This is a genomic window from Priestia flexa (genome assembly GCF_021441905.1).
GTDB classification, from domain to species: Bacteria; Bacillota; Bacilli; order Bacillales; family Bacillaceae_H; genus Priestia; species Priestia flexa.
The window spans coordinates 2,990,472-3,221,157 of sequence record NZ_CP090431.1 but is presented as its reverse complement, the minus strand read 5'-3'; the positions used below and the strand labels follow the sequence as shown (position 1 = coordinate 3,221,157).

The following is a 230,686-nucleotide window of genomic DNA, read 5'->3' as shown; positions in this document are numbered from 1 at the left end:
TGTTTGAACATAAAGAAGTCGTTTCCCTAGTAGAAGAGATTTTTATGACAGAAGTGAAGGTTCGCAAACATGTTGTACTCTCTCGAAATATCGAACGTCGACATTATGATGTATACGGAGCGCCAATTATCGGATTAAATGATGAATGGAAGGGGATTGTTCTGGTTTTTCATGACATAACAGAACTTAAGAAACTAGAGCAGGTTCGCCGAGACTTTGTTGCTAACGTATCTCATGAGTTAAAGACACCCATCACATCAATTAAAGGCTTTAGTGAAACGCTTTTAGATGGTGCTATGGAGGAACCAGAGCTAAGAAAGCAGTTTCTATCGATTATCATGAATGAAAGTCAACGGATGGAAACGTTAATACAAGATTTGTTAGATTTATCAAAAGTGGAACAGCAAGGTTTTCAGCTAAACGTTCAAGCCATTAATATTAATACGCTTCTTTATGAAATCGTTATGGTTCTTTCTAATCGAGCAAAAGAGGGAGGAATTGATCTTCAAATTGAAACACTTGAAGAAGAATGTTTAATTGAAGCAGATATCCAGAGGTTAACCCAAATCTTTATGAACTTAATTAGCAACGCATTGAATTATACGATGCCAAGCGGTAAAGTTCATATTCGAATTGAAGAAAAATTAGACAAGGTCCTTGTTCATATCACCGATACAGGGATTGGCATCGCACAAGAAGAAATTCCTCGAATTTTTGAACGCTTTTATCGCGTAGATAAAGCAAGAAGTAGAAATTCCGGTGGTACAGGTCTTGGACTAGCAATTGTCAAACATCTTGTAGAAGCACATAAAGGGCATATTGACGTACAGAGTAAAGTGAATGAAGGGACAACTTTTTCTGTCACGTTAAATAAATACTTAGAAAACTAAGCAAATGTTTACGTTCCTTTTACAAAGCATTTAAGGAAGCTTAATATAAGCTTGTTATACTTTTCTATGGAAACCCCTTCATCCAAGGAGCCAATTTTGGAAGACGAGAGGAGTCTTCATACTCCTTTCGTCCATTTTTTTTATAACATAAGACAAAGGTATTATTCTATAAAGGATAATGCCTTTTTTGTTTATATCATTTATAATTAGGGCGCATTCTTAGTTCGAATTATGCATGAAACTAGTTTCTGGTAAAAAACTAACTGTAATTAGATAGATTAGTTTTTGTTGTTGAGAGGAAACTTTTGATAAAATAGAATAAACGTTCTTTTTTTGAAATGGAGGATTATTCATGTCCAAGAAATTAGTATTAATAGACGGCAATAGTATCGCATATCGTGCATTTTTTGCTCTGCCTTTACTGAATAACGATAAAGGTATACATACAAACGCAATTTACGGATTTACAACGATGTTAATGCGCATTTTAGAAGAAGAGAAACCAACACATCTTCTTGTAGCATTTGATGCTGGTAAAACAACTTTTCGTCATAAAACATTTACAGAGTATAAAGGTGGAAGACAAAAAACGCCTCCTGAGCTATCAGAGCAATTTCCATTTATTCGAGACCTGCTAGATGCCTATGGAATAAAGCGCTATGAGCTAGAGAATTACGAAGCCGATGACATTATTGGTACATTAGCAACGCAAGCTGAAAAAGAGAACTTTGAGGTGAAAGTAATTTCAGGTGACAAAGATTTACTTCAGCTTGTTTCAGAACACATAACAGTAGGTATCACGCGAAAAGGTATTACAGATGTTGATGCCTATACGCCAGCTTTAATCGATGAGAAGTATGGCATTAAAGCTATGCAAATTATTGATATGAAGGGACTTATGGGTGACTCTTCTGATAATATTCCAGGTGTTCCTGGAGTTGGAGAAAAGACGGCTCTGAAATTATTAAAAGAGTTTGGAACAGTTGAAAACGTCTTAGAATCAATCGATCAAGTGAGTGGTAAAAAATTAAAAGAAAAGCTATCAGATAACAAAGAGCAGGCACTCATGAGTAAAGAGCTTGCTACAATCGACACAAACGCACCTATTGAAGTGAGCTTGGAAGCTGTTGCGTATCAAGGTGAAAATAGTGAAAAGCTTGTAGCACTATTTAAAGAACTTGGCTTTAATTCTCTTTTAGATAAATTTGGTGGCGATTCAGAGGAAAGTAGCTCTTTTGAAGAGCTTGAATACAAGATAGTGAACAGTGTAGACAACGAGATATTAACAAACGATGCTGCGCTTGTTGTGGAAGGATATGAAGAAAACTATCACCATGATCAGCTGCTAGGTTTTGGTATTAGCAATGAAAATGGCCATTTTTTCATTGGAAAATCAGTAGCTTTAGGGTCCTCTGAATTTGTGAACTGGTTACAGGATCAATCAATGAAAAAGACTGTATTTGATGGAAAAAGAATGGTCGTTTCAATGCGATGGGAAGGCTATGAGATTAAAGGAATTGAACAGGACATTATGATTGCTTCTTACATCTTAAATCCTGCTGAAGCCAACGATGATCTAGCTACAATTGCTAAGCTAAAAGGATATACGCAAGTGAGCTCTGATGAAGTGGTATACGGAAAAGGGGCAAAAAAATCAGTACCTGAAGTAGGAGAATTAGCAGAACATGTTGCTAGAAAAGCAGCAGCTCTTCAATTTTTAAAAGAAAAGCTACTAGCCGAGCTAAAAGAAAATGAGCAGTATGACTTATATGAACAGCTCGAAATGCCCCTGTCATTTGTATTAGCTGATATGGAATATCAAGGAGTGAAAATTGACCATAACCGCTTAGATGAATTAGGGAAAACCATTCATGAACGTCTGAAGGAATTAGAAGCTACTATTTATAGTTATGCTGGAGAAGAATTTAACATTAATTCAACGAAGCAGTTAGGCGTTATTTTGTTTGAAAAGCTTGAGCTCCCTGTTATCAAAAAGACAAAAACAGGCTATTCTACTTCCGCAGACGTGTTGGAACAGTTAGCTGATAAGCATGACATTATCCAAGAAATTTTAGAATACCGTCAGCTTGGCAAGCTCCAGTCCACATATGTGGAAGGGCTAAAGAAAGTCATCCATTCCGATCAGAAAGTTCATACGCGTTTTAATCAAACTCTAACGCAAACAGGGCGCTTAAGCTCAGTTGATCCGAACCTGCAAAATATTCCAATACGCTTAGAAGAAGGGAAAAAAATACGTTCAGCTTTTGTCCCGTCAAAGAAAGATTGGATAATCTTTGCTGCTGACTATTCTCAAATCGAGCTACGCGTTTTAGCGCATATTGCAGCTGATGAAAAACTAATTGAGGCATTTACAGAAGATCTCGATATCCATACAAAAACGGCTATGGACGTGTTCCATGTAGCAAAAGAGGACGTGACGTCTAATATGAGGCGTCAAGCAAAAGCGGTTAACTTCGGAATTGTGTATGGTATTAGTGACTATGGGTTATCACAGAACCTCGGGATTACGCGAAAAGAAGCGGCAAAGTTCATTGAGCGCTACCTGGAAAGCTTTCCTGGTGTTCAAGAATATATGGCGGATATTGTACGTCAAGCAAAAGAAGCGGGATACGTAACAACTTTATTGCATCGTCGTCGCTATCTGCCAGAGATTACAAGTCGCAACTTTAATCTGAGAAGCTTTGCTGAGAGAACGGCTATGAACACACCTATTCAAGGAACAGCTGCTGATATTATCAAAAAAGCAATGATTGAAATGGCAAAGCGATTAAAAGAAGAGAAGTTAGAAACAAAGCTTCTTCTTCAAGTACATGATGAGCTTATCTTTGAAGCGCCAAAACATGAAATTGAAATTCTTGAGCGTATTGTTCCAGAGGTGATGGAAAGTGCACTAAAATTAGATGTACCTTTAAAAGTAGATTACTCGTATGGTGCTACTTGGTTTGACGCTAAGTAACCAACAATGAATTAGCAAAGAGAGGTGGATAAGGTGCCCGAATTACCAGAAGTTGAAACGGTTCGCCGCACGCTCATTCATTTAGTAAAAGGAAAAACAATTGATGAAGTAAAAGTAACATGGCCAAATATCATTAAGCGACCGGTTGAAGTTGAACAGTTTTGTGATGCACTAAAGGGACAGACGATTCAAGATGTACACCGTCGAGGGAAATTTCTAAAAATCATTTTAGATAACTACGTATTAGTTTCTCACCTCCGAATGGAAGGTAAGTATGCTCTTGCTGAGAAGGATGAACCAATTGATAAGCATACACATGTTATTTTTCTGTTTAAGGATGGTACGCAGTTAAGGTATAAAGATGTACGAAAATTTGGGACCATGCATTTATTTCAACCAGGAGAAGAAGAGCTCTCACCACCTCTAAGTACACTGGGTCCGGAGCCTTTTGAAGAACTGTTTACAGCGGAAGTTCTAAAAAACCGAATCGGTCGAACGAGTCGAAAAATTAAGGCGGTTTTATTAGACCAACAAGTGGTCGTTGGGCTTGGGAATATCTATGTGGATGAAGCGCTTTTCCGAGCTCGTATACATCCTGAGCGTGTAGCAAGCCAGCTCACCGATGAGGAGTTGGACCGTTTGCATAAAGAAATCGTAGCAACTCTACAGGAAGCGGTTGAAAAAGGTGGAAGTACCATTCGATCCTACGTAAATACTCAAGGAGAGATGGGGATGTTTCAGCTTCAGCTTTATGTTTATGGTAAAAAAGACGAACCTTGTGTTGTATGTGGCACTCCGATTAAGAAATATGTAGTAGCGGGAAGAGGTACGCATATTTGTCCAAGTTGCCAGAAGCTTGAAGAATAATAACAATGGATGGGCTCCTTTCATATACTTTAGATAGATGAAATGGAAGGAGCTCTTTAAGATGATTTCACTTTCTTTAATACTAGTAGCTTTTGCAGTAAGCCTAGATAGCTTCAGCGTAGGATTAACATACGGATTGCGAAAACTTAAAATTCCGTTTAAATCAATTTTAATTATTGCTTGTTGTTCCGCGTTTACATTAACGCTTGCGATGTTTGTCGGCAAAATGATTACGCATTTATTTTCTCCGGCTGCGCTTGACACCATTGGTGGCATTATTTTTGTATTGTTGGGCATGTGGATTTTGTATCAATTTTTTCGTCCTGAAGAAGAGGAAACAGCAAAGCTGGAAGAAAAAATCATTTTTAAAGTAGAAATAAAATCCATTGGCTTGGTCATTAATATTTTGAAAAAGCCGACGACAGCAGATTTAGATAAATCAGGCTCTATTACGGGAGTTGAAGCGTTAATTTTAGGTATCGCGTTATCATTGGATGCATTTGGAGCTGGAATAGCAGCAGCTTTATTAGGTTATTCACCAGTCATATTGGCCATCGCAGTAGCGGCAATGAGCTTTATTTTTCTTACATTAGGAATTCAAATTGGAAAATGGTTTTCTAAACTAGCTTGGATGAGGATGTTTTCATTTGTACCAGGTGTTGTATTGATTTTAATGGGAATATTGAGATTATAAGAAGTAAAAGGGAGAACATTATGACGATTGTTGTTGGTTTAACGGGTGGAATCGCTAGTGGAAAAAGTACGGTCTCAGCGATATTCCGTGAAATGAATATACCGGTAATCGATGCTGATCAGATTGCAAAAGAAGTCGTTCAGAACGGTAGAGTCGCTTATAGTAAGATTGTTGAGGCATTTGGAAAAGAGATTTTACAAGAAGATCTAGAAATTAATCGTGCTGCTCTTGGTCAGATTATCTTTCATAACGAACAGGAGCGTCAAAAGCTCAATTCAATTGTACACCCGGAAGTTCGAAGTGAAATGTTAAAGCAAAAAGAACAATTGATTGCTGAGCAATATCAGCTAGTTGTGTTGGATATTCCACTTTTGTTTGAAAGCAAATTAACGTATCTAGTAGACCAAGTTATTGTTGTCCATGTAAATGAACTTGTGCAGCTTGAGAGACTACAAAAAAGAAATAACCTCTCTAAAGAAGATGCATTAGCGAGAATTAAGTCTCAACTGCCTTTAACTGAAAAGGCAAAGATGGCAGATTTTATTATTGATAACAATGGAAGTATAGATGAAACAAAAGAGCAAGTTATAAAACTTGTATCAAAATTAACAAATTGAGTTGGAGAGAAGTCATTCTTTCCAGCTTTTTTTAATATATGTAGAATAAGACAACAAAATAATGTGCAATAATTCTTCATTTTAAAATTATTTATGTTATACTATTTTGTATAAAAAGTTAATTAGTATAACATATTTGTTAGGGGGAATAACCATGAAAGCACGAATTGCAATTAATGGTTTTGGGAGAATTGGAAGAATGGTTTTTCGAACAGCGATTGAAGAGGAAAAGTTAGATATTGTTGCAATTAATGCAAGCTATCCTGCAGAAACTTTAGCGCATTTAATCAAATATGACTCCATTCATGGTCCATTTGCTGGAGAAGTTATCTGTGAAACAGATGCGTTGATTGTAAATGGTAAAAGAATTCAGCTACTTGACTCGCGAGATCCACTCTTATTACCATGGAAACAATTACAAATTGATTTAGTAATTGAAGCAACTGGAAAATTTAATTCTAGAGAAAAAGCGCAGTTACATATTGAGGCTGGTGCTCAAAAAGTTGTCTTAACAGCACCTGGTAAAGATGAAGATGTCACAATTGTAATGGGAGTAAATGAAAAGGTGCTGGATGTGCATAAGCATCACATTATCTCAAATGCATCTTGTACGACAAACTGCCTAGCGCCTGTTGTCAAGGTATTAGACGAGGCTTTTACTATTGAGAACGGTTTAATGACAACGGTTCACGCATATACGAACGACCAAAAAAATATTGATAACCCACATAAAGATTTACGACGCGCGCGCGCATGCGGTCAGTCCATTATTCCTACAACAACTGGGGCTGCCAAAGCATTATCACTTGTGCTTCCTCATCTCAGTGGGAAATTACATGGTATGGCGCTGCGAGTTCCAACGCCAAATGTATCGCTTGTAGACCTCGTTGTTGATGTTAGGAAAGCGGTAACAAAAGAAGCGGTGAATAAAGCGTTTATTCAATCCGCAGAAGGTCCACTACAAGGAATACTGGCATTTACAACAGAACCGTTAGTATCAATTGATTTCAATACAAACCCCAATTCAGCAATCATTGACGGCTTATCAACCATGGTCATGGATGAACATAAAATTAAAGTATTAGCGTGGTACGATAACGAATGGGGATACTCACAAAGAGTAGTCGATTTAGTAAAATATATTACAGCAGAGATGATTCAAAATTCAAAGCTAAAGGTTGGATAAATAAGCGAGGCAATCATGCCTCGCTTTTTGTATTTGAATTCATTGTTTGTTCTAACTGAGATAGGGAACTAATAAATGAGAGGTCTTAAAAAGTGGTGGGGCAGAGAATAAATCGAGTTTAGCTACGGATTGCAAATTTAAATAAAATCACGTGTTGCAAAATGAGTCTAAACAAAGTATACTATGTTTCGTGAACTTCTTGTGTACCTTTCGGTTATGTATCTACTTAAAGGGTTAGGACCTCTCTGGACTAACTTTCCCCCGTGGTAGTTAACATGCTATATGGCGAAAGAATTTCATATTTAACGATTAAAAATTGTTAAAGGGGGAAATATCATTATGGAAACAATGGGTCGTCACGTTATCTCAGAATTATGGGGTTGTGATTTCGATAAGTTGAATGATATGGATTATATTGAAAAAACGTTTGTAGATGCAGCACTAAAAACTGGAGCGGAAGTTCGTGAGGTTGCGTTTCATAAATTTGCACCTCAGGGCGTAAGTGGGGTTGTTATTATTTCAGAATCACATTTAACTATCCACAGCTTTCCAGAGCATGGGTATGCAAGCATCGATGTATACACATGTGGAGACTTAGATCCAACAATTGCTGCTGACTATATTGCAGATGAACTAAATGCTCAAACACGTGAGACAATTGAAGTACCGCGTGGAATGGGTCCTGTACAAGTAAAGCAAACGAAAGCAAATGTACTTTAATAGTATAAAACAAAGCTAAGAACAATTAGGGACTGCTCTATAAATTGGACTCGCCATTTATAGACAGTCCTTTTTAGATACAAAAATACCGTTTATCCATTATAATAAAGAAAGTAGCTAGGGTATCTTTAGTAGCTATAGCGATTATTTTGATAAAAAGGAGTCTACACAACATGGGGATTATTCAAAAAGTAAAGTCAGTTTTTTCGAATCATTCTGAAACTAGGGACCACCACGAAAATCCAAAGTTACAAACACATTACTACAAATCAACAGCCTCTCAAACATTTACTCAGGTGCAAAATTTATTGAAGAATATGAATGGAGTAGAAATTTTAGCCGCTTATGAAGAGCGTGGAGAGATTAGCTTAAACGTGTCAAAGGGGAGAAAGGCGTTTGTTGTTATTACGATTATTTCATTACGACCTTTTGAAACCGCTATCGATTTTTCGGTTACAACGGAATCAAAAGTAATGCCATTCGATTTTGGTTATAGTAAAGAATTAATCATCTTTTTTTATAAATATTTTGACCAACATTTGATTGCTATTAAGTAAGGGAAATAAAGTGTATTAAACAAATAAAGCTGTGTAGCGCCTTTATCTATTGGAAAACAAATGTTTTAGGAAATAAAATTTCAGAATTCATTCTCCTTCACTTGTATTCAAGCTTTGTTTTCTATAATATGAAAAGAAAGTGAATTTTTATTTTGAATTTCTAACGTACATAAGTGGTTAGTTCGTACAAGCTGCTTAGTTTATACAAATATAAAAGGTTATTTATTGGAGTTGAGAAGATGAAATGTCCTTCCTGTCAGTATAATGGAACGAGAGTGTTAGACTCACGGCCTGTTGAAGAAGGTCGTTCAATTCGCAGACGGCGTGAATGCGAAAGTTGTCACTATCGTTATACAACATTTGAAAAAGTAGAAGAGCCACCTTTAATTGTAGTGAAAAAAGATGGGGCGCGTGAAGAGTTTAGCAAAGAGAAAATTTTACGCGGTTTAATAAAGGCATGTGAGAAAAGGCAAGTTAGCTTAAAACAATTAGAAGATACTGTACATGATATTGAATCTGAATTGCGCAGTCAAGGTGCATCAGAAGTGCAGTCAGACGTTGTTGGGGAAATGGTAATGGAAAGACTAGCTGCTATCGATGAAGTATCGTATGTACGCTTTGCTTCTGTTTATCGTCAATTTAAAGACATTAATGTATTTATTGATGAACTAAAGGAGTTAATTAAGAAGGAAAAATTATAAAAGAGCTATTAAAGAGATTTTTTTAGCTCTTTTTTGCTATTTTAGAATTGGGTAGGTAATGATGATGAATGAGCAACATTGGAAAGAAATTATTCCAGTTGACCGTTATGTTGTGAGAACGAGCGGCGTTATTCAAGAATATGATCGAAAAGTGTTAACAACTCTATATCAACCGTTAATTGGAACCGTGTGCTATGGCTTATATATGACGTTATGGAGTGAACTAGAACAAGGACGCTTATGGGGAACAGAAGTAACGCATCATCACCTAATGGCCGTTATGCAAATGAACTTGAAATCCATTTATCAGGAGCGATTAAAGCTTGAAGGTATTGGCTTATTAAAAACCTATATGAAAGAAGAAGACGGGGGAAGAGTTTATATTTATGAGTTAATTCCACCATTAACACCACAGCAGTTTTTTGATGATGGTGTTTTAAACGTCTACTTATACAATCGATTAGGTAAAAATGTATTTCAAAAAATTAGACGATATTTTATGGATCCAGCTGTGGACCACAGTGAGTTTAAAGATGTTACTCGTTCATTTAATGATGTGTATAAGTCAGTACAAACGACAGAGCTCACGTCAAGTTTACAACGAGAGAACCAAGATGTCTTCAAACCAAGTGGAGATCTGGACTATGTGGATAATTCACAAAGAGCTAATATAACAATTAAGGATGCTGGCTTTGACTTTGATTTATTTTTGACAGGGTTAACTGAGTCTATGATTTCGAAAAAAGCAATTACAGCCAAGGTGAGGTTAGCAATTGAAAAGCTAGCATTTTTATATCAAATTGATGCTCTGCAAATGAAGAATGTGGTCTTGGACGCGTTGAACGAAAATGATCAAGTAGATATTGAGCTGCTTCGAAAAGCTGCTAGAAACCATTATCAGTTTGAAAATGGAGAAGCGCTACCTAACTTAAGTGAACAAATTCAGCCGCCGTTATTGCGAACTATGGAACATAGAGAGCCAACTTCTCAAGAAGAGAAGTTAATTAAGCAGTTAGAAGTGACGTCTCCAAGACAGCTACTGACAGACTTGTCCGGTGGAGCAACGCCTTCTAAAGCAGATTTACAAATGGTTGAAGACGTTATGTTTCATCAAAACCTTTCTCCAGGTGTTGCTAATGTACTCATTTATTATGTCATGCTAAGAACGGATATGAAGTTATCAAAAGCATATGTGGATAAAATTGCAGGACACTGGGCTCGTAAAAAGGTAAAAACAGTGGAAGAAGCGATGGTCATTGCGAAAAATGAGCATAAAGAATACCAAAACTGGGCTGAATCTAAGCAAACGGCGACGAAGAAACAAAGAACGATTCGTAAAGAGATGGTGCCAGATTGGTTGAAAGAAGAGTCTGAAGAGAAAAAGAAACCTCAAAGTCAAAAAGAAGATTTAGACTTTGAAGAAGAAAAGCGGAAACTTGAAGAAGAGTTAAAACAGCTTGATTTAGATTTAAAGAAAAATCGTGAAGATTAATGAATGGAAAGGAGAGGTGATGGGGTGAAGTCAATCAATGATTCGCTAAACAAACTAGCAAATAATCAAGGTTTCAAGGAACGATTTGAAACGTTAAAATCAGAAGTACTTTCTGATCGTAATGTCCAAGATTTCTTAAGGAAGAATCGAGATCAATTGGATGAAGGTATTGTAGAACGAGGTCTCATTAAGATGCATGAATTTAAAGGACAAAGCAAAGAGTGTCAAGACTGTCCATCCCTGCAAAGCTGCGTTAATATGATTAAAGGTTATCAGCCAAAGCTTGTAATTGATGGTAAAAACATTGATGTGACCTATGAGCGCTGCCCTCGAAAAGTAACTGAAGATGAACGCAAAGAGCAAGAATCATTTATCCAGTGTCTTTATGTACCGAAAGATATTTTAGGTGCTTCCATGTCAGATATTGAAATTGAGCAAGGAAGGCTTGAAGCAATCAAGTTAGTACGAGATTTTGTCAGGGAGTATGAACCTAATAAGAAGATGAAAGCTCTTTATCTACATGGATCGTTCGGTGTTGGAAAAACATACTTTTTAGGTGCCATTGCTAATGCTTTAGCTGAAAAGAAAGTAAAATCAACGATTGTATATGTTCCTGAATTCTTACGTGAGCTTAAAGGATCTTTTCAAGATAAAACCTTTAACGAGAAGATTGAATACGTTAAAAAAGTGCCTGTCCTAATGTTAGATGATTTGGGAGCAGAATCCGTAACAAGCTGGATGCGCGACGATGTATTGGGTACCATTCTTCAATTTCGAATGTTAGAAAATTTACCTACTTTCTTTACGTCAAACCTAAATTTTCAGCAGATGAAGCACCATTTAACGTATACGCAAAAAGGCGAGGAAGAAGAGCTAAAAGCTGCCCGCATTATGGAACGAATCAAGACGTTAGCCACTCCTGTAAAGGTAGAAGGTGAAAATAAACGTAATAAATGAGCAGTTCTTTTACATTTCATGTAAGGACTTGCTCATTTTTTTCATGTTGCCCCATATATATAAATAAAGCGTGTCCAAAAGGGGGCTAACATTAGTGAGAATTTTCTTTAAGTATGAGAAAGAAGCAATTGGTATTTACAGGTCGCTATGCGCGAAACGAAGCGCTTTATCATATGCTCCGCAATGCTTTAAACTTGTGAACAGTCAGCTTCTAGTAATTGACGTGACATATAATCGAGACGAAATTGTACACGATATGCTAATCCCAGTATTGACAGACTTTATATTAGAGCAGAAAGAAGAGACGATTTTAAGTGAGATTTTGACACAGAAATTTTTCTATACGGATGAACAAGAGCTACAGCTTATGATAGACATGGTCTATCATATTGTAGAAGGTGAGAAAGTTGACGTACCTAAACGTGACTTTCCGATGCCTAAAGATTTATTAATTAGAGAAGCGCTTCAAGATTTTCTGGTTAACAACGTTACGTTTACATTTGAGTCTTTTCTCCAGTTTCGATTAAAGAACTATCGCTCTCGCTTACAGTACTATTTAGAAATCGCTATTGATGAATATAAACTAGAATATGAATATCAAATGTTTGTTGAACAGCTGAGACAAGTTATTTTAACGGAGGAAGCAAGTTGCGAAGCTGTACATGTTGTGCATTCACAAGAGAACGAATTTCAACTCTATGATGAAAACTTTGGATTGCTAACAGTGAATCAGCGTCAACATCTGGCTGAAGAATTTATGAAAAAGAATGAGTCGTTATACATAGACCCATCCGTTATAGCGCCTCTCATTACACTATCTCCGCAGCATATTTATATTTATAGTGATCGTGAGAATACACATGATTTCATTTATACTATTCAAAATCTTTTTCAAGAACGAGTGGTCATATGCACAAAACAAGAAGCGGCATTTTTAAAAAAAGAGAATCTGACTTGAGAGGTTGATTTCTATTTTAAAAATGAATATAATAGGCTCATATTGTAAAAATTTTAATCAGCGATAAGTAATGATGAGGACATGAGTTTATATTTACGGTTTATTAGAGAGAGAATCCGTGGCTGAAAGATTCTTAACACGATTTATATCCTTACCACCTCTAAACTTCAGTAGTAAACAAGTATTTTACTTTAGTAATTACTGACGGAATTTCCGTTATCAAACCTCGAGCTGTCTTTCATTGTGCCTTGTTAAGCAAAAAGACAGAAACAAGGGTGGTACCACGTGTATACACAACTCGTCCCTTATTAAGGGACGAGTTTTTTTATTTGCGTAAATAACCAGTTTATGCAAGATTATATTGAGATAAATAAGGAGTTGAATCACATGTCAGAAGTTATTTCAATGACATTTCCAGATGGAGCAGTAAAAGAGTATCCTAAAGGTACAACCACAGAACAAATTGCATCATCAATTAGCCCAGGGCTAAAGAAAAAATCAATTGCGGGTAAAGTAAACGGTGAGCTTTTAGATTTGCGTACACCAATCCATGCAGACGGTCAGCTTGAAATCATCACACAAGATTCAGGTGAAGCACTTGAGATTATGCGTCACAGTACGGCGCACTTAATGGCTCAAGCAATTAAGCGTGTTTTTAAAGATCAAAAGGTCCAGCTTGGTGTAGGACCAGTTATTGAGAATGGATTTTATTATGACATTGATATGGAGCAATCCATTACACCTGACGATCTAATTGAAATTGAAAAAGAAATGAAGAAGATTGTAAACGCCAATATTGATATTGAGCGTCGCGAAGTGTCTCGTGAAGAAGCAATTGAGCTTTATAAAGAAGTTGGAGATGAATTAAAGTTAGAGCTTATCGATGCTATTCCAGCAGGTGAGACTGTAACGGTTTATCACCAAGGAGAATTCTTTGATCTTTGCCGAGGTGTCCACGTTCCATCAACAGGAAAAATTAAAGAGTTTAAACTGTTAAATATTGCAGGTGCTTACTGGCGTGGAGATAGCAACAATCAAATGTTGCAGCGCATTTATGGCACGGCATTCTTCAAAAAAGCAGATTTAGATGAGCACTTACGTTTATTAGAAGAAGCGAAAGAGCGTGATCACCGTAAAATTGGTAAAGAGCTTAACTTATTCACAAACTCACAAAAAGTTGGACAAGGTCTTCCATTATGGTTACCAAAAGGTGCAACAATTCGTCGCGTTATTGAGCGCTACATTGTGGATAAAGAGGTTGCGTTAGGTTATCAACATGTGTATACACCAGTCCTAGGTAGCGTAGAGCTATATAAAACATCAGGTCACTGGGATCACTATCAAGACGGTATGTTCCCAGCAATGGAAATGGATAATGAAGATTTAGTTCTTCGTCCAATGAACTGTCCACACCATATGATGGTATATAAAAATGATATCCACAGCTATCGTGAATTACCAATTCGTATTGCAGAGCTAGGTACGATGCACCGCTATGAAATGTCAGGTGCACTTGCAGGTCTTCAGCGTGTTCGCGGTATGACGCTAAATGATGCACATATCTTTGTTCGTCCAGACCAAATTAAAGACGAATTAATTCGTGTGGTTCGCTTAGTAGAAGCTGTATACAAAGACTTTGGCTTTGAAAATTACTCGTTCCGCTTATCGTATCGTGATCCAGAAGATACAGAGAAATACTTTGATGATGATGCAATGTGGGAAAAAGCACAAACCATGTTAAAAGACGCGATGGATGAGCTTGGCTTAGACTATTACGAAGCAGAGGGTGAAGCAGCATTCTACGGTCCGAAGCTAGACGTTCAAGTTAAAACGGCTCTTGGAAAAGAAGAAACTCTTTCAACAGTGCAGCTGGACTTCTTATTGCCAGAGCGTTTTGATCTAACATATATCGGTGAAGATGGAAAACAGCATCGTCCGGTTGTTATTCACCGAGGTGTCGTATCAACAATGGAGCGCTTTGTTGCTTTCTTAATTGAAGAATACAAAGGGGCATTCCCAACATGGTTAGCACCTGTTCAAGTTCAAGTGATTCCAGTATCGCCAACTGTTCACCTAGACTATGCAAAAGAAGTTCAAGAGAAACTTCAGTTAGCTGGCGTACGTGTGGAACTAGATTCACGTGAAGAGAAAATTGGCTATAAAATTCGTGAAGCTCAAATGCAAAAAATTCCTTACATGCTAGTAGTGGGAGATAAAGAAGTAGAAGAAAAAGCGGTTAATGTTCGTAAATACGGTGAGCAAAATTCAGAAACTGTTGATTTTGAGCAGTTCTTAGCAGGATTAAAAGTAGAAATTACTCGCTAATGAAAAAGCGGAGAGGGCAACCTCTCTGCTTTCCTTTTTAAAAAAAGTAAAAAAAATGTTGCATAAATGTTTTTCCTTTGGTAAAATGATTTTTGTTGTTAAATAAAGAACGAAATCATTGACTTTTGTCTTTGTTGATACTATAATAGCTTAAGTAATTGAATACTTGTTTGTGCAGAAGAAGAAGCACCCGCTTCTCACCTGATTGACGCGTATAGAGCAGTTAGCAGGTTGACATCGTATTTACTTTTAACGATAGTAGTGTGGGTGCATTGTGTACTCACGCTTTTTTGCGTGTATACCAATATCTACACAAGCGTATTCATTCATTAAACCTTGGAGGTGGCTACTTATTAGCAAGGACATGATGGTAAACGAGGGCATTCGAGCTCGCGAAGTTCGTCTAATTGATCAAAACGGTGAGCAATTAGGAATTAAATCAAAAAATGAAGCACTTGATATTGCTGCACGAGCAAATCTTGACTTAGTAATGGTTGCTGCAAACGCGAAACCACCTGTATGTCGTATTATGGACTACGGTAAGTTCCGCTACGAGCAACAGCGTAAAGAAAGAGAAGCTCGTAAAAACCAAAAGGTTGTTAACTTAAAGGAAGTTCGTTTAAGCCCAACAATCGATGAGCATGATTTTAACACAAAACTTCGTAACGCACGTAAGTTCCTTGAAAAAGGTGATAAAGTAAAAGCGTCAATTCGTTTTAAGGGTCGTGCTATTACTCATAAAGGAATTGGACAAAAAGTACTTGATCGTTTTTCAGAGGCTTGCGCTGATGTTAGTTCAGTTGAATCAGCTCCAAAAATGGAAGGACGCAGCATGTTCCTAGTGCTTGCACCTAAAAACGAAAAGTAATAGAACGAGGAGGAACACCCCATGCCAAAAATGAAAACACATCGTGGCGCTGCAAAGCGTTTCAAAAAAACTGGAAGCGGTAAGTTAAAGCGTGCTCGTGCTTACACTAGTCACTTATTCGCTAACAAATCTACTAAACAAAAACGTAAATTACGTAAAGGTTCTTTAGTAAGCAAAGGTGACTTCAAACGTATTCGTCACTTATTAGATAACATTAAGTAATTTGGGTTGAGATAGAAACATAACAGGAGGTAACAATTATGCCACGCGTAAAAGGCGGTACAGTAACACGCAAACGTCGTAAAAAAGTTTTAAAATTAGCCAAAGGTTTCTTCGGTTCAAAGCATAGATTATACAAAGTTGCTAATCAGCAAGTAATGAAATCATACATGTATGCTTATCGTGACCGTCGTCAGAAAAAACGTGATTTCCGTAAATTATGGATTACACGTATCAATGCAGCAGCTCGTATGAATGGTCTTTCTTACAGCCGTTTAATGCACGGATTAAAATTAGCAGGTATTGAAGTTAACCGTAAAATGCTTGCTGACTTAGCTGTAGCTGACGAAAAAGCATTTGCTGAATTAGCAGCAGCTGCTAAAAAAGGCTTAGAGAAGTAATTTCTGCTAAAAAGTCTTGTTACCACTAGGTAGCAAGACTTTTTTGTTTATTGGAGGGATTATCTTTGCTTTTAATGATATACGCGATACTTATCAACCTTATTGGCTTATATGTAATGAATGCAGACAAAAAAAGAGCTCAGCGAAATGAATGGAGAATCAAAGAGCAAACACTTTGGACGATTGCCATTATCGGAGGAGCTCTAGGTGCAACCATTGGCATGAATCTTTATCGTCACAAAACAAAGCACGCAAGCTTTCGTTTCGGTCTGCCTGCTTTGGTGGTTGTTCATTTGGCATTATTGCTAATCTATATGTAGATGAATAATTTGAAAAATGAAATGGGAGAAGCCATGAACAAACATCTTGCTTTTTATTTTTAAGGCTATTGTTTTAGATAGATGTAGTAGTAGGCTTCTTATCTATGAGTTAGAAGAAAACGTTTCAAACGTAGAGGTTAATGGAGCTGAATATGCAAAGTAGAGAGCGTTTTTAAAATTCCTTCAAGAGAGTAATCTCATCAAAAGGCTTCCCTATCCAAAAGCCCCGTGATTGAAATGAAAGATGTGATACTTCAGCAGGACTAGCGAGTCAGGTGAGACCTCACAGTATACAAGGAGGGTCGGCGCTCTCCCTGCGGAAACGGAACAATCTGGAATGGAAATCACACTAAGCAGAGAGGCCTTCTTCAACAAGAAGTAAGCACACTGTTTATCAAAAGCTTTCTCAATAAAAAAGCCCAAAAGCTATTGCTTTTGTGGCTCTTTCTTTAAAAACTCTCGTACGGGACTTTTCCAGCTAATAATGGCTTTTGGGTATAAAGTTGATACCTTAGCAGATACCAATCTGATATCCTCATGAGTTAAATCATTGAGCTGGTCAGGATTTTTTAATAACATAGTAATAGAAAAAATTTGTTCATTTATATATTTTTCGCCTTCAAACAAAACACCTTTATACGTTAACTCCAAATTTTTACGAACATTTTCTGCTTCATCCACCACGTAAAATTCATTTTGCTCTTTGGCTTGCATTAATTTTCGTTTTGGATTTCGAACATATCGTATAATAAAAAGAACGAAATAGACTAATAAAGCAATTACTAATAGTCGCATTAAGAGCACAATCAAAGCGATATCGCCTCCTTGCCGAGGGTTGTTTCCTAACAGTACGTATAAAGGGCAAAAAGGTTTCATTTATTTTTAATTTTATATTAATATTTATTTTATTTTAGGAGAGATTAGATATGAACTTACAGTCTTTATTTAACATGCAGCGCCAGCTAGATCAACATATTGAAACAAATCATAACCTTCAAAACGAAGACTTGGTTTCCCGCAAACTTCTTGCTTTATTAGTAGAATTAGGCGAGCTGGCTAATGAAACGCGTTGTTTCAAATTTTGGAGCCTAAAACCGTCGGCAGATAAAAAGGTTATTTTAGAAGAGTTCGTAGACGGTGTTCACTTCTTATTATCTTTAGGAATTGAATGGGGATTTGATTCAATTGAAGAACTTCCGGTTAAAGCGGACAAAGAAACTGCAACAGAACAATTTTTACATGTGTTCTCTTTGCTCACACAATTAAAAGGAAGCGTAGATCAAGAACAGTACATAGAAGCATTCTCTTCATACATGGGTCTTGGAGAAATTCTTGGCTTCGCAGCTGAGGAAGTGAAAACGGCTTATATTATGAAAAATGAAGTGAACTTTAAGCGTCAAGACGAAGGGTATTAAGAAGAAAACATTTCCTCTGAAAATGCTTTCTTATATAATAAAAGATATACATATGAAAGGGGTATGGATAAATGAAAAAGTTAGATGAAACATTACAAATGTTAAAAGACTTAACTGATGCAAAAGGTATTCCTGGAAACGAACGCGAACCAAGAGAAGTGATGAAAAAATATATTGAATCTTATGCTGATAGCATTTCAACAGACGGACTTGGAAGCCTTATTGCCAAAAAAGTTGGTGATGAAAAAGGCCCTAAAATTATGGTTGCAGGTCATTTAGATGAAGTTGGCTTTATGGTCACTCAAATTGATGATAAAGGCTTCATTCGTTTTCAAACTGTAGGTGGCTGGTGGTCGCAAGTTATGCTAGCGCAACGTGTTACAATTGTAACGCGCAAAGGCGATATTACAGGAGTTATCGGTTCTAAACCTCCTCATATTTTACCTGCTGAAGTACGTAAGAAGACGGTTGAGATTAAGGATATGTTTATTGATATCGGTGCATCTAGTCGTGAAGAAGCAATGGAATGGGGCGTAAAGCCTGGCGATCAAATTGTTCCGTATTTTGAATTTACCGTTATGAATAACGAAAAAATGCTTTTAGCTAAAGCGTGGGATAACCGTATCGGCTGTGCTATTGCTATTGATGTGCTCAAGAATTTAAAGGGTCAAGAGCATCCAAACGTTGTATACGGTGTTGGAACAGCGCAAGAAGAAGTTGGTTTACGCGGTGCAAAAACGTCAGCCAATCTTATTCAACCTGATATTGCATTTGGCGTAGATGTAGGTATTGCTGGTGATACGCCTGGAGTGTCTGAAAAAGAAGCAGCATCAAAAATGGGTGACGGTCCACAAATCATTTTATATGATGCATCAATGGTTTCTCACAAAGGTCTACGTGACTTTGTAACAGATGTAGCAGATGAAATGAACATCCCATATCAGTTTGATGCGTTATCAGGCGGTGGTACTGATTCAGGAGCTATTCATATTTCAGCTAACGGCGTACCTGCACTATCTATTACAATTGCAACTCGCTATATTCATTCACATGCCGCAATGTTACATCGCGATGATTATGAAAATGCGGTGAAGTTAATTACAGAAGTTATTAAAAAACTTGATGGTGAAACGGTTAATAAAATTACGTTTGAATAAAACAAAAGGTGCACTCGATTTGAGTGCACCTTTTGTACTTACTTTAAGCTATTTTCAAGTGTTGTTAAAATTTCTTCTTTTTCACTTTTAGGCGAGTTTTCCCATAGTACTTCGAAAAGTACACCTAGACCTGGAAGCATTTTTTCTTCACCGCTTTTGATAGCATCCATAATCGTTGCTTCAAGCTCTTCTTGAGAATTACCTGAAACATTTGATATAATAGCATTTCGTAAATTAAGATCCATCGTGATCACCTCAACTATAGATAGTAAAATCAAAAATAGTTTGTGTATGTCACATTCAATTTATGTATCGTAACTGAAATTGATAAATAGAGGAGTTATGTTTGGTGAAGCGAATTGATTCCGTGAAGAACCCACAGGTTAAACTATGGAAAAAATTACATACAAAAAAAGAGCGCGATAATCAAGGTTTATTTTTGGTGGAAGGCTTTCATCTTGTCGAAGAAGCTTTAAACCAAAGAGAAATGATTAAGTATCTCATTCTTGCTGATAATGTTGATATTCCATCGCATTGGAATGTTGATACGGTTGAGATGATTGTGGTGACGCCTGCTGTTATTAAAGCAATTGCTGATACAGAAACCCCTCAGGGAATTGCAGCCGTTTGTTACCAAAACCAATCATCATCCGTCTTACAGACAGCGCGTCGATTAGTGCTGTTAGATGCCGTCCAAGATCCAGGTAACGTAGGAACCATTATTCGTACAGCAGAAGCTGCTGGAATCGATGCAGTCATTATTGGAGCAGGCTGTGTAGATGTTTATAACAGTAAAGTCATCCGTTCGACTCAAGGTGCAATCTTTAACTTGCCTGTTATTAAGAAAGACTTAATTAGTGCGATTAAAGAACTAAAGGAATGTGGAGTTAGCGTGTATGGTACATCATTACAAAATGCTTCTGTGTACACGGAAGTTGAAAAGCCAGAAGCTTTTGCTCTGATTGTTGGTAACGAAGGGCAAGGTGTAAGCTCAGCGGTGCTGAATGAAACGGACCATAACCTATATATACCGATATTTGGAAAGAGTGAATCGTTAAATGTAGCAATTGCATCAGCAATTTTAATGTACTATTTACGTGGAATGTAGTTGCAACGGCTAGCCGTTTTCACTATAATAATACAATAGCTAAATATGCGAAAAGCAGTGATAGAGAGCAGTAGCTTATGTAGCGTTATTCAGGGAGAAAATGCCGTGACTGAAAGCATTTTTATAAGCGCAATAAGTGAATTCACCTCTTGAGTTGACACTTGGACCATCATTTTTGATGTAAAGGTGTTCCGGATATTCCGTTAACGTTAATGAAGTGAACTGTGCAGATGCATGGTTAACAAGGGTGGTAACGCGATTAAACCTCGTCCCTTTTTGGGAGAGGTTTTTTTATTTGCAATTTTTTAAAACAAAAGGAGGATTATTCAATGAAAGAGCGTTTACAAGAGCTGCAACAAGAAGCGATTGTTAAAATTGATGACTCAAAAGATTTAAAAGCATTGAATGATGTACGTGTAGCTTATTTAGGAAAAAAAGGACCAATTACAGAAGTACTTCGCGGAATGGGGAAATTATCTGCTGAAGAGCGTCCTGTAATGGGAGCACTTGCAAATGAAGTGCGCGAAGCAATCGCTTCAAAGATTGAAGAAAAGCAAGCGGCGCTAGAAGCAGAAGAAATCAACCGTAAACTAGCTTCAGAAACAATCGATGTGACACTTCCTGGTCGACCAGTTAAAGTCGGTACACATCATCCGCTAACAAGCGTAATTGAAGAGGTTGAAGATTTGTTTTTAGGCATGGGCTATGAAGTAGCTGAAGGACCTGAAGTGGAGCAAGATTACTACAACTTCGAAGCGTTAAATTTACCAAAGGGTCACCCAGCACGTGATATGCAGGATACGTTCTATATTACTGAAGAAACGTTATTACGTACTCATACATCAACAGTACAAGCCCGCGTAATGAATGGAAATGAAGGGAAAGGTCCAATCAAAATCATTTGTCCTGGTAAAGTATATCGTCGTGATGATGATGACGCTACGCATTCACATCAATTTATGCAAATTGAAGGTTTAGTTGTAGATGAAAATATTCGTATGAGTGATTTAAAAGGAACGCTTGAGGTATTTGTGAAAAAAATGTTCGGTGCAGAGCGTGAAATTCGTCTACGTCCAAGCTTTTTCCCATTTACTGAACCATCTGTTGAAGTGGACGTATCATGTGCTAAATGTGGAGGAAAAGGCTGTAATGTTTGTAAGCAAACAGGCTGGATTGAAATTTTAGGTGCTGGTATGGTACATCCAAATGTACTTGAAATGGCCGGCTATGACTCTAAAAAATATCGCGGCTTTGCATTTGGAATAGGCGTAGAGCGTATCGCTATGTTAAAGCACGGCGTTGATGATATTCGTCATTTCTATACAAATGATGCTCGTTTCTTAAATCAATTCAAACAAGTATAAAGGAGGGACTAACATGTTTGTATCATATCGTTGGTTGCAAGAATATGTAGATTTATCAGGAGTAAAAGCTGAAGAACTTGCTGATAAAGTCACAAAAAGTGGAATTGAAGTTGAAGGTGTAGAAAATTTAAATAAAGGCGTAAGCGGTGTTGTCATCGGTCACGTAGTAGAACGTGAACAGCATCCAAACGCAGATAAGTTAAGTCGTTGTCAGGTTGACCTTGGGGATGAAACGGTTCAAATCGTTTGTGGTGCTCCAAACGTAGCACAAGGTCAAAAGGTAGCGGTAGCTAAAGTAGGCGCTGTATTACCAGGCGATTTTAAAATTAAGCGTGCTAAGCTTCGCGGTGAAGAATCAAACGGCATGATTTGTTCTCTTCAAGAGCTTGGAATTGAAAGCAAGCTTGTCGCAAAAGATTACCAAGAAGGAATCTTTGTATTCCCAAGCGATGCTGAAGTTGGAGCAGATGCTTTAGAAGCATTGAATTTGCATGATGAAGTATTAGAACTTGGCTTAACGCCAAATCGTTCAGACTGTTTAAGCATGCTAGGGGTAGCTCATGAAGTAGCAGCAATCTTAAATCGTGAAGTAAAATACCCAGAGGTTGAGTTTCAAGAGACGGAAGAAAAAGCATCGGATTACATTTCAGTTGCAGTAGAAGCAAAAGAAGATAATCCTTTATACGTAGCACGTATGGTGAAAAATGTTAAAATTGCGCCGTCACCGCTATGGATGCAAACGCGCTTGATGGCAGCTGGGATTCGACCACACAATAACGTAGTTGATATTACAAACTACATTTTACTTGAATACGGTCAACCACTTCATGCGTTTGATTATGATCGTCTTGGCTCAAAAGAAGTTGTTGTTCGTCATGCACAAGAAGGCGAAGAAATTGTAACTCTCGATGATCAAAAACGTGTACTAAAAGAGAACCAGCTTGTCATTACAAATGGTAAAGACCCAATCGCTTTAGCCGGTGTAATGGGAGGAGCGAATTCTGAAGTCCAAGATGACACAGTAAATGTGTTAATTGAATCTGCTTACTTCCGCGGGTTATCTGTGCGCCAAACATCGAAAGAGCACGGTCTTCGTAGTGAAGCAAGTGCACGTTTTGAAAAAGGAATCGACCCAAGCCGCACACGTATAGCAGCTGATCGTGCTGCTGAACTAATGGCTGCTTATGCGGGTGGAGAAATTGTTTCAGGAACAGTTGAATTTGATGAAATGACAATTGAACCAGCTGTTGTATCTGTAACGCTTGAGCGCATCAATCATGTTCTTGGTACAGAGCTAGAAATGGCTGAAGTTCAAGAAATCATGAATCGTCTTCAGTTCGAAAGCAAAGTGGAAGGCGATGCCATTATCGTAACCGTTCCAACGCGTCGCGGTGATATTACAATTGAAGAAGATATTGTGGAAGAAGTAGCTCGTATGTATGGGTACGACCACTTACCAACAACTCTTCCTGTGACTGTAGCAACGCCAGGCCGTTTATCTGATTATCAGCTAAAGCGTCGTAAAGTACGCCGTTTCTTAGAAGGCGCTGGGTTAGCTCAAACAACAACATACTCATTAACAAGTGCAGAGAAAGCAACACAGTTTGCATTAAATACTGCATCAACAGTTCGTTTAGCGATGCCAATGAGTGAAGACCGCAGCGTTCTTCGTCAAAGCTTAGTACCACACTTACTTGAAGCTGTTAAACACAATAACGCTCGTCAAACAGACTCAATTGCGCTATATGAAACAGGTTCAGTGTTCTTGGGAACTAAAGAAGGTCAGCTACCAATAGAAGAAGAGCGAGTAGCAGGAGCAATCACAGGCTTATGGCATTCTCACAGCTGGCAAGGTGAAAAGAAAGCAGCTGATTTCTATGTGGCTAAAGGCGTTGTAGAAGGATTATTATCAGCATTAGGTCTTGATAATCACATTGAATATAAGCCTACAAACCAAGAAGGCATGCACCCTGGACGTACAGCGGCAGTTGTATTAAATGGTCAAGAAGCTGGGTATGTTGGTCAGCTTCATCCAGTGACGCAAAAACAATATGGTCTTCGCGAAACGTACGTATTTGAGCTAAACTTAAAAGCAATCTTTGCGGCGAAAGTAGAAGAAGTTCGCTATTCTGCAATTCCTCGCTTCCCATCAATCACAAGAGATATTGCTCTTGTTGTGGATAAAGAAGTATTAGCAGGAGAACTTCAAACAGCGATTTATGAAGCTGGTGGAGAACTATTGAAAGAAGTTGCGGTGTTTGACTTATATGATGGTGAAAGAATGGAAGAAGGCAAAAAGTCTGTCGCTTTCTCTTTACGCTATCTAGATCCAGAGCGCACGCTTACGGATGAAGAAGTATCAGCAGCTCATGCTAATGTATTAAAAGTTGTTGAAGAACAATTTAAAGCAAGCTTACGTTCATAAAAAAACAAGGAAGCGCATTGTGCGCTTCCTTTATTTTTTTACTAAAGCTAAAGCTTTTTCTGTATTTGCGAAGTGAGTTTTAGCAATGGAATGTAAACCTTTAACTCCGTGCTTTTTAATAATGGAGGCAGCTGCAATATCCACCTGTTTGCCTGCGCCACGAGGAATGGTCATACCGACCGTTTCTGAAAGCTTATCCATCTGTTTTAAAAAGGCATACCTTGCAATAATAGAAGCAGCAGCTACTGCTAAATGTACGCCCTCGCCTTTCGTACTAAAATATACGTTTTCATTAGCTATTGCTTTTTCATTAGCGATATGTTTGTAATAAGTATTCTTTTCAACAAATTGATCAATTAAAATGCCGTCTGGCTTTTCAGGACTAAGCTTATTCAGCACGTTTAAAATTGCTTTATTATGAAGAAGTGCTTTCATTTTTCCTTGTGTCATACCTCGTTCTTGGAAAGTATTATACTTTTCATTATGTAGGACGAGCAAGCTGTAAGGAGTAATTTTTATTAATTGCTGAGCAAGGGAAATAATTTTTTGGTCGGTTAAATCTTTTGAATCGCGGACACCGAGCTCTTTCAATAATGGAATTTGTTCTTTTTTAACGTATGCAGCAACAACCGTCATTGGACCAAAGTAATCACCAGTTCCTACCTCATCAGAACCAATTACCGATAGCTCACTAAAGTTTGGAGGTAAAACGGCTTTAGTTTTAGAAATTTGCTTTTTAATTGGTGCGGTTGTGTTGCTCCATTTCACAGCTTCTACTTCCGCATCTTTCCCTTGAAACAGTACTTTTCCAGATTTATAAGCGGTGATTGAGCTGTTACCTGTCTTTGCAGTAAATATTGCACCGGCAGGTACTTTAGCCTGTAAGTGCGGAGTGTAAAATGTTTTCATTTTGAAGATGTCATCAGATGATAAAGTTAAAACAACGTGTGACATATGTCTCCACCTTTCATTGTCGATAAGCTGATTAGTCAACTTATTTTACAAATAAATGTCTATTTTTTATAATAACGTAAATATTGATATGTTTCCATTGCAGTCTTCTTCATGATATGATATTGATTAGGATTTTTTGTGGAACGGAGGACTTTCTCGTGTCAGGACAAGATAAAACACGTGCGACAGTTGATATATATGGGCAGCCTTATAAAATCGTTGGAACAGAAAGTACTAGTCATATCCGACTGGTAGCTTCGATTGTTGATGATAAAATGAGGGAGATTAGCAAAAAAAATCCGTATTTAGACATTAATAAATTAGCTGTTCTAACTGCGGTCAATATTGTGAATGAGTATGTAAAGCTCAAAGAGGAATATGAAATGTTAGAAAAAAAACTTCATCAGAAAGAGGAATGAGACTTCTAATGTTAGACATTATTTTAGTTATCCTGCTGCTGTTAGGATTTGTTACTGGATTAAAACGCGGGCTAATACTACAAATCGTTCACCTTGTGAGCTTTGCCGTAGCGTTTATTGTAGCCTATATTTTTAGCACAGATTTAGCACCTCGACTACGTTTGTTAATTCCGTTTCCAAATATGCAACAGCAAAGCGTTGCATCATTTGTATTAGATCCTGCGTTTCTTGAAGATGCTTTTTATCGCATGATAGCTTTTGCGATTTTGTTCTTTGTTACCCGTCTTGTTTTACGTATGGTTGGTTCTGTGCTAACTGCTTTAACGGATCTTCCGATCTTACGTCAACTGAATAGATGGGGAGGAGGAGCATTAGGCTTTGTAGAGGTTTACGTTCTCGTATTCATTCTACTCTATCTGGGGGCGGTTCTTCCTGTAAATGACGTACAAACGGCGATTCAGCAGTCAGCAATTGCCACAAATATCGTTGAAAATACACCTTATTTATCATCTGTTATTCAAGATTTGTGGACAGAATACGGTATGGTATAAGCAAGTAATTTAAATAGACAGTGGAGAGGATTGCTCAGAAGTGGCATAATACTTTTGAAATCCTCTTTTTTTGTTTTACAATAATAAAGAAGGACTAAACGTAAATAAAGCTTTTTGGTGTCAAAGTAGTACAAGTAAATATAGACCGCACTCATACATATAAATCTTGAATCGAGGTTGAATAATGAATAAAAAAGATGTTATTAAACTTTTAGAGACTATTGCTACATATATGGAGTTAAAAGGAGATAATCCATTTAAGATTTCTGCTTTTCGTAAAGCTGCGGCAGCGCTTGAGAGCGATGAGCGTAGCCTAAGTGATATTGAAGACGTAACAGCTCTACAAGGAATTGGAAAAGGTACAGCGACGGTAATTGAAGAATTTAGAGAAAAAGGCCAGTCATCCGTATTAGACGAATTGAAAAAAGAAGTGCCGGAAGGGCTAGTACCGCTTTTAAAACTTCCTGGATTAGGTGGAAAAAAGATTGCAAAGTTATATAAAGAGCTAGACATTGTGGACATCATTTCACTAGAAGAAGCTTGTCATAATGAAAAAGTTCAGGGATTAGCCGGCTTTGGTAAGAAAACAGAAGAAAAGATTTTAGCCGCAATCGCGGAATATGGAAAAAGACCAGAGCGGTTACCACTTGCATTTATGCTACCAATTGCTGAAGAAATTCTAGGACAATTAGAAGCGATGACAGATATTATTCGATATTCACAAGCTGGAAGTATTAGACGAATGAAAGAAACGGTAAAGGATTTAGATTTTATTATTTCAACGGAAAACCCAGCAGCTGTTCGAGAACAGCTTGTGTCATTGCCGCTTGTTAAAGATATCATTTCAAATGGAGATACAAAAGTTTCTGTGACGCTCGGCTATGACTACGACGTATCCGTTGACTTCCGTCTTGTTGAAGATCAAGCTTTTGTTACAACGCTTCATCATTTTACTGGTTCCAAAGATCATAATGTTCGTATGCGTCAATTAGCTAAGGAGAACGGGGAGAAGATTAGTGAATACGGTGTGGAAAACATAGAGACAGGTGAAATCCAAACATTTGAAACAGAAGAAGCGTTCTATCATCATTTTGGACTAGCATTTATTCCACCTGAGGTTAGAGAAGATGGACGTGAAGTAGACATATTTACAAAGAATCAAGAGCTCTTAAAGCATGGTGATATTAAAGGCGACTTACATATGCACTCAACGTGGAGTGATGGAGGTTACTCTCTTGAAGAAATGGCTGAAGCTTGCCGAGCAAAAGGTTATGAGTATATGGCGATTACCGATCACTCACAGTATTTAAAAGTAGCTAACGGATTAACGCCAGAGCGCATTCGTAAGCAGCGAGAAGAAGTAAAGAGGTTAAATGAAAAATATACGGATTTTACGATTCTAGCAGGAATTGAAATGGACATTTTACCAGACGGGACGCTCGATTATGAAGATGAGCTATTAGCTGAAATGGATTTTGTCATTGCCTCTATTCATTCAAGTTTTTCACAATCTCGTGAAGACATTATGATGCGTTTGAAAAACGCGTTAACAAATCAACACGTAGATTTAATTGCACATCCAACGGGACGCTTAATTGGTCGAAGAGAAGGGTATGATGTGGATATTAATTTGTTAATTTCACTTGCTAAAGAAACCGATACTGCTCTTGAATTAAACGCAAACCCAAATCGTTTGGATTTAGCAGCAGAGCACATTAAGAAAGCACAAGAAGCAGGAGTGAAAATCGCTATTAATACAGATGCTCACAACCTCGAGATGTTAGAAGACATGAAGGTTGGCGTATCTACTGGCGTAAAGGGATGGTTAAAGCCTCAAACAGTGTTAAATACGTATAGTTTAGATGAGTTAAAGGTGTTTTTAAACCGCCACAAAGAGTAATAATTATCAGGAGGAATTTATTTTGCAACCAAGGATCTTTCAAGTGCTTGAATTTAATAAAGTAAAAGAACAGCTAGCTACAAAAGTTGCCTCATCTTTAGGGAAAGAAAAAGTAGATCAGCTTGTTCCATCTACAGACTATGAACAGGTTTTAAAATGGCAGGATGCTACAGATGAAGCCACAACAGTTCTAAGACTTCGTGGACATGCACCTCTCGGTGGAGTTTCGGATGTAAGACAAAGCGTAAAGCGAGCTGAAATTGGAGGAACGTTAAGTCCAAATGAACTCTTAGATATTGCTGGCACAATCTATGCAGCGAGACAATTAAAACAATTTGTTGAGCAATTAGTAGAAGACGAAGACGTCCAGATTCCAATTATCCAAGAACATATCGAAAAGTTGGTACCCCTGCCAGAAGTAGAGCAAGCGGTTAAGATGAGCATTGATGAAAATGGAACGGTTCTAGACGGTGCTAGCGAACAGCTGAGAGGCATTCGTCAAAAGCTTCGTTCGACTGAATCACGTATTCGTCAAAAGCTAGAGAGTTTAGTGCGCTCATCTTCTGCTCAAAAAATGCTCTCAGATACGGTTGTAACGATTCGAAATGACCGATTCGTTATTCCAGTAAAACAAGAGTATCGCAGTGCTTATGGAGGTATCGTTCACGATCAGTCATCTTCAGGTGCAACGCTATTTATTGAACCGCAAGCAATTGTTACGTTAAATAATGAATTGCAAGAAGCGAAAATGAAAGAAAAGCAAGAAATCGAAAAAATCTTAATTGAGCTCACGACTCAAGTGGCAGAAGTAGCAAATGAGCTAAGACAAAACATTTATTTACTCGGTGAATTAGATTTTATGTTTGCTAAAGGACGTTATAGTCACGAGTTAAAAGCTTCAAAACCAAAGATGAATGACCGAGGCTACATCAAGTTATTTAAAGCAAAGCATCCTCTGATTTCGCAAGATGAAGTGGTAGCCAACGATATTGAGCTTGGTGATGACTATACGTCGATTGTGATTACAGGTCCTAATACAGGCGGTAAAACCGTTACGCTAAAAACAATTGGTTTATTTACACTAATGGCTCAAGCTGGCCTCCAAATTCCAGCGCTAGACGGTTCAGAGATGGCGGTATTTAAGCACGTATTTGCCGATATTGGAGATGAGCAGTCAATTGAACAAAGCTTAAGTACGTTCTCTTCTCATATGGTTAATATTGTGGATATCTTAAAGAAGGTAGATAGCGAAAGCCTTGTTTTATTTGATGAGCTAGGAGCCGGTACAGACCCTCAAGAAGGAGCAGCGCTAGCTATTTCGATTTTGGATGAAGTATATGGGTGCGGTGCAAGAGTAGTTGCAACCACTCATTATCCAGAACTAAAGGCATATGGATATAACCGTGCCGGTGTTGTGAATGCGAGCGTTGAGTTTGATATTGAAACGCTAAGCCCAACTTATAAGCTATTAATTGGTGTGCCAGGACGAAGTAACGCATTTGAAATTTCAAAGCGATTAGGGCTAGAAGATAAGGTTATCAATCATGCTAAAAGCTATATTGGTTCTGAGACAAATAAAGTGGAAAACATGATTGCGTCCCTTGAAGAGAGCAGACGTAAATCGGAAGCTGAACTAGCTGAAGCGGAAACATTACGTAAGGAATCTGAAAAGCTTCATCAAGAGCTTCAGCGTCAAATTATTGAATTCAATGAACAGCGCGATAAGTTATATGAAAAAGCAGAAAAGAAAGCTGAAGATACAATTAAGGAAGCATCACAAGAAGCGGAAAACATTATTCGGAATTTACGCCAAATGCAAAAAAATCAGCAAGCATCGATTAAAGAGCATGAGCTGATTGAAGCAAGAAAACGCCTAGAAGATGCGGTCCCTACATTGGAGAAAAGTAAAAAGCAAGTTTCTAAACCTAAAAAGCAAGAGAGAGTCCTGTCTCCAGGCGACGAAGTGAAAGTTGTGACATGGGGACAAAAAGGTACGTTACTTGAGCGGACAGGAAGTAATGAGTGGCAAGTTCAGATGGGTATTATGAAAATGAAAGTAAAAGAAAAAGACCTAGAGTACATCAGCTCACCAAAACCTGTTGAAACAAAGCCTCTTGCAACGGTAAAAGGTAAAGATTATCATGTTAGCTTAGAACTTGATCTTAGAGGAGAAAGATACGAAAATGCACTTAGTCGAGTTGAAAAATATCTAGATGATGCGCTTCTTGCAGGTTATCCACGCGTATCTATTATTCATGGAAAAGGAACTGGTGCTTTACGAAAAGGTGTGCAAGAATATTTAAAGAACCACCGTTCAGTTAAATCAGCTCGTTTTGGCGAAGCTGGTGAAGGAGGGACAGGTGTTACTGTCGTAGAATTTAAGTAATAGAGAAGATGAGGGGGAGGAGAGCTGCAAGGAATGGATAATTTTTGGAAAGATCCTTATGTGGAATCAGCGGCTTACTACAGCGTTGTTATATTAAGTATTGTTGTATTTTTAGCGATTTTCGAACTTGTAACAAAATATAAAAACTGGGAAGAAATTCAAAAAGGGAACCTTGCAGTTGCCATGGCTACAGGAGGTAAAATATTTGGCTTAGCCAATATTTTTAAGTATTCCATCGAGCATAATGATAATTTATTTACAATGCTGGGCTGGGGAATCTATGGGTTTGTTCTTTTGTTAATCAGCTACTTTATCTTTGAGTTTTTAACACCAAAGTTTCGAATTGACGACGAGATTGAAAATGATAATCGCGCGGTCGGCTTAATTTCATTGATTATTTCTGTTGGCATGTCGTTTGTCATTGGTGCAGGAATTGGATAGGGGAGCAGAGACATGGAACTATTGGCAAAAGTATTGATTGGATTATGCGGATTGTTTATGGTGATTGGCCTTATTTATTTGTTGTTTTTTTCATAAATTAGTTAGACAAGAGAAGAGTGAAAATCTCTTCTCTTTTTTTATAACTATTTGTCATGCTAATCACTGATTCAAAAGTAGTATACTTTAAGAAGAAAGAAAATTAAAAATAAAGGGAGGGAGCAGTATGCTTGATAAACCATGGGTTTCTCAGTACCCACCTGAAATACCTCATTCACTTGCATACAGTGAAAAGACGTTAGCTCAGCTTTTTGAGGAAGCAGCTAAGAAGAATCCACATAAGTGTGCTGTGCACTTTTTAGGCAAGCGACTCACGTTTCATGAACTATATGAGCAAGCAATTACTTTGGCTGTATACCTCAAGGAAATAGGTGTACAAAAGGGAGATCGAGTCGCCATAATGTTGCCAAATTGTCCTCAAGCTGTTATCTCTTTTTATGGAGTTCTCTTGGCAGGAGGAATTGTTGTTGAAACCAATCCGTTGTATACAGAAAGAGAATTAGAGTATCAATTAAATGATTCAGGAGCAACATGTATCATTGCTTTAGATCTATTGTATCCGCGCATCTCAAAAGTGAAAGCGTTAACAAAAATTAAACATGTTATTTCAACTTCAATTAAAGACTACTTACCATTCCCGAAAAATCTATTATATCCTTATGTACAAAAAAAGCAGCAAGCTATAACTGTTCAAGTTGAGCATATGGGTGATACGCATCTATTCCCAACTATTATGAAGCGTAAAAGAGAATCTGAAACCTTTGTATATGACGTTACTTCTAATGAAAATATTGCCTTATTACAATATACTGGTGGAACAACTGGATTTCCAAAGGGAGTTATGCTTACTCATAAAAACTTAGTAACGAACGCAACAATGTGCTCTCATTGGCTTTATCGGTGCAAACAAGGTCATGAAAAAATTCTTGGAATCCTACCGTTTTTTCACGTATATGGTTTAACCACGGTACTCATTTTATCTGTTTTAGAAGGATATGAAATGATTTTATTACCCAAATTTGATGCAGAAAGCGTTTTAAAAACGATTCATAAGCAGCGTCCTACTTTGTTTCCAGGTGCCCCAACTATTTATATTGCGTTATTAAATCATCCAGATCTCAGCAAATACAACTTATCATCCATTGATTCATGTATTAGTGGTTCTGCACCTCTCCCTGTTGAAGTACAGGAAAAATTTGAGGAAATAACGGGAGGGAAGTTAGTAGAAGGTTACGGTTTAACTGAGACATCTCCAGTTACACACTCTAATTTTGTTTGGGAGAAGAGAATTAGAGGGAGTATCGGTGTTCCTTGGCCAGATACAGATGCCAAAATTGTCTCGTTTGAAACAGGCGAAGCATTGCCAATTAATGAAATTGGTGAAATTGTAGTAAAAGGTCCACAGGTTATGAAAGGATATTGGCATCGTCCTGATGAAACCGAAGCTGTGTTACAAGATGGGTGGCTGAAAACAGGTGATGTTGGTTACATGGATGAAGATGGCTTCTTCTATATTGTAGATCGTAAAAAAGATATGATTATTGCAGGTGGATATAATATCTATCCTCGTGAAATTGAGGAGGTACTGTATGAGCACCCGAAAGTGCAAGAAGTCGTTGTTGCTGGAATTCCAGATGAATACAGAGGAGAAACAGTAAAAGCTTACATTGTTCTAAAAAATGGTGTATCATGTACAGAAGAAGAATTAAATACTTTTTCACGTCAATATTTAGCGGCATACAAAGTTCCTCGGGTATACGAGTTTCGAAAAGAACTTCCGAAAACAGCAGTCGGAAAGATTTTAAGAAGAGCACTCGTTGAGGAAGAAAAGGAAAGCCAAAAAAAGGCGACGTGATAAACGTCGTCTCTTTTTTTATAAAACACAATTGACAGAATCATCTTATTTCTTTATTATAAAAATATGAATGAATCATCATTCATATTTTAAAGGAGCGTATTTAGATTGAAAAGAAATAAGCCAAAGTACATGCAAATTATTGATGCAGCAGTAATTGTTATTGCTGAAAACGGCTACCATAATGCTCAGGTTTCAAAGATTGCTAAGCAAGCAGGAGTAGCTGATGGAACGATTTATTTATACTTTAAAAATAAAGAAGATGTATTAATTTCTTTATTTCAAGAAAAGATGGGACAGTTTATTGAAAAGGTACAGGAAGAAATTGTTGAAGTAAACACTGCTTCTGAACGCCTATATATGTTAATTGATAAACATTTCTCATTCTTAGCAAGTGATTATTCATTAGCGGTTGTCACACAGTTAGAGTTAAGACAATCAAATAAAGAGCTTCGCTTGAAAATTAATGATGTATTAAAAGATTACCTTACTGTTATTGATACCATCCTTCAAAAGGGAATCGAAACAGGAGAGTTTCCAGAAAACTTGGATATTCGCTTGGCCCGCCAAATGATATTTGGGACGATTGATGAAACGGTCACTACATGGGTGATGAATGATCAGCGTTACGAATTAAGCGAACTATCTAAAAAAGTACACTATTTATTAATGAATGGATGCAGTGGCTCTCCGCTTTAATGGGGAGAGCTTATGCTCTACATAAATTGAAGCAAGAGGTGAGTAGAATTGAGCGCTTTGTATAGTGAAACAATTCAAGGAATAACGTTTATTACATTTAACAACCCACCTGCTAATGCGCTGTCTCAAGGCGTATTACAAGAGCTTTCACAACTACTAAAAAAGTACGAAGAGATTGAGGAAACTCGAGTTATTATTCTAAAAGGTGAAGGGCGCTTTTTCTGCGCAGGAGCCGATATTAAAGAGTTTACTTCCTTACAACAATCTACTCAATATGAAAATTTAGCTAAAAAAGGTCAAAACTTATTTGAGTATATTGAAAATTATCCAAAGCCTATTATTGCCATGATTCATGGAACGGCTCTTGGAGGAGGGTTAGAATTAGCGATGAGCTGTCACATGCGATTTGTTACGCATGATGCAAAGCTTGGCCTACCTGAACTCCAGCTTGGAATCATTCCGGGATTTGCAGGTACCCAGCGACTGCCACGCTATGTGGGAGCTGCTAAGGCATGTGAAATGATGCTAACAAGCAAGCCAATCAAGGGAACAGAAGCGGTAACCCTTGGATTAGCAAATGCTTCCTACCATGAGGAGGAACTTCATTCAAAAGTAACGGCGATAGCGGAAGTAATTGCTAAAAAGAGCCCAAGTTCTGTAAAAGCGACCCTTGAATTACTACAGTATACAAAAACGAGTCGTTATTACGAGGGAGTAGAAAAAGAAGCACAACTTTTTGGAAGCGTATTCAACACGGAGGATGCAAAAGAAGGGGTTACGGCTTTTATTGAAAAAAGAGAGCCAAAGTTTGTTGGAAAGTAACTATCTTTAGGAGGGGAAATAAATGAATATTTATGTTTTATTAAAAAGAACATTTGATACTGAGGAGAAAATTGCTTTACAAAATGGTCAAATTGCAGAAGATGGAGCAGAGTTTATTATTAACCCTTACGATGAATATGCAGTAGAGGAAGCAATTCAGCTGAAAGATAAGCATGGGGGAGAAATTACGGTTGTAACGGTAGGAAACGAAGAAGCAGAAAAAGAGCTTCGTACAGCACTTGCAATGGGAGCTGATAAAGCGGTGCTAATCAATATTGAAGACGACGTAGAGTATGGGGATCAGTATACGACAGCTAAAATTTTAGCGCAGTATTTAAAAGATCAATCGCCGGATTTAGTTTTAGCAGGGAACGTGGCAATCGACGGAGGATCAGGCCAAGTTGGTCCGCGTGTCGCTGAACTATTAGAAATTCCGTACGTTACTACGGCAACAAAGCTTGATATCGATGGAACAAACGTAACAGTTGTACGAGATGTAGAAGGTGACTCAGAAGTTATTGAGACAACTTTACCGCTACTGGTTACGGCGCAACAAGGTCTAAATGAGCCACGCTATCCATCTTTACCAGGCATTATGAAAGCAAAAAAGAAGCCGCTGGAAGAACTGGAGTTAGATGATTTAGATTTAGATGAAGATGATGTAGAAGCAAAAACAAAAACAATCGAAATTTATTTACCACCTAAAAAAGAAGCAGGACGCGTTTTGAGTGGCGATATTCAAGATCAAGTAAAAGAGATGGTTACGCTATTGCATTCAGAAGCAAAAGTAGTTTAAAAAAAGCTTAAGATAATGGGGGAATTGAAATGGGACGCAAAGTATTGGTGTTAGGAGAAGCAAGAGAAGGTGCATTACGGCACGTATCATTTGAAGCAATTGCTGCAGGCGCAACGGTTGCTGAAGGTGGAGAAGTCGTTGGCGTTCTTGTTGGTAAAGGAGTGAAAAATTTAGGAGACGAACTCATTCATTACGGAGCAAACCGAGTAATTGTAACCGAGCATGATGACTTGGATTTTTATACATCTGATGGCTATGCACAAGCACTATTGGCTGTTATTCAAGAAGAAAAGCCAGAAGCAATTATATTTGGTCATACGGCTTTAGGAAAAGATTTATCACCTAAATTGGCTGCGCGTCTAGATAAGGGGCTAATATCAGACGTAACAGCACTTGAAGCAGCAGGTGGAAACTTAGTCTTCACTCGCCCGATCTATTCAGGAAAAGCGTTTGAAAAGAAGATTTCTACAGAAGACTTTATCTTTGCTACCATTCGTCCAAACAATATCTCGGCTTTGGAAAAAGACACGAATCGTACAGGAGACGTAAAAGAATTTGATGTGGAAATTAAAAATCTACGTACAATTGTAAAAGAAGTAGTTCGCAAAGCCACTCAAGGGGTAGATTTATCAGAAGCAAAAGTGGTCATTGCAGGTGGACGTGGTGTAAAAAGTGAAGATGGATTTAAGCCGCTAGAAGACTTAGCTGATGTGCTTGGTGGAGCAGTTGGAGCATCCCGCGGAGCTTGTGACGCTGAGTACTGCGATTACTCACTTCAAATTGGCCAAACGGGAAAAGTTGTAACACCAGATCTTTATATCGCTTGCGGTATCTCAGGAGCTATTCAACATTTAGCTGGAATGTCTAATTCAAAAGTTATCGTGGCTATTAACAAGGACGCAGAAGCAAACATCTTTAAAGTAGCGGATTATGGCATTGTCGGTGATTTATTTGAAGTCGTACCACTGCTTACAGAAGAATTTAAAAAATTAAAAGTACAATCCTCATAAGAAAAAGTCTTTTCTGCCAGCTACGGTGGAAAAGACTTTTCTTATGAAAATAATGAATGAATTGTTTAAAGGTGTGTAAAATAGGATACAGGTATTATATAAAGCCATTTAGCTTGGCTAGTCTTTCGCTGTTCCATGTCCTGGAACGACCTGTATTATGTAGTAAATAAGTTGTTACGAATACGTTAAAAAGTATAAGCAAATAAATAGCCACTGTTATATGAAGGTGGTATACTTTCTTTATCATGTAGATATAGCATATATTTAGGAGGAATTACAATGGCAATTGCACACGCAACAGATCAAACTTTCTCAAATGAAATTGGTTCAGGGCTAGTTCTTGTTGACTTTTGGGCACCATGGTGTGGACCATGTAAAATGATCGCGCCAGTTCTTGAAGAGTTAGATCAAGAATACGGTGAAAAAGTGAAAATCGTAAAGGTAGACGTGGATGAAAACCAAGAAACTGCTGGTAGCCACGGCGTAATGAGTATCCCAACTTTAATTTTATTTAAAGATGGACAAAAGGTAGACCAAGTTATTGGTTACCAACCAAAAGAAGCACTAGCTGAATTAGTTGATAAACACGCGTAAGTAAAAAAACCTAGCGATAGCTAGGTTTTTACTACTTTATACCGCATTGACGGTTTCGTACATTTTTTCTAAAAGTGATATAATAAAAGGAAACGAATAAACGTTCGTTTCCTTTTATTTTTGTATAAATGAAGAATAAATATAGATAAGCAAGAAGGTTTTGGCGAAAGTTAAAAATATTGAAGGAAGGAGAGCGGTATGAATCCTTATTTAAAAGAAAAGCTGGCTATTTTACCTGAACAACCGGGTTGTTATTTAATGAAAGATAAGTATGGAACGGTTATTTATGTTGGAAAAGCAAAGGTTCTAAAAAATCGAGTTCGTTCTTATTTCACAGGGTCTCATGATGGAAAAACGCTGCGCCTGGTTAATGATATTGTAGACTTTGAGTATATTGTGACGTCGTCAGACTTAGAAGCCCTTATTTTAGAAATGAATTTAATTAAAAAGCATGATCCTAAATATAATATTATGCTGAAAGATGATAAGGGGTATCCCTTTATTAAAATTACGAATGAAAAACACCCTCGCCTTGTCATCACGCGCAAAATTAAAAAGGATAAAGGAAAATATTTTGGACCGTATCCAAATGTTCAGGCTGCAAATGAAACCAAGCGGCTATTAGATCGCATTTATCCTTTGCGGAAATGTACGACGATGCCTAATCGAGCATGTTTATATTATCATATTGAACAGTGCCTAGCTCCCTGTGTATATGACGTTACGGATAGCCAAAACAAAGAAATTATTGATAATATTACGCGCTTTCTAAGCGGTGGTTATGAACAGGTGAAAATTGAATTAACAGAAAAGATGATGAAAGCTTCAGAAGAGCTAGATTTTGAACGTGCAAAAGAGTATCGAGATCAAATTGCTCATATTGAAGCTACAATGGAGAAGCAAAAAGTAACGTTCAATGACTTTATTAACCGTGATGTATTTGGCTATTCTTATGATAAAGGCTGGATGTGTGTACAAGTTTTCTTTATTCGACAAGGAAAGCTAATGGAACGCGAAGTGTCTATGTTTCCGTTTTACCACGAACCAGAAGAAGATTTCCTAACGTTCATTGGACAATTTTACGGAAAAAACTTAAAGCCTAAAGAAGTTCTTGTGCCAGCAACTGTAGATGCAAACCTTGCAGAACAGCTTTTAGAAGTAGACGTTCAGCATCCAAAACGAGGAAAAAAGAAAGAGCTTGTTGAGCTTGCGTCAAAAAACGCTCAAATTGCCTTAAAAGAAAAGTTTTATTTAATTGAACGAGATGAACAGCGTACGGTTGGTGCTGTCGAGCAGTTGGGGCAAGCACTAGGAATTGAAGCGCCTTATCGTATTGAAGCTTTTGATAATTCCAACATTCAAGGAACAGATCCTGTTTCTGCTATGATCGTTTTCGTTGACGGTAAACCTGAAAAGAAAGAATATCGAAAGTATAAAATTAAAACGGTTGAAGGCCCTGATGATTATGGTTCAATGCGTGAAGTGGTACGAAGACGATATACGCGCGTATTAAAAGAAGGTTTACCTTTACCAGATTTACTTATTGTTGACGGTGGAAAAGGTCATTTAGCAGCTGTTCAAGATGTTTTGGAAAATGAACTAGGGCTGCTTGTTCCAACAGCTGGATTAGTCAAAGATGAAAAGCATAGAACATCTAATTTAATGATTGGAGATCCTCCTGAAATTGTTCCACTTCAGCGTAACAGCCAAGAATTCTACTTGCTTCAGCGAATTCAAGATGAGGTTCACCGCTTTGCTATTACGTTTCATCGACAAGTTCGTTCTAAATCGGCTTTTCAGTCTATATTAGACAATATTCCAGGAGTAGGTGAAAAGCGTAAAAGAGCGTTGTTGCAAAAGTTTGGATCCGTTAAAAAGATGAAGGAAGCATCAATCGAAGAGATTCAAAATGCAGGAGTTCCAAGGCCGGTTGCGGAACAAATTGTTGAAGCCTTAAAAAATTAGTATTGAATTCCAGTTTAAACTCTGATAAGCTAGAACATAATTTCATATGACACTTCATTAAACTGAAGTGAAGATAGAGGTGCGAATTTTAAGAGTACACATTTGGAAGAGTATGAGCTCTAAAGATAAATGTGGAAAGGAAAATTTGCCGAAGTGAATGACATCTCATAGAGTCATTTGCTGGTTCTGCGTTGAATAAATGTAGGATTGTCAAGAATGTGTTTCTTGGAGAGCTATCTCACGGCATTGAACGTTTTATATATACTTTTCGTTCGTTAAGCAATGAGATATCCATCTCATTGCTTTTTTTATTGTCTGAGCTTAAGCAATAGATCGCCTCTTTATCATATTGAAAACAAGTGAAAGGATGAGGAGACTTATGGGATTAATCGTTCAAAAATTTGGTGGAACTTCTGTTGGATCAACAGAACGAATTCAGCATGTAGCAAATCGAGTTATCCAGGAAGTTGAGCAAGGCAATCAAGTAGTAGTGGTTGTATCAGCAATGGGTAAAACAACAGATGAATTAGTAAGATTAGCAGGAGAAATTACAAGTAAACCAAGTAAACGAGAAATGGATATGCTACTAACAACCGGTGAGCAAGTTACCATTTCTCTCCTTACAATGGCGCTGCAAGAAAAAGGCTATGACGCTACTTCCTATACAGGATGGCAGGCAGGAATTTGTACGGAAGCTCAGCATGGAAATGCACGAATCACCAAGATTAATGAACAAGCCATTGCAGGGCGTTTGAAAGAAAATCATATTGTGGTCGTAGCAGGATTTCAAGGAATGTCGGAAGATAACAGTATTACAACGTTAGGAAGAGGCGGATCTGATACAACAGCTGTAGCTTTAGCAGCGGCATTAAAAGCAGATAAGTGCGATATCTATACAGACGTAATGGGAGTATTTACAACGGACCCTCGCTACGTGCAAGGCGCTCGTAAACTGCAGTCTATTTCATATGATGAAATGCTAGAGCTTGCAAATCTAGGGGCGGGTGTATTGCACCCTCGAGCAGTAGAGTTTGCAAAAAACTATCAGGTGCCACTAGAGGTAAGGTCAAGTCTAGTATCAGAAAGAGGAACGATTGTTGAGGAGGAAGTATCGATGGAACAGAACTTAGTAGTAAGAGGAATTGCATTTGAAGATAATATCTCAAGAGTCACAATTGAAGGGCTAAATAATGAGCTTCAGACATTATCAACCATTTTTACAGCATTAGCAAAAGAGCACGTTAACGTGGATATCATTATTCAAAATGTGACGTCAGACAATCGTTTATCTATTTCTTTCTCGATTAAAACAGAAGATACGGATACGACTTTATCTGTGCTAGCTCAGTTAAAAGAAGTAGTAGGTCATAAAAAAGTGGAGCATGAAAGGGGCTTAGCTAAAGTTTCGATTGTTGGATCGGGTATGATTTCAAACCCAGGCGTTGCTGCCGATATGTTTGAAGTATTAGCTGTGGAAGAAATTGAAGTGAAAATGGTAAGTACGTCTGAAATTAAAGTATCAACAGTTGTGCCACATAAAGACATGGTCAAAGCGGTAGAAACTTTGCACACTGCTTTTGAATTAGAAGAGCAAGATATTTATCAAGTTCAAAAATAAAAGCGGGCACAGCCCGCTTTTATTTTTTATATCTTTCCGTTCTAGTTTCAGGTGTAATGATATCTTTTTTATCCCATTGAACGGAAAAAAGGACTTTGTCGGCTTTTTCTTTGTTGGTTAAATAAGTTTCTGTTAGACAGTTTTTTAACTGTTGAACTTGTTCAGCAACAAAGCCAGCTTCAAGATGGAAAGATGAATTGGGATACTCAGTAAATCTTCGTTTGACAACTTCACCTGTTAATTCCATTTCAATGTTATATTTTTCAGTTTTTAAAATGGTTAATTGTCCCCAGCCAGCTTTCACAAAAAAGCCGCTAATCTCTTCAACAGAGGAAAGTGGAAATTTTCGTGCTAACTGTTTTCCTGCCCAGTACGAGATTTCATTCGTATCATTGCTAAGAAGCTCTGGAATTAACACGTCTCGAAGTAAGCTGTATCCAAAATAAGGAGTTGTAGGTGCTTGTGGAGTATCGGTTTGATTGATTTCTTCACTTTCAACGATTTCTTGCTGCGTTTCAGTTTGTTGATTGCTCATTTTTTCCCCTCTTTCTTTACATCTATTATATACAAATTGAGCAGTTCTCTCATCTATTTTTAAAAATAAATCAAGCAAAGTCCATGAGATGGTTGTTGCATCTATAACTTTTCGAAATACGTAAAAAATTATTGTACAATAAAATGAATATCCTTTTATAGGAAGTCGCAATCTTTTGTAGAAAACGGTTACATAAAGGTGTACAATAAGAAGTGTAAAAAATATAAAATCCTATAACATCAACTTCGTAAGCGTTAACAAACTTAATTTTTCATAAATTTATATTTTAATGAAGATTTAAACATCTTATCTTGACGCTCTATGTTGATGGGAGTAAAATTGATGTGTCACATATTTTAATAGAGAATGCAAAGGTTTTCATTTTCTGCTGTATCAATCTATTTATTTTATTCGGGAGCTTTGTTTTCACTAACATTGTTTATCTAACTAAGGGGGGTATTACGCACATGGCAGCGAACAAAGAGTTTCAGTATCGCAAACTACATTCTTTACTAGGTGTCATACCAGTAGGCATATTTTTAGTCCAACATCTGGTTGTCAACCACTTTGCAACAAAGGGAGAAGAAGCGTTTAATCAAGCAGCTCATTTTATGGAGAGCTTACCTTTTCGCTACGCACTTGAAATCTTTATTATCTTCTTACCTATTCTATTTCATGCTATCTATGGCTTGTATATTGCGTTTACTGCCAAAACGAGTGTAAGCAGATACGGTTTCTTCCGTAACTGGATGTTTGTCTTACAACGTGTATCTGGCGTTGTAACGCTTATTTTCATTACATGGCATGTTTGGGAAACACGTATTCAAGCTGCGCTTGGTCAAAAAGTAGACTTTAATATGATGCAAGATATTTTAAGTAATCCTGGTATGATGGTATTTTATATTGTTGGTGTTGTGTCAACGATTTTCCATTTTGCTAATGGATTATGGTCATTTGGCGTTAGCTGGGGGTTAACTGTAACACCTCGCTCTCAACGAATTTCAACATATGTAACATTAGCGATCTTCTTCGCATTAACATTTGTAGGTGTACGTACATTATTCGCATTTGCATAAAATTACGTTTTAAAGGAGTGAGGTTACGATGAGTAAAGGAAGAATTATTGTTGTTGGTGGCGGCTTAGCGGGCTTAATGGCAACAATTAAAATTGCTGAGTCTGGCAAACAAGTTGATTTGTTTTCATTAGTTCCAGTGAAGAGATCTCACTCAGTTTGCGCTCAAGGTGGTATTAACGGAGCTGTAAATACAAAAGGTGAAGGAGATTCACCGTGGGAACACTTTGACGATACGGTATACGGCGGAGACTTTTTAGCCAATCAACCTCCAGTAAAAGCAATGTGTGAAGCTGCCCCAGGCATTATTCATTTATTGGACCGTATGGGTGTTATGTTTAACCGTACTCCTGAAGGTTTGTTAGACTTCAGACGATTCGGAGGAACACAGCATCACAGAACTGCGTTTGCAGGCGCAACAACAGGGCAGCAGCTTCTGTATGCATTAGATGAACAAGTTCGTCGCTATGAAGTAGCAGGGCTCGTAACAAAGTATGAAGGTTGGGAATTCTTAGGAGCAGTATTAGATGATAAGCGTACCTGTCGTGGAATTACCGCACAAGATTTGAAGTCTATGGAAATTAAAACATTCCCTGCAGATGCGGTAATTATGGCCACAGGTGGACCTGGTATTATTTTCGGAAAATCAACGAATTCAGTTATTAATACTGGTTCAGCAGCATCCATTGTGTATCAACAAGGAGCTTACTATTCAAATGGGGAGTTTATTCAAATTCATCCAACAGCCATTCCTGGAGACGATAAGCTTCGCTTAATGAGCGAATCTGCTCGTGGTGAAGGCGGACGTGTTTGGACATATAAAGATGGTAAGCCTTGGTACTTCTTAGAGGAGAAATATCCTGCTTACGGTAACTTGGTACCTCGTGATATTGCAACACGTGAAATATTTGATGTATGCGTAGCGCAAAAGCTTGGTATTAACGGCGAAAACATGGTTTACTTAGACCTTTCTCACAAAGATCCAAAAGAGCTTGATATCAAGCTTGGTGGAATCATTGAAATTTATGAAAAATTCATGGGAGACGACCCACGTAAAGTACCAATGAAAATCTTCCCAGCTGTTCACTATTCAATGGGCGGATTGTGGGTAGATTATGATCAAATGACAAATATTCCTGGTCTGTTTGCAGCAGGTGAGTGTGATTACTCCCAGCACGGTGCAAACCGTCTAGGTGCTAATTCACTTCTATCAGCTATTTATGGCGGTATGGTCGCTGGGCCAAAAGCGGTTGATTACATTAACGGCTTAGAGAAAAGTGCCGATGCTCTACCAACAAGCCTATATGATCAACATGTGAAGCAGGAAGAAGAAAAATGGCAAAGTATTATGTCAATGGATGGAACAGAAAATGCGTATATTCTTCATAAAGAGTTAGGAGAATGGATGACTGACAACGTGACAGTTGTACGTTATAATGACAAGCTGTTACAAACAGATGAGAAAATTCAAGAGCTTATTGAACGCTATGATCGTATTAATATTAACGACACAGCGAAGTGGAGTAACCAAGGGGCAACGTTTACTCGTCAGCTTCAAAATATGCTTCAGCTTTCTCGTGTAGTGACGCTAGGTGCATACAATCGTAACGAAAGCCGTGGGGCTCACTATAAGCCTGAATTCCCAGATCGTAACGATGAAGAATTCTTAAAAACAACAATGGCTCAGTTTGTTGATAAGAAAAAGGCACCAGCTTTCCATTATGAAGAAGTAGATGTGTCATTAATTAAGCCACGTAAACGTGACTATACAAAGAAAAAAGATGAGAAAAAAGCAACGAAAAAACAACAAGAGGGGGTTCGTTAAATGAGTGCACAACAAACGGCACAAAAAACAGTTCGTTTTGTTATTACTCGTCAAGATTCGCCTGAGACAGCTCCTTATAATCAAGAATTTGAGATACCTTATCGCCCTAATATGAACGTGATTTCTGCACTAATGGAAATCCGCCGTAACCCTGTTGATGCAAACGGTAATGAAACAACACCTATTAACTGGGATATGAACTGCTTAGAAGAAGTTTGTGGAGCATGTTCAATGGTCATTAACGGCAAGCCCCGTCAATCTTGTACCGCTCTAGTAGATAAGTTAGAACAGCCGATTCAACTTCAGCCAATGAAGACATTTCCTGTTGTTCGTGACTTACAAGTTGACCGAAGCAGAATGTTTGATTCATTAAAGAAAGTAAAAGCGTGGGTTCCAATCGATGGAACATACGACTTAGGACCGGGGCCTCGCATGCCTGAGAAAAAGCGTCAGTGGGCATATGAACTTTCAAAATGTATGACGTGTGGAGTTTGCTTAGAAGCATGTCCAAACGTTAACGATAAATCAAACTTCATCGGACCAGCACCACTTTCTCAAGTAAGATTATTTAATGCTCACCCAACTGGTGCTATGAATAAAGGAGAAAGACTAGAAGCAATTATGGGGGATGGAGGCCTTGCAAACTGCGGTAACTCACAAAACTGCGTGCAGTCTTGTCCAAAGGGTATTCCATTAACAACATCAATTGCAGCGCTTAACCGAGACACAACGATTCAGGCATTCCGTAACTTCTTCGGTAGCGATCAAGTATAATTACAAAAGAGCTCCACGGCTTTTGCAGCTGTGGAGCTCTTTTTATTTTGAAAAAATTTAGAATGCAGTAACCCATTTATTGCTTCCTACATAAGATATGGTGACTAAATTTACACCCATCCGATAGTTCAACTCAGGATCAGGCAAGGAGGGTTACATTGAAAGAAAAAGAGTTTCAACCTAAACCACTGCTGACAAAGCGTGAAAGAGAAGTATTTGAGCTTCTAGTACAAGACAAAACAACAAAAGAAATCGCGAGTGAACTATTCATTAGCGAAAAAACAGTGCGCAATCACATTTCAAATGCGATGCAAAAGCTTGGAGTTAAGGGGCGTTCTCAAGCAGTTGTCGAACTCCTTCGTATGGGGGAACTTGAATTATAACATGAGCGGGGTATCCCTGTTGGGAACCCGCTTTTTGTTAGTGTTTAGAATGTATCATTAGAAAAAATTAAAATAAATAAAAATATACATAAATGAAACTTATCGCTTGAATGCAAAACGCATTCTCCGTATAATAAAAAGTGAGAGAGATTTTCTCTACTTTAGATAAAAGGAGGTGCAAATATGAGAAGAGTTTGGTTTTTAATTATGTTTTTCATGCTGCTTGCTTTACCTTTAGGTAATTTGCCAGTTTCATTAAACGATGGTACACAACAACATGCCACTGTTGATACTGTAGCATTAAATCATCCTACAGAAAGTGTACAGCATTCAACTGGCGTAAAGCTCGTTACCAAGCATTTTAATATATCGTTCGAAACGGGATACGCACCTGTTTTGTCAGTAACACAAGTTGAACAACCTCTAATATATGAAAGTCAAAAAGAGTTATTTGCTCTCCGACAACCCTTTATTTATGCAAAACAATTTCAAACAAATTACCTCTAACTATTCAACAATTAAAATCCTACGTTTACCTTATAAAAAATTAACGTTTAATAAGGTTATTTGCTGTGCAAACTTTTATGTATTAAACGTTACCCTATAAAACTATAATTTCCCATATACACTTTATTAGATTTACACGAGATTAAGATGAGTAACTATCAAAAAATCATTATGTTATAGGAGTTGTTCATGCATGGTTATTAGAGAATCTGAGCTTCCAGGTATCGGCAGAAAATTTGAAATTGATACACAGGAAGGAAATCGTATTGTTATTATTCTTCATGATGACGGTCGTCGTGAAGTATATTATTTTGATAAAAGAGACTTGGAAGAAAGTGCTTTTGATATTACGCTTAACGATACAGAAGCCAGACAGTTGGCTGCCATTTTAGGAGGCATGATTTATAAGCCAAAGGCAATGGAAACAATCGAAGTGGCTTTTAATGACCTCATCATCGAATGGTATAAAGTTGAATCGGGCGCCAAAGCTCATAATAAAACTATCGGCGATATAGACGTTCGTAGTAATTATGATGTAACAATCATCGCCATTATGAAAGGATCCAAAACAAAGCTTTCTAGTCCTGGTCCAGATACTGTTATTGAAGAAGGAGACACGCTCGTTATTTCTGGTGAGAGAGGCAACTTGAAACGGTTAATTACAGAGCTTCTTTCAAAAGGAGGTAGCGCTTAATCTATGGATCATTTAGTTTTTGAAGTTGGAACAGCGCTAGTATTGGTGGCAGTGGCTGCTGTTTTGGCAAATAAATTAAAATTTACTATTATTCCATTTTTAATCTTATTAGGAATGGCAGTAGGACCACATGCTCCGGAATTTGGAGCCCTAAGCTTTAAGTTTATTGAAAGTGAAGAAATTATCTCTTTTATGGGCAGAATTGGGGTGCTATTCCTTCTCTTCTACTTGGGCTTGGAATTTTCAGTCGGAAAGTTAATTAAATCAGGGCGTTCTATCGCTGTTGGTGGTTCCATTTATATCTTAATTAACTTTAGTCTTGGTTTGTTGTATGGGTACTTGACAGGTTATCCTCTTTTAGAAGTACTCATTATGGCTGGTATTATTACGATTTCTTCAAGCGCAATTGTTGCTAAAGTTCTGGTTGACTTAAAGCGAACGGCTAACCCTGAAACTGAACTTATTCTAGGAATTATTATGTTTGAGGATATTTTCCTAGCAGTCTATTTATCCGTCGTATCAGGGCTTGTACTTGGTGACCACACGTCCATCTGGAGCTCTGTCGTATCGGTTTTAATTGCGTTTGGTTATATGTTGTTGTTCTTTATCATTGCTCGCAAAGCAACGCCTCTACTCAACAAATTATTAAACATTTCTTCAAATGAAATTTTTATTATTGTTGTGTTTGCAACACTGTTTTTTGTTGCTGGATTCTCAGAAACAATTCACGTTGCAGAAGCAATCGGAGCATTGCTGTTAGGTCTAGTGTTTTCAGAAACGGAGCATCGCGATCGCATTGAGCACTTAGTCATTCCATTTAGAGATTTCTTTGGAGCGATTTTCTTCTTTAGCTTTGGATTAAGCATTGATCCTTTAACGCTATTAGATGCAGCATGGTTAGCAATCGGTGCGGTTATCTTAACCATCATCGGAAACTTCACAGCTGGTATGATAGCTGGTCGTAAAAGCGGATTATCTCATAAAGCATCAACGAATATTGGATTAACGATTGTTTCACGTGGGGAATTCTCAATTATTATGGCTAATATTGGAATAGCGGGTGGACTGGCTTCAATTTTACAACCATTCGCAGCTTTATATGTACTCATTCTAGCCATTCTCGGACCATTATTAACGAAAGAGTCGAAGATGATTTATGGAATGTTAAACAAGATTTTTAAATGGAAAAAGGTTGAAAAATCTCATTAATCATAGTTGACAAATCGGAATAATTTGATATATTTCAAGATAATGAAATGGATAGATTGGTATTTTGAGGACCAGCGGATTGCTGAATGGAAAGCTTCTACCTATTTTAGGTGAGAGTTTTTTGTTTTAATAGAATAATAAAATGAAGGAGTTCTCTAAAGAAGCAAGATCTTGTCTATTTATCATAAAGGAAGTCAAAATAAAAATTTTAAAAAAGCCGACTCATAAATGAACTGCACCCCAATTGTTAGACACAGTCTAACAATTGGAGGTGCAGTTCATAAAGAGCGGCTTTTTAGGTTGTTGGTTTTGGTTTAGTAGGAACAGCTTGATCGACTTTTTTAGTTTGCTGGATATAGACTTTGAATAAGAAGATATTTAAGCATCCTAATGTTAAGAACAAAGGTGCGAAATAATATTCTTTTACGAGAAACAAAACGAAAACGCTTCCAAAACAGAACAGAGAACTAAATAAAAAGTAAAACTGTAAGAACTTTTTCACTTTAATCGCCTCCTGTTTACAACTTCTTACACTTATTATATCAAATGATTAACAAAATAGACACAAAATATTCACAAATTGTTCAAAAAAATTCGCAAAATATCTTGATTTTTTGTCGAAAACAATCATATGTGTATGATGTATAACAAATGGACGAAAAGAGTTGCTTAAATTGGGAATATATATGTAAAATTTAATATTGCAGGAAAAAAGTACAATTAAAGGGGATGAATAGATGAAAAAATTGAGCTTGTTTTGTTTGATGATGTTAATCATGATTATAGCGGGCTGTTCAAATGAAGAAGCAGCGAGCGATCGCTTTGAACAATATGTGAAGCTTTGGAATGACCAAAAGTTTGAAGACATGTATTCTTATCTATCTCAAGAAGCTAAAAAAGATTTGACAAAAGATGAGTTTGTAGCTAGATATCAAAATATTTATGGCGGAGCTGAGGTAAAGAAATTAAAAGTAAAGGCCATAAAATCTGAGGGAAAGCCAGAAAATAATGAAATTTCTTTACCGTTTGAAGTAAGTATGGACACGGCAGCTGGGAAAGTTTCTTTTAAAGAAAACGCGCTATGGGTTGAAGAAAAAGTTGATGATAAAAACAAGTGGAGCGTATCTTGGAAACCCAGCATGATTTTTGAGGGAATGACGGACGGAGATGAAGTAAGCGTTAAAACATTGCGAGCTGAGCGAGGAGAGATTACCGATCGTTCTGGAAGTTATTTAGCTCAGAATGGAAATGCTTCTCAAGTAGGCATTGTACCAGTAAAATTCAAGGCGAAGATGGATGAGAATAAAGAGAGCTTAAGCAAGCTTTTAAATATATCCACTGAAGAAATAGATAAGGCGCTTAATGCTTCATGGGTAAAAGAAGATCAGTTTGTGCCAATCAAAACAATGACAGAAGATGAAGCTTTAAAAGGAGAAGAGCAGCTTCTAGGCATTGAAGGAGTTCAAATTAATAATGTACCTGCACGTGTTTATCCATGTGCTGAAGCGTGTGCACACTTAGTAGGTTATGTAGCCCCTGTGACGGCAGAGTTTTTGAAACAACATAAGGGTGAAGGATACAACTCCCAGTCTAGCGCTGGTTTAATTGGTATAGAAGCTCAATACGAAGAGACGCTGCGTGCCAAAGATGGAGCAGTAATTTCGATTGTGGGTTCTGATGGTAACGTAAAGAAAGAAATTGCGAGTAAGGAAGCTGAAAACGGAAAAAATGTGCAGCTGACAGTAGATGTAGCAATGCAGAAAAAGCTATATGAACAAGTAAAAGATGAAAAGGGGCTCGGGGTTGCGATTCATCCTACAACAGGAGATGTATTAGGAATGGTTAGTGCACCTTCTTTTAATCCAAACCATTTTTCTTTAGGAATTACATCTACAGAGTACAGTAAACTGTCTAACGACGCAGCTAAGCCGTTACTGAACCGTTTTAACAAAACATATTCACCTGGCTCTACATTTAAATTACTATCGGCAGCATTGATTGCTGACAGTGAGAAGTTTGATTTGAATGAAAAGAGAACAATCGGTGATAAATGGCAAAAAGATAGCAGTTGGGGCGATTTTTATGTCACGCGTGTAGGTAATCAACCTAACGTCAATTTTCGAGATGCGCTTGTCACATCAGATAATATTTATTTTGCCCAAGCAATAACGGAATTAGGAGTAAAAGCGTTTGAGCAAGGTAGCAAGAAGTTTGGTTTTAACGAAAAGTTACCAATCGAGTTTCCGTTTCAAACGTCTAAAATTTCACAAAGCAATTCTATAGACTCTGAACTTCTCTTAGCAAATTCAGCATATGGACAAGGAGAAGTGCAGATTAGTCCTCTTCATCTAGCATCTGTATATTCGTCTATTGTAAACGATGGGAATATGATTAAACCAAAGCTTGTTATGAATGAGGAAACAGAGCCTGAGTTTTGGAAAGAGGACGTAATGAGTAGTGAAGCAGCTTTAAAGATCAAAGAAAGCTTAATTGGCGTTATTGAAGATCCTAATGGGACAGCGAAAGAAGCGAAAATAAGTAACTTAACGCTTGCTGGAAAAACTGGTACAGCAGAATTGAAACTTTCTCAAGGTGAGAAAGGAAAAGAAAATGGTTGGTTTGTAGCGGTAGATACTGAGTCACCACATTTACTAGTAGCTATGATGGTTGAGGATGTAAAAAAAGGTAGTCATGATGTTACGCCAAAGGTAAAAAATATATTTAGCCAAAAATAACAATTAAATAAGAAAAAAAGAGGGGGAGAATTTAAGTACTCCCCTTCTTCTTTGTTTCGATTTAATTTTCAGAATAAATAAAAATGTTAAAAGTTTGTAAACCCCAATATTATCCAACGGTTTGTTATCCCTTGATACAACAAGGGTTTATATAATAAGAGAATAAGATTGTAAAGTGGGGTCTTTACAATTCGTCTGAAAACATATTGACATTCGTTCATAATAGGAGTAATTTTTGTTTTGGTATTAAAAAATTCAGTGAAAAAGCTAAGTTTTTGTCGAACGATGTAAAGAGATATAATCTACGATGAAAGCTTAATTAAAATAGGGACTGAAAAAATACATAACGAGTCCTTATAAAGGTTAATAAATTGGATGGAGGCTTTACCGTGATTAAAAGGAAAAAAGACAAATTTTCTGAAATGTTGCTTGATATTGCTCAAAACCTAAAAGAATCAGCTGACTTTTTAGGCAACTTTGAATTAAACAATGTATCAGATTTAAAAGAATTCGCTAATGTATTAAAAGCATACGAATCAAAAGGTGACCAATATGTTCATACAGTAATTACAGAACTGAATAAAGCATTTATCACACCGATTGAACGTGAGGATATTTTACAATTAGCGATGAGTCTAGATGACGTATTAGACGGTATTGATAACTTTGCAGCTATGCTGGAAATTTACTCAATTGCAAAATTTGATGAGTATGTAAAAGAATTTGTGAAGAATATTCAAAGTTGTACAGCTGAAATTTTAGTAACAATTAATCTTTTATCTGAAAAGAAATTATCTCAAATTAGTGCACATGCAATTAAAATTAAAGAATATGAGTCACAATGCGATATTTTATATAGAAGAGCGTTGAAGCAATTATTTTCTACATGTAAAGATCCAATTCAAGTAATCCAGTATAAAGAAATTTATGAAATATTAGAAGAGGTGGCAGATTACTGTCAAACTGTTGCTAATAATTTAGAGACAGTTATCATGAAGAACGCGTAAAGGGGCAATAAAATTGGATTCACTGTTACTTTTAACTATCCTTGTTGTCGTTGGAGCGCTTGCCTTTGATTTTATCAATGGCTTTCATGATACAGCAAATGCAATTGCTACGTCTGTTTCAACCAAAGCGTTAAAGCCTAGACATGCAATTATTATGGCGGCAACAATGAATTTTATAGGAGCAATGACTTTTACAGGAGTTGCAAAAACAATTACAAAAGATATCGTTGATCCATTTACACTTCAAAATGGATCAGTTGTAATACTAGCTGCGTTAATCGCTGCGATTGCATGGAATTTAATTACGTGGTATTACGGAATACCAAGTAGTTCGTCACATGCTATCATCGGTGCAATTGCGGGAGCTGCCATTGCAGCAGCGGGATTTGGTGCATTAAACTATGGCGGTTTTATCAAAATTATTCAAGCTCTTATCATCTCACCAATCCTTGCTTTTGTTGTTGGTTATATTGTATATACCATCATAAAGCTAGTCTTTAAACATAATAGTAATTTATCTAAGACTAACAAGCAGTTTCGTCATGTTCAAATCTTAACAGCGGCATTACAATCTTACACTCACGGAACGAACGATGCTCAAAAGGCGATGGGGATTATTACAATGGCCTTAATTGCAAACAATATGCAGAGCTCAACTGATATTCAGTGGTGGGTACAGCTCTCTTGTGCATTAGCAATGGGAATTGGAACATCAGTTGGTGGTTGGAAAATCATCAAAACAGTTGGTGGTAAGATTATGAAAATTCGTCCGGTTAACGGTGTAGCGGCAGACTTAACAGGTGCTGCGATTATTTTTGGAGCGACGTTTATTCACCTACCAGTTAGTACGACGCATGTTATTTCATCATCAATTCTTGGTGTTGGTTCAGCTCATCGTATTAAAGGTGTTAAATGGGGGACGGCACAGCGTATGTTAATTACATGGGTTATTACGTTGCCAATCTCCGCTACGTTAGCAGCAATTGCGTATTTCATCTTAGATCTATTCTTTTAAAGAAGCTCAATTCCTGAGCTTCTTTTTTTAGTTATCTAAACGAAGGGTTAGATTTTAGGCAGCTGTTTAAGTTCTAGCTTGAAAAAGAGCGTGAAAAAGAGGACAATAAACATGATAGTTACGAAGATACGTAGGGCGCTATGCGTTTAAATAAAAATAGAAATAAGGTGAATTCCTTAGAAAGTTAGAAAGGTGGTATATGATTGCGAGATCAAGATGAAAGCATGGTAGCAGAGTTGGAAAGGTCGCTTCGACATATTGAAGCAATCATTAAACAAAAAGGTAGAGAAATTTTAGGGCAGTATTCGATTACTCCGCCCCAATTTATTGCATTGCAGTGGTTGTTTGAGCGTGGAGATATGACAATCGGTGATTTGTCTAATCGAATTTATTTAGCCTGCAGTACCACAACTGATTTAGTAGATCGTATGGAAAAGAACAAATTGGTGATGAGAGTAAAAGATCCAAAAGATAGACGAGTTGTTCGTATCCATCTGCTTCCAGAAGGAGAGCGGATTATTGAAGAAGTAATTTATAAAAGAAGAGGTTATCTAGAAGGTGTACTAAGTGACTTCTCAGAAGAGGAAATAAAAGATCTTCAAGGTAAATTAAAGAGATTACATGATGAAATGAAAGAAAAATGAGGCGATTTTTGTGAGTAGACCAATAGGTGTTATTGATTCAGGTGTAGGTGGATTAACTGTTGCGAAAGAGATTATGAGACAGCTTCCGAAAGAACAGATTATGTATATCGGAGACACAGCTCGCTGTCCATACGGGCCCCGACCCAGTGAAGAAGTGAAAGCTTTTACTTGGGAGATGACGAACTATTTAGTAGAGCGTAATATAAAGATGCTCGTCATTGCCTGTAATACAGCCACGGCTGTTGTACTTGAGGAGATTCAGCAGCAGTTAGATATTCCTGTACTTGGAGTCATTCAACCTGGTTCTCGTGCAGCGCTTAAAGTGACGAAAAATCACAAAATAGGTGTCATAGGGACAAACGGTACGGTCAAGAGTCAGGCGTATACACATGCTCTTAAAGCTTTGCATAATCGAGTAGAAGTAGATAATCTAGCCTGTCCACTATTTGTACCGTTAGTCGAGAGCGGTAATTATGAAAGTGACGAAGCTTTACAGATTGTAAAGGAAACGCTAAAGCCGTTGACTAACACGGATATTGATACGTTGATTTTAGGATGTACTCACTACCCGCTGTTACGACCCGTTATTCAACAGGTAATTGGAAGTGGTGTCCAGCTGATAAGCTCTGGTGAAGAGACAGCTATTGAGGTGAGCGCTATCTTATCTTATAGTAATTTACTAGCATCAAGCGGTGAATTACCTGAGCATCAATTCTTCACAACAGGATCAGTTGAACTTTTTCAATCTATTGCATCGAAGTGGTTTGAGCATCCGGTGTATAACGTAAATCATATTGTTTTATAATCTACACAAAAGGAGCAGTGAGAGGTCGCTGCTCCTTTCGTATGAAAAAATAAATTCCTTCGGTCTAAAATAAAAAAAGGCTCGTATACATAATAGTACAAACCGTCTGAGGAGGGGAAGAAATGTCTAAAAAGACAAATCTTATCATGGTGTCAGCAGTGGTAGCTACATCGGTACTATTATCGGGATGTGGGATGTTTGGCGGTGAAAAAACGGCAGAAATTGATCCACCAAAAGATGTCACCTACGTTAAAGATGAAAAAGCATTGGAAACTGAAGGTAAAGTAGCAAAAGAAGGAAGCGATCAGAAGAAAGAAGCAGCAAAGTCTAAAGCTGAAAATAAGACAGAAGTTTATTTGATTGATAAAAACGGCTACGTTGTGCCTCAAACATTAACTATGCCGAATGAAAAAGGTGTTGCGAAACAATCGCTTGAGTATTTAATTGAAGGTGGAGAAGTTTCAAATCTCTTGCCAGATGGTTTCCGAGCGGTGTTGCCAGCGGATACTCGCGTGTTAGGAACGAAATTAGAAAAAGATGGAACGATGATTGCTGATTTTTCACCTGAGTTTGCCAATTATAAAAAAGAAGATGAACTTCGTATTTTACAAGCAATTACCTGGACACTTACTCAGTTTGACGGGGTAGAAAAAGTTAAGCTTCGTATTAATGGCTATGATAAAGATACAATGCCAGTTAATAACACGCCGATTAGCAAAGGATTAAGCAGAGCGGATGGTATTAACTTTGATAATTCAGGTGTTGTGAATATTACTCAAACAAAGCCGGCTACGGTTTATTATTTAGCTCAAAACGGGAAGCACACGTACTACGTTCCTGTTACGAAACGAATCAAGGTGAATGAAAGCGATATGTATACAGCTATTGTTAATGAATTAGTGGAAGGCCCATCTGCTTCTTCAGGGCTTGTTACAGACTTTAATCCAGATGCGCAGCTTGTATCTAAGCCGAAATACGCGGACGGTGAGCTAACGTTAACGTTCAATGAAAATATTTTTGGTAATCTGAAAGGAAGCAAAGTATCTCAACAAGTACTAGATTCACTTGTCCTTTCATTGACAGAGCAAACAGGTGTTGAAAGCGTTGCGATTAAAGTAGACGGTAAGAAGACGTTAACGAATGAAGAAGGGAAAAAATTAACTGAACCGGTGTCTCGACCGAAAAATGTGAATACAAAAAGTTTCTAAAAAGGTTTTTCACTATATTGATGATAAACATAAGAAGAGGTACGCTTATAAAAGCGACCTCTTTTCTTATTCGATAGGTATGCTTGTTAATGATATAGGTATATAATGAAAGGTGTTGTGCTTTACAGCGTTCATACGAAATGATACATATAAAAAATTATATTTAAGGAGGAGAATATATGCGCAATGATGGTCGAAATCAAAAGGAAATGCGTCCGGTTACGATTAAAACGGACTACTTAAAGCATCCTGAAGGTTCTGTATTAATATCTGTAGGAGATACAAAAGTAATTTGTACAGCAAGCATTGATGATCGAGTACCGCCTTTTATGCGTGGTCAAGGGAAAGGTTGGATTACAGCTGAATATTCTATGCTTCCGAGAGCAACGCAACAGCGAAATATCCGTGAATCTACTAAAGGAAAAGTGACGGGGCGTACAATGGAAATTCAGCGTTTAATTGGGCGTGCTCTCCGCGCGGTTGTAGATTTAGATAAAGTTGGCGAAAAAACAATCTGGATTGATTGTGATGTTATTCAAGCTGATGGGGGAACGCGTACAGCATCCATTACCGGAGCGTTTGTCGCAATGACGCTTGCTTTTGAAAAGCTGCTTAAAGAAGAAAGAATGAAGGAAATGCCAATTACAGATTATTTAGCCGCTACGTCTGTTGGAATGCACCGTGAACATGGTGCGATTCTAGATTTGAATTACGAAGAAGACTCAACTGCAGAAGTTGATATGAACATTATTATGACAGGGCAAGGTAAATTTGTTGAGCTGCAGGGAACAGGTGAAGAAGCAACGTTTTCTAAACAAGAGCTTAATGAATTAATTTCGTTGGGGGAAAGCGGAATTAAGCATCTTATTGAAGCGCAAAAACAAGTGCTTCAATCGCTCTAAGCAAAGCTGTTAACATTAGATGTGGAGGAGATTAAGATGGTTCGAGAAGTCATTATTGCAACAAAGAATGCAGGGAAAGTAAAAGATTTTAAAACACTTTTTTCTTCTAAAGGCATTGAAGTTAAGTCGTTGCTAGATTTTCCTGAGATTGCTGATGTTGAAGAAACGGGAACAACTTTTGCTGAAAACGCCATTTTAAAAGCTGAAGCAATCTCACATACATTACATACTGCCGTTATAGCGGATGATTCTGGTTTATCTATTGATGCGTTAAATGGCGAACCGGGCGTGTATTCAGCGCGATATGCTGGCGAACAAAAGGATGATAATGCTAATATAGAGAAGGTACTAGAAAAGTTGAGCGGTGTGCCGTTTGCTGAACGAACGGCAAGGTTTCATTGTACGCTGGCTCTTTCTGTACCAGGAAAAGACACGATTACGGTAGACGGAACGTGTGAAGGATATATCTTGGAAGAGAAAAGAGGAGAAAATGGCTTTGGCTATGATCCAATCTTCTATATCGAACGGTGGAAGCGTGCAATGGCGGAATTGACGAAAGAAGAAAAGAACACAATTAGCCACCGAGCAAACGCACTAAAAAAGCTTGAACCACTGATTGATGCCCAATTTTAAAGGAGTGATGACGTGTGAAACTATTGATTGTAAGCGATAGCCACGGATTACAAGATGAGTTAATCGTAATTAAGGAGAGACATGCAGATGTAGATAAAATGATACACTGTGGTGACTCAGAACTTTTGCAAAATAGTAAAGAAATGGCGAACTTTTTAAGCGTTCGTGGAAATTGTGATTACGATGCATCCTATGTCAACGATCGCGTTGAAAAAGTGGGAGAAGCTACATGTTTGGTAACACACGGTCATTTATATAACGTCAAAATGTCAATGATGAATCTTCACTACAAGGCAAGGGAAGTAGGGGCAAATGTCGCATGCTTCGGTCACTCTCACGTTGCAGGAGCAGAAGTAATGGACGGCGTATTGTTTATTAATCCCGGAAGTATTTTACTGCCGCGTATGAGAAAAGAGCGCACGTATGCTATACTTGAGGTTGAAGATAATGAAGCAACCGTTCAGTTTTATGATATAAGTGGTGAGCATATTCCTAGCATGCAGCTGACGTGCACGCTTGCTTAAAAAATAAATAAAATAAATGAGAAGAGAAAATTTCTCCTCTCTTCTCATTTATTTTTTAAAAAAACATTGACTTTTTAATTATATTTAAATATAATTAAAAATGTCTTTGAAACAATTTAGTAATATGTCCCAGTAGCTCAGCAGGATAGAGCAACGGCCTTCTAAGCCGTCGGTCGGGAGTTCGAATCTCTCCTGGGACGTCCAAAAAGCCTACTTTTTATCTTAAGATAAAAAGTAGGCTTTTTGTTTTGTTCTCCTAAGAAGTACAAATGAACTCGATAGAAAAACTTTTTTAAAATCATCTCATCCTTAGAGCCTCAACGATGAAAGCGTATCCAAAAATTCTGTTTAGTCTAAATTATCTAAAAAATATTCAAAAAACGGTTGACTATGTATAAAAATGGGCGTAAGATAGTCCTCAAATATAAGTTTTCTAAAAATTTTAATTAGTTGAAAACGTTAGTTTTCTCTGTTATTTGAAAGTGGAAACCTGAGAATAACAGAGAGATGAAATAATGAATTAAAACGTTGAAGAGGATAAGTAATTTTGATAGTTTGGTATCAACAGAGAGTCGGGTTGCTGGAAGCCGACGTTACCAGATCAAAGTGAACTCACCTCAGAGTGTCATCCTGAATTGAGTAAGGGTGGCCGAGTGTTATTCCAACACACTCGTTATCAAAACGAATGTTTATACATTCATGAGGTAGTCTTCGTGACTACAAATGAGGGTGGTACCGCGTAAAGTACAAAAGACTTTTCGCCCCTTGACCTATCTTAATAAAGTGGGTCTTTGTCAGGGGTGGAGAGTCTTTTTTTCTTTTTATTAAGAAAACGAAAGGATGAGAAAAAGTGGGAGCCAATATGCAAACAAAAGAGCCAGCAAGCATTGGGAAACAAATGAATGGATCTGACATGTTGATTGAATCTCTAAGAAGAGAAAATGTTGACGTCATTTTCGGTTACCCAGGAGGAGCTGTCTTACCAATTTATGATAAGCTTTACGGCTCAGGAATGTTTCATGTACTTGCTCGTCATGAGCAGGGTGGGATTCACGCAGCCGAAGGGTATGCGAGAATTTCTGGTAAGCCTGGTGTTGTCATTGCTACAAGTGGACCTGGTGCTACAAACATTGTAACTGGTTTGGCAGATGCAATGATTGACTCACTTCCTTTAGTTGTATTTACGGGGCAAGTAGCGTCAAGTGTAATTGGTTCAGATGCGTTCCAAGAAGCCGACGTATTGGGAATTACAATGCCGATTACCAAGCACAGCTATCAAGTACGTAAAGTCAGTGATTTGCCAAGAATCATTAAAGAAGCATTTCACATTGCAACAACGGGAAGACCTGGTCCAGTATTAATTGATATTCCAAAAGACATGGCGCAAGGAGATGGCGAATTCAGCTATGAAGGTGAGGTTAACTTACCTGGCTATCAGCCTACATACACGCCAAACCAGCTGCAGGTTAAGAAATTAGCCGAAGCGGTAACAGCTGCTAAAAAGCCAGTTATTTTAGCAGGCGCGGGTGTATTGTTAAGTAAAGGTTCAGAAGAATTAAAAAATTATGCAGAAAAGCAAAACATTCCTGTTGTGAACACGCTGCTAGGCTTAGGCTGTTTTCCGGCGGATCATCCGCTTCATTTAGGAATGGCCGGCATGCACGGCACGTACACAGCAAACATGGCGATTTATGAGAGTGATCTTCTCATCAGTATCGGAGCTCGCTTTGATGATCGTGTAACAGGCAATTTAAAGCACTTTGCACCAAATGCTAAAATTGCGCACATTGATATCGATCCCGCTGAAATCGGTAAAAATGTACCAACGAAAATCCCAATCGTGGGAGACGCAAAAGAAGTGCTGTCACAGCTTCTTTTACAAGATGGCGAAACAGGAGATTATACGAAATGGCATGAGAAATTAGCTGGGTGGAAACAAGAATATCCTTTATGGTATGAGAACTCTTCAGAAGTGTTAAAGCCTCAAAAAGTGATTGAGCTACTGCATCAATATACGGATGGAGATGCCGTAGTGACAACAGACGTAGGTCAGCATCAAATGTGGGTTGCTCAATACTATACGTTCAACAATCCAGACCGATGGGTAACTTCGGGCGGTTTGGGAACAATGGGGTTTGGTTTACCTTCTGCCATTGGTGCACAGCTGGCAAATAAAGATAAAACAGTTGTAGCAGTTGTTGGAGATGGTGGCTTCCAGATGACGCTTCAAGAATTAGGTGTCATTCATGAGCTTAATCTACCTGTGAAAGTGGTTATATTAAACAATCATTCTCTTGGAATGGTTCGTCAGTGGCAAGAAATCTTCTATGAAGAGCGTTATTCTCATTCACTGATTCCGAATCAGCCAGACTTTATGAAACTAGCGGAAGCTTATGGTATTAAAGGGCTTCAAGCAACGACTGAAGAAGAGGCACACGCTGTATTAAAAGAAGCGATGGAGACGGATGGTCCAGTGTTAATGAACTTCTTCGTAGCACCAAAAGAAAATGTGTATCCGATGGTTGCTCCTGGAAAAGGACTTCATGAAATGGTGGGGGTGAAACCGTGAAGCGGATTATAACAGCAACAGTGTTAAATAGAGCAGGCGTATTAAATAGAGTAACAGGGTTGTTCACCAAAAGAAATTTCAATATTGAAAGTATTTCAGTAGGTCATACCGAATCAGAAGACGTATCGCGCATGACGTTTGTAGTAAACGTGGAAGACGATGGCGCTGCTGAACAAGTAATTAAGCAATTAAACAAGCAAATTGATGTCTTAAAAGTTCAGGACATTACTGAACAGGCCGTTGTTTCACGCGAGCTTGCTTTAATGAAAGTAGCTTCAACACCAGCGAGCCGAAATGAGCTGTATGCAGTTATTGAGCCATTTCGAGCAACCATTCTTGATGTTAGCCGAGATAGCTTAATCATCCAGGTAACAGGTGAATCAAGTAAAATCGAAGCGATGATTGATCTACTTCAGCCATACGGACTGAAAGAAGTAACGCGAACGGGTACCGTAGCTGTACCGCGCGGAACGCAAAAAGTAGCTGCAAAGTGGTCATCAATTATTTAACTAAGATATAAACCAAAAATTAACCTATAAAAATTAAAAACAAAGAGGAGAGATTTATTATGACAAAAGTATATTATAACGGTGACGCAAAGGATCAATTCTTACAAGGTAAAACAGTAGCAATCGTAGGATACGGTTCACAAGGTCACGCTCATGCACAAAACTTACGCGATAGCGGAGTAAACGTAGTTGTTGGTTTAAGAAAAGGTAAATCATGGGAGCAAGCTGAGCAGGATGGATTCACAGTTCTTTCAGTGAAAGAAGCTGTACAACAATCTGAAGTTGTGATGGTCTTATTACCAGATGAGCATCAACCAAAAGTATATAATGAAGAAATTTTACCAGGATTAAAGCCAGGAAAATCATTAGTTTTTGCACATGGTTTCAACATTCACTTCAACCAAATCGTTGCTCCTGAATTTGTAGATGTATTCTTAGTAGCTCCGAAGGGTCCAGGACATCTTGTGAGAAGAACATATGAAGAAGGTGCGGGTGTACCAGCTCTATTTGCTGTATTCCAAGACGTAACTGGTGAAGCAAAAGAAATTGCGTTAGCATACGCAAAAGCAATCGGATCAGCTCGTGCTGGTGTATTAGAAACAACATTTAAAGAAGAAACAGAGACTGATTTATTCGGTGAGCAAGCAGTTCTTTGCGGTGGCTTAACATCATTAGTAAAAGCAGGTTTTGAAACGCTTGTAGAAGCAGGCTATCAGCCAGAAGTTGCATACTTCGAGTGTTTACATGAATTAAAATTAATCGTTGACCTTATGTATGAAGGTGGATTAGCAGGAATGAGATATTCAATTTCTGATACTGCTCAATGGGGTGACTTCGTATCAGGGCCACGCGTTGTAGATGAGCGTTCAAAAGAACAAATGAAAAAAGTGCTTGAAGACATCCAAACAGGTAAATTTGCTAAAGGCTGGATCCTAGAAAACCAAGCAAATCGTCCAGAGTTTACAGCAATCAATAACAGCGAAAATGAGCATTTAATTGAAAAAGTTGGTGCGCAGCTACGTGAAATGATGCCATTTGTAAAAAAACAAAAGAAAGAAGCGGTGGTCGCTAGTGCAAAAAATTAACCTATTTGACACGACGCTACGAGACGGGGAACAATCACCTGGAGTTAATCTAAACCTACAAGAAAAGCTTGAGATTGCAAAACAGTTAGAGCGTTTAGGAATTGATGTAATCGAAGCAGGTTTCCCAGCTTCTTCAAAAGGCGATTTTCAATCGGTGAAGGAAATTGCGTCGACTGTCAAAGATTCTTCTGTAACAGGCCTTGCAAGGTCTGTTACACAGGATATTGACATCGCTTGGGAAGCCTTAAAAGACAGTGCTGAACCAAGGCTGCACGTATTTATTGCTACTTCTCCAATTCACTTGGAGCATAAGTTGAAAAAGACACCAGAGCAAGTGCTAGAAACAGCGGTTGAAATGGTGAAATACGCAGCGAAAAAGTTTCCGATTGTTCAATGGTCTGCTGAAGATGCATGCCGAAGCGAATTACCGTTTCTAGCACAAATTGTAGAAGCTGTCATTGATGCAGGGGCTAAGGTTGTTAATATTCCGGATACGGTTGGTTATACAACGCCGGCTCACTACGGATCTGTGTTTCAATATTTAAAAGAAAATGTTTCAAACATTGATAAAGTGTCATTGTCTGCTCATTGTCATGATGATTTAGGCTTAGCAGTAGCGAATTCACTTGCTGCAATTGAAGCAGGAGCAACACAAATTGAAGGGACAATCAACGGGATTGGTGAGCGTGCTGGAAATGCGGCTTTAGAAGAAGTTGCACTTGCCTTAAATATTCGCAAAGATTTCTATCAAGCGGAGTCAGGCCTGGTTTTACCAGAAATTAAGCGAACAAGCGATTTAATTAGCAAGCTAACGGGCATGACGATTGCACCAAATAAAGCAATTGTAGGTAAAAATGCTTTTGCTCACGAATCTGGTATTCACCAAGATGGTGTCTTAAAAAACCCATTAACATACGAAATTATTTCCCCAGAACTTGTTGGGGTGAAACAAAACCCGATTGTGCTTGGGAAGCATTCTGGAAGACATGCATTCCGTACACGCTTAGTAGAGCTAGGGTTTGTTCTAGAAGATGAGCAAGCGAACGTTCTATTTGAAAAATTTAAGGACTTAGCAGATAAAAAGAAAGACATCACAGATGATGACTTGTTTGCACTAGTAGTGCACAAGCAGGTTAATCACGATGTTGAATACAAGCTAGAAGGACTTCAAGTACAGTATGGTATTAATAATATTCCAACTGCTACAATCACGCTTCAGCGTAAGAATGGAGACGTTGTTCAAGAAGCGGCGACGGGATCAGGGAGCGTTGAAGCAATTTACAATACGCTGGCACGTTGTTTAGAACAAGATGTAAAGCTATTAGATTATCGCCTACAGTCCATTAACGGTGGACCGGATGCGCTGGCAGAGGTATTTGTTAAAGTAGAAAGTGACGGTGTGGAAGTAAGCGGAAGAGGCGTAGCATTTGATGTACTAGAGTCATCGGCAAAGGCTTATATCAACGCAATTAACCGCTTATTCGCAGTTAAGCAGCACCGCGTTGAGCAAGAAGTGTAATACGTAGACAAGAAGGGAGAGACTATCATGACAAAAAAGGTAGCGGTGTTACCTGGAGACGGAGTTGGGAAAGAAGTTACAAAAGGTGCAATCGACGTCTTAAACGCCATCGGTCAACGCTTTAACCATCAGTTTGAATTTAGCTATGGGTTAATCGGAGGAGCTGCTATTGATACAGAAGGAGTACCACTTCCAGAAAGTACAGTAGCGGTTTGTAAAGAAGCGGATGCAGTATTGCTTGGGGCTGTAGGTGGTCCTAAGTGGGATGCCGTTCCTACACAGCTCCGTCCAGAGCGAGGCTTATTAGCAATTCGTAAAGAACTGGACCTTTATGCTAACTTGCGTCCAGTTACTTATTATGATAGTTTAGCAGATTCTTCTCCTTTGAAAAAAGAATATATTCAAGACGTTGATTTTATTATCGTACGTGAGCTAACAGGCGGCTTATATTTTGGAAAACCAAGCGAACGCCGCACAAATGGGAGTGAAGAAGTCGTTGTAGATACGCTCTATTACAAGCGTGAAGAAATTGAGCGTATCATTCGCCAAGCATTTGAAACAGCAAAAGTTCGTCGTCAAAAGGTTACGTCTGTTGACAAAGCGAACGTATTGGAGTCAAGTCGTTTATGGCGTGAGATTGCTGAAGAAGTATCAAAAGATTATCCTGAAATTGAGCTTGAACATATGCTAGTGGATTCAGCAGCGATGCAGCTTATTCGTAATCCAAAGCACTTTGACGTAGTCGTTACTGAGAACATGTTCGGAGATATTTTAAGTGATGAAGCTTCGATGCTAGCTGGATCTTTAGGGATGTTACCATCTGCTAGTTTGACGTTAAACGGACCTTCTCTTTATGAACCTGTTCATGGCTCTGCACCAGATATTGCAGGCCAAAATAAAGCTAATCCAATCGCAGCTATTTTATCAGCAGCGATGATGTTAAGACATTCATTTGGTCTTGAAGAAGAAGCGAAAGCAGTGGAACAAGCGGTAGAACACGTATTAAATGCTGGTCATCGTACAGCAGATTTAGCGAACGGCTCACATTATTTATCAACTGAAAAAATGGTAGAAGCAATTGTTGATACGATTGCTGACGATTCTGCAATTGTTAACATTATGACAGCTTATAGTTAATCATGCGTTTCTCACCTTTATGTGAGAAACGTTTTTCATAACTGGAAAGGAGGAGCAAGATGAAAGCAAAGAACATTATTGAGAAACTATGGGAACAACATGTAGTACGCCAAGAAGAGGGGAAGCCGGATTTATTATACATTGATCTTCATCTTATTCACGAAGTAACGTCACCTCAAGCATTTGAAGGCTTACGTGTTGCTGGGCGAAAAGTAAGGCAACCCAATTTGACGTTTGCAACGATGGATCACAACATTCCGACCGTTGACCGCTTCAACATCAAAGATCCAATTGCAAAAAAACAAGTTGATACGTTATCTGCAAACTGCGCTGAGTTCGACGTGAGGCTGTTAGACTTAACGAATGAAGAACAAGGAATCGTTCATATTATTGGACCGGAATTAGGTTTAACGCAGCCTGGTAAGACAATTGTATGTGGGGATAGTCATACATCTACCCACGGAGCGTTTGGTGCATTAGCATTTGGTATTGGTACGAGTGAAGTTGAGCACGTATTAGCTACTCAAACGCTTTGGCAAGCCAAGCCAAGAACGATTCAAGTAAAAGTGGATGGCCAAAAGAAGCCTGGTGTATTCGCAAAAGATATCGTACTAGCGATTATTCAGAAGTTTGGTGTGAACTTTGGAACAGGTTCTATCATCGAATTTACGGGAGATTGCATTAAGCAGCTTTCAATGGAAGAGCGTATGACCATTTGTAACATGTCCATCGAAGCAGGAGCAAAAGCAGGCTTAATCAGCCCTGATGAAGTAACTTTTTCTTATATTAAAGGAAGAGAATATGCACCAAAAGGTGAAAAGTTCACTGAAGCAGTTGAAAAGTGGAAAGCGTTAGCTTCGGATGAAGGCGCAGAATATGATCAAACGCTAGAAATTGATGCAAATGAAATCGAGCCTGTTGTGACATGGGGAACAAATCCTGCGATGAGTTCGTACATTAGTAAAACAGTTCCTACATTTGAATCATGTAACACGGATTCAGAACGCAAATCATTGGAAAGAGCGCTAGACTACATGGGGTTAACTCCGGGTATGGCAATTGAAGATATTCCAATTCAACACGTATTTATTGGTTCCTGTACGAACGCTCGCTTATCGGATCTACGTGATGCAGCTTCTTTTATAAAAGGAAAGAAAGTATCACCGAATGTGCGAGCAATGGTTGTACCAGGTTCTCAGAAAATTAAACGTATTGCTGAAGAAGAGGGGATTGCAAAAACGTTTGTTGAAGCTGGATTTGAATGGCGTGATTCAGGATGTAGCATGTGTTTAGGGATGAACTCGGATTTAGTTCCTCAAGGGGAACATTGTGCTTCCACGTCAAACCGTAACTTTGAAGGACGTCAAGGTAAAGGGGCACGAACTCACCTTGTTAGTCCAGTGATGGCGGCGGCAGCAGCAGTATATGGTCACTTTGTAGACGTTCGTAAATTACAAGAAGAAGCTGTGAGATAAGGAGAGGTAACATGAATGCATTTACAGTTGAAACAGGAAAAGTAGCCGGGATGGACCGCTCTAATGTCGATACAGATCAAATTATTCCAAAGCAATTTTTAAAGCGCATTGAGCGTACTGGTTTTGGAAAATATTTATTTTTTGATTGGCGATACAATGAAGATGGAGTAACGCCAAATCCTAGCTTTGAGCTAAATGCGCCTGAAAATGAAGGAGCAACAATCTTAGTTGCAAATGAAAACTTCGGATGTGGTTCTTCACGTGAGCATGCACCGTGGGCATTGTTAGATTACGGCTTTAGAGCCATTGTGGCGCCATCTTTTGCAGATATCTTTAAACAAAATTGTCTAAAAAATGGAATTCTACCAATTGCATTACCAGTTGAAGATGTTGAGTATCTATTGAAGGAATCAAAAGCAGCTGATTATAACTGCACGATCGATTTACATCAGCAAACAATTTCAGACGAAGCTGGATTCAAACGAACGTTTGACATTAATAGCCATTGGAAATATATGCTTGTAAATGGGTTTGATGAAATTGGTTATACGTTATCGTTTGATTCTGACATTGATCAGTATGAAAACAATACCGTTCGTTATTGAAAAAAGCTGGGCAAAGTTACCTCTTTGCTCGGCTCTTTTTTGCGTTCTATTAGACAACTTGCTAAACTGTATAGCAAAGAAATGTGAAGTGAGGAGAGAATATGACCGAGCAAAAGCGAGATAATGTAATTGCGTTTCCTCATTTGCAAGAGCGTTTAGTAGAAAAAGCGAAAGAATATCTACAGAATAAACGCTTTAATGAGGCTCTGCATTTATTTAAGCAAGCATACGAAATAGGCCAAGAGCACCGAGACGTATTGTTCGGGCTAGCTGTATGTTATTTAGAACTAGGAGAGGTTGAAACAGCTAAAACGCTTTGTAAAAAGATGTTGCATGAAGACATAGGACATTACTATGATAATCTACAAATGCTTTTAATGATTCTTATCCAGCTTGGTGAGTATAAAGAAGGCTATGAAACCTTGCAGGCTGTTATAGAAGAACATGATGTACCCGCTGAGGATCAAGAGCAAATTAATCAGCTCTTAGCATTTTGCTTATCGAGAATGAATCAAGAAAAGGACATAGAAGGACAAACAGAGCAGGAGCAGCTTACGCGTTTAAAAGATTTCTTAAATGAGACGGTCGTTTCAAATCAGATTGATCATTTACACACGCTCCCTCTTCATCGAATGAATCAGTATAGCTTCTTCTTACAAGAGCTATTCACAAATGAATCCGTTCATCCCATTGTGAAAACCGAGGCTCTTAAAATATTAATGAAGGAACAGGTTAACCATGACTTTCACATCAACAAATTTCAGCGTGAGAAAAAAATTAATCCGCTCACTTTACAGCAAATAATACCATCTCCGTTAGCCATTCATGTTGAGAAATCCCTGAGGGAAAAGTTGGAACACGAAAATCCCACTATGCTCCAAGCAAGCTTAGAGATTTGGAATCGTTATTTATATGTTTTATTTCCATTCAGTCCGGTTAATGAACATGTAGGTATCTGGGTGGAGGCGTTATGCGCACTCGCAACTGAATTATATGGTGAAGAGGTTGACGCTGAGCAAATCGCACTGATGCATAACTTCTCTGCTGAGGATTTAAAACAAGCTATTAAACACCTAAAGGAAATTGAAGAAATTTCTTTGATATAAAATGAGGTGTTTTGTTGAAACGTCATTGTTGTATGTTATAATATAATGGTTGTAAAATGCACTTAAACAAGTATAGTAGAATTTCATCTTTACATCACGTTCCTACTTACTTTAAAGTAATAGGGAGTTCGATAGATAATGAAGGAAACATTGATCTCATTATCAGAGTGAAAATCACTACTTAAAATGATTTTGGAGGGAAATATACATGTCTGCAAAATGGGAAAAACAAGAAGGTAATCAAGGCGTTTTAACAGTAGAAGTTGAAGCTGCTGAATTCGATAAAGCCTTAGATAAAGCATTCACAAAAGTTGTTAAACAAGTAAACGTACCAGGTTTCCGTAAAGGGAAAATGCCACGTCCACTATTTGAAAAACGCTTTGGTGTAGAATCTTTATACCAAGATGCACTAGATATCTTATTACCAGAAGCTTACAGCAATGCTGTTGCTGAAGCTGGTATCGAGCCAGTAGATCGTCCGGAAATCGATGTTGAAACAATCGAAAAAGGACAAGACTTAGTTTTCACTGCTAAAGTAACAGTTAAGCCTGAAGTGAAATTAGGCGAATACAAAAACTTAGAAGTTGAAAAATTAGACGCAACAGTAACTGACGAAGACGTTGAAGCTGAATTAAAATCTCTTCAAGAGCGTCAAGCTGAGCTAGTAGTAAAAGAAGAAGGCGCTATTGCTGAAGGCGATACTGCTGTAATCGACTTTGAAGGATTCGTTGATGGAGAAGCATTCGAAGGCGGAAAAGGTGAGAACTATTCATTAGAAATCGGTTCTAACACATTTATCCCAGGCTTTGAAGAGCAATTAGTAGGTTTAGAAGTTGGCGCTGAAAAAGACGTTGAAGTAACGTTCCCAGAAGAGTACCATGCTGAAGAGCTTGCTGGTAAAAAAGCAACTTTCAAAGTGAAAGTACACGAAATCAAAGCAAAAGAATTACCAGCATTAGACGATGAATTTGCTAAAGATGTAGACGAAGAAGTAGAAACTTTAGAAGCATTAAAAGCGAAAACAAAAGAAAACCTACAAACTGCAAAAACAAACGAAGCTGAATCAGCTCTACGTGATGCATTAGTAGAAAAAGCTGCTGAAAATGCAGAAGTAGAAATTCCAGAAGCAATGTATGCAACTGAAATGGATCGTATGATGCAAGAATTCGAGCAACGTTTACAAATGCAAGGTTTAAACCTTGAGCTATACTTCCAGTTCTCTGGTCAAGATGAAAAAGCTTTACGTGACCAAATGCGTCCAGACGCTGAAAAACGCGTGAAGATTAACTTAACGTTAGAAGCTATTTCTCAAGCTGAAAATCTTGAAGTAACTGACGAAGAAGTAGAAAAAGAATTAGAGAGCATGGCAGGAATGTACAACATGCCTGTCGAAGAAATTAAGAAAGTGCTTGGCAGTCTTGAAACAGTTAAAGCTGACATGAAGATTCGCAAAGCTATAGAATTTCTTGTAGAAAACAGCAAAGCTGTAGCATAATAATAGTAAAGAACAAGGCGCGACTTGATCGTGCCTTGTTTTATAACCTTCAAAATTTTTTTCATACCATAACGACACGCCAGCACGCTGTTTTGTTCAATTGTCAAAAATCCGTAGTTATGAAATTGGCTTAATAAGCTGACAATACATAATAGCCAATCGATGCTTTTCGCTCATCAAGTGTTTATACATAAAACGTTTTAGTATCTATTCCGAAAAATGTATGATAAAATGCAATACAAATCTTTTCATACATGGGAAACTCGGTATGATAAAAGGTCATGCTTTTACTAAGAAGAGGAAGAGCAGTTGGCAAATAACTCGGATTAAGTGAGCTTCCAGCACTTTAGTCATTACTATAAGGGGTGAAAATTATGTTTAAATTTAACGATGAAAAAGGGCAACTAAAATGTTCGTTTTGTGGTAAAACACAAGAACAAGTTCGTAAATTAGTTGCTGGTCCAGGTGTTTACATATGTGATGAATGTATCGAGCTTTGCACTGAGATTGTTGAAGAAGAGCTTGGAACAGAAGAAGAAGTAGAATTTAAAGATGTGCCAAAACCAAAAGAAATCTGTGAAATTCTAGATGAGTATGTAATTGGTCAAGATGAAGCGAAAAAATCTTTGGCTGTAGCTGTTTATAATCATTATAAACGCATTAACTCAAACAGTAAGATTGATGACGTTGAATTAGCTAAAAGTAACATTTCTTTAATTGGTCCAACAGGTAGTGGTAAAACATTACTTGCTCAAACGTTAGCTCGTATTTTAAATGTGCCGTTTGCTATTGCTGATGCAACGTCGCTAACAGAAGCGGGTTACGTTGGTGAGGATGTTGAGAACATCTTATTGAAGTTAATTCAAGCCGCTGATTATGATGTAGAAAAAGCAGAAAAAGGCATTATCTATATCGATGAAATTGATAAGGTAGCAAGAAAGTCTGAAAACCCATCAATTACGCGTGACGTATCTGGTGAAGGTGTTCAGCAAGCATTGCTTAAAATTCTTGAAGGCACTGTAGCAAGCGTTCCTCCACAAGGTGGACGTAAGCATCCGCATCAAGAATTCATTCAAATTGACACAACAAATATCTTATTCATTTGTGGTGGAGCATTTGATGGTATTGAACCAATTATCAAGCGTCGTTTAGGTAAGAAAGTAATTGGGTTCGGTTCAGAAACAAAACAAGCAGATCTTAACGATAAAGAGTTATTATCAAAAGTTCTGCCAGAAGACTTATTAAAGTTTGGCTTAATTCCTGAGTTTATCGGTCGTCTACCTGTTACGGCTAGTCTTGTACCGTTAGATGAAGGAGCGCTTGTTGAGATTTTAACAAAGCCAAAAAATGCGCTAGTAAAACAATATCAAAAGCTTCTTGAGCTAGATAATGTTGAGCTAGAGTTTGAAGATGAAGCACTTGTTGAAATTGCTCGTAAAGCAATTGAACGTAAAACAGGTGCACGTGGTCTACGTTCAATCATTGAAGGTATTATGCTAGAAGTGATGTATGATTTACCGTCTCGTGAAGACATTGTTAAATGTATTATCACTGGAGAAACGGTTCGTGATCAAGTAGCACCTAAGTTTATTTTAGAAGATGGTTCAACGGTTGAACAAGGAAGTAAAACATCTGCTTAATAAATAAGAAGACAGAGCGTTAGTTTTTAACGTTCTGTCTTTTTTTATTTTATGAAGAATTTTATGCTAAATTTGTTTATTCCACCTGTTGCAAGGAGATAATAACAAATAATTATCTTAACAATTGTTGCAGGAGGTTACTTATGAATTGGACGAATATTGCCTTAATGGTTCAGCTATTCTTTGGTATCATTATTGGCTTGTACTTTTGGAATTTATTGCGCAATCAGCGCACACAAAAAGTATCAATTGATCGGGAATCAAAAAAAGAAATGGATCAATTGCGAAAGATGCGTGCCATTTCACTAACTGAACCATTAGCAGAAAGAGTTAGACCGTCAAGTTTTCATGATATTGTGGGACAAGAAGACGGCATTCGTGCTTTAAAAGCCGCGCTATGTGGCCCAAACCCACAGCACGTTATCGTATATGGACCTCCAGGAGTAGGGAAAACGGCAGCAGCTCGTCTTGTACTAGAAGAAGCAAAAAAAAATCAAAAGTCTCCTTTCAAAAAAGGATCAGTATTTGTAGAACTTGATGCGACGACAGCTCGTTTTGATGAACGAGGGATTGCTGATCCTCTTATCGGATCTGTACATGACCCTATCTATCAAGGAGCGGGAGCTATGGGGCAAGCTGGAATTCCTCAGCCAAAGCAAGGTGCCGTAACGGATGCTCACGGAGGAATTTTATTCATTGATGAAATTGGTGAACTACACCCTATTCAAATGAACAAATTACTAAAGGTATTAGAAGACAGAAAAGTATTTATGGAAAGTGCGTATTATAGCGAAGAAAATGCACAAATTCCAACTCATATTCACGATATTTTTCAAAATGGACTCCCTGCTGATTTTCGTTTAATTGGGGCAACAACGAGAACACCGAGTGAAATTCCACCAGCCATTCGCTCACGCTGTGTTGAAGTGTTTTTTCGCGAGCTTGATCAAGATGAAATCATTAGCGTTGCGAAAAAAGCCGCTCAAAAAGTACAAATGGAAGTAACAGATAAAGGGCTGTCTATGTTGTCTACATATGCTCGCAATGGCCGAGAAACAGTTAATATGATGCAAATTGCAGCTGGATTGGCAATTTCAGAAGATCGTAAAGACATAAAGAATGAAGATATTGAATGGATTATTCATTCAAGTCAGCTAACTCCACGTCACGAGCCGAAGATTCCAGAACAAGAACAAGTAGGATTAATTAATGGATTAGCTGTATATGGACCTAATTCAGGTGCGTTATTAGAAATTGAAGTAAAAGCAATTAAAGCAAAAGAAAAAGGAAATATTACCATTACGGGGATAGTAGAAGAAGAAAACATCAATGGGCAAGGAAAATCCGTACGAAGAAAAAGTATGGCCAGAAGTTCCATTGAAAATGTCATTACTGTGCTGCGCTCCATGGCTGTGCCTGCCGATGAATATGATATTCATGTGAACTTTCCAGGAGGAGTGCCAATTGATGGACCTTCCGCAGGAATTGCGATGGCAACAGGCATTTATTCTGCTATCTATGAAGTGCCAATCAAACATACAGTTGCAATGACTGGAGAGATTGGACTGCACGGAAATGTTAAGCCAATCGGAGGCGTCATTCCTAAAATTAAAGCGGCAAAGCAGGCAGGGGTAACTCATGTAATCGTTCCGAAGGATAATATGAATGGAATGGTGGAACAGATTCGAGGAATTGACATTTTACCAGTGACTCAACTAGCAGATGTTTTAAAATATGCACTCTTACCAATACAAGATCACGTTGCTCACCTATCAAAAGAAGCCGGGGTGCCAAAGCGCGAATTCATGTAATATTAGCGACATTTAGTTAGAAAATTTTTTTATATGAATATCATCTGCCTTTTTCGCGTATAAAACCTTTATACACGCTTTACGAAAAAGGCTTTTTCTATGTGAAAAAGATATTTACTTCGCTTTGCGTTGCAAAGACTTCACATGGTACAATTAATAATTACTATTATTAGACATGCCAAGTTAAATAGGATAAAATTGAAGCAGAATTTATCCCTTACATACTATGGAATAAACGGGCATTGGAGGTGTTCATTGAATGACGAAAAATGAAACAATTCGCATTCCACTTTTACCTTTACGTGGGTTGATTGTCTATCCAACTATGGTATTGCATTTAGATGTTGGAAGAGATAAATCCGTGCAGGCTTTAGAAAAAGCAATGATGGACGACCACTTGGTGTGCTTAGTTTCTCAAAAGGAAATGGGCATCGATGAACCAGCGGTTGATGACTTATATAAAATGGGTACTTTAGCAAAGATTAAGCAAATGTTAAAGTTGCCAAATGGCACGATGAGAGTATTAGTTGAAGGATTAAACCGTATTGAAGTCAAGGAAATAATTGAAGAAGAAGATTGCTTCCTGGCTGATGTAATGAAATACAATGAAGAACATGAAACAGATGTGGAAGACAAAGCGCTAATGCGCACGCTTTTAGATTACTTTGAACAATACATAAAGCTATCTAAAAAGGTATCCGTTGAGACGTTTTCAACCGTAACAGACATTGAAGAACCGGGACGGTTAGCCGATATTATTGCTTCGCATTTGCCGATTAAAATTCAATTGAAGCAAGAAGTTCTTGAAACTGAAGATGTAAAAGAGCGCTTGAACATGCTCATTTCTTACATTCAAGATGAACAAGAAGTGCTACAACTTGAAAAGAAAATTGGACAACGTGTGAAAAAGTCGATGGAGCGTACTCAAAAAGAATACTATCTTCGTGAGCAAATGAAGGCTATTCAAAAAGAGCTAGGCGATAAAGAGGGTAAAGGCGGAGAAGTTGCTACACTTCGAGAAAAGATTGAAGAAAGTGGTATGCCTGAGCGCGTGATGATGACTGCGTTAAAAGAACTAGATCGCTATGAAAAAATTCCCGCTACTTCTGCAGAAAGCTCAGTTATTCGTAACTATATCGATTGGCTACTTGCTTTGCCATGGACAAAGGAAACTGAAGATCGTTTAGATATTCACCGCGCAGATAAAATTCTAAATGAAGAGCACTACGGTCTTGAAAAAGTAAAAGAGCGTGTGCTCGAATACTTAGCTGTTCAGAAATTAACGAACTCATTAAAGGGACCAATTCTTTGTTTAGCTGGACCTCCAGGAGTAGGTAAAACGTCTCTAGCACGTTCTATTGCGACGGCGTTAAATCGAAATTTTGTCCGCGTATCGCTCGGTGGTGTGCGTGATGAATCTGAAATTCGAGGCCATCGCCGTACATACGTAGGCGCGATGCCTGGACGTATTATTCAAGGAATGAAAAAAGCTGGTACAGTCAACCCTGTCTTTTTATTAGATGAGATTGATAAAATGTCTAATGACTTCCGTGGAGACCCATCTTCTGCTATGCTTGAAGTCTTGGATCCGGAGCAAAACCATAATTTTAGCGATCACTATATTGAAGAAACGTATGATTTATCAAAAGTGATGTTTGTAGCTACTGCTAATAATTTAGCGACGATTCCAGGACCTTTACGCGACAGAATGGAAATCATTAATATTGCTGGCTATACAGAGCTTGAAAAACTTGAAATTGCTAAGCGTCATTTAGCAGTGAGACAGTTAGAAAACCATGGTCTGAAAAAAGCTGACCTTCAAATTCGAGAAGATGCTCTAGTAGCAATCATTCGTCTTTATACGAGAGAAGCGGGCGTTCGTAACCTCGAGCGTGAAATTGCATCTATTTGTCGTAAAGCTGCTCGCATTATCGTATCTGGAGATAAAAAGCGCGTAGTCGTAACTGAAAAGAACTTAGAAGAATTTTTAGGAAAAGCAAGGTTTCGCTATGGGCAAGCTGAATCTGAAAACCAAGTTGGTGTTGCAACAGGATTAGCTTACACAACTGTGGGAGGAGATACGCTTGCAATTGAAGTTAGTCTATCTCCTGGAAAAGGTCGCCTTGTACTAACAGGGAAACTTGGTGATGTGATGAAAGAGTCTGCTCAAGCAGCTTTTAGTTACATTCGTTCAAAAGCGGAAGAGCTAGGAATTGATGAAAAGTTCCATGAGAAATATGACATTCATATTCATGTGCCAGAAGGAGCAGTGCCAAAAGATGGACCTTCGGCAGGAATTACAATTGCAACAGCTTTAACTTCAGCTTTAACAGGTAGACCGGTAAGAAGAGAGGTAGGAATGACGGGTGAGATTACGCTTAGAGGTCGCGTCTTACCAATCGGTGGATTAAAAGAAAAATCATTAAGTGCACATCGTGCTGGACTTACAAAAATCTTAATCCCTCAAGACAACGAGCGTGATATTGAAGATATTCCAGATAGTGTACAAGAACAGTTGGACATCGTACTTGTATCTCATTTAGATCAAGTATTGGAACATGCATTAGTAGGAGAGGTAAAATGAAAGTAACCCAAGCGGAAATTGTTATCAGCGCAGTAAAGCCTGATCAATATCCAAAAGAAAACTTGCCAGAATTTGCTTTGGCTGGTCGATCAAATGTAGGAAAATCATCATTTATTAATAAAATGCTTAACCGTAAAAACTTAGCACGTACATCGTCAAAGCCTGGAAAAACACAAACGTTAAATTTTTATTTAATCAATGAAATGATGCATTTTGTTGATGTTCCAGGCTACGGGTTTGCTAAAGTGTCTAAGACAGAGCGTGAAGCATGGGGCAAGATGATTGAAACATATTTAACGGATCGCGATCAGCTAAAAGCGGTGTTATTAATTATTGATTTACGTCACGCACCGTCTAAAGATGATGTCATGATGTACAATTTCTTAAAGCATTACGAAATTCCTGTAATGGTTATTGCCACAAAAGCGGATAAAATTCCGAAAGGTAAATGGCAAAAGCACTTAAAAGTTGTACGTGATACGTTAGAGCTAGAAGCCGAAGATGAACTCATTCTATTTTCATCTGAAACTGGTCAAGGAAAAGATCAGTCGTGGAGATCACTTCAATACCGCATGAATAATTAACAAAAAAAGGTTGAAACGAAAAGCGCTCGCTTTTCGTTTCAACCTTTTTTACATATATTACTTACGTTTGAAAAATAATAAATATAAGCCAATGAGTAGGAATAGAATAGGCCAAAAGGTAGCTAGGTAATTTACACCGTTTTCAACCGCTGGGGCAAACTGATTTAAATTATTTGAAAACATCATAAACAGCGCAATGAGTAATAAAAGAATACCTTGAAATAGGCCGGTTTTACTCTTTTTCGCACTCAGTAAAAAGCTCAGTGCAATCATTAAAATGACCATGCTAGTATGTTGAGGCCAGAACGGCAGCCAGTCACTTACATAAAAATGACCGCCTAATGTAATTAATATGTAGCTTGCTAGTACGTTAGAATAGTCTTGCGAAATGCGACATTGTGCCCCAAGCGCAACTCCGACTAAAACGAGCAGGAGAGGCCAGGTGTATAAGTGTTCTGCAATTTTTAAGTTAAGCTCGTCTACTAGAAAAAAGATTCCAAATCCAACTAATAAAACTCCGAAAAAAATTGACTGTTTCTTCATCGTAACCTCCTGGTGTGATTAAACAGGAAAAGTGATAAATCACTGCTTTTTTGATACAATTTGTTATGGATAATCGTTAATATCTTAACACATGTTTTCAAAGACTGTTCACATTTTTTTTAAGAACGAGTAGGGAAACATGTTATAATAGAGATAGATAAAAGGACAGTAATTTAATTTTTTATTGAAGGGGGTATGTACAAGTGCATATTATAGCAGTCGGCTTAAATTATCGAACAGCCCCTGTTGAAATAAGGGAAAAGCTTAGCTTTAAAGAACAAGAGTTAGGCTCTGCAATGAAAGCTTTAAGTAGTCAAAAGAGTATCTTAGAAAACATTATTGTGTCAACATGTAATCGTACGGAGATCTATGCAGTAGTGGATCAGTTACACACAGGGCGTTACTATGTAAAAGCCTTTTTGGCAGAGTGGTTTGAACTAGATAAAGAAGAGTTTTCACCTTTTTTAACAATTGCTGAAAACGATGGTGCTATTGAGCATTTGTATCGAGTAAGCTGTGGGTTAGACTCAATGGTTGTAGGTGAAACACAGATTCTTGGACAGGTACGTTCAAGCTTTTTACTTGCTCAACAAAATCAAACAATTGGAACGGTATTTAATCAATTGTTTAAGCAAGCTATTACACTAGCCAAGCGTGCGCACAGCGAGACAGAGATTGGAGCCAATGCTGTTTCAGTGAGTTACGCTGCGGTTGAGTTAGCGAAAAAAATTTTTGGTGATCTGTCATCGAAACATGTGCTTATTCTAGGTGCAGGTAAAATGGGCGAGCTTGCTTTGCAGAACTTATACGGCAGCGGTGCTCAAAAAGTAACGGTTGTAAATCGTACATTCGAAAAAGCAGAAGAACTTGCTAAGCGCTTTTCTGGTCAAGCGAAACAGCTAAGCGAACTTCAATGTGCGCTAATTGAAGCTGATATTTTAATTAGCTCTACGGGAGCTAGTACGTTTGTCGTATCAAAAGATATGATGAAGCAAGTAGAGCGCATGCGCAAAGGACGACCTCTTTTTATGGTTGATATCGCGGTTCCGCGTGATTTGGATCCTGCACTTGAAGAGCTTGATAGCGTCTTTTTATATGATATTGATGACTTACAAGGGATTGTGGATGCGAATTTACAAGAACGCAAAAAGGCTGCTGAAACAATCGAGTTAATGATTGAAGCTGAAATTGTTGATTTTAAAATGTGGCTAGGTCGTCTTGGGGTTGTGCCTGTTATTTCAGCTCTTCGTGAGAAAGCACTAACTATTCAGGCTGATACGATGGCTAGTATTAATCGCAAGCTTCCGAATTTGTCTGAGCGTGAACGAAAAGTGCTGAACAAACATACGAAAAGCATCATAAATCAACTGCTGCGAGATCCGATTTTACATGCAAAAGAACTGGCTGGAGAGCAGCATGCTGAAGAGTCGTTAGAATTGTTCATGAAGATTTTTAATATTGAACAAGAAGTGGAAGCTCAAAAGCAAAAAGAATCTCATCATGAGCTACCCGTAACTCCTCAACAAGTAGCTTACCAGTCGTAAGTGAGGCTTTGATATGGTTGATATCTCGTTGACCAGAATTTATGAATTAATTGTAATTTTATACGCGGTCAGTGTTTTGCTTTATTTCATTGACTTTGTACAGCATAACCGGAAGGCAAATAAAGTAGCCTTCTGGTTACTTTCTATTGTGTGGTTTTTACAAACAATCTTTTTGTTTTTACGAATGTGGGAAACCGGTAGAGTCCCAATCTTAACAATTTCAGAGGGCCTGTACTTCTATGCGTGGGTGCTCATTACGCTATCGTTAGTCATCAATCGTTTATTTAGAGTTGATTTTGTCGTGTTCTTTACGAATGCGATTGGCTTTTTAATCATGGCGATTCATACGTTTGCACCAATGGAAACACAAACGTCGGTTGAAGCAGAACGATTGGTATCGGAACTTTTAATTTTTCACATCACAATGGCTATTTTATCTTATGGAGCTTTTTCCATTTCTTTTGTTTTCTCAGCTTTGTACCTTGTACAGTATGATTTGCTGAAAAAGAAAAAGTGGAACAAGCGACTGATGCGCATTGAGGATTTAACGAAGCTGGATTATCTGTCTTACGTACTGATCTTAATTGGTGTACCTCTATTGTTGCTTTCCTTAATGCTTGGGTTAATATGGGCGTATATTAAAGTAGTCGATTTTCACTGGTATGATACAAAGGTATTAGGTTCGTTCTTTATGCTCCTTGCATATAGCGCTTACTTGTATGTGCGTTTGAGAAGAGGAATTCAAGGTCGGGCAATAGCTATTTGGAACATCGCATTATTTTTAATTTTATTGATTAACTTTTTCTTATTTGGAAGTTTGTCAAACTTTCATTTTTGGGAGTCGTAAAACTAGGAGGACAACATGCGGAAAATTATTGTCGGCTCACGCCGAAGCAAGCTAGCATTAACACAGACAAAATGGGTTATCGAACAGTTGAAACAACAAGGTCTTCCTTTTGAGTTTGAGATTAAAGAAATTGTCACAAAAGGAGATAAAATCTTAGATGTAACGCTTTCTAAGGTAGGCGGAAAAGGCTTATTTGTAAAAGAAATTGAACAAGCAATGTTGTCAAAAGAAATTGATATGGCCGTTCACAGCATGAAGGATATGCCGGCTGTTTTACCTGAAGGGTTAACAATTGGATGCATTCCGCTGCGTGAAGACCACAGAGATGTGCTCATTTCAAAGACCGGAAAAACGTTTGAAGAGCTACCAAGTGGAGCTGTCATTGGAACGAGTAGCCTACGACGTGGTGCACAGCTTCTTGCAAAGCGTTCAGACATTGAAATTAAATGGATTCGAGGCAATATCGATACACGTTTAAACAAACTACAAACAGAAGAATATGACGCAATAATTCTAGCTGCAGCTGGTCTATCACGAATGGGTTGGTCTAAAGACACTGTGACGCAGTATTTAAACCCTAGCTTAAGTGTTCCAGCGGTTGGTCAAGGAGCTTTAGCGATTGAATGTCGTTCAGATGACAAGGAGCTACTTGAACTTCTACATATGCTAAACGATGAGGACACAAGCTTAGCAGTTCAAGCAGAGCGCGTGTTTCTAAAGCGCATGGAAGGCGGCTGTCAAGTTCCGATTGCAGGCTATGCTCACGTAGTAGAGAATAAGCATGTACAATTAACAGCGCTTGTTGCTTCTCCAGATGGCCAACAAATTTATCAAGAAACGCTTGCTGGTGCAAACCCCGTAGAAATTGGAGAGGAAGCTGCACGTCGTTTAACTGCCAACGGAGCTAAAGAATTAATTGATCGTGTAAAAGAGGAGCTGGACAGTTAATGAGTCAACAGGCTCCTCTTTTTTTAAAACGAGTGTTGATTACGCGCCAAGCGGAGCAAGCCAAAAGCTTTACTGCTGCAATACAAGCTGTAGGTGGTATTCCTTTAACGGTGCCTGTTTTATCTTTTGTACCAGCAGCTAATCGTACGTACATACAGAGAGTGCTTGAACAGCTTCATACATATCAGTGGATTATCTTTACAAGTCAAAATGGAGTCGAGTTTTTCTTTCAGTGGCTTAATCTATTAAATATAAACAGTGGTTTAGCTAAATCCTGTAAGATTGCTGTTGTTGGAAAAAAAACAGGTGAAGCACTCAAAAAACGTGGGATAAAGCCAGACGTAACTCCTGAAGAGTACATAGCAGAGTCACTGCTAGAAGCACTCATGAAGGAGGCTAAACCTCATGAAAAAGTGCTTGTTGTTAGAGGGAATCTAGCACGTCCTATTCTTTTACAAGGACTTGATGAAAAAGGGTATAGCGTGACGGACCTGGTGATGTATGAAACGGTTCAAAATAAAGCATCCAGGACTGAGCTTCAGCACGCGGTTGAGAAAGCGGATATCATTACGTTTACAAGCTCATCTACCGTTAACTTCTTTGTTGATATGATGGATTCAAAACAAGATTGGCTATCGGTTATAAACGAAAAAGTGGTCGTGTGTATAGGACCTATTACCGCTCAAACTGCTGCCAAATATGAAATTGAGCACATCGTTCCAGAAGAGTATACAATTAATGGTATGATAGAGAAAATGGTAGATTATTTTAAAGGTAACAATTAAGGAGGATTTTCTCATGACATTATTACAATTCAATCGTCATCGTCGTCTAAGACGTTCAGATAGCATGCGTGCACTTGTTCGCGAAACGCACTTACAGCCGGAAGACTTTATTTATCCAATTTTTGTAATTGGAGGAGAAAATAAGCGCAATGCAGTTCAATCCATGCCAGGCGTAGATCAAGTATCGCTTGATTTATTAAGTAGAGAAATGCAGGAGCTTGTCGATTTGGGAATTCAGTCCGTTATTGTTTTTGGCGTGCCAGCTGAAAAAGATGCTGTTGGTTCGCAAGCTTATCATGATCATGGAATCGTTCAAAAAGCAATTCGTCAAATTAAAGAAGAGTTCCCTGAACTTGTCGTTATTGCAGACACTTGCTTATGTCAATATACCGATCATGGACATTGTGGCATTATTGAAGAAGGAAAAATCTTAAATGACCCAACGCTTGATTTGCTAGCAAGAACAGCGGTTAGTCAAGCAAGAGCTGGCGCTGATATCATTGCGCCTTCTAACATGATGGATGGGTTCGTAGCGGCTATTCGTCATGGTTTAGACGAAGCAGGTTTCGAAGATATTCCTATTATGTCTTACGCTGTAAAATATGCGTCAGCTTTCTACGGTCCTTTCCGTGATGCAGCACATTCTTCTCCGCAATTTGGAGATCGTAAAACGTACCAAATGGACCCAGCCAATCGCTTAGAAGCTCTTCGTGAAGCGGAGTCTGACGTAGCCGAAGGTGCAGACTTCTTAATTGTAAAACCAGCGCTTTCTTACTTAGATATTATGCGTGATGTAAAAAATAACTTTAACCTACCTGTCGTGGCTTATAACGTAAGTGGAGAATACTCCATGATTAAAGCAGCTGCACAAAATGGATGGGTAAATGAAAAAGAGATTGTGCTAGAAAAGCTTACAAGTATGAAGCGTGCTGGAGCAGATTTAATCATTACGTATCATGCGAAAGATGCTGTTCGCTGGCTAAAAGATAACTAAAAGGAGTGTTTGTTCGATGAGAAGTTATGAAAAATCAAAAGCAGCCTTTCTTCAAGCAAAGCAACTAATGCCGGGCGGAGTAAATAGCCCAGTTCGTGCTTTTAAATCTGTAGATATGGATCCTATCTTTATGGAACGTGGAAAAGGAGCGAAAATCTACGATATTGATGGAAATGAATATGTAGATTACGTCCTATCTTGGGGGCCATTAATTCATGGTCACTCAAATGATCGTGTGGTAGAAGCAATTAAGAAAGTAACTGAGTCTGGAACAAGCTTTGGTGCTCCAACTTTAATTGAGAACGAATTAGCTAAAGTAGTAATCTCACGTGTACCTTCAATTGAAATTGTTCGTATGGTGAGTTCTGGAACGGAAGCAACGATGAGTGCTCTTCGCTTAGCTCGTGGCTATACGAATCGAAATAAAATCTTAAAATTTGAAGGATGCTATCACGGGCACGGCGATTCATTGTTAATTAAAGCTGGTTCGGGTGTTGCAACACTTGGTTTACCAGATAGCCCTGGTGTACCAGAAGGAATTGCTAAAAATACGATTACGGTTCCTTATAATGATTTAAAAAGCGTAAAGTATGCGTTTGAGCAGTTTGGTGAAGATATTGCGGGTGTTATTGTTGAGCCAGTAGCTGGTAATATGGGAGTAGTACCACCTCAGCTTGGGTTTTTAGAAGGGCTTCGTGAAATTACATCTGACTATGGCTCACTGTTAATTTTTGATGAAGTGATGACAGGCTTCCGAGTAGCGTATAACTGTGCGCAAGGTTACTATAACGTAACGCCTGATTTAACTTGCTTAGGAAAAGTAATTGGTGGTGGCCTTCCGGTTGGTGCTTACGGTGGTAAAGCGGAGATTATGGAGCGAGTAGCACCGAGTGGTCCAATTTACCAAGCGGGTACGCTTTCTGGAAACCCACTTGCCATGACGGCAGGTTATGAGACGCTAACGCAGTTAACGCCACAGTCGTATGATGAATTTTCTAGAAAAGCAGATCGCCTTGAAGAAGGTCTAAAAGCAGCCGCGGCAAAATATGAAGTGCCTCATACAATTAATCGAGCTGGCTCTATGATTGGCTTGTTCTTCACAAACGAAGACGTAATTAACTATGAGACAGCGAAAACATCAAATCTTGAATACTTTAGCAAGTACTATCGTGAAATGGCGAATGAAGGAGTCTTTTTACCACCTTCTCAATTTGAAGGTATGTTTTTATCGACTTCTCATACGGATGCAGATATTGAATTTACAATCCAAGCTGCTGAAAAAGCCTTTGCTAAACTTCGTTCATAATCCAAAGAGCTTACGTGATAAACGTAAGCTTTTTTGCTTTTAAAGACATATTTTATTTTTCACTTTCATACATCTTTAATGACAACGCTATTTTGTAAGGTGTTGGAAGGGGGAGAGCAATTTGTCGCAGGATAATTTATCGGGTCTGCGTTTTTCAGTAGAAGAATCAGTATGGTTTCAAAAGGGACAGGAAGTGTCTCAGCTTTTATCAATCTCCTTAGAGCCTCAGGTCGCAATCCAAGAATATGATCAATATGTCTCCATTCGTGGAGCTTTATTGCTAACAGGTGAATATGAAACGTTAGAAGAGGAAGCACACTCTTTGCGCGAATATACAAACGAAAAGCACGTTGAATCAGTGCTTGTTAGAGAAGATGGTACAGCTGAACTATCACATGCCTTCCCTGTTGACATTACGATTCCTAAAAATCGTATTCAGAATATGGAAGATGTTTATGTATCAATTGATTTATTTGATTATGAGTTACCAGAATCGGATTGCCTACAGCTAATGGCGGATTTATCGATTACGGGTCTTTACGGTGAACAGCAAAGTCACGTAAGAGAAGAGGAAGAAGGTTGGGCAGAAATTGAAGAACCAGAAGCAGAATATGAAGAAGAGCTTGAAGCTTCTTACCGCAACACTGCTGTTGAAGAAGTAGAAGAAGAAAAAGAACTTGAAGTTCCTTACCGTAATACTTCTGTTGAAGAAGAAGCAAAACATGAAGAAGAGCTTGAAGCTTCTTACCGCAACACTGCTGTTGAAGAAGTAGAAGAAGAAAAAGAACTTGAAGTTCCTTACCGTAATACTTCTGTTGAAGAAGAAGCAAAACATGAAGAAGAGCTTGAAGCTTCTTATCGTAACGCTTCTGTCGAGGAAGAAGTGGACGTAAAGGAAGTTGAAAAAGAAGCCGAGGTGCAGAACTATTTTTCGTCCGTTTTCCGTAAAGAAGAACCAAAAGAAACGTTAGTAAAGTACGAAGAAGATGTGTATGAACCGTTTGAAGTAGAAGTGAAAAAAGAAGAAGCGGAAGAAGAACGCGAAGATAATGTAATTGAACTGTTTCAAGCACGTGAAGATGCGTCCAGTTGGGGCGAAGAAGAAACAGAAATAGCACATTATGAAGAAAAAGAGCAGGAAGAAAATGAAATTGTAGTAGAGTTTCGAAAGGAAGAGGAATCGGCTTCAAACCGTGCGGAAAATGCGCTGTATTTAACAAAGCTATTTTCTCGTGAGGAAGAGAAACAAGCGACATGGCGCTTATGCATTGTCCAAAGTGGAGACTCGCTTGATACGATTGCTGAACGCTATGATACAAACGTACAGAGTCTTTTAAGAGTAAATGATTTAGAAGACGAGCAAGAGTTAGAAGAAGGAAGCATCCTAAACATTCCTGTTAACTAAAATAGCAATAGAAAACAGTTTTGACTTCTGCTACGTCTTAACTGTTTTCTTTGTGTATAAATGAATGTTCAATGCATAGAAAGTAACAAGGAGGTGTGAGTATGAACTATCAGGAACCTGTTAATTATCATGAACTCCTAAAGCAGTATCAGCTTGAAATTGATTTTATCGAAGACTACGGGAAGGTAAAGAAAGTCTATACCAAAAGCGGAGTCTATGCCTTAAAAGAAGTAGAGGAAGCTGAAATTAGAAGTCATGATTTTATTAGAAGTCTTCAAAATCTTCAGCATAAAGGATGGATGGGGTTTGTCCCCATTTATCAATCCAGGCAAGGTTCGCCTGTGGTAACCCACCAAAACAAAGGTTATTATTTGATGCCTTGGCTTCCTAATACACCTTCTGACGAACGGGATGTAAGATATCATAAATTATTTCAAGAGTTAGCAAAGCTTCATGGTACTTCTTCAAAAGAAGTTGAAGTTAAAAAGGAAGATATTGAAACGCACTATACGGGATTAAAAACAACGTGGGAAGACCGTCAAAAAGAGCTTGAAGAGTATGTAATGGAATGTGAAAAAAAGGTGTATATGTCCCCTTTTGAACTTCATTTTTGTACCGTGTATTATGAAATGATGCGGGCTATGGAATTTGGGTTTAGTCGGTTAGATGAATGGAACACCGAAATGGAAGAAAAAGAAAAAATACGACTTGTGACGATTCATGGAAAGCTGTCGGCAAAGCATTTTTTATACGATGAACGCGGGAATGGCTTTTTTATTAATTTAGAGCAAGCGCGTGAGGCTTCACCGATTCATGATCTTGTCTCATTTTATTTGCGAACGCTACGCACATATCCATTAACGAGCTTAGATAGCTATGAATGGTTCGCAACATACGAGAAGCATTTTGCACTGAGAGAAGAGGAACGTTTACTTTTGCATTCATATCTTGCTTTTCCAGAACCTTTATATCAGTGCATCATGCAGTATCGTCACCAGCGGTATAAAACTGAGCTTGAACATATGCAATCGTTGATTCGAGCATACTGGCTAACAAAAAATATTGAACAGGTCAATATTAAAATCTTTGAAGTAGATCAACAGAAAAAAATAGCAGCAGAAGCGGCTGCTAATGAGACTGAGACATAAGTAGTTCAGCCTCTACTATACCTGAACGATTGAGAGTTCATCATTTTTAATCGTTCAGGTTTTTTGGTTGATTGTGAAAACAATGTTGGAAACAGGGTGGAATGGAGCGTAGGACACTCGACTCCTGCGGGAAAGAGAGGGAAAACGGAGATCCCGCAGCGCAGCGAGGAAGCTCAGGTTCCTCCCCGCGGAAAGCGAGTGACCGTAGCGCAATGGAACGAACGTGTTGAGACAAACTAAAGAGATGGGAACAGCTAGTGTTCGTCTTTTAGAAGCAATCATTTTGTTATGTCCCAAACTCTTTTTTACATCCATTCTAGATAGAGAACAATGGTGATGAGTGCAAAAATAGCAAGAAGGAAAACATCGAACGTGGTGGGGAAAAAAAGCGTTCGAATTCCTTGAATAATCGTCAGGGGAATGATGAATTGGGCACACGCTGCGCCAATCGTTTTAAACCAGCGCTGTACTTGATAAGAGTTAAACTGTAAGTTAATTCGTTTTTTCATACTTCATATGCTCCTTTCCTGCTTGCAGGCCGTTACATAATAATGTATGAATCATGGGCGCTAGGTGTTCAGTTTTTTTCGTAAGATCTGGCGTGTTTGTGAATAGAATGAGAAAAAAATGGAGAAGATTATTGACGACTTCATATTTTTTCATATAGTATAATTAAGAGAAAATAATATGAACATACAGTGAGTAGGAAGAGTACAAAATAAAGCACCTTTAGAGAGAGAAATCAGTAGCTGAAAGATTTCTTAGGAAAGCTTATTTGGAAGGTCGCCTATGAGTAGTTTTTTTGAACAGACTTTGGTCTAAGTAGAAGAAACCGGTTAATGAACCGTTATGAAATGAAGTGTATAGACGTCTTTACGGGAGAAGTCTATAAAAAAAGGTGGTACCGCGAAATCAACTCCTTTCGTCCTTTTATGGAAGAAGGAGTTTTTTTATGTTCATTCGAGCTTTCGCATATCGAAAGCTATATAAGAAATTATACATGGAGGTACAGAGTATGTCAGAACAGGAAGTAAAGCTTTCAACGAAGTATGACCCAAAATCTGTTGAAGAAAATCGCTATCAATATTGGTTGGATGGGAAGTTTTTTGAAGCAACAAACGATGCTGAGAAAGAGCCCTACACAATCGTGATCCCACCGCCAAACGTAACGGGTAAACTTCATCTAGGGCATGCTTGGGATACAACGTTACAAGACATTTTAACGCGTATGAAGCGCATGCAGGGCTATGACGTTCTATGGTTGCCTGGAATGGATCACGCCGGTATCGCTACGCAAGCAAAAGTAGAAGAAAAGCTTCGTCAAGAAGGAAAGAGCCGCTATGACTTAGGGCGTGAGAAGTTTGTAGAAGAAACGTGGAAGTGGAAAGAAGAATATGCCAGCTTTATTCGTCAGCAGTGGTCCAAGCTAGGCCTTGGCTTAGATTATTCTCGCGAGCGCTTTACGTTAGATGAAGGCTTATCAAAAGCCGTTCGTGAAGTATTTGTTAAGCTATATAAAAAAGGCTTAATCTACCGCGGTGAATATATTATCAACTGGGATCCAGCAACAAAAACAGCCCTATCTGATATTGAGGTTATCTATAAGGATGTGCAAGGTGCATTTTACCATATGCGCTATCCGCTTGCCGACGGTTCTGGGCATATTGAAATTGCAACAACACGTCCGGAAACAATGCTAGGTGATACGGCAGTTGCTGTTCATCCTGAAGACGAACGCTATAAGCATTTAATTGGTAAAACGGTTAAGCTTCCGATTGTAGGTCGTGAAATTCCTATCGTTGGTGACGATTATGTAGACATGGAGTTTGGCTCAGGCGCTGTGAAGATTACACCTGCTCATGATCCAAACGACTTTGAAATTGGGAACCGCCACAATTTAGAACGCATCCTTGTGATGAATCAAGACGGTACAATGAACGACAAAGCAGGAAAATATGAAGGTATGGATCGCTTTGAATGTCGTAAACAAATCGTAAAAGATTTACAAGAAGATGGCATTTTATTTGAAATTGAAGATCACATGCACTCTGTAGGTCACAGTGAACGTAGTGGAGCTGTGGTCGAGCCTTACTTATCAACGCAGTGGTTCGTGAGAATGCAGCCGCTGGCTGATCAGGCAGTTGAACTTCAAAAAGGCGAAGAAAAGGTTCAGTTTGTTCCAGATCGCTTTGAAAAAACGTACCTACACTGGATGGAGAATATTCGCGACTGGTGTATTTCACGTCAGCTTTGGTGGGGACACCGTATTCCAGCTTGGTATCATAAAGAAACTGGAGAAGTGCACGTTGATCATGAGCCTCCAGCAGATATTGAAAACTGGGAGCAAGATTCAGACGTACTTGATACGTGGTTCAGTTCAGCTTTATGGCCATTTTCAACGATGGGTTGGCCGGACGTGGAATCGATTGACTTCCAGCGCTACTATCCAACAAATGCGCTTGTAACGGGCTATGACATCATCTTCTTCTGGGTATCTCGCATGATTTTCCAAGGTCTTGAATTTACAGGCAAGCGTCCATTTGACGACGTATTAATTCACGGACTTGTACGTGACGAGCAAGGCCGTAAGATGAGTAAATCTCTTGGAAACGGTGTAGATCCGATGGAAGTGATTGAGAAGTACGGTGCCGATTCACTTCGCTACTTCTTATCAACGGGAAGTTCACCGGGACAAGATTTACGCTTTAGCTTTGAAAAGGTTGAAGCAACTTGGAACTTTGCTAATAAAATTTGGAATGCATCTCGCTTTGCATTAATGAATATGGATGGCATTACGTTTGAAGAACTTGATATGTCAGGTGAGAAATCAGTAGCGGATGAGTGGATTTTAACACGCTTAAATGAAACAATTGAAAGCGTAACGAAGCTAGCTGATAAGTATGAGTTCGGCGAAGTAGGACGCGTGCTTTATAACTTTATCTGGGATGACTTCTGCGACTGGTATATTGAAATGGCAAAGCTACCTCTATATGGAGAAGACGAAGCGGCTAAGAAAACAACTCGTTCAATCTTAGCGTATGTGTTAGACAACACAATGCGACTTTTACATCCATTTATGCCGTTTATTACCGAGGAAATTTGGCAAAGCTTGCCGCATGAAGGCGAATCAATTACGGTAGCGAAATGGCCAGAAGTACGCCCAGAGCTAACAAATAAAGAAGCGGCAAACGAAATGCGCTTACTTGTAGACATCATTCGTTCAGTGCGTAATATTCGTGCGGAAGTAAATACGCCAATGAGCAAGCAAGTACGCTTGTTCATTAAAGCAAAAGATGAAGCGATTCAAGCGCAGCTTGAGAAAAATCGTGCATACATCGAGAAATTCTGTAATCCAAGTGAGCTTGCAATTTCTACGGAAATCTCTTTAGACGAAAAAGCAATGACAGCTGTTGTAACAGGAGCTGAATTAATTCTACCTCTTGAAGGGTTAATTAACATTGAAGAGGAAATTGCGCGCCTTGAAAAAGAATACGATAAGCTGAATAAAGAAGTGGAGCGTGTTCAAAAGAAACTTGGAAATCAAGGTTTTATCGCAAAAGCACCAGCAAAAGTAGTAGAAGAAGAGCGCCAAAAAGAACAGGATTATGTTGAAAAACGTGAAGCTGTTCAAGCGCGTATTGTCGAATTGCGCGGGGAATAATAGAAAAAAGCGCTGCTTGTGAAGCAGCGCTTTTTGTATACATAACGGAACCACAACCAGACTTTTAAGTTCATTCGATTTTTACTGTTGCATTCGCTATAATAATCATAATACAAAAAGAAGGGTGACCGCGATGATACAAACATATGATGAGGCCTTACAATGGATACATAATCGCTTACGTTTTGGCATGAAGCCGGGCTTAGAGCGAATGAACTGGATGCTTGAACAGCTTGATTATCCCCATCAAAATATAAAAGCTATTCATATTGCGGGCACAAACGGAAAAGGCTCAACCGTTACGTATCTGCGCTATATGCTCCAAGAAGCAGGGTATGATGTAGGCACATTTACTTCTCCTTATATTGAAACATTTAATGAGCGAATTAGCATAAACGGAACGCCAATTTCAGATGAGGAAATGCTTCGCCTTGTACAAGAAGTTAAAGCAGTTGTAGAAAGAGTAGAAGAGACAGAATTTGGCGCTGCGACTGAGTTTGAAGTCATTACGCTCATGTTCTTTTTATATTTTGGCTACCATAACCGCGTTGATTATGTTCTTGTTGAAGCTGGACTTGGTGGTCGATACGATTCAACAAATGTCGTTGAACCACTGTTAACCATTATTACGAATATTGGCTTTGATCACATGGCTATTTTAGGGAATACGGTAGATAAGATTGCGTTTGAAAAAGCAGGCATCATTAAGCGAGGCGTGCCTTTAGTAACGGGTGTAGAACAAAAAGAAGCGATAGAAGTAATTGAAGGAATAGCTCGTGACCATGAGGCGTCGCTAGATCGTTTGGGCAGTGAGTTTACAATTGAAAGTTACAGTGCTTTAGAAAATGGCGAAGCCTTTACATTACAAACACCTATCCATACTTATGAGAACCTTGAACTTGGCATGTTTGGCTATCATCAAGTGAAAAACGCATCCTTAGCGGTTCGAGCTTTAGAGCTGTTAGGACAAAAAGGAGAACTACAGCTTTCTCAAGCTGATTTAGCAGAAGGGTTAAAAAAAGCACGCTGGAGTGGACGCTTTGAAAAAGTGAGTGATTCTCCACTAGTTATCATTGATGGTGCCCATAACCAAGAAGGTGTAAATAGCCTACTAAGTACGCTGCGTCTTCACTATGAAGACAAGCAGATTCACATCATTTTTAGCTGCCTAAATGACAAGAGTGGTAAAGAAATGGTGAAAAGTTTAGAAGGTATTGCTGAAAGTATTACCTTTACATCGTTTGATTTTCCAAGAGCGAGAACAGGACAAGAGCTATATGAACTCAGTAAGCACCCTAGTAAAAAAGTGAATGAACAGTGGCAAGAAGCAATTGAACAAGCTCTTTTACACCATGCAAAACCAAATGACTTAATCGTCATTACAGGTTCACTTTACTTTATTTCAGAAGTTCGATCATTCTTATTACGCGCCTAAAAAGCAAGTCGTCACCGAACGGCTTGCTTTTTTATTTAAAATATTTCGTGAACGACACTGTGAATAAAGAACTATTTTTATTATAATGATGGTAAAACATACTAAAGAGAGGGATAAAAGATACTATGACCAAAGTTATAGGTGAGTGGATAGGATTCTTTATTGCAATCTTGTTGTTCAGTACGTTCGTTCCTCTACAAGGACAAGCTGCAAGCAGTACTCCTGCTTTAAATGTGAACGTAAGCCCGTCAAAAGAAGAGTTTTTAAAGCCTTTAGGTGCTGATGCACAGGGAGATTTAAATATTACGCTTAATCCAGAAGGAAAGCTTGATGATATTTCAAATGAGCTTAGAAAGCCTTTAGACGTGGTGTTTGTGCTTGATAAATCCGGATCGATGGGTCCTTTATATGGAAATAAGTTAGATGAGGCTAAAAAAGCGATGAATGAAGCAGTTAAAGTTTTTCAAGCAAATCGTTTAGCGAATGATCGGTTTGGACTGGTAACTTTTGATACGGACGTAAAGGATGTTATTTCTTTAACCTCCGATCTTCAAGCCATTAATAAAAAGGTTCAAAGTATGACGGCTGATGGAGGAACAAACTATGCACAGTCACTTGAACGAGCAGGTGATATCTTAAAAGATTCAAAGAATGATAAATATATTATCTTTCTCACAGATGGATTTCCTACCCAAGCTCAGGAAGAAAAGTATTTTAACTTTTCCGGTAACGTTCGTAAATGTAACTCTTGGGGATATTGTAAGTATGATTATGTAAGGATTAATAGTCATAAAACGGTATATTACAATGTATATACCAATGGTTCACAAGATGCGTATATACTAGATGATGATGGCTATAGAATATATGTTAATACATCTGGAACTCCACAATCGATTATTAAAAGCTTGAGCACTAATCAAGCTCTCAGTCTAGCCAATCAAAAGGTCAAACTTTACTCTATAGGTTTTGGAACAAATCAAGAGTTAGACATGAACTATTTAACTAAGCTCTCAGAAACTACTGGCTCTAAAGCCTATCAAGGTGATACAAGCAACCTAAGCGATTTATTTCGAAGCATTACGACTGAAATTGGGCAATATGCAATGAAAGACGTGCAGGTGAAAGTGAAAATTCAGGGAAGCGGAACGTCGTTTCCTGGAAAAGTGAAGTTAGCCGATAATGCCAATGCGTATATGGACGGTGACTATGCGGTGATTAATTTAAAAGACGTTCCGTATGTATTAGGTCAAACGCCTTCTGCGACATCGTATTCCCTACCCCTTACGTTTGATACTAAAGGAACGTATAATTTTTCAGACGTCTCGTTATCCTATAAAAATTTAAGCGGTAGTTCCATTTTGAAAAAGCACGATGCAGTAAAGGTTGAAATCAAGGATAAAATTGCTCCAACGTTTAAAGGAACGGTTGGTTTTTTAGATACAAGCAAAGTAGGTCAGCTTATTAAAAAAGAAGATCGAAATAGCGAATCTAACCAATTTGATTTAATCTATACGCTTACACCTGATGCAACTTTAGAAAAAGCTGATCGAGGCACGCTGCAAACTATTAAACTAACGCAGATTCTTCCTGAAGGGATAACGGTTGTTAATCCGCCTTCAAACGTCAGCGTGAAAGGAAATCTCATTGAAGTAACGTTTACGGATATTCCCTATAACAATGGTTCGTTTAGCATTAACAAGCTAACGCAAACGATTAAACTTCAAGCAAATTGGGCAATGAATCAAACGTTCCAGAATCCAACTGTCTCGTATAATGACAGTAATGCAGGAGCAAGAAGCGTCATTTTAACAGCTCCAAAATTACCAATCATCGCGAAGGTTGTATTAGAAGATACCCTTGAGAAATATAGTGGGGATGCATATGGTAACATTGAAAAGATAACAAAAAATACCAATACGCTTATTCAAACAATTAAGCTAAAAGATGGAGAACAAGAGTTAGCTCAGCCAATTAAGTCAATGGTATTTACAGGTGATAAAACAGCAATTGACGTAACGTATAGCAATGACACAAAAAAGCGGCTGAAGCTTGTTCCTTCGTTTGAAATAAGAGGTCAAGATTCAAACGAAGTGATTAAAAACGATAGTGTGTCATCGGAAAAAGTAAAGTTCTCGTTAGTGGATTTAATTCCAGGAGAAGGCGTAACGTATGAATATAAGGTCAACAACGGTAGTTGGACAACCTTTCATCAAAAAGATGAAGTTACCGTTGATAAAGTAGGAGAAGTAACGATTAAAGTTCGTGCAACGGGTGGTTTTGCAAAAGCTAATCAAGAGGTTACTCAGACAGTAACCATTCGGAAGTTAGTTGACAATATTAATGTTGATCCAGCTAGCGTGACGCTGTTTGTTGGTGAAAAAATAATGTTAAATGCATCTGTTTCACCAGCGGATGCCACGAATAAAGATGTTAAATGGATGATTTCTGATACGGGGATTGTTAAAAAAGATATACTCGTAACGGGTTCATCTAAATATGGAATTATTGGTGTGGCACCAGGAAATACGACTGTGGTAGTAGAATCAGTAGACGGAGCTGTGAAAAAGGAAATTCCAGTACAAGTGCTTGATGATTTTAAATTTAAATATCCTTCGATTACGATGGAACCAGGAGAAGAGCGCAATATAAAAGATTTACTTGTTTATCGTAATGGTGGGCTTTTAGATACGCTACTAAATCGTCAGGTGATTGAAAGTATTGTTACTGAGCCAAAGGATAACCCGTCATTTAGCATTGTATCTAAAGATAACAGCATGTTTATTGTGGCCAAAAAAGTAGGATATGGATCTGTGGTGGCAACTGGAGCAAAAGTGAAACAAGACGGAACAAGGGCTAGCTCTAGTATGATCGTTATCGTGAAAAAAAGACAAGGAACAGATGGATCTGGGGCGAAGTGGTGAGTGAAAGCCGTGATGCTAAGCATCGCGGCTTTTTGCTGTTCAAAGTATTGTCACTTTAATCAATGGGAAAACTGATATATAATTGACATGAATCTAAACGTAAGGAGATTGTGAAAATGAGTAAGGAAAATGAGAAAGTAGTGCCGACTAGTAATAAAAACTATACGGGCATTATCTTAACGGTTTCATTAATTGCAAACGCAATTATCTTAGCACTGTTCTTTTCACCAATCGGTTATCAAGGAGAGGTTCACTTTGATTTAACAATCTTTCCGCGATTAAATGCAATATTAAACAGCTTTACTTTTATCTTTCTTGTAGCGGCACTAGTATCAATTTTAAAGAAAAACATTAAAGCTCATAAAGGGTTTATTTTAGCGGCATTTTCTTCGACACTATTGTTCCTTGTTTTCTATTTGACGTTTCACTATATGTCAACAGAAACAGCAAAGTTTGGTGGAGAAGGAATTATTCGCCCAATCTATTTCTTTATTTTAATTACTCATAGCTTCTTAGCGGCCGTAGTTGTTCCACTTGCGCTGTTCTCAACGGTTTGGGGTTGGACGATGCAAGTAACTAAGCATAAAAAAATCGTTCGTTGGACAATGCCGATTTGGCTATATGTAAGCTTTACAGGTGTGCTTGTATACCTATTTATGGCACCTTATTATTAAAAAAATCTTCTCCTGACGGAGAAGATTTTTTTAATTTCGCGGTTGAATGGTTGCTTCTGGTATTACTTGAAGCGTATCAACAAGCGGTAGAGATTCAAGCTTTGTTAATAAGACGCTGCGGTCATAAATAACGTTAAAACGAGAATACTTTCCTACTTGTGAGGTACTAGATCGGTCGATGTCTTTTTCAGTTTCTACGTTACCTCTCACAGCATTAACCGTCAGCGGTCCCTGAGAGAAAATTCCACCGTCGATGGCAAACAGTGAGCCTACGCCGTAAAGCTCAGCTGAAGATTCCGTATAGAAAAAGCCTTGTAACAGTGAGAATACATCTTGCTGTTGATCTTTTAAGTTTTTGAAATTGACTCTTTGTTCTTCTTCATCATTAAACGTTGTAAACTCATTAATTCGGTTTAAATTAATAGGACCTTTAGCAAGTAAAATCAGCATTCCTTTTTTTCCTTCATTACTATAATTAAAGCCCTCAATACTAACGTTGGTAATTTTAACCTCTCCACCTGTATAGACAATGGAATCAAACATCCCAATTTCCTTTTCGTCGGTTGAAACATCCGTATTACCTGTAATCGTCAAATTGTTTTTTACCACAATGTTCTTTGTTAATTCAAAAGTGCTGTTTAAAGGTTTCAAGGTTAAATTGTTACCCACAAACAATGGATGATCTAACGAAATGTCATCGTTTGTATCGATGAGTAAGCTTCCACTTGTCAGTAACGAATCAGTTAATGTAACCGTTCCATCCTGATTTACAATTGTGATATCCCCAGTAGAAATAATTTTTGGTAACGTGATGTTCGCTCCTTTTAAATTAGTGATTGTTACGTTACCGTCTACAAACAGTTTATCTGTAATCGTGAGATTGCTGATGTTGCTTAGTACCAAGTCACCTTTTACAACGATAGACGATAATGTGGAATCAGAGATATTGGCAACTTGAGTACTTTGGCTAAAAACAAGGTCGTCTCCTAAGCTGAGCACTTCATATAAAGATGGTACCGTTAGTATAGAACCATTCTTTGTTAATAAAGAAGACGTAATGTCAGGTAGTTTTAGTGAGTTGAAAATGGAATTTAGGACATCTTCAGCTATCATTGTACCTTTGTCAGCGGCTTGTAAAATGGCTTTATTAAGAACGGCGGTTACGCTTGAAGATTCCGTGAACTGTAGGTTTTCACTACTGAAAATTCGGCGTTCTTCTTCTAGCATGGCTTCATCAAATTTAAAATCAATAAAGTTACTATCATTTTTTAAAGCAGGTACTTTTTCTTTATAAAAAAAAGCTTCACGTGGCTCTTTATCAGCAAAAAGATTCTTGTTTTGCGAATAGAGACTGCCTGTAATCTGAGGGAAAGGTGTATCTACCTGCTGCTGTCCACTTCCATTCGTAGGCGTATAGTTAGCTTCTTTATGAATGACTAACTCATTTGCAAATACGTTTCCTGTAATAGTGGGTGAGCCGTTTAAAATTAATGATTCAGCGGAACCAAGTGCATATTGTAAAAAGCTTGGTGTCGGTGAAATAATGACTCGTTTTGTATAAGTACGTTCAAGTTTTGAAACTTTTTTATCATCAGGAGCTTTTGTGACAATCGTGATGTTATAAATGCGCGTGAAATGATTAGAAAGCGTGCTGGCATTTAACTCAGATGTTGTCACGTCTTCGATGGTGACATCTTCTAAAAAATCTTTCTTTTTATAGTCATCAACGACGATTTTTTGAGCTAGGTCTTTTAAATGAGTGTCAAAGAGTGAATCAATCTGTCCATTTGCATCTTTCGTAATGGAAATCATGTATTGAGTAGATTGTTCGCGAAGCGCAGTGCGCAAATCGCCAACTACTTCATCCATAGCTGCTTCTGCTTCCGCAGAAATATTGACGTCAACTTCTCGTACTGTTGTACGGAAGGTTCCTTGAATCGTTGCGGCTACAACAGCGAGTCCCACCACGCTTAGAACAGTGATAACAAGAAGCGTGAGCACTAGACCGTAGCCCTTTTCATTGTTTAACATAGTTGTTCACCGCCTTAAAAGCCAAATTTACTGCTGAGCGTTAGTTTTTTATCTAAATCAGGATGCTTCACGATAAGCACTACATCTAATAAGCCTCGAATGCAACGATTACTGCTATCTTCTTCAGCGCAGCTAATGGTAAACTTCGAGTCAGAAAAATCTGCTTCTGACTCGAGCGGTAATGAGTTCACGGCGACTTTTTTTTCACTCCCAGTCGCTATGAGTTCAATTTCAGATGTCGTTTGCTCAGCTGCCGGTCGCTCTTTGGATTCCACATCATAAAAAACATCAGAAGAGTTTTCGCTATCTCGGTATTCGTCGTACTGTGGAGCGTAGCGGTCGGTTAGGGAGATGCACGTACCTTTTTCACCGCGCGGACTACAATCTTCAAACGTGTCAAAGCCTTTTTCTGTTAGCTCGTTCATCATCATTGTGATGATATAATCTGCATCATCGCGAATTTGTTCTTCAATACCAATTTTTTTAGAGACGGTGATGCCGTTTACAAATACGCTGTATGTAATACCCATTACAATGGTTAAAACAACCATTGTAGCTAGTAGCTCCGTCAGCGTAAGACCCTGCTCATTGTTAATAAGTTTCGCGAATATCTTCACTGACAATAGCTCCTTTCACGGTTGTGGATAATTCTTCGTTGTTTCGCTTCCATTCTGCTGAAACGATAACGGGAACGGTATATTTATAATTACCTTTGTTATGTTCTTTCTCCTGACCTTTCTCATCGTCATACGTCACTTTTACTTGGAAGGGAATATTATTAATTGTAATGGGTGCGCATCCGTTCGGTGGAGAAGCTAGTTTTGTATACTTATAGTACTGTGCTGTAGAATTATTCTGAGTACAAATATAAACATAAAGCGGTTTTGCTGAAGCTGATTGATTTAGCTGTTCATTCATTTCAATAAAGCTTTGTCGTTCCATAAAAGCTAATGCACTCCTTGCTACATTAATACCTGCCGTTTTGTTTTGACTTCTGTTTGTATAAGAATAAGCATTAGAAAAAAAGTGCATAAGTCCGGTAAAAACAATCATTAAAATGACAAGTGAAGCAAGAACTTCAATAAGAGTTAGTCCTTTTTCATTAAAAAACTTCTTCACAAAGCTTCTCCCTTCTTTTAAATTCGACAAGATTATTATACAATAAGCTAGAAAAGTTGATAGGTAAATTGTACGTATTCTATTTTTTTTCTATTCTTTTAGTAGGAAGTGAAGGCCTTTGATTTCTTTTTTATTAATTAGTATTAGTTCTATTGTTTTATTTTTTGTTTTATATTACCTGCCTTTACCGTATAACAAAAATGGTAGAGTGGCTATTTTTAGTGCTTCTGTCATACTAGCGATTGTGGGGCTAATCACAAACGTTTTTCTTTCTATTAAAGGAATGCTTTTGACGTTATTGCTGTTAATTTTATGCATTGCTTATTTATTCAGTAAACGTCCTGCTTTGTTAATGGGAGCTGAGACTTCCGCAGATGAAGATGATGATTATCAGCTGCACGTAAACGCCATGACGAATCATCAATCAAAGCTACCTAGTGTACCTCATGATGCTGAATCGGTTCACCAAGATAGGAATAAAGATGACTTCTACCTTGATATCGATACAAAACAAACGGTTAATTCATTTGAAACTGCAGACCTCGATGTATTATTACATCAAGATTCAACCTCTGTTGAACAGAAGAGTGAGCATGATCAATTCAACGTTACATCAGCTGAACATATCGAACCATTGCAGGAAATCGATGAGGTGAATGAAGATAACGCCTTACCAGTTGTATTAGAAGAACCCTTCCAACAAGAAGAAACGTTAGCTCCGCTAACAACGGCAGAATTAGACATGCTTTTACATGAAGAATTATCTTCTATTGAACAGAGGAATGAAGAACAACAAGATCATGTGCCAGATGTCCTGGAAGATGAAAAACTACTAGAGTACTTAAATCATATGAATGTAAACGAAAATGAGTTTCCTAGTGAGCGAGATTCAAATCATGAAGGAGAAAGTCATCTCCATGATTTATTGAATGATATTACAGTCGAAGATGACGATTTCGTCGTGAGTGAAGAAGTTGAAGAATTAGAGGACCTGATAAGCGATATGACGATTCTTGAAGAGGAAGTAATGCCGCTAGAAAATAATCATCAAGAACCGCTTATCGAACTTCTTGAAGAACAACAGCTTGCAGGCTTCGAAAAGGAAGAACTTCATGAAGCTCTGATAGAAGAAATCGAAACAAATCAGCTAGAAGTCAGTGAACTTGCTGAAGGAGTAGATAATGCACGAAAAGACGGTGAAGAATCGCATGATGAAGAAGTGCATCATGAAGGTATGCTGACAAGTGAACCTGAAACTCGTCGCCAGGAAGAGCACAATGATCTAGAAGAAGTGCGTGAAGAAGTAATGGAAGAGAGCACTGTAGCCGAAGAACAAGACAGTGATGAGCTGGACATAGTCACTAATTTGAGTGAAGAACACGTAGACGTAGTAGAAGAATATCAAGGAGCTAGTGAGAAAGAGCAAGAAATCAGCGAAGAATCACAAGAACCAAAGCAAGCAGCAGTGACGGCTTCTATGAACGCAGCTCTATGGCAAACCATTCTAGAGCAAATTGAATGGTGTAAATATCAGCAAACGAAAGAACAATATGAAGATACGCTTCATCAATATATTCATACAGCTCTGCCAGCTCATGAGAAATATGTGCTACATCGCTTACTTATCCAGCATTATATTGACAGTCATGAGTCACAAAACGCTACTACACAGATTGAAATAGTAAAAGAGGCGTATGGACAATATCCTATTTTACTAGCAGAATTAAATTACTTACATGAATTAGCAAATCTTGAAGGAGTAGGTGTTAAGAAATAATGAAAAAAAGTGTTGAAATTCTGAACTTGCCTGTTATTAGCATTTCAGAAGGAGAAGAAATTGGACAAGTCAAAAGCTTAATTATTAACCCAGAGAAGTTTTCAGTCGACTTTTTAACAACCCAACAAGAAGAATGGCAAGTAGGAGTTAAAGCGATTCCGTTTAAAAAAGTCATCGGTGTTGGGGAGTATGCTGTCACTGTAGAGCACGGCAATGCAATTATGGACCTTAGTGAAATTCCAATTGCAAACCAGCTTTTCAATAAAAAAGTAGGGCTAATTGGTTCCCGAGTTATGACTCGTAAAGGACATCTTTTAGGTGAAATTATTGAGTACCACGTAAATGATGATAACGGTCAAATCCTGGGATTAACCTTAAAAATGGGTGATCGCGAAGTTATTTTACCGATGGGAGAAGTTGTAACCCTTGGTAAACAAATGGTTATTGTGACTGAGAATGCTGAAGAGGCACTTGTAGCTGAAGCTTCTGAGTTAAAAGTCTTATCTGCTGATGAAGAAGCGGAGCAAATCATTTCAGTTGTTGAAGCGCCAGCACCAGCTCCAAATCCAACAGAAGTAGACAACAAAGCACTGCAGCAAGCGGATGGTTTAAAAGAAAAACAGGTACAGCTGCTTATCGGTAAGACGCTGTTAAAAGATATTCATGACCAGCAAGGAAACATGCTGTTTGAAGGTGGTACAACGCTAAAACGTGAAGATGTAGAAAAAGCTCAGGAAGAAGGTCCGAGCACGTTTGTTGAACTATCGATGAATGTAACTGAATAATTAGGAGGAACTTAGTGTGAGAAATGAACATTTTCTCCGCATTTTTCTGCTACTGACATTTTGTACCGCATATTTGTTAAGCTTTTCAAACCTTGGTGTTTATGCGTACGATCGTTTATTCGGAAGCGATGGTGCGTATAAACCAGGTACAAAAATTGGCAGTATTGATGTAGCTGAAATGTCAACTGCACAGGCAAAAGAAGAAGTTAAAGCATCTATTGAAAAATGGAAAGCTACACAAACAATTGACATTCAGTACAAAGAGAAAAGCGAAACATTACCAATGGATGTATTTTCATTTTATCTTAACGATACATTTGCTGTGGCGCAGACAGGAAAAGAAACGCCTGTGTCAGTAAAAGTGAATGAAGAACTGCTAGCAGCATTCTTAAGCTCATTTCAAAATGACCCAGAGGATAAAGATAACTTGCAGATGGATCGTTTAAAAAGGCAACTGCATACGCAAGCTAGCATGCTATCCCCTAGCAACGAGTTGCTCTCATTGGAGTCATTTTTACCGGAGTCTAGTCAGACAAAAGAAGTGCTGGCACAGTCAACCGTAGCCGTGACGAGTAAAGAAATGGCTGATATCCAAAGCTGGTTAGATGAACTGAAGCAGCTGAAGATACCCGCACAAAAAACGGTCTCGCTAAACGAACTAATTCAAAAGCATCAGCTTGAGAATCTATCTCCAGATAGTCTAAGTTTAGTTGGGTCTTCGATATATGAAACAATTACTTATTCGAATTTTGATATATTGGAACGTCACATTGGCAGTGAAATTCCTGATTATATTGATCCCGGATTTGAGGCTCGTATTTCGCCAGGCAAGCTGGATTTAGCATTCTTTAACAGCAATCAATCCGACTATACATTAACCTTTGAGCTTGACCAAGGACGTCTAACAACTAAGTTAGTAGGTGAACCGTTTTTTTATACATACGAAACAGCAGTGAAAGAGCGGAAGGAGTATGAGCCACGAACAATTGTACAATATACAGCAATGCTTTCTCCAAACGTCACTAATATTGAAACGATGGGCAAAAACGGATTGGCAATTAAAGTCGAGCGAACGGTAACAGATGGAGACGCAGTTATTGCATCTAATCTGTTATCAGATGATTTCTACCCGCCTGAAAACAAAGTTGAGCAGCGAGGCTTAATTATTGATGAAGAAGATAGCGATAATAGCCAAGACATGGATTCATCTGAAAGCAGTAGCTCTAAAGTAGATGAGGACGCAGCAAAAGAATCAAATGATAAGTCTGAATCAAATGACTCTTCTGGAAATTCTTCAGCTAGTTCTTCAAACGGGAATGAAGGTCCACCTAAGAATAACAGCACGACCAGCGAGGCAGAAAAAAAAACGACTAATGCTAATGAACAAGCTGTGAACAAAGAGCGTGAGCAAATTATGAACGGAACAGCTGACGTAAAGGAACCTGAAAAACCATAATGTGTGTAAAGGATGAAAGTGATGCATGAGCGTAAACGACTTGGCGATTTGCTTTTAGAAGCAAATTTGATTACAGAAGCTCAGTTAACAGAAGCTTTAAGCGAAAAAAAAGAAGGGCAAAAGCTGGGAGATGCTCTTTTAGAACGCGGTTATCTTACCGAACAGCAGCTCATTCAAGTGCTGGAATTTCAGCTTGGAATTCCCCACGTTAGCTTGTATGGCTACCCTTTTGATGAGTCGCTTTTTTCTCTCATTACGCATGACTTTGCAAAGCGTAACATGGTTGTGCCGTTAAGGAAGGAAGAGAACCGCTTGTTAGTGGCGATGGCCGACCCGATGGATTTTTTTGCGATTGATGACCTCCGGTTGTCAACAGGATTTCAAATTGAAACGGCTATTGTATCCAAAGAAGAAATTTTACGAACGATTTCAAAGTACTATGACCTTGATGATGACGTGGAAGAGTTTGCGCTGCTTCAAAAGAATGTCCAGGGGCAAGAAGAGGAAACGGTAACTGACGGTGACTCTCCTGTAGTGCGCCTTGTGAATCAGCTTATTGCAAATGCCGTTCAGCAAAAAGCAAGTGACATCCATATCGACCCTCATGAAAAAAAGCTGTCCATTCGCTATCGCGTGGACGGCATGCTTCGTGTGGAACGAGTTTTGCCCAAAAATCTTCAAGGGATGCTCACGGCTCGAATTAAAATTATGGCGAACCTTGATATTACCGAGCATCGCGTTCCACAGGATGGTCGAATTAAAATGAATTTAGATTTAAAGCCAATCGATTTGCGTGTCTCAACGCTTCCGACCGTATATGGTGAAAAAATTGTTATGCGTGTATTAGACTTAGGGAGCTCATTAAAAAGCATTCATAAGCTTGGGTTTAACAGCTTAAACTTAAAACGTTTTTTGAAAATGATTGAGCAGCCAAACGGCATTGTGCTCATCACAGGTCCAACAGGATCGGGGAAATCTTCCACGCTATATGCGGCGCTAAACTACCTCAACAAAGAAGAAACGAACATCATTACGGTAGAAGATCCAGTGGAGTATCAGCTTGAAGGAATAAACCAAATTCAAGTAAATCCTGCTGTGGGCCTAACCTTTTCAGCAGGACTTCGCTCAATTTTGCGGCAGGACCCTAATATCATCATGGTTGGAGAGGTGCGTGATAAAGAAACGGCTGATATTGCCATTCGCGCATCCTTAACCGGGCACCTTGTATTTAGCACGCTTCACACTAATGATGCGCTCAGTACAATTACTCGACTGATGGATATGGGAGTAGAACCGTTTTTAGTGGCGACATCACTAGCTGGCGTTGTATCTCAGCGTCTCGTTCGACGAATTTGCAGAGACTGTCAAAGTGTTCGCGAGCCGTCTGCAAGCGAGCGTGATATCTTTGCACGCAGAGGAATTTCAATCGATCGCGTTACGTATGGAAAAGGGTGCGGAACGTGTAACATGACAGGGTATAAAGGTCGAATTGCCATTCACGAACTCATGGTGATGAATGAGGAGATAAAGCAGGCTATTTTAAATAAAGAACCATTTAGTCAACTTCGTGCTCTAGCGGTGAAAAATAAAATGATTTTCTTGATGGATGACGGATTGGTAAAAGTGAAACAAGGGTTGACGACTACGGAAGAAGTTCTGCGTGTGTCAACGTTAGAATGAGGTGAACGATAATGAGAAGCAAAGTGGAACATTTAATGAGAAGTGCATTCCAGCTAAAGGCGTCAGACGTACATTTAACTGCAGGCGTCCCGCCGATTTTTCGCATCAACGGTGCTTTAAAGCGCTATGGAAAAGAAAATTTAGTTCCAGAAGAGCTTGAAGAGATGGCAAAGAATATTATTGATCCAATAAGATGGGGAGACTTCAAAGAAAAAGGCGAGCTCGATTTTTCATACGCTGTGGAAGGATTATCGCGCTTTCGCGTCAACGCTTATCATCAGCGCGGTTCAATTTCAATTGCCATTCGAATTGTGCCTACGAAGATTCCGAGTTTAGAAGATTTAAAGCTTCCGGAAGTATTAAAAACAATTACGACGAAATCTCAGGGACTTGTTCTTGTGACTGGACCAACGGGAAGTGGGAAGTCAACAACGCTTGCGTCTATGATCGATTTTATGAATCGTACGGCAAGTCGTCATATTATTACGCTAGAAGATCCGATTGAGTACTTACATCGCCACGGTAGCTGCATTATTGATCAGCGGGAAGTGGGGTTTGATACACACAGCTTTGCCAACGGTCTGCGCGCTTCGCTTCGTCAGGATCCTGACGTTATTCTAGTGGGAGAGCTTCGCGACCTAGAAACGATTCATACTGCCATTACGGCAGCTGAAACCGGACACTTAGTGCTCGCTACGCTGCATACGTCAAGCGCACCGGCAACGATTAACCGTATTATTGACGTATTCCCAGCTGCGCAGCAGGAGCAAATCCGCGTCCAGCTCTCTTCGGTGCTCGTGAGCGTCATTTCACAGCGTTTGCTGCCAACGACGGACTTGCAAAATCGCACGTGCGCAACGGAAATTTTAATGAATAATCCAGCTGTATCCAACCTGATTCGCAGTGAAAAAATTCATCAAATTCCAAACGTTATGCAAACAAGTCGTTCTCTTGGCATGCATACACTCGCTCAGTCGGTCAATGAGCTTTTGCAAGCGGGTGTGATTACGAAAAAAGTAGCGGAACCGTATGTCAACGAGGCGGTTAGCTAATGGTGCAGTTTCAGTACGAAGGAAAAGACGTGAACGGAAGAAAAAAGCGCGGGAAAATCACGACTTCATCCAAGCGTGATGCCGTGATGCTGCTGCGTGAAAAAGGAATTCGCGTTTCTCATGTACAAGAAGTAGAGCAGACCTTGTTAAATAAAGAAATCAACCTAGGCAATAAGGTGAAGCTCTATGATTTTGTCATTTATCTACGCCAGTTTTCAACGCTTTTAAAGGCGGGAGTGACGGTTGTAGAGTCGACGCGTATCTTATCTGCTCAAACCGAAAGTAAACTACTACAGCGAGCGCTTGTACAAATTGAAGAAGAAATTCGGGAAGGAAATGCGCTATCCTCAGCTTGTGCGAAATTTCCTCATGCGTTTCCAAGCATGTTTATTAACATGGTTAAAGCAGGTGAAGTAGCCGGTAATCTCGATGAAACGCTTGAACGCCTAGCCGATTATTTTGAAAAGCAGCACCGCACGCGACAAAAGATTATCTCAGCACTGGCTTATCCAGCAGCGGTGGGCGTCGTGGCCATTGCCGTCGTCATTTTCTTGCTTGTATCCGTTGTGCCAATGTTTGTAGATATGTTCAAAGATTTCGGAGCTGAGCTTCCAGCCATTACGAAGTTTGTATTGGCTTCAAGTGAATTTATGCAAAAATTTTGGTGGGTAATTGTTGGTTTATCTAGCATCATTGCAGTAGGACTTTCACTTTTATATAAGCGCCCACAAACAAAGTATTATTTAGACTATGCCATGTTAAAGCTTCCCGTATTTGGACCAATGCTGCAAAAAGCGGCTATCGCTCGGTTTACGCGAACGCTAAGCTCGCTGTTTTCAAGCTCCGTGCCAATTTTACAAGCCATTCACACCGTTGAAGGCGTTATTGGGAACGAAGTTGTATCTCAAGTATTAAAAAAAGCGCGAACGTCTCTTGAAAAAGGAGCTTCCCTTACCGAACCGATGGAAAAACACTGGGTATTTCCACCGCTTGTGACGCGCATGATTTTAGTTGGTGAAGAAACGGGTGCACTCGATACGATGTTAAGCAAAGTGGCAGATTTCTACGAAGCGGAAGTTGAAACGACAACGGATCGGTTAAAGTCTCTCATCGAACCGTTAATGATCGTCTTACTAGCTGTACTTGTAGGGACAATTGTACTAGCGATTATGGTGCCGATGTTTGATTTATTTAATCATGTTGATTCGTACTAAAACTATTTTCATATTTTGTAAATCATTGTATAATGAAAAAAATGAATAAAATGACCTATAAATCCATTGTGTGATTTCAATCGGGATAAGAAATCAGCATGATAGGAACAAATGAAATCTTCATCTACCATGACGTTTGCAGCATGGTATTTTCTTTACTTTTTTACTAGTTATAAAGTATGAGGGTTTATGGTCCTGATTCTGCTGATTTTTTACATATTCAACAGAATAGAGAACAGAATGTAGTACAAGCACAAAAGCTCAATGCTCATCGGTTCCATTTTCAAGTCAAACGGTGGATTTATGCAAAATGTACAAAGGAAAAGGAGAGAAACACATGATGAAAAAGTTCTTGAAAAATGAAAAAGGATTAACGCTTATCGAGCTACTAGCCGTAATCGTTATCCTGGGTATCATCGCAGCGATTGCTATTCCAAGTATTGGTGGGATTATTCAGAAGTCTCGTGAGGATGCGGTGAAGGCTGATGCGATTCAGGTATTAAATGCTGCCAAAGTATACATGGCTTCTAATAACGTAGAAAATGGAAGTGAAAACACGATGAATCAAGAAGTCTTGGCTGAATATGTAGACTTTGAAGGTGAAGGATTCGGTACTTATGAAGTGAGCTATACAGATGGCAAGTACGAATTAACTGCTGAGGGCGATGCAGGAAGTAAAACAATTAAATTTGAGAATGCAACAATTAAGGGTATTAAAGCTAGTGGGAAATCTTTAGAAATTACAAACTAATGATATATTTTTATTGCTACATTCTAACCCTAGGTCTCATCCTAGGCTCCTTCTACAACGTAGTCGGCTTACGCATTCCGGCCAGGGAGTCAATTGTGAGGCCACGGTCTAGCTGCCCGAGCTGTCAGCACGTTTTAACAGCTCGCGAGCTGGTGCCGGTGCTGTCGTATTTGATTCAAAAAGGGAAGTGCCGCAGCTGCGGGACGTCGATTTCAATTAAATATCCGATGGTGGAACTTTTGACAGGCATACTATTTGTCCTGTCATTTCGTTTATATGGCTTTCAGTGGGAAACGCTTGTTGCGTGGACTCTTGTATCGCTCCTGATGATTGTGGTGGTATCCGATTTGGCGTATATGCTCATTCCGGATAAAGTGCTGCTGTTTTTCTTGCCGGTTGTAGTCGTTCTTAGACTGTTTGTTCCGCTCGACCCTTGGTGGGATATGCTTCTAGGTGCTGCAGCTGGCTTTGGACTGCTCCTTTTGATTGCTCTCGTTAGCAAAGGTGGCATGGGAGGAGGCGATATTAAGCTATACGGAGTGCTTGGGCTTGTGCTCGGATTTAAGCTCGTGCTCTTGTCCTTCTTTTTAGCCGCGGTAATCGGTACAATTGTTGGAATATTTGGTATGATAGTAGGGAAAGTCCAACGCGGAAAACCAATGCCATTTGGCCCATCGATTGCAGGAGGAACGCTTGTTGCATATTTTTATGGTGATTTTCTGATAAACTGGTACTTTACATTTTTAATTTAGCAGGTGAACAACCATGGCCTTACGACTTCCGTCAATGAAAAGTAAAATAGGCAATTTGATTATTAAAGACCATGTCATTCGATATATTGAAGTGAAACAAGCAAGTCCGTTTGTTATTTCGAAACAGCATGAGCGTCATTTACCTCATGGCTTAATTCAGCAGGGGAAAATTGTGGATGAAGAGTCGTTGCTGTTTATTTTAGATGAATGCGTGAGAGATTGGAAAATTAAAAAGGTGAAAGTGCGCTTTATTGTTCCGGATAACCAGGTGGTTATCCGGCAGCAGCAGCTTCCAGAGCACGTGAAGGAAGAGGAGATTCGAACGTATTTGTTTATGGAACTTGGCGCTACGATTCATTTGCCGTTTGAAGAAGCTATTTTTGACTACGTTATTCATCAAAAAACAGAAAAGCAAACGGAAATCACGCTTTTTGCTGCGCGAGAAGATACGGTTGTTAGCTATATGGAACTGATGAAAAAAGCGAAGTTAAAGCCGGTCGTTGCGGACTTGTCTTCGCTTAGTACATACCGACTTTTCTTCCAGGCTGACCTCGTTCGCTCTCAGGCGCACTATATGGTTTTGCAAGTGGATTCGTTTAGCATGAATGCCAGCTTATTTGCGAACCATCGTCCCGTCTTTATGCGCCATATGTCAGTTGGAGAGTACTGTAACGGCTGGACAGTGGAGCAAGAAGGAGACAAAAATTCTCTGCAGTTTTATGGTGACAAACATGAGCAAATACAAGCATTCTATGAAGCTATTCAAGAGCTAGAGCGAATCGTTAGCTTTTATCAATTTTCTATTAATAAAGGTGAACAACTCATCTCCAAAGTTTTTGTGACCGGTGACCATCCCTATATTCATGAGTTAATGGAGCAAATGCAAGAAGCTGTTAGCATTCCATTTGAAGTGATTAACCATGGAATGAGTCGTCAAGAGTTGATAGACGACGTGAAGCCCAGCTTTCATTTGCCGCTTGGCTTGGCACTGAAAGAGGTGAGATGATGCTTGTTGAAATTAATCTCTTGCCCCAAAAAGAACGTGGAAATAAGCTGTTTGTTTGGGGGCTAGTTACCATTGCTGCGCTAGTGCTGTTGGTGGGGAGCTTTATCATTTGGGAGTATTTTAGTTTAGTAGAAAAAGAGCAGTCAGCAACGATAGCGATTCAAGAAGTACAGGCTGACCAAGCTGTCAAAAAAGCGCAGCTTCAAAAAAGCAACGACGGCAAGGAAGTTGAAGAGCTTGTTTCAGCGATTGAATGGGCGCAGAGCTACCCGATGAAAACTGTTCCAATTATCAAAGAGTTTACGGCTGCGCTCCCTGACCGAGGCTTTCTTAAACGATTTGCGTACAGTGCAGAAAACGAGACGGTAGAAATTCAAATTCAATTCGACGAACAGCGCCAGAGCTCCTATTATTTAAGCCGATTAAAAAATGATGTATCGATTGTAAAAGATGCGCAGGTGTTAACGGTGGAAGCTGAAAAAAGTGAAAAAGAGAACGAAGATAAAACGATTCAAAGTGAAGAAAGCATTATTCCGCGCTATGTTGCAACGTATAGTGTTCAGATTGATCGAAAAGCCGTAGGCAACCTTGTCAAGAAAGAAAAAGAAAAGGAGGACCAATGATGATGGGACTATCCAACAAACAGTGGATTATCGGTGCCTCAACTTTTGTTGTTATGGCATCCCTCCTTGTGATTTTATATTTTCAGTTTTTATCACCGTTAAAAACAAATGTTCAGACGCTTGAAGAGGAGCTTGAAGCGGAACAGAAAATTTTAAAATCGTTGAATGAAAGCGGGGCAAATAAGCCGAAAGCCCTTTTGAAAAGCAGCGTGGAGCTACAAAAACAAGTACCCGTACAGCCGTTTACCGAACAGTTTATGCTCGAACTGCAAAAAGCTGAAGTGGTGTCCGATAGCGTCATTGATGAGATGAATTTTGCTGATGGAGAAGGGATTTCTTCACCTGCAGGCGAACAAAGCGCTGAGGATGAAGCGCAGCCTGCTGAAGGGGCTGTCACTCCGGCAGGCTTACAGCAGACCAAAGTCACCGTCACGGTAGAATCGAAGCGATATGATGACCTCTTGACATTTTTACAGACGATGGAGTCTTCAAAGCGCATCACCCAAGTCGAAGCGATTACGTTTGATGGACCACAGGATGCAAAGACCATTTCTGATGTAGAAGACCCCGTGCTGCGATATGAGCTAATGCTATCAACATTTTATTACCCTTCGTTAGAGAATTTACGTGATAAAATCCCAGCAATCGACATACCAGAAGCGGGAAACAAAGCTGATCCATTTCAAACATTAGGTAATCATTAATGAAGTTGATACATAAAGATGAACGAGGACTGACGCTGATTGAAGTTCTAGCGGTTCTTGTAATTTTAGGAATTGTAGCAGCGGTGGCATTTCTCCTTACAAGTAAGGTCATTCAACAATCAAAAGGTCAAGCGTTCGTAGCTAACGCTATTGCTATGAAGGAGTCAGCCACTTTACATAAGCGTTCAAACGAAGTGATCTTAGATGGAAAAGTGGAAGGGAAGCTGACGTATCAAGAATTGATTGAAGAAGATTATCTTGAGCCGCTGATGGACCCTTATACGAATAAAGAATGGACGACAACAGAAGATGCTGACGGTTCATTTGTAGAGATTCGCTTTGAAGATAATCGCTTAAATTACTATGTTTGCCTAAAGAGTGATACAAAAGTACTTTGCCAAGAGGACGGAGTAGGCATTTTGTCATCGGAGCTTGCGGTCGACAAAATTAAAAATCGTGTAATAAAATAGCGAAACCTTTTATAACAAGACGACAAATGTCTTGTTATTTTTTTTGTCGTCTATGATAGCATGGTAAAAAGTGTATGTGTTAGGCAGCAAAAGGTGGTGAAAAGGTGGACAAGCAAAATCCAAAAGTTACGGTCAAAATTAATGGTAGGGAAAAGAACATAAAGGATACGGATACGCCTAAGGAAAAGGAAGAAGAGGTAGTGTGGGTTCTTCCGGAAAAAGTCGAGGTGTCTGAGCGCAAAGTCGTTTCAATTGAAGAAGTGCGCAACGAAAAGAAAAAACAGCCGAAAAAACCGAAAGAGCAAGTAGGAAAAATATCCATCAAGAAATCATCGTTTTCAGCAGCGAGGAAATTTATTGTGATTGTAGGACTAGCGGTTACCGTTGGCGTCGGGTTTGGAATGTTTGGTTTAAATACGATTACAAATGATAAGCAGCCGTCTCCAGTCAGTCAGAGCCCATCCGCAGTTGCGGTTAACTCCGCAGTGACCGATCATTCGGAGCAAACAAAAGCGACTGAAAAAGAACTGAAAGAAGACGCAAAGCCTGGGGCAACGGCCACGGTTGATGCTTTCCCAATCTATATTGTACAAGCAGGTGTTTTCTCTTCAAAAGAAGCGGCAGCAAAAGCAAAAGAAAGTCTAAGCGGAGAAAGCGTTGTGTTTGGTCAAAGCAATGCCTATACCATTGTCGTAGGTGCTAGTACGAGTGAAGCAAAGGCTAAAGAACTGAGCGATGCCTATAAAAAAAGTGGTGAAGACGCCTATGTAAAATCATATGAGATGAAAGGTGCTGCTCAGCTGGAAGAAAGTGACGAAAAAGTGATGTCCACGCTTCAACCATTTATGGCCAATGTGATGGATCAAGTGGGAAAAGTAGTGGAAGGAAACAAAGCGTCAAGCGTGAGTGAAGTTAAGAAAGAACTGGATAAAATCCAAGAGCAAACGGATAATAAAGAGATAGGAAAGCTAATTAAAACGCTAGAACAATCGGTTTCCTCTCTTGAGTCATTTAATCAGTCTAGTAAAAAAAGCGATGGTGATCAAGCGACAAAGTATATGCTAACGTCCCTTGTTCAGTATCAGCAAATTATTAAAAAGTAAATCAGGTGGCGCTTGCTACCTGATTTGTTTATTGTAAAAAATAGTTAATCTTGTTAAAATTGAGATGTGTTCTTTTTTTCAAATATTCGAAGTGTAAAGGTTGAGATCAATGAACAAAGAATTAATATTAGCCTCTGGCTCTCCTCGTCGTAAAGAACTGCTACAGCAGCTTCACATTCCTTTTTCCGTACATGTAAGCAACGTTGATGAAAAAGTTAATCACAACTATTCACCGTCTGAAGTGGTGATGGACTTAGCGTTGCAAAAAGCGTCTGATGTTGCAACTCTGTATCCGAATCATATTGTGCTAGGATCCGATACGGTTGTTGTGTACAAAGACAGTATTTTAGGAAAGCCAGCTAGCGAAGCAGAAGCAGTTAAAACTTTAGAGATGCTTTCAGGAAAAAAACATCAAGTGCTCACAGGAGTGGCTCTTGTGGAAGGTGAGCAAGTTCAGACATTTTATGAAAAAACAGATGTTGAATTTTGGCCGTTAACAGTAGATGAAATTACGCAGTACGTTCGAACGGGTGAGCCAATGGACAAGGCGGGCTCGTACGGTATACAAGGCCTAGGAGCTGTGTTTGTCAAAAGCATTCAAGGTGATTACTTCTCTGTTGTTGGTCTGCCATTGTCTCGCACAATAAGAGAACTGAGAAAGCGTGGTTTTGTCTACTCCATTTGAGGAGGGAAACCATTTGATGAATGAGTCATTGATAATGAAAGATTTTCCATATGAAGAAAGACCAAGGGAGCGCCTCATGCTAAAAGGTGCTTCCAGTTTATCAAATCACGAGCTTATCTCTATCCTGCTTCGAACAGGAACGAAAGAAGAATCCGTTCTTCAACTTGCCAACCGAATCCTTCGCTATTTTGATGGATTGGAGCTATTGCAAAATGCAACGCTGGATGAAATGGTAAGAATGAAGGGGATTGGACAAGCAAAAGCAGTTCACCTTATTGCTGCGATTGAACTCGGAAAGCGAATGGCTCAGGTGAAAACAGGAGTAAAGTATGCTATTCGAAGCCCAGAAGATGGAGCAAATTACGTAATGGAAGAAATGCGTACATTACTTCAAGAGCATTTTGTCTGTCTTTACTTAAATACGAAAAATCAGGTTCTTCATAAACAAACCATTTTTATTGGTAGCCTCAATTCATCGATTGTACACCCCCGTGAAGTCTTTAAAGAAGCTTTCCGTCGCTCGGCAGCCTCTATTATTTGTGTACACAATCATCCTTCCGGAGACCCTACACCTAGTCGAGAAGATATCGATGTGACTAAACGCTTACAAGAGTGTGGATTAATCATTGGTATTGAACTTTTAGACCATTTAATTATCGGGGATAGAAAATATATTAGCTTAAAAGAAAAAGGATATATGTAATGCTATGCTTTTTAATTTCCTTGAGTTATAATAGTAGTCATGATTTTAAATGACAAGTTCTTTACAATCATCGGTTATTAATAGACAAAGTATGAAAATATATCATACAATATTTGGCGTTGACATCTATAAAAGAAGTATAGAAAATAAAAAATGTTAGTAATGAAATGGTGAAATCGACTGAGAGGGTTTAGCCTTTGCATTTCGGTAAGAGAAAGGAAGAGACACATGTTTGGAATCGGTACTAGAGACCTTGGAATAGATTTAGGTACTGCAAATACACTTGTTTATGTTAAAGGAAAAGGAATCGTTGTACGTGAACCGTCAGTTGTAGCATTACAAACAGATACAAAGCAAATCGTAGCGGTTGGTAATGATGCGAAAAATATGATTGGTCGTACACCTGGAAATGTTGTAGCACTTCGTCCTATGAAAGATGGAGTAATTGCAGATTATGAAACAACAGCAACAATGATGAAATATTACATCAAACAAGCGCAAAAGACAAAAAGTTTGTTTGCTGGCAAGCCTTATGTAATGGTATGCGTACCATCGGGAATTACGGCTGTTGAGAAGCGCGCAGTCATTGACGCAACTCGCCAAGCAGGCGCTCGTGATGCTTATACAATTGAAGAGCCATTCGCAGCAGCAATCGGTGCGAATTTACCTGTTTGGGAACCAACAGGAAGCATGGTTGTTGATATCGGTGGCGGTACCACAGAAGTAGCCATTATCTCACTAGGTGGTATTGTAACATGTCAGTCAATCCGTATTGCCGGAGACGAAATGGATGAAGCAATCATCCAATATATTCGCAAAAATTACAATCTTATGATTGGTGAACGTACGTCAGAAGCGTTAAAAGTGGAAATTGGTTCAGCAGGTATCCCTGAAGGAATCGACAACATGGAAATTCGTGGACGTGACTTATTAACTGGATTACCAAAAACAATTGAGATTTCAGCAGAAGAGATTGCTGATGCGCTGAAAGATACGGTTTCAGCAATTGTTGATTCAGTAAAAGGTACGCTTGAAAAAACACCACCAGAACTAGCGGCAGATATTATGGACCGCGGAATTGTATTAACAGGCGGTGGCGCTTTACTGCGTAATTTAGATCGTGTAATTAGTGAAGAAACAAATATGCCTGTTGTCATTGCAGAAGATCCGTTAGACTGCGTAGCAATTGGAACAGGAAAAGCATTAGATAATATTGATTTATTCAAAAATCGTACAAGCGATTCATATCGCTAAACAGTAAGAGGTGTAAATCGTGCCACAGTTTTTTTTAAATAAGCGTCTAGTTATTTTGTTAGTTAGTATTATTGTATTAGTGGCATTGATTGGTTTTTCGTTAAATGGTCGTAAAGATGTAACGTGGCCTGAACAGTTTGTGAAAGACACGGTCGGTCTTGTTCAGGCTACATTTCACCAACCCGCACAGTATGTAGCGGGTTTCTTTGAAAATGTAGGTGACCTAAAGCGTACATATGAAGAAAATGAAGTGCTAAAAGCACGCCTTGATGAGCGTATGCAATTAGAAGCGAAAGTAAGTGAGCTAGAAACAGAAAATGATAAGCTGCGTGAACAAGTGGATAAAGAAAGCGACCTCAAAGCTTACGATCCAATTGAAGCAACGGTTATCGCTCGAAACCCAGACCGTTGGCATGACGTTATTGCCATTGATAAAGGAAAAGTTCACAATGTTGAAGAAAACATGGCCGTGATTACGCCAGGTGGACTAATTGGGAAGGTGAAACATGCTTCTCAGTTTACTTCAACGGTTCAATTAATTAGCTCATCCGATCGCACCAACCGCGTATCGGCTAAGATTCAAGCGGAAAAACCTGTGTACGGTTTAATTGAAGGATACGACGAAGAAGAACAAGCTCTTTTATTAAGACGAATTCCATTTGATGCTAAAATTAAAGAAAAACAAAAAGTTGTTACCTCTGGCCTTGGAGGCGAAGATGGTGTATTTCCAAGCGGACTTGTTATTGGAGAAATTACGAAGATTGAGCCTGATGAGTACGGTTTAACACAAAAAGCATACATTAAGCCATCAACGGACTTATACGATCTTGATCATGTTATGGTCGCTAAAAGAAGTACAGTGATGTCTGAAGACAGCTTAGAAGCAGAGGAGGAAGAGTGATGAAACGCTTCCTCTTACCTTTCATAATTCTAGTTATTTTTATGTTAGAAAGCATTTTTGTGAACTTTGTTGCGATGCAGCCAGCTTTTCGAGACTGGCTTTTATCGCCGCGCTTTGTTTTAATTGCGCTCGTATTTATGACCATCTATATTAATCGCAAGCAGGCGATGATTTTTGGGATTGTTTTTGGATTTTTATATGATATTGCCTTTACGGACGTACTGGGTATTTATGCACTTGGCTTACCAGCCGTTTGCTATATCGTGTCACAGCTTATAAAGATTTGGCAAAACAATTTGTTAGTGGTGCTTTTAATTTGTTTGATCGCAGTTGCCATTATTGAGTTTTATGTATATGGCATTAATACAATTATCGGGGTATCCGATATGCTAATGGGGCGTTTCTTAGCCGAACGATTTTATGCAACTCTGATTTTAAATGCAATTTTTGCGGTGATTTTTGCGCTACCTCTACAAAAGTGTTTTCAATATTTTTCACTGTTTTATGCAAAGGAACGATAATGCTTCAAAAAAAGTCAATTTTCTAGTTCCAAATTCGTAGAAATGTTGTGATTCTGCGAGTGAAAAAAAGGAATTGGTAAGTCTCTGTCGAAATTATATATTCGTTGAGGTGAGCGTCTTGAATAAACAAAAGCAACAAAATATAACTATTAAAGGAACGAAAGATGGACTAACGCTCCATCTCAATGACGCATGTTCGTTCGAGGAGCTATTAGCTGAACTACAGACGAAGCTTTTGACGAATAAACATGGAGATGACGAGCAGCATGTCACCGTATATGTAAAAGTTGGAAATCGTTTTATGACTGAAGACCAGGAAAACGAGTTAAAGGCGCTCATCGAGAAGAATCGACACTTAGTAGTCAAAAAAATCGATAGTAACGTCATTTTAAAACAGGATGCATTACGGGTAAAAGAAGAAGAAGAATTAGTTTCTGTTGCAAAAGTTGTTCGCTCAGGACAAGTACTTCACGTCGAAGGAGACTTATTGTTAATCGGCGACGTCAATCCTGGGGGAACCATTGTAGCAGGGGGAAATCTTTTTATATTAGGTGCTTTAAAAGGAATTGCTCATGCAGGGTATCGTGGTAATAAAACAGCGGTTATTGCAGCTTCAATTATGCAACCGTCTCAGCTTCGAATTGCTGATGTTATCACACGACCTGAAGAAGAGGATAGTGAAAAAGAGCAAAGTGTCATGGAGTGTGCGTATTTAGATGACGCGAATCAAATAGTCATAGACCGCGTTCAAGGTTTAGCGAGTCTACGACCTAACTTGACAAGGTTAGAAAGGAGAATTTGACAGTGGGAGAGGCTATTGTTGTTACGTCTGGTAAAGGTGGAGTTGGAAAAACAACGACATCTGCCAACTTAGGTACTGCGCTAGCGTTAGCTGGAAAGCGCGTTTGTTTAGTAGACACTGATATCGGTCTGCGCAACTTAGATGTTGTGATGGGACTAGAAAATCGAATTATATATGATCTTGTAGACGTGGTAGAAGGGCGTTGCCAACCTCAAAAAGCCTTAATTAAAGACAAACGATTTGAATGTTTGTATCTGCTTCCTGCTGCTCAAACGAGCGATAAGACAGCTGTTCAGCCAGAGCAAATGCGCGAGCTGATTCTTGAATTAAAGCAAGAGTATGACTATGTCATTATTGATTGCCCAGCTGGTATTGAGCAAGGATATAAAAATGCAGTAGCTGGCGCAGATAAAGCGCTTGTTGTGACAACTCCGGAAGTGTCAGCTGTTCGTGATGCTGATCGCATTATTGGGTTGCTCGAGCAAGAAGATATTGAATCGCCAAAGCTTGTCATTAACCGAATTCGAAGCCATATGATGAAAAACGGAGATATGCTTGATGTGGATGAAATTGCTCAGCTGCTTGCAGTTGACCTCATCGGAATTGTAGCCGATGATGAAAATGTCATTAAAGCATCTAATAGCGGTGAGCCCATCGTTATGGACCCATCTAGTAAGGCTTCCATTGCTTATCGTAATATTGCGCGACGAATTCTTGGTGAAACCGTTCCTTTACAATCGCTTGATGATGAAAATAAAGGGATGTTCGCACGCATCAAACGATTCTTTGGTGTACGTGCATAAAAACAAAGCGTTTGTTTGAAAAGCTTCCATTGTGGAAGCTTTTTTTTGTTTCACTATTCATCATTTTTATCCTGTCATAACGATGCCGGACAAGTCATACATTAAATTATATAAGTTTAAGGACAAGGAGAATGATGAATCATGAATCGACGTGCTGATGAAATTCGAAAGCGAATTGCTGAGCGTAAAAAAAGGCAGCTTTCTACTGCTAAGAAAATCCCGCATGAACCGCTTCATACGTCATTGATGAGTGAAGAAGAAAAGTATGGACTTCCTGATTATTCACCTATTGAATATACACCTACTAAAAGTAGCGGTGAGCGCTATCCCTTTTTTCGAAAAGAGCGCTTCTTTTTTAAAGTCTTAGCGTCAGCTTGCTTAGTACTTATCGTCGCTATTTTATTTAAAAGTCCTTCCCCAACGTTTGAAAAAGCAAGGGTGTACATCTCTAGAACGATGGATCAAGAATTTCAGTTTGCTACTGTTTCATCTTGGTACGAAGATCAATTTGGCAAACCGCTCACGCTTTTACCACAAAAGGCTGAACCTAAAAGCGATGAACAAAGCGTCAGCGGAGATTATGTTATGCCTGCATCTGGAAAAGTAATGGAGACCTTTGAAGAAGATAAGCAGGGTGTAACAATTCAAACGGGAGCAGATTCTGTTGTCGAAGCGATGAGCGAAGGAATTGTTCGCTATGTTGGAAAACGAGATGGAATTGGAAACACAGTAATTATCCAACATGCTGATGGCTCTGAAACATGGTATGGGCAACTAAAGACGGTTGATGTAAACGTTTATGACTTTGTTAATAAAGGAAAACAACTTGGCGTAGTAGCGAGTTCAGATGACGGAGAAACAGGCCTCTTTTATTTTGCAATTAAAAAAGGTGAAAAGTTTGTGGACCCTAGTCAGGTGATTCAATTTGAATAGCTACTTATCACTGCTGATGAAAATTCATATTCACCCTCTGTTGTGGGGGGTTTTTATTATTGGGATTTTTACAGCGGCGATTAAGCCGCTGATGATTTTGTTTGTGATTATCCTTATTCATGAGTTGGGTCACGCGCTTGCTGCTCACCATTTTTCATGGCGAATCAAGCGAATTATGCTGCTGCCGTTTGGTGGAGTAGCGGAAGTGGATGAACATGGAAACCGTCCATTTCGTGAAGAGCTAATCGTTACGATTAGCGGACCTATTCAGCATATTTGGCTCGTTGGCGGTGCTTATTTATTTGCTGAGCTTGGTTGGATTCAAGCGGAAACGTATGAACAATTTCTCTATCAAAATGCGCTTATCTTCTTTTTTAATTTATTACCTATTTGGCCTCTAGATGGAGGAAAGATTTTGTTTTTATGGTGCAGTAGATATGCGCCGTTTTTAACAGCACATGAACGAATGCTAAAACTATCAAGTGGATTTTTAATAGCTTTATGCCTCTATACGGCCATTGTTTATGCAATGCACCTTCATTTATGGATGGTGCTAGCCTTTTTAATTCTTTGTCATTATCAAGAATGGCGAAACCGTCATTTTGTCTACATGCGCTTTTTACTAGAACGATATCATGGGAAAGAAAATGCAATTTCTACTTTACAGCCAGTAACTGCTTCTGCAAATGAGCAGATTTATGATGTATTAAAAAAGTTTAAAAGAGGCTGTAAGCATATGGTTGTGTTTCAAGCAAACGGTGAAGCGTTGAGAATTGATGAAAACGAGCTGCTTCATGCTTATTTTGTGGAGAAAAGAGTGGACAGCTCGCTTGATGAACTTGTATCTATCTATTAAAATCAAGTAACATATAAAGAAGGTAAGGTTCGGCTGAACGCGTAGCCGGACTTTTTTTATTGAACATTAAAGAAGTGGAGATTTAAACGTGAGAAAATGTATTATTAATGCTGCAACAAAATCGAAGCGCATTGCCGTTATAAATGATGGAGAGCTAGAAGAGATTTATTTAGAAGAGCAGAATAAGCACCAAATTGTTGGTGATATTTATATAGGTCGAGTTGTGAGGGTTGTACCAGGTATGCAGGCCGCTTTTGTTGATATTGGTCTATCACAAAATGGATTTATTCATCAGCAAGAGCTCGTTTCATATCGAAATGATTCGGACACTCAAAGAGACAGTAAGCCAATGTCAGCTTTTATTCGAGAAGGAGAAGCCATTGTTGTTCAGGTGATTAAAGAAGGAATTGGAACAAAGGGACCGCGCTTAACCGGTGTGATTGAGTTTGCAACGGAAGAACTTGTTTATTTACCAGACGGAAACTATGTGGCAACTTCGAAAAAGATGGAGGAGAAAGAGCGAGTTAAGTGGAAGCAGCTTGGTCAACAGCTGGTTGAAGAGAAAGAAGGCCTTGTCTTTCGGACAGCTGTTCAATCGCTGACAGAGGAACAGGTAATAAAGAGAGTCAAAGAGCTGCGAGTTCAGTATCAACATGAAATCGTAGCGAACAAGAATCAAAAGGCACCGAAGCTCTTAAAAAAAGGCCAAGAGTTTTTGAATGCATTTGTACAAAATGCGAGTAAAAAATCAATACAAGAATTCGTAGTGGATGATTTTACTGAATACCAACAGCTTCTTAAGGCGTATCCAACATTACCTTTTTACTATTATAAAGGCACTGAAAGCGTATTTGAGCACTATGAGATTGAAAGCCAATTGGAAAAACTTTTGAAACGCATTGTTTGGCTGAAGAGCGGTGGCTATATTGTCATTGATGAAACAGAAGCAATGACGGTAGTGGACGTAAATACAGGAAAGTTTAGCGGGAAAAGCTCACTGAGAGAAAACATTTTACGCGTTAATAAAGAAGCTGCTTTTGAGATGGCTAAGCAGCTAAAGCTTCGCCACATTGGCGGGATGGTACTGATTGATTTCATTAACATGAGCAGCCGACAAGATCGTGATGAAGTGCTAAAGTATGTTCAAGACATTGTAAAAGAGGATGAAGTTCGTACTACCGTAGTTGGGTTTACTGAACTCGGTATTTTGCAGCTAACGCGCAAAAAGGTACGTGATAGCATCGGTTCTACCTTAACGACGGCTTGTCAGGTTTGCAATGGAACAGGACGAGTAATGGATGCGGAAGCCATTGCGTTTCAAATTGAGCGTAAGCTATGGGAATATCGATTTTCAACAGAAGAAGCCATTTGGGTTGAAACGCGCGAAGATGTAGAAGAATACTTAAAGAACGATGGTTTCTTTCATGCGATAGAAGAAATGATTGGACTGAAGCTTTACTGTACGCCAACGCTTTCAGCTTCTCATATGTACCATGTTAAATACGTTGGGAAAGAATCTGTCATTCGGGACAGATTAAGAAAGTAATCTTTTTATGAATAAAGTTGCAAATGTAATTGACACTTACCTTCATACTGTAGTAAGATTTAATATGTTGGTTTGTAGCACCCGTGCTACAACCGCTCAGAACAGGTTTTAAGTCTAGTATAGGCACCTGTGATGGCGAGTCTTAGTTTTTAGAGGAGGTGCAGAGAATGTACGCAATTATCGAAACTGGTGGTAAACAAATTAAAGTAGAAGCTGGTCAAGCAATCTACATCGAAAAACTTGCTGGTGAACAAGGCGAAACAGTTACTTTTGATAAAGTATTATTTGTAGGTGGCGACAACGTTAAAGTTGGTGCTCCATTTGTTGAAGGTGCAACAGTTACGGCTAAAGTTGAAAAACAAGGTCGTGCTAAGAAAATCACTGTATTCAAATACAAAGCAAAGAAAAACTATCGTCGTAAGCAAGGTCACCGTCAACCTTACACAAAAGTTGTTATCGACGCTATCAACGCGTAAGATTAGCATCTGATGATTAAGGTGACAATTTCTCGTAACGCAAACAAGCAAATCGACGGGTTCACGATGAGTGGACATGCTGAATTTTCCGAGCATGGAAAAGATCTTGTTTGTGCGGGAGCATCGGCAGTTTCATTTGGCACTTTAAACGCTATTCATTCAATAACCGGCGTAACGCCAGTTATCAAGCAGGGTGGAGATGGTGGATATCTTCGCTGTGAGATTCCAGAAAATGTTGATTTATCAGCATTGGAGCAAATTCATCTTTTGCTAGAAGGAATGGTCGTGTCTTTGAAAACAATCGAATTAGACTACAGTAAATATATAAAAATTAACGACAATTAAACAGGAGGTGGATGTCATGTTAGTAAGATTAGACCTTCAATTCTTCGCTTCTAAAAAAGGAGTAGGTAGTACTAAAAACGGTCGTGATTCAATCTCGAAACGTCTTGGTGCTAAACGTGCTGATGGCCAATTCGTAACTGGTGGTTCAATTTTATACCGTCAACGCGGTACTAAAATTTACCCAGGTGCAAACGTAGGTCGTGGTGGAGATGATACTCTATACGCTCAAATCGACGGTATCGTTAAATTCGAACGTTTCGGTCGTGACCGTAAAAAAGTATCTGTATATCCAGTAGCTCAAGAAGCATAAGCTGTGAAAAGAAAACTCTAACCTCAATGGAGGTTAGAGTTTTCTTTTTGTAGAATAATTCACCTATTCTCCACTGGAATTTGTTATAATCGAACATATTAAATAACAATGATGCGAGATGTTTTTTATCGCCTAGAAGTTACTTATGCTCGAGTCAAAAGTTAGTTAGGAGTGCGAAAATGAAAAAAGAGTGGGATGTTGTCGAAGTATTAAAATATGCTAGGCATGATTGGCTAAATAAGATACAGCTAATCAAAGGCAATCTAGCACTGAATCGGGTAGATCGAGCAAACGACATCATCAATACAATCGTGAACGAGTCACAGCACGAATCAAAATTAACAAGCATGAATATGCATTTGTTCACAGGTTTTGTTATGACTTACCACTGGTATAACCACGCGGTTCGGTTAGAACTTGAAGTGCTCGGAAACGCTCAGGATTTATCAAAGTACGATAATGAAGTATACAAATGGTGCCGTTATTTAACGGGTTTGCTAGAATCTCATATTGATTATCATGCTGATAATTATTTGAGTATTTCATTATGCACCGAAGAGCAGGAACCTCGTTTCTTTTTTGATTTTAGTGGAATACTAACGGATATGCAAAATTTACAAGAACAGCTCGGTAGTTATGAATATGGTCAAATGCTTACATGCGTTGAACAAGAAATTCTTCCAACTGAGTTTAATATTCAAATTAAGTTAAATACATGAGTAGATCTCTTTTGTACAAGCGTACAGAAGAATGAACTAGAACGGAGTGAAAGTACATGTTTGTAGATCAGGTCAAGGTATATGTGAAAGGTGGCGACGGAGGAAATGGTATGGTTGCCTTCCGTCGTGAAAAGTATGTGCCAAAAGGAGGTCCAGCTGGTGGTGACGGTGGTCACGGAGCAGACGTTATCTTTGAAGTAGAAGAAGGGTTACGTACGCTGATGGATTTCCGCTATAAGCGACACTTTAAAGCAGATCGTGGTGAGCACGGCATGTCAAAAGGTCAGCACGGGCGCAATTCAGAAGCAATGGTTGTTAAAGTTCCACCAGGAACAGTTGTGGTTGATGCAGAGACAAAAGAAACAATTGCAGATTTAGTAGAACACGGTCAGCGTGCGGTTATTGCAAAAGGTGGACGCGGAGGTCGAGGAAATACGCGTTTTGCAACGCCAGCTAACCCGGCTCCAGAGCTTTCTGAAAACGGAGAGCCAGGACAAGAGCGCGATGTTATCCTTGAGCTAAAAGTACTGGCGGATGTTGGATTAGTTGGATTCCCAAGCGTAGGAAAATCAACTTTACTATCGGTTACGTCTGCTGCGAAGCCAAAGATTGCCGAGTATCATTTTACAACGCTTGCACCAAATCTAGGAGTCGTTGAAACGGGAGACAACCGTAGTTTTGTTATGGCGGATTTACCAGGTTTAATTGAAGGTGCACACGAAGGCGTTGGTTTAGGACATCAGTTTTTACGCCACATTGAACGTACGCGCGTTATTGTTCACGTAGTAGATATGTCTGGATTAGAAGGTCGCGATCCTTACGAAGACTATCTAACAATCAATGAAGAGCTACGCCAATATAATTTACGCTTAACAGAGCGTCCACAAGTGGTAGTAGCAAATAAAATGGATATTCCAGAAGCGGCAGAAAACTTAGCTCGTTTTAAAGAAAAAATTGGAGATGAAGTAAAAGTATTCCCTATCTCTGCTGCAACGCGTGACGGAATACGCGAATTGTTGTTTACGGTAGCTGATCTTGTAGACACAACGCCTGAATTCCCAATGCATGAAGAGGAAGATTTATCGACTCACCGCGTACTTTACAAGCACGAGAAGAAGGAAGTTGAATTCCAAATTACACGCGATAGCGACGGTTCATTTGTATTAGATGGCGAAAAAGTCGAAAAGCTGTTCAAGATGACAGATTTCTCAAGAGACGAATCTGTTCGTCGCTTTGCTCGTCAGCTTCGTGGTATGGGCATAGACGAAGCGCTTCGTGAAAGAGGCGCAAAAGATGGAGATATTGTAAAGCTATTTGAATATGAGTTCGAATTTATCGACTAATCATTCATGTCACGGGGGAGGGGCTTGACTTGGATAAGGCGGATAAGCAGTTTTATTTAGTACGAGAAGATGTATTGCCAGAAGCAATGAAGAAAACGCTGGATGCAAAGCTGCTAATTGAACGTGGAAAATCAGCTTCCGTAGCCGATGCAGTTCAAGAGGTTGACTTAAGCCGCAGTGCTTTTTATAAATATAGAGATACTGTGTTTCCATTTCAAACGGTTGTTACACAGCGAATTATTTCGCTCTTTTTTCACCTGGAAGATCGCTCAGGTACGCTATCTCATTTACTAAGTGTCGTAGCCTCTTCGGGTTGTAACGTGTTAACGATTCACCAAACCATTCCGCTGCAAGGTAGAGCAAACGTTACGCTCTCACTAGATATTGCAAGTATGAAGGTTGAGTTGAACGATTTGTTACGAGAGTTAAAAAGACTTGCATTTGTGGACAAGGTTGAAGTCCTTGGTTCAGGTGCTTAACTAGAAAGCAGACATAGACAGGAGAGAGAAGAATCGTGGGGAAAGTAGGATATTTAGGACCAAAAGCAACATTTACACATGTAGCAGTTCAAGAAGTATTTTCAGAATATGAGCAGATTCCCTTTAAGACTATTCCATCTTGTATTGATGCGGTGTATAACGAAGAAGTAGAGTATGGAATCGTTCCGCTTGAAAATGCACTAGAAGGTTCCGTTAATTTAACACTTGATTATTTAATTCATGAGCATCGTCTTCCAGTAGTAGGCGAGATCATTTTACCGATTCGTCAGCATTTGATGGTTCATCCTGATCATGCAGACAAATGGGAAGAGGTCAAGGCTGTTTATTCACATCCTCATGCCATTGCGCAGTGCCATAAGTTTTTATACGGCAGCTTAGCTCATGTTCCTGTAGAAGAAATGACATCAACAGCATTTGCTGCAAAATATGTTAGCGAGAACCCTGGAGAAGTTGTTGGTGCGATTGCCAACGGGCTAGCTGCTAAGGAGTATGGGCTTCATATCGCACGCCCAAATATTCATGATTATGATCACAACACGACTCGATTCGTTGTACTTCATAAGGATAGAACTCGCGCAGTGCCATTTGAGCAAGAGAATGGTTACAAGACGACGTTAATGATTACATTACCATCGGATCAAGCAGGAGCACTACATCAAGTACTGTCTGCGTTTGCATGGCGTAAGCTAAACCTATCTAAAATTGAATCAAGGCCAATGAAGACAGGATTAGGAAACTACTTCTTTATTGTCGATATTGAACAGAAAATGGACGAGGTGCTCATCCCAAGCGCGATTGCTGAACTTGAAGCACTTGGATGTAAGGTAGCTGTTTTAGGAAGCTATCCACATACGCTACTCGACCAAAAAATCCCGCTATAAAACATAGCGGGATTTTTTTATTCACTCTTTAATAGGTAGCCAGCTTGCTCAAGTGCATGACAGGCTGCATCAAGCTTCTGAACGGAGTCTGCTTCAAGCGTGTGAAGGTGGGTGCCTTCTGTTAATTGTGAAAGATAGGTTGCGTTGGTTTGATTAATCTTGTGTAAAAAAGCTTCTACATCTTTACGAGTTTGAACCATCATTGAAGCCGTAAGCTCTCCGTATACGGGGTGTTCAATGATTACGTCTTTTACGCACACTCCGTGGTCTACGATGAGAAAAAGCTCTTTCTCTGTATCTTCAGGTGCGTGATGACAAGCAATAATTCGCTGCTGAGAGGATGCTTGGCCAGGAGACTGCATATAAATATAGCCTTGGCTTGTGGCTAAAATAGGTTCATTACGGGCTTTTAAGAGCGAGATATCCTGAACAATCACCTGTCTGCTTACCTTTGTTCTTTTTGATAGTTCACTGCCCGTCATCGGCTTCTGTTCATCTTTTAACCATTGTAAAATAAGTTCTCGTCGCTCTTCACCTAAAACTTTGCGTTGATTTTCTGACATGGTCTTACCGCTCCTTCATAATCTCTTTATGTAATAAATGAAGCACATTCATTAGTTCATCTAAATCTTTCGTAGTCGTATGCAAACTAAAGGAAATGCGAATGAAATTTTTGGCTTGCTCTGGACTTTTTCCAATAGCTAGTAGCGAACGAAGAGGGGCTTGTTTATGAACTGTACAAGCGCTGCCCGTTGCTACTGCGATATTGTGACGATTACATTGTAACATAACATACTGACCTTGTACGTTGCGGAACGTTAGTCCGATTATACCAGGAAAGTGAGCTGAGCTAGCTGCTTCCATCTCAACGAATCCCTGTAACTCCTTGATGCGTATAAGCAAGTATGACTTTAAGTGTTCGAAGTGATTGTAGGCTTGTTTTAACTGAGTATAAGCATGTTCAGCAGCCGTCGTAAACGCTGCAATTCCAGGGACGTTCACAGTTCCTCTATGGCTTTCTGTAAGGAAATGAGTTAGGGAAGCAGAAGCTTTAGAAGAACTTGGTTGAATGTAAACGAATCCGACGCCTTTTGGACCATATAGTTTATGGCTTGATACTGATAAGCTATCAATGTTTGCTTCTTTCACGTTAATCGGTAATTTTCCAAATGACTGCACACAGTCGCAGTGGAACCAAATGTCTCGTTTTTTTAACAGTTGTCCAATATCATAAACGGGCTGAATTGATCCTAGCTCGTGATTGACATGCTGAATGGCTACAAGAACTGTGTCGTCTTGAATGGCGTCTTGCAAAGCTTCTATCGACACAACGCCATCTTTTGTGACTGGTAGATAAGTAATAGTATACTCTACTTCTTGGAACGAAGAGAGAGCCTGTAAGACGGAGGAATGCTCTAACGAAGTCGTTATAATATGTTTTCCTCTATGCTCTGTGTAATGGAGAAGCGAGCGGATAGCAAGTACGTTTGATTCCGTGCCTCCGCTTGTAAAGTAGATGGCTTGTTGCTCTCCATTAATAAGAGAAGCGAGCTGATGTCGACATAAAGAAAGCAAATCATCTGCTTGCGTACCAACCGTATGTAAGCTGTTTGTATTTCCGTAATACGATGTGGCCGCTGTGTGATATGCTTGGATTGATTCCTTACTCATGGGCGTGGTTGAAGCATAGTCAAGGTAAATCATAGCTTTCCCTCTTTCGTTCAAAATAAAAAATATCTTGTCTTTTATTTAATAATATGTAAATATAAGTGTCAAGACACATGTAAAGTTAATTGTCTTGTTTTTTGTTTTTATAAATTAACAGAAGTGTAAGAGGTGAAGCATGCATAAGACGGACGTGTTGATTATTGGAAGTGGATTGGCAGCTTTAGCTACGGCTTATGCTTTGTATCCATATAAGAAAGTTACGATTGTAACAAAAGGAAGCATAGAACAAAACAATTCTGTATTAGCGCAAGGTGGAATTGCAGCGGCGGTGGGAAACCATGATAGTTGGCAAGAACATGCTTATGATACGTTAGCAGCTGGTAGCAGTCACTGCAGCGAAGAGACCGTACATATATTAACTAAAGAAGGAATCAGCTGCGTATTCGACTTCATTGCTAACGGCATGGAGTTTGATCAATTCCAAAATGGCAGCCTGCATTTTGGTAGAGAAGGAGCTCATCGATTAAATCGAATTTTGCATGCAGGAGGAGACCAAACGGGTGCTTTATTATTTGCCTTTTTAAAGAAGCGCGTATTACCTCATGTTGAAATTATAGAGCATCAAATTGTTCATAAGCTAATTTGTGATGAACAAGGATGTATTGGAGCGATTGGAGAAGGACGAAAAGGGAAGATACAAGCGTATTTAGCAGAGCATGTTGTAGTGGCTACTGGTGGAATCGGCGGGTTGTATCAGTATACGTCCAATCATGCTTACGCCACTGGAGACGGCTTGATGCTTGCTTATGATGTGGGAGCAGAACTTGAAGATTTAGAATTTATTCAGTTTCACCCTACGCTCTTGCGAGAGGGGAATCATGCTGCTGGACTGGTATCAGAAGCGGTACGCGGTGAAGGAGGCGTGCTCGTAACTGAAGATGGAGAGCGCTTCATGAAAGGAATTCAGCCGTTTGAAGACCTATCGTCGCGAGATATTGTAGCAAGAGCAGTTTTTGGGCAAATACAAAAAGGAAAAGATGTCTTTTTAGATATTAGCGAAGTAGAAAAGTTTAACAAACGCTTTCCGACAATAAAAGCTCTTTGTCAAAAAGCAAATATTCACCTTTCCAAAAATCGAATACCTGTCATACCAGGTGCACATTTTTTAATGGGTGGAATCAAAGTTAACGAACACGGAGAAACGACCATTCCATCTCTTTATGCTGTAGGAGAAGCAGCCTGTACAGGCGTACATGGTGCAAACCGTCTAGCTAGTAACTCGTTGTTAGAGTGTATCGTATTCGGTAGACGAGTAGGGTGCCATATCCTATCAAAAGAAAGTCGGCGAGTCGTAGATTATAAAACAAACTATCAGATTTCAAGAGTTGAGGAGTCTTTAATTATGCATCAAGCGGATATTCAAGCCGTTATGATGCAGCACGTAGGAATCATTCGAAACGGAGCTGGTCTCCGTCAAGCAATCAGCTGGTTTGATGAGGAGCTAGACTCGTTGGATTTTAGCTTTACAAGGTCATATCCCGAACAACAAAGGCGGCGAATTTTGATGCTCAGACTTGGAAAACTCATAGCTTCTGCAGCGATACATCGATGTGAAAGCAGAGGCGCACATTACAGGTCTGACTTTCCTCAAACTAGTCATCAGTGGGAGAAACAAAAAGTTACTCATGTTTTACGAGGCGTATTAGCGTAATTGGTAATGAATGATACAAAGAAAACGAGGGGAATTGTATGAACGCATTAAAGGTTAAAGCACTTCTTCATCAATTTTTTATTGAAGACGTTGGAGATCAGGATTTGACGAGTGAAGCCATTTTTTCACGTCACGAAACGGGAAGCGCTGAAATTGTCACTAAGCAAAGTGGAGTTTTTGTGGGTGATAGTATTATTACAGAAGGCTTTCAATTACTAAATCAACAAGCGAAAGTTCAGCTTTATATAAAAGATGGACAGTACGTTGAAGCTGGAGATATCATTGCAAAGGTTCACGGACCAATACAAGCAATTTTAACGGGAGAGCGCGTTATATTAAACCTTATCCAGCGCATGAGCGGAATCGCAACGATGACTTTTCAAGCGAGAAAAATAATGGAAGGGACGCATACACAAATTTGTGATACGCGTAAAACAACGCCTGGGCTTCGAGGGTTAGAAAAGTATGCTGTTCGAATGGGTGGAGGAGTTAATCATCGGTTTGGGTTGTACGACGGAGTCATGTTAAAAGATAATCATATTGCGTATGCAGGTTCTATTAAAAACGCTGTTTTAAAAGTGAAAGAATATATTGGACCCATGGTAAAGGTAGAAGTGGAGATAGAGACCCTGGAACAGCTAAAAGAAGCGGTTGAAGCAGACGTAGATATTATTATGTTTGATAACTGCGACCCACAAACGATTAAGAAATGGATTTCTCAGGTACCAAACCACATTACGACAGAAGCTTCTGGTGGAATGAATTTGAATAATATAGCTTTATATAAAGACACGGGTGTTGACTATATCTCCTTAGGAGCATTAACACACTCTGTGCAGTCACTTGATATTAGCTTAAACGTGGAGGAAATGAACCATGAACTTGTTTGAAACGTTAAAGACTAAGACATTACCCTTTGAGTATTCAATGATGTCGGATGAAGAGATGAAGAGAAGAATTAGAATCATTAAGCAAAAGCTTGGCGCTCAGCTTTACATATTAGGACATCATTATCAAAAGGATGAAGTTTACAAGTTCGCGGATGCGGTAGGAGATTCCTTGCAGCTATCTCAAATGGCGGCAGCAAATAAAAAAGCTGCTTATATCGTATTTTGTGGTGTTCATTTTATGGCAGAAACGGCGGATATTTTAACAACGAGTAATCAACGAGTTGTGTTACCTGATATGCGAGCAGGGTGTTCTATGGCCGATATGGCTAACATTGAACAAACAGAAAAAGCATGGCCGATTTTGCAATCTTTGTTTGGAGACACAATTATACCGCTTACGTATGTTAATTCCACCGCGGAAATCAAGGCGTTTGTCGGCAAACATCATGGAGCAACCGTGACGTCATCAAACGCAAAAGAAGTGGTTCAGTGGGCGTTTTCTAAAAAACAGCGTATTTTATTTTTACCAGATCAGCATTTAGGAAGAAATACAGCTTATGAATTAGGAGTGCCTCTTTCTGAAATGGCTATTTGGGATCCCATTGAAAATGAGCTCGTTTTTGATGGTGATATAGAAGATGTGAAGATTATCCTGTGGAAGGGACACTGCTCCGTTCATGAAAATTTCACGTTAAAAAACATTGAGCATGTACGTAAAGAACACCCGAACATGAACATCATTGTGCATCCAGAGTGTACGCATGACGTAGTGCAGCACTCTGATTACGCTGGCTCAACAAAGTACATCATGGAGACGATTGAACAAGCACCATCAGGTTCAGAGTGGGCAATTGGAACAGAAATGAACTTGGTTAACCGCTTGATTCATGCTCATGATGATAAGAAGGTTATTTCACTTAATCCGTATATGTGTCCTTGTTTAACAATGAATCGTATTGATCTTCCTCATTTGCTTTGGTCTTTAGAAATGATTGATAAGGGCACGCCCATCAATGAAATTAAAGTGGAGTCTGAAGTAGCAGAACTGGCTCAAAAAGCACTCAACAATATGCTTGCAATGGTTTAAAGATGTCGGACTAAATGAAAAGTGAAAAACAAGCATAAAAGAGATCCTCTCACATACATTTGTGGTGATGGATCTTTTTTTTATAAAAAAATCCAAACTTTTAAGCATCAAGAATAAAATACTTGTTCAAGGCATATGTTGTGATGAACAAACAGAACTTGCTTTGATTCCGCACATATAGATGAAATATACTCGACTCGGGAGGGGAATGACGTTGAAAATCCATATTGTCCAAAAAGGGGATACCCTTTGGAAAATTGCCCAAAAATATGGCGCAAACTTTGAAGAGCTTAAAAAAATGAACTCACAATTAAGCAATCCAGACATGATTATGCCTGGGATGAAAATTAAAGTGCCAACTGGCGGAGTACCTGTTGCAAATGAAGGGAACTCATTAGGGATTAAAGAAATGCCTAAAGTCCAGCATCCATATAGTGACCAATCAACGAAAGCTTATCCGGTAACAGAAATAGATAGTGAACAATCACCAATTCCGAGCATGCAGCCAGTGAAAAAAGAGATGCCAATTGCTCAGCCGCCGAAGAAGGAAGCACCAGTAGCGCCAGTAGCGCCGAAGAAAGAAGCACCAGTAGCGCCAGTAGCGCCGAAGAAAGAAGCACCAAAGAAGGAAATGCCAAAAAAAGAGGCACCAAAGAAAGAAGCGCCTAAAAAGGAAATGCCTAAGATGCCAAAGCTTCCAAAGATTCAGCCAATCGCTCCTGAAATTGACATTAACAATTACTATACGTTAAACATGGCGATGCAACAGCCGAAAAAAGAAGAGCCAAAAGTAGAAGCTGTTGTAGAGTCACCTGAAAGTCCAGAGATGGAGAGTGTAGAAGCACCGGTGCAACAGCCATGCTATCCAATTGTACCAATCTCTCCAGTAATGCCTGGATGTGGATTTCATTATATGCCGTGTTATCCACCGCCAATGCCACCAGCATATCCTGTGTATCCACATCAATGGCAGATGCCACAGGTACAAGGAGCAATGGAAGAAATGGAGTCCATGGAAAATAACCAAATGGTAGCTGGTCAAATGCAACATCCAAATGCGCCAATGCATGCTGCGAATGCACCATTTTACCCAATGATGAATTCGTATATGCCATGTGGTCCGGTTCAATGCTCGCCTTGTCCACCACCTTGGGGATACCAGCAACCTGTGTATCCAATGTATCCGTCGATGCCACAGGTACAAGGTGAAATGATGGAATCTCCAGAGATGGAAAACAATAGCGTAATGGGTATGCAGATGCCATACCAGCAACCGCAAGAAGACTGCGGATGTGGATCTCCTCAGCCCATGCCATATGGACACCAGCAGATGCCGTATGGATACCAACAGATGCCATATGGGTACCAAGATCAGCGCTTGGCACCGTACCCAGCCCCGTATGGACCCCCATTTGGTATGATAGGGGCACCGCCATATCCAGCGGTTGATCCGGATTTATTTAATATACCTGATTATGAAGAAGATGAAGATTAATAACAGCAGAGGCGATGACTCTATACATCGCCTCTTTTTTTGTTTGGTAGAAAAAGGAATTCGTGTGAAGCAATACTATATAAAAAAGCCACACGTACTTTATGTAAACACGAATCAAGGGATGAAAATAATAAAGAAGTATCGGTATGAAAACACGATTAATCGTAATTTTCAGTTCATTCAAGCACTCAAACAGCACGGGTTTAACGCTACCATTAATTTTGAACCTTTTTCAGATGGAGAGGTTGTGATCAAAACCAGAGGAGAAGTTTGGGGAATTATGCCTTATCTCCAAACAAAGTCACCGGTTTCATATGAACAATCCCATCACCGAAAGCGAGTCATTGAGCTACTACATTCTTATCATGAAACCGCGGCATTTGCTTGGTATGATGTGAAAGACATATTTCCAATGTATGAACTTACTCACGTGTGGCAAAAGCGACTTGCTAGTTTTATTCATCATAACAAGCTTATTGAGTCCATCATTGGAAAAAGAACGTATAAAGTTATTGAAGAGTTATGTCAAAACAGTTTAGTAACCATGCATAAATACGAAAATGAAGGGCAGAAGCATCAACACACAATTATCCATGGTGACACGGCTTCTCATAATTTTTTAAGGGGAGTTAATAACGATTATTATTTAATTGATTTTGATTGTGCAGCTCAATCCACATTTTTTACGGATTATATTCAACTAGCTCAACGCTTTTTATTACAGGAAGACTTTTCTATTGAAAAGCTGCTAAAGGAAGAGGGGATGAGCAATCTTTTTCATTTACCGTATTTTGCTGCGGCTCTGCGCTTTCCAGCTATGCTTTTGCTGCCTTGGTACATTCGTTTAACCAGCATATCACCTTCATATAAAGAGCTTATTCAGCTAAAACAATGGACTGAAAAGCAAGCTATAAAAGCAGAATTAACAAATAGGGAGATATTGCGTATATTCCCCAATATCTAAAGAGTTTACCGCTAACTGACAGCATAAATTTTGCTCAACTTTAAGACCCTAATGGTGAGTCCGCTATAAGGTGGCTCATTTAAAGGGGGAGTTTCGATTGAACAAGTATATCATTTCATCATTAGCAGCTGGCTGTATGTTTGGCTTAACGGCTTGTACAAGTGACCAAGGAATGGAACAGCGTTATAACGATAACACTGAGCCTGTTGGTTACTATACAAGTGAAAACGAAAATGAGCATCGTCTTGACCAAGGAAAAGGCCCTGTAACGGATATGTTAGACGGCGACGACGAAAATAACAACAATAGACGAACTGCTCCGTTAAACGTAACGGATGGGCGTTATGATAGCCCAACTAATTCTTATCAAAACCCATCTACAAATAAAAATGGTTTTTATAGCAATGCTAACATCGGTGGTAGTGATATGAATTATCACGGTCATCTCAATGGTAGAAACAATCTTACGCAAACGAATACAAATGCTTACCCAGCAGACTTGACTGAGAAAGTAGCAGACAAAGCAGCTGGTGTAAACGGTGTGAAAGACTGTAGAGTAGTAGTTGATGATAACCGCATGTTGGTAGCTGTTGATCCAGCTAACAGCAACGTGAACGAAGAAGAGCTTAAAAAAGCTGTGCAAAAAGAAGTAAAGCCTTTAGCGAAAAAATATAATCTTCAAGTTGAGGTAGATAACGGAATGTTCAATAGCGTTCGTAATGTTGATAATGACATTCGTAACGGTGTAGATAACGGAATTATTCGTACAAACATCAACAGCTTGTATGAATCCATTGATGAAAATGTTAATCGTAAAGACCGCTAAGTAAAAAAGAGCTGGGACATCAGTATTCCAGTCAACGAGATATCCGAATGATTGCGAGCTAACTTGCAATCGTTCGGATATTTTTTGTTTTGAAAACCTAACTATTGTAGAAGAGTCATGATTCGTTTTTGAGAAGGACTCATTTAGCTTTGGCCCAGCTTCTTTTTGTATATTTAAGAAAATGGATAAAAAAAGAAAGAAAGGAAAAGATATAAATAGCAATTCTTCTTTCAGTCATCTTTATGAAGTGACAAATTACATGTGTGAGGTGATGATGGATGAAACGAACCATTCATCAAATAATCATTGTATGTACTATCAGCAGCTTTTTAGTAAGCTTAGCTGGAGTAGTGGAAGCTGAGCGCCCAATGACTATTTTTTTAGAGCGTACGTATGTAGATGGAGTTATTAGTCAAGAGATCTTGAATTCCCCGTACATGACAAAAGAAGAAGTACTAAGCGCGTATCCTATGTGGAGAGTGATTAAAGCATCAGACGAAGAGGTTGTACTTAGAAAGGCGGTTGACGACATTTCGCCAATGCTTAAAGAAAACGGCTACGTTGGCTTATCAGTTAACGGAGTATTATCTACGTTTGAAGGGAAGCCGGTAAATTCCACAAATATTATTCAATCTTTCTTTCAGATTGATGTAGAAAAATTAGAGAGCTATCAAGAAGAGCTGCTGAAAGATGGGATTCGTGTTCAAACGAAAGATGATTACGTATCCTTGATGGATTTTTATAAAATGTACGAGCTTAATTCGCGGCCTACTTCTAGTAAGTAGCCGCTTTTTGTCGCGTTCTAATCCACAGTAAGGACTCGAAAGCAGATTTCTTTTTATTTCTATGTCAAATTCCTTCTATTCACTTTTAGGGTTGTGTTAAAATAATAGTCAGCGCTAAATGTTCGACAGAGTATGCAAAAGCAATTGTGAAATTAAAATTATTACGGCTTCTTAGTTGGAAGATAGATGAATGAACTGGGCAGTGTTCTCTACTTGATGATAACAAGGAGGGTAGACTGCCTTCGTTCATGTGAGAGGGAGAGAGTTAGTTGATTGATTATATCAGAGGTGTGATTACATATATTAATCCAGAATACGTTGTCATTGAAAACCAAGGAATGGGCTATCAGGTATTTACACCAAACCCTTATGTGTTTTCAGTTGATAATGAAGAGAGAGTTATTTATACGTATCAGTATGTCCGTGAAGATATCTTAGCACTGTACGGCTTTAATTCTCGCGAACAAAAAGAACTATTTATGAAATTAATTAGCGTCTCAGGCATTGGTCCAAAAGGTGCGCTGGCGATTCTAGCATCAGGTAACCCTTCTCAGGTGGTGCAGGCCATTGAAGAAGAAAATGAAAAGTTTTTGGTGAAGTTTCCAGGAGTAGGAAAAAAAACAGCTCGTCAAATGATTTTGGACTTGAAAGGCAAGCTTCATGATATCGTACCGGATGCAGTGCCATCACTATTTGCTGATATGGACGAACAAGAAGTTAAATCACAAAGCTCAGAAGCTTTAGATGAGGCTATCGAGGCATTAAAAGTACTTGGATATGCAGAGCGAGAGATTAATAAGGTAGTTCCAGCCTTAATGCAACAGTCGATGACGACAGATCAATATATTAAGGAAGCGTTGAAGCGTTTGCTTAAGTAACGAATGAAGGAGGAATATGATGGACGATCGTATTGTGACAGGCGATGCACTTAGCGAAGAAGAAGTGCTAGAGCAAAGTCTTAGACCTCAATTTCTACAACAGTATATTGGTCAGCATAAAGTAAAAAGCCACTTAGATATCTTTATTAAAGCTGCTAAAATGCGAAGCGAAACGTTGGATCATGTTTTACTATATGGACCTCCTGGCTTAGGGAAAACAACGTTGGCGACCATTATTGCAAATGAGATGGGCGTGCAAATTCGCACTACTTCCGGACCTGCCATTGAGCGTCCTGGAGATTTAGCGGCTGTACTAACAAGCTTAGAACCAGGCGATGTGTTGTTTATTGATGAAATTCATCGTCTTAATCGATCGGTTGAAGAGGTCCTTTACCCTGCAATGGAGGATTTCTGTCTAGATATTGTGATTGGAAAAGGCCCAAGCGCTCGCTCCGTGCGTTTAGATTTGCCACCCTTTACGCTTGTGGGGGCGACAACAAGAGCTGGTTTGCTCTCATCACCACTGCGAGATCGTTTCGGGGTTTTAAGCCGCTTGGAATATTACCAAGAAGAAGACTTAGCGTCTATTGTAGAGCGTACTGCTTCTATTTTAAATGTAGGCATCGATACGCAAGCTACGCATGAAATTGCCAGGCGAGCTCGTGGGACCCCGAGGATTGCCAACCGGCTTTTAAGACGCGTTCGCGATTTTGCGCAGGTAAAAGGTGATGGTGAGATTACTGTTCAGCTTGCTACAGAAGCTTTAGAGATGCTGCAAGTCGACCGTTTAGGTTTGGATCATATTGACCATAAATTATTAAGAGGGATTATTGAAAAATTCCGTGGAGGTCCAGTTGGCTTAGATACAATTTCGGCTACCATTGGTGAAGAATCACATACAATTGAAGATGTATATGAGCCATACTTACTTCAGATTGGCTTTCTGCAAAGAACGCCTAGAGGGCGGATTGTGACGCCGCTTGTGTATGATCATTTTCAAATGGAGGTGCCAGAGAAGTGAACGATCTCCCTAAATTAGTAATGATTGTGGGTGGTATTTTACTATTGGTCGGTTTTTTGCTACAATTTATCGGCAAACTTCCTGGTGATATTTTAATTAAAAAAGGAAATACAACCTTTTATTTTCCAATCGTTACGTCGATTGTTATTAGCATTTTATTATCGCTTATTTTCTTTTTTATTGGTCGATTTAAATAATTATTTTAGTAGGAACAGGTGAATGAAATGAAAGTAGATTTATTTGATTTCCATTTACCAGAGGAATTGATTGCGCAAACGCCGCTTGAAAAGCGTGATGCATCAAGACTCATGGTAGTAAACAAAGAAACAGGTGAAGTACGTCATCATATGTTTCAAGACCTTCTTGACTATTTACAAGAAGGTGATTGTCTTGTATTAAACGATACGCGTGTTTTACCAGCTCGTTTATTTGGAACAAAAGAAGATACGGGCGCTAATATTGAAGTCCTTCTTTTAAAACAAACGGAAGGTGACATGTGGGAAACGCTTGTGAAGCCCGCTAAGCGAGTTAAAGAAGGAACGATTATTTCATTTGGAGATGGTCGCTTAACGGCTGTTTGTAAAGGTGTGAGTGATCAGGGGGGAAGGCTGCTGGAATTTAAGTATGACGGAATCTTTTATGAAGTATTAGAACAGCTTGGTGAAATGCCGCTGCCACCTTATATCAAAGAACGCCTTGATGACCGCGAACGCTATCAAACTGTGTTTGCACGTGAACAAGGTTCAGCTGCAGCACCAACGGCAGGACTTCACTTCACGGAAGAGATGTTGGAAGAAATTAAAGCGAAAGGTGTGCATATTGCTTTCTTAACACTGCACGTTGGCCTAGGAACCTTCAGACCAGTAAGCGTAGATGATCTGGAAGAGCATGATATGCACGCTGAATACTATCAAGTGAGCGAAGAGACAGCTTCGTTGTTGAATTCAGTGCGTGAACAAGGTGGACGAATTATCTCTGTTGGTACCACGTCTACGCGAACACTTGAAACAATCGCAACTGAACACGACGGTGTGTTTAAAGCTTCATCGGGCTGGACGAGCATCTTTATTTTCCCTGGATATGAATTTAAAGCAATTGATGGTATGATTACAAACTTCCATTTGCCGAAGTCAACGCTTATTATGCTTGTTAGCGCGTTAGCTGGACGTGAGCATATCATCGGCGCATATCAAACAGCGGTAAAAGAAAAGTATCGATTCTTTAGCTTTGGCGATGCCATGCTAATCTTGTAATTTAACATGAAAGGAATACACTAATGACAGCTATTCGTTATGAACATATTAAAACATGTAAGCAAACCGGAGCACGCCTTGGCATTGTGCATACTCCACACGGATCTTTTGAAACGCCGATCTTTATGCCAGTTGGTACGCTTGCTACAGTAAAAACAATGTCTCCTGAAGACTTAAAAGCAATGGGAGCAGGAATTATTTTAAGCAACACGTATCATCTATGGCTACGTCCAGGTCACGAAATTGTAAAAAAAGCTGGTGGACTTCATAAATTCATGAACTGGGACCGTCCAATTTTAACGGATTCAGGTGGTTTCCAAGTGTTTAGTCTAAGCGATCTTCGACGTATTGAAGAAGAAGGCGTGCATTTCCGCAATCACTTAAATGGTGACAAGTTATTCTTATCACCTGAAGGAGCAATGGAGATTCAAAACGCACTTGGTTCGGATATCATGATGGCATTTGATGAGTGTCCACCATATCCAGCTGAATATGATTATTTAAAGCGTTCAGTAGAGCGTACAAGCCGTTGGGCTGAGCGCTGTTTAGAAGCTCACAGTCGTCCGCAAGACCAAGGATTATTTGGGATTGTACAAGGAGGAGAATTTGAAGATTTACGCCGTCAGAGTGCTTCTGACTTGGTTTCTATGGACTTCCCGGGTTATGCTGTAGGAGGACTATCTGTTGGAGAACCAAAAGACGTTATGAATCGCGTGCTTGAGTTTACAACACCTTATCTGCCTGCGGATAAACCTCGTTACTTAATGGGCGTAGGTTCACCAGATTCATTGATTGATGGAGCAATCCGTGGAATTGATATGTTTGACTGCGTGCTACCAACGCGTATTGCACGTAACGGTACATTAATGACAAGCGAAGGGCGCTTAGTTGTTAAAAATGCAAAATATGCAGAAGACTTTGGGCCAATCGATCCAAACTGTGATTGCTATACGTGTAAAAATTATTCAAGAGCGTATATTCGCCACTTAATTCGTTCTAATGAAACGTTTGGAATTCGATTAACATCTTACCATAACTTATATTTTCTGCTAAACTTAATGGAGCAAGTCCGTGAAGCTATTCGCGAAGATCGATTAGGTGACTTCCGTGATGAATTCTTTGATAAATATGGATTTAACGGACCAAATGCAAAAAATTTCTAGGTCATTACAGGGGTTTTTCATCAACATATGAATAAGTACCTGTTGATAAATTGATTAAAGGAGGAGATCTTGTGGAAATTTTCCAAGCAATATGGCCATTACTTTTAATGTTCGCCATCTTTTATTTCTTATTAATTCGTCCACAGCAAAAGCGTCAAAAAGCTGTACAGCAAATGCAGTCTGAACTGAAGAAAGGTGACAAAGTCATCACAATCGGTGGAATGCACGCTTTAGTTGAAGCAATTGATGAAGGAACAGTTATTGTGAAAACAACAGACGGTTCTAAAATGGTATTTGACCGCGCTGCAATTCGTGAAATCCGTAGCGAAGCGTAATTATAGAAAAAGCTCCTACATTGCTGTAGGAGCTTTTTTATGCTGTTCTAGAGCCTGATAAATTGACCCCAATCACACCGCCGAGCATGGCTACCAGTAAAAACCCACCGTGAAATAAAAGCTGCTGAGCTGAAAAGAGCTCGTTGTATCCAAGAAATTGTAGCATAAGCATAAGAACAGAGTAGATAAGACCAGTTGCTCCACCAATCATCCAACCCTTTGAGCCACTTTTTCCACCTGACATAAATCCACCAATAAAGACTGCCAAAAAGGATAAAATAGCAATCCATAGTTGCAAAGCTTGTTCAGTAACAGACGAAAACTTTAACAAAAGTGCTAACAAAAGGCTGATGACAAAACCGATGATAAAGATGATCATTACTCCAAAAAAGATAGCACTGCTCATTCTTTTTGCTTCCATTACTAAAAACCCCCTTATATGTCAAACTGCAATCTTAGTACGAGCATATTCACAAAATGGAAGAAATAGACGCAAAAAAATCCGTCTATTTTTTGTGTTTAAACGAAAACTAGTCAGGAATGTCAAAGTGCGGAGGTTTTTATATGGAGATCGTAACAATGGTTTTTCGTACTATTTTGTTATATTTTATCGTATTAGTCATCTTTAGACTAATGGGTAAGCGTGAAATTGGCGAGCTCAGTATTTTAGACCTTGTCGTGTTTATTATGCTAGCAGAGCTAGCGGTAGTGGCAATTGAAAATACAAATGATCCATTGCATCATAGCTTAGTTCCGATGATCACCTTACTTGTGATTCAAATTGGGTTGGCTCTTTGGTCACTCAAAAGTAATCGCATGCGCAACTTCTTAGACGGTCAGCCGACGGTTATTATTCAAAATGGCGAAATTCGTGAAAAGGAAATGCAAAAGCAGCGCTATAACTTTAACGATTTACTCATACAGCTTCGCGATAAAAATGTGAAGGATATTGCTGACGTTGAATTTGCTATTTTAGAACCTTCTGGCAAGCTTTCTGTTTTTGAAAAAAAGAATAATACCGCTCCTTTTGGAAAAGAAAGCTTAAATCTGCCTTACATTATTGATGGCGTAGTCCAAGAAGAACATTTAGCACTCGATCACCGTACAACGCTATGGCTTCGCCAAGAATTAAAAAAGCTAGGTTATCAAGAAATAAAGAATATTTCATATTGTACCTACAATAATGGAACCTTTTTTGTAGATAAAGTGGACGAACCAAAATAAAGAAGATGAGTATGGTTGCTCATCTTCTTTATTTCTTTTTAAACAGTCGTAGAATTGAAAAGCGGTTGAGCTCTTCTTTCGTAATAAGCTTGAATAGTAATAAAAGAATAACGTATAACAGGCTTGTTAGCATTATAGAGACTAATGTTTGTAGTACAAGTGGAAGGTTGGCAAAAAAATGTGTAAACGCATACTGTCCCACCCATCCAGCAGCTAACATGACGATACAGCTTTTTACATAATCCATGATTTGTAGCTTATACATAATTTGTTTCGTAACAGTTGATAAATGAAGAAGAGTGACGAGCATAGTGCCAACTACAATAGAAAGTCCGGCGCCCATAATGCCAAGAGTAGGCTGAGAAGCTAATAAAAAAATCAATGCGGTTTTCACAGCTGCGCCAATGAAACTGTTAATCATGGCGGCTTTAGCTAGGTCTAAAGCTTGAAGGACGGCCTGAAGGGGTCCTTGAAAGTAAGAGAAGATAAAAAAGGGTGCCATGACTTTAACAAAGATAGCTGCTTTATCTGATCCGTACATCAATTCCATTATGGGGTTAGCGAATACGTATAATACGACAACGGCAAGTCCCCCTGTTATAAACGATAGGCGCAGCGCTTGGTGAAGTCTATACTGAATTTGTTTCATATGGTTCTTTGCATAGGATTCACTGATAGCAGGTACTAGTGCAGTTGAAAGAGAAACGGTAATAAAGGACGGTAGCATTAATAATGGAAGTGCAAAGCCTGTTAATTCTCCGTACTGCTGAGTAGCGACGGTGGTTGCTACTCCAGCAATCGCTAAGCTCTTGGCTACAACAATTGGTTCTAAAAACCAAGAAACTGAACCAATCATACGACTCCCTGTAGTGGGAACAGCGATTCTCATCAAGTCATAAAAGGTATCTTTGCCAGCACGAAGTGATTGAAAAAAGTTACGACGAACGGTTAACTTCTTTTTTCGTTTAAACATATAGAACATATAAAATAGAGATGCCAATTCTCCAAATACAGAAGAGAGCATAGCGCCAGCAGCGGCATATTCAATTCCATAAGGTAAGAATGCCTTTGTACATACAGCGATTAAAGTGATACGAACGACTTGTTCAATGACCTGCGAATAAGCAGCGGGTTTCATTTGCTGAAGACCTTGGAAATAGCCGCGAATAACCGATGAAATAGCGATAATTGGAATAACAGGAATAACCGCTAATAGTGGATATAAGGTACGCTCATCTGTAAAAAAGGTTTTTGCGATAATAGGAGCGAATACTATTAAACTGAGCGTAAATATAAAACTCAATGTACACGTGATGCTTAAAGAAACAACCAGAATCTTTTTAATTTTTCGTTTGTCACCGAGTGCCTGTGCTTCTGCAACTAGCTTTGAAATGGCTACAGGCAATCCTAACTGCGTTAACGTAATAACGAGTACAAGAGTAGGAACAGCCATCATGTATAGGCCAACACCTTCGTTCCCAATCATTCTTGCAATAACAACGCGGTTAATGAATCCGAGAACTCTTGTAATCAATCCAGCTATAATTAAAATAATAGTACCTTGCAAAAATTTAGACATAGATCCTCACTGCCTTCTTGGACAAATTATAATTGATGTAATCCAATATATGCAGGGAATGTGTCCAAGCATGACAAGGAATCAAAGAAATAACAGAGAGCTTGCTGGCTTATATATTTTGCATGCGTGTGAGAAAAGGAGTCGTGAACATGAATTCGATAATATCAGATGAGCAAAAGACAATCATTCAACCAGTAATTGAGAGTAAGCTAGAAGAATTTCATTTAATTGGTTACGAAGACGTAACGGAAGCAGAATTGTGGGGGTATTTGAACCAAAAGAAGTGGAAAAAGCGTCAAGAATTTTCGTTGCATCAGGTTGTTAGTGACGTGTTGACTGTTAAGATTACTGATGTAATGAGCTATGTAACAATTGAATCTTATAAATCAAATATGTTCGAAACTGTTAGTGACAATGAAGATTGGAAAGAATTATTAAAGTAATGCAAATTTTATGGTTCGTCATTTGACAGACCCCTAGTTATCGAAGATAATTAAGTTGGTATTTTACAGCGATCAGCTCATGTGTTTTACATAAGAAGGAGGATTTCTTATTCATGGTTAAAAGAGGACGTATCGTTACCTTTTTCCTCTTAGTACTTTTAATATTTGGTACAATCGGAACAACGGTTACAGGTATTGCAAAAGATATTAAGCTTGGCCTTGATCTTCAAGGTGGGTTTGAAATTTTATATGATGTAAAACCTGCTAAGAAAGGTGATGTCATAGATAACAGTGCACTTAAAAGCACCGTTGAAGCGCTAAATCAGCGTGTGAATGTGCTCGGTGTAAGCGAGCCTAGTATTCAAATTGAAGGAGATGATCGCATTCGCGTACAGTTGGCTGGTGTTACGGATCAGTCACAAGCGCGTGAGCTATTATCAACTGAAGCAAATTTAACCTTCCGTGATGTAAATGACAATATCTTAATGGATGGTTCTGACCTTGCTCAAAATGGTGCAAAACAATCGTTTGATGAAAACAATCAGCCGAGCGTTTCGTTAAAGCTAAAAGATGCGGATAAGTTTAAAGAAGTAACAAAGAAAGTGCTAGATATGGCACCCAATAACTTATTGGTCATCTGGTTAGATTTTGAGGAAGGAAAAGATTCCTATAAGGCAGAAACAGCTAAGCAAAATCCTAAGTTTTTATCTGCAGCAACTGTAAATCAAGTTTTCTCTCAAAAAGAAGTATCGATTACGGGTGGTAACTTTACAGTTAAAAGTGCGACAGAACTATCAGAGCTATTAAATGCAGGCTCTTTGCCTGTTAAATTGGATGAAATTTATTCAACATCTGTCGGGGCTCAATTTGGTGAGAAAGCTCTCGATATGACCGTGTTTGCCGGAGCAATTGGAATTGCTATCATCTTCCTTTTCATGATTGCATTCTACCGTCTACCAGGGCTTATCGCGGTAATTACGCTAAGCTTTTACGTATATTTAAACCTTTTAGTATTCGATCTTATGCATGTTGTTCTTACTCTTCCAGGGATAGCAGCTTTAATTCTTGGAGTCGGGATGGCAGTGGATGCTAATATCATTACATACGAGCGAATTAAAGATGAATTAAGGACAGGCCGATCTGTAATGTCTGCTTTTAAAGCAGGAAATCGCCGTTCCATTGCAACGATTTTCGATGCAAACTTAACAACAATGTTAGCAGCTGTTGTGCTGTTTATCTATGGAACAAGTTCTGTTCAAGGATTTGCGACAACGTTAATGATTGGGATTGTACTGAGCTTTGTGACAGCTGTATATGGAACGAGATTGTTGCTAGCTCTACTAGTTAACAGCCGTTGGTTAAATAAAAAACCTCACTTATTCGGTGTGAAAAAATCTGAAATTCATGATTTAAGCAAAGACGATGGTCAAACAGTTTTACCAACAGCTTGGGACGGATTTGATTTTGTTAAATACAGAAAACGCTTCTTTGCTTTATCAAGCATCCTTGTTGTAGCTGGAGTTATTGCCTTGCTTATCTTCAAGCTTAACCTAGGAATTGATTTTGCAAGCGGAACGCGAGTTGAAGTAGCAAGTGATAAAGCTTTAACTCAAGAACAGGTAGAAAAGGACATGTCTTCAATTGGATTAGAATCAGACGATGTGATTATCACGGGTGATGATAAAAAGACGGGAGTTGCCAGCTTTGTAGGTGTACTTTCACAAAAGGAAATTGCTGATTTAAAGGATTACTTCAGTGGAAAGTATGGCTCAGAACCTAACGTAAGTACAGTGTCTCCGACTGTCGGAAAAGAGCTAGCACGCAATGCAATGATTGCCGTATTAATTGCTTCTATTGGAATTATTATTTATGTAGGGTTCCGATTTGAGCTGTATATGGGATTAGCTGCCATTGTAGCCTTATTACATGATGCCTTTTTCATCATTGCTTTCTTCAGCTTAACTCGTCTTGAGGTTGATTTGACATTCATTGCGGCAATCTTAACAATCGTTGGTTATTCAATCAACGATACGATTGTAACGTTTGACCGCATTCGAGAGAATATGAAGAAATTCAAATCAAAAACGTTTGAGGACTTAAAGTTTATCGTGAACTTAAGTTTGCGTGAGACCCTAACTCGATCGTTGAATACGATTATTACGGTAATTATTGCTGTAGCAGCACTGTTGATTTTTGGAAGTGACTCAATTCTAAACTTCTCTATCGCTCTACTAGTAGGATTAATTGCAGGTACGTACTCATCGATTTTCATTGCCTCTCAGCTGTGGCTTGTATGGAAAGGCAAGCAGCTAGAACGTAAGAGAGTCGTTGAAAACGAAACAGAATAAATGAATGAAAAAGTGCACGGATTATTCCGTGCACTTTTTCTGTGTCTGCCCTTTCAATTCACATCATAAGCTTAGTAGTAAAAGAGAATTTTGGGTACGCTAATGAATAGTGTCGTTCTAGAAAGGGTGTGAAAAAATGGACAATGAACAGCGGTTTAAAGAAGCACAAACTGCTGCGATGGTAGGGATGGTTGGTAATATTGTCTTGGCTATCATGAAATCGATTGTAGGCGTCATGGCAAACAGTCGAGCACTCATAGCGGACGCCGCCAATTCTGTTTCAGATGTTGCAGGCTCACTTGTGGTTTTTATTGGTGTGAAAATTGCAAAGCAGCCACCTGATGAAGATCATCCTTATGGACATGGAAAAGCTGAATCAATCGCTGCTATTATCGTAGCCGTTCTTTTAGCCATTGTAGGAATTGAAATTTTAACTTCTTCTTTCCAAGCATTTTTTAATCGGATAGAGCCTCCTAAAATTTTTGCTGTCTATGCTCTAGTTGCGGCTATCATTATTAAAGAAGGATTGTACCGCTACACATACCGTATTGGAAAGAAAATAAAAAGTGACGCTGTTATGATTAATGCTCATGATCATCGAGTGGACGTGTTCTCTTCTTTTGCAGCGCTTGTAGGTATTGGAGCTTCTCTTATTGGCGATGAAATTGGGATAGAGTGGTTAGTGTATGCGGATCCTCTCGCAGGGTTAATTGTTTCTGTACTTGTGTTAAAAACAGCTTGGACACTAGGAGCAGAGGCTTTTCACAATACGTTGGATCATGTTCTTCATGAGGAAGATATCGCACATTTAAAAGAGATCGTGTTAGGCGTTGAAGGTGTTGAACGAATTGACACGCTTCATGCAAGAGAGCATGGTTACTATGTTATTGTTGATTTGCGTATTTCAGTCGATCCGTTTATCACGGTGAAAAAGGGCCATCAAATTGGAAAAGTAGTAAAAGAGAAGTTACTGGAAGAACCGAATATTCAAGGTGTATTTGTTCATATTAACCCATATTCAGAAAGTTAAGATTAAGCTCACTCATTGCCCGTTTGGATTGCCTTTAGTATAATTATGTGGGTTAAGGGGTGAGATGAGATATGCTACAGTCAAAGAAGCGTTGGAATGTAAAACATATAGATGATCCACTTGTTGATGAATTTGCAAAGAAACTCAATATTACACCTCTCGTTGCTTCACTGCTTATTAATCGAGGAATTCAAACAGTAGAAGAAGCCTCACAGTTTTTACATATTGAGGATGAATCTTTTCATGACCCATTTCTTTTAGAAGGTATGGAAGAAACGGTTGCGCGTATTCGTCAAGCGATTGAAAACAATGAACGTATTATGATATATGGGGATTATGATGCTGACGGTGTAAGCAGTACGTCCGTTATGCTTTCTGTTTTAGGTCAACTCGGAGCGCAAGTTGATTTTTATATACCCAATCGTTTTACAGAAGGCTACGGCCCAAACGAACAGGCATTTAGACAGATTGGTGATGAAGGATATGGATTAGTTATTACAGTAGATACTGGAATTTCCGCTGTTAAAGAGGCAAAGCTAGCAGCTGAGATAGGGTTTGATTTAATCATTACAGACCACCATGAACCAGGTCCAGAAATTCCGGAAGCCTATGCGATTATCCATCCTAAACTTCCAGGTGGAGGCTATCCATTCAAAGAGCTAGCTGGAGTTGGAGTAGCGTTTAAATTAGCTCACGCTTTGCTCGGTGAAGCTCCTGAACATTTATTGGAGCTAGCTGTCATTGGTACAATTGCTGATTTGGTGCCGCTAGTAGGAGAAAATCGACTAATAGCGAAAAAGGGCTTACGCTATTTAAAAAGTTCAACTCGACCTGGAGTTGAAGCGCTATTAAAAGTGTGCAGTGTGAAGAAAGAAGACATTACGGAAGACACAATTGGTTTTGCCCTTGCTCCAAGAATTAATGCTGTAGGTCGTCTTCAAGATGCGAACCCGGCAGTCGATTTACTTATGTCTGCTCATTATGAAGAAGCAATCGAGTTAGCAAAAGAAATTGATGCTTTAAATAAAGAGCGCCAACAGATTGTAAATGAAATTACGCAAGAAGCAATCGATACTGTAGAAAGCCTATATCCGCCTAGTGAAAATGCAGTCTTAATTATTGAAGGTGAAGGGTGGAACGCAGGAGTTGTTGGAATCGTAGCTTCTCGGTTGGTTGAAAAGTTCTATCGTCCAACTATTGTGTTAAGTCTGGATCACGAAACCGGCTTAGCAAAAGGGTCGGCAAGAAGCATTGCTGGATTTGATTTATTTGCAAACTTATCAAAGAGTCGTGATATTTTACCGCATTTCGGGGGCCACCCGATGGCTGCAGGGATGACGCTTGAAGCGAAGAATGTTGAGCTACTGCGCCAGCGTTTAAATGAACAAGCGCGAGAAGTGCTAACTGAACAAGACTTCATTCCGATTACCTCGATTGATACGATATGCAAAGTTGAGGATATTACAATCGCTGGTATTGAAGAGCTCCAAACACTCGCTCCTTTTGGCATGCATAACCCCAAGCCGAAGGTGCTTGTTGAGCGTGTTACGCCAACATCAATGCGTAAAATCGGCAGTGATAAAAACCATTTAAAGCTTGTTGTAGAAGATAATGGGCTATCAATTGACGTCGTAGGGTTTGGTTTAGGACATGTATTAGATGAAGTCTCTCCGTTAGCCAAAGTATCGTTAGTCGGTGAGCTTTCAATTAACGAATGGAATAATATACGCAAGCCACAGCTCATGATTGAAGATGTAGCAGTGAGTGAATGGCAGCTTTTTGATTATCGTAATTCATTTGATATGAAGAGATTCTTTCAAGAAATTTTCACGAAAGAAATGGATATCGTGACGTTTAATCAACAAACCGTTCAAAAGCATGCAGCGATTTTGCCGATGGATCAAGTCGTTGAGATTTCGACAGATGAACAAGCTAGTCTATATAATTCAGCTGATAAACAAATGATTCTTTTAGATTTACCAGATTCAAAAGAGAGGTTAAATCTCTTATTTGCTGAAGGAAAGCCGGCTCGAATTTATGCGATGTTCGTAACAGAAAATGATAGTTATTTTGATACGATTCCGACTCGTGAACATTTTAAGTGGTTTTATGGACTGCTGGCTAAAAGAAGCCCGTTTGATTTAAAACACTATAAAGAAGAGATTGCCATTCATAAAGGCTGGACAAAAGATACAATTGATTTTATCTGCCAGGTGTTTTTCGAACTAGAATTTGTTACAATAAACAATGGTCTAATTTCGCTAGTGAAAAATAGTCCTAAACGTGATTTAATAGAGTCTGTGACTTATCGCAAGAAACAGCAACAAATTGAAATGGAAAAAAACTTTATTTATAGTTCATATGCACAGTTAAAAAGTGAGTTTGAGAAGCTTCTTGCAAGTGCGGATGAATGAGGAGGCAACATTAGAATGAATTTTAAAGATTATATTACAATTGTACCTGACTGGCCAAAACCAGGTATTAAGTTTAAAGATATCTCAACATTAATGGATAATGGTGAAGCGTATCGTGCAGCGACAGATGAAATCATGAAGTATGCAAAAGATAAAGAGATTGATATCATCGTTGGGCCTGAAGCACGTGGGTTTATCGTTGGTTGTCCAGTTGCGTATGCGCTAGGTGTAGGCTTTGCACCAGTTCGTAAAGAAGGTAAATTACCTCGTGAGGTAATTAAAGTTGATTATGGCTTAGAATATGGAAAAGACGTATTAACAATCCATAAAGATGCAATTAAGCCAGGGCAACGCGTATTAATTACAGACGACTTATTAGCAACAGGTGGAACAATTGAAGCAACAATTAAACTAGTTGAAGAACTAGGCGGAGTAGTTGCTGGCATTGCGTTCCTTATTGAGTTATCATACTTAGATGGACGCGAAAAGCTAGAAGGGTACGACGTATTTACATTAATGACGTACTAATGAACGGATTTATAATCAAACAGAGAAGTGCCTAAATGAATTAGGCGCTTTTTTGTTTAATACGAAGAAAGCAAAAGATTGAAATGTGACTTTATTTGATAAATTATTACCAAAGGCTTTACATCTCTATTAATTTTCATGATAATAGTTACAATATGAATTAATAAAAATGCTAGTTGATAAAGGTGATTTCATGGCAAATGAGCAAGTCCTAACAGCAGAACAGGTCATTGATAATTCGAGACGGTATTTGGATGAAGAGGATGTTGCGTTTGTTCAAGCAGCATATGATTTTGCAAAAGAAGCACATAAAGAGCAATATCGTAAATCAGGAGAACCGTATATCATTCATCCTATACAGGTTGCAGGGATTTTAGTTGATCTTGACATGGATCCAGCCACAATTGCAGCTGGATTCTTACACGATGTCGTTGAAGATACAGAGATAACGCTAAAAGATTTAGAGAAAGCTTTCAACTCAGAAGTTTCAATGTTAGTAGACGGTGTTACAAAACTTGGGAAAATTAAATATAAATCAAAAGAAGAGCAGCAGGCAGAAAACCATCGCAAAATGTTTGTTGCAATGGCACAAGATATTCGCGTTATTTTAATTAAGTTAGCCGACCGTTTGCATAATATGCGTACATTAAAGCATTTACCACAAGAGAAACAGCGCCGCATTTCAAACGAAACGCTGGAGATTTTTGCACCGCTTGCTCATCGCTTGGGGATTTCAAAGATTAAGTGGGAGCTTGAAGACACAGCTCTGCGCTATTTAAATCCGCAGCAGTATTATCGAATTGTAAACTTGATGAAGAAAAAGCGAGCAGAGCGTGAACAGTACTTAGAAGAAGTTATTGATGAAGTACGCGAGAACGTTGATGATGTGTCGATTAAAGTTGAGATTTCAGGTAGACCAAAGCATATCTATTCAATCTATCGCAAAATGGCCCTTCAAAATAAGCAGTTTAATGAAATCTATGATTTGCTTGCAGTGCGTATTATTGTAGACAGCATTAAAGATTGCTATGCGGTACTTGGTATTATCCACACCTGTTGGAAACCAATGCCTGGCCGTTTTAAAGATTATATTGCAATGCCAAAGCAAAATATGTATCAGTCTCTTCATACAACCGTTATTGGGCCAAAAGGCGATCCTTTGGAAGTTCAGATTCGTACTTTTGATATGCATCAAATTGCAGAGTATGGAATTGCTGCACATTGGGCTTATAAAGAAGGCAAGTCAACGGAACATGCATCTTTCGAAGAGAAGTTGACTTGGTTCCGCGAAATTTTAGAGTTCCAAAATGACGCTAATGATGCAGAAGAGTTCATGGAATCATTGAAAATTGACTTATTTTCGGACATGGTCTATATTTTTACGCCAAAAGGCGATGTGATTGAATTACCGTCTGGTTCAGTTCCGATTGATTTTGCATATCGCATTCACTCAGAAATTGGGAATAAAACAATCGGTGCGAAAGTCAATGGAAAGATGGTCACGCTGGATTATCGTCTAAAAACGGGAGATATCATTGAAATTTTAACATCTAAGCATTCCTATGGACCAAGTAAAGATTGGCTGAAGCTTGCTCAAACATCTCAGGCAAAAAACAAGATACGTCAGTTCTTTAAGAAGCAAAGCCGAGATGAAAATATTGAAAAAGGCAAAGAGCTTGTTGAAAAAGAAATTCGTCAAATGGAATTTGACATAAAAGAAGTATTAACAACCGATAATATTAAACGAGTAGCCGAAAAGTTTAACTTCTCAAATGAAGATGATATGTATGCAGCAATTGGATATAACGGTTTAACTGCTGCTCAGGTTGCGAATCGTTTGACAGAGAAATGGCGAAAGCAGCGTGATCAAGAGCAGGAAGTGCAGGTAGATGATCTGGCTCGAGATACGGCAGCGAAGCGTGTACGTCAGCATAAGCGCAAAGACTCTGGTGTTATTGTACCAGGTGTTGAAAATATGCTTATTCGTTTATCGAAATGCTGTAATCCAGTTCCTGGTGATGAGATTGTAGGATTCATTACAAAGGGTCGGGGAGTATCTGTTCACCGCGCAGACTGTTTAAATGTCCATACGGAGGATTCGGAAAATCGTTTAATTCCAGTTGAGTGGGAAACGCATATTAAAGAAGGTAAAGAATTTAACGTCGAGATTGAGATATCTGGTTATGATCGTCGCGGCTTGTTAAACGAAGTGCTTCAAGCTGTCAATGAAACAAAAACCAATATTTCAGCCGTCTCTGGTCGATCGGATCGAAATAAAATGGCAACCATTAATATGTCAATCTCTATTCATAACATTAGTCATCTTCATAAAGTTGTTGAACGAATTAAGCAAATTCGTGATATCTATTCGGTTCGTCGTATTATGCATTAAGAAAGGTACGTGAAGAATGAAAGTTGTAGTGCAGCGTGCAAAAGAAGCAAATGTTACCGTTGAAGGTGAAGTCGTTGGTGAAATTAGCAAAGGCTTTATGCTCTTAGTAGGAGTTACGCATGAAGATGAAATGAAAGATGCGGATTACCTTGCAGATAAAATAGTCAACCTACGAGTGTTTGAAGATGAAACAGGAAAAATGAATCACTCATTGCTCGATATTGAAGGTGAAATTCTATCTGTTTCGCAGTTTACGTTATATGGTGATTGTCGAAAAGGAAGACGCCCAAATTTTATGGGAGCGGCAAAGCCAGACAAAGCGCTTACGCTGTATAATTATTTTAACGAGCAGCTAGAAAAAAAGGGAGTTCGTGTTCAAACCGGCTCGTTTGGAGCAATGATGGACGTTAGCTTCACCAATGATGGGCCTGTTACGTTAATTATTGAAAGCAAAGATAAATAAATGATTAAAAAAGCGTCTGTTGCATCATGTGCAAACAGGCGCTTTTTCTATTGTTGGTTGAAGTATTGCTGAATTCCTACGGCTACTTGGTGAGCGACTCTTCGCTGATACTCAACGGAATTAATGTAGGTTTCCTCACGCTTATTACTTAAAAAACCTAGCTCTAATAAAATGCTTGGGCGATTATTTTCACGCAGCACGTAGTAGTCTCCAAAACGCACTCCTTTGTCCTTTAAGTCACTGTGATGGACAAGTGAAGCGTGGACAGAGCCAGCTAGAATAGAGTCTTGGTTATCATGGTAAAAGTACGTGATGAGTCCTGTTAAGTCAGGGTTAGCAACGCTGTTATAATGAATGCTAATATATAAATCAGCGCTGTTTGAAGCTAGGATACGATTGGACAGCTCTACATATGAATCGTCTGTTCTTGTTAATTTTACGGTGGCACCATCGTTTTGAAGCTCTTCTTGTACGAAACGAGCAGTTCGGAGCGTTAAGTCCTTTTCATACGTACCTTGTGTACCTATGGCCCCTTTATCTTTCCCACCGTGTCCAGGATCTAAAATGATGGTTTTCCCTTTTAAATAATCTGTAGGTGCGTTTTGGATAACAGGTGTAGATTTTAGCTCAATTTGCTGCTGTGGAGAGAGGTTGTTAAAGTCTAATAACGCTGTATGTGGTTTAGAAATCCAGCCTTCAAGGTCTTGAAATTGTACAAAAAGCCAATTTCCCTGCTGATCTATAACGCTAATCTGATCATTTTGCTTAAGTGTTGCTGAAATGGAAAAAGCTAAACCTGGTCCTGTTCGAACATGTAAGGTATCGGCTGTAACGATTCTAGGTGAAAAACTCGGAGATTCTGGCTGATCGAAGGAAGAGAGACAAACGAGTATGATAACAGACAACAAGAAATAAAGTTTAGATGAACGAAAAAAAGCGATACGTATCCCTCCTTTATCACAGACTAAGTAATTCGAGGTTGTGAAAAAAAATCCTTTCATTTATGAAAGATGTCGACTTTTTTGGCAATGCTATAAAGAGCATATTTAGTGTGAAAGCACTTAGAAAGAAGGGATACGTACATGAAATTTAGTGATAAAGGAGAGCATTCCTTTCAACAAAATCAGTCGCTTTTCGGCATGCAGTTCCACGACTTCGTAGATAAAGAAAAAGATGCTTCGTCAATTGAATTAGCGTCTGAATTTGGTTTGTCGCTTCGAGATGTGCAAAAGCTTAGGAAACAGCTAAACCGCTCATAATTCATTTCGTTTCCAACTTACCAATAATTTATGGCCGTGAAGTTCTTGACAACTGTTCATTTCATTCGTAATATAGTAAACAATTGCTATATTTTAACGAACGGCTATTACATAGCTTAATTTTATATGAATAGAACCTATGATGAAGAAAAGTAATTGAGATGACACATGGAGAGAGAAAAAATGCCTTGGGCTGAAAGCATTTTACATGATGACTCAATGAATGAACACTTCGGAGGTTTCGCTCTGAAAGCACGGTTAGTAGGAGCTGAACGGTTTCGTACGTTAACGAATGAGTGGAAGTGTACAGCATGTATGCTTCAATTAGGGTGGTACCACGTGATTTAAACTCTCGTCCCTACTAGTTGCTAGTAGAGATGAGAGTTTTTTTGTTATAGAAAATGAAGTTATAGGAGGCATATGACGCTTTATGTCAGTTCAAATACCAAGAGGAACTCAAGATATCTTACCAGGAAAAGTAGAATACTGGCAGTTTGTGGAGCAAAAAGCTCGTGAAATCTGTCGTGCATTTAACTACAAAGAAATTCGTACACCAATGTTTGAGCATACGGAGTTATTTCAGCGTGGTGTGGGAGAAACAACTGATATTGTTCAAAAAGAAATGTATACCTTCAAAGACCGAGGGGATAGAAGCTTAACGCTTCGTCCGGAAGGAACTGCTGCTGTTGGACGTTCTTACGTAACGCATAAAATGTTTGGAAATCCAAATCAACCAACGAAGCTTTTCTATATTGGTCCCATGTTCCGATATGAAAGACCGCAAGCAGGGCGCTTCCGCCAATTCGTTCAGTTTGGTGTTGAAGCTCTTGGAGTAAACGATCCAGCTATTGATGCAGAAGTGTTAGCGTTATTAATGAATTTTTACCAATCGCTAGGTTTAAAAAAGCTAAAGCTAGTTGTAAACAGCTTAGGAGATACGGAAAGTCGTCAAGCGCATCGCCAAGCGCTAATTGATCATTTCTCTCCGCGTATCGGTGAGTTTTGTAGCGATTGTCAAAATCGTTTGCACAAAAACCCACTTCGCATTTTAGATTGTAAGAAAGATCGTGATCATGAGCTTATGAACACAGCGCCGTCTATCTTAGAGTATTTAAATGACTATTCAAAAGAGTACTTCGAAAACGTACAGCAATACTTAACAGATTTAGATATTGAGTATGTCGTTGACCCAACGTTAGTTCGCGGATTAGATTACTACAATCACACAGCGTTTGAGTTAATGAGTGAAGCAGATGGATTTGGTGCTATCACTACGCTATGTGGCGGAGGACGTTATAACGGACTTATTCAAGAAATTGGTGGACCTGAAACGCCAGGAATTGGGTTTGCTTTAAGTATTGAGCGCTTATTGTCAGCATTAGAAGCTGAAAACATTGAGCTTCCAGTTGAAAAAGGCATTGATTGCTATGTTGTAACGCTTGGTGATGCAGCAAAAGCAAAATCAGTCGCGCTTGTTAATAAACTACGAAAAGCAGGATTTGTAGCAGAAAAAGATTATCAAGATAAAAAAGTAAAAGGTCAATTCAAATCAGCAGATCGTTTGGAAGCAAAATACGTAGTGGTCCTTGGTGATGATGAATTAGCTAAAGGCGTAGCCAACGTCAAAGATATGGCACTAGGCGAGCAAGAAGAAGTGAAGTTAGAAGAGCTAGTAGCTTACTTAGAAAACAAAGCTTAAGGAGGAACAGTCATGACAAAACGTTCATATTACTGTGGTGACGTAACGGAAACGGCCATTGGTGAAAAAGTATTGTTAAAAGGTTGGGTGCAAAAACGCCGTGATTTAGGAGGGTTAATCTTTATCGATTTACGTGATCGAGGAGGCTTAGTACAAGTCGTATTTAACCCTGGGGTATCACAAGAAGCGCTTGAAATTGCAGAAAGCGTTCGTAACGAGTATGTATTACAAGTTGAGGGGAAAGTAGTCGGCAGACAAGAAGGAACGATTAACCCGAACTTAAAAACAGGTAAAATAGAAATTCACGCTGAGCGTATTACGGTATTAAATGAAGCAAAGACGCCTCCGTTTGCTCTTAATGATCAAACGGATGTATCAGAAGATGTTCGTTTAAAATATCGTTATTTAGATCTTCGTCGTCCAGAAATGTTTTCAACGTTAAAGATGAGAAGTGACGTTACAAAAACAATTCGTAATTTCTTAGATGATAACGACTTCTTAGATGTAGAAACACCAATTCTAACAAAAAGTACGCCAGAAGGTGCTCGTGATTATCTTGTACCAAGCCGCGTGCACCCAGGTGAATTTTACGCGCTTCCGCAGTCGCCACAAATCTTTAAACAGCTGTTAATGGTAAGCGGCGTAGAGCGCTACTATCAGATTGCGCGATGCTTCCGTGATGAAGATTTACGTGCTGATCGTCAACCTGAATTTACGCAAGTCGATATTGAAACTTCTTTCTTAACGCAAGAAGAAATCATGACATTGACAGAAGAAATGATGTCAAAAGTGATGAAAAATGTAAAAGGATTAGATATTCAAACACCTTTTCCACGCATTTCTTATGATGAAGCAATGAGTCGCTTTGGTTCTGATAAGCCAGATACGCGCTTTGCTATGGAGCTTGTCGATTTATCTGAGCTTGTAAAAGATTGCGGGTTTAAAGTGTTCAGTGCAGCGGTAGAAAGCGGTGGGCAAGTTAAAGCAATTACCGTTAAAGGAGCTGCGGGGAATTATTCTCGTAAAGATATCGATGCGTTAACAGATTTTGTGAAGATTTACGGTGCGAAAGGTCTTGCATGGCTAAAAGTTGAAGCTGAAGGACTGAAAGGACCAATTAGTAAATTCTTTAACGAAGAAGAACAAGCGCAGTTTATGAGCACGCTACAGGCTGAAGAAGGCGATTTATTATTATTTGTTGCGGATAAAAAATCAGTAGTGGCAGATGCATTAGGTGCGCTCCGATTAAAGCTGGCTAAAGAGCTTGGCCTAATTGATGAGTCACTATTTAACTTCCTGTGGGTAACAGATTGGCCACTTCTTGAGCATGATGAAGAAGAAGGTCGTTACTATGCAGCTCACCATCCGTTTACAATGCCGGTTCGTGAAGACTTACCACAGTTAGAAACGAATCCAGGTGCCGTTCGCGCTCAAGCGTATGATCTTGTTCTAAACGGCTATGAGCTTGGTGGTGGATCACTGCGTATTTATGAGCGTGACATTCAAGAACAAATGTTTAAAACGCTTGGCTTTACGCTTGAAGAAGCGCATGAACAATTTGGTTTCTTACTTGAAGCATTTGAATACGGTACACCTCCTCACGGTGGAATTGCATTAGGACTTGATCGTCTTGTTATGCTGCTTGCTGGACGTACGAACCTTCGTGATACGATTGCATTCCCGAAAACAGCAAGTGCAAGCTGTCTACTAACAAACGCACCGGGTGAAGTAAGCGAAGCTCAGCTTGAGGAACTAAATCTAGATATTCGAAAGGCAAAAACAGAAGCATAATATTGCAAAACAAAATCTTCTGTGATAAGATACTTTCAAGAACAATAGAGTCCTGATATGTTCGTCTTTACAACAGTTTTGACCGAACAATTTGTTGCTTGGGAACTCGGAGTTTTTATACAGCGTACATGCCTTTTCTAAGGACTTACAATGTGTAAAACAGAGTACCCACCTGCCGAGAGCGGGTTCAAAACGAAAGCATTAAGACGGCATTATTGGGACTAGCGTACATAAAAACCTTCTCTGTTTCGTATAGAGAAGGTTTTTTTATGAGTTTTAATACGTAAACCGATAGACATGCTTGCTTTTGAAGAAAAGTGTGTTATAGTCTAATTCGTATAAAATCATTATGCAAGCATTTGCGATGATAGAAAAACTTGAAAAGTATACACTACTAAAAAGTGTTGAAATAGAAAGGCGGAGTGTTGAAACAATGTTGCATCAATTTTCACGTAATGAACTAGCGATTGGGAAAGATGGCTTAGCAACTTTAAAAGGGAGTACAGTAGCTATTTTAGGAATTGGAGGCGTTGGTTCGTTTTCGGCAGAGGCGCTTGCTCGTTCAGGTGTTGGACGATTAATTTTGGTTGATAAAGACGATGTGGATATCACAAACGTAAATCGTCAAATTCATGCTTTATTATCAACAGTAGGTAAACCTAAGGCAGATTTAATGCGAGATCGAATTCTTGATATTAATCCTGATTGTGAAGTCATCTCGTTAAAAATGTTTTATACAGAAGAAACATATGAGCAGTTTTTTAGCTATGAACCTGATTTTGTGGTTGATGCTTCTGATACTATTTCGTATAAAATTCATTTAATGAAAGAGTGTTTAAAGCGAAATATCCCGATAATCTCAAGCATGGGCGCTGCTAATAAAATGGATCCAACGCGCTTTAAAATTGCTGATATTTCAAAAACTCATACGGACCCAATTGCGAAAGTCGTGCGTACGCGACTTCGTAAAGAAGGAGTTCGCAAAGGAATTAACGTTGTCTTTTCTGATGAAAGACCAATCGTTATTCGTGAAGAAATCCGTAAAGAAGTAGGAAACGATGCAGCGGAAATTCGCAAAGCCAAAATGCCACCATCATCAAATGCATTTGTTCCCTCTGTTGCAGGTTTAATCATGGCTGGACACGTCATTAATGAACTGCTAGCAAACGTAACAATTAAGCGAGTTGGCGACGATAAGTAATAAAAAGCCCCAGTAGGCTCTGCCTTAAAAAATAAAGTTTACCTTTATCTTTTTTAAGGAACTGCCTCTTTGGGGCTTTTTTTATGGAGATAAATTTTTATAAACCTGTGCCAATGCTTGTTCGAATTTTCCTGTTCTCTTTGGCTCATAATAGCGTTTATTCTTTATTTTATCAGGAAGGTATTGCTGTTTAACCCAGCCGTTTTCAAAGTCGTGAGGGTATTGATAATTCTGTGCTCTCCCTAGCTTAGCTGCTCCTTTATAATGACCGTCTTTTAAATGGTTTGGGACGTCCCCAGATAAGCCTTTTTTAATATCAGCAATAGCAGCGTCAAGCGCTTTGTAAGCTGAGTTTGACTTTGGAGATAAACAAAGTTCAATAACAGCGTTGGCTAATGGTATACGAGCTTCTGGAAAGCCTAGCCTCTCAGCTGATTCAATGGCAGACAGTGTTCTTGCACCGGCTTGAGGGCTCGCTAGTCCAACATCTTCGTACGCAATGACTAAAAGTCGTCTGTTAATACTCACTAAATCACCGGCTTCAATCAGTCTCCCTAAATAATGAAGCGCAGCGTTTACGTCGCTTCCACGAATGGATTTTTGAAATGCTGAAAGTACGTCGTAATGAGCATCTCCATCTTTATCGTGTGAAAAATATTTTTGTTGCAAGCACTGCTCAGCAATGTCAAGCGTGATATGGATGACGCCTTCCTCATTTTCGTCCGTAGATAAAATAGCAAGCTCAAGGGCATTTAGCGCGGAACGAACATCACCGTTACAGCTTGTTGTAAAATGAAGCATTGCATCACGATCAACCTGAACATTTTGATTTCCATATCCGCGTTCTTTATCATGCAGTGCTCGGTTCAGCGCTTGTTCAATATCATCTGGCTCTAACGATTTTAGTTCAAAGATTTGACACCGGCTTCGAATTGCGGGGTTAATAGCGTGATAAGGGTTGCTTGTTGTAGCACCAATTAACGTAATGAGTCCGTTTTCTAGATAAGGAAGTAAAAAGTCTTGTTTTCCTTTATCTAGTCGATGTACTTCGTCTAGTAATAAAATTACTTTCCCGGACATTTTTGCTTCCTCGGCGACAATTTCCATATCTTTTTTATTATTCACAACCGCATTTAGCTGTCGAAAAGCTGTTTTGGTTGTTTTAGCAATAGCTGTAGCAATAGATGTTTTCCCTACACCGGGCGGACCGTATAGAATCATTGAGCTTAGGTGGTTGGCTTTGACCATTCGATAAATCATTTTGTCTTTTCCAACAAGATGCTGCTGTCCAATAATTTCATTGATATCTTTAGGACGCATGCGAAATGCAAGCGGGTTATTATTCATGCAGTGACCTCCTTTTAGAATTAAATATATAGTTTGGTTTTACTGTATCATATCTAAAAAAGTGTTGAAATTTCTCTCATAGGGATAGTATGATATAATGTCAACAGTATAACGTTTTTAAATGGACTATTTAAATTTGAAATAATGAATAATGAACGACCTATTATAAACACCTTATGGATATGAGAAGGAGTGGAGAAAATGAAAATCTCGACAAAAGGACGCTACGGTTTAACAATTATGATTGCACTGGCAAAACGCTTTGGTGAAGGTCCCATTTCATTAAAAACAATCGCTCAAAACCATGACTTATCGGAACATTATCTTGAGCAATTAATTTCGCCTCTTCGTAATGCAGGTCTTGTAAAAAGCGTCAGAGGTGCGTACGGTGGCTATATTTTAGCACATGAACCTACCAATATTACAGCAGGAGACATTATTTCGGTACTGGAAGGACCAATTAGTCCAGTAGAAGGATTGGAAGACGAAGAGCCAGCTAAAAGAGAGCTGTGGATTCGCATTCGTGATGCAGTTAAAGAAGTGTTAGATAGCACAACGCTTGAAGATTTAGCGAATCATTCAGGTGATGAAGAAGAATCATATATGTTTTATATTTAATTGGTTGAGTTAGGAGGAGTTTTTAGTTGGAGCGTATTTATGTAGACCATGCAGCAACGTCTCCTGTACACCCAGCAGTTGTTGAAAAAATGACGACGTTTATGCATGAGCATTTTGGGAATCCGTCAAGCATTCATCACTACGGACGAGAAAGTCGCAGATATTTGGATGAAGCGCGTCAAACAATTGCCAGCAGTATTGGAGCACGTGAAAATGACATTATCTTCACGAGCGGTGGAACGGAAGCAGACAACATGGCGCTGATTGGTGTTGCGCTTGCGAATAAACATCGTGGCAACCATATTATTACTACATCTATTGAGCATCATGCTGTGTTGCATACTTGTCAGTTTCTAGAAGAACAAGGTTTTGAAGTGACGTATCTACCGGTTGATGAAACTGGACGTGTGTCGGTTGAAGATATTAAGAGGTCCTTAACGGATAGAACGATTTTAGTTTCAGTTATGTATGGTAACAATGAGGTTGGCACAATCCAGCCAATTTCAGAAATTGGTGCCTTGTTAAAAGAATATGGTGCTTATTTCCATACGGATGCAGTGCAAGTTTATGGATTAATTTCATTAAATGTGCAACAATTAGGTGTCGATCTTCTCTCCGTTTCTTCTCATAAAGTTAACGGACCAAAAGGGATTGGCTTTTTATATGCTGCTCCACACGTTACGCTTTCGCCACTTTTATTTGGAGGAGAGCAAGAGCGAAAGCGCAGAGCAGGTACAGAGAACATGGCAAGCATTGTCGGATTTGAACAAGCTGTTCGCATTGCGCAAGAATCATTAAAAGAACGTGCAGCTCAATATAAGCAGTTTAAAGAACGAATGATACAGGTATTGGAAGAAGAGCAAGTATCGTTTGATATAAACGGAAATGTCGAGTATTCTTTACCACATGTACTAAATCTTTCTTTCAAAGGTGTAAACGTTGAATCTATGCTTGTGAATTTGGATTTAGCAGGTATTGCTGCATCAAGCGGATCAGCTTGTACAGCAGGAGCTGTTGATCCGTCTCACGTACTTGTTGCCATGTTTGGCAAGGACTCTAACCGTATTACTTCATCAATTCGCTTCAGTTTTGGGTTGGGTAATACAATGGAGCAAATAGAAGAATTAGCTCGTAAAACAGCAACAATCGTAAAGCGATTGGCAAAATAAAAGAACACGTTTATTGGAGGTGACTAAGTTGACGAAAGCACCAAAAGATACGCGTGTTGTTGTTGGAATGAGTGGAGGAGTAGACTCTTCAGTCGCTGCTCTGTTATTAAAACAACAAGGTTATGATGTAGTTGGAATCTTCATGAAAAACTGGGATGATACGGATGAAAATGGCGTATGTACAGCAACAGAAGATTACAATGACGTCATTCGCGTATGTAATCAAATCGGTATACCTTACTATGCAGTCAACTTTGAAAAACAATATTGGGATAAAGTATTTACGTATTTCCTTGATGAGTACAAAGCAGGGCGTACGCCAAATCCTGATGTTATGTGTAATAAAGAAATTAAATTTAAAGCATTTTTAGAACATGCGATGACGCTTGGTGCAGACTATTTAGCAACAGGGCACTACGCGCAAGTGACGTATCGTGATGGCGAGTACAAAATGCTTCGAGGAGTAGACAATAATAAAGACCAAACGTATTTCTTAAACCAGCTTGGTCAAGAACAGCTATCAAAAGTTATGTTCCCACTTGGAGGAATTGAAAAATCCAAAGTGCGTGAGATTGCGAAAGAAGCGGGACTTGCGACAGCTACTAAGAAAGATAGCACAGGCATTTGTTTTATTGGAGAACGTAATTTTAAACAGTTTTTAAGTCAGTACCTTCCAGCTCAGCCTGGTCTTATGCAAACGTTAGATGGTGAAGTAAAAGGAAACCATGACGGCCTGATGTATTATACAATCGGCCAACGTCACGGACTTGGAATTGGTGGAAGCGGAGAACCTTGGTTTGCTGTTGGTAAAGATCTAGAGAAAAACGTTCTTTATGTCGACCAAGGATTTCATAATGAGCTGTTATACTCAACTTCTATTACGGCAACTAACGTTAGCTGGGTAAGCGATCGTGAATGGAACGAACCGCTTTCTTGCACAGCTAAATTCCGTTACCGCCAAGAAGATAATGAAGTAACAGTTGAGAAGCTAGATGAAAATACGGTTAAAGTTCTTTTTAAGAACCCAGTTCGTGCCGTAACGCCAGGACAAGCTGTCGTATTCTATAACGGTGAAGAGTGTCTAGGTGGAGCTACAATTGATAATGTATATAAAGATGAAGAGCAGCTTTGGTACGTATAATACGAATCCAAGGGCTTTTTAACAAAACCTCGGCTCTGTAGAGCGGGGGTTTTGTTATGATATACTACTAGTAATCGGATAAACTAATAAAAAACAACGGTGGAGTGAAAAATGACAGATAAAAATCAATTAGGTATTCAATATATGCAAGATGGAAAATTTGAAGAAGCAGCAAAAACATTTTCAGAAGCAATTGAAGAAAATCCAAAAGACCCGGTTGTATACGTGAACTTTGGTAACCTTTTAGCCGCGGTTAGCGAAACAGATCGTGCGCTAAAATTTTATGAACGTGCCATTGAAATTGATGAGGAAACAGCAACGGCTTACTATGGTGCTGGCAACGTATATTTTAACCTTGAACAGTTAGAACAAGCGAAGCATTATTTTGATTTAGCTATTAAAAAGGGCTTAAATTCGTCAGATGTGCATTTTATGCTCGGTTTAACACTATTTCATTTAGAACAAATAACGTATGCTCTACCATATTTAAAACGAGCAGTAGAGCTTAATGAACACGATACAGAAGCAAGATTTCAGCTTGGACTTTGTTTAGCTCAGCTGGAAATGGTAGATGAAGCGGTAGAGGAGTTACTGCGCGTTGTCCAAGAAGACGAGGAGCATGCTGATGCTTACTACAATTTAGGAGTAGCTTATGCGATGAAAGATGATAAGGATAAGGCTATCTCAATGTTTGATCAAGCGCTACAAATCCAGCCAGATCATCATCTGGCAGCAAATGGTAAAAACGTTCTTTCAATGATGGAACACTAAGAAGTGAATGTAAAAATGGGGGAATAGTATGAGTGAGGAAGTTCTAAACCCTTTACAACCCGATGAAGAAAAAACGTACATAAAAGGCACGGCAATTGTCACGGTCTTTCATAATGAAGAAAATTTGTATAACGTAACAAGAATTAGAATAAAAGAAACAAATGTATCCATGGACGATAAAGAAGCGATTGTTACGGGCTATTTCCCCCGTTTGAACGAAGATGAACTTTACACTTTTATTGGAAACTTTAAAGAGCATCCGAAATTTGGCCTTCAGTTTCAAGTAGAGCAATTTAAAAAAGAGCTTCCCCAGTCAAAACAAGGGGTCATTCAGTACTTATCAAGTGATCTCTTTAACGGTATTGGTAAAAAAACCGCAGAAAATATTGTAGAAGCACTTGGTGAACGTGCAATTTATCGAATGCTACAAGACCCTGCGGTATTGAAAAAGGTGTCTAGGCTATCTGCTGATAAAGCAGAAAAGCTAATCGCTCAGCTGCGAGAGCACCAGGGGTTAGAAGAAGTAATGGTTAAGCTGACAGATTTGGGATTTGGTCCGCAGCTTTCCATGAAAATTTTCCAAGCTTATAAACAAGAGGCGCTAGAAGTGATTCAAACAAACCCCTATCAGCTTGTTGAAGATGTTCAAGGAATCGGCTTTAACCGAGCGGATGAATTAGGAAGGAAGCTAGGGTTAGCAACCAACCATCCTAACCGGCTTCGAGCTGGAATTTTATACGTTATCGAGCATGAATGCAATCAAATGGGACACGTCTACGTGAAAGCAGAGCAATTGTATCAGAAAACGGGAGAGCTGTTACAAAAAAGTCGTCAAGAACCGTTATCAGAAATGGATATTATACGAGAGATTGATGCACTGAAAGAAGAGAAAAAAATTATTATTGATGACGATAAAATGTACTTCCCACCGCTTTTTTATGCTGAAAAAGGAGTCGTTAAAGCGATTGGTAAGCTAATGGCTCAAACAGAGTATGAAGAGCAATTTCCTGAATCAGAATTTCTTCTAGCTCTAGGGGAGTTAGAAGAGCGTCTAGGCGTGCAGTATGCACCTTCGCAAAGAGAAGGAATTCAAAAAGCGCTTCTATCCCCAATGCTTTTGCTTACAGGAGGACCAGGTACCGGTAAAACAACAGTTATAAAGGGAATTGTTGAACTTTATGCAGAGCTTCATGGCTGTTCGCTAAATCCAGGGGATTATAAAAAAGACGAAGGATTTCCAGTGCTGCTTGTCGCTCCTACAGGTCGAGCTGCTAAACGGATGAGCGAGGCTACTGGACTGCCAGCGGTGACAATCCACAGACTTTTAAAGTGGAATGGACAAGAAGGGTTTGACCACAATGAAGAAAATCCAATCAATGGTAAGTTACTGATTGTGGACGAGGTCTCTATGGTAGATTTATGGCTTGCTCACCAGCTCTTTAAATCACTTCCAGCTAGCATCCAAGTAGTGCTTGTAGGTGATGAAGATCAATTACCTTCAGTTGGTCCTGGTCAGGTGTTGAAAGATTTATTACATTCTGAAGCTGTTCCTACCGTACGATTAACAGACGTATATCGCCAAGAAGAAGGCTCATCTATCATTGATTTGGCTCATGAAATTAAAAACGGACGTCTTCCATCCGATTTGACTAATCAGCAAGGCGATCGTTCCTTTATTCGTTGTTACGGAGCGCAAATTACAGATGTTGTCAAACAAGTGTGCGACAATGCTGTAAAAAAAGGCTATACGGCTAAAGATATTCAAGTGCTGGCTCCAATGTATAAAGGTCCAGCGGGGATTGATAAAATGAATGAAGTACTGCAAGAATTATTTAATCCAGCCTCTCAACAGCGGAGAGAGTTAAAGCACGGAGATGTAACATATCGTGTAGGCGATAAGGTACTTCAGCTTGTAAATCAACCTGATAGTAATGTTTTTAATGGAGATATGGGTGAGATTGTGTCTGTTTTTTTCGCAAAGGAAAACACGGAAAAGCAGGATATGCTTGTTATTTCATTCGAAGGAAATGAAGTAACCTATACGAAACAAGACTTTAATCAGATTACGCATGCGTACTGCTGCTCTATTCATAAATCACAAGGAAGCGAGTTTCCGATTGTGGTGTTGCCTATTGTGAAAAGTTATTATCGCATGCTCCGACGGAACCTGCTTTATACTGCCGTTACGCGGAGCAAGCAGTTCTTGATCTTATGTGGTGAAGAAGAAGCGTTTCAAATTGGCGTAAATCGTAACGAAGACAGCGTTCGACAGACCAATCTACAAGCCCTTCTCAAAGAGCAATTAGTTGATGAGTTAGAAGATCCTGAGGTGCCATTTATGAAAGATGCAAATATTGGCATGGAAAACCTTACGCCGTATGATTTTATGTAAGATATCGCAACCTACAAAAGAATTAAGCATTGCTTAATTCCCTCCTTCTAGCCTGGTGTTTAGGTATGGACATGGTAAAAAGTGGACAGAATACGTTTTATAAACGAACGTATAAAAGAGGTGTTCACTTTGTTAAAGTGTCCAAACTGTAAAAGTATTGATGTTGGTAAAATTGGGGTTAATCAATATTATTGCTGGAATTGTTTTATTGAGATGACGATTTCAAAAGGACAAATTAATACCCACCAAGTAGAAGAGGATGGCACGTTAAGCTCATTGGATGATTTGTTTTCAGAGGATGAGCGTACAATGAATTTTTAACTCATTTAGGGGGGCTTTGCGATGAATCGAATTATTCCGTCAGTAGTTGCTTTTGGTCTAGGGGCATATGCGTTCAAAATGGCAGATGACCGAGAGATGTTCACAAAGCGCAATATGAAAAAAATGCGCAAGCGTGTTATGAAAGCAATGCACTAAAATCATTGTTGGTCTCTTTACAAAAAAGCTCTTGCTTAGCAAGGGCTTTTTCTCATGGGAAGTTATCTAAAAAAACATCATGAATAAACTCTTTTCTTTGTTGAAAAATAAAGATGAGGAGGAGTTTATTGTGAAAGAGGTACCGATTAAATGGTTTTATCGTTTGGGGATTTTTTTGCTAGCACTGCTTTGTATTTTACTTTTATTTAAAATAAAGTTTGTTTGGCTACCATTTCTTGAGATGTTTTTTAAAGCAATGCTGCCTTTTTTTATTGCTGCCTTTATTACATATTTACTTCATCCAATTGTAGAGAAAACGCATGAAAAAGGTGTTCCACGACCTCTTGCTATTTTACTAATTTATCTCATTTTCTTTGGTGGAATAGGTTATGGTATTTATAAAGGGTTTCCTCTTTTCGTTATTCAGCTAAAAGAATTAAATGAACAGCTGCCTGAGCTTACGGAGATGTATAAGGGATGGGTGCATGAAATTCATGATCGTACCTCAACGCTACCAAACGGAGTTCATGAAAAAATTGAGCAGAGTATCGTTGGTTTAGAGCAAACTGTTAACACATGGTTATTGCGAGTGATGGAGGGGGTTAAGTCCATCGTCAATTCATTTTTAATTCTCATTATTATTCCGTTTATTGTGTTTTACTTGCTAAAAGACTTCGGCCTCGTTCGAAAAGCTGTCGCATATGTTGTGCCAAAGAAATGGCATGAAGAAGGGAAGCATTTTTTACATGATGTAAACTTGTCATTGGGAAGCTACCTTAGAGGACAGTTTTTTGTTTGTCTCATCATAGGCGCTATTGCTACGACTGCATTTTGGTTTTTTAACGTACCGTATGCGCTTTTGCTTGGGATAATCATAGGCATTACGAATATTATTCCGTATTTCGGCCCCATTATTGGAGCAGTACCAGCAGCAATTCTCTCCATGACAGTTTCTGTGAAGCTCGTATTAATTGTTGTCGTCATTATCTTTGTACTTCAATTTCTAGAAGGGAATGTTCTATCTCCTCTAATCGTAGGGAAAAGCTTGCATATCCACCCTCTTTTTATTATCTTAGCGCTTTTGCTTGGGGGAGAATTTGGAGGGGTGTTTGGGCTAATTATTGCTGTTCCTATTTTAGCTATTGTAAAAATTTCGATTTTACATGTGCGAGGGCATACCTTGAAACATTGACAAAGCAACCCGAATTTGTCATAATATCGCCATAGAAAACGTTACATAGTAAACAATACAATGAAGGAACCAAGTAAGCTGTACACTGGTATATAAGAGAAGCACTTCCAAGGCTGAAAGAGGTGCGATACAAAGAATAGCTGAATGCTAGTCCTGAGTGCAGGAAAAACCTGCCGTTTTAGCAGCGTTAATGCGATGAAGGTGATGAACATTCTAACATGTTCATAATCAGGGTGGTACCGCGAGCTAAACTCTCGTCCCTGCTTTTTGGGATGAGAGTTTTTTTGTGTGCAAATTTCTAAAACTCCCTATTGTATTGTGCGTAATGAAGCAAGCTGCTTTTAGGTCATTATGTTTTTGTCTATAAATAATGAAGAGTTCTAAAGGAGGAACCAATCATGAAAAAGTTAACATCTGCACAAGTGCGTCAAATGTACTTAGATTTCTTTAAAGAAAAAGGTCATGATGTAGAGCCGAGCGCTTCTCTTGTACCTCATGAAGATCCATCTCTTTTATGGATTAACAGTGGTGTTGCGACGCTAAAGAAATACTTTGACGGACGCGTTATTCCACAAAACCCACGTATTTGTAATGCTCAAAAATCAATTCGTACAAATGATATTGAAAACGTTGGTAAAACAGCGCGTCACCATACGTTCTTTGAAATGTTAGGTAACTTTTCAATCGGTGAATATTTTAAAGAAGAAGCAATCGACTGGGCTTGGGAGTTCTTAACGAGCGATAAATGGATTGGCTTTGATTCTGAAAAATTATCTGTCACTATTCACCCAGAAGATGAAGAAGCATTCAAGCTTTGGAACGAAAAAATTGGAGTTCCAAAAGAGCGTATTATTCGTTTAGAAGGTAACTTCTGGGATATTGGTGAAGGGCCAAGTGGACCGAATACAGAGATTTTTTATGACCGTGGTGAAGCTTATGGAAACGACTTAACTGACCCTGAGCTATACCCTGGTGGAGAAAACGAGCGCTATTTAGAAATCTGGAATTTAGTATTTTCTCAATTTAACCATAACCCTGATCATACCTATACACCACTACCAAAGAAGAACATTGATACAGGAATGGGACTAGAGCGTATGGTGTCGGTTATTCAAGATGTACCGACAAACTTTGATACAGACTTATTCATGCCAATTATTGAAGCAACTGAAAACATCTCAGGTGCTAAATACCGCACAGAAGATGAAAAAGACGTTGCATTTAAAGTAATTGCTGACCATATTCGTACGGTGACATTTGCTGTTGGAGACGGAGCTCTTCCATCCAATGAAGGTCGTGGATATGTACTGCGCCGTTTATTACGTCGTGCTGTACGCTATGCAAAAAAACTAGGCATCAATCGTCCGTTTATGTACGAGCTAGTACCTGTTGTGGGTGAGATTATGGTTGATTTCTACCCAGAAGTGAAAGACAAAACAGACTTCATTCAGCGCGTTGTGAAAAACGAGGAAGAGCGTTTTCACGAAACGTTAAACGAGGGTCTTGCTATTTTAGCAACAATGATTAAAAAAGCAAAAGACCAAGGCAGTGATACAATTTCTGGTGAAGATGTATTCCGATTATATGATACATATGGCTTCCCTGTTGAGTTAACGGAAGAATATGCAGAAGATGAAAAGATGAAAATAGATCATGACGGATTTGAAAGCGAGATGGAAGGTCAACGTGAGCGTGCAAGAGCAGCTCGCCAAGATTCTAGCTCTATGCAAGTTCAAGGTGGCGTATTAGGCGAGTTAACAGTTGAAAGTGAGTTTGTCGGCTACGATAAAGACGAAGTGGAAACGTTCATTGAAGCTATTATCTTAAATGGAGAACTTGTTGATAAAGTAACGGAAGGTCAAGAAGCACAGGTTATTTTAAAGCAAACGCCATTCTATGCTGAGAGCGGTGGTCAAATTGCTGACCAAGGTGAAATCTCAAATGCCACATCTGTTGCAGCAGTTAAAGATGTGCAAAAGGCACCGAATGGCCAGAACGTGCACACTGTAGAAGTAAGAAGCGGAGAGCTTGTAAAGGGCGAAACTTACACAGCAACAATTAGCGGGAAAAAGCGTGATGCAATCGTGAAAAACCATACGGCAACTCACCTGCTTCACCAAGCATTAAAAGATACGTTAGGAATGCATGTTAACCAAGCTGGTTCATTAGTAACTCCAGATCGCTTACGTTTTGATTTCTCTCATTTTGGACAAATAACAGCGGAAGAAATTGAAAAGATTGAAACGATTGTAAACGAAAAAATTTGGGAAAACATTTCCGTAAATATTGAAAATAAAGCAATTGATGAAGCAAAAGCAATGGGTGCAATGGCGCTGTTTGGTGAGAAGTATGGCGATATCGTTCGCGTTGTTCAGGTTGGAAGCTATAGCTTAGAGCTTTGTGGTGGTTGCCACGTTGCTAATACGTCTGAAATCGGCTTATTTAAGATTGTATCAGAATCAGGAATTGGAGCTGGAACACGCCGTATTGAAGCCGTAACTGGAAAAGCAGCTTATCAGTTGATGAATGACCAAGTAACACTGTTAAAAGAAGCAGCAGCAAAAGCAAAAGCGAACCCTCGAGATCTTGTTGGTCGTGTGGAAGGCTTACTAGAAGAAATTCGCCAACTTCATCGTGAAAATGAGTCATTAGCAACGAAGCTAGGGAATATTGAGGCAGGCAATCTAATCGACCGCGTGAAAGACGTAAACGGTGTGAGCGTCTTAGCAGAAAAAGTAAACGCAACGGATATGAACAACCTTCGTTCAATGGTAGATGACTTAAAGCAAAAGCTTGACTCAGCAGTTATTGTACTAGCTGCACCTCAAGGTGAAAAAGTAAATATCGTTGCAGGAGTGACAAAAGATTTAATTGCAAACGGTCATCATGCAGGTAAGATTGTAAAAGAAGTGGCAACAATTTGTGGCGGTGGCGGCGGTGGTCGTCCAGATATGGCTCAAGCAGGTGGAAAAGATCCGAACCAAATTGAAAATGCATTGAAGATTGTAGAAGAATGGGTTAAATCCGTTTAATTCTCCTCTTTCTTGGTGTACAATAGAAGTAAGACTTAACATGATTCATAATGTGCTCACAAATTAAACGAGTGAGGTGGGAAAATGAGTTCATTTGATAAAACAATGCAATTCAATTTTCAAGATGAGCCAGCTGAAACAAGCGTCCATGAGGTTTTATTTACGGTTTATGAGGCATTGAAAGAAAAAGGATATAACCCGATTAACCAAATCGTTGGATATTTGCTATCAGGAGATCCTGCTTACATTCCTCGTCATAATGATGCGCGAAACACAATTCGCCAATTAGAGAGAGACGAGCTCATTGAAGAACTTGTGAAATCTTATTTACAACAGCATCGAAAGGATTCATAAATGCGCGTATTAGGATTAGATGTTGGCACGAAGACAATTGGCGTAGCTGTAAGCGACGAAATGGGCTGGACAGCCCAAGGGATTGAGACGATTAAAATTGCTGATGAGCAAATGAAGGAGTCTTATCCTCGATTACAGCAATTAATTGATGAGTATTCAGTTGAAAAAGTCATTGTTGGCCTACCAAAAAATATGAATGGCACAATTGGTCCTCGCGGTGAAGCTTGTCTTCAATTTGCAGAGGAACTAAAGAAGGATCTAAACATCGAAACGATGATGTGGGATGAACGCTTATCGACAATGGCTGCAGAGCGTGTTTTACTTTCAGCTGATGTTAGTCGTAAAAAGCGCAAAAAAGTCATTGATAAGATGGCGGCTGTTATGATTCTTCAAGGATACTTAGACAGCAAACAATAAGGTTGATTGTAGCTTAGCTTCTGCACGGTTATCCTCGATAAAAAGAGTCTAATTTGATAAGAAGCTAGGGCTTTCAACTTGTCATAAAATCGCTAGTAACTAGCTGGAAAATGAGGTGTCGAACATGACAGAAGAAGGAAAAATTACAATCGTAGACGAAAGTGGTAACGAGCAATTATGTGAGATTTTATTCACATTTGATTCTGAAGAATATGGTAAATCTTATGTAATTTATTATCCAATTGGTGCAGATGAAAATGACGATGAAGAAATTGAAATTCATGCGTCTGCTTTCACACCAAGCGAAAATGGTGAAGATGGTGAACTTCAACCAATCGAGACAGAAGAAGAGTGGGATATGGTTGAGGAAATGGTTAACACATTCCTTGACGAAGAAGAAGGCGAATAAAAAAGTTGGTGGCGAGAGCTACCAACTTTTTTTATGGTTTATTTTTCAAATAATTTAAATCTTTACTGTCTATCCTAATGAGGACATGTCTTTTCACTTGCTTTTATAGGCGGTCTTGTATGATAATGACGAAAAATGAGGTAAATTGTAGTATAATAGTGCGTGCGTATGAGAGGAGGATGCAACTTGTCGCACCAATCTTTTTTTACACCTAAAAAAAATAAACGAAAAAAAATTATCATTGTGACAATAATTCTTTTAGCCGTACTTATTGGTGGAGGCGTTTTTTATGCTCAATCATTTGTACAACCCGTTGATAAAAACAGTAGTAAAAAAGTAAATATAACGATTCCGCAAGGTTCTTCAGTCCGGTCGATTGGAACGTTGTTAAAAGAAGAAAAGCTAATTAAAAGTGAAAGTGCTTTTCGATACTATATTAAAATGTCTAGCGTATCAGGCTTTCAGGCTGGAACATACACTTTCTCTCCTTCCATGAGCTTAAGTGAGATGGTCGATATGATGGAAACAGGAGATGTATCGAAGAATCCGGATGTTCGCTTAGCAATTCCAGAAGGCCGTCAGCTTGATGAAATTGCTACAATTATTGCAAATCGAACAAACTACACGGAAGAAGAAGTAATGAATACTTTAGATGACCCTGCTTTTATTGAGAAGATGAAGAAGAAATACCCAGATCTTGTGACGGATGAAGTGTTTAATAAGGACATTAAGCATCCTTTAGAAGGGTATTTATATCCTGCTACTTACGATCACTATGATTCAACTGTTTCGCTTGAAGTCATTTTAGATAAAATGATTGGTAAAACGAACGATGTTTTAGCTCAATATCAAAAGGAAATGAAGAGCAAAAAATATACGGCTCATAAGCTTTTAACGATGGCTTCTTTAATTGAAGAAGAAGCAACGGAACAGGTGGATCGTGAGAAAATCGCAAGCGTGTTTTATAATCGTATTGAAGAGGATATGCCATTACAGACGGATCCAACGGTGTTATATGCTTTAGGTGAGCATCGTGAGCGAGTCTACTATAAAGATTTAGAAGTAGACTCGCCTTACAATACGTACCGAGAGAAAGGACTTACACCAGGACCGATTGCAAACTCAGGCTTAATGTCTATTAAAGCAGCTTTGGAACCCGCTGATACCAATTACCTCTATTTCTTAGCGAATAAAGATGGAGAAGTCATCTTTACCAAAACACTTGATGAGCATAACCAAGAAAAAGCGACTCATATCACAGGGCCTCGTGAAGAAGATAAGAAATAAAAGCAATAGTAACCGTTAATTAAGCGTTTAAAACCCCCTTTACTTTTAAAGATAAAGGGGGTTTTAGTTATAAAATTGTGTGGATAGCTTTAAAAAATTGATTCGACTTTTTGGCATCTGCTCTACTTTTATGTTAAAATATATCGGGTTTACGTTCAGAAAAAAACCAATTATAATAGACTAGTTGTATATTTTTATTGCGGTATATTTTGTGCGTTAGTACATGTTAGCTAAGGCTTTTTTTTGAGCTTTAGTCACGTTTATTTAGTGAGTCAAACTATATATAACCGCTTTTGACTAACGTCAAACATACTTCTTTGAACGGAGGAAGTGTTTTGCTTTTACAAAATGTTGAACAGTATGTAGAAAACCTTATTCCTAAGCGTACAGAGCTTGTTGAAGAGATGGAGAACTATGCAAAAGAACATGTAGTACCAATTATGGAACTCATCGGAATTGAAGCATTGCTTCAAATTCTTCGCCTTCATCAGCCAGCACATATATTAGAAATTGGGACAGCCATCGGCTATTCTGCTATTCGTATGGCTGAAGCATTACCAAATGCTAAAATCGTTACGGTGGAACGTAATGAAGATCGGTATAAACAAGCTCAGTTATTCATTAATCGAGCTGAAAAGAAAGAGCAGATTAAAACCTTGTTTGGAGATGCTTTAGAACTTCAAGCAGACATTGAACAAAATGGCCCTTACGATGCCGTATTTATTGATGCTGCCAAAGGGCAATATCAGCGCTTCTTTGAGCATTATGCACCATTAGTAAATAAAAAAGGTATTATCATTTCAGATAATATTTTATTCAAGGGGCACGTAGCAACGGATTTATCGCAGATTGAAACGCGCCGTAAGCGAAGTTTAATTAAAAAAATTGATGCATACAACGTATGGCTAATGAAACATCCAGATTTCCAAACCACCATTTTACCAATTGGGGATGGAATTGCAATTAGTATAAAAAGAGGTGATTGACAATGAAAAAACCTGAACTATTAGTAACACCAACTGCTGTTTCAAATATTAAACCATTAATAGAAGCCGGTGCAAACGCATTTGTAATTGGTGAACAGCGATATGGGTTACGACTTGCAGGAGACTTTAAGCGTGAGGATATCGTAGAGGCAGTTAATATTGCACACGCTCATCATACAAAAGTTTATGTAGCTATGAACGCGCTATTTCATAATGATACAGTAGCAGAATTAGATGAATATATCTTGTTTTTACAAGAAGCAGGCGTAGATGCCATTGTCTTTGGAGACCCAGCAGTATTAATGGCTGCTCGCGCAGTTGCTCCGAAAATGAAGCTTCACTGGAATACAGAGACGACTGCAACCAACTGGTATACATGTAATTACTGGGGACGAAAAGGTGCTAAGCGTGCGGTGTTAGCTCGTGAACTTAGCATGGACAGTATCATTGATATTAAAGAGAATGCAGAAGTAGAAGTGGAAGTACAGGTTCATGGAATGACATGTATGTTTCAATCGAAGCGCTCTTTATTAGGTAACTATTTTGAATATCAAGGTAAAGTAATGGAAGTTGGAAATCGAAAGCTTGAACAAGACATGTTTTTATTTGATAAAGAACGCGATAACAAATATCCAATTTACGAAGATGAGAACGGTACACATATCATGAGTCCAAACGATATTTGTATTATCGACGAGCTTGCAGAAATGATTGATGCACAAGTTGACGTTTTTAAAATTGATGGTGTGCTAAAGAGCGCAGAATACATTATTGAAGTAACGAAGAAGTATCGCAAAGCCATTGATTTATGCGTAGAAAATCGTGAAGAGTATGAAGAGATAAAAGACGAGCTTTTAGAAGAAATTGAAGCAATGCAACCAGCAAATCGTCCTCTTGATACAGGATTCTTCTTTAAAGAAACTGTTTACTAAGTGTCATGAGAATGGAAAGAAAAATCGAAAAAGTAGACAATTAGGAGGTACTAACTATGGCTGTGCAAATTGATACGGTTGTTAATGGGAAACGTGTTATTACGAAAAAGCCCGAGTTGTTAGCTCCAGCAGGCAATCTTGAAAAGTTAAAAGTAGCAGTACATTATGGTGCTGATGCGGTCTTTATCGGTGGAAAAGAGTTCGGTCTTCGCTCAAATGCAGGTAACTTTTCATTAGAAGAAATGGCTGAGGGAGTAGAATTTGCAAAAAAATATGGAGCACGTATTTATGTAACAACAAATATCTTTGCTCATAATGAAAACATGGATGGCTTAGATGAATATTTAATGGGATTACAGACGGCTGGCGTAGCTGGAATCATTGTAGCAGATCCGTTAATTATTGAAACATGCCGCCGAGTTGCCCCAAAGCTAGAAGTACATTTAAGTACTCAGCAGTCGCTTTCAAACTGGCGTGCTGTTCAGTTCTGGAAAGAAGAAGGCTTAGAACGTGTGGTATTGGCGCGTGAAACGAGTGCTGAAGAAATCCGTGAAATGAAAGAAAAAGTAGATATTGAAATTGAAACATTTATTCACGGAGCTATGTGTATTGCTTACTCTGGTCGATGTACGTTGAGTAATCATATGACAGCTCGGGATTCAAACCGCGGTGGCTGCTGTCAGTCATGTCGCTGGGACTATGACTTATTTAAATTAGAAGGCGAATCAACAGAAGTTCCTTTATTCAATGAGTCAGATAGTCCGTTTGCAATGAGCCCAAAAGATTTAAACTTAATTCAATCAATTCCAAAAATGATTGAGCTAGGTATCGACAGCTTAAAAATTGAAGGCCGTATGAAATCAATCCACTATATCGCAACCGTTGTAAGCGTCTATCGCAAAGTCATTGATGCCTATTGTGCAGATCCAGAAAACTTTGTGATTCAAAAAGAGTGGTTAGATGAGCTTGATAAATGTGCTAATCGTGATACTGCTCCTGCTTTCTTTGAAGGTGTGCCAGGAGTAGATGAGCAAATGTTTGGCATTCACGGTAAGAAAACAACATTTGATTTTGCTGGATTAGTGTTAGACTATGATGAGGAAACAAGCATGGTAACACTTCAGCAGCGAAACCACTTTAAGCCTGGAGATGAAGTGGAGTTCTTTGGACCAGGAATCGAAAACTTTACACAAGTAGTCGGCACAATTTGGGATGAAAAAGGCAATGAGCTAGACGCTGCTCGTCATCCGCTACAAATTGTAACGTTTAAGGTAGACAAACCATTGTTTTCTTACAACATGATGCGAAAGGGGATTTAATAAGAAGATGGGGAAAAAGCCCGTTGTAATCGGTATTGCTGGTGGATCTGGCTCTGGAAAAACAACTGTTACAAAAGCAATTTATGAATATTTTAAAGGTCATTCAATTATGCTTCTAGAGCAAGATTATTATTATAAAGATCAAAGTAACCTGCCATTTGAACAACGCTTACAGACGAACTATGATCATCCTTTAGCGTTTGATAATGACCTTTTAATTGAGCACTTGCAGAAATTATTAAATTATGAGAGCATTGAAAAACCTGTATATGATTATACTATTCATACTCGCTCTCAAGAAGTTATTGTAGAAGACCCAAAGGATGTTATTATCTTAGAGGGTATCTTAGTGCTTGAGGACAAGCGTCTGCGTAACTTAATGGATATTAAACTATATGTTGATACCGATGCTGATTTACGTATTATCCGCAGAATGTTGCGAGATATTAACGAGCGTGAGCGTACGCTAGAATCCGTAGTCGATCAATATATTTCAGTGGTACGTCCAATGCATAATCAGTTTATTGAACCAACTAAGCGATACGCTGATATTATTATCCCAGAAGGCGGTCAAAATCACGTAGCAATTGATTTGATGGTAACGAAAATCCAAACAATTCTTGAACAAAATGCGATTTTATAATAACATAGCATAGATACAGGGATTTTTTTGAAAATAAAATCGTCATATTCTATAAACAAGGTCTTCACATATAGTAGAGAAACGAGCAGCTTCTAATTTGAAGCTGTCATTTCTCTATTCACTGAGATTTTAGAATATGAAACCTTTTAGTACATACAGAAAACACTGTATAAGGCACTAATGTATTTCGATTTTATAAAGGAGTGAAGGGTTATGGCACAAGAAAAAGTGTTTCCAATGACGGAAGAAGGAAAGCTAAAATTAGAACAAGAATTAGAATATCTGAAGACGGTAAAGCGTAAAGAAGTAGTAGAGCGTATTAAGATTGCTCGTAGTTTTGGTGACTTATCAGAGAACTCTGAGTATGATTCAGCAAAGGATGAACAGGCTTTCGTTGAAGGGCGCATTACAACGCTAGAAAACATGATTCGCAATGCGAAAATTATTGAAGAAGATGTAGAGAACTCTTCAATTGTATCTCTAGGTAAATCTGTGACGTTTATTGAACTACCAGACGGAGACGAGGAAACGTATACAATTGTAGGTAGTGCAGAAGCAGATCCATTTGAAGGTAAAATTTCAAATGACTCTCCAATTGCTAAAAGCCTAATGGGCAAACAGGTTGGAGATGAAGTAACAGTTCAAACTCCAGGTGGGGAAATGGCTGTTAAAATCGTTACTGTAAAATAAATGTAAATGAATTAGCTTGTTAGAAAGAAGCGCCAACGAAACCGTTCGTTGGCGCTTCTTTTTTCTATTTTTAGAAAAAAGAAGTTTAATTCTGAATTTTATCTGTTGTATTCGTTTGAAAAAAAGCTACGTCGGCGACAATGATACAGAGTGAGGTGTATCGATATTGAGAGTAGTTCGAAAACGAATGCAATCGATTTTGATTATTATTATGTTGTTAATTTTTTTACTTATTGGCAGACTCGTTCAAATACAGCTTATTAGTACAGAATCATTTTCAAATCATAATGTTAATTTAATTGAAGAAAGCGTTCATCAGCGCACACAAGAAATGGTGGTAGATGATGGAAGAGGTAAATTTATAGACCGCAACGGTCAATCACTTACATCCGTTACGAATAATCGCCTTGTGCTGTTTCCGTTTTTAAATGAAATGCAATGGCCCATGCAACAGGTGTCTACTATTACGGGGATTTCGACAGTAGAGATGGTTACAAAGCTAAAAGATACGAAGTCTCCGGTAGCTGTTGGAGATCATTTAACAATTGATCAGTTAAAGCAAGTGAATGAATTAAAGATACCTGGAGTTTTTGGTGTACCGTTAAAGGATGAGCGTCCTGTACCTATTGCAGAGCATGTAATTGGATTAGTAAGACAAAGTCAGGAGAAAATCGTAGCACAATATGAAGATAAATTGAAAAGTGGGGAATTAAAGGCAACTACGCCAATTGGCATTACGGGCATGCAAAAAACATTTGACGAATTTCTTCTACCACAGCAAGAGTCGAAGTTGTTATATCACGTCGATCGGTTTGGAGGTCCGATGTTTGGAATTGATGTTAAGTATACGGGAGATGCTAATCCTTTTTATCCTGTAAATGTGAAAACGACTCTGGATTTGACAATTCAAGAAAAGGTAGAAGAGCTATTAGAAAAATATAACTTAAAAGAAGGCGGCGTAGTACTATTAGATATCGAAAAGAGCAACATATTAGCCATGGCTAGTAGACCTAATATCAATCAAACTCATCCGTACGAAGAAAAGAACAAGGGGCTCTATAACCGTATGCTAATGCCACAAGTCCCTGGATCTGTGTTTAAAACCGTCACAGCAGCAGCTGCAGTAGAAGAAGGGATTCTTACTCCGAATATGACGTTTAATTGCAATCAAAGCATATATGACGAATCGTTAGAGAATGATCATCAAAAAGGAATGTTATCCTTTGAAGAGAGCTTTGCACAAAGCTGTAATAAGACGTTTGCACAGCTAGCTAAGCAAATGAGTGAGAAAAAACCTGATTCATTGGACCAATATGCCCGAAAATTAGGCGTAACGGACCCGGTAGGGTGGAGCGGAGATGTGTTTCACTTTGATCATTTTACACAGCTTCAAGAAGGAAAGGGAACAGTGTGGAAGAAGGATGCCAATAAACGCGTTCCCAACGCCATTTCTCAAACTGCTATCGGTCAGCTAGATGTGAAGCTTACTCCTCTAGCAGTTGCCAATATGATGGCTACGATTGCTAGAGGTGGAGAAAAGCGACAAGTAAAAGTAGTGGATGAAATTCAGTATAAAAACAATACTTCGCTTTACACGTTTAAAAACAAAAAGTTGTCTGGTGAAAGTATAAAAAAGCCAACGGTTAAAGAACTTCAAAAGTTACTAAGCCAAGTTGTCCAAAGTGAGGATGGCACGGGAAGACGTTTTCAAGATCTTCCTTATTCAGTAGCAGGAAAGTCTGGTACTGCTGAAATTGATGTAGAAAATGAAATCGTTAATAAGTGGTTCGCTGGATACTTTCCTGCTGATAAACCTAAGTATGCCCTAGTAGTTGTTGATTTGAATACCAAAAGTACAATATCGTCTACAAATCAGATTTTTTATGATATTGTTAAAGAGATGTATGATTTAAATCATCAATAACTAAAAAGTATGTAAAAAATATTACAAAAATGCTTCAAATGAAGGTATGTGCTTCATGAATTTCCAAACACATGGTAAAATAGAACATTATAAAAGTTGGAGGAAGTTGTAGCAATGAATAACAATCGTTCTTCAAGACATCAAAACAAAGAAAAAAAGGTTAACCGATTATATAATGTGTTAATTGCCGTAGTTGCGGTATTGATTGTCTTTATCGGTGGCTCACTTATTCTTGGAGGAGGATCAGACGAGACATCTCCAGAACAAAACACAGAGCAAACACCAAAGTCAGAAAACAATAATGATACGGAGAAAAATACTCCTGAAGAAAACACAGAGGAACCTGCGGGTGATGAAGAAGCAGATGAAAACGCAACAGATGATGAAGCAACAGAGCAAGAGGAGTCTTCTGATGTAGAAGTGGAAGAAAATCCTGAGCCAGGTGTTGAAAGCCGAACTGTAGACCCATCCTGGGAGCCTGTAGGTACAGAGCAAGGTGAAAAGCCAGCAGCTACGTATGAAAAAGGTTCAACTGATTGGAATGAAATGCTTGCAGCAGTTGGAGCTGGAGTAGGCGTTAATCCAAACGATATGACAGTATGGCGTTTAGGCAACAATGGTGCTCCTGAAAAAGCAGTGGCAACAGTTAGTCCTAAAGGTGAAGGCTCGGTAAAGTATCGAGTGGAAATTGAATGGGTAGAAAACGAAGGTTGGAAACCAACTGTTGTTGAAAAATTATCTTAATAAAAAAAGCGGCGCTTTCATTAGCGCTGCTTTTTTAGTTTGAAATGAACAACCGCAGAATAAAGCTTCTTACCTTGTTCATAGTCTACTGCCATTTGATGAGAAACGCTTTGAACTCCTAATAAGATGGCTTTATTTTGTTCAACTTTATCACTAATTTGTTTCTCTAAATCTTTTAAGTCATGTGATTCGAAAAACTCAATTTTGTCTTCAATCATATCAAACTGAAAATTCATCGTCTCGCTTCACCTTCTTCATCCCATATTTACCAAACTTTATTTTAGCAGGAATTCTTGCCGAAATAAATTTATTATGATAACTTAAGAACAATTAATACTTTAAATCATACTATATCTATAAGAATTATAAGGAAAGATAAAATCGTTAAATAACAACAATTTTTTATTGTGAAAAAATAACTTAGATAGTAACAAAATTAAACATGAGGGTGAGATAAGATGGGTAGAGAGTTTTTAAACATCTTTGAAAAGTGGGCAGAAAACTATGATTCGACTGTTGAAGGACATGATCAAGAATATGAAGAAGTTTTTCGAAACTATGAAGGTATTTTACAAGCAGTTGCAAATCGTTCATCGGGAAGCGTAATTGAGTTCGGTGTAGGAACCGGAAACTTAACGAAAAAGCTACTGGAAAAGAGTCTAGCAGTGACAGGAATTGAGCCTTCAAGTCCAATGCGAAAGCTTGCGGCAGGAAAGCTAGGTGAATCGGTTACTTTATCTGATGGCGACTTCTTAGCGTTTCCTGCCCCAAAAGAGCAGGTTGATACAATTGTTAGTACCTATGCTTTTCATCACTTAACAGATAAAGAAAAAGAGCTTGCGATTAGAAACTATAGCAACCTTCTACAAACAGATGGTAAAATAGTGTTTGCTGACACGATGTTTGAAACAAACGAGTCGTTTCAAGAAACAATTGAATATGCTAAGCAACATAAATTCTTTAACTTAGCGGAAGACTTAGAAAGAGAGTATTATACAACGATTCCAGTCTTAAAAAATCTTTTTGAACAAAATGGATTTGAAGCAACTTTTGAACGCTTCAATCATTTCGTTTGGATTGTGGAGGCAACGAAACAATAACAGAAAGAGGTTCGTATAATGAAAGTAGCAATCATTGGTGCTATGGAGGAAGAAGTAACGATTCTCCGAGACAAGGTAGAAAACAGAGAAGAAACAGTCATTGCAGGCTGCGAATATTCAACTGGTACAATCAATGAAATTGATGTAGTACTGTTAAAGTCAGGTATTGGAAAAGTAAATGCTGCATTATCAACAGCAATCTTACTGGAAAGATTTCAGCCTGACTATGTGATTAATACAGGATCTGCTGGCGGCTTTCATCCAGATCTAAATGTTGGAGATGCAATTATTTCATCGGAAGTACGTCATCATGATGTTGATGTAACAGCATTTGGCTATGAGTACGGTCAAGTTCCAAATTTACCTGCTGCATATCAAGCTGATAAAAAACTTGTTGAGATTGCAGAACAAAGTGCACAAGAAGTAACGGATATGAAAGTAGCCAAAGGTTTAATTGCAACGGGTGACTCATTTATGAATGATCCAGTTCGCGTTGAGTTTGTAAGAAGCAAATTCCCAGAACTAATGGCAGCTGAAATGGAAGCTGCTGCAGTAGCTCAGGTTTGTCACCAGTTTAAAGTTCCTTTCGTTATCATTCGTGCATTATCTGATATTGCGGGTAAAGAATCAGATGTATCGTTTGATCAGTTCCTTGAAAAGGCAGCTGTAAACTCTACAAACTTAGTATTAAACTTTTTATCAAAATTAAAATAATAAATCTGTCCAATGCTACCAATACTATTTTATAGTATTGGTACTATTGGGATTTAATTCACACTAAACAGATGAGTTAACTATAAATGGAAACTTTTACTAAAGAGGTGTTGGCATCATGGAAGTCGTAAAAAGTATCCATGAGTTAATTGGAAAAACTCCCATCGTTGAAATTACAAAATTCGCGCTTCCTAAAGATGTACGATTGTTTGCGAAGCTTGAATACTTTAACCCGGGAGGAAGTATTAAAGATCGTCTTGGAAAAGAGCTGATTGAAAGAGCCCTAGCTACAGGAAAAGTTACTGATGGTGGGACAATAGTTGAACCAACTGCAGGAAATACGGGAATCGGGCTTGCTTTAGCAGCTATTCCATACAATTTAAACGTTGTTGTATGTATCCCTGAAAAGTTTAGCATTGAAAAACAAGAGCTTATGAAAGCCCTTGGTGCAAAGGTTGTTCACACGCCTACGAGTGAGGGAATGAAAGGAGCTATTCAAAAAGCGAAGGAGCTTATCGAAACTATTCCAAACGCATATTGCCCGCAGCAGTTTGCAAACGCTGATAATCCGTTAACGTATTACAAAACGCTAGGTCCAGAGGTATATGAACAGCTGGATGGTCATATCGATATATTTGTGGCAGGAGCAGGCACAGGTGGTACATTCATGGGAACTGCTCAATATTTAAAAGAACAAAATCCATTAATAAAAACAGTGATTGTTGAGCCTGAAGGTTCAATTTTGAATGGCGGTCAAGCAGGTCCTCACAAAACAGAAGGCATTGGGATGGAATTTGTACCGGATTATATCAATACAAGCTACTTTGATGACATTCACACCATTGAAGATGATTTAGCATTTAAAGCTGTCCAAGAGTTAGCGGCAAAGGAAGGGCTTTTAGTAGGGAGTTCATCAGGAGCTGCTTTTATGGCTGCATTAAAAGAAGCACAAAAAGCTAAGCCTGGTACAAATATCCTTACTATTTTTCCAGACAGCAGTGAACGATATTTAAGTAAAAAAATTTATGATGGAGGTATTTAGATAATGAAGCGTAAAACACAGCTTATTCATGGTGGAATTGCGGGAGATCAACATACTGGAGCAGTCTCAGTTCCCATTTATCAAGTGAGCACGTACAAGCAAGAAGAAGTTGGGAAACACAAAGGTTATGAATACTCACGTACAGGGAATCCAACAAGGCATGCTCTAGAAGAACTAATTAAAGACCTCGAAGGAGGAGAAGCGGGATTTGCTTTTGGGTCGGGGATGGCTGCAGTTACAGCGGTTATGATGTTGTTTAACAGCGGTGACCATGTTATTTTAACGGATGATGTATATGGCGGTACGTATCGCGTGATTACGAAAGTGTTAAATCGCATTGGTATTGAAGCGACATTTGTTGATACAAGTGATGTTACAAACATCGAAAAAGAAATCAAAGAAAATACAAAAGCACTGTACATTGAAACACCAACAAACCCGCTATTGAAAATCACCGATATTTCGGAAGCTGCACAAGTAGCGAAAAAACATGATTTAGTAACGATTGTCGATAACACATTTAGCACGCCATACTGGCAAAATCCAATTGAGCAAGGAGCGGATATTGTTCTCCATAGCGCAACGAAATATTTAGGAGGCCACAGTGATGTTGTGGCAGGATTGGCAGTTGTAAATTCGAAAGAACTTGCAGAAGAGCTTCATTTTATTCAAAATTCAACTGGAGGTATCTTAGGCCCACAAGATTCATGGTTACTCATGAGAGGAATGAAAACGTTAGGGATTCGTATGGAGGAGCATGAAGCAAATACAAAGAAAATTGTCGACTATTTAAGCAATCATCCAGCGGTACAAAAAATTTACTATCCAGGCCTTGAAAATCATCCGAACCACGCAGTTGCCAAACAGCAAGGAAGAGGATTTGGTGGTATGGTATCGTTTGATGTAGGTAGTGAGGAGCAGGCTAATAAGCTATTAACCACGGTAAAATACTTCACATTAGCTGAAAGTTTAGGAGCGGTGGAGAGCTTAATTTCTTTACCTGCTAAAATGACGCATGCTTCTATTCCAGCTGATCGTCGCAGAGAATTAGGAATAACGGATGGACTAGTACGTATATCAGTAGGTCTTGAAGATGTAGAAGATTTAATTGAAGATTTGTCAAATGGTTTAAAATAAAAGAGATTGGATGAACTCCCAATCTCTTTTGTTTACATAAATTGTCATCCTTGTGCTGGTGTTCTTTATGTTACGATAAAGATAGCGTTTCTAGTCACCACACGTACTAAGAAAAGTGCAAAGGCTTAGGGGAAGGGTGAAGCTTATGAATCAAAAAGAATTAAAATTAATTAAACAAAAAATAGAAGATTATCGACGATTTATTTATGTATTGTTAGCTACAGGTACATTTTTATATATTAGTGTATTAATTGGGCAAGGTGAAAAAACGTTTGTTCAATTAATGTTCATGTCCGGAGTAGATGTTGTTTTATTATTAGTAGCATTTTACTTTGCTTATCGAGCTAAAAAGTTAAAGAAGAAAATAAAAGATGAGCTATCATCATAACGGTGTATAAAGAAAAGTGGAAGAGAATTAATTGTTCTTTCCATTTTTCTTTTTTTCTTTTTCAGCGCGATAAAACTCGTGAAACATTTTCATTAATGCGCGTTTTTCGATGCGGGAAACGTAGCTTCTAGATATATTGAGTTCCTTAGCTATTTCACGCTGTGTTTTTTCTTTCTGTAAATCAAGCCCGAATCGTCCAACAATTACCTCTTTCTCACGTTCATCAAGAATATCGATGTACTCTTTGATTTTTTCCAATTCCATATTTAGCTGAATCATATCAATAACATCATCTGATTCAGATTTTAAAATGTCAATAAGGCTAATTTCATTTCCTTCTTTGTCTTGGCCGATTGGATCGTGCAACGACACGTCCTTCTTTGTTTTCTTTAAAGCGCGTAGGTGCATTAAAATCTCATTCTCAATACATCTTGCCGCGTACGTTGCGAGCTTTGTACCTTTTCCTTGAGAATAGCTTTCAATCGCTTTGATTAAACCAATTGTTCCAATTGAGATAAGATCTTCAGCGTCTTCCCCCGTGTTTTCAAATTTTTTCACGATGTGTGCTACGAGTCGAAGGTTGTGTTCAATTAATAAGTTTCTCGCTTCTTGGTCTCCTTGAGCCATTAAAGTTAAATAGCGTTTTTCTTCTGCAGCTGATAGCGGCTGGGGAAAAGCGTTATTTTTAACATACGACACAAGAAATATTAACTCTTTAAAAAAGTATCCGAGCGCTGTAATAATAGCTGACATTTTCACACCTCCAGTTAGTGTAAGCGATAAAGCCGTGACATTAAATTATATGTTAGGCGGGCTTACTATGTGCCTGTACGGTTAAAAATAACGGCAAGACAAGCGAGTTTCATAGAATTCTTTTTGAGAAGTACAGACACAATGGACACCTGCCCATACATAAGCTATCTTTTTGAATAAATTATGAGTAATACGTATGTGAGGAGTGACAACTATGTCATATGGATATGGCGGATATGGATGTTATCCAAGCTATCCATGTTATCCATCTTGTGGCGGTGGAGGATATGGATGGGGAATAGGGTTACTGGTTGTTTTATTTGTACTACTACTTATTTTCGGCGGTTTTTACTGGTTTGGATGCTATTGGGATTAACAAAAACCTCATGCTCTCGCATGAGGTTTTTGTTATACTTTCTTTAGTTTAAATGTGCTCACCATTAGGAAAGATAAAATAATGGTTAAAAACATAAAAACGTAGGATGGTAAGTACGGTACAGATAAGTAGCTTAAGGTTAATAAACATCCCGCAGCTGTAATGGGCAATCCTGTAAAGTAACCGTTGTTCTCTGTAATATTAAAGCGTGCTAATCTTAGAGCACCGCATGCAATATATACAATGGCGAATACAGCCCCTGAAGCTCCGTAGCTAAATAGAATGCTTTGATATAGTAGTAGAGCAGGGGCAATACCAAATGATATAATATCGCACATGGAATCTAGCTGCTTGCCAAGTTCTGATTCAATATTTAACTTCCGGGCAACCATCCCATCAAAGCGATCAGCTAGCGCTGCAAGAAAAATAAGCAGTAGGCTGAGCTTTAACTCATCACGTAGAATGAATAAAATGGCAAAGCTACCAAGGCTTAAATTTAGTAATGTTAAAGCATTTGCTGATTGGGATTTTATCTTTTTAATTGTATGATCAAGATAATCTAATAAAAACAAGTTCCTCACTCCTTTTAGAGGATGACCTCATACAGCATAATGATAGAAAAGGTCGTAATTTCATTTTAGACGTAAACGAGAGGCTAGTAAAGAACTATTCAACTTTGGCATCTTAAAATTACAGGAACGTATGTAAAGCTTGTTAGCGCTATCTAAGCAAAAAATAGAACCTATTTAAGGAAGAGGGAAGCTTGTCAAGTAGGAACGGTACCAGACAAGCTTTACTGCTCTTAAATAGGCTCTTCTATTAGTTAAGATGGAATTTGAATTGTTATTTTTAATGACCGGCGTTGAATTTCTTTTTCAATCAGCTGAATGAACTCCGGGCTTAATTGCAACTGTGTAGCTTTATAATATGATTCGATAAGCAGTTCATCTGATAATTTTCGCATGATAATGCCGCCACCTCCTATAAAAAAGATAGGTGCTTTAATTCTAAGAAGTATCTCGTGTCCCAATAGAATTCTTATTCATAATGTATCATGAATTGAAATATAGAACAATCGTTCTGTTATCCACAATTATAAGTGGATAAGCTGTGAGTATTTTGTTTATAATTACCAATAATGCATAATCTATGAAAGGGATAATGTGAATAAAATTATCCACAGAATACCAGTTAGCATAATTTGTCGAAAAGTTTCTTAAGAAAATATCGAAGATTTTAAGGTTTTTTCATTTGTTTTTAATCATTTTATTCTTTTTTTGGTGAAATTAAGATATGATTATAGTTTGACTGCAGAAATTTCAACAAAAGCAACAGCTGATGAAATAAGTAGTATTTAAATATAAATAACTGGTGGAAAAATGAATATCCCCCGTTATAATGATAGGCAGAAATCGTTCTTAGAACGTTATTAATATAGTTGAGGTGCATAATACGTGTTAAAACTTTTTTTACCAAACCAACATGTGAAAAGTGTATTGCAAATTAAGCCTGAGGAGTTAATCGAGCGAGGAGTAAAGGGGATTATCACAGATTTAGATAATACGCTAGTTGAGTGGGACAGACCTGACGCAACTCCTGAGCTTATCGAATGGTTTAAGTTAATGCAAGAACATGGTATTAAGATTACTATTGTATCGAATAATGTGGAAAAGAGAGTTAAGCTCTTTTCAGATCCTGTAGGGTTACCATTTGTTCATCAAGCAAGAAAGCCGATGAGAAAAGCATTTAGACGAGCACTGCGTGATATGGAGCTACAAAAGGATGAAGTAGTTGTCATCGGAGATCAGCTTTTAACAGACGTGCTAGGCGGAAATCGCTTAGGTGTATACACCATTTTAGTTGTGCCCGTTGCGCAAACGGATGGATTTATTACAAAATTCAATCGTAAAATGGAGCGACGTATTTTAGCGTGGATGAAAAGAAAAGGTATGATTAACTGGGAGGAATAAAAGTGAGTGAAGAAAAGCTACAGTGCATGGGTTGTGGGGTAGAAATTCAAACAGAGCGTCCAAATGATATTGGTTATGCCCCTAAGTCTGCACTTGAAAAAGAGTTTATTATTTGTCAAAGATGTTTTCGTTTAAAGCACTATAATGAAATTCAAGACGTATCGCTAACAGATGACGACTTCTTGAAAATCCTAAATGGAATTGGCCAAACGGATGGTTTAGTCGTAAAGGTCGTAGATATCTTTGATTTTAACGGTAGTTGGCTCCCTGGTCTACATCGCTTTGCAGGCGAAAATAACGTCATTCTTGTTGGAAATAAAGCGGATTTACTTCCTAAATCTGTGAAGAAAAATAAATTGATTCACTGGATGAAGAAATCTGCAAAAGATCTTGGGTTAAAGCCTGTAGATGTCTTTTTAATGAGTGCGCATAAAGGACAAGGCATTAAGGAAGTTGCTGAAGCTATTGAGCACTACCGATTTGGAAAAGATGTTTATGTTGTTGGCTGTACAAATGTTGGGAAATCAACGTTTATCAACGCAATTATTAAAGAATTCACAGGTGAAAAAGATGTGATTACAACATCTCAATATCCTGGCACAACGCTTGATATGATTGATGTACCGCTTGATAATGGCGCATCGTTATATGATACACCTGGTATTATCAATCATCATCAAATGGCACATTACGTAGATAAGCGCGATTTGAAGCTTATTTCTCCAAAGAAAGAGATTAAGCCTAAAATTTATCAGCTAAATGAAGGACAGACGCTGTTCTTTGGAGGATTGGCACGATTAGATTATGTAAGTGGCGGTCGTAAATCATTGACGTGCTATGTATCAAACGAGTTACTTATTCATCGTACAAAGCTCGAAAAAGCAGATGCGCTGTATGAAAATCAGTTGGGAGAGTTGCTTCAACCTCCAAGACCAGAGCAGCTAAGTGAGTTTCCTGAGCTTGTTGCCCACGAATTTACAATCAAGCATGACAAGACGGACATTGTATTCTCTGGGCTTGGTTGGGTGACGGTAAACGAACCTGGTACAAAAGTAGTTGCATACGCACCAAAAGGTGTTGGGGTATTTGTACGTGAATCACTAATTTAAATATAAAGAAGAGGGGAAATAGGTTGAAGCAGTTATATGGACTAATAGGTTATCCAGTAGGGCATTCACTTTCACCGCTTATGCATAATGATGCGTTTGAAAATTTAGGAATAGACGCTCATTATGAGGCGATTCAAATTGAGCCAGACTCCTTTAAGGTTGAAGTTGAAAAGCTAAAAAAGCAGCAGATTAAAGGGTTTAACGTGACGATTCCGTATAAAGTTGATATCATGGATCTTTTAGATGAGGTGGACCCTTTAGCTAGAGCAATTGGCGCCGTTAATACAGTTGTGAATCAAAATGGACGCTATGTTGGATATAATACAGACGGTGATGGATATGTGGCATCTCTACTGCAGCATGTAGGGGGCACATTAAAAGATAAAGCTGTTGCAATTATTGGTGCGGGAGGAGCGGCTAAAGCAATTTTTTACACGCTAGCATCTCATAAAGATAGCCCTTCCTCTTTCTATATATGTAACCGAACGGTTGAAAAAGCACAGAGGCTAATTGATCAGTTGCCATTTCAAGCTAATGCGTCAGCCATCACATTAGACGAAGCAGAAAAAAAAGTAGACACATTTGATGTCATTATTAACACAACATCTGTGGGAATGCATCCTCATGTGGAGGATGCGCCAATCGACATTCAACATATTCGCCCAGAAACAATTGTTAGTGATATTATTTACAATCCGTTAGAAACTAAGTTATTAAAAGAAGCAAAACAAAAGCAAGCATATTGTCATAATGGCGTAGGTATGTTTGTATTACAAGGCGCGCTTGCTTTTGAAAAGTGGACAGGTATCGTTCCTGACCAAAAAAAGATGGAACAAATTGTGTTAAAGAAACTTACTGAAAAGTAAAAGCATCATGGAGGTTTTTATGTTAAAAGGAAAACAAAAGCGATTTTTACGCTCAAAAGCACATCATTTATCACCAATCTTCCAAGTAGGTAAAGGTGGAGTAAATGAAAATATGATTCAACAAATTTCAGATGCACTTGAAGCGAGAGAATTATTAAAAGTTAGCATTTTACAAAACTGTGAAGAAGATCGTAATACGGTAGCAGAACAGTTGGCTAAAGGTGCTAGAGCTCAAGTTGTACAAGTAATTGGTAACACTATCATTCTTTATAAAGAGTCACGCGAAAATAAACAAATCGTATTACCTCGATAAGAAAAGGATACCCTATCATACGCGTATGATAGGGTATATGTACATGTTGAGAGAAGCTTAATATGATAAAAGGAGCTATGATTTTTTGAAACGTATTGGTATTTTTGGTGGAACGTTTAACCCTCCCCATATCGGACATTTAATTATGGCAAATGAAGTATTGTTTTCATTAAAGTTAGATGAAATTTGGTTTATGCCTTCGCATATTCCACCTCATAAAACCTTGAAACAAGAAATGAATCCCAATCATCGCTTGAATATGCTTAGTTTAGCGACTGACGGTTATTCTAAATTCCGCGTTCAGTCGATTGAATTCGAACGTAACGATACATCATATACATTTGATACGATGTGCATCTTAAAAGAAACATATCCGGATAATCAGTTTTATTTTATCATCGGGGCAGACATGGTAGAATATTTACCAAAATGGTATAACATTGAGGAGCTGCAAAAGCTTGTGACATTCGTAGGGGTGAAGAGGCCTGGATATGAAATGAAATCTCCATATTCAATACTGGAAGTAGAAGCACCTCAAATGGATATCTCTTCATCATTTATACGAGAACGTATTAAAGTGCAAGGTTCCATTGACTTTTATGTGCCTTTATCAGTAAAACACTATATTGAGGAGAATCAGCTATATGAATCAGAGTGAAGCGTTAGCTGTTGTGAGAGAGCAGTTAACAGAACGAAGATATATTCATACGTTGGGAGTCATGGAAACAGCCGTAAAATTAGCCGAGCGATATGATGTGGATATAAAAAAAGCAGAATTAGCTGCAATCTTTCATGATTACGCAAAATTTCGACCAAAAGAAGAAATGAAAGCGATTATTATAAATGAAAGCATGTCTGTTCACCTTCTTGAGGCCAATACAGAGCTCTGGCATGCTCCAGTTGGTGCATTCTTAGTTGAAAAAGAAGTGGGGCTAACGGATGAGGACATATTAAATGCTATTCGCTATCACACATCCGGGAGACCAGGGATGTCGTCTTTAGAGAAAGTGATTTATGTGGCCGATTATATTGAGCCAGGTCGCAAGTTTCCTGGAGTTGAAGAAGTAAGAGAGCTTGCAGAGCAAGACTTAGATAAAGCGCTACTTCAAGCATTAAAAAATACGATTAGCTTTTTGATTAGCAAAAATCAAAGAGTTTTCCCAGATACGCTGTATACTTATAACGAATTAGTTCTAGGAGGAAACATAAATGAATGAACGCGATTTATTATCACTTGTGGTAAAAGCAGCAGACGATAAAAAAGCAGTGGATTTAGTTGCATTGAATATGCAAGGGATTTCACTCGTAGCAGATTACTTTGTCATTTGTCATGGTAATTCTGATAAGCAGGTTCAGGCTATTGCAAGAGAAGTGAAAGAGCAAGCGCATGAACATGAAATTACGGTAAAGCGTATGGAAGGGTACGATGAAGCACGTTGGGTACTTGTAGATTTAGGTGATGTTGTTGTTCATATTTTCCACAAAGACGATCGTGGCTACTATAATTTAGAGCGCTTGTGGGGAGACGCGCCTTCTGTTGACTTACAAGAAGAATTACAATCATGAGCAGCTATAAGCAATTCGCCTACGTATACGACCATCTCATGACGGACATTCCATATGACCAATGGATTCAGTTTGTATCCCGTAAAGTTAAGCCGGGTGAAGAGCTGTCTATTCTTGATGTAGGGTGCGGAACTGGTGAGATGTCAATTCGTTTAGCCAAACAAGGCTATGAGGTAACTGGAATTGACCTATCGGATGATATGTTGGTGATTGCGCAAGAGAAAGCGCAAAACGAAGGTATCGCGTTAAAGCTATATGAACAAGATATGTCAAAACTTGAGCTGATGCAGGAGTTTGATTGTATCGTTATCTTTTGTGATTCACTTAATTATCTACAAACTGATGAACAAGTTAAAGAAACGTTTATGCGTGTCTATGAACATTTAGCTCCAGGTGGCTTTTTGTTATTTGATGTTCATTCAACGCATAAACTTAAGAATATTTTTGGGGATAATTCATTTTCATATGTAGATGATGATGTATCGTATATTTGGAACTGTGAGTATAATGAGGCTAATCAAAGCGTTCAGCATGATATGACATTTTTTGTGTATGACGAAGAAATTGAAGCGTACGACCGATTTGATGAGGTTCATATTCAGCGAACGTTATCAGAGTCTACTTATAAAGAGTGGTTAACAGAAGCTGGGTTTTCAGCTGTTGAAGTGAGCGCTGATTTTAAAGACGAGTTTCCTCATCAAAATAGTGAAAGAATATTCTTCTCTGCAAAAAAATAAAAGAAGCATCAGCTTCTTTTATTTTTTTTATAAAAAAGCAGGAATTTTGTTGAATGAAGGTGAATAATGTTGATTACGTAAAATTAAACTGCTTTTCAACGAGCTCGATATCCTCATCAAACTTCTCATGTGTTTTTTGAAACAAATGAACAAACATATCTCCAAGTTCCTCTTCTAATACTTTAATGCCTTCTCCTGTAACACCGCCTTTTACGCATACTTTCTCTTGTAAAGTAGGGAGCGTAAAAATTTCTTTTTCAAGTAATTTACCCATTCCAATAATCATATCACTAGCCATAATGGTTGCTTCTTCTTTTGAAATCTCCGTTTCTTGAACAGCAGCATCAATAAATTTCTGTAACAAGAAGCTGAAAAAAGCAGGTCCACAGCTAACAATATCCGACGATACCCTTGTAATGTTTTGTGGAATTGATACGGTTTTAGACATGCTGCTAAATAAATTTGTTAAGTAATTTTGATAAAAAGATGAACAATGATCTCCATATGTCATAAGTGATACGCCTGACAACGCACGATTTGTAATGCTTGGAATGATTCGTGCTACTTGGGTAGGCACGATGCTTTCCAGCTGCTCCACGCTTATTGGACTTGTAATCGATACAATGCAATGTTCTTTCGTTAACAGCGGTTTTATTTTTATTAAAAGGGGGTGAATATCCAATGGTTTTACACATATAAAAATAAGTTGTGAAGAACGGACAACTTCTTCCGCACAATCTCCCAGCTGAATTTCTCGGTGCTGCTTTTGAATCGTTTTTGCTTTGCCTTTTGTTCGATTTGTGATAGTTAGTTGTGAAGGATGTACGGCTTTTGACTCAATAAAGGCATCAATTAATATTCTCCCCATATTACCTGTTCCAATAAATCCTATATTCACTTGTACTTCCCTCCTTCAAAAGCCTATTCTTCTAAACAGTATGAGATTATTAATCAATTTATGACGTTAGTTCATAATCCCTTAAGGAGGAAACCATGACTTTATCGAAAAAACATTGGATTATTTTGGGTTTTATTTCGGTAGCTGTATGTGGGTTTTTAATTTATACAAATGTTTTATTTCCCCAGGTAGAAACGAGTGCTCAGGTTGGAGATGACTTTCCATTTGCTGAAAAACAAGAAAGTAGTTCTTCAACAAGAGACGTGCCTCAAAAAGATTCTACAAGTACTCAAATCGTTGTTGATGTGAAAGGTGAAGTTCAAAAACCAGGCGTATACGAGCTTGAGGCTGGCCTTAGGGTTCAGGATGCTGTCGAGAGAGCGAGTGGAATTACGAAAGAAGCGGACATGAATCAGGTAAATTTAGCAACAAAAGTAGCTGATGAAATGGTCATCTATATTCCAGCCATTGGTCAAGAGTCTCAAGTACCTATTGCTAGTGGAGGAAGCGTTGAAAAAAGTGACAGCGGTGTAGTGAATCTTAACACAGCAACGTTAGAAGACCTGCAAACTTTAAATGGAATCGGTCCGTCAAAAGCGCAAGCGATTCTCACATATCGTGAAGAAAATGGTCCTTTTAAAACAGTGGAAGATCTGCTACAAGTCTCAGGAATTGGCGAAAAATCATTGGAGAAAATAAAAGCAGAGATAGCAATAAATTAGTGAATGCGTTGACGTCATCTCCTTTTAACCGATACACTATGTACTAGATAGCGAGACAAGAAAGTAGGGAGTAGAAGATGACAAGAATTTCGTGGGATCAATACTTTATGGCACAAAGTCATTTATTAGCATTACGTAGCACGTGTGAACGTTTAGCTGTAGGTGCCACAATTGTAAGAGATAAACGTATTATTGCAGGCGGATACAACGGATCAATAAGCGGCGGGGTGCATTGTGCAGACGAAGGCTGTTACGTCATTGATAACCATTGTGTCAGAACCATTCATGCAGAGGTAAATGCTCTGTTACAGTGTGCTAAATTTGGTGTTAAAACAGAAGATGCAGAAGTTTATGTCACGCATTTTCCTTGCTTAAACTGTTGCAAAGCACTTATTCAAGCTGGGATTAAGACCGTTTATTATGCCAACGACTACAAAAATCACCCATATGCTATTGAATTATTTGAGCAATCAGGGGTAAGATTTGAAAAAGTCGAGCTAAACGAAGCTGTCATTGATTTAAACAGTCAAGAAAAATGGAGCTTTGTAAACAGTATTTTAGAGAAGCTTCACCAGAGTAATCTTTCCAAAAAAGAAATTGCTCGCTTAGAAGACCAAGCCTTTTCGTTGTTTCAACCTTCATAAGCTAGGCACTTGGTGTCTAGCTATCTCTTTTGAATGGGAGGTGCTTTCTTGAAAGGTTTCTATTTATATATAGCAGTTAGCTCCATGTTAACCATGTTTTTAGCTTATCATCTATCATGGATTACATTCGTATTTGCACTAAGCTACGCGGTTTTTTTATACCTGAGGTGCCCACCGTATGTTTTCGTCCTTTGTGTGCTTGTTGGCGGTTTTTCTTTTGGGTTGTTTTATCTTTTTTCACTTCATCATCAAACATCTATCTCTTCCAATCAAACAACATTTACCGGTCAAATCGCTTCTATTCCTGATATTGACGGAAGCCAAGTGCGCTTTTTCTTTAGCACTCAAGGTGAGGACATATCCGTTACGTATTATATGAAAAATGAAAGTGAAGTTAAACAGATTCAAAACCTAACGATTTATGACCAATGTATGCTAAAAGGCAAACTTTCTTCTTTTGAAGAAGGGCGAAATCCAAATGCATTTAACTACAAAGCATACATGAATACTAAGCGTATTCACTGGAATCTTAAAGCATCTACTTTTACAACCTCTTTATGCCAACCTCCTAAACGATTATCTCTCATTCAGTCCCTTTCTACCTATCGACAAAAAGGAATTGACTACCTTAAACAGACTGTTCCTCAGCCAGCTTCTTCTTTTATGCAAGCGCTCATTTACGGAGAGAGAAACCAAATCGATTCTGATTTACTTCAGCTTTACCAAAGTTTCGGGCTTATTCATTTGCTAGCTATTTCAGGACTTCACGTTGGTTTAATGACCTTTATGTTTTTTTATATACTGATTCGAGTGGGGGTTACGCGCCAGTTAGCCATAAACATTTTATTAGTAACTCTTCCTTTGTATGCTATTATCGCGGGTGGAGCGCCTTCGGTTATTCGTGCAGTGTTAATGAGCATGTTAGCATTAATTAGCATGCAGTATCAAAAAAAGATTAGTCTAACCGACAGCATAGCAATAGCATTTTTGTTAATGGTAGTTGTTAATCCATTTTATATTTTACAAGTGGGATTTCAATTATCTTTTGTGGTGACCCTTTTTATTGCCCTTAGTGCACAGATTATTCTAAAGCGAATTACCTCAACTATAGCTCAGTTACTGATGGTATCGTTGGTTGCGCAGCTCGGATCGCTACCGCTGTTATTGTTTTATTTTTATGAAATTTCGCTACTAAGCCTTCCTCTTAATATGATTTATGTTCCCTTTTTTTCAACAGTCATTCTTCCACTTTGTTTGTTCACATTTATTGCTTCATTTTTCTTTTCACCCATCGGAACTATAGGTCAATGGCTACTAAATAATATATTATTACTGAGCGAATGGTTCTTGAAGCTACTACACGATGTATCTCCTGTGTTCTTAATAACAACCGGCAAGCTTTCTTTATGGGTTGTTGGACTTTTTTACATAGGTATTTACGGCGTTTTATGGTCTATGGAAAACAAGAAATATACGTCTTTTTTTAGCATAGTCACTGTCCTAATGTTTGTGGTTCAATGTCTTTTTCCGTATGTAAATCCATATGGGAAAGTGACGATGATTGACGTGGGTCAAGGAGATAGCTTGTTAATTGAGCTTCCCTATAGGCAAGGGATTTATTTAATTGATACGGGAGGTAGCGTTCCGTTTTTCAGTGAAGATTGGCAAGTACGTCGCGATTTGTTTGATGTGGGAAGGGATGTTATCATGCCAGTTTTAAAATCAAAAGGAATTCAAAAGGTAGATAAGTTATTGATTACGCACGGCGACTATGACCATGGTGGAAGTGCCAGCACGTTACTGAATCAAGTCAAAATTGAACAGGTGGTGCTGGGGAAAAAGAAGCAGTTTACAGATTTAGAACAAGATATTATTAAGCAAGCAAGGAAAGCGAATAGCGAGATTTCTTATGTTCAGAAAGGAGATCACTGGAAACAAGGAGACATTTCTTTTTATATTCTTTCACCAACAGGCTCAGAAACAACAAGCAATAATTCATCTATTGTTTTGTTTACAGAGTTTGGAGGACTAAACTGGCTTTTTACAGGTGATTTAGAAGAAGCGGGAGAAAATGAGATTCTTCGCACTATTCCTTCGCTGCAAGCTGATGTGTTAAAGATTGCACATCATGGAAGTAAATCGTCTACATCACCTGTGTTTCTTCGTGCACTTAACCCCAAAATTGCTCTCATATCAGCAGGTAAAAAGAACCGTTACGGTCATCCGCATGAGGAAGTGGTTGAAAGGTTACAAGAAGCCGATGTTTTGATTTACCGAACAGATGAAAACGGTGCAATCACGTATACATTTCGAAAAAACAAAGGAACCTTTTACACCCAACTTCCATAGTCTATATCAAGTTAAAAAAACGACTGTAGATGACAGTCGCTAAGTGTTGCTGATTTTCTATCTCGTTTACCGATTCAACTAATGAATAAAGGTTGTATTCATTAGCAGCTACTTATGAACCAAAGTAGTGAATGACCGTTGCGATAATAAATAAGGTAGTAAAAAATCCAAATGATGCGATAAATCCTACAGCCGAATCGACTGCGTCGTTTCGTTTACTTTGAACGCTTTCTTCAAATTGATTCATTGCCACCCCTCCTATTTACAGTATAATCCATGTTTTTTAAAAAATCTATAAAATATAAAGCGTTTTCCTAACATGACAACAGTTAACAATCATTGTTTGTGGCAAAAAAGTAAACGATAATTATATGGGTTTACTCATTAACAAATAAGTAACCTAGGGCTTAATTTGTTAGTGTTTATTATAAACTGAGGAGTTGCTGCTTTTAGCAATTCCTTTTTGTATTCTTGCCAAACCGTTGTCGCACCTATACCATAGAAGGTGAAGAACTATAGAATGGAGCGTAAAAAATTGGCAATAGATTCGTTGAAAACTATCAATTCTAAGGACATAAAACCCGTCTATTTATTACATGGTTTAAATGCTTTTATTATGAAAAAAGCAAGAGATAAAATTATTCAACATTCCTTATCAGATGAGGAAAAAGAGTTTAATTTATCGATATATGACTTAGAGGAAACGCCGATTGAACAAGTAATTGAAGATGCTGAAACGCTGCCTTTTTTAGGTGATAAGCGAGTGGTAATTGCCAAGAATGCTTTTTTTCTAACGGCAGAAAAATCAAAATCTAAGGTAGAACACGATGTTAGTAAATTGCAGGACTATCTTGAGCAACCCGCACCTTTTTCAACTTTAATCGTGCAAGCTCCTTATGAAAAATTAGATGAGCGTAAAAAGATAACAAAAGCGTTAAAAAAGCAGGCTACATATGTGGAAGCAAATGAATTTAATGAGCATGACTTAGTGCAGTGGATAAAAGACGTATTGCATAAAAGAAACGTGGAAATGGATGAAGATGCTAAGCAGCTCTTGCTGCAGCTTGTCGGATTAAACGTTACGATCATCACAAATGAAGTGGAGAAAATGATGCTTTATGTAGGAGATAATGGTGTCATTACGCGAGAAGTTGTACACGAGCTTGTAGCCAAAACGTTAGAACAAAATGTTTTTACACTTATTGAAGCAGTTATGAATAAAAACCTAAAAGAAGCGTTAAATATTTATCAAGATTTGCTTCGAAACAATGAGGAGCCAATCAAAATTCTATCGTTACTAGCTTCACAATTTCGCTTAATTTATCATACAAAGCAGCTTTCTGGTCAAGGGTATAGTCAACAGCAAATTGCACAAACGTTAAAAGTGCATCCTTTTCGAGTGAAAATTGCTCTTCAACAAAGTCGAAAATTTGAAGAGCCGTTGCTGCGTAGCATTATCAAAGAGCTAGCAGAAGCAGATTATGAAATGAAGACGGGAAAAATAGACAAAGAATTGCTTTTACAATTGTTTTTCTTAAAGCAAGCTGGTGTCTAGCAAAACATAAAAAAAACGATCCTATAGGGATCGTTTTTTCGCTTATTATGCAGATAAACCGTTAAGTTTTTGCGCTAAGCGAGATTTTTGACGAGCTGCAGCGTTTTTGTGGATAAGACCTTTTTGTGCAGCCTTGTCTAATTTTTTAGAAGCAACAGAGTATGCTGCTTTTGCATTATCTACATCGTTGTTTTCAACTAAAGCTTCAAAGTTTTTGATAGCAGTACGCATAGCAGATTTTACTTGGATGTTATGTGCACGACGAGCTTCAGTAGTTTTTACACGTTTGATAGCTGATTTAATGTTTGGCATTCGTTTCACCTCCCGAAATTATAACAATCGAGATTATATAGAACTCGACATTTCTTACAATAAGAACAAAGGATATTTTATCAAACCCACGGCTATAATGCAATAGCACCTAAAAGGAATTTTATCGCTCTCGTGCATGAATTAATTAGCAAGAGGTGAAACTAACTTCTATGATAATAGCTGAGGAGGGTCTGCAATGAATGAAAACTTAGACTTAAGTCAATATAGTATTCGCACTGATTTAGCCGTGGAAGCAAGAACGATGGCTGTTGAAGACAATGAAAAGCAAGCTAAGCAGTCTGAGCTTGAAGGCGTTATTTTTAAAGAGAAAGATGTCGATGGAGTAAAGGTATCTTTAGTCGAAATAACTGAACAAGGTGCCCAAACGATTGGAAAGAAAAAAGGTCGCTATCTTACTCTAGAATCTGTTGGAATTCGCGAGCAGGATACCGAAAAGCAGGAAAAGATGGAAGAAGTATTTGCCGAAGAACTAAATCATTTTATAAAAGGCTTGAATATCCCAGATGATGCAAGTTGTTTAGTAGTCGGTCTTGGAAACAGCAGCGTTACTCCGGATGCACTTGGACCAAAGACGGTCGAAAATTTATTAATCACTCGTCATTTATTTGCTCTACAGCCTGAAAGCGTAGAAGAAGGGTTCCGTCCGGTAAGTGCTATTATACCTGGTGTAATGGGGATTACGGGAATTGAAACGAGCGATATTATCTTTGGTGTTGTCCAAAAAGTAAAACCTGACTTTATTATTGCGGTTGATGCTTTAGCAGCTCGTTCAATCGAACGTGTGAACGCAACGATTCAAATTTCAGATTCAGGTATTCATCCCGGCTCTGGAGTTGGAAATAAACGAAAAGAAATTAGCTATGAAACGCTAGGTATTCCAGTAATTGCAATCGGTATACCCACAGTTGTTGATGCGGTATCAATTACAAGCGATACCATTGATTTTATTTTAAAGCATTTTGGACGTGAGATGAATGAACAAGACAAGCCTTCGAAGTCTCTTATCCCTTCTGGAATGACGTTTGGAGAAAAAAAACAGTTAACTGACGAAGACTTACCAAATGAAGAACATCGTCAAACGTATTTAGGAATGATTGGTACGTTACCTGATGAAGAAAAGCGTCGTTTAATTCATGAGGTGTTAGCGCCGTTAGGTCATAATTTGATGGTTACACCAAAAGAAGTTGACTTATTTATAGAAGAGATGGCCAACGTGGTAGCTGGAGGGCTGAACGCAGCTCTTCACCATGAAGTGGATCAAGGAAACTTTGGATCTTATACTCATTAAAAGTGAATGAAACAAGAAGAAGTATCCCATAATGAATACTACGAAAATGAATAGGTATGTTTAGATGAAAGGAGCATTCTCATGGCGAAATTCATGATGAAGTCGCTGCTACTAAGCGTTGTGTTATTGTTCGGTGTACTATTAGGGATGCAGACTGCCCAGCAAGGGCTAATTAAGATGAAAGGGTATGATGACCCTAGTATTCAGCAAGTTTTTACAGTTTCTAAAACGAGCGAGGGCGAAGTAGAAGCAGATGTAATGGGCAACAAGCGAGTTGTGGACCTTGAAGAAAAACAAAAGCTACTGGAAGAGCGAAAGGCATTTAACTTTTTTTCTTCAATCGGAAAAAGCTTAGCTAACGGCATACAGGCTGTTATACAAAAAGCAGTCGAAGCTTTTCATAACCTGTTTGTATAAAACAACAAAGCAGAGCAGCCTTAATGTTTCGCTATACATTAAAGCTGCTCTGCTTTACTATTGAGCTCATCTCTCTCCTTCCTTTGAGAAGTTTATTGAATGTTGACTGATGTGTTGTTATAATTTACTTTAGTGTATTTTGCCGATTTTCAGTAGGAGTGAAAAAATGATGGATAGAGAAGCGAAGTTAAACCGACAGTCGAAAATTAGAAACTTTTCGATTATTGCTCATATAGATCACGGAAAGTCAACATTAGCTGACCGTATTTTAGAAAAGACAAATGCGCTTACGCAGCGCGAAATGAAAGCTCAGCTTTTGGATTCTATGGATTTAGAACGTGAGCGTGGAATTACTATTAAGCTAAATGCTGTTCAGCTTAAGTATAAAGCAAAAGATGGGGAAGAATATATTTTCCATTTAATTGATACTCCAGGGCACGTCGATTTTACATATGAAGTGTCTCGTAGTCTTGCAGCTTGTGAAGGAGCAATTCTTGTAGTGGATGCAGCTCAGGGAATTGAAGCGCAAACATTAGCAAACGTATACTTAGCGCTAGATAATGATTTGGAAATCTTACCGGTTATTAATAAAATTGACCTTCCAAGTGCTGAGCCTGAACGCGTACGTCAAGAAGTGGAAGATGTAATTGGCTTAGATGCTTCAGAAGCAGTGCTCGCTTCTGCAAAAGCAGGTATTGGAATTGAAGAGATTTTAGAGCAAATTGTAGAAAAGGTACCTGCTCCTGAAGGGGATCCTGAAGGGCCTTTAAAAGCCTTAATTTTTGATTCATTCTATGATGCGTATCGTGGTGTTGTTGCATCTATTCGTATTGTAGAAGGGTCGGTCAAAACAGGCGATAAAATTCGCATGATGGCAACGGGCAAAGAGTTTGAAGTAACAGAAATTGGTGTATTAACACCAAAAGCAGTTCCACAAGACCAACTATCTGTTGGAGATGTAGGATATTTAACAGCTGCTATTAAAAACGTAGGAGATACACGCGTAGGGGATACGATTACGCTTGCTAAAAATGGTGCAACTGAACCATTACCAGGTTACCGTCGTTTAAATCCAATGGTATATTGCGGCTTGTATCCAATTGATACAGCAAAATATAATGACTTACGTGAAGCCTTAGAAAAACTGGAGCTGAATGATTCTGCCCTTCAATTTGAACCAGAGACATCTCAAGCATTAGGATTCGGCTTCCGCTGTGGATTCTTAGGCCTGCTTCACATGGAAATTATCCAAGAGCGTATCGAGCGTGAGTTTAAGATTGACTTGATTACAACAGCACCAAGTGTTATCTACGATGTTTACATGACGGATGGCGAGAAAGTATCTGTTGATAACCCGTCTAATATGCCAGACGCTCAAAAGATTGAAAAAGTGGAAGAGCCGTATGTAAAAGCAACGATGATGGTTCCTAATGATTATGTAGGAGCTGTTATGGAGCTTTGTCAGAAGAAGCGCGGTAACTTCATCGACATGCAGTATTTAGATGCGAATCGAGTGAGCATTGTGTATGAGATTCCGCTAGCTGAAATCGTGTATGATTTCTTTGATCAATTAAAATCAAACACAAAAGGGTATGCATCCTTCGATTACGAATTAATTGGTTACAAAGAATCTAAGCTTGTGAAAATGGATATCTTATTAAATGCAGAAAAAGTCGATGCACTGTCCTTCATCGTGCACCGTGACTCAGCGTACGACCGCGGTAAGATTATCGTAGAGAAGCTTAGAGAGCTGATTCCACGTCAGCAGTTTGAAGTCCCTATTCAGGCAGCTATTGGTCAAAAGATTGTAGCACGTTCAACAATCAAAGCCATTCGTAAAAATGTATTAGCAAAATGTTACGGTGGAGATATTTCTCGTAAGCGTAAGCTTCTTGAGAAACAAAAAGAAGGTAAAAAACGAATGAAGCAAGTCGGATCAGTAGAAGTTCCACAAGAAGCATTCATGGCTGTACTGCGTATGGATGAAGAGTGAGAAATCATTTAATATAAGCAGTTTAGTGTTTTATAACTGATTGATTTGTTACACTATAGCGTAGAGCGATTAAAGACGCGTTACGATAAAAATACCGCAGAGAGCATCTGCGGTATTTTTATCATTTACTTTAACTATTTTGAGGTGGAAGACGATGATTGAAGCAGCTTACCTGCACATTCCTTTTTGTCATCATATTTGTCACTACTGTGACTTTAATAAAGTATTTTTCAAAAATCAGCCCGTTATGCCCTATCTAGAAAAAATGAGAGATGAGATGAAGCAGACGGTAGAAAGGTATCCAGCTAATGATTTAAAGACGATTTTTGTCGGTGGAGGAACTCCGACAGCCCTTGATGAAAAGCAACTGACGTACTTTTTAGAATCCATTCATGAATCGTTTCCAGTTCATGATGTAAAAGAGTTTACGTTTGAAGCAAATCCTAATGAGCTAACAGAAGAGAAGTTACGAATTTTACATGCGTACGGTGTAGATCGATTGAGCATTGGTGTTCAAACGTTCAATGAACAGCTTCTTGAAAAAATTGGACGTGTTCATAGCAACCAGCAAGCATTTCAAGCTGTTGACGAAGCGAGAAAAATAGGGTTTAGAAATATTAGCTTAGATTTAATGTACAGCTTGCCTGGACAAACGATTTCTGATTTCAAAGAAACGCTTGATATTGCATTTTCACTGGATGTCGAGCATATATCTGCTTATTCTCTTATCATTGAGCCTAAAACCGTATTTTATAACTTAATGAATAAAGGAAAGCTTCGTGTGCCTTCTCAAGAAGATGAAGCGTTTATGTACGAGATGTTAATGGATGAGATGGATAAGCATGGATATTCTCAGTATGAAATTAGCAATTTTGCTCGTTCAAGCTACGAAAGCCTTCATAACCTGACGTATTGGGATAATAATGATTACTACGGGATAGGAGCGGGAGCTCATAGCTACATTGATGGAATTAGACGATCGAATATTGCACCGTTAAAAAAATATATGCAGGCCGTTACTGAAACGAATCATGCTTATTTAGATGAAATTTCTGTTTCAAAAGTGGAAAGAATGGAAGAAGAGATGTTTCTAGGATTGCGTAAAACAAATGGTGTTAACAAAGCTAGCTTTTACGAAAAGTATAAAGTTGAAATGAAAGAAGTTTTTTCTGAGCCAATAAAAGAATATACAAACAAAGGATTGCTGGAACAAACCGAAAGTTCGCTGCGACTAACAAAAAAAGGGCGCTTTTTAGGAAATGAGGTATTCCAGGCATTTATTGGTGGAATCTAATCGTTGACATGACCCATAATGATTTGGTAATTTATTATTAGATTTAGCACTCAAGCTTTTAGAGTGCTAACAGAGGTGATGAAACGTGCTTACTGATCGACAACTATTAATTTTACAAGTCATAATTGATGATTTTATTCGATCTGCACAGCCTGTTGGCTCTCGTACACTTTCTAAAAAAAGTGAAATTAACTTTAGTTCAGCAACAATTCGCAATGAAATGTCTGATTTAGAAGAGCTGGGCTTTATTGAAAAAACTCATACATCTTCAGGGCGCGTTCCATCCGAAAAAGGATATCGCTATTATGTGGATCATTTGTTATCTCCGCAGCTATTAACGAATGAAGATATTTCAACAGTTAAGTCTCTCTTTGCTGAACGAGTTGTTGAACTGGAAGAGATTGTGCAAAAATCTGCTCAAATTTTATCAGACTTAACAAGCTTAACGTCAATTGTGCTTGGCCCTAAAGCAGTAACGAATAAGCTCAAGCAGCTGCAGATTTTGCCGTTAACTGAGGAGTCAGCCGTTGCTATTATTGTTACAGATACAGGTCACGTACAGCATCGTACAATTACTTTACCTACTGGTATTGGCGCATCAGATATTGAGAAGATGGTCAATATTTTAAACGATAAGCTAGTAGGCGTTCGGATTACTGAGCTACATGATAAGATGTATAAAGAAGTAGCTTTATTGTTAAAAAATCATATTCGAGGGTATAAAGAAACGATGACGATTTTAAGCGATACGTTAAAGCTGAATACAAGCGGTAAAATGGTTATCGGTGGAAAAACGAATATGTTTGCTCAGCCTGAGTTTCATAACATTGATAAAATTCGTGATTTATTCACTATTATTGAACATGAAAAAGAGTTTTCACAGCTTTTAACGTCTAGTGAATCTGGTATTCACGTTAAAATTGGCCGTGAGAATGAAGTAAACGAAATGGCTGATTGTAGTTTAATTACTGCTACGTATTCGTTTGGTGAAGAACAAATTGGTACCATTGCTTTATTAGGACCGACTCGTATGGAATATGCGCGAGCTATTAGCTTAATGACATTGTTATCTTCTGACATGTCTCGTTTATTAACGAATTTATACAAGCAATAAAAAATAAAAGGAAAGTGCTGGAAGTCATTGCTTCCTGTCTTTCCTATGATAAAATAGACAGCGGCATGAACGTGCTCTAACTTTAAGGAGGTGAAGGAATTGTCAAACGAAAAGCAAGTAGAAGATGTAGTAGAAGAAACTGTAGATACAGAAGTTCAGCAAGAAGAGACTGTTGAAGAATCTGTAGAAGCTACTCTTCAAACAGAAATTGACCAATTAAAGCAACAGCTTGAAGAACAGGAAAATAGATATGTACGTCTACAAGCTGATTTCGATAATTTCCGTCGTCGTTCTCGTCTTGATGCAGAAGCAGCACAGAAATATCGTGCTCAATCTTTAGTGACAGATATCTTACCAGCACTAGATAACTTTGATCGTGCTCTACAGGTGAACACAGAAGATGAGAATACGAAGTCTGTGATGAAAGGTGTAGAGATGGTCTACCGTCAATTAGTTGAGGCACTTCAAAAAGAAGGTGTTGAGGCAATTGAATCTGTAGGGAAACCATTCGATCCTTATGAACATCAGGCTGTTATGCAAGTAGAAGATGAGGCGTATGAACCAAATACAGTCGTAGAAGAACTTCAAAAAGGGTATAAGCTAAAGGATAAAATTATTCGCCCTGCAATGGTAAAAGTAAACCAATAAAACTATTACATAAAACAAGGAGGTTATTTTACATGAGTAAAATCATTGGTATCGATTTAGGTACAACGAACTCTTGTGTCGCTGTTTTAGAAGGCGGCGAGCCAAAAGTAATCCCAAATCCAGAAGGAAATCGTACAACACCATCTGTTGTTGCGTTTAAAAACGGTGAGCGTCAAGTTGGGGAAGTAGCAAAGCGTCAAGCAATTACAAACCCAAACACAATCATCTCAATTAAACGTCATATGGGTACAGATCACAAAGTAGAAGCTGAAGGGAAAGAGTATACACCTCAAGAAATGTCAGCAATTATTCTTCAACATTTAAAAGGATATGCAGAAGAATACTTAGGTGAGCCTGTAACAAAAGCGGTTATTACAGTTCCTGCATACTTTAACGATGCTGAGCGTCAAGCAACAAAAGATGCTGGTAAAATTGCTGGTTTAGAAGTTGAGCGTATCATCAACGAACCAACAGCAGCTGCTCTTGCATACGGATTAGAAAAAACAGACGAAGATCAAACTGTACTAGTATATGACTTAGGTGGAGGTACGTTTGACGTATCGATTCTAGAACTAGGCGATGGTGTATTCGAAGTACGCTCAACTGCTGGTGACAACCGTCTTGGTGGAGATGATTTTGACCAAGTAATCATCGACTACTTAGTAGCTGAGTTTAAAAAAGAAAATGGCATTGATTTAGCTAAAGATAAAATGGCGCTTCAACGTCTAAAAGATGCTGCTGAAAAAGCGAAGAAAGATTTATCTGGTGTAACTTCTACACAAGTTTCATTACCATTTATCACAGCTGGCGAAGCTGGACCACTTCACTTAGAAGTAACGCTATCACGCGCGAAGTTTGAAGAGTTATCTGCAGACCTAGTAGAGCGTACAATGGCTCCAGTACGTCAAGCATTACAAGATGCTGGTCTTTCTGCAAGTGAACTAGATAAAGTTATTTTAGTTGGTGGTTCTACTCGTATTCCAGCTGTACAAGAAGCAATTAAAAAAGAAACTGGTAAAGAGCCTCATAAAGGCGTAAATCCTGATGAAGTTGTTGCTTTAGGTGCAGCAATTCAAGGTGGCGTATTAACTGGTGATGTAAAAGACGTAGTATTACTAGATGTAACGCCATTATCTCTAGGAATTGAAACAATGGGTGGCGTATTTACAAAGCTAATTGAGCGAAACACAACAATTCCTACAAGTAAATCACAAGTATTCTCAACGGCAGCTGATAACCAAACGGCTGTAGACATTCATGTGCTTCAAGGTGAACGTCCAATGTCAGCTGACAACAAAACGTTAGGTCGTTTCCAATTAACGGACATTCCACCAGCTCCACGTGGTGTACCTCAAATTGAAGTAAGTTTTGATATTGATAAAAACGGTATCGTAAACGTACGTGCAAAAGATTTAGGTACAAATAAAGAGCAAGCAATTACAATCAAGTCTTCTACTGGTTTATCAGATGATGAAATCGAACGCATGGTAAAAGAAGCAGAAGATAATGCGGATGCAGATAAACAGCGTAAAGAAGAAGTTGAATTACGCAATGAAGCAGATCAACTTGTATTTACAACTGAAAAAACGTTGAAAGACCTTGAAGGTAAGGTTGAAGAAGCGGAAGTAACAAAAGCTAACGAAGCAAAAGATGCGTTAAAAGCTGCAATTGAAAAGAATGACCTTGAAGAAATCAAAGCGAAAAAAGATGAACTTCAAGAGGTTGTTCAAACTCTAACGGTGAAAATGTACGAGCAAGCTCAACAAGCAGCTGGTGGCGAAGGCGCTCAAAACGATGATGTTGTAGATGCAGAGTTTGAAGAAGTAAACGACGATAAAAAATAATGCATCTTGACGACTAATGTGAAGGACGCCACGGTGCAATTCACAGGATTTCAAAAGTCAAAGTCAAGCTATCTCTTGGCTTTGACTTTTTTAACGTACAAAAATAGCAATTCACAATAGGTTCGGTGTGTCGCTTAACTTTTCTGTTGCGATGGAAAGATTAATGATGATACAATTACGTTTATGTGAAACGATTCGGGAGTGAGTATTGATGAGTAAGCGAGATTACTATGAAGTACTCGGCATCAGCAAAGGCGCTACAAAAGATGAAATTAAAAAAGCGTACCGTAAGCTTTCAAAAAAATATCATCCAGATATTAATAAAGCCGAGGATGCTGCAGAGCAATTTAAAGAAGTCAAAGAAGCATATGAAGTATTGAGTGATGATCAAAAGAAAGCACACTATGATCAATTTGGTCATACTGATCCAAATCAAGGCTTTGGTGGTTTTGGCGGCGGATCAGACTTTGGCGGCTTTGGCTTTGAAGATATTTTTAGTTCAATCTTTGGTGGTGGAGGTCGTAGAAGAGACCCTAATGCGCCAAGACAAGGTGCCGATTTACAATATACGATGACGTTATCGTTTGAAGAAGCGGTATTTGGGAAAGAAACAACAATTGAAATTCCTCGTGAAGAAACATGTGACACATGTAATGGGTCAGGTGCAAAGCCAGGTACAAAAGTAAGCACATGTTCACACTGTAACGGTTCTGGGCAATTAAATGTGGAACAAAACACGCCGTTTGGTCGTGTAGTAAACCGTCGTGCTTGCCATCATTGTAATGGAACTGGTAAGAAAATTGAGCAGAAATGTTCAACATGTCACGGAGAAGGAAAAGTAACAAAACGTCGCAAAATTAATGTGAAAATTCCAGCTGGTGTGGATGATGGTCAACAGCTTCGCGTGAGTGGCCAAGGAGAACCTGGTGCAAATGGCGGTCCATCTGGAGACTTATACGTTGTGTTTAACGTTCGATCACATGAACTCTTTGAGCGTGACGGTGATGATATTTATTGTGAAATGCCGTTAACCTTTGCACAAGCCGCACTGGGAGATGAAGTGGAAGTACCGACGCTGCATGGAAAAGTAAAGTTGAAAATTCCTGCAGGTACGCAAACAGGTACGAGGTTCCGACTAAAAGGGAAAGGTGTAGCAAACGTTCGAGGATATGGTCAGGGTGACCAGCATATTCACGTGCGCGTTGTTACACCAACAAAGCTTTCTGAGAAACAAAAACAATTGATCCGAGAATTCGCAGAATTAAGCGGACAAGAAGCAGTTGATGAGCAGCACGATTCTTTCTTTGCAAAAGTAAAGAGAGCAATTAAAGGCGAATAGTAAACACTGACAGGTTGGTAAAATGCTTTACCAACCTGTCAGCTGTCATAAAACAAAATGAAGTGAAAAAATAGAAGGGATGAAGTTGGTAGAGATGAAATGGTCTGAAATTTGTATTCATACGACACAGGAAGCGATTGAACCAATCTCACATATTTTACATGAATCAGGAGCGAGCGGTGTTGTAATCGAAGATCCTGCAGATTTAATAAAAGAAAGGGATACAACTTTTGGGGAAATCTACCAGCTTAATGCCGATGATTACCCTGAAGAAGGCGTAATTGTAAAAGCATACCTTCCTGTAAATAGCTTCTTAGGTGAGACGGTTGAAGGTATTAAAGAGGCTATTAACGGCCTGTTAGTTTATGACTTTGATTTAGGTGCAAACAAGGTGACAATCAGTGAGGTAAATGAAGAAGAGTGGGCAACTGCATGGAAGAAATATTATCATCCTGTAAAAATATCTGAGCGTTTTACAATTGTCCCTACTTGGGAAAACTATGAAAAAGTCAACACAGATGAATTAATTATTGAATTAGATCCAGGGATGGCGTTTGGAACAGGGACCCACCCAACAACGGTCATGTCTTTGCAAGGACTTGAACGAACGGTTAAAGAAAATGATACGGTTATCGATGTTGGAACAGGTTCTGGCGTTTTAAGTATTGGTGCAGCAATGCTTGGAGCAAAATCTGTAAGAGCACTTGATCTTGATGAAGTAGCCGTTCGTTCTGCTCGTTTAAACGTAAAGCTAAACAAAGTGCAAGATGCTGTAACGGTTGCTCAAAATAACCTTTTAAATAATGTTGAAGGACCTGTAGACGTTGTTGTTGCAAATATTCTAGCAGAAATTATTGTTCGTTTTGTTGACGATGCATATGCGGTTCTGAAGCCAGGCGGTTCATTTATTACATCAGGCATAATTAGTGCCAAGAAAGAAGAAGTAAAAGAAGCGCTTGTGAAGGCTGGATTTGTTATTGAAGAAGTAACAATGATGGAAGATTGGGTAGCTATTATTGCGACTAAACAAGCTTGATAAGTGAGAAGGTGTAGCTGTGCAACGTTATTTTCTAAAAAATGATCAATTTGTTGATAAAACGGTGAGAATTACTGAATCAGATGCTCACCACATTCAGCGAGTAATGAGAATGTCAGAAGGAGAACGTATTATTTGTTGCAATGAAAATGGACAAGCGGCTCTCTGTGAGATTGAAATGATTTCCACTGACGAAATTCAAGGATCTATTATAGAATGGTTAAGTGAAGAAAAAGAAATGCCTGTGACAGTGACGATTGTGAGCGGGTTGCCTAAAGGGGATAAGCTTGAGCTTATTATTCAAAAAGGGACAGAACTTGGCGCAACGAGGTTTATCCCTTTTATTGCGGATCGCTCCATTGTGAAATGGGACGAGAAAAAAGGTAAAAAGAAATTAGAGCGATGGAACAAAATTGCAAAGGAAGCTGCAGAGCAATCTCATCGTACCATAGTGCCAGCTGTTGACAGTCCGATGACTTTAAAACAGCTCGTTGCAGCAAGCGACTGTACGCATAAAATTGTAGCGTATGAAGAAGTAGCTAAGCAAGGTGAGTCTTCTAATTTGCATCATGTTTTATCTAATCTACAGCCAGGTGATTCGCTTTTGGTTGTTATTGGACCAGAAGGTGGACTCACAGAACAAGAAGTTGCGTTTTTAGAAGAACATCAATTTATTAAATGTGGATTCGGTCCTCGAATTTTACGTGCAGAAACAGCACCGCTATACGTGCTATCTGCTATTTCATATCAAACTGAGTTAATGGGGTGAACACAATGCCAACAGTTGCTTTCCACACGTTAGGGTGTAAAGTGAATCACTATGAAACAGAAGCTATTTGGCAGTTGTTTAAAGGAGCTAACTACGATCGCGTAGAATATGAACAAACTGCTGATGTATATGTTATCAATACCTGTACGGTAACGAACACAGGTGATAAAAAAAGTCGCCAAGTAATTCGTCGTGCAATTCGTAAAAATCCAGATGCTGTTATTTGTGTAACAGGATGTTACGCACAAACATCACCAGCAGAAATAATGGCGATTCCTGGCGTTGATATCGTTGTAGGTACACAAGATCGCGTGAAGATGCTAGATTACATTGAACAATTTAAACAAGAGCGCCAGCCGATTAACGGCGTAGGAAATATCATGAAAACACGCGTATATGAAGAATTAGACGTACCAGCTTTCACGGACCGTACGCGTGCATCCTTGAAAATCCAAGAAGGCTGTAACAATTTCTGTACGTTTTGTATCATTCCTTGGGCAAGAGGTTTAATGCGTTCACGCGATCCAAAAGAAGTTGTAGCGCAAGCTCAACAATTAGTAGATGCTGGTTATAAAGAGATTGTTTTAACGGGAATTCATACGGGTGGCTACGGTGAAGATATGAAAGATTATAATCTTGCACAGCTATTACGTGATTTAGAGTCTCAAGTAAAAGGATTAAAACGCATCCGTATTTCATCAATTGAAGCTAGTCAGATTACAGACGAAGTTATCGACGTGTTGGATAAATCTGAAATGGTTGTTCGTCATTTACACGTGCCCCTTCAGTCCGGGTCAAATACGGTGTTAAAACGCATGCGTCGTAAGTACACAATGGAATTCTTTGGAGAGCGTTTGACACGCTTAAAAGAAGCGTTACCTGGACTTGCGATTACATCTGATGTAATTGTAGGATTCCCTGGTGAAACAGAAGAAGAGTTTATGGAAACATACAACTTCATTAGAGAGCATAAATTCTCAGAGCTTCACGTGTTCCCATACTCTAAGCGTACAGGTACACCTGCTGCTCGCATGGACGACCAAATTGATGAAGAAGTGAAAAACGAGCGCGTACATCGCTTAATCGAGCTTTCAAATCAACTGGCGAAAGAGTATGCTTCAGAATTTGAAGGTGAAGTATTGGAAGTTATTCCGGAAGAACGTTACAAAGAAGAATCAAATAGCAATCTGTACGTTGGTTACACGGATAACTATTTGAAAGTAGTGTTCCCAGCAACGGAAGAAATGGTTGGAAAGCTTGTGAAAGTAAAAATTTCTAAAGCTGGTTACCCATATAACGAAGGTGAGTTTGTACGTGTGATGGACGATGTAGAAATGCCAGCAGATCGCGTTAAACTAAGCTCTTAATTTCAAAAAGCACACGCAGGTTTGGAAGATAAAGAAAGCCTGCGTGTGCAAGTTTTATAATTGATTGAGAAAATGGGTATGGTTTAATAAGTGAATTCATAAAATACAATTGAATGGGTTTATTACTTTATTTAAACTGGTTGACCTTAAGAGTTCATTATATTATAATGGCAAAAGACATGTCTAACACATGTCATTATGATGTTAGTGGTTTTGTTCGGAGGGAGGGAATTAGAATGTCAAAAACAGTTGTTCGTAAAAACGAATCGCTTGAAGATGCTCTTCGTCGCTTCAAACGTTCAGTTTCAAAAACTGGTACGTTACAAGAAGCAAGAAAGCGCGAATTCTATGAAAAGCCTAGCGTAAAGCGTAAGAAGAAATCTGAAGCTGCTAGAAAGCGCAAGTTCTAATAAGAGGGTGGATTTATTATGAGTCTTCTCGAGCGTTTAAATAGTGATATGAAGCAAGCGATGAAAAACAAAGAGAAAGAGAAGCTAACTGTGATTCGCATGGTAAAAGCATCTCTTCAAAATGAAGCCATTAAGTTGGGCCACGATCTAACTGAAGCAGACGAGTTGACGGTTATTTCTCGCGAATTCAAACAACGTAAAGACTCCCTCCATGAATTTGAGAAAGCAGGTCGTCAAGATCTTGTTGATAAAATTCATTCTGAATTAGTTATATTAGAAGCTTATGCGCCTAAGCAACTAAGTGAAGAAGAGTTAAGCGAATTGATTAAAGCAACGATTGAAGAAACGCAGTCTTCCTCTAAAGCTGATATGGGGAAAGTTATGGGAGCGCTTATGCCTAAAGTGAAAGGTAAAGCTGATGGCTCTCTTGTAAATAAGCTTGTTCTTCAACACTTATCGTAAAAAACACCTTACACACGTAAGGTGTTTTTTATATGTTATAGGTTCATATTCATACATAAAAAGTTTCAAAAACTTGAAACTATTTGTAAAGTTAATCGTATAAGAAGATAAGCACTCATATGATGCAAAGAGAGGAGGGGTGATAGAATAAGTGAAAAAAATAACTGTAAGCATCATTGTCGCTACGTTTATCATACTTTGTTTCTTGCCACAAGCCTTCACTGCTAGTTCAGAGAAAGTATATGTCATTCCAGTTGAGGATACAGTTGAAAAAGGACTTCTCGCTTTTTTAAACCGTAGTATTAAAGAAGCAGAAACCGAAAAGGCAGATTTAATTGTGTTAGATATTAATACGCCTGGTGGGGCCGTAGATGCTGCTTCTGATATTGGAAAAAGTATTACAAAAACGGATATTCCCATTGTTGCGCTCGTCAATAAAAAAGCATTATCCGCAGGGGCATACATTGCCTTAAATGCGGATGAAATTTATATGACTCCTGGATCAACAATGGGTTCTGCAGCTGTTATTGATGGGTCAGGTAACGCAGCGGACGACAAAGCACAGTCTTATTGGCTATCAGCGATGAAAAGCGCCGCTGAGCAAAATGGACGCGACCCAAAATATGCAATGGCAATGGCAGATAAATCGATTGAGCTGCCAGAGCTGGACATAACGAATAAAGAACTGCTAACGCTGACTCCTAAACAAGCGGAAGACGTACAATATTCTGAAGGAACAGTTGCTAATTTAAATGAGCTATTAGATAAATTAGGCTATGAAAATTCGGATGTGATTACAACAAAGGTTAGCTGGGCAGAGCATATCGCTCGCTTCGTTACCAATCCAGTAGTCGTACCAATTTTGCTGTCGATAGGAGGACTAGGTTTAGTGATTGAGCTTTATACACCAACGTTTGGTTTAGCTGGTTCCATGGGAATTGGTGCGCTACTTCTATTCTTTTATGGTCATCTGGTAGCGGGATTAGCAGGAATGGAAGCAATTATTGTATTTATTATTGGAATTGTTCTTCTGCTTTTAGAGCTTTTCTTACCAGGTGGAATATTAGGAATAATTGGGTTAGGGGCTATTTTTGTTAGTTTCTTTCTCACTACGGATAACTACGTGCAAATGGGAGTGTCGTTAATCATTGCTTGTGCTGTTGCTTTGGGAGGAGCGTTTGTTATGATGAAATTTTTTGGTAAGAGAATGAAAACGTTGAGAAAGATGGTATTAAGTGACTCACTTAATACAGAGTCGGGTTATGTTTCTAATCAAAATCGTTATGAATTGATCGGTAAAGAAGGGGTAACAATTACACCACTTCGACCATCTGGTACAGTTTCAATCAATGATGAATACATCGACGTAGTATCAGAGGGGAATTATTTAGCAAAAGATGTTAAAGTGAAAGTGATGAAAGTAGAAGGATCACGAGTTGTGGTACGAAAAGTGAAAGACTTACCAACCGAGGAGGAAGTTAAATAATGGAACCAGGTAGCTTATTATTTTTTGTTGCAATTGGCTTAGGCATTATACTATTAGCCGTATTCTTTACGTTTGTACCGGTAATGCTGTGGATTTCAGCATTAGCAGCAGGTGTACGTATTAGTATCTTTACACTAGTCGGAATGAGATTACGTCGCGTTATCCCGTCTCGCGTTGTAAATCCATTGATTAAAGCAAGTAAAGCTGGACTGGATGTTTCGACAAATCAGCTAGAGAGCCACTACTTAGCAGGTGGTAACGTTGACCGCGTGGTTAATGCGTTAATTGCTGCTCAGCGTGCAAACATTGAACTACCATTTGAACGTGGAGCTGCGATTGACTTAGCGGGTCGTAATGTGTTAGAAGCTGTTCAAATGAGCGTTAATCCAAAAGTAATTGAAACACCTTTTATTTCAGGTGTGGCGATGGATGGTATTGAAGTAAAAGCAAAAGCTCGTATTACAGTACGTGCAAACATTGACCGTTTAGTAGGGGGAGCTGGAGAAGAAACAGTTATTGCTCGTGTCGGTGAAGGGATTGTTTCTACAATTGGTTCTCAGCAAGATCATAAAAAGGTATTAGAAAACCCAGATATGATTTCACAAACAGTTTTAACAAAAGGGTTGGATTCAGGAACAGCCTTTGAAATTCTATCAATTGATATTGCAGATATCGATATCGGTAAAAACATTGGTGCAGTCCTTCAAATTGACCAAGCGGAAGCTGACAAAAACATTGCACAAGCAAAAGCGGAAGAGCGCCGTGCAATGGCTGTAGCACAAGAACAAGAAATGCGTGCAAAAGTAGAAGAGATGCGTGCAAAAGTAGTAGAAGCCGAAGCGGAAGTTCCGTTAGCGATGGCAGAAGCACTGCGCTCTGGTAACCTTGGCGTGATGGATTATATGAATATCCGAAACATTGATGCAGACACGGACATGAGAGATTCTATCGGCAAAATGGGACAGGATGACGAAGAGAAATAAGGAGGGCTCTCCTCATGAACATAATTCAAGGCATATTTGAATTTATTATCGGAAATCTCTTTCTTGTTATCATCGTCGGAGGCTTTATTTTAAACGTTATTCAACGTTATATTGGTTCAGGGGCAGAAGAGGAAGAAAAACGCCCACAGCGCCAGCCAATGCCTCCTGTTGGTAATCCTACTTCTAGAGAAGAGAGAAATCGACCAAAACGAATACCCTATCGTCCTTCTGAGCGCAACAAAAAAGAAACGGTAGTAGAAGCTAAGAAAGATATGAAAGAAGAGGCTCAAGCCGTTCGGAATGAGCTTCAGGAAAAGCTTGAACAATTAAAGACTCAAAGAGAAATACCAAAGCGAGCTGGAACGAGCTCAGTTTCATCTATCGACAAAAAGCAGGATACATCTACTCGTCCCGTTGTGTTTTCGAAGAAAGCAGCAATTCAAGGTGTTATTTGGTCGGAAGTACTAGGACCGCCAAAGTCGAAAAGACGAAGTTATAAAAGATAAATAGATGTGATACATTAACCCCCTTTCTCATAAACATGAGATGAAAGGGGGTTCTTTTTTATGAGCAAAACATGGAGACAGCAAATGAAAAGATGGATGACGAAAACGATGGAACTACCCGCTGATGTGTTAATGGATCTTCCTCGGATTACGTTAGTTGGACAAATACACATATATATTGAAAATCACAAAGGTTTATTAGCCTTTTCTGATACTGAAATACGAGTGTTGTTGAAGCAGGGACAAATGCTAGTCCGCGGTGAAGGACTCGTGATAAAGGTGATTTTACCTGAAGAATTAGTGTTAGAAGGGAAAATTAATCAAGTTCTTTATTTAGAACAGTAAGGGTAGGAGGAACATAATGAAGAATGGATGGACAAACTTTATTATTGGAACCGTTCGAATTCGAATTGTTGGAAAAGGTATTGAACGTTTTGTGAATTTATGCGTGCGCCAAGGAATTATGATCTCTCATGTCAAAAAAGTAGAAGAGGGTTGTATTACAGCCACTATTTTGTTGAAAGACGTCAAAAAAATTCGTATACTGATTCGAAAAGCTGACTGCAAAATTTATTTTGTACGTCGGCAAGGCTTTCCTTTTTTAACAAAAACAATGTGGAGAAACAGCGGGTTTGTATTAGGCGTTCTTTCTTTTTTTCTTTTGCTTACGCTGCTATCTAATATGATATGGAAAGTTGAGATAACTGGAGCTTCTCCAGAAACAGAATATGAAATGACCAAGAAGCTAAAGGAAGTTGGCGTTAAGAGAGGAGAATTTCAATTTTCATTAGGTAGTCCTGAGCAAATACAGCGTTACTTAACCGACTCCATGAATAATATCACATGGGTCGGTGTAGAGGTTAAGGGAACTTCTTATCACTTTCAAGTTGTTGAGAAGAATGAACCAAAGCAGCAGGAGAAATCATCTCATCAGCATTTAGTTGCAGCTAAAAAAGCAACGATTACAAAAATGTTTGTTGAGAAAGGACAACCTTTGGTAAAAGTAAACGACGTGGTAAATGAAGGTGAAGTACTCGTTTCTGGTATTATTGGTAACGAGAAAAATAAGAAGGTTGTATCAGCAAAAGGGGAAGTTTATGGGGAGACATGGTACAGGTCTGAAGTAGAAGTTCCACTGGAAACTAATTTTCATGTGCTGACTGGAGAATCCTATAATAAGCACTACTTAGATTTAAGCGCATTTAAAATGCCGCTTTGGGCGTTTTCAAAAGAAAAGTATAGAACGACAAAAGTTGAAAAAGAAGTGAAGCCGCTGTACTTTTTCAAGTGGAAAACACCCCTTTCTTATGAAAAAGTGATTATAAGAGAAGATCAAACTACAAAACGGGTATACTCTAAACAAGAAGCCGTTGCCAAAGGGCTTGAAACGGGTCGAAAACAATTAAAAGCATTTTTAAGTGAAGATGCTGAAATAAAAGGTGAAAAAGTTTTGCACCAGCAACTTGAGAATGGTAAAGTAAAATTATCAATACATTACCAAGTTATAGAAAATATTGCGAGTACCCAACCAATTATTCAAGGAGATTGAGGAATGTCAGAACAGCTAGTAACAATTAACGTACAACTTGACGATTCAAACGAAGCAATTTCTTTATTCGGTGTTCAGGATGTTAACTTGAAAAGAATTGAAGAAGAAATGAATGTAAACATCATCTCTCGAGGTGAAACAGTCATTGTTTCAGGTAACCCTGAAGATGTACAAACCGTTGAAGAAATGTTAAAGAAGCTAGTAACAATTATTCGTAAAAACATTACAATTTCAGAACGAGATGTTGTCTATGCAATTCAGCTTGCTAAAAAAGGTACGCTGGAGTTTTTTGAAGATGTATATGAAGAAGAGATTGCCAAAAATGTACAGGGTAAGTCAATTCGTGTTAAGACATTAGGGCAAAGTCACTATATTTCTGCTATTAAAAAGAATGACCTTGTATTTGGTATTGGGCCAGCGGGAACGGGAAAAACGTATTTAGCCGTAGTAATGGCCGTTAACGCCTTAAAAAATGGTTTTGTAAAGCGTATTATTTTAACGCGCCCAGCTGTTGAAGCAGGGGAAAGCTTAGGTTTTTTACCAGGAGATTTAAAAGAAAAGGTAGATCCTTATTTACGACCACTATATGATGCGCTGCATGATGTGTTAGGAACGGAGCATACGCAGCGACTAATAGAAAGAGGAGTAATTGAGATTGCTCCACTTGCTTATATGCGTGGCCGTACATTAGACGATGCTTTTGTCATTTTAGACGAGGCGCAAAATACAACATTAGCACAGATGAAAATGTTTTTAACTCGATTGGGTTTCGGGTCAAAAATGATTATTACAGGTGACGTATCACAGGTGGACTTGCCTAGAGGTGTGAAGTCTGGATTAGGGTCAGTTACAAAAATATTAAATAATGTAACAGGCATTTCGTTTATCCATTTAGATCAATCAGATGTCGTTCGTCATCCATTGGTTGGTCGAATCATTCAAGCGTATGACCAATTTGACAAAGAGACCCTTTAATTTAGGGTCTATTTTTTGTAAAAGGGGGAAATTGGTGTGTCAAAGTTTCGGTTTTTTAAACAAACAATGGCACAGATCGAAAAGCTGCGGTTAATTCAACTAGGGTTATATGCTTTAATTGGTCTCATTATGTTTGCGTCTATGTACAGCAATGTAAAGCCAGAAGAATTGGACTTGAGGCTTCTATCGATTTCACCGGAGACGATTTACTCACCTGTGACAATTGAAGATAAAGAAAGTACAGAAAAGAAGAAGGCAGAGGCAAAAGAAGCAGTTGAAGATGTGTATACACAAAAAACAGAATATGCACAAAACCAGGTCGATCTTGTTGCATCTATTTTTGATGCTATTATTGAAGTGAATAAAGAGTACGATCAGTTAGAAAATAAAAGCGAAACAAGCAAGCAAGAAATGTTGCAGGACAAGCTTCCAGATAATATTCGTAAGGGTCTATCTGACAAGGCAATTAGCGAGCTTTTACAGACGAACAAAGAAGAATTATCGGTTGCAAAAGATGCGGTTGTTACAGCAGTCCACCACGTAATGAAAAACCAAGTTATGATTAGTGACTTAGAAGAAATGAAAGACCAAGCTGAGGGGCAGCTGGTGTATACAACTAATGTAAGTTCTAGCCTAAAGGCTGCGATGAATGAAATCGCAAGATCTTCTATTATTCCAAATGTCATTTACGATCCACAAAAAACATCTGAAAATCGCCAGGCAGCAGTTGAAAAAATAGAGCCTGTGCGGATTAAGCAAGGTCAAATTATTGTGGAAGAAAATCAGCTCATCAATGCGGATATCTACCGTCAGCTTCAGCTTGCTGGGCTGTTAAACAATAAAGGAATGCTGCAACCGTTTATTGGCTTAAGCTTGCTAATTATTATTATGATTGGTGGAGCAGCTTTTTATTTGCGAGGCCTTCATGCAAATACATATAAGCCACTCCTTTTATATGCAATTATCACAAGTATTACGATTGCTTTAATGAAAATCTTAAGCTTTTTTCAACGAATTGATTTATCTGAAATTGGCTACTTAGCCCCTGTGGCTGTTGGTGGTATTTTGCTGCGAGTGTTAATGAATGAGAAGATTGCCATTATTTCCAGCATCATTTTTGCCATTTGCGGTAGCATTATTTTTAACGGTGAATTGACAACAGCGTTTAATATGAATATAGGGATTTACTTTTTGATTAGTAATATTACAGCTATCTTGTTTTTAATGGACAAACAGCGCAAGGCAAGAGTGCTTCAAGCAGGACTCGTTGTCGCACTAATGAATGTGATTGTTAGTCTATCAATTATTTTTATTAAAAATGGTCAGTTAGATACAATGGAGCTTGGTTATTATAGCTTAATGGCAATGGCATCTGGCATTATCTCTTCAGTATTAGCCATTGGTTTGCTTCCTTTCTTTGAAAGTGGCTTTGGTATTTTATCAACAATGAAGCTAATTGAACTATCTAGTCCAAATCATCCTTTACTGAGAAAAATCTTAACGGAAACGCCGGGTACGTATCATCATAGCGTAATGGTAGCTAACCTTTCAGAAGCTGCTTGTGAAACAATTGGAGCGAACGGTTTGCTCGCACGCGTAGGGGCCTACTATCACGATATTGGTAAAACGAAGCGTCCTCAATATTTTATTGAGAACCAAATGAATATTCGTAATCCACATGATGCGTTATCTCCAAAAGTCAGCAAAAATATCATTACATCTCATACAACAGACGGAGCGGCTATTTTGCGCAAGCATAAGCTACCAAAAGAGATTGTTGATATTGCCGAGCAGCATCATGGAACGTCTTTATTAAAGTTCTTCTATCATAAAGCATTGGAACAAACAGAAGAAGAAATAAAAGAAGAAGACTATCGTTACGAGGGGCCTAAGCCCCAAACAAAAGAAGCAGCCGTCATCTGCATTGCAGACAGCGTAGAGGCTGCTGTGCGTTCGATGCCCAATCCAACCCCAGAAAAGATTGAGAAGCTAGTGCGAAGCATCATTAATGACAGAGTTGAAGATGAGCAGTTTATTGAATGTGATATTACATTAAAAGAATTGGAATTGATTAGACAAGCTCTTTGTGAGACGCTAAATGGTATATTCCATTCTCGTATTGAGTATCCTGAATTAAAAAAACAGAAGGTGAAAGCATGAGTTTATTAATTGACTTTATTGATGAAACAAATGAAATAACAAATGAACAAAAAGAAACATTAGAAGCCTTATTAGCAGTAGCTGCTGCTAAAGAAGGTGTAGAAGACGGAACAGAAGTATCAATTACGTTTGTAAACAATGAACGTATTCAAGAAATCAACCGTGAATATCGTGACAAGGACAAGCCGACGGACGTTATTTCTTTTGCTTTAGAGGAAATGGGCGAAGGGGAGATTGAAATCTTTGGAGAGGAAATGCCGCGAGTTTTAGGCGATATTATTATTTCCGTTCCAAGAACAGTTGAGCAAGCTGAAGAGTATGGCCACTCCTTTATGCGCGAACTAGGTTTTTTAACCGTACATGGTTTCTTACATTTGCTTGGTTATGATCACGAAACGGTTGAAGATGAGAAGCAAATGTTTACACGTCAAAAGGATATTTTAGATGAGCATGGACTCACGCGATAAAAGAGGAATAAGACGATTAGTTCGTAGCTTTGGCTATGCAATAGAAGGATTTAAGTATGTAGTTACAAAGGAAGCAAACATGAAAATTCATGTTTTCGCTTCCTTTGTAGTTATCTTAGCAAGCTTGTGGTTTCGTATCTCATTAACAGAATGGCTGGTTGTTCTGCTGTTAATTGCAGGTATGTTTAGCTTAGAACTTATGAATACGGCTGTTGAAAAAACAGTGGATTTAATTACAACTAAACGTCATCCTTTAGCAAAGCACGCAAAAGATGCTGCCGCTGCGGCAGTGTTGGTTTATGCGTGTTTTGCTGTTGTTATTGGCATCCTTATCTTTTGGAAATACATCTTCTTTTCATGAGTTGTTTGTATTCTCTATATAGCGTTGTGCTATAATGATGCTATAGTAAGATTTGCTCTTTTTTACAGCACGCTAAACTGATTACGTGTTGTAGAAAAGGTGATAAGAATATTATGAATGGATCAATCATCGGAGGCTTTACATGAGTAATCATACATTTAAATCAGGTTTTGTTTCAATTATTGGTAGACCTAATGTTGGGAAGTCTACCTTTTTAAATCGAGTAATTGGGCAGAAAATCGCCATTATGAGCGACAAGCCACAGACAACTCGTAATAAAATTCAAGGCGTTTATACAGAAGATGAGGCACAGATTGTGTTCATTGATACACCTGGGATTCATAAGCCTAAGCATAAGCTTGGGGACTTTATGATGAAAGTTGCGCAAAATACCTTAAAAGAAGTAGATCTTGTGCTGTTTATGGTAAACGCAGCTGAAGGGTTAGGTCGTGGTGATGAGTTTATCATTGAGCGTTTAAAAGAGACAAAGACACCCGTGTTTTTAGTCATTAACAAAATTGATGAAATTCACCCAGATGAGTTGTTTACAATTATCACAACGTATAAGGATCTATATCCTTTCGCTGAAATTATCCCAATTTCTGCTTTGCAAGGAAACAATGTAGAGCGTTTGTTAGAGCAAATTAAAAAAGTGCTTCCAGAAGGTCCGCAATACTATCCTGCTGATCAAGTAACGGACCATCCAGAGCGTTTTATCATTACGGAATTAATTCGTGAAAAGGTATTGCATTCAACGCGCGAAGAAATTCCTCACTCCATTGCAGTTGTCATGGACTCCATGCAAAAGCGAGATAACGGTGCTATATACGTCGGAGCAACAATTATTGTTGAACGCGATTCTCAAAAAGGCATCGTCATCGGAAAGCAAGGGAAAATGCTAAAAGAAGTAGGTAGAAAAGCGCGTGCTGATATTGAAGCTTTACTAGGTTCAAGAGTATTCTTAGAGCTTTGGGTGAAGGTGCAAAAAGATTGGCGCAACCGTTCATCACACTTAAGAGACTATGGTTTTAGAGAAGATGAATATTAAATTAACACATCACAAATTGTAAAAAATTGTGTTACATGATTTTAGCTAGGAAGGCTATTCTAAACGTAAGGAATTGAAATTGTATCTGATCTATACGATTAGAAAGGTGGGAGTTCTATGTTGAATTTTACTTGGAACGTCTTTTCACAAACAGGTAGTATCGATACATACCTTCTTTTCAAAGAACTTGAAAAAGAGGTAATAGAAGGGCCTGAAGCACACGAAGATGATACTGACGGTCTCAATTCTCCAGTTTCGTAGCCTTCCCAACAGTAGGTGATAAAGTTTGTTTAAAAAATGTGAAGGTATTGTTATTCGAACGAATGACTATGGTGAATCAAATAAAATTGTAACCATCTATTCACGTGAATTGGGCAAGGTAGGCTTAATGGCCAGGGGCGCGAAGAAGCCGAGTAGCCGTTTAGCTTCTGTGACACAGTTATTTACGTATGGCTATTTCTTTATACAAGCAGGTTCAGGAATGGGAACTCTTCAGCAAGGTGAAGTGATTTCTTCTATGAGAAGCATACGCGAAGATATTTTTACAACCGCGTATGCTTCTTATATTCTTGAATTAACGGATAAGGGAACAGATAACAACAAGCCAAATCCGTTTCTGTTTGAGCTGCTTTACCAAACGATTCATTATATGAATGAAGGATACGATACTGAAATTTTAATGTATATCTATGAAATGAAGATGTTGAATGTACTAGGTTTATATCCAATTCTTGATGAATGCGCGGTCTGTCATGCAAAAGAAGGAACTTTCCACTTTTCTGTACGCGAAGGGGGCTTTATTTGTCACCGTTGCCTAGAAAAAGATCCGTATCATTTTAAACTGACGCCCATGACCGTTAAATTACTGCGCTTATTTTATTATATGGATTTAAAAAGACTAGGCTCTATTTCAGTTAAGCCGGAAACGAAAAAACAATTGCACTTTATTATTGATCAATATTATGATGAGTATTCAGGCTTGTATTTAAAAACAAAGCGATTTTTAACTCAAATGGAATCTTTGAAAGCGGCACTGCCAACTAAAAGCGAATAAAGGTTACGTATGAGTTTTATAACATAACGTGAGGGTGCCTCAAAGGATAAAGTAATATTTGAGACGCCCTTTTTACTATTGATTTAAAAAAGCGAATAGTCATTAAAAAAGTTACAGGCATCTTTCATGTTTTTTTGGCCGTAACGTGATAGAATAAAAAATCCTTTTGAAAAATATATCTTTTCATCTTTTACTTTTGAATAAAAAGTATATAATGTTTTTATAAATAGTATGTCACATTTAACGGTTAGGTGGTGATTAAAATCGAACTAAATAAAAGACAAGAGCACATCTTACAGATTGTAAAAGATCAAGGTCCCATTACTGGAGAGCATATTGCAGATAAGCTAAACTTAACGCGTGCAACGCTGCGACCGGACTTAGCGATTTTAACAATGGCAGGTTATTTAGAAGCACGACCTCGTGTGGGTTATTTCTATACAGGAAAAACAGGGGCGCAGCTGCTAACGGATAAAATCAAAAAAATCCAAGTTCAGGACTATCAATCTATTCCTGTTGTAGTCAATGAGAATGTGTCCGTATACGATGCGATTTGTACGATGTTTCTAGAAGATGTAGGAACGTTGTTTGTTGTGGATGAACAGTCGTTATTAGTAGGAGTTCTATCTCGAAAAGACTTGCTGCGTGCCAGCATCGGGAAACAAGAGCTTACATCAATTCCTGTTCATATTATTATGACTAGGATGCCTAACATTACATATTGTCATCGTGAAGAGCTTCTCATTGATATTGCACAAGTGCTGATTGAGAAACAAATTGATGCCATTCCCGTGGTGAAAAAAGTAGACGCAGGACTTGAGGTAGTAGGAAGAGTGACCAAAACAAATATCACAAAATTACTAGTAGCACTGGCTCATGATGAAGTATTATAATCGAAGTGATTAAAATGATTAAGGGGATGTGCCAAAATGAACAACCCATGCTTATATGTAATTTCAGATTCGGTTGGGGAAACAGCAGAATTAGTTGTCAAAGCAGCTTCCAGTCAATTTAATATGACGGAGTTTATTATTAAACGAGTTCCTTATGTAGAAGATACTGCTACGTTAGCAGAAGTGGTATCTTTGGCTAAGTTGAATAATGGAATTATTGGATTTACACTTGTGAAACCAGAAATGCGAAACTTTTTGCTGAACGAAGCGGCTAAAAAAAGCGTGGAAGTTTTTGATATTATTGGACCGCTTATTGATAAAATTCAATCATCCTATCAGCTATCGCCAAGATATGAACCAGGAACGGTTCGCAAGCTAGATGATGATTATTTCAAAAAAGTGGAAGCGATTGAATTTGCAGTTAAATATGATGATGGACGAGATCCAAGAGGCATTCTGCGAGCAGATATTGTGCTCATTGGAGTATCACGAACGTCTAAAACGCCGCTGTCTCAGTTTTTAGCTCATAAACGTTTAAAGGTGGCTAACGTTCCAATCGTACCGGAAGTAGATCCACCAGAAGAACTCTTTCACGTGTCGCCTAAAAAATGCATTGGCCTGATGATTAGTCCTGATAAATTGAATGATATTCGCAAAGAACGTTTAAAATCATTAGGACTAAATGACCAAGCTATTTACGCAAACATTGAAAGAATTAAAGAAGAGTTAGATTTCTTCCAAGGAATTGTTGATAAAATTGGATGTGAAGTAGTGGACGTCTCAAATCGAGCTGTAGAAGAGACTGCTGGAATTATTGCGAAAATCATTCAACAAAAGAAATAAAGCAGTTGTCAGTTGCACGAAGAAATGACGTGACAACACTGTGTTGCTTTATGAGCCATCATTCCTGAATGATGGCCCTTTGCGTGAAGGGCTACTCTTTAACTTTATGGTAGAAAATATTGCGTAGTTATATTATAATTAAAAATTGTGATAAAAAAGAATAGTTTTAGGTTTAGACTTTGTGAAGAACGAATAAACTATTTATATAAATGTCAAGGATTGAGTCTAAAAAGTATTCGACAAACGCAATCTACATGAAATTACAAATGGTAGAAGGAATCTGTGGAGGGATGTAGAATACAGAGTTATAGCAAAAGAAACTATACGATTTTTGTCGATGCTGATGCGTGTCCTGTAAAAAAAGAGATTGTAGAACTGGCACATACATACTGCGTTGAGGTTGTTTTTGTTGCTTCATATGCTCACATGCAAACAAACCCTTCAGCTGGTAAGTGGGTTTACGTAGATAGTGAGAAGGAAGCAGTAGACTTATACATTTTAAATCATGTTCAGCAAGGAGATGTCGCTGTAACACAGGATACAGGGTTAGCGAGCATGCTTCTTAGTCGACGTGTTTATGTATTGTCTCCACGTGGAAAAGTATATAGTGAGAACGATATGGATACGGTTCTTTTTTTTCGATATGTTTCAGCAAAGGAAAGAAAAGCAGGTCGCTATTCAAAAGGTCCTAAAGCTTTTAGCGATGAAGACAGAGAAAAATTCAGCACAGCACTCGAAAAAATATTGTCGAAACGTGAAGGAATTTAGCTTTTGATGAAGAATTACTATAGAAATACGGAGCTGTTAACATGGCAAATCGAATTCCTGATGAAGTGATTGATCGTATTCGGCGTTCAGTAGATATTGTCGATGTCATAAGCGACTATGTGCAGCTAACGAAACAGGGCCGAAACTATTTTGGGCTGTGTCCGTTTCATGGGGAAAATACACCATCGTTTTCCGTATCGCCAGATAAGCAAATTTATCATTGCTTTGGCTGTGGAGCTGGAGGAAACGCATTTTCATTTGTTATGGATTTAGAGGGGCTTTCATTTACCGAAGCTGCTCAACACCTTGCTGATAAAGGAAACATTCCATTTGAATATGAAGTGCAACAGCCGAGCTCTGAGGGTTCAAAGTCAGAAAATGCCCTTGTTGATGCACATGAGCTTTTAAAGAAATTTTATCATCATTTATTGGTAAATACAAAAGAAGGCCAGGAAGCCTATGACTATTTAATCAACCGTGGTTTCACAAGAGAAATTATAGACGAGTTTGAAATTGGATATGCGCTAGATTCCTGGGATTTCGTTACTAAGTTTTTAACAAAGCGTGGATTTAAGCCAGATGAAATGGAAGCTGCAGGTCTTATTATTAAACGAAATCAAGAAGAAAGCTATTTCGATCGGTTTCGAGATCGAGTTATGTTTCCTATTGCAGACTTACAAGGAAGAACCATTGCTTTTTCAGGTCGCCTATTAAAAGAGATAAAAGGGCAGCCTAAGTATCTAAATAGTCCCGAAACTTCAATCTTTAATAAAAGTCGTACACTCTACAATTTTCACCGTGCAAAAAAACACATCAGAAAAAATCAACAAGTCATTTTATTTGAAGGATTCGCAGACGTTATTTCATCGGTTACTGCTGAGTGTCAACAGTCAATTGCAACGATGGGTACTGCGCTTACAGAAGAGCAGGCAAAAATTATTCGTCGAAACGTTGAATCCGTTATTGTATGCTATGATGCAGACTCGGCAGGTATTGAAGCTGCGTATAAAGCTGTGAATATTTTAACAGATGCAGGCTGCTCAGTAAAAGTCGCCACGATGCCGGATGGATATGACCCTGACGATTATATAAAAGAGTTTGGAGCAGCAAAATTTCGAAACGAAGTCATTGAAAACAGCTTGACGCTTATGGCGTTTAAAATGCGATACTTGCGACGTGGTAAGAACTTGCAGATTGAAGCTGATCGCATGAAGTACATTGATGAAGTGTTAAAAGCAGTTAGTCAATTAACAAAAGCGGTCGAAAAAGACTATTACCTCAGGCAACTGTCTCAAGAGTTTTCAATTTCATTAGATGCTTTAAAGGAACAGCAGCAACAAGTTCGCCATGAAGTGAAAAAGAAAAAGGATAATGATTTTTGGAATAGAAATACTATATCAAGACATCCTGTCACCAAAAAAAACCTTCTTCCTGCACATGAAAATGCAGAGAGGCATTTAATTGCATATATGCTAAAAGACAGGGATATAGCGTTTCGGATTCAAGATATGCTTCAAGCACAGTTTAATATAGAAGAACATAGGGCTCTTGTGACATACTTGTATGGTTACTACGAAGAAGGGTATAGTCCTAACCCAAGCAACTTTATCGAACGTATTCCTGATTCAAATCTGACAGGTTTAGCTTCGGAACTAGCGATGATGTCAATTAACGAAGAATTGTCGGAGCAAGCGTTGCATGATTACATTCAACAAGTGTTGAATTATGAAAAGAAGTCCATAATAAAAGAAAAAGAGCAGCAAAGGCAAGAAGCGGAGCGTCAAAAGGATTATGTAAAGGCTGCGACGATTGCAATGGAAATTTTGGAATTAAAAAAGGCGTTAAAATAAAACGTGTTTATTAGTCCCACTTTTAAAAAAGGTGTCCTCAAAATTTTGGAAGGAGGGGATTTGATGGCTGAAAAATCAGCACATTCAAAGCAACTTGATTCAGATTTAACAATAGAGCAAGTCAAAGAACAATTGACTGAAATTGGTAAAAAACGTGGTGTTCTCACATATGAAGAAATTGCCGAGCGCATGGCAAATTTTGAAATTGAGTCCGACCAAATGGATGAATACTATGAATTCCTTGGTGAACAAGGTGTTGAAGTGATGAGTGAAGCAGAAGCAAATGAAGATGCGGATCCAGATATTCAACAATTGTCTAAGGAAGAAGAGTTTGATTTGAATGATCTTAGCGTGCCACCAGGAGTAAAAATCAATGACCCTGTTCGTATGTATTTGAAAGAAATTGGTCGTGTAGATCTTCTATCTGCTGAAGAAGAAATTAACTTGGCAAAACGTATTGAAGAAGGCGATGAAGAAGCTAAGCGCCGTTTAGCAGAAGCAAACTTACGTCTAGTTGTAAGTATTGCTAAGAGATATGTAGGACGCGGCATGCTTTTCTTAGATTTAATTCAAGAAGGAAATATGGGCCTAATTAAAGCAGTTGAAAAGTTTGATTACCGTAAAGGTTACAAATTTAGTACGTATGCAACATGGTGGATTCGTCAAGCCATCACACGTGCGATTGCAGACCAAGCAAGAACAATTCGTATTCCTGTACACATGGTAGAAACAATTAACAAGTTAATTCGTGTTCAACGTCAATTACTGCAAGACTTAGGTCGTGAGCCATCTCCAGAAGAAATTGCAGAGGATATGGATTTAACGCCAGAAAAAGTACGTGAAATCTTAAAAATTGCGCAAGAGCCTGTTTCACTTGAAACGCCTATTGGTGAAGAAGATGATTCTCATTTAGGTGACTTCATTGAAGATCAAGATGCAACATCGCCTTCTGAGCACGCTGCTTACGAACTATTAAAAGAGCAATTAGAAGACGTCTTAGATACGTTAACAGATCGTGAAGAAAATGTGCTGCGTCTTCGTTTTGGCTTAGATGATGGTCGTACACGTACACTTGAAGAAGTTGGAAAAGTGTTTGGCGTAACGCGTGAACGTATTCGTCAAATTGAAGCAAAAGCGCTACGTAAGTTAAGACATCCAAGCCGCAGCAAGCGCTTAAAGGATTTCTTAGAATAGAATTTGTGATGAATTAATAGTTTACTTCTATATAGGAGTAAACTATTTTTTTGCTTCTTTTTTTTACCAATCACTACCCTTTGAATATATTTTACTGAAATGAGTTTTGTTTTGCAAATGCTCTTTTTAAAAAAATCCACTAATTTATACAGTCACGCCCTTAAATGCAATCGCTGTCATTTTTTAAAAGAAACTTTCGTTTATTATATCATGAAATAGATTCTCTTATTTTAAAAGTTGAGAAAATTTACAAAAATGACTTATAATTAATTATTGTAAGCGTATACATTTTGTTTGGGGGGATTTGAGATGAATTTTGAATTAACGGCAGAACAGAAAATGATTCAAAAAACACTTCGAGAGTTTTCTGAAGCTGAGGTTGCACCAGGAGCATTGGAACGAGACAAGACGAAAGAATTTCCGTTAGATGTGTTTAAAAAGTTATCTGATTTAGGCGTTATGGGACTTCCTTTCCCAGAAGAGTATGGTGGGGGCGGTGCTGATACGGTCAGCTTTGCAATTGTAGTAGAAGAGCTAAGCAGAGCGTGTGGTTCAACGGGAATTACATATTCTGCTCATGTATCGTTAGGGGGTGCGCCTATTCACCTATTTGGAACACCGGAGCAAAAAGAAAAATACTTAGTTCCAATCTGCACAGGAGAATCGTTTGGAGCATTTGGGTTAACTGAGCCTAATGCGGGAAGTGATGCTGGAGGAACTGAAACAAGTGCAGAGTTAGAAAATGGTGAATATACGATTAACGGTAGTAAATGCTACATTACCAATGCAAGCTATGCAAAATTTTTAGCTTTGACAGCTGTAACGGCAAGACATGAAGGAAAAAAAGAGATTTCTGCGTTAATTGTGCCGACTGATGCAGCTGGTTTCTCAGTCATCGATAATTATGAAAAGATGGGACTTCATGCTTCAAATACAACGGAACTAATTCTAGAAGACGTAAAAGTGCCAGAAGAAAATCTACTTGGCAAAAAAGGAGAGGGATTTAAGCAATTCTTAAAAACGCTCGACGGAGGACGAATTGGAATTGGAGCAATGGGAGTTGGAATTGCTCAAGCGGCTTATGAAAAAGCTCTTGCTTATGCACAAGAAAGAAAGCAGTTTGGAAAAACACTTTCGTCTTTTCAAGCAATCCAATTTAAACTAGCAGATATGGCCATGAAAGTGGAACTGGCAAGAACAATGGTTTATAAGGCAGCATGGCTGAAAGATCAAGGCAAACCTTTTACTAAGGAAGCAGCCATGTGTAAACTATATGCCTCTGAAATATGTATGGAAGTAGCGAGCCAAGCGATTCAAATCCACGGTGGATATGGTTATATGAAAGAGTATCAGGTTGAGCGCTTTTTACGTGATGCGAAGCTGTTGGAGATTGGTGAAGGGACATCTGAAATTCAGCGTTCCGTTATTGCTAGGCAAATTGGGTGCTAATTAACTACTTGAAAAGTGTAAACGCTTCGAAAAATAGTGGATTTTATGGATAGGTTAGATAATTCTGTAAATAAAACCCTTTCACTTGTCCTCGTTTTACAGTAAAATAAAGATGCTTATACTATTTTTGCTATTTCACGGGATGGGAATACATAAAGGGGGTATAGTTAATGAATCGAAATCCACTGATACCATTTTTGCTTATTGCACTTATTGGAATTGGATTAATGGTAACCTTCTCATTTAATGGTCTCAACAACGCAGAAGAAATAGCCGCTGAAAAAGAAGGTGGAGGCGAAGAAGATCAAGCCTCAGCAAAGCCTGAAGATCTCTATCAACAAAACTGTATTGGATGTCACGGCGATCAGTATCAAGGAGGCGTAGGGCCAGCTTTAAAAGGAGCGGGCGACAAGCTTTCTGAAGAAGAAATTGCTGATATCCTAGTGAACGGAAAGGGATCAATGCCACCAGGGTTAATATCTGCTGAAAAAGCTCCTGAGATGGCGAAATGGGTTTCAGAAATTAAATAAATAGGATTTTTATGGTAGCCTCTTACAAACGAAGAGGCTTTTTTTTATGGGATATAGGAAATAATAGAAGCGGAGTCACAGTATGATTCGCAACAGTGTTTGTGATAAAATAAGGAACAGTAATTACATAAAGAATAGGTGACAAGACAATGAATGAGCTAAAATTATCCAAGCGACTAGAAGAAGTCGCAAAATCAATTCCAAAAGGAGCTATGCTTGCTGATATTGGATCAGATCATGCTTATCTACCTTGCTATGCATATTTACAAGGGTATATAAAAGGAGCAATTGCAGGTGAAATTACAGAAGGTCCTTTTCAATCAGCTGTTAAGCAGGTAGAAAAAACAAACTTAACAGACGTTATTGAAGTAAGAAAAGGCGATGGGTTATCTGTTATTAAACCGGGTGAAGTAGACTGCATTACAATTGCAGGAATGGGTGGAACTTTAATTCAAACCATTTTAGAAGACGGGAAAGAAAAGCTACAGGGCGTTACAAGACTTGTGCTTCAGCCTAATATTGGGGCTCATCATATCAGACAGTGGTTAATTGAACATAAATGGTCTTTAATTGACGAAAAAATCATGGAAGATGACGGTCGAATCTATGAAATTCTTGTTGCTGAACAAGGAGAGCCGTTAGAGTCTTATGATGAAAAAGTTGAAGCGGGAATTTTAGTAGGTCCAATCTTAGCAAAAGAGAAAAACGATGCTTTTAAAAAGAAATGGAATCATGAGCTAGCTCATACAAAAAAGATCGTCGAGCAAATGGAGAAATCAGCTACAACAAAAGAAGGGCAAGAAAAAAAGAAAAAGCTAGAAAATGAAATTCGAATCATTGAGGAGGTTTTATCATGAATAAAGTACCAAACGGTTATCAAGTTATTGAGCTGTTTGAGTCTTTTTCCCCGAAGCACTTAGCTATGGAAGGGGATAAAATTGGTTTGCAAATCGGGACATTAAACAAGCCGGTTCATAAAGTGATGATTACCTTAGATGTATTAGAAACGGTTGTTGATGAAGCGATTGAAAAACATGTTGATCTCATTATCGCTCATCATCCTCCTATCTTTCGACCATTACAACAAATTCAAACGGACCAACCCGCTGGCCGTATTGTTGAAAAGTGCATTAAACATGATATTGCGGTATACGCTGCTCATACGAACTTAGATATTACTGAAGGTGGGGTTAACGATTTGTTAGCTGATGCATTAGGTTTGCAAAATACCGAAGTGCTTGTTCCAACGGGTGCTGAAGAACTAAATAAACTTGTAGTCTATGTGCCAAAAACTCACTATGAAGCCGTTCACCAAGCTATCTCAGAAGCCGGTGCAGGTGAGATAGGGCTATATAGTGGCTGTGCTTTCTTTACAGAAGGGATTGGAACCTTCACTCCATCTGAGCAGGCAAACCCTTATATCGGCTCACAGGGTACTGCAGAACGCGTGAACGAAGTGAAAATTGAAACGATCTTTCCAGCGAAGCTTCAAAAGAAAGTTGTACAAGCTGTGCTGCGTGCTCACCCCTATGAAGAAGTAGCGTATGACATTTATAAGCTTAAGCAAAAAGGAAAAGAGTACGGTCTTGGGAAGATTGGAAAGCTTCCTCGTGAGATGACTTTAAAAGAATTTGCTCATCATGTAAAAGAAGCGTTAGATGTAGAAGGGCTAAGAGTTGTTGGTGACTTACATGATACGGTGAAAAAGGTAGCCGTATTAGGTGGAGATGGTAACAAATACATCTCTAATGCAAAGTTTAAAGGTGCGGACGTTTACGTTACAGGAGACTTATATTTTCACGTAGCTCATGACGCGATGATGATGGGATTGAACGTTATCGATCCTGGTCATCATGTGGAAAAGGTAATGCGTCAAGGGGTTGAAAAGAAAATGCAAGAGCTATGTAAAGACAAAAAGTTTGAGTGCACGATCTTTTCTTCTCAAGTTGATACAAATCCATTTACGTTTCTATAAAAAAGATGCTCATCAGAGCATCTTTTTTTAGGATGATTTTTTTGTACGTACTTTTGGTAAGATTTTTGATAAAGGAACAGCTTTTTCGCGCGTCCAAGTCGTTTCATCAGCAGGGTCAAACTGCTCTAGATACTTAATGACTTCTTTTGTAATTGGCGTAGGAGTTGATGCACCAGCCGTTACAGCAACAGAAGTAGCATCTTTAAGCCAATCCACTTCAAGCTCAGAAATATCGCTAATACGATAAGCTTTTGTTCCAGCAATCTCTTCAGAAACCTGCGCTAGGCGGTTAGAGTTATTACTTTTTGGATCACCAACAACAATTGTCACGTCGGCTTCTCCGGCTTGTTCCGCTACCGCTTCTTGACGTACTTGTGTTGCTAGGCAAATTTCTTTATGAACTTCAGCATGAGGGTACTTCTCCTGAACTTTTTCAATCACATCGGCTACGTCCCATTGGCTCATTGTTGTTTGATTAGTCACAATGATTTTATCTCTTGTAATCGCAAGGGATTCCACATCTTCTTCTTTTTCAATTAGATGAACGATGTGAGGTGCA

General features: G+C 38.6%; 227 protein-coding genes, 1 tRNA gene, 1 other RNA gene, 1 riboswitch and 7 other annotated features (2 of these 237 only partly in view). Of the genes, 205 read left to right on the top strand and 24 right to left on the bottom strand.

What is annotated here, in order from left to right; all coding sequences use genetic code 11:
* From pnpS to LZP85_RS16485, 17 genes are all read left to right on the top strand, one after another.
* On the top strand, positions 1 to 890 hold the 3' portion of the coding sequence (pnpS, locus tag LZP85_RS16565) for a two-component system histidine kinase PnpS (RefSeq protein WP_119543236.1). The gene continues 880 nt to the left of window position 1, outside the view; only the last 890 of its 1,770 coding nucleotides appear in the window; its start codon lies off the left edge, out of view; its stop codon occupies positions 888 to 890.
* 352 nt (positions 891 to 1,242) lie between these two features.
* A complete protein-coding gene (polA, locus tag LZP85_RS16560; RefSeq protein WP_119543235.1) occupies positions 1,243 to 3,867 on the top strand; it encodes a DNA polymerase I in 2,625 nt (874 codons plus the stop codon).
* A 33-nt stretch (positions 3,868 to 3,900) separates the two neighbouring features.
* Entirely contained in the window at positions 3,901 to 4,734 is an 834-nt protein-coding gene (gene mutM / locus LZP85_RS16555) for a DNA-formamidopyrimidine glycosylase (protein WP_025907239.1), read from the top strand.
* A 61-nt stretch (positions 4,735 to 4,795) separates the two neighbouring features.
* Positions 4,796 to 5,428 carry a sporulation membrane protein YtaF gene (gene ytaF, locus LZP85_RS16550; protein ID WP_025907237.1) on the top strand — a complete coding sequence of 211 codons (633 nt, stop codon included), beginning with the start codon at positions 4,796 to 4,798 and terminating at the stop codon, positions 5,426 to 5,428.
* Positions 5,429 to 5,448: 20 nt separating this feature from the next.
* Complete coding sequence (gene coaE / locus LZP85_RS16545; RefSeq protein ID WP_025907234.1) at positions 5,449 to 6,045, top strand: dephospho-CoA kinase; 597 nt, start codon at positions 5,449 to 5,451, stop codon at positions 6,043 to 6,045.
* Positions 6,046 to 6,199: 154 nt separating this feature from the next.
* Entirely contained in the window at positions 6,200 to 7,231 is a 1,032-nt protein-coding gene (locus LZP85_RS16540; protein WP_025907232.1) for a glyceraldehyde-3-phosphate dehydrogenase, read from the top strand.
* A 339-nt stretch (positions 7,232 to 7,570) separates the two neighbouring features.
* The gene (gene speD, locus LZP85_RS16535) at positions 7,571 to 7,951 is read left to right on the top strand and encodes an adenosylmethionine decarboxylase (protein WP_025907230.1); all 381 of its coding nucleotides are present in this window, start codon (positions 7,571 to 7,573) and stop codon (positions 7,949 to 7,951) included.
* A 173-nt stretch (positions 7,952 to 8,124) separates the two neighbouring features.
* Positions 8,125 to 8,508 (top strand): hypothetical protein, encoded by a 384-nt coding sequence (locus LZP85_RS16530; RefSeq protein ID WP_025907228.1) that lies wholly within the window; start codon positions 8,125 to 8,127, stop codon positions 8,506 to 8,508.
* 239 nt (positions 8,509 to 8,747) lie between these two features.
* Complete coding sequence (gene nrdR / locus LZP85_RS16525) at positions 8,748 to 9,209, top strand: transcriptional regulator NrdR (RefSeq protein WP_025907227.1); 462 nt, start codon at positions 8,748 to 8,750, stop codon at positions 9,207 to 9,209.
* 64 nt (positions 9,210 to 9,273) lie between these two features.
* Positions 9,274 to 10,701, top strand: a complete 1,428-nt coding sequence (locus tag LZP85_RS16520; RefSeq protein ID WP_119543293.1) for a replication initiation and membrane attachment family protein — start codon at positions 9,274 to 9,276, stop codon at positions 10,699 to 10,701.
* A gap of 24 nt (positions 10,702 to 10,725) precedes the next feature.
* Positions 10,726 to 11,658 (top strand): primosomal protein DnaI, encoded by a 933-nt coding sequence (dnaI, locus tag LZP85_RS16515; RefSeq protein ID WP_025907224.1) that lies wholly within the window; start codon positions 10,726 to 10,728, stop codon positions 11,656 to 11,658.
* 94 nt (positions 11,659 to 11,752) lie between these two features.
* Positions 11,753 to 12,616 carry a sporulation protein YtxC gene (ytxC, locus tag LZP85_RS16510; RefSeq protein ID WP_206782162.1) on the top strand — a complete coding sequence of 288 codons (864 nt, stop codon included), beginning with the start codon at positions 11,753 to 11,755 and terminating at the stop codon, positions 12,614 to 12,616.
* Between the two features lie 387 nt (positions 12,617 to 13,003).
* The gene (thrS, locus tag LZP85_RS16505; RefSeq protein ID WP_119543233.1) at positions 13,004 to 14,941 is read left to right on the top strand and encodes a threonine--tRNA ligase; all 1,938 of its coding nucleotides are present in this window, start codon (positions 13,004 to 13,006) and stop codon (positions 14,939 to 14,941) included.
* Between the two features lie 172 nt (positions 14,942 to 15,113).
* Positions 15,114 to 15,239: a sequence feature (ribosomal protein L20 leader region), on the top strand.
* A gap of 66 nt (positions 15,240 to 15,305) precedes the next feature.
* Positions 15,306 to 15,809: a translation initiation factor IF-3 gene (gene infC / locus LZP85_RS16500; RefSeq protein WP_025907220.1), complete on the top strand. Its 504-nt coding sequence runs from the start codon at positions 15,306 to 15,308 to the stop codon at positions 15,807 to 15,809.
* Positions 15,810 to 15,830: 21 nt separating this feature from the next.
* Positions 15,831 to 16,031, top strand: coding sequence for a 50S ribosomal protein L35 (rpmI, locus tag LZP85_RS16495; protein ID WP_013059426.1), 201 nt, complete (start codon positions 15,831 to 15,833; stop codon positions 16,029 to 16,031).
* 38 nt (positions 16,032 to 16,069) lie between these two features.
* Positions 16,070 to 16,429 (top strand): 50S ribosomal protein L20, encoded by a 360-nt coding sequence (rplT, locus tag LZP85_RS16490; RefSeq protein ID WP_061784963.1) that lies wholly within the window; start codon positions 16,070 to 16,072, stop codon positions 16,427 to 16,429.
* Positions 16,430 to 16,494: 65 nt separating this feature from the next.
* Positions 16,495 to 16,749 (top strand): DUF1294 domain-containing protein, encoded by a 255-nt coding sequence (locus tag LZP85_RS16485; protein WP_224840013.1) that lies wholly within the window; start codon positions 16,495 to 16,497, stop codon positions 16,747 to 16,749.
* A gap of 426 nt (positions 16,750 to 17,175) precedes the next feature.
* Here LZP85_RS16485 and LZP85_RS16480 read toward each other — a convergent pair whose 3' ends face one another.
* Entirely contained in the window at positions 17,176 to 17,553 is a 378-nt protein-coding gene (locus tag LZP85_RS16480) for a hypothetical protein (RefSeq protein ID WP_374955884.1), read from the bottom strand.
* A gap of 122 nt (positions 17,554 to 17,675) precedes the next feature.
* On the opposite strand from LZP85_RS16480, the gene LZP85_RS16475 reads away from it, so the two are divergent.
* The gene (locus LZP85_RS16475; RefSeq protein WP_119543232.1) at positions 17,676 to 18,164 is read left to right on the top strand and encodes a dUTP diphosphatase; all 489 of its coding nucleotides are present in this window, start codon (positions 17,676 to 17,678) and stop codon (positions 18,162 to 18,164) included.
* Between the two features lie 71 nt (positions 18,165 to 18,235).
* Positions 18,236 to 19,321, top strand: a complete 1,086-nt coding sequence (locus LZP85_RS16470) for a M42 family metallopeptidase (protein ID WP_119543231.1) — start codon at positions 18,236 to 18,238, stop codon at positions 19,319 to 19,321.
* A 38-nt stretch (positions 19,322 to 19,359) separates the two neighbouring features.
* On the opposite strand, the gene sspI is transcribed toward LZP85_RS16470, so the two are convergent.
* Complete coding sequence (gene sspI / locus LZP85_RS16465; RefSeq protein WP_061784967.1) at positions 19,360 to 19,566, bottom strand: small acid-soluble spore protein SspI; 207 nt, start codon at positions 19,564 to 19,566, stop codon at positions 19,360 to 19,362.
* A gap of 104 nt (positions 19,567 to 19,670) precedes the next feature.
* Here sspI and LZP85_RS16460 point away from each other — a divergent pair, with 104 nt between their 5' ends.
* From LZP85_RS16460 to pheT, 3 genes are all read left to right on the top strand, one after another.
* Complete coding sequence (locus LZP85_RS16460) at positions 19,671 to 20,429, top strand: TrmH family RNA methyltransferase (RefSeq protein WP_025907196.1); 759 nt, start codon at positions 19,671 to 19,673, stop codon at positions 20,427 to 20,429.
* A 48-nt stretch (positions 20,430 to 20,477) separates the two neighbouring features.
* Positions 20,478 to 20,706, top strand: a binding site (T-box leader).
* Between the two features lie 52 nt (positions 20,707 to 20,758).
* Positions 20,759 to 21,793, top strand: coding sequence for a phenylalanine--tRNA ligase subunit alpha (gene pheS, locus LZP85_RS16455; protein WP_025907194.1), 1,035 nt, complete (start codon positions 20,759 to 20,761; stop codon positions 21,791 to 21,793).
* A 13-nt stretch (positions 21,794 to 21,806) separates the two neighbouring features.
* Positions 21,807 to 24,218 carry a phenylalanine--tRNA ligase subunit beta gene (pheT, locus tag LZP85_RS16450; RefSeq protein ID WP_206833164.1) on the top strand — a complete coding sequence of 804 codons (2,412 nt, stop codon included), beginning with the start codon at positions 21,807 to 21,809 and terminating at the stop codon, positions 24,216 to 24,218.
* 30 nt (positions 24,219 to 24,248) lie between these two features.
* Here pheT and rnhC read toward each other — a convergent pair whose 3' ends face one another.
* Positions 24,249 to 25,172, bottom strand: coding sequence for a ribonuclease HIII (gene rnhC / locus LZP85_RS16445; RefSeq protein ID WP_206782160.1), 924 nt, complete (start codon positions 25,170 to 25,172; stop codon positions 24,249 to 24,251).
* 158 nt (positions 25,173 to 25,330) lie between these two features.
* Between rnhC and zapA the strand changes: the two genes are divergently transcribed.
* The 13 genes from zapA (at position 25,331) to LZP85_RS16380 (ending at position 40,285) form a co-directional block, all read left to right on the top strand.
* Entirely contained in the window at positions 25,331 to 25,591 is a 261-nt protein-coding gene (zapA, locus tag LZP85_RS16440) for a cell division protein ZapA (protein WP_025907834.1), read from the top strand.
* Positions 25,592 to 25,599: 8 nt separating this feature from the next.
* The gene (locus LZP85_RS16435) at positions 25,600 to 26,142 is read left to right on the top strand and encodes a CvpA family protein (RefSeq protein ID WP_206782159.1); all 543 of its coding nucleotides are present in this window, start codon (positions 25,600 to 25,602) and stop codon (positions 26,140 to 26,142) included.
* A gap of 184 nt (positions 26,143 to 26,326) precedes the next feature.
* Positions 26,327 to 28,042 (top strand): DNA polymerase/3'-5' exonuclease PolX, encoded by a 1,716-nt coding sequence (gene polX, locus LZP85_RS16430; RefSeq protein ID WP_206782158.1) that lies wholly within the window; start codon positions 26,327 to 26,329, stop codon positions 28,040 to 28,042.
* A gap of 22 nt (positions 28,043 to 28,064) precedes the next feature.
* Positions 28,065 to 30,428 (top strand): endonuclease MutS2, encoded by a 2,364-nt coding sequence (locus tag LZP85_RS16425; protein ID WP_062687067.1) that lies wholly within the window; start codon positions 28,065 to 28,067, stop codon positions 30,426 to 30,428.
* A gap of 33 nt (positions 30,429 to 30,461) precedes the next feature.
* On the top strand, positions 30,462 to 30,869 hold the full coding sequence (locus tag LZP85_RS16420) for a DUF350 domain-containing protein (RefSeq protein ID WP_025907838.1): 408 nt from the start codon (positions 30,462 to 30,464) through the stop codon (positions 30,867 to 30,869).
* Positions 30,870 to 31,092: 223 nt separating this feature from the next.
* Positions 31,093 to 32,781 carry a long-chain-fatty-acid--CoA ligase gene (locus LZP85_RS16415; protein WP_119543226.1) on the top strand — a complete coding sequence of 563 codons (1,689 nt, stop codon included), beginning with the start codon at positions 31,093 to 31,095 and terminating at the stop codon, positions 32,779 to 32,781.
* Between the two features lie 108 nt (positions 32,782 to 32,889).
* On the top strand, positions 32,890 to 33,480 hold the full coding sequence (locus tag LZP85_RS16410; protein WP_025907840.1) for a fatty acid metabolism transcriptional regulator FadR: 591 nt from the start codon (positions 32,890 to 32,892) through the stop codon (positions 33,478 to 33,480).
* Between the two features lie 48 nt (positions 33,481 to 33,528).
* Positions 33,529 to 34,302 (top strand): enoyl-CoA hydratase, encoded by a 774-nt coding sequence (locus tag LZP85_RS16405; RefSeq protein WP_119543225.1) that lies wholly within the window; start codon positions 33,529 to 33,531, stop codon positions 34,300 to 34,302.
* Between the two features lie 22 nt (positions 34,303 to 34,324).
* Complete coding sequence (locus LZP85_RS16400; protein WP_025907842.1) at positions 34,325 to 35,098, top strand: electron transfer flavoprotein subunit beta/FixA family protein; 774 nt, start codon at positions 34,325 to 34,327, stop codon at positions 35,096 to 35,098.
* A gap of 29 nt (positions 35,099 to 35,127) precedes the next feature.
* Entirely contained in the window at positions 35,128 to 36,108 is a 981-nt protein-coding gene (locus LZP85_RS16395; RefSeq protein WP_119543224.1) for an electron transfer flavoprotein subunit alpha/FixB family protein, read from the top strand.
* 279 nt (positions 36,109 to 36,387) lie between these two features.
* Entirely contained in the window at positions 36,388 to 36,702 is a 315-nt protein-coding gene (gene trxA, locus LZP85_RS16390; protein WP_025907844.1) for a thioredoxin, read from the top strand.
* 198 nt (positions 36,703 to 36,900) lie between these two features.
* Entirely contained in the window at positions 36,901 to 38,667 is a 1,767-nt protein-coding gene (gene uvrC, locus LZP85_RS16385; RefSeq protein ID WP_119543223.1) for an excinuclease ABC subunit UvrC, read from the top strand.
* Positions 38,668 to 38,733: 66 nt separating this feature from the next.
* A riboswitch (Lysine riboswitch) is annotated at positions 38,734 to 38,911 on the top strand.
* Positions 38,912 to 39,046: 135 nt separating this feature from the next.
* Positions 39,047 to 40,285: an aspartate kinase gene (locus LZP85_RS16380; protein WP_119543222.1), complete on the top strand. Its 1,239-nt coding sequence runs from the start codon at positions 39,047 to 39,049 to the stop codon at positions 40,283 to 40,285.
* A gap of 19 nt (positions 40,286 to 40,304) precedes the next feature.
* Here the strand turns inward: LZP85_RS16380 and LZP85_RS16375 are convergent, their stop codons facing one another.
* Complete coding sequence (locus LZP85_RS16375) at positions 40,305 to 40,820, bottom strand: YslB family protein (protein WP_076512644.1); 516 nt, start codon at positions 40,818 to 40,820, stop codon at positions 40,305 to 40,307.
* A gap of 467 nt (positions 40,821 to 41,287) precedes the next feature.
* On the opposite strand from LZP85_RS16375, the gene LZP85_RS16370 reads away from it, so the two are divergent.
* The 7 genes from LZP85_RS16370 to LZP85_RS16340 all read left to right on the top strand — a co-directional run bounded on the left by LZP85_RS16370 (position 41,288) and on the right by LZP85_RS16340 (position 47,285).
* Complete coding sequence (locus LZP85_RS16370; RefSeq protein ID WP_025907848.1) at positions 41,288 to 41,896, top strand: succinate dehydrogenase cytochrome b558 subunit; 609 nt, start codon at positions 41,288 to 41,290, stop codon at positions 41,894 to 41,896.
* Positions 41,897 to 41,924: 28 nt separating this feature from the next.
* Complete coding sequence (gene sdhA, locus LZP85_RS16365) at positions 41,925 to 43,718, top strand: succinate dehydrogenase flavoprotein subunit (RefSeq protein WP_061785406.1); 1,794 nt, start codon at positions 41,925 to 41,927, stop codon at positions 43,716 to 43,718.
* Positions 43,719 to 44,492, top strand: coding sequence for a succinate dehydrogenase iron-sulfur subunit (gene sdhB, locus LZP85_RS16360; protein WP_025907850.1), 774 nt, complete (start codon positions 43,719 to 43,721; stop codon positions 44,490 to 44,492).
* A 158-nt stretch (positions 44,493 to 44,650) separates the two neighbouring features.
* Positions 44,651 to 44,875 (top strand): spore germination transcription factor GerE, encoded by a 225-nt coding sequence (gene gerE / locus LZP85_RS16355; protein ID WP_013059396.1) that lies wholly within the window; start codon positions 44,651 to 44,653, stop codon positions 44,873 to 44,875.
* A 183-nt stretch (positions 44,876 to 45,058) separates the two neighbouring features.
* Entirely contained in the window at positions 45,059 to 45,382 is a 324-nt protein-coding gene (locus LZP85_RS16350; RefSeq protein ID WP_061785405.1) for a hypothetical protein, read from the top strand.
* Between the two features lie 193 nt (positions 45,383 to 45,575).
* Complete coding sequence (locus tag LZP85_RS16345; RefSeq protein WP_119543221.1) at positions 45,576 to 46,076, top strand: cation:proton antiporter regulatory subunit; 501 nt, start codon at positions 45,576 to 45,578, stop codon at positions 46,074 to 46,076.
* Positions 46,077 to 46,079: 3 nt separating this feature from the next.
* Positions 46,080 to 47,285: a cation:proton antiporter gene (locus LZP85_RS16340; protein ID WP_025907853.1), complete on the top strand. Its 1,206-nt coding sequence runs from the start codon at positions 46,080 to 46,082 to the stop codon at positions 47,283 to 47,285.
* Between the two features lie 295 nt (positions 47,286 to 47,580).
* Here LZP85_RS16340 and LZP85_RS16335 read toward each other — a convergent pair whose 3' ends face one another.
* Positions 47,581 to 47,787 (bottom strand): hypothetical protein, encoded by a 207-nt coding sequence (locus LZP85_RS16335; RefSeq protein WP_061785402.1) that lies wholly within the window; start codon positions 47,785 to 47,787, stop codon positions 47,581 to 47,583.
* Between the two features lie 235 nt (positions 47,788 to 48,022).
* On the opposite strand from LZP85_RS16335, the gene LZP85_RS16330 reads away from it, so the two are divergent.
* The 23 genes from LZP85_RS16330 (at position 48,023) to yihA (ending at position 74,877) form a co-directional block, all read left to right on the top strand.
* Positions 48,023 to 50,020 (top strand): penicillin-binding transpeptidase domain-containing protein, encoded by a 1,998-nt coding sequence (locus LZP85_RS16330; protein ID WP_076512647.1) that lies wholly within the window; start codon positions 48,023 to 48,025, stop codon positions 50,018 to 50,020.
* Positions 50,021 to 50,409: 389 nt separating this feature from the next.
* Positions 50,410 to 51,027, top strand: coding sequence for a DUF47 domain-containing protein (locus LZP85_RS16325; RefSeq protein ID WP_119543220.1), 618 nt, complete (start codon positions 50,410 to 50,412; stop codon positions 51,025 to 51,027).
* A 13-nt stretch (positions 51,028 to 51,040) separates the two neighbouring features.
* Positions 51,041 to 52,042, top strand: coding sequence for an inorganic phosphate transporter (locus tag LZP85_RS16320; protein ID WP_025907857.1), 1,002 nt, complete (start codon positions 51,041 to 51,043; stop codon positions 52,040 to 52,042).
* Positions 52,043 to 52,266: 224 nt separating this feature from the next.
* Positions 52,267 to 52,686, top strand: coding sequence for a MarR family winged helix-turn-helix transcriptional regulator (locus LZP85_RS16315; protein ID WP_035319955.1), 420 nt, complete (start codon positions 52,267 to 52,269; stop codon positions 52,684 to 52,686).
* Positions 52,687 to 52,696: 10 nt separating this feature from the next.
* The gene (gene racE, locus LZP85_RS16310) at positions 52,697 to 53,491 is read left to right on the top strand and encodes a glutamate racemase (RefSeq protein WP_119543219.1); all 795 of its coding nucleotides are present in this window, start codon (positions 52,697 to 52,699) and stop codon (positions 53,489 to 53,491) included.
* Between the two features lie 122 nt (positions 53,492 to 53,613).
* Complete coding sequence (locus LZP85_RS16305) at positions 53,614 to 54,699, top strand: GerMN domain-containing protein (protein ID WP_119543218.1); 1,086 nt, start codon at positions 53,614 to 53,616, stop codon at positions 54,697 to 54,699.
* A gap of 179 nt (positions 54,700 to 54,878) precedes the next feature.
* The gene (rph, locus tag LZP85_RS16300) at positions 54,879 to 55,601 is read left to right on the top strand and encodes a ribonuclease PH (protein ID WP_062954416.1); all 723 of its coding nucleotides are present in this window, start codon (positions 54,879 to 54,881) and stop codon (positions 55,599 to 55,601) included.
* Positions 55,602 to 55,637: 36 nt separating this feature from the next.
* A complete protein-coding gene (locus LZP85_RS16295; protein WP_061785002.1) occupies positions 55,638 to 56,234 on the top strand; it encodes an XTP/dITP diphosphatase in 597 nt (198 codons plus the stop codon).
* A 14-nt stretch (positions 56,235 to 56,248) separates the two neighbouring features.
* The gene (locus LZP85_RS16290; RefSeq protein ID WP_061785003.1) at positions 56,249 to 56,758 is read left to right on the top strand and encodes a metallophosphoesterase family protein; all 510 of its coding nucleotides are present in this window, start codon (positions 56,249 to 56,251) and stop codon (positions 56,756 to 56,758) included.
* A gap of 126 nt (positions 56,759 to 56,884) precedes the next feature.
* Positions 56,885 to 56,958 (top strand) — tRNA-Arg (locus LZP85_RS16285).
* Positions 56,959 to 57,277: 319 nt separating this feature from the next.
* Positions 57,278 to 57,527, top strand: a binding site (T-box leader).
* 93 nt (positions 57,528 to 57,620) lie between these two features.
* Complete coding sequence (ilvB, locus tag LZP85_RS16280) at positions 57,621 to 59,327, top strand: acetolactate synthase large subunit (protein WP_119543291.1); 1,707 nt, start codon at positions 57,621 to 57,623, stop codon at positions 59,325 to 59,327.
* Positions 59,324 to 59,836: an acetolactate synthase small subunit gene (ilvN, locus tag LZP85_RS16275; RefSeq protein ID WP_025908570.1), complete on the top strand. Its 513-nt coding sequence runs from the start codon at positions 59,324 to 59,326 to the stop codon at positions 59,834 to 59,836. Before ilvB ends, ilvN begins: the two co-directional genes overlap by 4 nt.
* A gap of 59 nt (positions 59,837 to 59,895) precedes the next feature.
* The gene (ilvC, locus tag LZP85_RS16270; RefSeq protein ID WP_025908569.1) at positions 59,896 to 60,921 is read left to right on the top strand and encodes a ketol-acid reductoisomerase; all 1,026 of its coding nucleotides are present in this window, start codon (positions 59,896 to 59,898) and stop codon (positions 60,919 to 60,921) included.
* Positions 60,908 to 62,440 (top strand): 2-isopropylmalate synthase, encoded by a 1,533-nt coding sequence (locus LZP85_RS16265; RefSeq protein WP_025908568.1) that lies wholly within the window; start codon positions 60,908 to 60,910, stop codon positions 62,438 to 62,440. Before ilvC ends, LZP85_RS16265 begins: the two co-directional genes overlap by 14 nt.
* A gap of 27 nt (positions 62,441 to 62,467) precedes the next feature.
* Positions 62,468 to 63,577, top strand: a complete 1,110-nt coding sequence (gene leuB / locus LZP85_RS16260; protein WP_025908567.1) for a 3-isopropylmalate dehydrogenase — start codon at positions 62,468 to 62,470, stop codon at positions 63,575 to 63,577.
* A gap of 59 nt (positions 63,578 to 63,636) precedes the next feature.
* On the top strand, positions 63,637 to 65,052 hold the full coding sequence (leuC, locus tag LZP85_RS16255; protein WP_061785017.1) for a 3-isopropylmalate dehydratase large subunit: 1,416 nt from the start codon (positions 63,637 to 63,639) through the stop codon (positions 65,050 to 65,052).
* A gap of 11 nt (positions 65,053 to 65,063) precedes the next feature.
* Positions 65,064 to 65,657, top strand: a complete 594-nt coding sequence (gene leuD / locus LZP85_RS16250) for a 3-isopropylmalate dehydratase small subunit (protein ID WP_119543217.1) — start codon at positions 65,064 to 65,066, stop codon at positions 65,655 to 65,657.
* 101 nt (positions 65,658 to 65,758) lie between these two features.
* Positions 65,759 to 66,763: a tetratricopeptide repeat protein gene (locus LZP85_RS16245; protein WP_119543216.1), complete on the top strand. Its 1,005-nt coding sequence runs from the start codon at positions 65,759 to 65,761 to the stop codon at positions 66,761 to 66,763.
* Positions 66,764 to 66,971: 208 nt separating this feature from the next.
* Positions 66,972 to 68,258 carry a trigger factor gene (tig, locus tag LZP85_RS16240; protein WP_076512652.1) on the top strand — a complete coding sequence of 429 codons (1,287 nt, stop codon included), beginning with the start codon at positions 66,972 to 66,974 and terminating at the stop codon, positions 68,256 to 68,258.
* A gap of 374 nt (positions 68,259 to 68,632) precedes the next feature.
* Positions 68,633 to 69,898 (top strand): ATP-dependent protease ATP-binding subunit ClpX, encoded by a 1,266-nt coding sequence (gene clpX, locus LZP85_RS16235; RefSeq protein ID WP_025908562.1) that lies wholly within the window; start codon positions 68,633 to 68,635, stop codon positions 69,896 to 69,898.
* A 143-nt stretch (positions 69,899 to 70,041) separates the two neighbouring features.
* Positions 70,042 to 71,709 carry an ATP-dependent protease LonB gene (lonB, locus tag LZP85_RS16230; protein WP_119543215.1) on the top strand — a complete coding sequence of 556 codons (1,668 nt, stop codon included), beginning with the start codon at positions 70,042 to 70,044 and terminating at the stop codon, positions 71,707 to 71,709.
* Positions 71,710 to 71,968: 259 nt separating this feature from the next.
* Positions 71,969 to 74,293, top strand: a complete 2,325-nt coding sequence (lon, locus tag LZP85_RS16225) for an endopeptidase La (protein WP_061785020.1) — start codon at positions 71,969 to 71,971, stop codon at positions 74,291 to 74,293.
* The gene (gene yihA, locus LZP85_RS16220) at positions 74,290 to 74,877 is read left to right on the top strand and encodes a ribosome biogenesis GTP-binding protein YihA/YsxC (protein ID WP_025908559.1); all 588 of its coding nucleotides are present in this window, start codon (positions 74,290 to 74,292) and stop codon (positions 74,875 to 74,877) included. The genes lon and yihA overlap by 4 nt, the downstream gene beginning before the upstream one ends.
* A 57-nt stretch (positions 74,878 to 74,934) precedes the next feature.
* On the opposite strand, the gene LZP85_RS16215 is transcribed toward yihA, so the two are convergent.
* A complete protein-coding gene (locus LZP85_RS16215) occupies positions 74,935 to 75,420 on the bottom strand; it encodes a LiaF transmembrane domain-containing protein (RefSeq protein ID WP_025908558.1) in 486 nt (161 codons plus the stop codon).
* 203 nt (positions 75,421 to 75,623) lie between these two features.
* On the opposite strand from LZP85_RS16215, the gene hemA reads away from it, so the two are divergent.
* The 8 genes from hemA (at position 75,624) to ysxE (ending at position 84,397) form a co-directional block, all read left to right on the top strand.
* Complete coding sequence (hemA, locus tag LZP85_RS16210; RefSeq protein WP_119543214.1) at positions 75,624 to 76,964, top strand: glutamyl-tRNA reductase; 1,341 nt, start codon at positions 75,624 to 75,626, stop codon at positions 76,962 to 76,964.
* Positions 76,965 to 76,977: 13 nt separating this feature from the next.
* Complete coding sequence (locus LZP85_RS16205) at positions 76,978 to 77,811, top strand: cytochrome C assembly family protein (RefSeq protein WP_119543213.1); 834 nt, start codon at positions 76,978 to 76,980, stop codon at positions 77,809 to 77,811.
* A 15-nt stretch (positions 77,812 to 77,826) separates the two neighbouring features.
* Positions 77,827 to 78,759 (top strand): hydroxymethylbilane synthase, encoded by a 933-nt coding sequence (gene hemC / locus LZP85_RS16200; protein WP_119543212.1) that lies wholly within the window; start codon positions 77,827 to 77,829, stop codon positions 78,757 to 78,759.
* Positions 78,759 to 79,544: a uroporphyrinogen-III synthase gene (locus LZP85_RS16195; protein ID WP_061785021.1), complete on the top strand. Its 786-nt coding sequence runs from the start codon at positions 78,759 to 78,761 to the stop codon at positions 79,542 to 79,544. The genes hemC and LZP85_RS16195 overlap by 1 nt, the downstream gene beginning before the upstream one ends.
* A 13-nt stretch (positions 79,545 to 79,557) precedes the next feature.
* Entirely contained in the window at positions 79,558 to 80,538 is a 981-nt protein-coding gene (hemB, locus tag LZP85_RS16190) for a porphobilinogen synthase (RefSeq protein ID WP_206833166.1), read from the top strand.
* A 16-nt stretch (positions 80,539 to 80,554) separates the two neighbouring features.
* Positions 80,555 to 81,844, top strand: a complete 1,290-nt coding sequence (gene hemL, locus LZP85_RS16185) for a glutamate-1-semialdehyde 2,1-aminomutase (RefSeq protein WP_061785023.1) — start codon at positions 80,555 to 80,557, stop codon at positions 81,842 to 81,844.
* A gap of 121 nt (positions 81,845 to 81,965) precedes the next feature.
* Complete coding sequence (gene spoVID, locus LZP85_RS16180; RefSeq protein WP_206782153.1) at positions 81,966 to 83,249, top strand: stage VI sporulation protein D; 1,284 nt, start codon at positions 81,966 to 81,968, stop codon at positions 83,247 to 83,249.
* Positions 83,250 to 83,350: 101 nt separating this feature from the next.
* Positions 83,351 to 84,397: a spore coat protein YsxE gene (gene ysxE, locus LZP85_RS16175; protein ID WP_234561806.1), complete on the top strand. Its 1,047-nt coding sequence runs from the start codon at positions 83,351 to 83,353 to the stop codon at positions 84,395 to 84,397.
* A gap of 305 nt (positions 84,398 to 84,702) precedes the next feature.
* Here the strand turns inward: ysxE and LZP85_RS16170 are convergent, their stop codons facing one another.
* A complete protein-coding gene (locus LZP85_RS16170) occupies positions 84,703 to 84,906 on the bottom strand; it encodes a hypothetical protein (RefSeq protein ID WP_119543208.1) in 204 nt (67 codons plus the stop codon).
* Between the two features lie 180 nt (positions 84,907 to 85,086).
* Positions 85,087 to 85,330: a binding site (T-box leader), on the top strand.
* 82 nt (positions 85,331 to 85,412) lie between these two features.
* Here LZP85_RS16170 and LZP85_RS16165 point away from each other — a divergent pair.
* From LZP85_RS16165 to LZP85_RS16150, 4 genes are all read left to right on the top strand, one after another.
* Positions 85,413 to 88,058, top strand: a complete 2,646-nt coding sequence (locus tag LZP85_RS16165; protein WP_234561804.1) for a valine--tRNA ligase — start codon at positions 85,413 to 85,415, stop codon at positions 88,056 to 88,058.
* Between the two features lie 133 nt (positions 88,059 to 88,191).
* The gene (locus LZP85_RS16160) at positions 88,192 to 89,493 is read left to right on the top strand and encodes a bifunctional folylpolyglutamate synthase/dihydrofolate synthase (protein WP_076512655.1); all 1,302 of its coding nucleotides are present in this window, start codon (positions 88,192 to 88,194) and stop codon (positions 89,491 to 89,493) included.
* Between the two features lie 125 nt (positions 89,494 to 89,618).
* Entirely contained in the window at positions 89,619 to 92,417 is a 2,799-nt protein-coding gene (locus tag LZP85_RS16155; protein ID WP_234561802.1) for a VWA domain-containing protein, read from the top strand.
* Between the two features lie 116 nt (positions 92,418 to 92,533).
* Positions 92,534 to 93,091, top strand: a complete 558-nt coding sequence (locus LZP85_RS16150) for a DUF420 domain-containing protein (protein ID WP_206782151.1) — start codon at positions 92,534 to 92,536, stop codon at positions 93,089 to 93,091.
* Positions 93,092 to 93,121: 30 nt separating this feature from the next.
* Here LZP85_RS16150 and LZP85_RS16145 read toward each other — a convergent pair whose 3' ends face one another.
* From LZP85_RS16145 to LZP85_RS16135, 3 genes are read right to left on the bottom strand one after another with little or no spacing between them, the layout of a single operon-like run.
* Positions 93,122 to 95,122, bottom strand: coding sequence for a hypothetical protein (locus tag LZP85_RS16145; protein ID WP_206833170.1), 2,001 nt, complete (start codon positions 95,120 to 95,122; stop codon positions 93,122 to 93,124).
* A gap of 14 nt (positions 95,123 to 95,136) precedes the next feature.
* A complete protein-coding gene (locus LZP85_RS16140) occupies positions 95,137 to 95,739 on the bottom strand; it encodes a PilW family protein (protein WP_186317475.1) in 603 nt (200 codons plus the stop codon).
* A complete protein-coding gene (locus LZP85_RS16135) occupies positions 95,714 to 96,241 on the bottom strand; it encodes a type II secretion system protein (RefSeq protein WP_206782149.1) in 528 nt (175 codons plus the stop codon). Before LZP85_RS16135 ends, LZP85_RS16140 begins: the two co-directional genes overlap by 26 nt.
* A 118-nt stretch (positions 96,242 to 96,359) precedes the next feature.
* Between LZP85_RS16135 and LZP85_RS16130 the strand changes: the two genes are divergently transcribed.
* From LZP85_RS16130 to pheA, 30 genes are all read left to right on the top strand, one after another.
* The gene (locus LZP85_RS16130; RefSeq protein ID WP_206782148.1) at positions 96,360 to 98,018 is read left to right on the top strand and encodes a hypothetical protein; all 1,659 of its coding nucleotides are present in this window, start codon (positions 96,360 to 96,362) and stop codon (positions 98,016 to 98,018) included.
* Complete coding sequence (locus tag LZP85_RS16125) at positions 98,018 to 98,803, top strand: PRC-barrel domain-containing protein (RefSeq protein ID WP_076512661.1); 786 nt, start codon at positions 98,018 to 98,020, stop codon at positions 98,801 to 98,803. The genes LZP85_RS16130 and LZP85_RS16125 overlap by 1 nt, the downstream gene beginning before the upstream one ends.
* A gap of 16 nt (positions 98,804 to 98,819) precedes the next feature.
* The gene (locus LZP85_RS16120; protein WP_206782147.1) at positions 98,820 to 100,259 is read left to right on the top strand and encodes a VanW family protein; all 1,440 of its coding nucleotides are present in this window, start codon (positions 98,820 to 98,822) and stop codon (positions 100,257 to 100,259) included.
* A 12-nt stretch (positions 100,260 to 100,271) separates the two neighbouring features.
* Positions 100,272 to 101,939 carry a GspE/PulE family protein gene (locus LZP85_RS16115; RefSeq protein WP_206833172.1) on the top strand — a complete coding sequence of 556 codons (1,668 nt, stop codon included), beginning with the start codon at positions 100,272 to 100,274 and terminating at the stop codon, positions 101,937 to 101,939.
* Positions 101,940 to 101,950: 11 nt separating this feature from the next.
* Positions 101,951 to 102,991: a type IV pilus twitching motility protein PilT gene (locus tag LZP85_RS16110; protein WP_206782145.1), complete on the top strand. Its 1,041-nt coding sequence runs from the start codon at positions 101,951 to 101,953 to the stop codon at positions 102,989 to 102,991.
* Positions 102,991 to 104,205, top strand: coding sequence for a type II secretion system F family protein (locus tag LZP85_RS16105; RefSeq protein WP_076512665.1), 1,215 nt, complete (start codon positions 102,991 to 102,993; stop codon positions 104,203 to 104,205). The genes LZP85_RS16110 and LZP85_RS16105 overlap by 1 nt, the downstream gene beginning before the upstream one ends.
* Before the next feature lie 337 nt (positions 104,206 to 104,542).
* Positions 104,543 to 104,956 carry a prepilin-type N-terminal cleavage/methylation domain-containing protein gene (locus LZP85_RS16100; protein WP_234561800.1) on the top strand — a complete coding sequence of 138 codons (414 nt, stop codon included), beginning with the start codon at positions 104,543 to 104,545 and terminating at the stop codon, positions 104,954 to 104,956.
* A complete protein-coding gene (locus LZP85_RS16095; RefSeq protein WP_234561798.1) occupies positions 104,956 to 105,708 on the top strand; it encodes a prepilin peptidase in 753 nt (250 codons plus the stop codon). The genes LZP85_RS16100 and LZP85_RS16095 overlap by 1 nt, the downstream gene beginning before the upstream one ends.
* A 13-nt stretch (positions 105,709 to 105,721) precedes the next feature.
* Complete coding sequence (pilM, locus tag LZP85_RS16090; RefSeq protein ID WP_234561796.1) at positions 105,722 to 106,714, top strand: type IV pilus biogenesis protein PilM; 993 nt, start codon at positions 105,722 to 105,724, stop codon at positions 106,712 to 106,714.
* Complete coding sequence (locus LZP85_RS16085; RefSeq protein ID WP_142925374.1) at positions 106,711 to 107,337, top strand: hypothetical protein; 627 nt, start codon at positions 106,711 to 106,713, stop codon at positions 107,335 to 107,337. The genes pilM and LZP85_RS16085 overlap by 4 nt, the downstream gene beginning before the upstream one ends.
* Positions 107,334 to 108,041: a hypothetical protein gene (locus LZP85_RS16080; RefSeq protein ID WP_142925375.1), complete on the top strand. Its 708-nt coding sequence runs from the start codon at positions 107,334 to 107,336 to the stop codon at positions 108,039 to 108,041. Before LZP85_RS16085 ends, LZP85_RS16080 begins: the two co-directional genes overlap by 4 nt.
* The gene (locus LZP85_RS16075; protein ID WP_119543583.1) at positions 108,041 to 108,511 is read left to right on the top strand and encodes a type II secretion system protein; all 471 of its coding nucleotides are present in this window, start codon (positions 108,041 to 108,043) and stop codon (positions 108,509 to 108,511) included. The genes LZP85_RS16080 and LZP85_RS16075 overlap by 1 nt, the downstream gene beginning before the upstream one ends.
* A gap of 104 nt (positions 108,512 to 108,615) precedes the next feature.
* The gene (locus LZP85_RS16070) at positions 108,616 to 109,614 is read left to right on the top strand and encodes an SPOR domain-containing protein (protein ID WP_119543584.1); all 999 of its coding nucleotides are present in this window, start codon (positions 108,616 to 108,618) and stop codon (positions 109,612 to 109,614) included.
* 109 nt (positions 109,615 to 109,723) lie between these two features.
* Positions 109,724 to 110,299 carry a Maf family protein gene (locus LZP85_RS16065; protein WP_061785218.1) on the top strand — a complete coding sequence of 192 codons (576 nt, stop codon included), beginning with the start codon at positions 109,724 to 109,726 and terminating at the stop codon, positions 110,297 to 110,299.
* 16 nt (positions 110,300 to 110,315) lie between these two features.
* Positions 110,316 to 111,002, top strand: a complete 687-nt coding sequence (gene radC / locus LZP85_RS16060) for a RadC family protein (RefSeq protein WP_119543585.1) — start codon at positions 110,316 to 110,318, stop codon at positions 111,000 to 111,002.
* A gap of 228 nt (positions 111,003 to 111,230) precedes the next feature.
* Positions 111,231 to 112,256 (top strand): rod shape-determining protein, encoded by a 1,026-nt coding sequence (locus tag LZP85_RS16055; RefSeq protein ID WP_025908534.1) that lies wholly within the window; start codon positions 111,231 to 111,233, stop codon positions 112,254 to 112,256.
* Positions 112,257 to 112,275: 19 nt separating this feature from the next.
* On the top strand, positions 112,276 to 113,157 hold the full coding sequence (gene mreC, locus LZP85_RS16050) for a rod shape-determining protein MreC (protein ID WP_119543586.1): 882 nt from the start codon (positions 112,276 to 112,278) through the stop codon (positions 113,155 to 113,157).
* A complete protein-coding gene (gene mreD / locus LZP85_RS16045; protein ID WP_119543587.1) occupies positions 113,157 to 113,678 on the top strand; it encodes a rod shape-determining protein MreD in 522 nt (173 codons plus the stop codon). The genes mreC and mreD overlap by 1 nt, the downstream gene beginning before the upstream one ends.
* A 118-nt stretch (positions 113,679 to 113,796) precedes the next feature.
* Positions 113,797 to 114,480, top strand: a complete 684-nt coding sequence (gene minC, locus LZP85_RS16040) for a septum site-determining protein MinC (protein WP_025908531.1) — start codon at positions 113,797 to 113,799, stop codon at positions 114,478 to 114,480.
* 2 nt (positions 114,481 to 114,482) lie between these two features.
* Positions 114,483 to 115,283 (top strand): septum site-determining protein MinD, encoded by an 801-nt coding sequence (gene minD, locus LZP85_RS16035; RefSeq protein ID WP_025908530.1) that lies wholly within the window; start codon positions 114,483 to 114,485, stop codon positions 115,281 to 115,283.
* A 141-nt stretch (positions 115,284 to 115,424) separates the two neighbouring features.
* A complete protein-coding gene (locus LZP85_RS16030; protein ID WP_119543588.1) occupies positions 115,425 to 116,216 on the top strand; it encodes a M23 family metallopeptidase in 792 nt (263 codons plus the stop codon).
* A complete protein-coding gene (locus LZP85_RS16025; RefSeq protein WP_119543589.1) occupies positions 116,209 to 117,072 on the top strand; it encodes a M50 family metallopeptidase in 864 nt (287 codons plus the stop codon). The genes LZP85_RS16030 and LZP85_RS16025 overlap by 8 nt, the downstream gene beginning before the upstream one ends.
* 88 nt (positions 117,073 to 117,160) lie before the next feature.
* Positions 117,161 to 118,618, top strand: a complete 1,458-nt coding sequence (locus tag LZP85_RS16020; protein WP_119543590.1) for an Rne/Rng family ribonuclease — start codon at positions 117,161 to 117,163, stop codon at positions 118,616 to 118,618.
* An 80-nt stretch (positions 118,619 to 118,698) separates the two neighbouring features.
* Positions 118,699 to 118,771 (top strand) — a sequence feature (ribosomal protein L21 leader region).
* Between the two features lie 14 nt (positions 118,772 to 118,785).
* Complete coding sequence (gene rplU / locus LZP85_RS16015) at positions 118,786 to 119,094, top strand: 50S ribosomal protein L21 (RefSeq protein WP_025908526.1); 309 nt, start codon at positions 118,786 to 118,788, stop codon at positions 119,092 to 119,094.
* Positions 119,095 to 119,106: 12 nt separating this feature from the next.
* Positions 119,107 to 119,439 carry a ribosomal-processing cysteine protease Prp gene (locus tag LZP85_RS16010; protein WP_078989235.1) on the top strand — a complete coding sequence of 111 codons (333 nt, stop codon included), beginning with the start codon at positions 119,107 to 119,109 and terminating at the stop codon, positions 119,437 to 119,439.
* Positions 119,440 to 119,455: 16 nt separating this feature from the next.
* The gene (rpmA, locus tag LZP85_RS16005) at positions 119,456 to 119,749 is read left to right on the top strand and encodes a 50S ribosomal protein L27 (protein WP_025908524.1); all 294 of its coding nucleotides are present in this window, start codon (positions 119,456 to 119,458) and stop codon (positions 119,747 to 119,749) included.
* Between the two features lie 179 nt (positions 119,750 to 119,928).
* Positions 119,929 to 120,468, top strand: a complete 540-nt coding sequence (locus LZP85_RS16000) for a Spo0B C-terminal domain-containing protein (protein WP_025908523.1) — start codon at positions 119,929 to 119,931, stop codon at positions 120,466 to 120,468.
* 56 nt (positions 120,469 to 120,524) lie between these two features.
* Positions 120,525 to 121,811, top strand: coding sequence for a GTPase ObgE (obgE, locus tag LZP85_RS15995; protein ID WP_119543591.1), 1,287 nt, complete (start codon positions 120,525 to 120,527; stop codon positions 121,809 to 121,811).
* 29 nt (positions 121,812 to 121,840) lie between these two features.
* A complete protein-coding gene (locus LZP85_RS15990; protein WP_025908521.1) occupies positions 121,841 to 122,290 on the top strand; it encodes an ACT domain-containing protein in 450 nt (149 codons plus the stop codon).
* A gap of 32 nt (positions 122,291 to 122,322) precedes the next feature.
* Positions 122,323 to 123,192: a prephenate dehydratase gene (gene pheA / locus LZP85_RS15985; protein ID WP_061785224.1), complete on the top strand. Its 870-nt coding sequence runs from the start codon at positions 122,323 to 122,325 to the stop codon at positions 123,190 to 123,192.
* A gap of 17 nt (positions 123,193 to 123,209) precedes the next feature.
* On the opposite strand, the gene LZP85_RS15980 is transcribed toward pheA, so the two are convergent.
* Positions 123,210 to 123,755 (bottom strand): transcription repressor NadR, encoded by a 546-nt coding sequence (locus LZP85_RS15980; protein WP_061785225.1) that lies wholly within the window; start codon positions 123,753 to 123,755, stop codon positions 123,210 to 123,212.
* A 4-nt stretch (positions 123,756 to 123,759) separates the two neighbouring features.
* Complete coding sequence (locus LZP85_RS15975; protein WP_061785226.1) at positions 123,760 to 124,896, bottom strand: IscS subfamily cysteine desulfurase; 1,137 nt, start codon at positions 124,894 to 124,896, stop codon at positions 123,760 to 123,762.
* Between the two features lie 139 nt (positions 124,897 to 125,035).
* Here LZP85_RS15975 and nadB point away from each other — a divergent pair, with 139 nt between their 5' ends.
* The 13 genes from nadB to yajC all read left to right on the top strand — a co-directional run bounded on the left by nadB (position 125,036) and on the right by yajC (position 137,268).
* Positions 125,036 to 126,571, top strand: a complete 1,536-nt coding sequence (nadB, locus tag LZP85_RS15970; RefSeq protein WP_119543592.1) for an L-aspartate oxidase — start codon at positions 125,036 to 125,038, stop codon at positions 126,569 to 126,571.
* Between the two features lie 38 nt (positions 126,572 to 126,609).
* Positions 126,610 to 127,461: a carboxylating nicotinate-nucleotide diphosphorylase gene (gene nadC / locus LZP85_RS15965; protein ID WP_025908516.1), complete on the top strand. Its 852-nt coding sequence runs from the start codon at positions 126,610 to 126,612 to the stop codon at positions 127,459 to 127,461.
* On the top strand, positions 127,448 to 128,548 hold the full coding sequence (gene nadA, locus LZP85_RS15960; protein ID WP_025908515.1) for a quinolinate synthase NadA: 1,101 nt from the start codon (positions 127,448 to 127,450) through the stop codon (positions 128,546 to 128,548). Before nadC ends, nadA begins: the two co-directional genes overlap by 14 nt.
* A gap of 214 nt (positions 128,549 to 128,762) precedes the next feature.
* A complete protein-coding gene (gene safA, locus LZP85_RS15955) occupies positions 128,763 to 130,043 on the top strand; it encodes a SafA/ExsA family spore coat assembly protein (RefSeq protein ID WP_407681851.1) in 1,281 nt (426 codons plus the stop codon).
* A gap of 64 nt (positions 130,044 to 130,107) precedes the next feature.
* Positions 130,108 to 131,007 carry a phosphotransferase gene (locus LZP85_RS15950; RefSeq protein WP_182840854.1) on the top strand — a complete coding sequence of 300 codons (900 nt, stop codon included), beginning with the start codon at positions 130,108 to 130,110 and terminating at the stop codon, positions 131,005 to 131,007.
* 97 nt (positions 131,008 to 131,104) lie between these two features.
* The gene (locus tag LZP85_RS15945; RefSeq protein ID WP_224839997.1) at positions 131,105 to 131,833 is read left to right on the top strand and encodes a YhcN/YlaJ family sporulation lipoprotein; all 729 of its coding nucleotides are present in this window, start codon (positions 131,105 to 131,107) and stop codon (positions 131,831 to 131,833) included.
* Positions 131,834 to 132,111: 278 nt separating this feature from the next.
* Positions 132,112 to 132,618 (top strand): BofC C-terminal domain-containing protein, encoded by a 507-nt coding sequence (locus LZP85_RS15940; RefSeq protein WP_119543595.1) that lies wholly within the window; start codon positions 132,112 to 132,114, stop codon positions 132,616 to 132,618.
* Positions 132,619 to 132,887: 269 nt separating this feature from the next.
* On the top strand, positions 132,888 to 133,496 hold the full coding sequence (gene ruvA, locus LZP85_RS15935; protein ID WP_025908510.1) for a Holliday junction branch migration protein RuvA: 609 nt from the start codon (positions 132,888 to 132,890) through the stop codon (positions 133,494 to 133,496).
* A 19-nt stretch (positions 133,497 to 133,515) separates the two neighbouring features.
* A complete protein-coding gene (ruvB, locus tag LZP85_RS15930) occupies positions 133,516 to 134,517 on the top strand; it encodes a Holliday junction branch migration DNA helicase RuvB (RefSeq protein WP_119543596.1) in 1,002 nt (333 codons plus the stop codon).
* Entirely contained in the window at positions 134,514 to 134,714 is a 201-nt protein-coding gene (locus LZP85_RS15925; RefSeq protein WP_119543597.1) for a DUF2905 domain-containing protein, read from the top strand. Before ruvB ends, LZP85_RS15925 begins: the two co-directional genes overlap by 4 nt.
* Before the next feature lie 27 nt (positions 134,715 to 134,741).
* On the top strand, positions 134,742 to 135,770 hold the full coding sequence (gene queA / locus LZP85_RS15920) for a tRNA preQ1(34) S-adenosylmethionine ribosyltransferase-isomerase QueA (protein WP_234561792.1): 1,029 nt from the start codon (positions 134,742 to 134,744) through the stop codon (positions 135,768 to 135,770).
* 23 nt (positions 135,771 to 135,793) lie between these two features.
* Positions 135,794 to 136,933 carry a tRNA guanosine(34) transglycosylase Tgt gene (tgt, locus tag LZP85_RS15915; RefSeq protein WP_025908506.1) on the top strand — a complete coding sequence of 380 codons (1,140 nt, stop codon included), beginning with the start codon at positions 135,794 to 135,796 and terminating at the stop codon, positions 136,931 to 136,933.
* A 71-nt stretch (positions 136,934 to 137,004) separates the two neighbouring features.
* The gene (gene yajC, locus LZP85_RS15910; protein WP_025908505.1) at positions 137,005 to 137,268 is read left to right on the top strand and encodes a preprotein translocase subunit YajC; all 264 of its coding nucleotides are present in this window, start codon (positions 137,005 to 137,007) and stop codon (positions 137,266 to 137,268) included.
* A gap of 37 nt (positions 137,269 to 137,305) precedes the next feature.
* On the opposite strand, the gene LZP85_RS15905 is transcribed toward yajC, so the two are convergent.
* Positions 137,306 to 137,689 (bottom strand): TIGR04086 family membrane protein, encoded by a 384-nt coding sequence (locus LZP85_RS15905; protein ID WP_025911747.1) that lies wholly within the window; start codon positions 137,687 to 137,689, stop codon positions 137,306 to 137,308.
* A gap of 143 nt (positions 137,690 to 137,832) precedes the next feature.
* Here LZP85_RS15905 and LZP85_RS15900 point away from each other — a divergent pair, with 143 nt between their 5' ends.
* Positions 137,833 to 138,492 carry a DUF421 domain-containing protein gene (locus LZP85_RS15900; protein ID WP_119543600.1) on the top strand — a complete coding sequence of 220 codons (660 nt, stop codon included), beginning with the start codon at positions 137,833 to 137,835 and terminating at the stop codon, positions 138,490 to 138,492.
* A 28-nt stretch (positions 138,493 to 138,520) separates the two neighbouring features.
* Here LZP85_RS15900 and spoVB read toward each other — a convergent pair whose 3' ends face one another.
* On the bottom strand, positions 138,521 to 140,071 hold the full coding sequence (spoVB, locus tag LZP85_RS15895; protein ID WP_025911743.1) for a stage V sporulation protein B: 1,551 nt from the start codon (positions 140,069 to 140,071) through the stop codon (positions 138,521 to 138,523).
* A gap of 149 nt (positions 140,072 to 140,220) precedes the next feature.
* Here spoVB and LZP85_RS15890 point away from each other — a divergent pair, with 149 nt between their 5' ends.
* The 7 genes from LZP85_RS15890 (at position 140,221) to dtd (ending at position 149,689) form a co-directional block, all read left to right on the top strand.
* Entirely contained in the window at positions 140,221 to 140,514 is a 294-nt protein-coding gene (locus LZP85_RS15890; protein ID WP_025911741.1) for a post-transcriptional regulator, read from the top strand.
* Between the two features lie 113 nt (positions 140,515 to 140,627).
* Positions 140,628 to 142,862, top strand: a complete 2,235-nt coding sequence (gene secDF, locus LZP85_RS15885; RefSeq protein WP_206782138.1) for a protein translocase subunit SecDF — start codon at positions 140,628 to 140,630, stop codon at positions 142,860 to 142,862.
* 136 nt (positions 142,863 to 142,998) lie between these two features.
* Complete coding sequence (locus tag LZP85_RS15880; protein WP_025911738.1) at positions 142,999 to 143,892, top strand: cation diffusion facilitator family transporter; 894 nt, start codon at positions 142,999 to 143,001, stop codon at positions 143,890 to 143,892.
* A 71-nt stretch (positions 143,893 to 143,963) separates the two neighbouring features.
* The gene (gene recJ / locus LZP85_RS15875; protein ID WP_025911737.1) at positions 143,964 to 146,306 is read left to right on the top strand and encodes a single-stranded-DNA-specific exonuclease RecJ; all 2,343 of its coding nucleotides are present in this window, start codon (positions 143,964 to 143,966) and stop codon (positions 146,304 to 146,306) included.
* Positions 146,307 to 146,321: 15 nt separating this feature from the next.
* On the top strand, positions 146,322 to 146,834 hold the full coding sequence (locus LZP85_RS15870) for an adenine phosphoribosyltransferase (RefSeq protein WP_025911735.1): 513 nt from the start codon (positions 146,322 to 146,324) through the stop codon (positions 146,832 to 146,834).
* 193 nt (positions 146,835 to 147,027) lie between these two features.
* Positions 147,028 to 149,226 (top strand): RelA/SpoT family protein, encoded by a 2,199-nt coding sequence (locus LZP85_RS15865; RefSeq protein ID WP_206782137.1) that lies wholly within the window; start codon positions 147,028 to 147,030, stop codon positions 149,224 to 149,226.
* A gap of 16 nt (positions 149,227 to 149,242) precedes the next feature.
* Positions 149,243 to 149,689 carry a D-aminoacyl-tRNA deacylase gene (gene dtd, locus LZP85_RS15860; protein WP_025911732.1) on the top strand — a complete coding sequence of 149 codons (447 nt, stop codon included), beginning with the start codon at positions 149,243 to 149,245 and terminating at the stop codon, positions 149,687 to 149,689.
* Positions 149,690 to 149,736: 47 nt separating this feature from the next.
* Here the strand turns inward: dtd and LZP85_RS15855 are convergent, their stop codons facing one another.
* Positions 149,737 to 150,594 carry an N-acetylmuramoyl-L-alanine amidase family protein gene (locus LZP85_RS15855; RefSeq protein ID WP_226639081.1) on the bottom strand — a complete coding sequence of 286 codons (858 nt, stop codon included), beginning with the start codon at positions 150,592 to 150,594 and terminating at the stop codon, positions 149,737 to 149,739.
* Between the two features lie 177 nt (positions 150,595 to 150,771).
* On the opposite strand from LZP85_RS15855, the gene LZP85_RS15850 reads away from it, so the two are divergent.
* The 5 genes from LZP85_RS15850 to LZP85_RS15830 all read left to right on the top strand — a co-directional run bounded on the left by LZP85_RS15850 (position 150,772) and on the right by LZP85_RS15830 (position 155,639).
* Positions 150,772 to 150,948 carry a hypothetical protein gene (locus tag LZP85_RS15850; protein ID WP_035321387.1) on the top strand — a complete coding sequence of 59 codons (177 nt, stop codon included), beginning with the start codon at positions 150,772 to 150,774 and terminating at the stop codon, positions 150,946 to 150,948.
* A 130-nt stretch (positions 150,949 to 151,078) separates the two neighbouring features.
* Positions 151,079 to 151,311 (top strand) — a binding site (T-box leader).
* 67 nt (positions 151,312 to 151,378) lie between these two features.
* Positions 151,379 to 152,647 carry a histidine--tRNA ligase gene (gene hisS / locus LZP85_RS15845; RefSeq protein WP_119543605.1) on the top strand — a complete coding sequence of 423 codons (1,269 nt, stop codon included), beginning with the start codon at positions 151,379 to 151,381 and terminating at the stop codon, positions 152,645 to 152,647.
* A gap of 12 nt (positions 152,648 to 152,659) precedes the next feature.
* Positions 152,660 to 154,438: an aspartate--tRNA ligase gene (gene aspS, locus LZP85_RS15840; RefSeq protein ID WP_119543606.1), complete on the top strand. Its 1,779-nt coding sequence runs from the start codon at positions 152,660 to 152,662 to the stop codon at positions 154,436 to 154,438.
* A gap of 46 nt (positions 154,439 to 154,484) precedes the next feature.
* Positions 154,485 to 154,664: non-coding RNA, 6S RNA (gene ssrS, locus LZP85_RS15835), on the top strand.
* A gap of 207 nt (positions 154,665 to 154,871) precedes the next feature.
* Positions 154,872 to 155,639, top strand: a complete 768-nt coding sequence (locus LZP85_RS15830; RefSeq protein WP_206782136.1) for a tRNA threonylcarbamoyladenosine dehydratase — start codon at positions 154,872 to 154,874, stop codon at positions 155,637 to 155,639.
* An 81-nt stretch (positions 155,640 to 155,720) separates the two neighbouring features.
* On the opposite strand, the gene LZP85_RS15825 is transcribed toward LZP85_RS15830, so the two are convergent.
* Positions 155,721 to 156,986 carry a replication-associated recombination protein A gene (locus LZP85_RS15825; protein ID WP_061784991.1) on the bottom strand — a complete coding sequence of 422 codons (1,266 nt, stop codon included), beginning with the start codon at positions 156,984 to 156,986 and terminating at the stop codon, positions 155,721 to 155,723.
* 201 nt (positions 156,987 to 157,187) lie between these two features.
* Here LZP85_RS15825 and cymR point away from each other — a divergent pair, with 201 nt between their 5' ends.
* The 20 genes from cymR to LZP85_RS15725 all read left to right on the top strand — a co-directional run bounded on the left by cymR (position 157,188) and on the right by LZP85_RS15725 (position 177,483).
* On the top strand, positions 157,188 to 157,604 hold the full coding sequence (cymR, locus tag LZP85_RS15820; protein ID WP_025911725.1) for a cysteine metabolism transcriptional regulator CymR: 417 nt from the start codon (positions 157,188 to 157,190) through the stop codon (positions 157,602 to 157,604).
* A 26-nt stretch (positions 157,605 to 157,630) separates the two neighbouring features.
* The gene (locus LZP85_RS15815; RefSeq protein WP_119543609.1) at positions 157,631 to 158,773 is read left to right on the top strand and encodes a cysteine desulfurase family protein; all 1,143 of its coding nucleotides are present in this window, start codon (positions 157,631 to 157,633) and stop codon (positions 158,771 to 158,773) included.
* A 28-nt stretch (positions 158,774 to 158,801) separates the two neighbouring features.
* On the top strand, positions 158,802 to 159,914 hold the full coding sequence (mnmA, locus tag LZP85_RS15810) for a tRNA 2-thiouridine(34) synthase MnmA (RefSeq protein ID WP_119543610.1): 1,113 nt from the start codon (positions 158,802 to 158,804) through the stop codon (positions 159,912 to 159,914).
* Positions 159,915 to 160,025: 111 nt separating this feature from the next.
* Positions 160,026 to 160,685 carry a tetratricopeptide repeat protein gene (locus LZP85_RS15805; protein WP_119543611.1) on the top strand — a complete coding sequence of 220 codons (660 nt, stop codon included), beginning with the start codon at positions 160,026 to 160,028 and terminating at the stop codon, positions 160,683 to 160,685.
* 28 nt (positions 160,686 to 160,713) lie between these two features.
* Positions 160,714 to 163,077 (top strand): SF1B family DNA helicase RecD2, encoded by a 2,364-nt coding sequence (recD2, locus tag LZP85_RS15800; RefSeq protein ID WP_119543612.1) that lies wholly within the window; start codon positions 160,714 to 160,716, stop codon positions 163,075 to 163,077.
* Positions 163,078 to 163,206: 129 nt separating this feature from the next.
* Positions 163,207 to 163,398, top strand: coding sequence for a hypothetical protein (locus LZP85_RS15795; RefSeq protein WP_025911719.1), 192 nt, complete (start codon positions 163,207 to 163,209; stop codon positions 163,396 to 163,398).
* A 21-nt stretch (positions 163,399 to 163,419) separates the two neighbouring features.
* Positions 163,420 to 163,554 carry a YrzQ family protein gene (locus tag LZP85_RS15790; RefSeq protein WP_119543613.1) on the top strand — a complete coding sequence of 45 codons (135 nt, stop codon included), beginning with the start codon at positions 163,420 to 163,422 and terminating at the stop codon, positions 163,552 to 163,554.
* Between the two features lie 127 nt (positions 163,555 to 163,681).
* On the top strand, positions 163,682 to 164,746 hold the full coding sequence (locus LZP85_RS15785; RefSeq protein ID WP_374955889.1) for an AI-2E family transporter: 1,065 nt from the start codon (positions 163,682 to 163,684) through the stop codon (positions 164,744 to 164,746).
* Positions 164,747 to 164,797: 51 nt separating this feature from the next.
* Positions 164,798 to 165,011, top strand: a binding site (T-box leader).
* Between the two features lie 133 nt (positions 165,012 to 165,144).
* Positions 165,145 to 167,778, top strand: coding sequence for an alanine--tRNA ligase (gene alaS, locus LZP85_RS15780; protein WP_119543615.1), 2,634 nt, complete (start codon positions 165,145 to 165,147; stop codon positions 167,776 to 167,778).
* Positions 167,779 to 167,862: 84 nt separating this feature from the next.
* Complete coding sequence (locus LZP85_RS15775) at positions 167,863 to 168,132, top strand: IreB family regulatory phosphoprotein (RefSeq protein ID WP_025911714.1); 270 nt, start codon at positions 167,863 to 167,865, stop codon at positions 168,130 to 168,132.
* Positions 168,133 to 168,549: a Holliday junction resolvase RuvX gene (ruvX, locus tag LZP85_RS15770; RefSeq protein WP_025911713.1), complete on the top strand. Its 417-nt coding sequence runs from the start codon at positions 168,133 to 168,135 to the stop codon at positions 168,547 to 168,549.
* A 115-nt stretch (positions 168,550 to 168,664) separates the two neighbouring features.
* The gene (locus tag LZP85_RS15765; RefSeq protein WP_256993314.1) at positions 168,665 to 168,958 is read left to right on the top strand and encodes a DUF1292 domain-containing protein; all 294 of its coding nucleotides are present in this window, start codon (positions 168,665 to 168,667) and stop codon (positions 168,956 to 168,958) included.
* 186 nt (positions 168,959 to 169,144) lie between these two features.
* Positions 169,145 to 170,245 (top strand): endolytic transglycosylase MltG, encoded by a 1,101-nt coding sequence (gene mltG / locus LZP85_RS15760; protein ID WP_119543616.1) that lies wholly within the window; start codon positions 169,145 to 169,147, stop codon positions 170,243 to 170,245.
* Positions 170,246 to 170,580: 335 nt separating this feature from the next.
* Positions 170,581 to 171,231 (top strand): O-methyltransferase, encoded by a 651-nt coding sequence (locus LZP85_RS15755; protein ID WP_119543617.1) that lies wholly within the window; start codon positions 170,581 to 170,583, stop codon positions 171,229 to 171,231.
* Between the two features lie 2 nt (positions 171,232 to 171,233).
* The gene (locus LZP85_RS15750) at positions 171,234 to 172,163 is read left to right on the top strand and encodes a peptidase U32 family protein (RefSeq protein ID WP_025911708.1); all 930 of its coding nucleotides are present in this window, start codon (positions 171,234 to 171,236) and stop codon (positions 172,161 to 172,163) included.
* A gap of 56 nt (positions 172,164 to 172,219) precedes the next feature.
* Complete coding sequence (locus LZP85_RS15745; RefSeq protein WP_035321382.1) at positions 172,220 to 173,482, top strand: peptidase U32 family protein; 1,263 nt, start codon at positions 172,220 to 172,222, stop codon at positions 173,480 to 173,482.
* Between the two features lie 7 nt (positions 173,483 to 173,489).
* Complete coding sequence (gene udk / locus LZP85_RS15740) at positions 173,490 to 174,125, top strand: uridine kinase (protein ID WP_025911705.1); 636 nt, start codon at positions 173,490 to 173,492, stop codon at positions 174,123 to 174,125.
* A 213-nt stretch (positions 174,126 to 174,338) separates the two neighbouring features.
* Entirely contained in the window at positions 174,339 to 174,815 is a 477-nt protein-coding gene (gene greA / locus LZP85_RS15735; RefSeq protein WP_061784998.1) for a transcription elongation factor GreA, read from the top strand.
* Positions 174,816 to 174,981: 166 nt separating this feature from the next.
* Complete coding sequence (locus tag LZP85_RS15730) at positions 174,982 to 176,739, top strand: peptidoglycan D,D-transpeptidase FtsI family protein (RefSeq protein ID WP_061784999.1); 1,758 nt, start codon at positions 174,982 to 174,984, stop codon at positions 176,737 to 176,739.
* A 114-nt stretch (positions 176,740 to 176,853) separates the two neighbouring features.
* A complete protein-coding gene (locus LZP85_RS15725; RefSeq protein WP_206782135.1) occupies positions 176,854 to 177,483 on the top strand; it encodes a YrrS family protein in 630 nt (209 codons plus the stop codon).
* Positions 177,484 to 177,503: 20 nt separating this feature from the next.
* Here the strand turns inward: LZP85_RS15725 and LZP85_RS15720 are convergent, their stop codons facing one another.
* Positions 177,504 to 177,719, bottom strand: coding sequence for a DUF2536 family protein (locus tag LZP85_RS15720; RefSeq protein ID WP_076512685.1), 216 nt, complete (start codon positions 177,717 to 177,719; stop codon positions 177,504 to 177,506).
* 222 nt (positions 177,720 to 177,941) lie between these two features.
* Here LZP85_RS15720 and LZP85_RS15715 point away from each other — a divergent pair, with 222 nt between their 5' ends.
* The 5 genes from LZP85_RS15715 (at position 177,942) to LZP85_RS15695 (ending at position 181,864) form a co-directional block, all read left to right on the top strand.
* On the top strand, positions 177,942 to 178,583 hold the full coding sequence (locus tag LZP85_RS15715; protein WP_061785001.1) for a class I SAM-dependent DNA methyltransferase: 642 nt from the start codon (positions 177,942 to 177,944) through the stop codon (positions 178,581 to 178,583).
* An 18-nt stretch (positions 178,584 to 178,601) separates the two neighbouring features.
* On the top strand, positions 178,602 to 179,297 hold the full coding sequence (mtnN, locus tag LZP85_RS15710) for a 5'-methylthioadenosine/S-adenosylhomocysteine nucleosidase (RefSeq protein ID WP_025911693.1): 696 nt from the start codon (positions 178,602 to 178,604) through the stop codon (positions 179,295 to 179,297).
* A gap of 118 nt (positions 179,298 to 179,415) precedes the next feature.
* Entirely contained in the window at positions 179,416 to 180,339 is a 924-nt protein-coding gene (locus LZP85_RS15705) for a PLP-dependent cysteine synthase family protein (protein WP_025911691.1), read from the top strand.
* Between the two features lie 3 nt (positions 180,340 to 180,342).
* Complete coding sequence (locus LZP85_RS15700) at positions 180,343 to 181,476, top strand: bifunctional cystathionine gamma-lyase/homocysteine desulfhydrase (protein ID WP_025911690.1); 1,134 nt, start codon at positions 180,343 to 180,345, stop codon at positions 181,474 to 181,476.
* A gap of 145 nt (positions 181,477 to 181,621) precedes the next feature.
* Positions 181,622 to 181,864: a YrhC family protein gene (locus tag LZP85_RS15695; protein ID WP_226639080.1), complete on the top strand. Its 243-nt coding sequence runs from the start codon at positions 181,622 to 181,624 to the stop codon at positions 181,862 to 181,864.
* Positions 181,865 to 181,891: 27 nt separating this feature from the next.
* Here the strand turns inward: LZP85_RS15695 and sigK are convergent, their stop codons facing one another.
* Positions 181,892 to 182,617, bottom strand: a complete 726-nt coding sequence (gene sigK / locus LZP85_RS15690; protein WP_206782134.1) for an RNA polymerase sporulation sigma factor SigK — start codon at positions 182,615 to 182,617, stop codon at positions 181,892 to 181,894.
* Between the two features lie 214 nt (positions 182,618 to 182,831).
* On the opposite strand from sigK, the gene LZP85_RS15685 reads away from it, so the two are divergent.
* Entirely contained in the window at positions 182,832 to 182,993 is a 162-nt protein-coding gene (locus tag LZP85_RS15685; protein WP_167556103.1) for a hypothetical protein, read from the top strand.
* Positions 182,994 to 183,025: 32 nt separating this feature from the next.
* On the opposite strand, the gene pssA is transcribed toward LZP85_RS15685, so the two are convergent.
* The gene (pssA, locus tag LZP85_RS15680; protein WP_025911688.1) at positions 183,026 to 183,565 is read right to left on the bottom strand and encodes a CDP-diacylglycerol--serine O-phosphatidyltransferase; all 540 of its coding nucleotides are present in this window, start codon (positions 183,563 to 183,565) and stop codon (positions 183,026 to 183,028) included.
* A gap of 251 nt (positions 183,566 to 183,816) precedes the next feature.
* Complete coding sequence (locus LZP85_RS15675; protein WP_025911687.1) at positions 183,817 to 183,957, bottom strand: sporulation histidine kinase inhibitor Sda; 141 nt, start codon at positions 183,955 to 183,957, stop codon at positions 183,817 to 183,819.
* A gap of 490 nt (positions 183,958 to 184,447) precedes the next feature.
* Here LZP85_RS15675 and LZP85_RS15670 point away from each other — a divergent pair, with 490 nt between their 5' ends.
* The 8 genes from LZP85_RS15670 to LZP85_RS15635 all read left to right on the top strand — a co-directional run bounded on the left by LZP85_RS15670 (position 184,448) and on the right by LZP85_RS15635 (position 189,554).
* The gene (locus LZP85_RS15670) at positions 184,448 to 184,963 is read left to right on the top strand and encodes a YqeG family HAD IIIA-type phosphatase (RefSeq protein ID WP_119543620.1); all 516 of its coding nucleotides are present in this window, start codon (positions 184,448 to 184,450) and stop codon (positions 184,961 to 184,963) included.
* 2 nt (positions 184,964 to 184,965) lie between these two features.
* The gene (yqeH, locus tag LZP85_RS15665) at positions 184,966 to 186,072 is read left to right on the top strand and encodes a ribosome biogenesis GTPase YqeH (RefSeq protein WP_206782133.1); all 1,107 of its coding nucleotides are present in this window, start codon (positions 184,966 to 184,968) and stop codon (positions 186,070 to 186,072) included.
* A 23-nt stretch (positions 186,073 to 186,095) separates the two neighbouring features.
* Complete coding sequence (gene aroE, locus LZP85_RS15660) at positions 186,096 to 186,938, top strand: shikimate dehydrogenase (RefSeq protein ID WP_061786500.1); 843 nt, start codon at positions 186,096 to 186,098, stop codon at positions 186,936 to 186,938.
* Between the two features lie 19 nt (positions 186,939 to 186,957).
* On the top strand, positions 186,958 to 187,251 hold the full coding sequence (gene yhbY, locus LZP85_RS15655; RefSeq protein WP_025911680.1) for a ribosome assembly RNA-binding protein YhbY: 294 nt from the start codon (positions 186,958 to 186,960) through the stop codon (positions 187,249 to 187,251).
* Between the two features lie 85 nt (positions 187,252 to 187,336).
* Positions 187,337 to 187,909, top strand: coding sequence for a nicotinate-nucleotide adenylyltransferase (locus LZP85_RS15650; protein ID WP_119543623.1), 573 nt, complete (start codon positions 187,337 to 187,339; stop codon positions 187,907 to 187,909).
* Positions 187,896 to 188,468 carry a bis(5'-nucleosyl)-tetraphosphatase (symmetrical) YqeK gene (gene yqeK / locus LZP85_RS15645; protein WP_025911677.1) on the top strand — a complete coding sequence of 191 codons (573 nt, stop codon included), beginning with the start codon at positions 187,896 to 187,898 and terminating at the stop codon, positions 188,466 to 188,468. Before LZP85_RS15650 ends, yqeK begins: the two co-directional genes overlap by 14 nt.
* Positions 188,461 to 188,817, top strand: coding sequence for a ribosome silencing factor (gene rsfS, locus LZP85_RS15640; protein ID WP_025911675.1), 357 nt, complete (start codon positions 188,461 to 188,463; stop codon positions 188,815 to 188,817). Before yqeK ends, rsfS begins: the two co-directional genes overlap by 8 nt.
* Positions 188,814 to 189,554 carry a class I SAM-dependent DNA methyltransferase gene (locus LZP85_RS15635; protein WP_119543625.1) on the top strand — a complete coding sequence of 247 codons (741 nt, stop codon included), beginning with the start codon at positions 188,814 to 188,816 and terminating at the stop codon, positions 189,552 to 189,554. The genes rsfS and LZP85_RS15635 overlap by 4 nt, the downstream gene beginning before the upstream one ends.
* A 73-nt stretch (positions 189,555 to 189,627) precedes the next feature.
* Here the strand turns inward: LZP85_RS15635 and comER are convergent, their stop codons facing one another.
* Positions 189,628 to 190,452, bottom strand: coding sequence for a late competence protein ComER (comER, locus tag LZP85_RS15630; protein WP_076512687.1), 825 nt, complete (start codon positions 190,450 to 190,452; stop codon positions 189,628 to 189,630).
* Positions 190,453 to 190,547: 95 nt separating this feature from the next.
* Between comER and LZP85_RS15625 the strand changes: the two genes are divergently transcribed.
* From LZP85_RS15625 to LZP85_RS15615, 3 genes are all read left to right on the top strand, one after another.
* Entirely contained in the window at positions 190,548 to 191,174 is a 627-nt protein-coding gene (locus LZP85_RS15625; RefSeq protein ID WP_119543627.1) for a helix-hairpin-helix domain-containing protein, read from the top strand.
* Positions 191,175 to 191,251: 77 nt separating this feature from the next.
* Positions 191,252 to 191,818 (top strand): ComE operon protein 2, encoded by a 567-nt coding sequence (locus tag LZP85_RS15620; protein WP_025911670.1) that lies wholly within the window; start codon positions 191,252 to 191,254, stop codon positions 191,816 to 191,818.
* Positions 191,819 to 191,866: 48 nt separating this feature from the next.
* Positions 191,867 to 194,167, top strand: coding sequence for a DNA internalization-related competence protein ComEC/Rec2 (locus tag LZP85_RS15615; RefSeq protein ID WP_182840857.1), 2,301 nt, complete (start codon positions 191,867 to 191,869; stop codon positions 194,165 to 194,167).
* Between the two features lie 112 nt (positions 194,168 to 194,279).
* Here LZP85_RS15615 and LZP85_RS15610 read toward each other — a convergent pair whose 3' ends face one another.
* On the bottom strand, positions 194,280 to 194,414 hold the full coding sequence (locus LZP85_RS15610) for a YqzM family protein (protein ID WP_025911668.1): 135 nt from the start codon (positions 194,412 to 194,414) through the stop codon (positions 194,280 to 194,282).
* A 273-nt stretch (positions 194,415 to 194,687) separates the two neighbouring features.
* Between LZP85_RS15610 and holA the strand changes: the two genes are divergently transcribed.
* Positions 194,688 to 195,722 carry a DNA polymerase III subunit delta gene (gene holA / locus LZP85_RS15605; RefSeq protein WP_224839995.1) on the top strand — a complete coding sequence of 345 codons (1,035 nt, stop codon included), beginning with the start codon at positions 194,688 to 194,690 and terminating at the stop codon, positions 195,720 to 195,722.
* 45 nt (positions 195,723 to 195,767) lie between these two features.
* On the opposite strand, the gene rpsT is transcribed toward holA, so the two are convergent.
* Positions 195,768 to 196,034 (bottom strand): 30S ribosomal protein S20, encoded by a 267-nt coding sequence (rpsT, locus tag LZP85_RS15600; protein ID WP_094910854.1) that lies wholly within the window; start codon positions 196,032 to 196,034, stop codon positions 195,768 to 195,770.
* A gap of 196 nt (positions 196,035 to 196,230) precedes the next feature.
* Between rpsT and gpr the strand changes: the two genes are divergently transcribed.
* From gpr to LZP85_RS15430, 34 genes are all read left to right on the top strand, one after another.
* Positions 196,231 to 197,343, top strand: coding sequence for a GPR endopeptidase (gpr, locus tag LZP85_RS15595; RefSeq protein ID WP_119543629.1), 1,113 nt, complete (start codon positions 196,231 to 196,233; stop codon positions 197,341 to 197,343).
* Between the two features lie 81 nt (positions 197,344 to 197,424).
* Positions 197,425 to 197,760, top strand: a complete 336-nt coding sequence (locus tag LZP85_RS15590; protein ID WP_119543630.1) for a DUF3679 domain-containing protein — start codon at positions 197,425 to 197,427, stop codon at positions 197,758 to 197,760.
* 166 nt (positions 197,761 to 197,926) lie between these two features.
* Positions 197,927 to 199,753 carry a translation elongation factor 4 gene (gene lepA, locus LZP85_RS15585; protein WP_025911660.1) on the top strand — a complete coding sequence of 609 codons (1,827 nt, stop codon included), beginning with the start codon at positions 197,927 to 197,929 and terminating at the stop codon, positions 199,751 to 199,753.
* A gap of 154 nt (positions 199,754 to 199,907) precedes the next feature.
* Positions 199,908 to 201,047 (top strand): radical SAM family heme chaperone HemW, encoded by a 1,140-nt coding sequence (gene hemW / locus LZP85_RS15580; RefSeq protein WP_206833185.1) that lies wholly within the window; start codon positions 199,908 to 199,910, stop codon positions 201,045 to 201,047.
* Between the two features lie 85 nt (positions 201,048 to 201,132).
* Positions 201,133 to 202,161, top strand: a complete 1,029-nt coding sequence (gene hrcA, locus LZP85_RS15575; protein WP_025911656.1) for a heat-inducible transcriptional repressor HrcA — start codon at positions 201,133 to 201,135, stop codon at positions 202,159 to 202,161.
* Positions 202,162 to 202,260: 99 nt separating this feature from the next.
* Positions 202,261 to 202,809 carry a nucleotide exchange factor GrpE gene (grpE, locus tag LZP85_RS15570; RefSeq protein WP_119543633.1) on the top strand — a complete coding sequence of 183 codons (549 nt, stop codon included), beginning with the start codon at positions 202,261 to 202,263 and terminating at the stop codon, positions 202,807 to 202,809.
* Positions 202,810 to 202,841: 32 nt separating this feature from the next.
* Positions 202,842 to 204,653 carry a molecular chaperone DnaK gene (gene dnaK / locus LZP85_RS15565; protein WP_119543634.1) on the top strand — a complete coding sequence of 604 codons (1,812 nt, stop codon included), beginning with the start codon at positions 202,842 to 202,844 and terminating at the stop codon, positions 204,651 to 204,653.
* 211 nt (positions 204,654 to 204,864) lie between these two features.
* Entirely contained in the window at positions 204,865 to 205,992 is a 1,128-nt protein-coding gene (gene dnaJ, locus LZP85_RS15560) for a molecular chaperone DnaJ (RefSeq protein ID WP_025911650.1), read from the top strand.
* Between the two features lie 94 nt (positions 205,993 to 206,086).
* Positions 206,087 to 207,028, top strand: coding sequence for a 50S ribosomal protein L11 methyltransferase (gene prmA / locus LZP85_RS15555; RefSeq protein WP_234562265.1), 942 nt, complete (start codon positions 206,087 to 206,089; stop codon positions 207,026 to 207,028).
* Between the two features lie 19 nt (positions 207,029 to 207,047).
* Complete coding sequence (locus tag LZP85_RS15550; protein ID WP_061784763.1) at positions 207,048 to 207,797, top strand: 16S rRNA (uracil(1498)-N(3))-methyltransferase; 750 nt, start codon at positions 207,048 to 207,050, stop codon at positions 207,795 to 207,797.
* Between the two features lie 5 nt (positions 207,798 to 207,802).
* Positions 207,803 to 209,164, top strand: coding sequence for a tRNA (N(6)-L-threonylcarbamoyladenosine(37)-C(2))-methylthiotransferase MtaB (gene mtaB / locus LZP85_RS15545; protein ID WP_119543637.1), 1,362 nt, complete (start codon positions 207,803 to 207,805; stop codon positions 209,162 to 209,164).
* A gap of 236 nt (positions 209,165 to 209,400) precedes the next feature.
* The gene (rpsU, locus tag LZP85_RS15540; RefSeq protein WP_003152957.1) at positions 209,401 to 209,574 is read left to right on the top strand and encodes a 30S ribosomal protein S21; all 174 of its coding nucleotides are present in this window, start codon (positions 209,401 to 209,403) and stop codon (positions 209,572 to 209,574) included.
* Between the two features lie 18 nt (positions 209,575 to 209,592).
* Complete coding sequence (locus LZP85_RS15535; RefSeq protein ID WP_025911644.1) at positions 209,593 to 210,036, top strand: GatB/YqeY domain-containing protein; 444 nt, start codon at positions 209,593 to 209,595, stop codon at positions 210,034 to 210,036.
* Positions 210,037 to 210,187: 151 nt separating this feature from the next.
* Entirely contained in the window at positions 210,188 to 211,522 is a 1,335-nt protein-coding gene (locus LZP85_RS15530) for an NfeD family protein (protein WP_061784762.1), read from the top strand.
* Positions 211,522 to 212,505, top strand: a complete 984-nt coding sequence (gene floA, locus LZP85_RS15525) for a flotillin-like protein FloA (protein WP_100346805.1) — start codon at positions 211,522 to 211,524, stop codon at positions 212,503 to 212,505. The genes LZP85_RS15530 and floA overlap by 1 nt, the downstream gene beginning before the upstream one ends.
* Positions 212,506 to 212,519: 14 nt before the next feature.
* Positions 212,520 to 213,011 (top strand): hypothetical protein, encoded by a 492-nt coding sequence (locus LZP85_RS15520; protein ID WP_061784760.1) that lies wholly within the window; start codon positions 212,520 to 212,522, stop codon positions 213,009 to 213,011.
* 60 nt (positions 213,012 to 213,071) lie between these two features.
* A complete protein-coding gene (gene yqfC / locus LZP85_RS15515; protein WP_025911638.1) occupies positions 213,072 to 213,356 on the top strand; it encodes a sporulation protein YqfC in 285 nt (94 codons plus the stop codon).
* 16 nt (positions 213,357 to 213,372) lie between these two features.
* Positions 213,373 to 214,560: a sporulation protein YqfD gene (yqfD, locus tag LZP85_RS15510; RefSeq protein ID WP_119543638.1), complete on the top strand. Its 1,188-nt coding sequence runs from the start codon at positions 213,373 to 213,375 to the stop codon at positions 214,558 to 214,560.
* Positions 214,561 to 214,563: 3 nt separating this feature from the next.
* Entirely contained in the window at positions 214,564 to 215,535 is a 972-nt protein-coding gene (locus LZP85_RS15505; protein WP_025911635.1) for a PhoH family protein, read from the top strand.
* Between the two features lie 66 nt (positions 215,536 to 215,601).
* The gene (locus LZP85_RS15500) at positions 215,602 to 217,695 is read left to right on the top strand and encodes an HD family phosphohydrolase (RefSeq protein WP_374955890.1); all 2,094 of its coding nucleotides are present in this window, start codon (positions 215,602 to 215,604) and stop codon (positions 217,693 to 217,695) included.
* Positions 217,692 to 218,162 (top strand): rRNA maturation RNase YbeY, encoded by a 471-nt coding sequence (ybeY, locus tag LZP85_RS15495; RefSeq protein ID WP_025911633.1) that lies wholly within the window; start codon positions 217,692 to 217,694, stop codon positions 218,160 to 218,162. Before LZP85_RS15500 ends, ybeY begins: the two co-directional genes overlap by 4 nt.
* On the top strand, positions 218,140 to 218,523 hold the full coding sequence (locus LZP85_RS15490) for a diacylglycerol kinase family protein (RefSeq protein WP_025911632.1): 384 nt from the start codon (positions 218,140 to 218,142) through the stop codon (positions 218,521 to 218,523). Before ybeY ends, LZP85_RS15490 begins: the two co-directional genes overlap by 23 nt.
* A gap of 142 nt (positions 218,524 to 218,665) precedes the next feature.
* Positions 218,666 to 219,571, top strand: a complete 906-nt coding sequence (era, locus tag LZP85_RS15485; protein WP_025911630.1) for a GTPase Era — start codon at positions 218,666 to 218,668, stop codon at positions 219,569 to 219,571.
* A gap of 117 nt (positions 219,572 to 219,688) precedes the next feature.
* Positions 219,689 to 219,832 (top strand): YqzL family protein, encoded by a 144-nt coding sequence (locus tag LZP85_RS15480; RefSeq protein ID WP_064484023.1) that lies wholly within the window; start codon positions 219,689 to 219,691, stop codon positions 219,830 to 219,832.
* Between the two features lie 25 nt (positions 219,833 to 219,857).
* A complete protein-coding gene (gene recO / locus LZP85_RS15475) occupies positions 219,858 to 220,625 on the top strand; it encodes a DNA repair protein RecO (protein WP_025911629.1) in 768 nt (255 codons plus the stop codon).
* 254 nt (positions 220,626 to 220,879) lie between these two features.
* Positions 220,880 to 221,518 (top strand): transcriptional regulator CcpN, encoded by a 639-nt coding sequence (locus LZP85_RS15470; protein ID WP_090752854.1) that lies wholly within the window; start codon positions 220,880 to 220,882, stop codon positions 221,516 to 221,518.
* Positions 221,519 to 221,554: 36 nt separating this feature from the next.
* Positions 221,555 to 222,361, top strand: coding sequence for a pyruvate, water dikinase regulatory protein (locus LZP85_RS15465; RefSeq protein WP_234561790.1), 807 nt, complete (start codon positions 221,555 to 221,557; stop codon positions 222,359 to 222,361).
* Positions 222,362 to 222,643: 282 nt separating this feature from the next.
* Positions 222,644 to 223,129, top strand: coding sequence for a YaiI/YqxD family protein (locus LZP85_RS15460; protein WP_061784758.1), 486 nt, complete (start codon positions 222,644 to 222,646; stop codon positions 223,127 to 223,129).
* 41 nt (positions 223,130 to 223,170) lie between these two features.
* Complete coding sequence (gene dnaG / locus LZP85_RS15455) at positions 223,171 to 224,979, top strand: DNA primase (RefSeq protein WP_119543640.1); 1,809 nt, start codon at positions 223,171 to 223,173, stop codon at positions 224,977 to 224,979.
* A gap of 63 nt (positions 224,980 to 225,042) precedes the next feature.
* Positions 225,043 to 226,173: an RNA polymerase sigma factor RpoD gene (rpoD, locus tag LZP85_RS15450; protein ID WP_061784756.1), complete on the top strand. Its 1,131-nt coding sequence runs from the start codon at positions 225,043 to 225,045 to the stop codon at positions 226,171 to 226,173.
* Between the two features lie 309 nt (positions 226,174 to 226,482).
* Positions 226,483 to 227,622 (top strand): acyl-CoA dehydrogenase family protein, encoded by a 1,140-nt coding sequence (locus tag LZP85_RS15445; protein WP_025911619.1) that lies wholly within the window; start codon positions 226,483 to 226,485, stop codon positions 227,620 to 227,622.
* A gap of 170 nt (positions 227,623 to 227,792) precedes the next feature.
* Positions 227,793 to 228,152 (top strand): cytochrome c550, encoded by a 360-nt coding sequence (cccA, locus tag LZP85_RS15440; RefSeq protein WP_119543641.1) that lies wholly within the window; start codon positions 227,793 to 227,795, stop codon positions 228,150 to 228,152.
* 149 nt (positions 228,153 to 228,301) lie between these two features.
* Positions 228,302 to 229,009, top strand: coding sequence for a tRNA (adenine(22)-N(1))-methyltransferase (locus LZP85_RS15435; RefSeq protein WP_025911616.1), 708 nt, complete (start codon positions 228,302 to 228,304; stop codon positions 229,007 to 229,009).
* Entirely contained in the window at positions 229,006 to 230,127 is a 1,122-nt protein-coding gene (locus LZP85_RS15430) for a Nif3-like dinuclear metal center hexameric protein (protein ID WP_025911615.1), read from the top strand. The genes LZP85_RS15435 and LZP85_RS15430 overlap by 4 nt, the downstream gene beginning before the upstream one ends.
* Before the next feature lie 27 nt (positions 230,128 to 230,154).
* On the opposite strand, the gene LZP85_RS15425 is transcribed toward LZP85_RS15430, so the two are convergent.
* Positions 230,155 to 230,686, bottom strand: partial view of a 4-hydroxy-3-methylbut-2-enyl diphosphate reductase gene (locus LZP85_RS15425; protein ID WP_061784754.1) — the 3' portion only. It continues 419 nt past the right edge of the window; 532 of the gene's 951 nt are visible here — the last part of the coding sequence; the start codon falls outside the window, past its right edge — the gene reads right to left on this strand; the stop codon is at positions 230,155 to 230,157.

What these genes read in the sequence shown, in the direction of transcription:
- polA (WP_119543235.1), top strand. Translation starts at nt 1,243, where the DNA reads ATGTCCAAGAAATTAGTATTAATAGACGGCAATAGTATCGCATATCGT.
- ytaF (WP_025907237.1), top strand. Translation starts at nt 4,796, where the DNA reads ATGATTTCACTTTCTTTAATACTAGTAGCTTTTGCAGTAAGCCTAGAT.
- coaE (WP_025907234.1), top strand. Translation starts at nt 5,449, where the DNA reads ATGACGATTGTTGTTGGTTTAACGGGTGGAATCGCTAGTGGAAAAAGT.
- LZP85_RS16540 (WP_025907232.1), top strand. Translation starts at nt 6,200, where the DNA reads ATGAAAGCACGAATTGCAATTAATGGTTTTGGGAGAATTGGAAGAATG.
- speD (WP_025907230.1), top strand. Translation starts at nt 7,571, where the DNA reads ATGGAAACAATGGGTCGTCACGTTATCTCAGAATTATGGGGTTGTGAT.
- LZP85_RS16530 (WP_025907228.1), top strand. Translation starts at nt 8,125, where the DNA reads ATGGGGATTATTCAAAAAGTAAAGTCAGTTTTTTCGAATCATTCTGAA.
- nrdR (WP_025907227.1), top strand. Translation starts at nt 8,748, where the DNA reads ATGAAATGTCCTTCCTGTCAGTATAATGGAACGAGAGTGTTAGACTCA.
- LZP85_RS16520 (WP_119543293.1), top strand. Translation starts at nt 9,274, where the DNA reads ATGAATGAGCAACATTGGAAAGAAATTATTCCAGTTGACCGTTATGTT.
- thrS (WP_119543233.1), top strand. Translation starts at nt 13,004, where the DNA reads ATGTCAGAAGTTATTTCAATGACATTTCCAGATGGAGCAGTAAAAGAG.
- infC (WP_025907220.1), top strand. Translation starts at nt 15,306, where the DNA reads ATGATGGTAAACGAGGGCATTCGAGCTCGCGAAGTTCGTCTAATTGAT.
- rpmI (WP_013059426.1), top strand. Translation starts at nt 15,831, where the DNA reads ATGCCAAAAATGAAAACACATCGTGGCGCTGCAAAGCGTTTCAAAAAA.
- rplT (WP_061784963.1), top strand. Translation starts at nt 16,070, where the DNA reads ATGCCACGCGTAAAAGGCGGTACAGTAACACGCAAACGTCGTAAAAAA.
- LZP85_RS16475 (WP_119543232.1), top strand. Translation starts at nt 17,676, where the DNA reads ATGAACTTACAGTCTTTATTTAACATGCAGCGCCAGCTAGATCAACAT.
- LZP85_RS16470 (WP_119543231.1), top strand. Translation starts at nt 18,236, where the DNA reads ATGAAAAAGTTAGATGAAACATTACAAATGTTAAAAGACTTAACTGAT.
- sspI (WP_061784967.1), bottom strand. Translation starts at nt 19,566, where the DNA reads ATGGATCTTAATTTACGAAATGCTATTATATCAAATGTTTCAGGTAAT.
- pheS (WP_025907194.1), top strand. Translation starts at nt 20,759, where the DNA reads ATGAAAGAGCGTTTACAAGAGCTGCAACAAGAAGCGATTGTTAAAATT.
- pheT (WP_206833164.1), top strand. Translation starts at nt 21,807, where the DNA reads ATGTTTGTATCATATCGTTGGTTGCAAGAATATGTAGATTTATCAGGA.
- rnhC (WP_206782160.1), bottom strand. Translation starts at nt 25,172, where the DNA reads ATGTCACACGTTGTTTTAACTTTATCATCTGATGACATCTTCAAAATG.
- LZP85_RS16435 (WP_206782159.1), top strand. Translation starts at nt 25,600, where the DNA reads ATGTTAGACATTATTTTAGTTATCCTGCTGCTGTTAGGATTTGTTACT.
- polX (WP_206782158.1), top strand. Translation starts at nt 26,327, where the DNA reads ATGAATAAAAAAGATGTTATTAAACTTTTAGAGACTATTGCTACATAT.
- LZP85_RS16420 (WP_025907838.1), top strand. Translation starts at nt 30,462, where the DNA reads ATGGATAATTTTTGGAAAGATCCTTATGTGGAATCAGCGGCTTACTAC.
- LZP85_RS16415 (WP_119543226.1), top strand. Translation starts at nt 31,093, where the DNA reads ATGCTTGATAAACCATGGGTTTCTCAGTACCCACCTGAAATACCTCAT.
- LZP85_RS16400 (WP_025907842.1), top strand. Translation starts at nt 34,325, where the DNA reads ATGAATATTTATGTTTTATTAAAAAGAACATTTGATACTGAGGAGAAA.
- LZP85_RS16395 (WP_119543224.1), top strand. Translation starts at nt 35,128, where the DNA reads ATGGGACGCAAAGTATTGGTGTTAGGAGAAGCAAGAGAAGGTGCATTA.
- trxA (WP_025907844.1), top strand. Translation starts at nt 36,388, where the DNA reads ATGGCAATTGCACACGCAACAGATCAAACTTTCTCAAATGAAATTGGT.
- uvrC (WP_119543223.1), top strand. Translation starts at nt 36,901, where the DNA reads ATGAATCCTTATTTAAAAGAAAAGCTGGCTATTTTACCTGAACAACCG.
- LZP85_RS16380 (WP_119543222.1), top strand. Translation starts at nt 39,047, where the DNA reads ATGGGATTAATCGTTCAAAAATTTGGTGGAACTTCTGTTGGATCAACA.
- LZP85_RS16375 (WP_076512644.1), bottom strand. Translation starts at nt 40,820, where the DNA reads ATGAGCAATCAACAAACTGAAACGCAGCAAGAAATCGTTGAAAGTGAA.
- LZP85_RS16370 (WP_025907848.1), top strand. Translation starts at nt 41,288, where the DNA reads ATGGCAGCGAACAAAGAGTTTCAGTATCGCAAACTACATTCTTTACTA.
- sdhA (WP_061785406.1), top strand. Translation starts at nt 41,925, where the DNA reads ATGAGTAAAGGAAGAATTATTGTTGTTGGTGGCGGCTTAGCGGGCTTA.
- sdhB (WP_025907850.1), top strand. Translation starts at nt 43,719, where the DNA reads ATGAGTGCACAACAAACGGCACAAAAAACAGTTCGTTTTGTTATTACT.
- LZP85_RS16350 (WP_061785405.1), top strand. Translation starts at nt 45,059, where the DNA reads ATGAGAAGAGTTTGGTTTTTAATTATGTTTTTCATGCTGCTTGCTTTA.
- LZP85_RS16345 (WP_119543221.1), top strand. Translation starts at nt 45,576, where the DNA reads ATGGTTATTAGAGAATCTGAGCTTCCAGGTATCGGCAGAAAATTTGAA.
- LZP85_RS16340 (WP_025907853.1), top strand. Translation starts at nt 46,080, where the DNA reads ATGGATCATTTAGTTTTTGAAGTTGGAACAGCGCTAGTATTGGTGGCA.
- LZP85_RS16330 (WP_076512647.1), top strand. Translation starts at nt 48,023, where the DNA reads ATGAAAAAATTGAGCTTGTTTTGTTTGATGATGTTAATCATGATTATA.
- LZP85_RS16315 (WP_035319955.1), top strand. Translation starts at nt 52,267, where the DNA reads ATGGTAGCAGAGTTGGAAAGGTCGCTTCGACATATTGAAGCAATCATT.
- LZP85_RS16305 (WP_119543218.1), top strand. Translation starts at nt 53,614, where the DNA reads ATGTCTAAAAAGACAAATCTTATCATGGTGTCAGCAGTGGTAGCTACA.
- rph (WP_062954416.1), top strand. Translation starts at nt 54,879, where the DNA reads ATGCGCAATGATGGTCGAAATCAAAAGGAAATGCGTCCGGTTACGATT.
- LZP85_RS16295 (WP_061785002.1), top strand. Translation starts at nt 55,638, where the DNA reads ATGGTTCGAGAAGTCATTATTGCAACAAAGAATGCAGGGAAAGTAAAA.
- ilvB (WP_119543291.1), top strand. Translation starts at nt 57,621, where the DNA reads ATGCAAACAAAAGAGCCAGCAAGCATTGGGAAACAAATGAATGGATCT.
- ilvC (WP_025908569.1), top strand. Translation starts at nt 59,896, where the DNA reads ATGACAAAAGTATATTATAACGGTGACGCAAAGGATCAATTCTTACAA.
- leuB (WP_025908567.1), top strand. Translation starts at nt 62,468, where the DNA reads ATGACAAAAAAGGTAGCGGTGTTACCTGGAGACGGAGTTGGGAAAGAA.
- leuC (WP_061785017.1), top strand. Translation starts at nt 63,637, where the DNA reads ATGAAAGCAAAGAACATTATTGAGAAACTATGGGAACAACATGTAGTA.
- leuD (WP_119543217.1), top strand. Translation starts at nt 65,064, where the DNA reads ATGAATGCATTTACAGTTGAAACAGGAAAAGTAGCCGGGATGGACCGC.
- LZP85_RS16245 (WP_119543216.1), top strand. Translation starts at nt 65,759, where the DNA reads ATGACCGAGCAAAAGCGAGATAATGTAATTGCGTTTCCTCATTTGCAA.
- tig (WP_076512652.1), top strand. Translation starts at nt 66,972, where the DNA reads ATGTCTGCAAAATGGGAAAAACAAGAAGGTAATCAAGGCGTTTTAACA.
- clpX (WP_025908562.1), top strand. Translation starts at nt 68,633, where the DNA reads ATGTTTAAATTTAACGATGAAAAAGGGCAACTAAAATGTTCGTTTTGT.
- lonB (WP_119543215.1), top strand. Translation starts at nt 70,042, where the DNA reads ATGAATTGGACGAATATTGCCTTAATGGTTCAGCTATTCTTTGGTATC.
- lon (WP_061785020.1), top strand. Translation starts at nt 71,969, where the DNA reads ATGACGAAAAATGAAACAATTCGCATTCCACTTTTACCTTTACGTGGG.
- yihA (WP_025908559.1), top strand. Translation starts at nt 74,290, where the DNA reads ATGAAAGTAACCCAAGCGGAAATTGTTATCAGCGCAGTAAAGCCTGAT.
- LZP85_RS16215 (WP_025908558.1), bottom strand. Translation starts at nt 75,420, where the DNA reads ATGAAGAAACAGTCAATTTTTTTCGGAGTTTTATTAGTTGGATTTGGA.
- LZP85_RS16205 (WP_119543213.1), top strand. Translation starts at nt 76,978, where the DNA reads ATGGTTGATATCTCGTTGACCAGAATTTATGAATTAATTGTAATTTTA.
- hemC (WP_119543212.1), top strand. Translation starts at nt 77,827, where the DNA reads ATGCGGAAAATTATTGTCGGCTCACGCCGAAGCAAGCTAGCATTAACA.
- LZP85_RS16195 (WP_061785021.1), top strand. Translation starts at nt 78,759, where the DNA reads ATGAGTCAACAGGCTCCTCTTTTTTTAAAACGAGTGTTGATTACGCGC.
- hemB (WP_206833166.1), top strand. Translation starts at nt 79,558, where the DNA reads ATGACATTATTACAATTCAATCGTCATCGTCGTCTAAGACGTTCAGAT.
- hemL (WP_061785023.1), top strand. Translation starts at nt 80,555, where the DNA reads ATGAGAAGTTATGAAAAATCAAAAGCAGCCTTTCTTCAAGCAAAGCAA.
- ysxE (WP_234561806.1), top strand. Translation starts at nt 83,351, where the DNA reads ATGAACTATCAGGAACCTGTTAATTATCATGAACTCCTAAAGCAGTAT.
- LZP85_RS16170 (WP_119543208.1), bottom strand. Translation starts at nt 84,906, where the DNA reads ATGAAAAAACGAATTAACTTACAGTTTAACTCTTATCAAGTACAGCGC.
- LZP85_RS16165 (WP_234561804.1), top strand. Translation starts at nt 85,413, where the DNA reads ATGTCAGAACAGGAAGTAAAGCTTTCAACGAAGTATGACCCAAAATCT.
- LZP85_RS16160 (WP_076512655.1), top strand. Translation starts at nt 88,192, where the DNA reads ATGATACAAACATATGATGAGGCCTTACAATGGATACATAATCGCTTA.
- LZP85_RS16155 (WP_234561802.1), top strand. Translation starts at nt 89,619, where the DNA reads ATGACCAAAGTTATAGGTGAGTGGATAGGATTCTTTATTGCAATCTTG.
- LZP85_RS16150 (WP_206782151.1), top strand. Translation starts at nt 92,534, where the DNA reads ATGAGTAAGGAAAATGAGAAAGTAGTGCCGACTAGTAATAAAAACTAT.
- LZP85_RS16145 (WP_206833170.1), bottom strand. Translation starts at nt 95,122, where the DNA reads ATGTTAAACAATGAAAAGGGCTACGGTCTAGTGCTCACGCTTCTTGTT.
- LZP85_RS16125 (WP_076512661.1), top strand. Translation starts at nt 98,018, where the DNA reads ATGAAAAAAAGTGTTGAAATTCTGAACTTGCCTGTTATTAGCATTTCA.
- LZP85_RS16115 (WP_206833172.1), top strand. Translation starts at nt 100,272, where the DNA reads ATGAAAGTGATGCATGAGCGTAAACGACTTGGCGATTTGCTTTTAGAA.
- LZP85_RS16110 (WP_206782145.1), top strand. Translation starts at nt 101,951, where the DNA reads ATGAGAAGCAAAGTGGAACATTTAATGAGAAGTGCATTCCAGCTAAAG.
- LZP85_RS16105 (WP_076512665.1), top strand. Translation starts at nt 102,991, where the DNA reads ATGGTGCAGTTTCAGTACGAAGGAAAAGACGTGAACGGAAGAAAAAAG.
- LZP85_RS16100 (WP_234561800.1), top strand. Translation starts at nt 104,543, where the DNA reads ATGATGAAAAAGTTCTTGAAAAATGAAAAAGGATTAACGCTTATCGAG.
- LZP85_RS16095 (WP_234561798.1), top strand. Translation starts at nt 104,956, where the DNA reads ATGATATATTTTTATTGCTACATTCTAACCCTAGGTCTCATCCTAGGC.
- pilM (WP_234561796.1), top strand. Translation starts at nt 105,722, where the DNA reads ATGGCCTTACGACTTCCGTCAATGAAAAGTAAAATAGGCAATTTGATT.
- LZP85_RS16085 (WP_142925374.1), top strand. Translation starts at nt 106,711, where the DNA reads ATGATGCTTGTTGAAATTAATCTCTTGCCCCAAAAAGAACGTGGAAAT.
- LZP85_RS16080 (WP_142925375.1), top strand. Translation starts at nt 107,334, where the DNA reads ATGATGATGGGACTATCCAACAAACAGTGGATTATCGGTGCCTCAACT.
- LZP85_RS16075 (WP_119543583.1), top strand. Translation starts at nt 108,041, where the DNA reads ATGAAGTTGATACATAAAGATGAACGAGGACTGACGCTGATTGAAGTT.
- LZP85_RS16065 (WP_061785218.1), top strand. Translation starts at nt 109,724, where the DNA reads ATGAACAAAGAATTAATATTAGCCTCTGGCTCTCCTCGTCGTAAAGAA.
- radC (WP_119543585.1), top strand. Translation starts at nt 110,316, where the DNA reads ATGAATGAGTCATTGATAATGAAAGATTTTCCATATGAAGAAAGACCA.
- LZP85_RS16055 (WP_025908534.1), top strand. Translation starts at nt 111,231, where the DNA reads ATGTTTGGAATCGGTACTAGAGACCTTGGAATAGATTTAGGTACTGCA.
- mreD (WP_119543587.1), top strand. Translation starts at nt 113,157, where the DNA reads ATGAAACGCTTCCTCTTACCTTTCATAATTCTAGTTATTTTTATGTTA.
- LZP85_RS16030 (WP_119543588.1), top strand. Translation starts at nt 115,425, where the DNA reads ATGAATCGACGTGCTGATGAAATTCGAAAGCGAATTGCTGAGCGTAAA.
- rplU (WP_025908526.1), top strand. Translation starts at nt 118,786, where the DNA reads ATGTACGCAATTATCGAAACTGGTGGTAAACAAATTAAAGTAGAAGCT.
- LZP85_RS16010 (WP_078989235.1), top strand. Translation starts at nt 119,107, where the DNA reads ATGATTAAGGTGACAATTTCTCGTAACGCAAACAAGCAAATCGACGGG.
- rpmA (WP_025908524.1), top strand. Translation starts at nt 119,456, where the DNA reads ATGTTAGTAAGATTAGACCTTCAATTCTTCGCTTCTAAAAAAGGAGTA.
- LZP85_RS16000 (WP_025908523.1), top strand. Translation starts at nt 119,929, where the DNA reads ATGAAAAAAGAGTGGGATGTTGTCGAAGTATTAAAATATGCTAGGCAT.
- obgE (WP_119543591.1), top strand. Translation starts at nt 120,525, where the DNA reads ATGTTTGTAGATCAGGTCAAGGTATATGTGAAAGGTGGCGACGGAGGA.
- LZP85_RS15980 (WP_061785225.1), bottom strand. Translation starts at nt 123,755, where the DNA reads ATGTCAGAAAATCAACGCAAAGTTTTAGGTGAAGAGCGACGAGAACTT.
- LZP85_RS15975 (WP_061785226.1), bottom strand. Translation starts at nt 124,896, where the DNA reads ATGATTTACCTTGACTATGCTTCAACCACGCCCATGAGTAAGGAATCA.
- nadB (WP_119543592.1), top strand. Translation starts at nt 125,036, where the DNA reads ATGCATAAGACGGACGTGTTGATTATTGGAAGTGGATTGGCAGCTTTA.
- nadC (WP_025908516.1), top strand. Translation starts at nt 126,610, where the DNA reads ATGAACGCATTAAAGGTTAAAGCACTTCTTCATCAATTTTTTATTGAA.
- nadA (WP_025908515.1), top strand. Translation starts at nt 127,448, where the DNA reads ATGAACTTGTTTGAAACGTTAAAGACTAAGACATTACCCTTTGAGTAT.
- LZP85_RS15940 (WP_119543595.1), top strand. Translation starts at nt 132,112, where the DNA reads ATGAAACGAACCATTCATCAAATAATCATTGTATGTACTATCAGCAGC.
- ruvB (WP_119543596.1), top strand. Translation starts at nt 133,516, where the DNA reads ATGGACGATCGTATTGTGACAGGCGATGCACTTAGCGAAGAAGAAGTG.
- queA (WP_234561792.1), top strand. Translation starts at nt 134,742, where the DNA reads ATGAAAGTAGATTTATTTGATTTCCATTTACCAGAGGAATTGATTGCG.
- tgt (WP_025908506.1), top strand. Translation starts at nt 135,794, where the DNA reads ATGACAGCTATTCGTTATGAACATATTAAAACATGTAAGCAAACCGGA.
- LZP85_RS15905 (WP_025911747.1), bottom strand. Translation starts at nt 137,689, where the DNA reads ATGGAAGCAAAAAGAATGAGCAGTGCTATCTTTTTTGGAGTAATGATC.
- LZP85_RS15900 (WP_119543600.1), top strand. Translation starts at nt 137,833, where the DNA reads ATGGAGATCGTAACAATGGTTTTTCGTACTATTTTGTTATATTTTATC.
- spoVB (WP_025911743.1), bottom strand. Translation starts at nt 140,071, where the DNA reads ATGTCTAAATTTTTGCAAGGTACTATTATTTTAATTATAGCTGGATTG.
- LZP85_RS15890 (WP_025911741.1), top strand. Translation starts at nt 140,221, where the DNA reads ATGAATTCGATAATATCAGATGAGCAAAAGACAATCATTCAACCAGTA.
- secDF (WP_206782138.1), top strand. Translation starts at nt 140,628, where the DNA reads ATGGTTAAAAGAGGACGTATCGTTACCTTTTTCCTCTTAGTACTTTTA.
- LZP85_RS15880 (WP_025911738.1), top strand. Translation starts at nt 142,999, where the DNA reads ATGGACAATGAACAGCGGTTTAAAGAAGCACAAACTGCTGCGATGGTA.
- recJ (WP_025911737.1), top strand. Translation starts at nt 143,964, where the DNA reads ATGCTACAGTCAAAGAAGCGTTGGAATGTAAAACATATAGATGATCCA.
- LZP85_RS15870 (WP_025911735.1), top strand. Translation starts at nt 146,322, where the DNA reads ATGAATTTTAAAGATTATATTACAATTGTACCTGACTGGCCAAAACCA.
- LZP85_RS15865 (WP_206782137.1), top strand. Translation starts at nt 147,028, where the DNA reads ATGGCAAATGAGCAAGTCCTAACAGCAGAACAGGTCATTGATAATTCG.
- dtd (WP_025911732.1), top strand. Translation starts at nt 149,243, where the DNA reads ATGAAAGTTGTAGTGCAGCGTGCAAAAGAAGCAAATGTTACCGTTGAA.
- LZP85_RS15850 (WP_035321387.1), top strand. Translation starts at nt 150,772, where the DNA reads ATGAAATTTAGTGATAAAGGAGAGCATTCCTTTCAACAAAATCAGTCG.
- hisS (WP_119543605.1), top strand. Translation starts at nt 151,379, where the DNA reads ATGTCAGTTCAAATACCAAGAGGAACTCAAGATATCTTACCAGGAAAA.
- aspS (WP_119543606.1), top strand. Translation starts at nt 152,660, where the DNA reads ATGACAAAACGTTCATATTACTGTGGTGACGTAACGGAAACGGCCATT.
- LZP85_RS15830 (WP_206782136.1), top strand. Translation starts at nt 154,872, where the DNA reads ATGTTGCATCAATTTTCACGTAATGAACTAGCGATTGGGAAAGATGGC.
- LZP85_RS15825 (WP_061784991.1), bottom strand. Translation starts at nt 156,986, where the DNA reads ATGAATAATAACCCGCTTGCATTTCGCATGCGTCCTAAAGATATCAAT.
- cymR (WP_025911725.1), top strand. Translation starts at nt 157,188, where the DNA reads ATGAAAATCTCGACAAAAGGACGCTACGGTTTAACAATTATGATTGCA.
- LZP85_RS15805 (WP_119543611.1), top strand. Translation starts at nt 160,026, where the DNA reads ATGACAGATAAAAATCAATTAGGTATTCAATATATGCAAGATGGAAAA.
- recD2 (WP_119543612.1), top strand. Translation starts at nt 160,714, where the DNA reads ATGAGTGAGGAAGTTCTAAACCCTTTACAACCCGATGAAGAAAAAACG.
- LZP85_RS15790 (WP_119543613.1), top strand. Translation starts at nt 163,420, where the DNA reads ATGAATCGAATTATTCCGTCAGTAGTTGCTTTTGGTCTAGGGGCATAT.
- alaS (WP_119543615.1), top strand. Translation starts at nt 165,145, where the DNA reads ATGAAAAAGTTAACATCTGCACAAGTGCGTCAAATGTACTTAGATTTC.
- LZP85_RS15775 (WP_025911714.1), top strand. Translation starts at nt 167,863, where the DNA reads ATGAGTTCATTTGATAAAACAATGCAATTCAATTTTCAAGATGAGCCA.
- ruvX (WP_025911713.1), top strand. Translation starts at nt 168,133, where the DNA reads ATGCGCGTATTAGGATTAGATGTTGGCACGAAGACAATTGGCGTAGCT.
- LZP85_RS15750 (WP_025911708.1), top strand. Translation starts at nt 171,234, where the DNA reads ATGAAAAAACCTGAACTATTAGTAACACCAACTGCTGTTTCAAATATT.
- LZP85_RS15745 (WP_035321382.1), top strand. Translation starts at nt 172,220, where the DNA reads ATGGCTGTGCAAATTGATACGGTTGTTAATGGGAAACGTGTTATTACG.
- udk (WP_025911705.1), top strand. Translation starts at nt 173,490, where the DNA reads ATGGGGAAAAAGCCCGTTGTAATCGGTATTGCTGGTGGATCTGGCTCT.
- greA (WP_061784998.1), top strand. Translation starts at nt 174,339, where the DNA reads ATGGCACAAGAAAAAGTGTTTCCAATGACGGAAGAAGGAAAGCTAAAA.
- LZP85_RS15725 (WP_206782135.1), top strand. Translation starts at nt 176,854, where the DNA reads ATGAATAACAATCGTTCTTCAAGACATCAAAACAAAGAAAAAAAGGTT.
- LZP85_RS15720 (WP_076512685.1), bottom strand. Translation starts at nt 177,719, where the DNA reads ATGAATTTTCAGTTTGATATGATTGAAGACAAAATTGAGTTTTTCGAA.
- LZP85_RS15715 (WP_061785001.1), top strand. Translation starts at nt 177,942, where the DNA reads ATGGGTAGAGAGTTTTTAAACATCTTTGAAAAGTGGGCAGAAAACTAT.
- mtnN (WP_025911693.1), top strand. Translation starts at nt 178,602, where the DNA reads ATGAAAGTAGCAATCATTGGTGCTATGGAGGAAGAAGTAACGATTCTC.
- LZP85_RS15705 (WP_025911691.1), top strand. Translation starts at nt 179,416, where the DNA reads ATGGAAGTCGTAAAAAGTATCCATGAGTTAATTGGAAAAACTCCCATC.
- LZP85_RS15700 (WP_025911690.1), top strand. Translation starts at nt 180,343, where the DNA reads ATGAAGCGTAAAACACAGCTTATTCATGGTGGAATTGCGGGAGATCAA.
- LZP85_RS15695 (WP_226639080.1), top strand. Translation starts at nt 181,622, where the DNA reads ATGAATCAAAAAGAATTAAAATTAATTAAACAAAAAATAGAAGATTAT.
- sigK (WP_206782134.1), bottom strand. Translation starts at nt 182,617, where the DNA reads ATGTCAGCTATTATTACAGCGCTCGGATACTTTTTTAAAGAGTTAATA.
- LZP85_RS15685 (WP_167556103.1), top strand. Translation starts at nt 182,832, where the DNA reads ATGTCATATGGATATGGCGGATATGGATGTTATCCAAGCTATCCATGT.
- LZP85_RS15675 (WP_025911687.1), bottom strand. Translation starts at nt 183,957, where the DNA reads ATGCGAAAATTATCAGATGAACTGCTTATCGAATCATATTATAAAGCT.
- yhbY (WP_025911680.1), top strand. Translation starts at nt 186,958, where the DNA reads ATGTTAAAAGGAAAACAAAAGCGATTTTTACGCTCAAAAGCACATCAT.
- yqeK (WP_025911677.1), top strand. Translation starts at nt 187,896, where the DNA reads ATGAATCAGAGTGAAGCGTTAGCTGTTGTGAGAGAGCAGTTAACAGAA.
- rsfS (WP_025911675.1), top strand. Translation starts at nt 188,461, where the DNA reads ATGAATGAACGCGATTTATTATCACTTGTGGTAAAAGCAGCAGACGAT.
- LZP85_RS15635 (WP_119543625.1), top strand. Translation starts at nt 188,814, where the DNA reads ATGAGCAGCTATAAGCAATTCGCCTACGTATACGACCATCTCATGACG.
- LZP85_RS15625 (WP_119543627.1), top strand. Translation starts at nt 190,548, where the DNA reads ATGACTTTATCGAAAAAACATTGGATTATTTTGGGTTTTATTTCGGTA.
- LZP85_RS15620 (WP_025911670.1), top strand. Translation starts at nt 191,252, where the DNA reads ATGACAAGAATTTCGTGGGATCAATACTTTATGGCACAAAGTCATTTA.
- LZP85_RS15610 (WP_025911668.1), bottom strand. Translation starts at nt 194,414, where the DNA reads ATGAATCAATTTGAAGAAAGCGTTCAAAGTAAACGAAACGACGCAGTC.
- holA (WP_224839995.1), top strand. Translation starts at nt 194,688, where the DNA reads ATGGAGCGTAAAAAATTGGCAATAGATTCGTTGAAAACTATCAATTCT.
- rpsT (WP_094910854.1), bottom strand. Translation starts at nt 196,034, where the DNA reads ATGCCAAACATTAAATCAGCTATCAAACGTGTAAAAACTACTGAAGCT.
- gpr (WP_119543629.1), top strand. Translation starts at nt 196,231, where the DNA reads ATGAATGAAAACTTAGACTTAAGTCAATATAGTATTCGCACTGATTTA.
- LZP85_RS15590 (WP_119543630.1), top strand. Translation starts at nt 197,425, where the DNA reads ATGGCGAAATTCATGATGAAGTCGCTGCTACTAAGCGTTGTGTTATTG.
- lepA (WP_025911660.1), top strand. Translation starts at nt 197,927, where the DNA reads ATGATGGATAGAGAAGCGAAGTTAAACCGACAGTCGAAAATTAGAAAC.
- hemW (WP_206833185.1), top strand. Translation starts at nt 199,908, where the DNA reads ATGATTGAAGCAGCTTACCTGCACATTCCTTTTTGTCATCATATTTGT.
- dnaK (WP_119543634.1), top strand. Translation starts at nt 202,842, where the DNA reads ATGAGTAAAATCATTGGTATCGATTTAGGTACAACGAACTCTTGTGTC.
- dnaJ (WP_025911650.1), top strand. Translation starts at nt 204,865, where the DNA reads ATGAGTAAGCGAGATTACTATGAAGTACTCGGCATCAGCAAAGGCGCT.
- prmA (WP_234562265.1), top strand. Translation starts at nt 206,087, where the DNA reads ATGAAATGGTCTGAAATTTGTATTCATACGACACAGGAAGCGATTGAA.
- mtaB (WP_119543637.1), top strand. Translation starts at nt 207,803, where the DNA reads ATGCCAACAGTTGCTTTCCACACGTTAGGGTGTAAAGTGAATCACTAT.
- rpsU (WP_003152957.1), top strand. Translation starts at nt 209,401, where the DNA reads ATGTCAAAAACAGTTGTTCGTAAAAACGAATCGCTTGAAGATGCTCTT.
- LZP85_RS15535 (WP_025911644.1), top strand. Translation starts at nt 209,593, where the DNA reads ATGAGTCTTCTCGAGCGTTTAAATAGTGATATGAAGCAAGCGATGAAA.
- floA (WP_100346805.1), top strand. Translation starts at nt 211,522, where the DNA reads ATGGAACCAGGTAGCTTATTATTTTTTGTTGCAATTGGCTTAGGCATT.
- LZP85_RS15520 (WP_061784760.1), top strand. Translation starts at nt 212,520, where the DNA reads ATGAACATAATTCAAGGCATATTTGAATTTATTATCGGAAATCTCTTT.
- yqfC (WP_025911638.1), top strand. Translation starts at nt 213,072, where the DNA reads ATGAGCAAAACATGGAGACAGCAAATGAAAAGATGGATGACGAAAACG.
- yqfD (WP_119543638.1), top strand. Translation starts at nt 213,373, where the DNA reads ATGAAGAATGGATGGACAAACTTTATTATTGGAACCGTTCGAATTCGA.
- LZP85_RS15505 (WP_025911635.1), top strand. Translation starts at nt 214,564, where the DNA reads ATGTCAGAACAGCTAGTAACAATTAACGTACAACTTGACGATTCAAAC.
- LZP85_RS15500 (WP_374955890.1), top strand. Translation starts at nt 215,602, where the DNA reads ATGGCACAGATCGAAAAGCTGCGGTTAATTCAACTAGGGTTATATGCT.
- ybeY (WP_025911633.1), top strand. Translation starts at nt 217,692, where the DNA reads ATGAGTTTATTAATTGACTTTATTGATGAAACAAATGAAATAACAAAT.
- LZP85_RS15490 (WP_025911632.1), top strand. Translation starts at nt 218,140, where the DNA reads ATGAGCATGGACTCACGCGATAAAAGAGGAATAAGACGATTAGTTCGT.
- era (WP_025911630.1), top strand. Translation starts at nt 218,666, where the DNA reads ATGAGTAATCATACATTTAAATCAGGTTTTGTTTCAATTATTGGTAGA.
- LZP85_RS15480 (WP_064484023.1), top strand. Translation starts at nt 219,689, where the DNA reads ATGTTGAATTTTACTTGGAACGTCTTTTCACAAACAGGTAGTATCGAT.
- LZP85_RS15465 (WP_234561790.1), top strand. Translation starts at nt 221,555, where the DNA reads ATGAACAACCCATGCTTATATGTAATTTCAGATTCGGTTGGGGAAACA.
- dnaG (WP_119543640.1), top strand. Translation starts at nt 223,171, where the DNA reads ATGGCAAATCGAATTCCTGATGAAGTGATTGATCGTATTCGGCGTTCA.
- rpoD (WP_061784756.1), top strand. Translation starts at nt 225,043, where the DNA reads ATGGCTGAAAAATCAGCACATTCAAAGCAACTTGATTCAGATTTAACA.
- LZP85_RS15445 (WP_025911619.1), top strand. Translation starts at nt 226,483, where the DNA reads ATGAATTTTGAATTAACGGCAGAACAGAAAATGATTCAAAAAACACTT.
- cccA (WP_119543641.1), top strand. Translation starts at nt 227,793, where the DNA reads ATGAATCGAAATCCACTGATACCATTTTTGCTTATTGCACTTATTGGA.
- LZP85_RS15435 (WP_025911616.1), top strand. Translation starts at nt 228,302, where the DNA reads ATGAATGAGCTAAAATTATCCAAGCGACTAGAAGAAGTCGCAAAATCA.
- LZP85_RS15430 (WP_025911615.1), top strand. Translation starts at nt 229,006, where the DNA reads ATGAATAAAGTACCAAACGGTTATCAAGTTATTGAGCTGTTTGAGTCT.